Origin of the sequence: Mesorhizobium sp. Cs1299R1N3 (assembly GCF_037179625.1) — a bacterium.
Classification (GTDB): Bacteria; Pseudomonadota; Alphaproteobacteria; order Rhizobiales; family Rhizobiaceae; genus Mesorhizobium; species Mesorhizobium salmacidum.
Map to the genome: position 1 here is coordinate 55614 of NZ_JAPYKQ010000008.1, position 186143 is coordinate 241756.

At 63.5% G+C, this 186143-nt stretch carries 199 protein-coding genes and 4 pseudogenes (1 of these 203 only partly in view); 107 read left to right on the forward strand and 96 right to left on the reverse strand.

What is annotated here, in order from left to right; translation table 11 throughout:
- From O7B34_RS18405 to O7B34_RS18415, 3 genes are all read left to right on the forward strand, one after another.
- A protein-coding gene (locus O7B34_RS18405; protein ID WP_337147376.1) for an acyl-CoA synthetase crosses the window boundary here: on the forward strand, nucleotides 1-489 show its 3' end. 1170 nt of this gene lie to the left of the window's left edge; only the last 489 of its 1659 coding nucleotides appear in the window; its start codon lies off the left edge, out of view; its stop codon occupies nucleotides 487-489.
- 71 nt (nucleotides 490-560) lie between these two features.
- Complete coding sequence (locus tag O7B34_RS18410) at nucleotides 561-1190, forward strand: GntR family transcriptional regulator (RefSeq protein ID WP_337147377.1); 630 nt, start codon at nucleotides 561-563, stop codon at nucleotides 1188-1190.
- Nucleotides 1187-1636 (forward strand): OsmC family protein, encoded by a 450-nt coding sequence (locus tag O7B34_RS18415; RefSeq protein ID WP_337147379.1) that lies wholly within the window; start codon nucleotides 1187-1189, stop codon nucleotides 1634-1636. The genes O7B34_RS18410 and O7B34_RS18415 overlap by 4 nt, the downstream gene beginning before the upstream one ends.
- A 79-nt stretch (nucleotides 1637-1715) precedes the next feature.
- Here O7B34_RS18415 and O7B34_RS18420 read toward each other — a convergent pair.
- Nucleotides 1716-1850: pseudogene (locus O7B34_RS18420) on the reverse strand (IS5/IS1182 family transposase); the annotation flags it as partial.
- Nucleotides 1851-1924: 74 nt separating this feature from the next.
- Here O7B34_RS18420 and O7B34_RS18425 point away from each other — a divergent pair.
- The 6 genes from O7B34_RS18425 to O7B34_RS18450 all read left to right on the forward strand — a co-directional run bounded on the left by O7B34_RS18425 (nucleotide 1925) and on the right by O7B34_RS18450 (nucleotide 8381).
- Complete coding sequence (locus O7B34_RS18425) at nucleotides 1925-2716, forward strand: SDR family NAD(P)-dependent oxidoreductase (protein ID WP_337147380.1); 792 nt, start codon at nucleotides 1925-1927, stop codon at nucleotides 2714-2716.
- A gap of 359 nt (nucleotides 2717-3075) precedes the next feature.
- The gene (locus O7B34_RS18430) at nucleotides 3076-4242 is read left to right on the forward strand and encodes a sulfite oxidase (RefSeq protein ID WP_337140109.1); all 1167 of its coding nucleotides are present in this window, start codon (nucleotides 3076-3078) and stop codon (nucleotides 4240-4242) included.
- A 422-nt stretch (nucleotides 4243-4664) separates the two neighbouring features.
- Nucleotides 4665-5405 (forward strand): ATP-binding cassette domain-containing protein, encoded by a 741-nt coding sequence (locus O7B34_RS18435; RefSeq protein ID WP_337140217.1) that lies wholly within the window; start codon nucleotides 4665-4667, stop codon nucleotides 5403-5405.
- A 55-nt stretch (nucleotides 5406-5460) separates the two neighbouring features.
- A complete protein-coding gene (locus O7B34_RS18440; protein ID WP_337147381.1) occupies nucleotides 5461-6522 on the forward strand; it encodes an ABC transporter permease in 1062 nt (353 codons plus the stop codon).
- Between the two features lie 52 nt (nucleotides 6523-6574).
- Nucleotides 6575-7579, forward strand: coding sequence for a sugar-binding protein (locus tag O7B34_RS18445; protein ID WP_337147382.1), 1005 nt, complete (start codon nucleotides 6575-6577; stop codon nucleotides 7577-7579).
- A 52-nt stretch (nucleotides 7580-7631) separates the two neighbouring features.
- Nucleotides 7632-8381 carry a glucose 1-dehydrogenase gene (locus O7B34_RS18450; RefSeq protein WP_337147384.1) on the forward strand — a complete coding sequence of 250 codons (750 nt, stop codon included), beginning with the start codon at nucleotides 7632-7634 and terminating at the stop codon, nucleotides 8379-8381.
- 67 nt (nucleotides 8382-8448) lie between these two features.
- Here O7B34_RS18450 and O7B34_RS18455 read toward each other — a convergent pair.
- Nucleotides 8449-8692 (reverse strand): annotated as a pseudogene (locus tag O7B34_RS18455) (LysR family transcriptional regulator); the annotation flags it as partial.
- 118 nt (nucleotides 8693-8810) lie between these two features.
- Between O7B34_RS18455 and O7B34_RS18460 the strand changes: the two are divergent.
- The gene (locus O7B34_RS18460) at nucleotides 8811-9350 is read left to right on the forward strand and encodes a hypothetical protein (RefSeq protein WP_337147385.1); all 540 of its coding nucleotides are present in this window, start codon (nucleotides 8811-8813) and stop codon (nucleotides 9348-9350) included.
- 697 nt (nucleotides 9351-10047) lie between these two features.
- Here O7B34_RS18460 and O7B34_RS18465 read toward each other — a convergent pair.
- The gene (locus O7B34_RS18465; protein WP_337147386.1) at nucleotides 10048-10938 is read right to left on the reverse strand and encodes a LysR family transcriptional regulator; all 891 of its coding nucleotides are present in this window, start codon (nucleotides 10936-10938) and stop codon (nucleotides 10048-10050) included.
- A gap of 191 nt (nucleotides 10939-11129) precedes the next feature.
- Between O7B34_RS18465 and O7B34_RS18470 the strand changes: the two genes are divergently transcribed.
- Nucleotides 11130-12065, forward strand: a complete 936-nt coding sequence (locus tag O7B34_RS18470) for a DMT family transporter (protein ID WP_337147387.1) — start codon at nucleotides 11130-11132, stop codon at nucleotides 12063-12065.
- A 47-nt stretch (nucleotides 12066-12112) separates the two neighbouring features.
- On the forward strand, nucleotides 12113-12835 hold the full coding sequence (locus O7B34_RS18475; protein ID WP_337147388.1) for a haloacid dehalogenase type II: 723 nt from the start codon (nucleotides 12113-12115) through the stop codon (nucleotides 12833-12835).
- A gap of 54 nt (nucleotides 12836-12889) precedes the next feature.
- On the opposite strand, the gene O7B34_RS18480 is transcribed toward O7B34_RS18475, so the two are convergent.
- The gene (locus tag O7B34_RS18480) at nucleotides 12890-14899 is read right to left on the reverse strand and encodes an ABC transporter ATP-binding protein/permease (protein WP_337147585.1); all 2010 of its coding nucleotides are present in this window, start codon (nucleotides 14897-14899) and stop codon (nucleotides 12890-12892) included.
- Between the two features lie 174 nt (nucleotides 14900-15073).
- Here O7B34_RS18480 and O7B34_RS18485 point away from each other — a divergent pair, with 174 nt between their 5' ends.
- The 6 genes from O7B34_RS18485 to O7B34_RS18510 all read left to right on the forward strand — a co-directional run bounded on the left by O7B34_RS18485 (nucleotide 15074) and on the right by O7B34_RS18510 (nucleotide 22263).
- Nucleotides 15074-15958 carry a hypothetical protein gene (locus tag O7B34_RS18485; protein WP_337147389.1) on the forward strand — a complete coding sequence of 295 codons (885 nt, stop codon included), beginning with the start codon at nucleotides 15074-15076 and terminating at the stop codon, nucleotides 15956-15958.
- 168 nt (nucleotides 15959-16126) lie between these two features.
- Complete coding sequence (gene htpG / locus O7B34_RS18490; RefSeq protein ID WP_337147391.1) at nucleotides 16127-18019, forward strand: molecular chaperone HtpG; 1893 nt, start codon at nucleotides 16127-16129, stop codon at nucleotides 18017-18019.
- A 265-nt stretch (nucleotides 18020-18284) separates the two neighbouring features.
- Entirely contained in the window at nucleotides 18285-19121 is an 837-nt protein-coding gene (locus O7B34_RS18495) for an ABC transporter permease (RefSeq protein ID WP_337147392.1), read from the forward strand.
- Between the two features lie 13 nt (nucleotides 19122-19134).
- On the forward strand, nucleotides 19135-19977 hold the full coding sequence (locus O7B34_RS18500; protein WP_084636714.1) for an ABC transporter permease: 843 nt from the start codon (nucleotides 19135-19137) through the stop codon (nucleotides 19975-19977).
- A complete protein-coding gene (locus O7B34_RS18505) occupies nucleotides 19974-21116 on the forward strand; it encodes an ABC transporter substrate-binding protein (protein ID WP_337147394.1) in 1143 nt (380 codons plus the stop codon). The genes O7B34_RS18500 and O7B34_RS18505 overlap by 4 nt, the downstream gene beginning before the upstream one ends.
- Nucleotides 21109-22263, forward strand: a complete 1155-nt coding sequence (locus O7B34_RS18510; protein ID WP_337147395.1) for an ABC transporter ATP-binding protein — start codon at nucleotides 21109-21111, stop codon at nucleotides 22261-22263. The genes O7B34_RS18505 and O7B34_RS18510 overlap by 8 nt, the downstream gene beginning before the upstream one ends.
- A gap of 19 nt (nucleotides 22264-22282) precedes the next feature.
- Here the strand turns inward: O7B34_RS18510 and O7B34_RS18515 are convergent, their stop codons facing one another.
- Together O7B34_RS18515 and O7B34_RS18520 are read right to left on the reverse strand one after the other, a co-directional pair.
- The gene (locus tag O7B34_RS18515; RefSeq protein ID WP_337147396.1) at nucleotides 22283-23263 is read right to left on the reverse strand and encodes a GlxA family transcriptional regulator; all 981 of its coding nucleotides are present in this window, start codon (nucleotides 23261-23263) and stop codon (nucleotides 22283-22285) included.
- Nucleotides 23264-23416: 153 nt separating this feature from the next.
- Entirely contained in the window at nucleotides 23417-24061 is a 645-nt protein-coding gene (locus O7B34_RS18520) for a hypothetical protein (protein WP_337147397.1), read from the reverse strand.
- A 327-nt stretch (nucleotides 24062-24388) separates the two neighbouring features.
- Here O7B34_RS18520 and O7B34_RS18525 point away from each other — a divergent pair, with 327 nt between their 5' ends.
- Nucleotides 24389-24733, forward strand: a complete 345-nt coding sequence (locus tag O7B34_RS18525) for a hypothetical protein (protein WP_337147398.1) — start codon at nucleotides 24389-24391, stop codon at nucleotides 24731-24733.
- A gap of 2 nt (nucleotides 24734-24735) precedes the next feature.
- Here O7B34_RS18525 and plsY read toward each other — a convergent pair whose 3' ends face one another.
- Nucleotides 24736-25410: a glycerol-3-phosphate 1-O-acyltransferase PlsY gene (plsY, locus tag O7B34_RS18530; RefSeq protein ID WP_337147400.1), complete on the reverse strand. Its 675-nt coding sequence runs from the start codon at nucleotides 25408-25410 to the stop codon at nucleotides 24736-24738.
- 243 nt (nucleotides 25411-25653) lie between these two features.
- On the opposite strand from plsY, the gene O7B34_RS18535 reads away from it, so the two are divergent.
- Both O7B34_RS18535 and O7B34_RS18540 read left to right on the forward strand, forming a co-directional pair.
- Complete coding sequence (locus tag O7B34_RS18535; protein WP_337147401.1) at nucleotides 25654-27186, forward strand: FAD-dependent monooxygenase; 1533 nt, start codon at nucleotides 25654-25656, stop codon at nucleotides 27184-27186.
- Between the two features lie 113 nt (nucleotides 27187-27299).
- Nucleotides 27300-28010, forward strand: a complete 711-nt coding sequence (locus O7B34_RS18540; protein ID WP_337147402.1) for a hypothetical protein — start codon at nucleotides 27300-27302, stop codon at nucleotides 28008-28010.
- A 36-nt stretch (nucleotides 28011-28046) separates the two neighbouring features.
- Here the strand turns inward: O7B34_RS18540 and O7B34_RS18545 are convergent, their stop codons facing one another.
- Nucleotides 28047-28658: a TlpA family protein disulfide reductase gene (locus O7B34_RS18545; RefSeq protein ID WP_337147403.1), complete on the reverse strand. Its 612-nt coding sequence runs from the start codon at nucleotides 28656-28658 to the stop codon at nucleotides 28047-28049.
- Nucleotides 28659-28775: 117 nt separating this feature from the next.
- On the reverse strand, nucleotides 28776-29294 hold the full coding sequence (locus O7B34_RS18550) for an RNA polymerase sigma factor (protein ID WP_337147404.1): 519 nt from the start codon (nucleotides 29292-29294) through the stop codon (nucleotides 28776-28778).
- Nucleotides 29295-29934: 640 nt separating this feature from the next.
- Between O7B34_RS18550 and O7B34_RS18555 the strand changes: the two genes are divergently transcribed.
- Both O7B34_RS18555 and O7B34_RS18560 read left to right on the forward strand, forming a co-directional pair.
- The gene (locus tag O7B34_RS18555) at nucleotides 29935-30171 is read left to right on the forward strand and encodes a YgaP family membrane protein (protein WP_337147405.1); all 237 of its coding nucleotides are present in this window, start codon (nucleotides 29935-29937) and stop codon (nucleotides 30169-30171) included.
- 66 nt (nucleotides 30172-30237) lie between these two features.
- Nucleotides 30238-30489, forward strand: coding sequence for a hypothetical protein (locus O7B34_RS18560; protein ID WP_337147406.1), 252 nt, complete (start codon nucleotides 30238-30240; stop codon nucleotides 30487-30489).
- 149 nt (nucleotides 30490-30638) lie between these two features.
- Here O7B34_RS18560 and O7B34_RS18565 read toward each other — a convergent pair whose 3' ends face one another.
- Nucleotides 30639-31004: a hypothetical protein gene (locus tag O7B34_RS18565; protein WP_337147407.1), complete on the reverse strand. Its 366-nt coding sequence runs from the start codon at nucleotides 31002-31004 to the stop codon at nucleotides 30639-30641.
- A 225-nt stretch (nucleotides 31005-31229) separates the two neighbouring features.
- On the opposite strand from O7B34_RS18565, the gene O7B34_RS18570 reads away from it, so the two are divergent.
- Nucleotides 31230-31670: a hypothetical protein gene (locus tag O7B34_RS18570; RefSeq protein WP_027144247.1), complete on the forward strand. Its 441-nt coding sequence runs from the start codon at nucleotides 31230-31232 to the stop codon at nucleotides 31668-31670.
- 72 nt (nucleotides 31671-31742) lie between these two features.
- Nucleotides 31743-32180, forward strand: coding sequence for a nuclear transport factor 2 family protein (locus O7B34_RS18575; protein WP_337147408.1), 438 nt, complete (start codon nucleotides 31743-31745; stop codon nucleotides 32178-32180).
- Between the two features lie 32 nt (nucleotides 32181-32212).
- Here O7B34_RS18575 and O7B34_RS18580 read toward each other — a convergent pair whose 3' ends face one another.
- On the reverse strand, nucleotides 32213-33835 hold the full coding sequence (locus O7B34_RS18580; protein ID WP_337147409.1) for an ABC-F family ATP-binding cassette domain-containing protein: 1623 nt from the start codon (nucleotides 33833-33835) through the stop codon (nucleotides 32213-32215).
- A 272-nt stretch (nucleotides 33836-34107) separates the two neighbouring features.
- Between O7B34_RS18580 and O7B34_RS32190 the strand changes: the two genes are divergently transcribed.
- Together O7B34_RS32190 and O7B34_RS18590 are read left to right on the forward strand one after the other, a co-directional pair.
- The gene (locus O7B34_RS32190; RefSeq protein ID WP_442920975.1) at nucleotides 34108-34422 is read left to right on the forward strand and encodes an EthD family reductase; all 315 of its coding nucleotides are present in this window, start codon (nucleotides 34108-34110) and stop codon (nucleotides 34420-34422) included.
- A gap of 132 nt (nucleotides 34423-34554) precedes the next feature.
- A complete protein-coding gene (locus O7B34_RS18590) occupies nucleotides 34555-34866 on the forward strand; it encodes a hypothetical protein (protein WP_337140092.1) in 312 nt (103 codons plus the stop codon).
- A 94-nt stretch (nucleotides 34867-34960) separates the two neighbouring features.
- On the opposite strand, the gene O7B34_RS18595 is transcribed toward O7B34_RS18590, so the two are convergent.
- Complete coding sequence (locus tag O7B34_RS18595) at nucleotides 34961-36061, reverse strand: transporter substrate-binding domain-containing protein (RefSeq protein WP_337147587.1); 1101 nt, start codon at nucleotides 36059-36061, stop codon at nucleotides 34961-34963.
- A 244-nt stretch (nucleotides 36062-36305) separates the two neighbouring features.
- The gene (locus O7B34_RS18600; protein ID WP_337147411.1) at nucleotides 36306-36998 is read right to left on the reverse strand and encodes an SDR family NAD(P)-dependent oxidoreductase; all 693 of its coding nucleotides are present in this window, start codon (nucleotides 36996-36998) and stop codon (nucleotides 36306-36308) included.
- 171 nt (nucleotides 36999-37169) lie between these two features.
- Here O7B34_RS18600 and O7B34_RS18605 point away from each other — a divergent pair, with 171 nt between their 5' ends.
- A complete protein-coding gene (locus tag O7B34_RS18605) occupies nucleotides 37170-37799 on the forward strand; it encodes a glutathione S-transferase family protein (protein WP_337147413.1) in 630 nt (209 codons plus the stop codon).
- Between the two features lie 5 nt (nucleotides 37800-37804).
- Here O7B34_RS18605 and O7B34_RS18610 read toward each other — a convergent pair whose 3' ends face one another.
- Complete coding sequence (locus O7B34_RS18610; RefSeq protein ID WP_337147414.1) at nucleotides 37805-38404, reverse strand: YdeI/OmpD-associated family protein; 600 nt, start codon at nucleotides 38402-38404, stop codon at nucleotides 37805-37807.
- A 198-nt stretch (nucleotides 38405-38602) separates the two neighbouring features.
- On the opposite strand from O7B34_RS18610, the gene O7B34_RS18615 reads away from it, so the two are divergent.
- Nucleotides 38603-38947 carry a VOC family protein gene (locus tag O7B34_RS18615; RefSeq protein WP_337147415.1) on the forward strand — a complete coding sequence of 115 codons (345 nt, stop codon included), beginning with the start codon at nucleotides 38603-38605 and terminating at the stop codon, nucleotides 38945-38947.
- Nucleotides 38948-38974: 27 nt separating this feature from the next.
- Here the strand turns inward: O7B34_RS18615 and O7B34_RS18620 are convergent, their stop codons facing one another.
- Entirely contained in the window at nucleotides 38975-39448 is a 474-nt protein-coding gene (locus O7B34_RS18620; protein ID WP_337147416.1) for a cupin domain-containing protein, read from the reverse strand.
- Between the two features lie 65 nt (nucleotides 39449-39513).
- On the opposite strand from O7B34_RS18620, the gene O7B34_RS18625 reads away from it, so the two are divergent.
- Nucleotides 39514-39969 carry a MarR family winged helix-turn-helix transcriptional regulator gene (locus O7B34_RS18625; protein WP_337147417.1) on the forward strand — a complete coding sequence of 152 codons (456 nt, stop codon included), beginning with the start codon at nucleotides 39514-39516 and terminating at the stop codon, nucleotides 39967-39969.
- A gap of 128 nt (nucleotides 39970-40097) precedes the next feature.
- Entirely contained in the window at nucleotides 40098-40826 is a 729-nt protein-coding gene (locus O7B34_RS18630) for an SDR family oxidoreductase (RefSeq protein ID WP_337147418.1), read from the forward strand.
- Here the strand turns inward: O7B34_RS18630 and O7B34_RS18635 are convergent.
- Together O7B34_RS18635 and O7B34_RS18640 are read right to left on the reverse strand one after the other, a co-directional pair.
- Nucleotides 40823-41809: a LysR family transcriptional regulator gene (locus O7B34_RS18635; RefSeq protein ID WP_337147419.1), complete on the reverse strand. Its 987-nt coding sequence runs from the start codon at nucleotides 41807-41809 to the stop codon at nucleotides 40823-40825. The two genes, O7B34_RS18630 and O7B34_RS18635, sit on opposite strands and share 4 nt — an antisense overlap.
- A 22-nt stretch (nucleotides 41810-41831) precedes the next feature.
- On the reverse strand, nucleotides 41832-42737 hold the full coding sequence (locus O7B34_RS18640; protein ID WP_337140083.1) for a S1C family serine protease: 906 nt from the start codon (nucleotides 42735-42737) through the stop codon (nucleotides 41832-41834).
- A gap of 249 nt (nucleotides 42738-42986) precedes the next feature.
- On the opposite strand from O7B34_RS18640, the gene yghU reads away from it, so the two are divergent.
- Nucleotides 42987-43853, forward strand: a complete 867-nt coding sequence (gene yghU, locus O7B34_RS18645; protein ID WP_337147420.1) for a glutathione-dependent disulfide-bond oxidoreductase — start codon at nucleotides 42987-42989, stop codon at nucleotides 43851-43853.
- Nucleotides 43854-43939: 86 nt separating this feature from the next.
- Here the strand turns inward: yghU and O7B34_RS18650 are convergent, their stop codons facing one another.
- Together O7B34_RS18650 and O7B34_RS18655 are read right to left on the reverse strand one after the other, a co-directional pair.
- Nucleotides 43940-44239, reverse strand: a complete 300-nt coding sequence (locus O7B34_RS18650) for a DUF1236 domain-containing protein (protein ID WP_140508581.1) — start codon at nucleotides 44237-44239, stop codon at nucleotides 43940-43942.
- Between the two features lie 552 nt (nucleotides 44240-44791).
- Complete coding sequence (locus O7B34_RS18655; RefSeq protein ID WP_337147421.1) at nucleotides 44792-45037, reverse strand: exopolysaccharide production repressor protein; 246 nt, start codon at nucleotides 45035-45037, stop codon at nucleotides 44792-44794.
- A 215-nt stretch (nucleotides 45038-45252) separates the two neighbouring features.
- On the opposite strand from O7B34_RS18655, the gene O7B34_RS18660 reads away from it, so the two are divergent.
- Nucleotides 45253-45993, forward strand: coding sequence for a sulfotransferase family protein (locus O7B34_RS18660; RefSeq protein ID WP_337108224.1), 741 nt, complete (start codon nucleotides 45253-45255; stop codon nucleotides 45991-45993).
- 625 nt (nucleotides 45994-46618) lie between these two features.
- Here the strand turns inward: O7B34_RS18660 and O7B34_RS18665 are convergent.
- The 11 genes from O7B34_RS18665 to O7B34_RS18715 all read right to left on the reverse strand — a co-directional run bounded on the left by O7B34_RS18665 (nucleotide 46619) and on the right by O7B34_RS18715 (nucleotide 58681).
- Nucleotides 46619-47224 carry a mobile mystery protein B gene (locus O7B34_RS18665; RefSeq protein WP_337147422.1) on the reverse strand — a complete coding sequence of 202 codons (606 nt, stop codon included), beginning with the start codon at nucleotides 47222-47224 and terminating at the stop codon, nucleotides 46619-46621.
- The gene (locus tag O7B34_RS18670) at nucleotides 47221-47679 is read right to left on the reverse strand and encodes a mobile mystery protein A (protein WP_337147423.1); all 459 of its coding nucleotides are present in this window, start codon (nucleotides 47677-47679) and stop codon (nucleotides 47221-47223) included. The genes O7B34_RS18665 and O7B34_RS18670 overlap by 4 nt, the downstream gene beginning before the upstream one ends.
- 307 nt (nucleotides 47680-47986) lie before the next feature.
- Nucleotides 47987-48757, reverse strand: coding sequence for an exodeoxyribonuclease III (locus O7B34_RS18675; protein WP_337147424.1), 771 nt, complete (start codon nucleotides 48755-48757; stop codon nucleotides 47987-47989).
- 6 nt (nucleotides 48758-48763) lie between these two features.
- Nucleotides 48764-49408 (reverse strand): alpha/beta hydrolase family protein, encoded by a 645-nt coding sequence (locus O7B34_RS18680; protein WP_337147425.1) that lies wholly within the window; start codon nucleotides 49406-49408, stop codon nucleotides 48764-48766.
- Between the two features lie 189 nt (nucleotides 49409-49597).
- Complete coding sequence (locus O7B34_RS18685) at nucleotides 49598-50731, reverse strand: tetratricopeptide repeat protein (RefSeq protein WP_337147427.1); 1134 nt, start codon at nucleotides 50729-50731, stop codon at nucleotides 49598-49600.
- On the reverse strand, nucleotides 50728-51636 hold the full coding sequence (ku, locus tag O7B34_RS18690) for a non-homologous end joining protein Ku (RefSeq protein ID WP_337147428.1): 909 nt from the start codon (nucleotides 51634-51636) through the stop codon (nucleotides 50728-50730). The genes O7B34_RS18685 and ku overlap by 4 nt, the downstream gene beginning before the upstream one ends.
- 270 nt (nucleotides 51637-51906) lie before the next feature.
- Nucleotides 51907-54399, reverse strand: coding sequence for a DNA ligase D (gene ligD / locus O7B34_RS18695; protein WP_337147429.1), 2493 nt, complete (start codon nucleotides 54397-54399; stop codon nucleotides 51907-51909).
- A 250-nt stretch (nucleotides 54400-54649) separates the two neighbouring features.
- Entirely contained in the window at nucleotides 54650-54874 is a 225-nt protein-coding gene (locus O7B34_RS18700; protein ID WP_337140072.1) for a hypothetical protein, read from the reverse strand.
- 109 nt (nucleotides 54875-54983) lie between these two features.
- Nucleotides 54984-56204, reverse strand: a complete 1221-nt coding sequence (locus tag O7B34_RS18705) for a GNAT family N-acetyltransferase (RefSeq protein WP_337147431.1) — start codon at nucleotides 56202-56204, stop codon at nucleotides 54984-54986.
- A 9-nt stretch (nucleotides 56205-56213) separates the two neighbouring features.
- Nucleotides 56214-57515: a hypothetical protein gene (locus O7B34_RS18710; protein WP_337147433.1), complete on the reverse strand. Its 1302-nt coding sequence runs from the start codon at nucleotides 57513-57515 to the stop codon at nucleotides 56214-56216.
- Entirely contained in the window at nucleotides 57512-58681 is a 1170-nt protein-coding gene (locus O7B34_RS18715; RefSeq protein ID WP_337147434.1) for a glycosyltransferase family 4 protein, read from the reverse strand. The genes O7B34_RS18710 and O7B34_RS18715 overlap by 4 nt, the downstream gene beginning before the upstream one ends.
- Before the next feature lie 440 nt (nucleotides 58682-59121).
- Between O7B34_RS18715 and O7B34_RS18720 the strand changes: the two genes are divergently transcribed.
- A complete protein-coding gene (locus O7B34_RS18720) occupies nucleotides 59122-60291 on the forward strand; it encodes a glycosyltransferase (RefSeq protein WP_337147435.1) in 1170 nt (389 codons plus the stop codon).
- Complete coding sequence (locus tag O7B34_RS18725) at nucleotides 60288-61550, forward strand: glycoside hydrolase family 5 protein (RefSeq protein ID WP_337147436.1); 1263 nt, start codon at nucleotides 60288-60290, stop codon at nucleotides 61548-61550. The genes O7B34_RS18720 and O7B34_RS18725 overlap by 4 nt, the downstream gene beginning before the upstream one ends.
- A gap of 8 nt (nucleotides 61551-61558) precedes the next feature.
- On the opposite strand, the gene O7B34_RS18730 is transcribed toward O7B34_RS18725, so the two are convergent.
- Together O7B34_RS18730 and O7B34_RS18735 are read right to left on the reverse strand one after the other, a co-directional pair.
- Nucleotides 61559-62905, reverse strand: a complete 1347-nt coding sequence (locus O7B34_RS18730; RefSeq protein ID WP_337147438.1) for a VpsF family polysaccharide biosynthesis protein — start codon at nucleotides 62903-62905, stop codon at nucleotides 61559-61561.
- A 1-nt stretch (nucleotide 62906) separates the two neighbouring features.
- The gene (locus O7B34_RS18735; protein WP_337147439.1) at nucleotides 62907-65054 is read right to left on the reverse strand and encodes a GumC family protein; all 2148 of its coding nucleotides are present in this window, start codon (nucleotides 65052-65054) and stop codon (nucleotides 62907-62909) included.
- Between the two features lie 283 nt (nucleotides 65055-65337).
- On the opposite strand from O7B34_RS18735, the gene O7B34_RS18740 reads away from it, so the two are divergent.
- From O7B34_RS18740 to O7B34_RS18770, 7 genes are all read left to right on the forward strand, one after another.
- Nucleotides 65338-66861, forward strand: a complete 1524-nt coding sequence (locus tag O7B34_RS18740) for a glucosamine inositolphosphorylceramide transferase family protein (RefSeq protein WP_337147440.1) — start codon at nucleotides 65338-65340, stop codon at nucleotides 66859-66861.
- A 98-nt stretch (nucleotides 66862-66959) separates the two neighbouring features.
- Nucleotides 66960-68162, forward strand: coding sequence for an FAD-dependent oxidoreductase (locus tag O7B34_RS18745; RefSeq protein WP_337147442.1), 1203 nt, complete (start codon nucleotides 66960-66962; stop codon nucleotides 68160-68162).
- 208 nt (nucleotides 68163-68370) lie between these two features.
- Nucleotides 68371-68574 (forward strand): hypothetical protein, encoded by a 204-nt coding sequence (locus O7B34_RS18750; protein ID WP_140508552.1) that lies wholly within the window; start codon nucleotides 68371-68373, stop codon nucleotides 68572-68574.
- Nucleotides 68575-68640: 66 nt separating this feature from the next.
- Entirely contained in the window at nucleotides 68641-68835 is a 195-nt protein-coding gene (locus tag O7B34_RS18755; protein ID WP_027144213.1) for a hypothetical protein, read from the forward strand.
- A gap of 349 nt (nucleotides 68836-69184) precedes the next feature.
- Entirely contained in the window at nucleotides 69185-70216 is a 1032-nt protein-coding gene (locus O7B34_RS18760; protein ID WP_337147443.1) for a hydroxyacid dehydrogenase, read from the forward strand.
- 191 nt (nucleotides 70217-70407) lie between these two features.
- The gene (locus tag O7B34_RS18765; protein ID WP_337147444.1) at nucleotides 70408-70785 is read left to right on the forward strand and encodes a hypothetical protein; all 378 of its coding nucleotides are present in this window, start codon (nucleotides 70408-70410) and stop codon (nucleotides 70783-70785) included.
- A gap of 331 nt (nucleotides 70786-71116) precedes the next feature.
- Complete coding sequence (locus tag O7B34_RS18770) at nucleotides 71117-71782, forward strand: GntR family transcriptional regulator (protein ID WP_337147447.1); 666 nt, start codon at nucleotides 71117-71119, stop codon at nucleotides 71780-71782.
- A gap of 58 nt (nucleotides 71783-71840) precedes the next feature.
- Here the strand turns inward: O7B34_RS18770 and O7B34_RS18775 are convergent, their stop codons facing one another.
- Nucleotides 71841-72842 (reverse strand): NADP-dependent oxidoreductase, encoded by a 1002-nt coding sequence (locus O7B34_RS18775; protein WP_337147448.1) that lies wholly within the window; start codon nucleotides 72840-72842, stop codon nucleotides 71841-71843.
- 154 nt (nucleotides 72843-72996) lie between these two features.
- On the opposite strand from O7B34_RS18775, the gene O7B34_RS18780 reads away from it, so the two are divergent.
- The 3 genes from O7B34_RS18780 (at nucleotide 72997) to O7B34_RS18790 (ending at nucleotide 74567) form a co-directional block, all read left to right on the forward strand.
- On the forward strand, nucleotides 72997-73632 hold the full coding sequence (locus tag O7B34_RS18780) for a TetR/AcrR family transcriptional regulator (protein WP_337147449.1): 636 nt from the start codon (nucleotides 72997-72999) through the stop codon (nucleotides 73630-73632).
- Nucleotides 73633-73772: 140 nt separating this feature from the next.
- Entirely contained in the window at nucleotides 73773-74033 is a 261-nt protein-coding gene (locus O7B34_RS18785) for a hypothetical protein (protein ID WP_337147450.1), read from the forward strand.
- 198 nt (nucleotides 74034-74231) lie between these two features.
- Nucleotides 74232-74567: a hypothetical protein gene (locus O7B34_RS18790; protein WP_337147451.1), complete on the forward strand. Its 336-nt coding sequence runs from the start codon at nucleotides 74232-74234 to the stop codon at nucleotides 74565-74567.
- Between the two features lie 82 nt (nucleotides 74568-74649).
- Here O7B34_RS18790 and O7B34_RS18795 read toward each other — a convergent pair whose 3' ends face one another.
- The 3 genes from O7B34_RS18795 to O7B34_RS18805 form a co-directional block, all read right to left on the reverse strand.
- Nucleotides 74650-75243 (reverse strand): DUF6456 domain-containing protein, encoded by a 594-nt coding sequence (locus O7B34_RS18795; RefSeq protein WP_337147452.1) that lies wholly within the window; start codon nucleotides 75241-75243, stop codon nucleotides 74650-74652.
- A 163-nt stretch (nucleotides 75244-75406) separates the two neighbouring features.
- Nucleotides 75407-75778, reverse strand: coding sequence for a hypothetical protein (locus O7B34_RS18800; RefSeq protein ID WP_337147453.1), 372 nt, complete (start codon nucleotides 75776-75778; stop codon nucleotides 75407-75409).
- On the reverse strand, nucleotides 75699-76358 hold the full coding sequence (locus O7B34_RS18805; RefSeq protein WP_337147454.1) for a YdaU family protein: 660 nt from the start codon (nucleotides 76356-76358) through the stop codon (nucleotides 75699-75701). Before O7B34_RS18805 ends, O7B34_RS18800 begins: the two co-directional genes overlap by 80 nt.
- 86 nt (nucleotides 76359-76444) lie before the next feature.
- Between O7B34_RS18805 and O7B34_RS18810 the strand changes: the two genes are divergently transcribed.
- A complete protein-coding gene (locus tag O7B34_RS18810; RefSeq protein WP_140508531.1) occupies nucleotides 76445-76726 on the forward strand; it encodes a DUF982 domain-containing protein in 282 nt (93 codons plus the stop codon).
- 117 nt (nucleotides 76727-76843) lie between these two features.
- Entirely contained in the window at nucleotides 76844-77128 is a 285-nt protein-coding gene (locus O7B34_RS18815) for a DUF982 domain-containing protein (protein ID WP_337147455.1), read from the forward strand.
- A gap of 115 nt (nucleotides 77129-77243) precedes the next feature.
- Here O7B34_RS18815 and O7B34_RS18820 read toward each other — a convergent pair whose 3' ends face one another.
- The gene (locus O7B34_RS18820; protein WP_337147457.1) at nucleotides 77244-77879 is read right to left on the reverse strand and encodes a GcrA cell cycle regulator; all 636 of its coding nucleotides are present in this window, start codon (nucleotides 77877-77879) and stop codon (nucleotides 77244-77246) included.
- 583 nt (nucleotides 77880-78462) lie between these two features.
- On the opposite strand from O7B34_RS18820, the gene O7B34_RS18825 reads away from it, so the two are divergent.
- The 3 genes from O7B34_RS18825 (at nucleotide 78463) to O7B34_RS18835 (ending at nucleotide 79851) form a co-directional block, all read left to right on the forward strand.
- On the forward strand, nucleotides 78463-79158 hold the full coding sequence (locus O7B34_RS18825; RefSeq protein ID WP_027144203.1) for an XRE family transcriptional regulator: 696 nt from the start codon (nucleotides 78463-78465) through the stop codon (nucleotides 79156-79158).
- 94 nt (nucleotides 79159-79252) lie between these two features.
- Nucleotides 79253-79543, forward strand: a complete 291-nt coding sequence (locus O7B34_RS18830) for a ribbon-helix-helix domain-containing protein (RefSeq protein ID WP_337147459.1) — start codon at nucleotides 79253-79255, stop codon at nucleotides 79541-79543.
- On the forward strand, nucleotides 79540-79851 hold the full coding sequence (locus O7B34_RS18835; RefSeq protein ID WP_337147460.1) for a type II toxin-antitoxin system RelE/ParE family toxin: 312 nt from the start codon (nucleotides 79540-79542) through the stop codon (nucleotides 79849-79851). Before O7B34_RS18830 ends, O7B34_RS18835 begins: the two co-directional genes overlap by 4 nt.
- 22 nt (nucleotides 79852-79873) lie before the next feature.
- Here O7B34_RS18835 and O7B34_RS18840 read toward each other — a convergent pair whose 3' ends face one another.
- Nucleotides 79874-80176 (reverse strand): hypothetical protein, encoded by a 303-nt coding sequence (locus tag O7B34_RS18840; protein ID WP_027146301.1) that lies wholly within the window; start codon nucleotides 80174-80176, stop codon nucleotides 79874-79876.
- A gap of 234 nt (nucleotides 80177-80410) precedes the next feature.
- Between O7B34_RS18840 and O7B34_RS18845 the strand changes: the two genes are divergently transcribed.
- Complete coding sequence (locus tag O7B34_RS18845; RefSeq protein ID WP_337147462.1) at nucleotides 80411-80719, forward strand: hypothetical protein; 309 nt, start codon at nucleotides 80411-80413, stop codon at nucleotides 80717-80719.
- A gap of 265 nt (nucleotides 80720-80984) precedes the next feature.
- On the opposite strand, the gene O7B34_RS18850 is transcribed toward O7B34_RS18845, so the two are convergent.
- The 4 genes and pseudogenes from O7B34_RS18850 to O7B34_RS18860 form a co-directional block, all read right to left on the reverse strand.
- A complete protein-coding gene (locus O7B34_RS18850) occupies nucleotides 80985-82001 on the reverse strand; it encodes an ABC transporter permease (RefSeq protein ID WP_337147464.1) in 1017 nt (338 codons plus the stop codon).
- Nucleotides 81998-83086 (reverse strand): sugar ABC transporter ATP-binding protein, encoded by a 1089-nt coding sequence (locus O7B34_RS18855; RefSeq protein ID WP_442920976.1) that lies wholly within the window; start codon nucleotides 83084-83086, stop codon nucleotides 81998-82000. Before O7B34_RS18855 ends, O7B34_RS18850 begins: the two co-directional genes overlap by 4 nt.
- A pseudogene (locus tag O7B34_RS32195) lies at nucleotides 83081-83509 on the reverse strand (ATP-binding cassette domain-containing protein); the annotation flags it as partial. The gene O7B34_RS18855 and the pseudogene O7B34_RS32195, both read right to left, overlap by 6 nt.
- 320 nt (nucleotides 83510-83829) lie before the next feature.
- On the reverse strand, nucleotides 83830-84777 hold the full coding sequence (locus O7B34_RS18860; protein WP_027146297.1) for a substrate-binding domain-containing protein: 948 nt from the start codon (nucleotides 84775-84777) through the stop codon (nucleotides 83830-83832).
- Nucleotides 84778-85082: 305 nt separating this feature from the next.
- On the opposite strand from O7B34_RS18860, the gene O7B34_RS18865 reads away from it, so the two are divergent.
- Together O7B34_RS18865 and O7B34_RS18870 are read left to right on the forward strand one after the other, a co-directional pair.
- Nucleotides 85083-85484: a type II toxin-antitoxin system HicB family antitoxin gene (locus O7B34_RS18865; protein WP_337147469.1), complete on the forward strand. Its 402-nt coding sequence runs from the start codon at nucleotides 85083-85085 to the stop codon at nucleotides 85482-85484.
- A 282-nt stretch (nucleotides 85485-85766) separates the two neighbouring features.
- A complete protein-coding gene (locus tag O7B34_RS18870) occupies nucleotides 85767-86465 on the forward strand; it encodes a RibD family protein (protein WP_337147471.1) in 699 nt (232 codons plus the stop codon).
- Nucleotides 86466-86655: 190 nt separating this feature from the next.
- Here O7B34_RS18870 and O7B34_RS18875 read toward each other — a convergent pair whose 3' ends face one another.
- The gene (locus tag O7B34_RS18875) at nucleotides 86656-87540 is read right to left on the reverse strand and encodes an SDR family oxidoreductase (protein ID WP_337147473.1); all 885 of its coding nucleotides are present in this window, start codon (nucleotides 87538-87540) and stop codon (nucleotides 86656-86658) included.
- 78 nt (nucleotides 87541-87618) lie between these two features.
- Between O7B34_RS18875 and O7B34_RS18880 the strand changes: the two are divergent.
- Together O7B34_RS18880 and O7B34_RS18885 are read left to right on the forward strand one after the other, a co-directional pair.
- Nucleotides 87619-88477: pseudogene (locus tag O7B34_RS18880) on the forward strand (helix-turn-helix transcriptional regulator).
- A gap of 220 nt (nucleotides 88478-88697) precedes the next feature.
- Nucleotides 88698-89129 (forward strand): YybH family protein, encoded by a 432-nt coding sequence (locus O7B34_RS18885; RefSeq protein WP_337108259.1) that lies wholly within the window; start codon nucleotides 88698-88700, stop codon nucleotides 89127-89129.
- 377 nt (nucleotides 89130-89506) lie between these two features.
- Here the strand turns inward: O7B34_RS18885 and O7B34_RS18890 are convergent, their stop codons facing one another.
- Nucleotides 89507-89803 carry a DUF1236 domain-containing protein gene (locus tag O7B34_RS18890; protein WP_337147474.1) on the reverse strand — a complete coding sequence of 99 codons (297 nt, stop codon included), beginning with the start codon at nucleotides 89801-89803 and terminating at the stop codon, nucleotides 89507-89509.
- Nucleotides 89804-90709: 906 nt separating this feature from the next.
- Here O7B34_RS18890 and O7B34_RS18895 point away from each other — a divergent pair.
- Both O7B34_RS18895 and O7B34_RS18900 read left to right on the forward strand, forming a co-directional pair.
- Nucleotides 90710-90937, forward strand: coding sequence for a hypothetical protein (locus O7B34_RS18895; RefSeq protein ID WP_027146293.1), 228 nt, complete (start codon nucleotides 90710-90712; stop codon nucleotides 90935-90937).
- A 113-nt stretch (nucleotides 90938-91050) separates the two neighbouring features.
- On the forward strand, nucleotides 91051-91272 hold the full coding sequence (locus O7B34_RS18900) for a hypothetical protein (protein WP_337147475.1): 222 nt from the start codon (nucleotides 91051-91053) through the stop codon (nucleotides 91270-91272).
- Between the two features lie 101 nt (nucleotides 91273-91373).
- On the opposite strand, the gene O7B34_RS18905 is transcribed toward O7B34_RS18900, so the two are convergent.
- Entirely contained in the window at nucleotides 91374-93287 is a 1914-nt protein-coding gene (locus O7B34_RS18905) for a diguanylate cyclase (protein ID WP_337147476.1), read from the reverse strand.
- A gap of 123 nt (nucleotides 93288-93410) precedes the next feature.
- Nucleotides 93411-94316, reverse strand: coding sequence for a LysR family transcriptional regulator (locus O7B34_RS18910; RefSeq protein ID WP_337147477.1), 906 nt, complete (start codon nucleotides 94314-94316; stop codon nucleotides 93411-93413).
- Between the two features lie 93 nt (nucleotides 94317-94409).
- On the opposite strand from O7B34_RS18910, the gene O7B34_RS18915 reads away from it, so the two are divergent.
- From O7B34_RS18915 to O7B34_RS18955, 9 genes are all read left to right on the forward strand, one after another.
- A complete protein-coding gene (locus O7B34_RS18915) occupies nucleotides 94410-95291 on the forward strand; it encodes an aldo/keto reductase family oxidoreductase (RefSeq protein ID WP_337147478.1) in 882 nt (293 codons plus the stop codon).
- Nucleotides 95292-95423: 132 nt separating this feature from the next.
- Entirely contained in the window at nucleotides 95424-95759 is a 336-nt protein-coding gene (locus O7B34_RS18920; protein ID WP_337147480.1) for an ArsR/SmtB family transcription factor, read from the forward strand.
- Nucleotides 95760-95861: 102 nt separating this feature from the next.
- Nucleotides 95862-96257, forward strand: a complete 396-nt coding sequence (locus tag O7B34_RS18925; RefSeq protein ID WP_337147481.1) for an SRPBCC family protein — start codon at nucleotides 95862-95864, stop codon at nucleotides 96255-96257.
- Complete coding sequence (locus tag O7B34_RS18930; RefSeq protein ID WP_337147482.1) at nucleotides 96247-97065, forward strand: alpha/beta fold hydrolase; 819 nt, start codon at nucleotides 96247-96249, stop codon at nucleotides 97063-97065. Before O7B34_RS18925 ends, O7B34_RS18930 begins: the two co-directional genes overlap by 11 nt.
- 46 nt (nucleotides 97066-97111) lie before the next feature.
- Complete coding sequence (locus O7B34_RS18935) at nucleotides 97112-97477, forward strand: VOC family protein (protein ID WP_337147484.1); 366 nt, start codon at nucleotides 97112-97114, stop codon at nucleotides 97475-97477.
- Between the two features lie 121 nt (nucleotides 97478-97598).
- On the forward strand, nucleotides 97599-98375 hold the full coding sequence (locus tag O7B34_RS18940; RefSeq protein WP_337147485.1) for a pseudouridine synthase: 777 nt from the start codon (nucleotides 97599-97601) through the stop codon (nucleotides 98373-98375).
- A 147-nt stretch (nucleotides 98376-98522) separates the two neighbouring features.
- On the forward strand, nucleotides 98523-99269 hold the full coding sequence (locus tag O7B34_RS18945; RefSeq protein ID WP_337147486.1) for an SDR family oxidoreductase: 747 nt from the start codon (nucleotides 98523-98525) through the stop codon (nucleotides 99267-99269).
- A 40-nt stretch (nucleotides 99270-99309) separates the two neighbouring features.
- The gene (locus O7B34_RS18950; protein WP_337147487.1) at nucleotides 99310-100368 is read left to right on the forward strand and encodes an RNA polymerase subunit sigma-70; all 1059 of its coding nucleotides are present in this window, start codon (nucleotides 99310-99312) and stop codon (nucleotides 100366-100368) included.
- Nucleotides 100369-100444: 76 nt separating this feature from the next.
- Complete coding sequence (locus O7B34_RS18955) at nucleotides 100445-100846, forward strand: VOC family protein (RefSeq protein WP_337147488.1); 402 nt, start codon at nucleotides 100445-100447, stop codon at nucleotides 100844-100846.
- A gap of 233 nt (nucleotides 100847-101079) precedes the next feature.
- Here O7B34_RS18955 and O7B34_RS18960 read toward each other — a convergent pair whose 3' ends face one another.
- On the reverse strand, nucleotides 101080-101661 hold the full coding sequence (locus O7B34_RS18960) for a histidine phosphatase family protein (protein ID WP_337147489.1): 582 nt from the start codon (nucleotides 101659-101661) through the stop codon (nucleotides 101080-101082).
- A gap of 261 nt (nucleotides 101662-101922) precedes the next feature.
- On the opposite strand from O7B34_RS18960, the gene O7B34_RS18965 reads away from it, so the two are divergent.
- The gene (locus tag O7B34_RS18965; RefSeq protein WP_337147490.1) at nucleotides 101923-102372 is read left to right on the forward strand and encodes a universal stress protein; all 450 of its coding nucleotides are present in this window, start codon (nucleotides 101923-101925) and stop codon (nucleotides 102370-102372) included.
- Nucleotides 102373-102409: 37 nt separating this feature from the next.
- Here the strand turns inward: O7B34_RS18965 and O7B34_RS18970 are convergent, their stop codons facing one another.
- Nucleotides 102410-103309 carry an AraC family transcriptional regulator gene (locus O7B34_RS18970; protein WP_337147491.1) on the reverse strand — a complete coding sequence of 300 codons (900 nt, stop codon included), beginning with the start codon at nucleotides 103307-103309 and terminating at the stop codon, nucleotides 102410-102412.
- On the opposite strand from O7B34_RS18970, the gene O7B34_RS18975 reads away from it, so the two are divergent.
- Nucleotides 103308-103448 (forward strand): hypothetical protein, encoded by a 141-nt coding sequence (locus O7B34_RS18975; RefSeq protein ID WP_337147492.1) that lies wholly within the window; start codon nucleotides 103308-103310, stop codon nucleotides 103446-103448. The genes O7B34_RS18970 and O7B34_RS18975 overlap by 2 nt on opposite strands.
- Nucleotides 103449-103526: 78 nt before the next feature.
- A complete protein-coding gene (locus tag O7B34_RS18980; protein ID WP_337147494.1) occupies nucleotides 103527-104096 on the forward strand; it encodes a DUF308 domain-containing protein in 570 nt (189 codons plus the stop codon).
- Nucleotides 104097-104151: 55 nt separating this feature from the next.
- Here the strand turns inward: O7B34_RS18980 and O7B34_RS18985 are convergent, their stop codons facing one another.
- Both O7B34_RS18985 and O7B34_RS18990 read right to left on the reverse strand, forming a co-directional pair.
- Complete coding sequence (locus tag O7B34_RS18985; protein ID WP_337147496.1) at nucleotides 104152-104901, reverse strand: sulfite exporter TauE/SafE family protein; 750 nt, start codon at nucleotides 104899-104901, stop codon at nucleotides 104152-104154.
- A 27-nt stretch (nucleotides 104902-104928) separates the two neighbouring features.
- Nucleotides 104929-105132, reverse strand: a complete 204-nt coding sequence (locus O7B34_RS18990; protein ID WP_337147497.1) for a hypothetical protein — start codon at nucleotides 105130-105132, stop codon at nucleotides 104929-104931.
- 122 nt (nucleotides 105133-105254) lie between these two features.
- On the opposite strand from O7B34_RS18990, the gene O7B34_RS18995 reads away from it, so the two are divergent.
- A complete protein-coding gene (locus tag O7B34_RS18995) occupies nucleotides 105255-106127 on the forward strand; it encodes a LysR substrate-binding domain-containing protein (protein WP_337147498.1) in 873 nt (290 codons plus the stop codon).
- 103 nt (nucleotides 106128-106230) lie between these two features.
- Here O7B34_RS18995 and O7B34_RS19000 read toward each other — a convergent pair whose 3' ends face one another.
- From O7B34_RS19000 to O7B34_RS19025, 6 genes are all read right to left on the reverse strand, one after another.
- Nucleotides 106231-107715, reverse strand: coding sequence for a hypothetical protein (locus O7B34_RS19000; RefSeq protein ID WP_337147500.1), 1485 nt, complete (start codon nucleotides 107713-107715; stop codon nucleotides 106231-106233).
- Between the two features lie 275 nt (nucleotides 107716-107990).
- Nucleotides 107991-108689 carry an RES family NAD+ phosphorylase gene (locus O7B34_RS19005; RefSeq protein WP_337147501.1) on the reverse strand — a complete coding sequence of 233 codons (699 nt, stop codon included), beginning with the start codon at nucleotides 108687-108689 and terminating at the stop codon, nucleotides 107991-107993.
- Nucleotides 108683-109093 (reverse strand): MbcA/ParS/Xre antitoxin family protein, encoded by a 411-nt coding sequence (locus tag O7B34_RS19010; RefSeq protein ID WP_337147502.1) that lies wholly within the window; start codon nucleotides 109091-109093, stop codon nucleotides 108683-108685. The genes O7B34_RS19005 and O7B34_RS19010 overlap by 7 nt, the downstream gene beginning before the upstream one ends.
- Nucleotides 109094-109341: 248 nt before the next feature.
- Nucleotides 109342-110775, reverse strand: a complete 1434-nt coding sequence (locus tag O7B34_RS19015) for an aldehyde dehydrogenase family protein (protein ID WP_337147503.1) — start codon at nucleotides 110773-110775, stop codon at nucleotides 109342-109344.
- Nucleotides 110776-110940: 165 nt separating this feature from the next.
- Nucleotides 110941-111324 (reverse strand): ACT domain-containing protein, encoded by a 384-nt coding sequence (locus tag O7B34_RS19020; RefSeq protein WP_337147504.1) that lies wholly within the window; start codon nucleotides 111322-111324, stop codon nucleotides 110941-110943.
- Nucleotides 111325-111326: 2 nt separating this feature from the next.
- Complete coding sequence (locus O7B34_RS19025) at nucleotides 111327-111812, reverse strand: GNAT family N-acetyltransferase (protein ID WP_337147505.1); 486 nt, start codon at nucleotides 111810-111812, stop codon at nucleotides 111327-111329.
- A gap of 345 nt (nucleotides 111813-112157) precedes the next feature.
- On the opposite strand from O7B34_RS19025, the gene O7B34_RS19030 reads away from it, so the two are divergent.
- The 4 genes from O7B34_RS19030 (at nucleotide 112158) to O7B34_RS19045 (ending at nucleotide 114429) form a co-directional block, all read left to right on the forward strand.
- Complete coding sequence (locus O7B34_RS19030; protein WP_337147506.1) at nucleotides 112158-112535, forward strand: ester cyclase; 378 nt, start codon at nucleotides 112158-112160, stop codon at nucleotides 112533-112535.
- Nucleotides 112536-112656: 121 nt separating this feature from the next.
- Nucleotides 112657-112938 (forward strand): type II toxin-antitoxin system ParD family antitoxin, encoded by a 282-nt coding sequence (locus tag O7B34_RS19035; RefSeq protein WP_032936299.1) that lies wholly within the window; start codon nucleotides 112657-112659, stop codon nucleotides 112936-112938.
- Nucleotides 112935-113219 carry a type II toxin-antitoxin system RelE/ParE family toxin gene (locus tag O7B34_RS19040; protein ID WP_337147508.1) on the forward strand — a complete coding sequence of 95 codons (285 nt, stop codon included), beginning with the start codon at nucleotides 112935-112937 and terminating at the stop codon, nucleotides 113217-113219. Before O7B34_RS19035 ends, O7B34_RS19040 begins: the two co-directional genes overlap by 4 nt.
- A gap of 148 nt (nucleotides 113220-113367) precedes the next feature.
- Nucleotides 113368-114429 carry a YeiH family protein gene (locus tag O7B34_RS19045; protein ID WP_337147509.1) on the forward strand — a complete coding sequence of 354 codons (1062 nt, stop codon included), beginning with the start codon at nucleotides 113368-113370 and terminating at the stop codon, nucleotides 114427-114429.
- A 95-nt stretch (nucleotides 114430-114524) separates the two neighbouring features.
- On the opposite strand, the gene O7B34_RS19050 is transcribed toward O7B34_RS19045, so the two are convergent.
- From O7B34_RS19050 to O7B34_RS19070, 5 genes are all read right to left on the reverse strand, one after another.
- Nucleotides 114525-115022, reverse strand: coding sequence for a GAF domain-containing protein (locus O7B34_RS19050; protein ID WP_337147510.1), 498 nt, complete (start codon nucleotides 115020-115022; stop codon nucleotides 114525-114527).
- Between the two features lie 182 nt (nucleotides 115023-115204).
- Nucleotides 115205-115519, reverse strand: coding sequence for a GYD domain-containing protein (locus O7B34_RS19055; protein WP_337140005.1), 315 nt, complete (start codon nucleotides 115517-115519; stop codon nucleotides 115205-115207).
- Nucleotides 115520-115796: 277 nt separating this feature from the next.
- Nucleotides 115797-115955: a hypothetical protein gene (locus O7B34_RS19060; RefSeq protein ID WP_337140004.1), complete on the reverse strand. Its 159-nt coding sequence runs from the start codon at nucleotides 115953-115955 to the stop codon at nucleotides 115797-115799.
- Between the two features lie 124 nt (nucleotides 115956-116079).
- The gene (gene groL, locus O7B34_RS19065; protein WP_337147511.1) at nucleotides 116080-117696 is read right to left on the reverse strand and encodes a chaperonin GroEL; all 1617 of its coding nucleotides are present in this window, start codon (nucleotides 117694-117696) and stop codon (nucleotides 116080-116082) included.
- A gap of 59 nt (nucleotides 117697-117755) precedes the next feature.
- Nucleotides 117756-118070, reverse strand: a complete 315-nt coding sequence (locus O7B34_RS19070; protein WP_337147512.1) for a co-chaperone GroES — start codon at nucleotides 118068-118070, stop codon at nucleotides 117756-117758.
- 243 nt (nucleotides 118071-118313) lie between these two features.
- On the opposite strand from O7B34_RS19070, the gene O7B34_RS19075 reads away from it, so the two are divergent.
- Together O7B34_RS19075 and O7B34_RS19080 are read left to right on the forward strand one after the other, a co-directional pair.
- Nucleotides 118314-118568 (forward strand): hypothetical protein, encoded by a 255-nt coding sequence (locus O7B34_RS19075; protein ID WP_027146267.1) that lies wholly within the window; start codon nucleotides 118314-118316, stop codon nucleotides 118566-118568.
- On the forward strand, nucleotides 118565-118831 hold the full coding sequence (locus tag O7B34_RS19080; protein WP_140508469.1) for a DUF1488 domain-containing protein: 267 nt from the start codon (nucleotides 118565-118567) through the stop codon (nucleotides 118829-118831). The genes O7B34_RS19075 and O7B34_RS19080 overlap by 4 nt, the downstream gene beginning before the upstream one ends.
- On the opposite strand, the gene O7B34_RS19085 is transcribed toward O7B34_RS19080, so the two are convergent.
- The 3 genes from O7B34_RS19085 to O7B34_RS19095 all read right to left on the reverse strand — a co-directional run bounded on the left by O7B34_RS19085 (nucleotide 118832) and on the right by O7B34_RS19095 (nucleotide 119526).
- Nucleotides 118832-119050, reverse strand: coding sequence for a DUF6500 family protein (locus O7B34_RS19085; protein WP_337147513.1), 219 nt, complete (start codon nucleotides 119048-119050; stop codon nucleotides 118832-118834).
- 73 nt (nucleotides 119051-119123) lie between these two features.
- Nucleotides 119124-119315, reverse strand: coding sequence for a hypothetical protein (locus O7B34_RS19090; protein WP_027146264.1), 192 nt, complete (start codon nucleotides 119313-119315; stop codon nucleotides 119124-119126).
- Nucleotides 119316-119319: 4 nt separating this feature from the next.
- Nucleotides 119320-119526 (reverse strand): hypothetical protein, encoded by a 207-nt coding sequence (locus O7B34_RS19095; RefSeq protein ID WP_337147514.1) that lies wholly within the window; start codon nucleotides 119524-119526, stop codon nucleotides 119320-119322.
- A gap of 365 nt (nucleotides 119527-119891) precedes the next feature.
- Here O7B34_RS19095 and O7B34_RS19100 point away from each other — a divergent pair, with 365 nt between their 5' ends.
- The 5 genes from O7B34_RS19100 to O7B34_RS19120 all read left to right on the forward strand — a co-directional run bounded on the left by O7B34_RS19100 (nucleotide 119892) and on the right by O7B34_RS19120 (nucleotide 126421).
- On the forward strand, nucleotides 119892-120947 hold the full coding sequence (locus tag O7B34_RS19100; protein ID WP_337147516.1) for a LacI family DNA-binding transcriptional regulator: 1056 nt from the start codon (nucleotides 119892-119894) through the stop codon (nucleotides 120945-120947).
- A gap of 62 nt (nucleotides 120948-121009) precedes the next feature.
- Complete coding sequence (locus tag O7B34_RS19105; RefSeq protein ID WP_337147517.1) at nucleotides 121010-122257, forward strand: ABC transporter substrate-binding protein; 1248 nt, start codon at nucleotides 121010-121012, stop codon at nucleotides 122255-122257.
- Nucleotides 122258-122632: 375 nt separating this feature from the next.
- A complete protein-coding gene (locus O7B34_RS19110) occupies nucleotides 122633-123559 on the forward strand; it encodes a carbohydrate ABC transporter permease (RefSeq protein WP_027146461.1) in 927 nt (308 codons plus the stop codon).
- The gene (locus O7B34_RS19115; protein ID WP_337147518.1) at nucleotides 123559-124416 is read left to right on the forward strand and encodes a carbohydrate ABC transporter permease; all 858 of its coding nucleotides are present in this window, start codon (nucleotides 123559-123561) and stop codon (nucleotides 124414-124416) included. The genes O7B34_RS19110 and O7B34_RS19115 overlap by 1 nt, the downstream gene beginning before the upstream one ends.
- Nucleotides 124417-124438: 22 nt before the next feature.
- Entirely contained in the window at nucleotides 124439-126421 is a 1983-nt protein-coding gene (locus O7B34_RS19120) for a glycoside hydrolase family 127 protein (RefSeq protein ID WP_337147519.1), read from the forward strand.
- Between the two features lie 178 nt (nucleotides 126422-126599).
- Here O7B34_RS19120 and O7B34_RS19125 read toward each other — a convergent pair whose 3' ends face one another.
- The 7 genes from O7B34_RS19125 to O7B34_RS19155 all read right to left on the reverse strand — a co-directional run bounded on the left by O7B34_RS19125 (nucleotide 126600) and on the right by O7B34_RS19155 (nucleotide 130079).
- Nucleotides 126600-126998, reverse strand: a complete 399-nt coding sequence (locus O7B34_RS19125; RefSeq protein ID WP_337147520.1) for a DUF1801 domain-containing protein — start codon at nucleotides 126996-126998, stop codon at nucleotides 126600-126602.
- Between the two features lie 34 nt (nucleotides 126999-127032).
- Nucleotides 127033-127476 (reverse strand): DUF1801 domain-containing protein, encoded by a 444-nt coding sequence (locus O7B34_RS19130; protein WP_337147521.1) that lies wholly within the window; start codon nucleotides 127474-127476, stop codon nucleotides 127033-127035.
- A gap of 12 nt (nucleotides 127477-127488) precedes the next feature.
- Nucleotides 127489-127710, reverse strand: a complete 222-nt coding sequence (locus O7B34_RS19135; protein WP_337147523.1) for a hypothetical protein — start codon at nucleotides 127708-127710, stop codon at nucleotides 127489-127491.
- A 38-nt stretch (nucleotides 127711-127748) separates the two neighbouring features.
- The gene (locus O7B34_RS19140; protein ID WP_337147524.1) at nucleotides 127749-128141 is read right to left on the reverse strand and encodes a VOC family protein; all 393 of its coding nucleotides are present in this window, start codon (nucleotides 128139-128141) and stop codon (nucleotides 127749-127751) included.
- Nucleotides 128142-128219: 78 nt separating this feature from the next.
- Nucleotides 128220-128651: an SRPBCC family protein gene (locus tag O7B34_RS19145; protein ID WP_337147526.1), complete on the reverse strand. Its 432-nt coding sequence runs from the start codon at nucleotides 128649-128651 to the stop codon at nucleotides 128220-128222.
- Nucleotides 128648-128971: an ArsR/SmtB family transcription factor gene (locus O7B34_RS19150; protein ID WP_027146469.1), complete on the reverse strand. Its 324-nt coding sequence runs from the start codon at nucleotides 128969-128971 to the stop codon at nucleotides 128648-128650. The genes O7B34_RS19145 and O7B34_RS19150 overlap by 4 nt, the downstream gene beginning before the upstream one ends.
- A gap of 379 nt (nucleotides 128972-129350) precedes the next feature.
- On the reverse strand, nucleotides 129351-130079 hold the full coding sequence (locus tag O7B34_RS19155; RefSeq protein WP_337147527.1) for a gamma-glutamylcyclotransferase: 729 nt from the start codon (nucleotides 130077-130079) through the stop codon (nucleotides 129351-129353).
- Nucleotides 130080-130353: 274 nt separating this feature from the next.
- On the opposite strand from O7B34_RS19155, the gene O7B34_RS19160 reads away from it, so the two are divergent.
- Both O7B34_RS19160 and O7B34_RS19165 read left to right on the forward strand, forming a co-directional pair.
- A complete protein-coding gene (locus tag O7B34_RS19160; protein WP_337147528.1) occupies nucleotides 130354-131046 on the forward strand; it encodes a DUF2270 domain-containing protein in 693 nt (230 codons plus the stop codon).
- Nucleotides 131047-131266: 220 nt separating this feature from the next.
- On the forward strand, nucleotides 131267-133474 hold the full coding sequence (locus O7B34_RS19165) for a cation:proton antiporter domain-containing protein (protein WP_442920977.1): 2208 nt from the start codon (nucleotides 131267-131269) through the stop codon (nucleotides 133472-133474).
- Nucleotides 133475-133559: 85 nt separating this feature from the next.
- On the opposite strand, the gene O7B34_RS19170 is transcribed toward O7B34_RS19165, so the two are convergent.
- Complete coding sequence (locus O7B34_RS19170) at nucleotides 133560-133703, reverse strand: hypothetical protein (RefSeq protein WP_337147531.1); 144 nt, start codon at nucleotides 133701-133703, stop codon at nucleotides 133560-133562.
- A gap of 212 nt (nucleotides 133704-133915) precedes the next feature.
- Between O7B34_RS19170 and O7B34_RS19175 the strand changes: the two genes are divergently transcribed.
- The 5 genes from O7B34_RS19175 to O7B34_RS19195 all read left to right on the forward strand — a co-directional run bounded on the left by O7B34_RS19175 (nucleotide 133916) and on the right by O7B34_RS19195 (nucleotide 139643).
- On the forward strand, nucleotides 133916-134362 hold the full coding sequence (locus tag O7B34_RS19175) for a DOPA 4,5-dioxygenase family protein (RefSeq protein ID WP_337147533.1): 447 nt from the start codon (nucleotides 133916-133918) through the stop codon (nucleotides 134360-134362).
- Nucleotides 134363-134430: 68 nt separating this feature from the next.
- Nucleotides 134431-135384, forward strand: a complete 954-nt coding sequence (locus O7B34_RS19180) for an ornithine cyclodeaminase family protein (protein WP_337147534.1) — start codon at nucleotides 134431-134433, stop codon at nucleotides 135382-135384.
- Nucleotides 135385-135908: 524 nt separating this feature from the next.
- Nucleotides 135909-136394 (forward strand): Csu type fimbrial protein, encoded by a 486-nt coding sequence (locus O7B34_RS19185; RefSeq protein WP_442920974.1) that lies wholly within the window; start codon nucleotides 135909-135911, stop codon nucleotides 136392-136394.
- A 133-nt stretch (nucleotides 136395-136527) separates the two neighbouring features.
- Nucleotides 136528-137262, forward strand: coding sequence for a fimbrial biogenesis chaperone (locus O7B34_RS19190; RefSeq protein WP_337147537.1), 735 nt, complete (start codon nucleotides 136528-136530; stop codon nucleotides 137260-137262).
- Nucleotides 137259-139643 carry a fimbria/pilus outer membrane usher protein gene (locus tag O7B34_RS19195; protein ID WP_337147538.1) on the forward strand — a complete coding sequence of 795 codons (2385 nt, stop codon included), beginning with the start codon at nucleotides 137259-137261 and terminating at the stop codon, nucleotides 139641-139643. The genes O7B34_RS19190 and O7B34_RS19195 overlap by 4 nt, the downstream gene beginning before the upstream one ends.
- Before the next feature lie 9 nt (nucleotides 139644-139652).
- Here the strand turns inward: O7B34_RS19195 and O7B34_RS19200 are convergent, their stop codons facing one another.
- Nucleotides 139653-140684, reverse strand: a complete 1032-nt coding sequence (locus O7B34_RS19200; RefSeq protein ID WP_337147540.1) for a Csu type fimbrial protein — start codon at nucleotides 140682-140684, stop codon at nucleotides 139653-139655.
- 389 nt (nucleotides 140685-141073) lie between these two features.
- Here O7B34_RS19200 and O7B34_RS19205 point away from each other — a divergent pair, with 389 nt between their 5' ends.
- Nucleotides 141074-141571, forward strand: a complete 498-nt coding sequence (locus O7B34_RS19205; protein ID WP_337147541.1) for an acetylglutamate kinase — start codon at nucleotides 141074-141076, stop codon at nucleotides 141569-141571.
- A gap of 114 nt (nucleotides 141572-141685) precedes the next feature.
- Here O7B34_RS19205 and O7B34_RS19210 read toward each other — a convergent pair whose 3' ends face one another.
- Genes O7B34_RS19210 through O7B34_RS19225 form a run of 4 tightly spaced genes read right to left on the reverse strand, consistent with a single transcriptional unit; the run spans nucleotide 141686 to nucleotide 145560 of the window.
- Nucleotides 141686-141931, reverse strand: a complete 246-nt coding sequence (locus tag O7B34_RS19210; RefSeq protein WP_140509248.1) for a MoaD/ThiS family protein — start codon at nucleotides 141929-141931, stop codon at nucleotides 141686-141688.
- 17 nt (nucleotides 141932-141948) lie between these two features.
- Nucleotides 141949-144213: a xanthine dehydrogenase family protein molybdopterin-binding subunit gene (locus O7B34_RS19215; RefSeq protein WP_337147542.1), complete on the reverse strand. Its 2265-nt coding sequence runs from the start codon at nucleotides 144211-144213 to the stop codon at nucleotides 141949-141951.
- Between the two features lie 10 nt (nucleotides 144214-144223).
- Nucleotides 144224-144700, reverse strand: coding sequence for a (2Fe-2S)-binding protein (locus tag O7B34_RS19220; protein ID WP_337132657.1), 477 nt, complete (start codon nucleotides 144698-144700; stop codon nucleotides 144224-144226).
- Nucleotides 144700-145560, reverse strand: a complete 861-nt coding sequence (locus tag O7B34_RS19225; protein WP_337147543.1) for an FAD binding domain-containing protein — start codon at nucleotides 145558-145560, stop codon at nucleotides 144700-144702. The genes O7B34_RS19220 and O7B34_RS19225 overlap by 1 nt, the downstream gene beginning before the upstream one ends.
- A gap of 243 nt (nucleotides 145561-145803) precedes the next feature.
- Between O7B34_RS19225 and O7B34_RS19230 the strand changes: the two genes are divergently transcribed.
- On the forward strand, nucleotides 145804-146259 hold the full coding sequence (locus O7B34_RS19230; RefSeq protein ID WP_337147544.1) for a hypothetical protein: 456 nt from the start codon (nucleotides 145804-145806) through the stop codon (nucleotides 146257-146259).
- Nucleotides 146260-146360: 101 nt separating this feature from the next.
- The gene (locus tag O7B34_RS19235) at nucleotides 146361-147509 is read left to right on the forward strand and encodes an amidohydrolase (protein WP_337147545.1); all 1149 of its coding nucleotides are present in this window, start codon (nucleotides 146361-146363) and stop codon (nucleotides 147507-147509) included.
- Between the two features lie 2 nt (nucleotides 147510-147511).
- On the opposite strand, the gene pdxR is transcribed toward O7B34_RS19235, so the two are convergent.
- Nucleotides 147512-148939: a MocR-like pyridoxine biosynthesis transcription factor PdxR gene (pdxR, locus tag O7B34_RS19240; protein WP_442920978.1), complete on the reverse strand. Its 1428-nt coding sequence runs from the start codon at nucleotides 148937-148939 to the stop codon at nucleotides 147512-147514.
- An 89-nt stretch (nucleotides 148940-149028) separates the two neighbouring features.
- On the opposite strand from pdxR, the gene O7B34_RS19245 reads away from it, so the two are divergent.
- Nucleotides 149029-149652 carry an FMN-binding negative transcriptional regulator gene (locus O7B34_RS19245; RefSeq protein ID WP_337147547.1) on the forward strand — a complete coding sequence of 208 codons (624 nt, stop codon included), beginning with the start codon at nucleotides 149029-149031 and terminating at the stop codon, nucleotides 149650-149652.
- 77 nt (nucleotides 149653-149729) lie between these two features.
- Here the strand turns inward: O7B34_RS19245 and O7B34_RS19250 are convergent, their stop codons facing one another.
- Together O7B34_RS19250 and O7B34_RS19255 are read right to left on the reverse strand one after the other, a co-directional pair.
- On the reverse strand, nucleotides 149730-150656 hold the full coding sequence (locus O7B34_RS19250) for a sigma-70 family RNA polymerase sigma factor (RefSeq protein WP_337147548.1): 927 nt from the start codon (nucleotides 150654-150656) through the stop codon (nucleotides 149730-149732).
- Nucleotides 150653-151405 carry an SDR family NAD(P)-dependent oxidoreductase gene (locus O7B34_RS19255; protein ID WP_337147550.1) on the reverse strand — a complete coding sequence of 251 codons (753 nt, stop codon included), beginning with the start codon at nucleotides 151403-151405 and terminating at the stop codon, nucleotides 150653-150655. The genes O7B34_RS19250 and O7B34_RS19255 overlap by 4 nt, the downstream gene beginning before the upstream one ends.
- 147 nt (nucleotides 151406-151552) lie before the next feature.
- Between O7B34_RS19255 and O7B34_RS19260 the strand changes: the two genes are divergently transcribed.
- Together O7B34_RS19260 and O7B34_RS19265 are read left to right on the forward strand one after the other, a co-directional pair.
- Complete coding sequence (locus O7B34_RS19260) at nucleotides 151553-151813, forward strand: hypothetical protein (protein WP_337147551.1); 261 nt, start codon at nucleotides 151553-151555, stop codon at nucleotides 151811-151813.
- Between the two features lie 115 nt (nucleotides 151814-151928).
- On the forward strand, nucleotides 151929-152987 hold the full coding sequence (locus tag O7B34_RS19265) for an aminopeptidase (RefSeq protein WP_337147552.1): 1059 nt from the start codon (nucleotides 151929-151931) through the stop codon (nucleotides 152985-152987).
- Nucleotides 152988-153052: 65 nt separating this feature from the next.
- Here O7B34_RS19265 and O7B34_RS19270 read toward each other — a convergent pair whose 3' ends face one another.
- Nucleotides 153053-153559, reverse strand: a complete 507-nt coding sequence (locus O7B34_RS19270; RefSeq protein ID WP_337147554.1) for a GNAT family N-acetyltransferase — start codon at nucleotides 153557-153559, stop codon at nucleotides 153053-153055.
- 95 nt (nucleotides 153560-153654) lie between these two features.
- On the opposite strand from O7B34_RS19270, the gene O7B34_RS19275 reads away from it, so the two are divergent.
- Entirely contained in the window at nucleotides 153655-153783 is a 129-nt protein-coding gene (locus O7B34_RS19275) for a hypothetical protein (RefSeq protein ID WP_337139968.1), read from the forward strand.
- A 170-nt stretch (nucleotides 153784-153953) separates the two neighbouring features.
- Here O7B34_RS19275 and O7B34_RS19280 read toward each other — a convergent pair whose 3' ends face one another.
- A complete protein-coding gene (locus tag O7B34_RS19280) occupies nucleotides 153954-155198 on the reverse strand; it encodes a YcaO-like family protein (RefSeq protein ID WP_337147555.1) in 1245 nt (414 codons plus the stop codon).
- 132 nt (nucleotides 155199-155330) lie between these two features.
- On the opposite strand from O7B34_RS19280, the gene O7B34_RS19285 reads away from it, so the two are divergent.
- On the forward strand, nucleotides 155331-157082 hold the full coding sequence (locus O7B34_RS19285) for an adenylate/guanylate cyclase domain-containing protein (RefSeq protein WP_337147556.1): 1752 nt from the start codon (nucleotides 155331-155333) through the stop codon (nucleotides 157080-157082).
- A 405-nt stretch (nucleotides 157083-157487) separates the two neighbouring features.
- Here the strand turns inward: O7B34_RS19285 and O7B34_RS19290 are convergent, their stop codons facing one another.
- Entirely contained in the window at nucleotides 157488-158423 is a 936-nt protein-coding gene (locus O7B34_RS19290; protein ID WP_337139965.1) for a DUF1501 domain-containing protein, read from the reverse strand.
- Between the two features lie 158 nt (nucleotides 158424-158581).
- Nucleotides 158582-159847 (reverse strand): S8 family peptidase, encoded by a 1266-nt coding sequence (locus tag O7B34_RS19295; RefSeq protein WP_337139964.1) that lies wholly within the window; start codon nucleotides 159845-159847, stop codon nucleotides 158582-158584.
- 228 nt (nucleotides 159848-160075) lie between these two features.
- Here O7B34_RS19295 and O7B34_RS19300 point away from each other — a divergent pair, with 228 nt between their 5' ends.
- From O7B34_RS19300 to O7B34_RS19310, 3 genes are all read left to right on the forward strand, one after another.
- Nucleotides 160076-160660 (forward strand): hypothetical protein, encoded by a 585-nt coding sequence (locus O7B34_RS19300; protein ID WP_337139963.1) that lies wholly within the window; start codon nucleotides 160076-160078, stop codon nucleotides 160658-160660.
- Nucleotides 160661-160862: 202 nt separating this feature from the next.
- Complete coding sequence (locus O7B34_RS19305) at nucleotides 160863-161240, forward strand: hypothetical protein (RefSeq protein WP_337147557.1); 378 nt, start codon at nucleotides 160863-160865, stop codon at nucleotides 161238-161240.
- A gap of 508 nt (nucleotides 161241-161748) precedes the next feature.
- Entirely contained in the window at nucleotides 161749-162990 is a 1242-nt protein-coding gene (locus tag O7B34_RS19310) for an alpha-D-ribose 1-methylphosphonate 5-triphosphate diphosphatase (protein WP_337147558.1), read from the forward strand.
- Nucleotides 162991-163078: 88 nt separating this feature from the next.
- Here the strand turns inward: O7B34_RS19310 and O7B34_RS19315 are convergent, their stop codons facing one another.
- The gene (locus tag O7B34_RS19315; RefSeq protein WP_337147559.1) at nucleotides 163079-164782 is read right to left on the reverse strand and encodes a phospholipase D-like domain-containing protein; all 1704 of its coding nucleotides are present in this window, start codon (nucleotides 164780-164782) and stop codon (nucleotides 163079-163081) included.
- Between the two features lie 495 nt (nucleotides 164783-165277).
- On the opposite strand from O7B34_RS19315, the gene O7B34_RS19320 reads away from it, so the two are divergent.
- Nucleotides 165278-167284 carry a DNA/RNA non-specific endonuclease gene (locus O7B34_RS19320; RefSeq protein WP_337147560.1) on the forward strand — a complete coding sequence of 669 codons (2007 nt, stop codon included), beginning with the start codon at nucleotides 165278-165280 and terminating at the stop codon, nucleotides 167282-167284.
- 75 nt (nucleotides 167285-167359) lie between these two features.
- Here O7B34_RS19320 and O7B34_RS19325 read toward each other — a convergent pair whose 3' ends face one another.
- The 4 genes from O7B34_RS19325 to O7B34_RS19340 all read right to left on the reverse strand — a co-directional run bounded on the left by O7B34_RS19325 (nucleotide 167360) and on the right by O7B34_RS19340 (nucleotide 169379).
- Nucleotides 167360-167560 carry a hypothetical protein gene (locus O7B34_RS19325; protein ID WP_027145617.1) on the reverse strand — a complete coding sequence of 67 codons (201 nt, stop codon included), beginning with the start codon at nucleotides 167558-167560 and terminating at the stop codon, nucleotides 167360-167362.
- Nucleotides 167561-167639: 79 nt separating this feature from the next.
- On the reverse strand, nucleotides 167640-168002 hold the full coding sequence (locus O7B34_RS19330; RefSeq protein ID WP_337147561.1) for a hypothetical protein: 363 nt from the start codon (nucleotides 168000-168002) through the stop codon (nucleotides 167640-167642).
- Nucleotides 168003-168027: 25 nt separating this feature from the next.
- On the reverse strand, nucleotides 168028-168537 hold the full coding sequence (locus O7B34_RS19335) for a hypothetical protein (RefSeq protein WP_337147562.1): 510 nt from the start codon (nucleotides 168535-168537) through the stop codon (nucleotides 168028-168030).
- 11 nt (nucleotides 168538-168548) lie between these two features.
- A complete protein-coding gene (locus O7B34_RS19340; protein WP_337147563.1) occupies nucleotides 168549-169379 on the reverse strand; it encodes a class I SAM-dependent methyltransferase in 831 nt (276 codons plus the stop codon).
- Nucleotides 169380-169463: 84 nt separating this feature from the next.
- Here O7B34_RS19340 and O7B34_RS19345 point away from each other — a divergent pair, with 84 nt between their 5' ends.
- From O7B34_RS19345 to O7B34_RS19355, 3 genes are all read left to right on the forward strand, one after another.
- A complete protein-coding gene (locus O7B34_RS19345; protein WP_337147564.1) occupies nucleotides 169464-170390 on the forward strand; it encodes a LysR substrate-binding domain-containing protein in 927 nt (308 codons plus the stop codon).
- Nucleotides 170391-170495: 105 nt separating this feature from the next.
- Nucleotides 170496-172523: an amidase gene (locus O7B34_RS19350; RefSeq protein WP_337147566.1), complete on the forward strand. Its 2028-nt coding sequence runs from the start codon at nucleotides 170496-170498 to the stop codon at nucleotides 172521-172523.
- A gap of 52 nt (nucleotides 172524-172575) precedes the next feature.
- Nucleotides 172576-172995: a VOC family protein gene (locus tag O7B34_RS19355; RefSeq protein WP_337147568.1), complete on the forward strand. Its 420-nt coding sequence runs from the start codon at nucleotides 172576-172578 to the stop codon at nucleotides 172993-172995.
- Between the two features lies 1 nt (nucleotide 172996).
- Here the strand turns inward: O7B34_RS19355 and O7B34_RS19360 are convergent, their stop codons facing one another.
- Both O7B34_RS19360 and O7B34_RS19365 read right to left on the reverse strand, forming a co-directional pair.
- Nucleotides 172997-173644 (reverse strand): ThuA domain-containing protein, encoded by a 648-nt coding sequence (locus tag O7B34_RS19360; RefSeq protein ID WP_337147569.1) that lies wholly within the window; start codon nucleotides 173642-173644, stop codon nucleotides 172997-172999.
- A gap of 49 nt (nucleotides 173645-173693) precedes the next feature.
- Nucleotides 173694-174716: an LLM class flavin-dependent oxidoreductase gene (locus O7B34_RS19365; protein ID WP_337147571.1), complete on the reverse strand. Its 1023-nt coding sequence runs from the start codon at nucleotides 174714-174716 to the stop codon at nucleotides 173694-173696.
- A gap of 118 nt (nucleotides 174717-174834) precedes the next feature.
- Here O7B34_RS19365 and O7B34_RS19370 point away from each other — a divergent pair, with 118 nt between their 5' ends.
- Nucleotides 174835-175920 carry a CaiB/BaiF CoA transferase family protein gene (locus tag O7B34_RS19370; protein ID WP_337147573.1) on the forward strand — a complete coding sequence of 362 codons (1086 nt, stop codon included), beginning with the start codon at nucleotides 174835-174837 and terminating at the stop codon, nucleotides 175918-175920.
- 63 nt (nucleotides 175921-175983) lie between these two features.
- Nucleotides 175984-176505, forward strand: a complete 522-nt coding sequence (locus tag O7B34_RS19375) for a peptide deformylase (RefSeq protein ID WP_337147574.1) — start codon at nucleotides 175984-175986, stop codon at nucleotides 176503-176505.
- Between the two features lie 76 nt (nucleotides 176506-176581).
- Here the strand turns inward: O7B34_RS19375 and O7B34_RS19380 are convergent, their stop codons facing one another.
- Both O7B34_RS19380 and O7B34_RS19385 read right to left on the reverse strand, forming a co-directional pair.
- Nucleotides 176582-176857: a hypothetical protein gene (locus tag O7B34_RS19380; protein WP_140717463.1), complete on the reverse strand. Its 276-nt coding sequence runs from the start codon at nucleotides 176855-176857 to the stop codon at nucleotides 176582-176584.
- A 134-nt stretch (nucleotides 176858-176991) separates the two neighbouring features.
- Entirely contained in the window at nucleotides 176992-178488 is a 1497-nt protein-coding gene (locus tag O7B34_RS19385; protein WP_337147576.1) for an aldehyde dehydrogenase family protein, read from the reverse strand.
- A gap of 370 nt (nucleotides 178489-178858) precedes the next feature.
- Between O7B34_RS19385 and O7B34_RS19390 the strand changes: the two genes are divergently transcribed.
- Together O7B34_RS19390 and galE are read left to right on the forward strand one after the other, a co-directional pair.
- Nucleotides 178859-179833 carry a UDP-glucuronic acid decarboxylase family protein gene (locus tag O7B34_RS19390; RefSeq protein WP_337147577.1) on the forward strand — a complete coding sequence of 325 codons (975 nt, stop codon included), beginning with the start codon at nucleotides 178859-178861 and terminating at the stop codon, nucleotides 179831-179833.
- Complete coding sequence (gene galE / locus O7B34_RS19395; RefSeq protein WP_337147578.1) at nucleotides 179830-180801, forward strand: UDP-glucose 4-epimerase GalE; 972 nt, start codon at nucleotides 179830-179832, stop codon at nucleotides 180799-180801. Before O7B34_RS19390 ends, galE begins: the two co-directional genes overlap by 4 nt.
- Before the next feature lie 62 nt (nucleotides 180802-180863).
- On the opposite strand, the gene O7B34_RS19400 is transcribed toward galE, so the two are convergent.
- The 3 genes from O7B34_RS19400 to O7B34_RS19410 form a co-directional block, all read right to left on the reverse strand.
- The gene (locus O7B34_RS19400) at nucleotides 180864-182678 is read right to left on the reverse strand and encodes an ABC transporter ATP-binding protein (protein WP_337147579.1); all 1815 of its coding nucleotides are present in this window, start codon (nucleotides 182676-182678) and stop codon (nucleotides 180864-180866) included.
- Complete coding sequence (locus O7B34_RS19405; protein WP_337147580.1) at nucleotides 182675-183664, reverse strand: glycosyltransferase family 2 protein; 990 nt, start codon at nucleotides 183662-183664, stop codon at nucleotides 182675-182677. The genes O7B34_RS19400 and O7B34_RS19405 overlap by 4 nt, the downstream gene beginning before the upstream one ends.
- The coding region (locus tag O7B34_RS19410; protein ID WP_337147581.1) for an SAM-dependent methyltransferase at nucleotides 183661-186143 on the reverse strand (2483 nt) is incomplete at its 5' end. The genes O7B34_RS19405 and O7B34_RS19410, both read right to left, overlap by 4 nt.

Sequence of the window (186143 nt, forward strand, 5' to 3'; positions counted from 1 at the left end):
CAGCCCGGCATCCTTGCCGTCGACACCGCCAACTCGCCGCTGGGCTGGTTCGGCGGCTACCACCAGGCCGAAACCCCGGCCATTTCAGGCGGCTACTACCGCACCGGCGACACGGTCGAATACGAGCCGGACGGCTCGGTCTCCTTCATCGGCCGCGCCGACGACGTCATCACCTCGTCAGGCTACCGCATCGGCCCCTTCGACGTCGAAAGCGCGCTGATCGAACACCCCGCGGTCAACGAGGCCGCAGTGGTCGGCGTGCCCGACCCGCAACGCACCGAAATCGTCAAGGCCTTCGTCATCCTGGCGCCCGCCTACCAAGGCAGCCCGGAACTTGCCGAGGAACTGGCGCAACATGTCAGAAAACGCCTCTCGGCCCACGCCTATCCCCGCGAGATCGACTTCGTCGGGGAATTGCCGAAGACGCCGAGCGGCAAGATCCAGCGGTTTCTGCTGCGGAAGGCGGAGGTGGAGAAAAGGAAGGGGTGAAGGGGGCGCGACGACGCATTTGAAGCTGATTAGCGCTTGACCAACTCCGAGCTACCATACTATTTGGATCCATGGATCCAAAGTCTATTTTCAACGAGCTGCAAGACGAGATTGAGTCAGGTGAATTGGCACCAGGCTCGGTTCTCAAGCAGGAATCGATCGCCGAGCGTTTCGGGGTGAGCCGCCAGCCAGTCAGACAGGCCCTGGACCGCTTGCTCGGAAGTGGCCTGGTCGTGCGGCGACCCGATCGAAGCCTGGCGGTGGCGATCCTCTCAGAACGGGAGGCGACTGAACTTTGCGAACTTCGGGCCATTTTGGAGGTCGCTGCCTTGCAGCAGTCTGTGCCGGGACTTCAGCCTTTCGCCTTGCGTAAGGCTGAGAGGCTCAACGACGAGCTATTCGCGGAATACGATCCGTCGCGGATTCTGGAGCTCGACCAACAGTTTCACCTCGCCCTGTACAGCGGTTGCACGAATACTCGATTGCTTAAGACCGTCGGAGACCTTCGGCGAGAATCCCGGCGGTCAACCCTTCACCAAGAGCGTGGCGCCCAGGAGCGAATTGATTTCTTCGAGGAACACGCGGCGATCGTTGCCGCTTGTGCGAGGCTCGATTTCGACGCGGCTGCGCAGCATCTTCGCCGCCATTTAACCCGGACGACCGCAAGGCTTCTTTCCATTCCGACAAAGGATCAATCATGAAAATGACCGTCGAGGTGCACTGGGAGCGAGAAGGAGCAGTATTTACCGACAAGCGCTACAGCCGCGCACACGTTTGGCGCTTCGACGGAGGCCAAGTGGTCCCGGCCTCGGCTTCGCCGCATATCGTTCCGCTTCCTTATTCAGTGGAAGCCAACGTCGATCCGGAGGAGGCCTACATCGCGGCGATTTCCAGTTGCCATATGTTGACTTTTCTCTCGATCGCGGCGCCCCGGGGAATCGTCATCGAGAGCTATACCGACAAGGCGATCGGCGTGATGGAGAAGGTGGACGGACGATTGGTTGTCAGCCGCGTTGACCTCAATCCAACCATTGTCTACGCGGGGAAGAAGCCAACCGCCGCGACAGAATCGGAACTGCACCACTCGGCGCATGAACAGTGCTTCATTGCCAATTCCGTGAAGACGGAAATCCAGGTCGTCACTTGAGAGAGGCATTCGGCGGCATGGCGAAGGGCTCAAAAGCCACCAGGGCGTAGACTCATTGCCGCGTAACCAGATGCGGATTTGAGACGAGTTTGAGGGCGGCGAGATAGTTCTCGGCCAGCTTGTCGTAACGGGTGGCAATACGGCGGACCTGCTTGGCCTTATTGAAGAAGCGCTCGACGAGGTTGCGCGCCTTGTAGAGGAAGGGGCTGAAGCAGATCGGGTCCTTGCTGGACCGAAGAAGCGCAACGCGCAGCGGTCTCGTGCGGTATGTCTATCTGGAGGCATTTCATGAAACTCCATTTCGGCCTGACAGGCAGAAACTATCTCGTTACTGGCGCGAATTCGGGCATCGGCCGTGCGATTGCGATCGCACTCGCCGGGCAAGGTGCTAAGGTCGCCATCCACTATCTTCCTGCCTCTGCTGGGTTCTCCCGAGGGGCACATACCGTCCTTGGTGAGGATGCGGCCTCTGAGGTTGTGGAAACTATTCGTCAGCTCGGGGGTAAAGCCGTTACCGTTGCGGCCGATCTCTCCGTCGACAATGAGATCGCCGCGCTTGTATCCGAGGCTGAAGGTGCAATCGGCGCACTTGACGGGCTGGTAAATAACGCTGCTGTCTGTGAGCTGCCTGACAGTTTGATCGACGCGGATTTCGGGCGCTATCGTCGGCACTATGACGTCAATCTCGCCGCCCCCTCGATGCTTATGGCGGATTTCGCCCGTCGCATCATGTCCAGGCGGGGATCGGGAGGGCGCATTGTCAATATCAGCACCGACGCTGCCCGCGCCTTCCCTCACCAAGTCTTTTACGGAACCAGCAAGGCTGCTTTGGAGGCAATGACCAGAGCGGCGGCGATCGAACTGGGGCCATCCGGCATTGCCGTAAACGCAGTGGCTCCAGGCCCCGTTCAAACCGGCTACATCGATGATGCGCTGGAACAGCAAGTGCTGCCCTCCATCCCATTGCGTCGATTGGGTAAGCCAGACGACATAGCCGATGCGGTGATGTTTCTGCTGAGTGACGCATCGTCGTGGGTTACAGGACAAGTCATTCAGGTTGCCGGTGGCCACGCGCTTTGACGGGCACAATTATTCGACAGCTTTCGCGACGCGGCAAAGCAGTCGGTCCGCTTTCCACCCCATTTCGCCCCCGGACGGGAAGGCCGCAATCATCGTTTGTTAATTAGCGAATCCTTATGTTTGTCCTCGCCACGAGCGCACATAAGGCGTACGTTCGCGGATCGCTGGCTGGGACCTGATAGAGCCTGCGACTGAGAGCGGGAGAATCCGCCTAAGACACGGCGCGCTTCTAGCTCGCCACATTCCGAGCGCTCTCAAGATTGCCCGCCTCGGCCGGCCTCTCCCTTGTGCGATTCCGGCCGCTGTCACTTTTATGCCTGGAGGAGAAAACAGCTTTTCACACTGGAGGAGGAACCATCATGCATCATCTTGCACGCCGCGAATTCATCGTTCAAGGCAGCGCGGCCGTTGCCGCACTGGCGGTCTTCAATTCACAGTTTGCCCACGCCTTTCCAAGCCGGGCGGGTGAGACAGTGATCCCGTGGCTAGACCAGCCGCAGCCCAATCCCGTTCCCGCGGTCATCAAGAGCCAGCTTGTCTGGGAGGATATGGATTCCTGGGTGACACCCAATGACAAGTTCTTCAGCATCGCTCATTTTGATCGGCCAAGCATTGATGTGAATGCCTGGAAGCTGGAAATCGATGGGCTGGTGAAGAAGCCTCTGAGCCTGTCGCTCGCCGACCTCAAGGCGCGGCCGCGCCAAGAAGTGGCTTTCACGGTGGAATGTTCGGGCAATCATGGCTTTCCATTCTTTACCGGCGGCATTGGCAACGCCCGCTGGGCTGGCACGCCGCTCGCCGCCATACTTGAAGAGGCAGGGGTCAAGGAAAACGGCATCGAAGTTGTTTTCTGGGGCACTGATGTCGGTGACATCGCGCTCAAGGACAATAACCGCGACGTCAAGATGCACCAGAATTTCGCCCGCAGCATGTCGCTCGCCGATGCGACCAATCCCAACAACATCCTCTGCTACGAGATGAATGGGGCCGCCCTGCCGCAACCCAACGGTTCACCGGTACGGCTCATCGCTCCCGGATGGTATGGCATCGCCAACGTCAAGTGGCTCAAGCGCATTGAGATACGCAATACGCGCTTCATGAGTCAATTGATGGCACGAGACTACGTCACCATCCGCGAGGAAGAGCACCATGGCGAGACGGTGTGGGCCGAGACCTCGGTCGGCCGTGCATTGCTGAAGTCGGCGCCCGCCAGAGTGACGCGTAGCGATGCCGGATACCGGATCAGCGGTGCGGCCTGGGGCGCCCCGATAGCCAAGGTCGAAGTGAAGGTTGATGACGGCCCATGGATTGAAGCGACGATAGACCATGGTGAAGAAGCCGAATTCGCCTGGAAGGTGTGGTATCTCGACTGGAAAGACCCGGCAAAGGGCGAGCACTCGGTCACCTCGCGCGCCACTGATACGGCGGGACAAATCCAGCCTGCCATGGATGATCCATGGATTGCCAAAAAACACACATACTGGGAAAGCAACGGCCAGATCACGCGTCGGATCGGCATTGTTTGAGAAGGTCTACCAGTAGGCCGTACACCTCACGAGAGGATCGATTTGACCTCATGCCGAACATGGGGTCATTTCGTCACTGTCGAGCAAGCGTATCCGCGTGAGCGGGACGGCCTTCCGCTTAGAGGCCCAAAGCTGCACTTCGTGTAGCGGATAGGTGGGTCCGGTTTTGGCCGGAAGCTGGCGGCTTCCAGTGTCAGGTGTAAGTGAGCCGACATTCTGCTCGGAGCAAGCTTGTTGAGATCGCAATCCGAATAGCGGCATGGGCTGAAATCAATCCGCTAGGCCGAACCTCTCCCGCCGTCTCAGTTAAGGTGATCGCCGGAAATCCTGATCCAATAAATCATTGTGTTGAAAGCGTTTCGCTGATTAGCTGTCCTGCATATGGCCGGGACAATTGGCAATGTTGTCCGGAGAGGACCGCGATGCCGGTACTTGAGGTTCGCCACGTCTCCAAGAATTTTGGGGCCATCCAGGCCCTGACGGACGTTAGCTTCCAAGTGGAGCGAGGCGAAGTCGTGGGGCTGATGGGGGACAACGGTGCCGGCAAGTCGACAATAGTCAAAACGGTGGCCGGGAATTTCCCGCCGAACGACGGCGAAATTGTCGTGGACGGCGAGGTTTGTCACTTCCATAAACCCGTCCAAGCGCGGGCCAAAGGTATCGAAGTCGTCTATCAGGATCTTGCGCTCGCCGACAATTTGACGGCCGCGCAGAACGTCTTTCTTGGCCGCGAGATGAAGAAGGGCTTCTGGCCAATCAAGGTGCTCGATAAACAGGCGATGATCGAGCGTTCGGCATCGCTGTTCAAGGAACTGAAATCGGAAACCCGGCCGAGCGACCTCGTCAGGAAGATGTCGGGTGGGCAGCGTCAGGCGGTAGCCATCGCGCGGACCCGGCTTTCAAACGCCAAGCTGGTGCTGATGGACGAACCGACCGCCGCTATTTCGGTGCGTCAGGTGGCGGAAGTGCTTGAATTGATCCGACGCCTCAAAGCGCAAGGGGTTGGCGTCATGTTGATCAGCCATCGCATGCCTGACGTTTTCGCTGTCTCAGATCGCATCATTGTGCTCAGGCGGGGTTCGAAGGTTGCCGACAAGGATGCCGGCGAGACGTCACCGGAGGAAATCACTGGACTAATAACGGGGGCCATCCGTGGCGAATAGTGCTCGGGAGACAGTTAGTGTCAGGGAGTCCGCCCGGGAAACCAGCCGACCGGGCATGTCTGAGTTCGTCCCCACCAAGGAAAAGACCGCGCTCCAAAGTGTGATGTCAAGTCAGCCCTTCTGGGTGACGATCGCGCTCATTGCACTCGTCACCTGGATGACTGCCATGGAACCGAGCTTCGGGACTTCCGAAAACGCCGCCAACGTCACGCGCAACCTCGCACCTTTCGGCATCATGGCGCTCGGCATGACGGTGGTGATCATTACTGGTGGCATCGATCTGTCGGTCGGCTCGATCATGGGCCTTGTGGTCATTGTCGCCGGCCTGTTTCTGACCTGGCACTATCCCTGGTACGTGGCCTTCGCCATCGGCCTTTTCGCCGGTATGGCTTGCGGCGCGGTCAATGGTTTCTTCGTCGCTTATGTCGGAATGCCATCCTTCGTGGTCACCCTCGGCATGCTGTCCGCGGCGCGCTCGCTCGCGGTCGTATTCTCGGCCAACCAAATGCTCTACCAATTCGGGCCCGATGCTCCAATCGTGAAAGCGATCGGTCAGTGGAGATGGCCGCTGCATGGGCCCGAGCACTGGGCACCGCACTGGATACCAGAACTGTCATCGCAATTCTGGACCATGGTGGTTCTGGCCCTCATCGTCGGCTTCGTGTTCAATTTTACTGCCTGGGCCCGGCATCTCTTCGCCATCGGCGGCAATGAGGACGCGGCACGGCTCACCGGCGTTCCGGTCGACTGGATCAAATTCGAGGCCTACGTCTTCTCGGCTTTCACCGCCTCGCTCGCCTCTCTCCTGCTCCTCGGCTACAACGGCTCAGCCATCAACGCCATGGGCCAGGGGTACGAGTTGCGCGTGATCGCCGCGACGGTCATTGGCGGCGCCAGCCTCATGGGCGGCGCCGGCACGGCCTTCGGTGCGATCATCGGTTCAGCCTTCCTGGAGGTGATCAGGAACGCTCTGCTGATGGCCGGCATCGATTCAAATTGGCAGGGTGCCTTCGTCGGCGCCTTCATCGTTCTTGCGGTTCTCCTGGGCATGCAAACCGGCGGCAAATCCATTCTCGCCAAGTCGCTGGCCGTCTTGATGCCCAAGAAAAGCCGCTAGAAACCCGCCGGCGGGAGGCCTGCGGGACATTCAGCTAGGAGGAGAACGTGGCATGAAAAAACATCTGCTGACGGCGGCCGTGGCGCTTGGCGCAATGGTGCTCGCCGTTTCCGGCGCCCAGGCGAAATATACGTTCGCCCTGGTACCGAAGAACATGAACAATCCCTTTTTCGACCAGGCACGCGACGGCTGCAAGAAGGCCGAAGCTGAATCGAAGGGCGCCGTGGAGTGCATGTATATAGGCCCCGGCGAGCATGGCGGCGGCGACGAGCAGGTTCAGATCGTGCAGGATCTCGTAGCCAAGAAGGTGGACGGCATCGCCGTGTCGCCATCGAATGCCGCGGCGATGGCGGTTGCGCTGCAGGCCGCCAAGGAAGCCGGTATCCCGGTGCTCACCTGGGATTCCGACCTCCTGCCCGAGAACAAGGATCTTCGCGTCGCCTATATCGGCACCCACAATTATGAGATCGGTGTGAACCTTGCCAAGCTGGCCATGCAGGTCAAGCCCAAGGGGGGCACGATCTGCATCCAATCGGGCGGCGCGGCGGCGGCCAACCACAATGAACGCATGCAGGGCATTCGCGACACGCTTTCGGGCACCAAATCGGCCGCCTCGCCCGGGGACCGGCTAACCGGCCAGAACGGCTGGACCGAAATCGAAGGCTGTCCGCTCTATACCAACGATGATTTTCCTCTTTCGGTGCAGCAGTTTGAAGACATCATGGCGAAGAACCCGAATCTCGACGCGTTCATCCCAACCGGTGGCTTCCCGCAGTTCATCCCCGACGCCAACCGTGCTGCGGTCGCACCGTACAAGGACAAGATCGCCAAGAAGGAACTGGCGCTGGTCGTTGCCGATACCTTGCCCACGCAAATTGAACAAATGAAGGAAGGATACTCCCTCGGGCAGGTTGGCCAGCGCCCGTTCGAAATGGGCTACAAGACGATGATGGCACTGAAGGATATGAAGGACGGCAAGGCTCCGCCGGCTGACCCGACCTACACGGGCCTCGACGTTTGTACTCCACAGACAGCGGATACCTGCGTCGCCAAATAGTGCTTTGCCTAAGGGCGGGAGGAAACTCCCGCCCCTTGCTACAGGAACCTCTATGTCGCAATTGTTCTCGCTCAAGGGCCGTGTCGCATTGGTGACGGGCGCTTCGCGTGGCCTCGGCTTCGCCATGGCCAAGGCACTTGCCGAGAACGGCGCGACGGTGATCGTCAATGCCCGCGACATCCACGCCCTGTCAGCAGCGGCGGAGAGGATCGGTGCCGAAGCCCTGCCGTTCGATGTCACCGATGCGGCGATCTCGAAGGCATCGCTCGAAGGAATAGTCGAACGCCATGGCCGCCTGGATATTCTGATCAACAACGCTGGCATCCAGCATCGCAGGCCGTTGGTGGAATGGGAGGACGAGGATTTCGACAGGGTGATTGCCGTCAATCTTTCGTCCTGCTTTCGAATGATACGCGACGCCGTGCGCTTGATGCTGCCCAACAAGTTTGGGCGTATCATAAACACCGGATCGGTTGCGGGGATCCTTGGCCGTCCCACCATTCATGCCTATGTTGCCGCGAAGGCGGGCCTGCATGGATTGACACGCTCCACCGCAGCTGAGATGGGCCGTCACGGCATCACGATCAACGCGATCGCGCCCGGGTATTTCGCAACGGAACTCAACACCGCGCTAATGAACGACGAAGCCTTCACCAAATGGGTCGAAGCGCGGACCCCTGCAGGCCGCTGGGCCCGGGCTGAGGAGCTCGGTGGAGCCGCGGTGTTTCTCGCCTCAGATGCTGCCGCCTACGTCAATGGACATGTATTGGCCGTCGACGGCGGTCTATCGGTTTCGCTCTGAACCGCTAACTGCTTTCACCCGTCTGTCGGGGCGTGTGCCAGGGCGATAGAGATCGCCTGCCACCAAAAATTGCCGAAGCCCTCGAGCATTCGAACACGATCTCGAACACCGTTCCCTCATCCCTGGCCGAGATCGAGGCCCCAACGCCGATAGAAGCAGTTGTCGTCGAAGGACAGGAACGGGAACGGGTCCCCTTTCGCCAGGATCAGTTCGGGCGACTTCACCCAATGCAGGCTCTCGCGGAAGAGCAGGATGTCGGTGGGCCGGACCTCATGCTGGAACACCCGGATGATGGCCGCATCGAGCGCCCCCCAACAGGAAACTTCCGAGACCGCAGAGAGCGCGGCATCATCATGATTGCGATCGGAAGGAACAATGCGGAAAGGGCCTCGTTGGTGGGGTGGCACGTTTGCTTGCAGGTTGCTGCTGATGAAACTCGAGGACGAAGCCCGCCACAAATCCGAGGATGTGGACAATGCCGTCCTCACGGACGTCGTGCTTGCCTTGCAGCGGCGGGTCGAGGTGAACCACGACTTCGACATTCCCTATCTTGCCGGTTACAGCGAGGATGGGCGAACCGTCTATATCGACCGCCACTTACCGCGCACCATGACGTCGCAAGGCCGGGCCGTAAGGCTTGAGCCCTTTTTGGTCACCCACGAGGTGGTCGAGAAATCGCTCTTGGACAAATTGCGACTTCACTATCTGCATGCCCACCAAATAGCGCTGCGGACGGAGCGAGATGCCGTCCGCGCAGCCCGTGTTTCATGGCAGGCCTACCAGGCCCTGATGAAGAGCAGCGAGAAGCCCATCGACGAGGAGAAGGTGAAGGCCGTCCCTCACGACCTCGACCTGACACCCTATCGAGATTTGAAAGATTTTTCGGTGCTGGACCGGTTGGTCAAAGCGGCCCAGGGATCGAAAGACAGGGACAGATCGCAGCCGTCCGCGAAGAACCGCGCCAGATGATGAGCGGGTGAATGGGGAGGGCTTGGCCTCCTTCCCTGTCAACGCGACTGACAGGGTTCGTCGAGCTGACCAACGGCTCAACCGTAGCTACCGATAGTAGTGCCTGTGATGTCGTCTGTGGTGGTGATGCCGGTGCGGGTAATAGTACCGGTGATAATACCTGTGGTGGTATCGGAAGTACGGTCGATATGGCTGGTAATACGAGCCGTAGTATGGGCCGTAATACGGGTTGTAATAGGGCCGGTAAGGGAATGGCGGGCCTCCGAAACCACCAAAAAAACCACCGAACGGTGAGAACAGGAATTGCGCCTTGGTTGGTGAAGTCACAGCGGCTGTGGCAGCAAGCGCGAGCACAGATGCCAATATCAGCTTTCTCACGGTTACCTCCATTAGTTCGAGGTTAAATAACGCGAACGCCGGCTGACTCGTTCCTTGCGTTCCGCAACCCATCATCCCAGCTGTTGCGGTGTGAAATTCAAAAGGCCGCGCAGGAAGCGGGCTGTTGCGGATTGACTGAGGCGGCGCGGGCAAGGCGTTGAGGCGCCACGCTCCCGTTTCGCCGACAGCTCGGATCAGCGATTGACATCGCGCATGTCATGGATGCTGCGCAAAGCAGATGTCCAGCATCGATCGGCTCAAGGCGAGAAAAGCGAGACTTTCTTGCACTCCAGAACGCCCACGCCTCTCCGCCATCCCCTCACACCGCGATCTGCAGCGTCCCGTGGCGTCTCACCTCGGCCTCGATCTCCTTCACCAGCGTCTCTAGCGCGGGGTTGCGGGGGTTGCGGGCGCGGCGGATGACGTAGGCGAGGTCCGGAGGCTTGGGAAACTGCTTGTCGGCGATCTCCATGCCGGGCTGCAGGTGCCGTTGGCTGAGCAGCGCGACGCCGAGCCCGGAGGTCACGCCGGCGATGATGCCGGCCGCGCTCGAACATTCGAACACGATCTCGAACACCGTTCCCTCGTCCTGGCTGATATCGAGGCCCCAACGGCGATAGAAGCAGTTGTCGTCGAAGGACAGGAACGGGACCGGATCGCCTTTCGCCAGGATCAGCTCGGGCGACTTCACCCAATGCAGGCTCTCGCGGAAGAGCAGGATGTCGGTGGGCCGGACCTCGTGCTGGAACACCTGGATGATGGCCGCGTCGAGCGCCCCCTCGCCCAGCAGCTTCTGCAAGGCCAGGCTCATGCGCACTTGCGTGCGCACGCTCACCTCAGGGTAGAGCCGGCGAAACCGGCCAAGAATGCGCGACAGGTCCGTGCAGGTCGTATCCTCGGTCATCCCCAACGCGATCTTGCCTTGCAGCGTGCTTTTCGACAGGCTCAGGATCGCCTCGTCATGGATGCCCAGGATGCGCCTGGCATAGCCCAGCAGATCCTGCCCCGAACTGGTGAACATCGGCGCATTGGCCTTGCGGCTGAGGATTTCGCAGTCGAGGCTCGCTTCCAGCCGCCTGATCTTATGGCTGACGGCCGACTGCGACAGGCCCAGCACCTCGGCCGCGCGGGTGACGCCGCCATGTTTCTCGATCGCCACCATCGCCCGCAAGGCATCGACATCCAGGCGGCGGCTCATCACTCCAGCCATGACAATCCTCGTTTGAAACGAAAGCAGCGGCCCAAATCCTCGCGTAGAACCTGTTCGCAGGCAAATTGATATGCCAGATTTCGTGGCAATTTCATGAATGCATCGAAATTTGTCATGTGCAAACGCGTGCGTACCGCCATAAGTCCGCCCCGGCACCCATTCAACCCCGCACCCATTCAACGAATGACCGCATGACGCTCCCGAAACATCAGCCCCATCGCCTGGCCTGGCCGCTTATGGCGGCCGCGCTGGTCGTCAGCTGGAGTTCCGGCTTCGTCGGCATCCGCTACGCCAGCGAGAGCGCCGATGTCATGCTGGTCCTGTTCTGGCGGACCTTGATGTCGGGACTGATCCTTCTGCCCTTCGCGCTCATGGTCGGGCCGCGCATCGGCGCGCGCGCCCTGATGCGGCAGATGGCGTTCGGCGTGGCGATGATGTTCCTCTATCTCGGCGGCTTCGCGCTTGCCATCGGCCAGCGCGTACCGACCGGCCTGGTCGCGCTGATCTCCGACCTCGTCCCCCTCGCCATCGCGGCACTGTCGCAGCCCATCCTGGGCCACCGGCTGACATCGAGGCAATGGACCGGAACGGCTCTTGGAGTGCTCGGTGTGCTGATCGTCTCGCTCAACAGCCTCAGCCTCGGAACGGCGCCGGCCTGGGCATACATTGTGACCATCGCTTCCATGATGGTCTTCGCCTTGGCGACCGTGCTGCAGAAACGGATGGGGACGATCGACATGCCCATCCACCAGGGCCTGTGCATCCAATGCCTGACGGCGGCGATGCTTTTTGCCGCCTGCGCCGGCTGGAATGGCGGACTGATGCCGCCGCTCGATGGCCGGTTCGGGTTCGGCATCGCCTGGCTGGTGCTGTTTTCGACCTTCTTCTGCTACGGCGTCTACTATGTGAGCCTGCGCCTCCATAGCGCCGCGCAGGTCAGCAGCGTGATCTATCTCAGCCCGCCGGTGACGATGCTCTGGGCCTGGCTGCTCTTCGGCGAGCCGCTTTCGGCGGCGATGGTCCTCGGCCTTGCGGTGACGCTGTTCGGCGTCTGGCTGACGTCGCCGCGCGGCACGGTATCCAAGGGCGAGACAAGTCCAGGCCTGATCGGGCAACCGGCCGATTGATCGTGATCCCGCACCAAACCGACCATGGATCCAAAGGAGTGAACCCCATGAAGCTGACTGATTTCAAGGCGCTGACCTTCGACTGCTACGGCACCCTCATAGATTGGGAAACCGGCATGATCGAAGCCCTGAAGCCGCTGACCGGACGGGTTGGCCGCGGCCTCGGCCGCGACGAGATCCTGCAGGCGCACGCAAGGCATGAATCCAGCCAGCAGAACTGGACGCCGCAGAAACGCTACTGCGATCTTCTCGCTGTCGTCTACAAACGGCTCGCCGAGGAATGGGGCGTCGTGGTCACGGCGGAGGAATGCATCGCCTATGGCCAAAGCGTGAAGGACTGGCCGGCCTTTGCCGACACCGCCGCCGCCCTGCAATACCTCAAGAAGCACTACAGGCTGGTCATCCTCTCCAACGTCGACAATACGAGCTTCTCCTTCAGCAACAGGAAACTCGGCGTCGATTTCGATGCGGTATACACGGCGGAGGACATCGGCTCCTACAAGCCATCGTCCCGGAATTTCGACTATATGCTTGAAAAGCTTGCGACGCTCGGGATTGGCGACAAGGAGGTCCTGCACACGGCCGAAAGCCTGTTCCACGACCACACCGTCGCCAACCGGCTGGGCCTGGCATCGTGCTGGATTCACCGCCGGCACGCCGATCAGGGTTTTGGGGCCACGATGCATCCCGGCGACATGCCGAAGGTGGACTTCCGCTTCGACAGCTTGGCCGACCTCGCGAAGGCGCATAGGGAGGAATTGCGCGGCTGATGGCGGAGCCGCCGGGCATCCCGTGCGCTGAAATCAGAACTCGCCCGACGGCCATCAATTCTTTTTACGGGCGGCGCCGCGCTTTTCGGCCCGCCCACCGGAACCCCACAAGGCGCGGCCGAGCAAGCCCCTGCGCCTGCGCGGGACAAGATCGATATCGCTGACGAGCTTGGCGCCGCCCTTGCGCCGCTCGAGCGTGATCTTGCGGCTGTGGAACGCCTCCAGTTCGGCCCGATGCGCTACGCTCAAGATGGTCACATTGGGCAATTCCTGGATGATGGTCTCCATCATCCGGTCCTGGCTCTTCTCGTCGAGTGCCGCCGTTGCCTCATCCAGCACGATGATGTCGGGCGCGTGCAGGAGGAGCCGCGCGAAGGCCAGCCGCTGCTTCTCGCCGCCCGACAGGGTCTGGTCCCATGGCGCCTCTTCGTCGATCCGGTCGCCGAGATAAGCGAGCCCCACCTTGTCGAGGGCGGCCCTGATCTGTGGAACCGTCCAGTCGTCGGCGGCACCTGGATAGGCGGCCGCCCGGCGCAGCGTGCCCGAGGGAATGTAGGGACGCTGCGGCAGCATGAACAGGCGCTTGCCGGGGTGGAAATCGACGCTGCCGCCACCCCACGGCCACAGCCCAGCTATCGCCCGCACCAGCGTGCTCTTGCCCGTACCGGATTCACCGGCCACCAGCAGCCGCTCGCCCGGTTGGATCACGACCTCGGTTTCCTTGACCACGGCGGTGCCGTCATCGAGCGACACGGAGAGATCGTTGAGGCTGAGCATCGTATCGTCCTTGGTCTGGCCGCGAGTGATGCGCCCGAGCGCGTCGCTCTCTTCCGCGCGCTCGAGCCCGTCGAGCGACATCATCAGCGAGGCGATGCGCCGTGCCGAGGCGTTCCAGTCGGCGAGACGCGGGTAGTTGTCGACCAGCCATCCGAACGCGCCCTGGACGATGGCAAAGGCCGATGCCGCCTGCATGACCTGCCCGAGCGACATCGAGCCCTCGAGGAATTTTGGCGCGCACAAAAGCACCGGCACCACGGGCGCGAACAGGCTCGATCCCTGCGAGACCAGCGCCGTGCGCATGTGCTGGCCCGCAAGCATCGCCCACCGCTTCAGCACGCCGGCGAAGGTCCTGTCGATGCCGCTGCGTTCCTCCTGCTCGCCGCCGAGCAAGGCGATGCTCTCGCCGTTTTCGCGCACGCGCATCAGCGTGTAGCGAAATTCCGCTTCCGCCTGGTTCTTCTGCTCGGAGAGTTCGACGAAATGCCGGCCGATGACCACCATCGAGGTGGAAGTGATGGCCGCATAGATGACCGCGGTGACGACGAGGAAGCCTGGAATGGTGATGCTGGCCCCGCCGATCGGCAGCGTCAGCGCGCCGCCGATCGTCCACAGCACGACGATGAAGGTCGAGGCCGCCAGGAAGGCGTTGAGCACGCCGGAGACGAAATCGACGGGCGATTCGGTGGCGATCCGCAGATCGTCGGCGATGCGGGCCTCCGGGTTCTGGTGATCGCCGCTGACGAGATTGAGCTGGTAGTAGCGGCCATTGGTGAGCCAGCGGCCGATGACCGATGTGGTGAGCCAGGAGCGCCAGCGCCGCTGGATGGTCATGCGCAGATAAACCTGCGCGACGACGAGGCTGGCGCTTCCAAGCACCAGCGGCACGAACACGGCGCTCAGGAAGTAGACGGTCGGTGCATTGCGCTGTTCGATGGCGTCGAAGATCGAGCGGTTCCAGACATTGATCCCGTACTGGAAGCCGACATTGACGCAGATCATAATCAGGAGTCCGATCGTGAATGGCCAGGCGAGCTTGTCGCCGCGCCGGCTCCAATAACCGCGCGCGCTGATCCAGAAACGCTTCAGCAGATATTTCTTGCGCGCCTGCTCGGCCTGTTCGGGGCTCAGTTGCGGATCGGGTTCCCCCGCCGCTGGCGGCGGTGCGGCCTCGCCCACGACCTCGGAGGCGGCCTCGACATCGGGTGCCTTCTCCCGGCGGGGCTTCCTGGCACCGTTTGGCTTGGCGCCGCCGGCCGGCTTCGGTTTGGGTTTGATGTCTGCCACAACGGCCATAACGGCGTGGAAATCGGAAGGTTTCATTGCCCTTCTCCATATGACGGCCTCCCACTGTGCGAAGGCTGTCCTGGTGCCCAGATATCTGCAACGCCTCGGCAGGCCTCACCGCCGCACAATCGCCACCAAGCCACGCGAAGAGCTTGTAAAAACGGAGGTTCCACGATGCGTCTGGTCTGGACTTTGGTGTTTGCGCTGGCAGCCGGTGCGGCCTATGCCGCTTCGCCGGAGGACGACTACATCGCCGCGCGCGACAAGGCGATATCAGCCATCGCCGCGATGGAAAGCGCGAACGCTCCCGTCGAGACACTCGATGCTGCCAGTGAAAAGGCCCGCGCCGATCTCGAACAGCGCCTTTCGGCGCTTCTCGGACCTTTCACGGTCAAGGGTTTTCCGGCGGCCCGCATGATCAACATCGAAAGCCTCAGTTCCTCCGATGTCGGCTTTGGCATGCTGGACGGGCTGCGCCACGGCACCGAGGACGGCCCCAGCATCGTGGTATCGACGCGCGGGCTGGTCGAGCGCTGGCTCCAATCGCGCGCCGCCGAGACGGACGCCGATCTCAAACTGCCCACCAGCTTCGACGCGGCGCTGAAGCTCGATGCCTTCTACACCCAGGCCATCGGCAGCGACGCCGCTTTCACAGGCACGCTCGACTTCACTCTGAAGACGCCCGATGGCGCCGACATGGCGATTGCCCGCCTCGGCGGCTGGGCACAGGATGTCGGGCCGAACTACGACCAGGAGGTCGTCGTCACGCTCGTTAGGGGCAACAGCGTCATGATCGCCGAGGCGCCCGCGACGCCCCCCGTCCCGAAGATCGCGGCCTGCGACGCGGTCTGGACCGCCGCCGACGCCGCCGCGCAGAAACTGGTCAAGCAAGCCACCGGCGACGGCGACGACAATACATCCGATGCCGCCGACGCCGCCTGGGCAAAAGGCGACAGCGACTTCCGCGCCTGCATGGCCAAGAACCTGCCCGACAACCCCGTCTTCCCCGCACTGCTTGCCCAGGCGCAGACGCTTGCCGACCACATGGCGGGCAAGTAGGGCGCCGACGCCAATTCTTGCCCCCTTGCGGCCCCCGCACCCCATGACGATATTGTCGGCGCGCTGGCCTTGCTGAACGCGGTTGCCAGCACGGTTGAAAATGGTTGAAAGGAAGTCCTGAACGCGCCATGGCGCGGCGGGCGGATGAACAGCGTGGGAAACTCGGCAATGACGACAGACACAAAAACGACGGAAACCAAGGCATTCGAGGCGGATGTTTCGCGGCTGCTGCACATGATGGTGCACTCGGTCTATTCCGATAAGGACGTCTTCCTGCGTGAACTGATTTCCAACGCCGCCGACGCCTGCGAAAAGCTGCGCTTCGACGCCGTCAGCCATCCGGAGTTGCTGGCCGACGATCCGAAACCGCGCATCTCGATATCGGCCGACGCCGACAGCAAGCTGATCACCGTCGAGGACAACGGCATCGGCATGAGCCGCGACGACATGACGGAGGCGCTGGGCACGATTGCGCGCTCGGGCACGCGCGCCTTCATCGAGCGCGTCGGCGCCGGCAATGTCAGCGAAGACACGCAGCTCATCGGCCAGTTCGGCGTCGGCTTCTACTCCGCTTTCATGGTGGCGACCCGCGTCGACGTCATCAGCCGCCTGGCGGGGAGCAACGAGGCCTGGCGCTGGTCGTCCGACGGTAAGGGTTCCTACGAGATCGCGCCCGCCCCGCTCGAAGCGGCACCCAAGCGTGGCACCCGCGTCGTGCTGCATCTGATGGACGATGCCGTGTCCTACACCGGATCCTACCGGCTCGAGCAACTGGCCAAGTCGCAGTCGGGCCACGTGCCGGTGCCGATCACGCTCATCGAGAAACCCGACGCCGAGGCGCGCGACATTGCCGATGGCACGGCCCTTTGGGTCAGGCCGAAGAGCGAGATCAAGCCCGAGGAATACACCGATTTCTACCGTGGCCTCTCCGGCCAGTATGACGAGCCGGCCGCCACCATCCATTTCCGCGCCGAAGGCCGGCAGGAATACAGCGTACTGGCCTTCGTGCCCGGCTCGCGTCCCTTCGATCTCTTCGACCAGGACCGCAAGGGCCGCATGAAGCTCTATGTGCGCCGCGTCTTCATCACCGACGAGGCCGATTTGTTGCCGCGCTACCTGCGCTTCATGCGCGGGCTGGTCGATTCCGCCGACCTGCCGCTCAACGTCTCGCGCGAGATGATCCAGGAAAGCCCGCTGCTGGCAGCGATCCGCAAGGGCCTGACCAACCGCGTGCTCGGCGATCTCGCCAAGCTGGCGGAGAACGAGGCCGAGGCTTATGCCAAAATCTGGGAGAATTTCGGCGTCGTCCTCAAGGAAGGGCTCTACGAGGATCATGAGCGGCGCGAGCAGCTCTTGAAGCTTGCCCGCTTCCGTTCGACCACCTCTGGCGAAAATTGGCGCGGCCTTGCCGATTATGTCTCGGCGATGAAGGAAGGCCAGAAGGCGATTTTCTTCATGGCCGGCGACGACCGCGCGCGGCTCGAAGCCTCGCCGCAGCTCGAAGGTTTTAGGGCACGCGGCATCGAGGTGCTGCTGCTCACCGATCCGGTCGACAGTTTCTGGACGTCGATGGCGCCGGAGTTCGACGGTAAGCCGTTCGAGTCGGTGACGCAGGGCGGGGCGGAGCTTTCCGACATCTCCTTGCTCGATGATGCGAAGAAGCCGGACACGGCGGCTACGCCCGAGGTCGATGGCTTCCTCGCTTTCGTCAAGACCGCTCTCGGCGATGCCGTGTCGGATGTGAAGCCTTCCGACCGCCTGACCGAAAGCGCGGTCTGCCTGGTCGCGCCCGAACATGGTCCGGACCGGCAGTTCGAGCGGCTGCTCAACGCCGCCGGCCGCCTCGACAAGACGGCCAAACCGATCCTCGAAATCAACCCCCGGCACGAGCGCGTGCTGGCGCTCGCCGGCCTCGGCGACGACGAACAGGCCTTCAAGGACGATGCCGCCCACCTTCTCTACGACGAGGCGCGCGTGCTCGACGGCGACAAGCCGGCCGACGCCAGGGCATTCTCGGAGCGCCTTGCCCGGCTAATCGCGCGCGGCATCTCGAAGGGCTGAGGCGCGTCGGCCAGCCGTCCTCGAGGTGTTTGTCGATCGAGGTTGCAAGACGGGGTTGCACAGCGACCCCGTCTATCGACAAATTTCGACGTCTCTCGCAGCCGGCGAGGCGTTGAAGTCCACTGGCTCAATCGCCGACTGTAGACATCGCGCCTCCAATCACCCAATCTCGGCACCGGGAACAAAACAGCGCTTCAAAGAAAGCGCGGACGTCCGGGTGCTCATGAAACGACGATGGACATTGTATGATCCACGGCTGGCCTGGATGCTCGTCGCGCCAGTGCTCCTGCTGCTGATCTTCTTCCTGGTGCTGCCGATCGCTGTGATGGGCGCCTACACCTTCTTCACCTTCGTCACCGCCGGCGTGGAAACGAGCGCGCTGACCACCGCGAACTGGCATGAATTCCTCACCGACAGCTACTATCACGGCTTCCTTCTGAAGACGTTGAGGGTCGGGGCCATGACGGCGCTGCTCTGCGGCGTGCTCAGCTATTTTCCCGCCTATTTCATCTGGGCCACGACCTTCAAGCACAAATGGCTGCTGCTGCTTTTGCTGATCGTGCCGTTCTGGATCAGCTTCACCATCCGCACCTTCTCCTGGATCAACATCCTGGGCGAACAGGGCGTCATCAACGTCGCGCTGCTCAAAATGGGCATCATCAACGAGCCGTTGCCGATGCTCTATAACGAGGGCGCGGTCATCCTGGGCATGCTGCATTTTCTGCTGCCCTACATGATCCTCAACGTCTATGTCAGCCTGGAGAGCATTGATCGCACGTTGATTTCGGCGGCCCGCTCGATGGGCTGCACGAGCGCGCAGGCGTTCCGAGAGGTCACGCTGCCGCTGTCGCTGCCAGGCCTGGCGGCGGGCCTGCTGCTCTGCTTCGTGCTGGCCGCCGGCAGCTATGTGACGCCGCAGCTTCTCGGCTCGGGCCGTGACGCGCTGTTCGGCAACCTGATTTACGACACCATCATGGGCGAGCTGAACTGGCCGATGGGCGCCACGCTTTCGATCGTGCTGTTCGTCGTGCTCGGCTTCTTCGCCGCCGTCTACACGCGCTACATGGGCATGTCGCAGATCGTCAAAGGGCTTGGCGGATGACAGGGCTTGGCGGATGAGAGGAACACGGCGCAAGCAGGAAGGCAGATGGGCCTGGCGGCTGACCGGCTTCGTCACGGTCTGCGTCTACATCTTCATGTTCGCGCCGATCGTGGCGACGGTGATCCTGTCGTTCAACGCCTCGATGTTCGGCGGCTTTCCGATGACCGGCTTCAGCCTGCAATGGTACGGCAAGCTGATGGCCAACGAGGCGGTGCTGGCCGCCTTCCGCACGTCCTTGTGGATCGCATTGGTCACGGCGATCGTCACCACCGCCATCGGCGTCACCACGGCATTTGCCTTGGTGCGCTTCGATTTTCGCGGCAAGCAGGCGCTGAGCACGCTGGTGATCCTGCCGGCGCTGGTGCCCGAAACCATCCTCGGCGTCGGCCTGCTGGTGCTGATCAAGGCGGTCGACCAGCCGAGGACCATGCTTCTCCTGGTGCTCGGCCATATCCTGCTTGCCGTGCCCTATGTGGTGCTGATCGCCCAGGCGCGCATGATCGGCATCCGGCGCGTCTATGAGGAGGCGGCGCTGTCGCTTGGCGCCTCGCGCTTTTCGTCCTTCCGCGAGATCACGCTGCCGCTGCTCATTCCGGCCGTGGTGGGCGGCGCGCTGCTCGCCTTCACCATCTCGTTCGACAACACCTCGGCCAGCCTGTTCTGGCGGCCGGCCGGTGTCGAGACCATGCCCACCCAGATCCTTTCCATGCTCAAGATCTCGATCAGTCCGGAAATCAACGCACTTGGCACCGTGATGATCCTGGTGACCGTCGGCATCCCGCTGATCGGCGGCCTGATCCTGCAAAGCCTGACAAAACTGAGAAGACGTGGCGAACCAAAGGAGGAAACACAATGAAACTCACCACCACCAAGCGGCTGGAACGGCTGCACGACCGATATGCCAATGGCGACCTGAGCCGCCGCACCTTCCTGACACTGACCGCCGCCGCGGCGGCATCGGCGGGCCTTTCCATGCCGTGGATGGGCCGGGCGCTCGCCGCTGTCCAGGAGGTTCGCTTCGACGGCTGGGGCGGCACGGTGCAGGACGCGATCGACAAGTTCGCCTTCCAGCCCTACACGACCAAGACCAAGATCAAGGTGGTCCAGGGTACGTTCGGCGACGAGGACGAGATCATCACCAAGATCAAGACCGCCAAGCCCGGCGACTACCAGGTCATCCATTCCTCGGGCGTCAACTACTACATCAAATATGTGAACGCCGGCCTGACCTCGGAGATCAACGAGGCCAACATTCCCAACATGGCGAATGTGCTGCAGCCGATGATCGAGCCGTTCCGCAAGCTGACGCCAAAGCTTTCGGCCATACCCTACGATTACGGCACGACGGGTATCGCCTACAACACCAAGGTGATCTCGCCCGAGGAAGCCAAGGAAAAAGGCGCGGCCCTGCTTCTCGACAAGAAATATGCCGGCAAGGTCGGCGGCTATTCCGACATGACGACGCGCGTCTGGTACGCGGCGCTCGCCACCGGGCAGGATCCCAACAACCTTAAGGACATGGACGCCATCTGGGCCAAGGTCCGCGAGACGCGCGACCTCGCCAAGAAGTTCTGGAGCTCCGGCGCGGAGCTGATGGACCTGCTTTCCAAGGGCGAGATCGTGGTGACCGATGCGTGGTCGGGCCGCGTCGCCGCGCTGCAGGACCAGGGCCATCCGATCGGCTATCTCGATCCGGCCGGTTCCTATGCCTGGATGGAGGACATGCTGATCCTGAAGGGCTCGCCCATGGCCGAGTGCGAGGAGCTCATCAACTTCATGCTCGACCCGGCGACCTCGATCGCGGTGGCCGAGGGCCAGAGCTATCCGCCGTCGCTCGACCCGAACAAGGTCAAGCTGACCGAGAAGATCAAGAAGCTGCCGGCGTTCGACAAGACCGGCACGATGAAGTCGCTGACCTTCGCCGATCCGACCTACTGGGCGACCAACGAGGACGCCTGGACCAAGCAGTGGAACAGGATTTCCAAAGGTGCCTGAAAGCCACGGCACGACACTCCATCCCCGGCCTGTCCTGGCCGGGGCAGCCGGCGCGAGCGCGGCCGCCGAGGCGAACAGCCCGGCGGTCGAGTTCCGCGACATCGACATCGCCTACGGCAAGTTCGTGGCGGTGCGCGATTTCTCGCTCTCGATCCGCAAGGGCAGCTTCGTCACCTTGCTCGGCCCCTCGGGCTGCGGCAAGACCACGATCCTGCGCTCCATCGCCGGCCTGGTCGATATTTCGGGCGGCCAGATCATGATCGACGGGCGGCGGGTCGACGACGTCCCGATCTACAAGCGCAACATCGGCCTGGTCTTCCAGAGCTACGCGCTGTTCCCGCACAAGAACGTGTTCGACAACGTCGCCTTCGGCCTGAAATACCGCAACGTGCCGAAGCCAGAGATCGCCCGCAAGGTCGGCAAGGCGCTCGAAATGGTGCGGCTGCCCGGCAGCGAGAAGAAGCTGCCGTCGCAGCTGTCGGGCGGGCAGCAGCAGCGCATCGCACTTGCCCGCGCCATCGTCTTCGAGCCGCAGGTGCTGCTGCTGGACGAACCGCTATCGGCGCTGGACGCCAACATGCGCGAGGAGATGCGCGTCGAGATCAAGAAGATCCAGAAGGAAACCGGCATCACCGCCATCTTCGTCACGCACGACCAGGAAGAAGCGCTCTCCATGTCGGATCGCATCGTGGTGATGAACGCCGGCGCGGTTGAGCAAATCGGGACCCCGCTGGAGGTCTATGAGACGCCGGCCACGGCCTTCGTCGCCGACTTCCTCGGCAAGGCCAACATGCTTGCCGGGACCGTGAGCAGGTCCGGCCAAGCGGTGGTGCTTGCCACCGGCCAGACGATCAACGTGGCTTGTCCAAGGCGGCTTGGCGACGGCAGCAAGGTCACCGTCGTGGTGCGGCCGCAGAAATTTTCGGTCGGTGCTGGAACGAGCGTCAACCGGCTCACTGGCCGTGTCGTCTCGGCCTCGTATCTGGGCGGCAGCGCAATCTACGAGATCGACATCGGCGGCAAGACCAGCCTCCGCGCCAACGCGCCGATCAATGGCCGTGTCCTTCGCGAAGGCGAGACGGCCGACCTCGGATTCGATCCCGAGGGCTGCGTTCTGCTCGACGAGGACGGCCAGCGGATTTCATAGGCGCCGCGCATAGCGGACTTCATTGTATCGTCGCGTCTCCGGGCCTGCGGTTGGGATGCCTGAGATGGGTTGGCGTGATGCCGGTCCGCTGGCGGAACACGCGGCTGAAATGGCCGGCATTGGTGAAGCCGCACCGGTAGGCGATTTCGCCGACCTGCAGGTCGCTGCCTTCCAGCAGCGACTTCGCATGGTGCACTCGTAACGCGAGATATGCCGCCATCGGGCCGATGCCCAATTCCAACCCGAAGAGCCGTTCGAGCTGGCGCCGCGAGCAGTTCAGGCGGGTCGCGATCTCGGCGACCGACAGCGTCTCCTGGAGGTTGCTCTCCATCAACAGCAAAGCGCGCTTCACCGCCCGGCTCGACGCCGCCGGAAACAGGTCGCCGACGGGCTGCACATCCCTGCTGCTTCTGATCCGGTCCAGCACCAGGATCTTGGCGGCCTTTTCCGCCGCCTTCTGGCCGATGAACTGGGACACGAAGTGGCCGGCAAGATCGGCGGCACCCGTGCCGCCCGCGCATGTCGAGCGGCCACGGTCGACGGAAAACAGGCTGTCGGCATGGGCGTTGACCTCCGGGAACCGGCTTCGGAAATCCTTGATGTGGAACCAGCTGACGGCGGCGCTATAGCCATCGAGCAGGCCGTAGCGCGCCAGCACGAAGCTGCCCGTGCAGAGCGCCGTCAGCGGCACCCCCTTCCCTGCTGCCCGCAACAGGAACGCCTCCTTTTCGGAACTCAGGCTGCGGTTGGTATCGAGCAGGCCGCCGACCACGACGACATTGTCGAAATCCTCCGGATTGCCGATCCCCCCGGTCGGCAGCAGTTCGACGCCGCAACTTGCCCGGATCGGCAGACCGCGTTCGCCGACGATCTCCCAGTCGAACTCTATCCTGCGGCTGCGATCGCCCTCATCGCCCGCCAGCCGCAGCGTGTCGATGAACAGCGACAGCGGCGACAGCGTGAAGTCGCGCACCAGGAGAAACGCAAACCGCCTAGCCATTGTTGTTCGGAACCGCCTTGTCTCAAGCTTATTCAGCCAGCATAGTATGCTGGAACACCGGACGATGTGTTTGCCAAAAGCGGCACCGGACTTCTTGCTTGTCGACGGCGGCGCAGTTCAGGGCGCCTTCCCTCAACACATGCCATCACGGCTTTAAGGGCAATAGGATTGTCCTCCGGCTCGGACCACGTGCAGTTCCAACGGTCGATCAGGCGTCGATGGGACGACGAGAGGTTGGGTGAGCTTCTCGGAAATTTCAATTTCCCAATGATCCGAGCCGTCGTCGTAGACGAGCGTCCCGTGCGAAATCCGCAAAACAATATTCGAACCACGCTGGGGTTCATTGGACCACTTTTCCAGAGCCGCTATGCTGTCCGGCATGGCAAACCTTTGAAACAGCTGGATCTCGGGAATGAGACGCTTTGGACCCAGCGTTGCGGACCAAATTCTATAAGGGAGGTGAGTGACCGAAAAATCACTCTTGCTTTCCGGGTCGTTGATATCAGCCCTCACGCGCTGAAGTACGGCGATGCAGCTCCGAAGCATGCGACGGAAATTTGGTGGCCAAGGTGAGAACAGGAGATGGCCGGGCAGTTTGTAGCTCATATTGCCACTTTTTGTTCGCCTCCATGGCCAAGGGCACTCTTGGCCCGAGTCAGTCGATCGAACGAAAAGCACACCTTTGGTTTCACGGATTATCGGCCAGAAATTTCTTGCTGGCGAACGGCGGATTGCTTCGTGGAGCAGCGCAATGGTCTCCGCAACTGGAACAGCTTTAGCTAACTCATCGATGGTCATGGACACATTCTGTCTTTGTTGGCGTATGTATTCCTCCGCCAGAGGTCGATTTATACTCCTCAAATATTCACGATAAGCCCCCATATGATCGCCATACGGGTTATCTAAGCGCCTAATCACCGATCACCACCTACTCGCCAAAAGCGCGACCTATTTGGTCAATTTATCAGTTACTTCACGGCGAAGCCATGTGCTTGGCAGGTCAGTAGACATGACAGACCTTTGATGGCTTCTGGTTTACTGGAGGATCGAGATTGAGTCTCTCAGCGGTCGTGTACAAAGGCATGTTAGCTCTGGAACAAGAATTCCCCGGATATCGTTTGGAGCGTGAGCCGATATCGGGAGAATGCGAGGTCGTTTATCCCGACGGAGCGCGCGTCCCCTGGGGCCGTCAAAGCGTGTGAGCGACTCCTCGGCAACATCTCCCATATCGGCGCCCTTCGGGGCAGGATTGCTCGACATCTCGGCAAGGCCTCGGCTCTTGAGAGGCTTGTTCTCTATTCCGGCAGCCATGCCGGAGACGTAATCGAGGAAACGGGCTTCGGCGAGGTCGAGGAGGAACTGGGTCTCCTTGAAACCAGTCCCGACGAATATCTCGGGAGATTTGCCAGTGTGATGCGCGCAGTGATCGGCGCGGCGCGGCAGGAGCGCAACCCGATCGTGTTTGTGTAAGCCTAAACTTGCGGTTCCGCTTCCGATCCCGGGCTGACTTCCCCAAAGCGCGGCTCCGTCCCAGCCAGCAGCCGCCGGATATTGGCGCGATGGCGCGCGATCACGTAGAGCCCGCCGGCAAACACCAGCAGCCGATATGGCAACGGTTGCTGCATGCCGCAGACGAGGGCGATCGCGGTCAACGCCGCGAGCATCGAACTCAGGGAAACAATCCTGGAGATCACCAGCACAACGCAGAAAACCGCCGCCGCACCCAGACCGATCGGCCAAGACATCGCCAGGAGCACCCCGAGCCCGGTCGCCGCGGATTTGCCGCCGGTGAAATTCAACCAGATCGAGCGGCCATGCCCCAGCAGCACGGCAAGTCCGGCGAGGCAGACAGCCCAGGGCACAAAGCTCTGCGGCTCAAGCCCGGCCGGTGGCGTGAGGTATGGCAATGCACAGAGCCAGCGGATAAAGACGATCGCCGCCACGCCTTTCAGCACATCAACCAGCAGCACCGCTAGGGCAGGCCCTTTGCCAAGCGTCCGCAACACGTTGGTTGCGCCGGTCGATCTTGAGCCATGCTCCCGGATGTCGATGCCCTTGAGCAACTTTCCCGCCAGATAGCCCGTGGGAATGGAACCGACGAGATAGGCGATCGCCAGTCCAGCCACGTTCGCTATCCAGAAGATCATGGGTCCACCCTGTTGCCTATCAATGGCCACACCCTTATACAGCCCGCGTCGGAAAAGGCAGAGTTGGTTTGGTAAGCCCAACTCCTTTCGCCAGCGAATCGTTTCGCTGAGAAAGCTCTGGTCTTTGGCTTCGTGCACAGGATCCCCGCGACGAACATCGGACGCTGATCGCGTCCAATTGTTCGTCCGTGCGGTTCTCAACGCGAGGAACGCTCCGGTCGAACATCGACCAAGGAGCAGTTCATGCACAACCCCAATCCATATGATATCGTGATTGCTGGCGCCGGCCCTGTCGGCCTGTTTCTCGCCTGCGACCTGCGCCTCGCGGGTCTCGCCGTGCTGGTGCTGGAGCAGGCCGAGCATCCCGGCTCGCCGCTCAAGCGGCTGCCTTTCGGCATGCGCGGCCTTTCAGCGCCCACCATCGAAGCTTTTCACCGTCGTGGCCTGCTCGGCGACATCGCCGCGCCGCAACAGGCGGGTGGCGAAGTTGCGGCCGCGGCGCACTGGATGCAGCAGGCGCGCCGGCCGGGCGGCCACTTCGCCGGCATCCAGTTCTACCTCGACACCGTCGATACTTCAAAATGGCCGTATCGGCTGCCGGATGCGGCCGGCACCCACATCGTGTCCGATATGGAGGCGCTCGAAACCGTGCTGGCCGCGCGGGCAAGCGCGATGGGCGCCGAGATCAGGCGCGGCCTCGGCGTCGAGGGCTTCGACCAGTCGGATGAGGACGTGACCATCCGCGCCGGCGGCGAGCTTTTTCGCGCGCGCTGGCTCGTCGGTTGCGACGGCGGCCGCAGCACGGTTCGCAAGCTTGGCGGCTTCGAATTCGTGGGCACCGATCCCGAATTCACCGGCTATTCCGTCGAAGTCGAGCTGGCCGATCCCGACAAGCTCACCCCCAGCCGCCACTACACCGCGACGGGCATGTATACTTACGCGCGGCCGGGCACGATCGCGATGGTCGAATTCGACGGCGGCGCTTTCCACCGCACCCAGCCGGTCACGCCAGACCATGTGCAGGCGGTGTTGCGCCGCGTCTCCGACACCGACGTCACCCTGACGGCCCTCCGGCTTGCCACCACCTGGACGGACCGCGCCTACCAGGCGACGGCCTACCGCAAGGGCCGCGTTCTGCTCGCCGGCGACGCCGCGCACATCCATTCCCCCCTGGGCGGCCAGGGTCTGAATCTCGGGCTTGGCGACGCGATGAACCTCGGCTGGAAGCTTGCCGCGACCGTCCGTGGCGACGCGCCTGCCGGCCTGCTCGACAGCTATTTCGATGAGCGGCATCCCGTCGGCGCTGATGTGCTCGACTGGTCCCGCGCTCAGGTCGCACTGATGCGGCCGAGCCGCAGTTCGCGCGCGCTCGCAGCCATCATCCGCGATCTCATCGCCACGCGCGACGGCGCGACATATTTCGCCGAGCGCGTCTGGGGCGTTTGCCTGCGCTACCAACTCGGCGGCGCCCATCCGCTGGTCGGCCGCGGCGCGCCCGACTTCGAGCTGGCTGACGGAACGAGGCTCGGCGAACTGCTCAGGAACGGGCAAGGCCTGCTGCTGGACTTCGACGGCCGCGCCCCGCTTCAAGCGATTGCCAGCCGCTGGAGCGGGCGGATCACCTATGTCGCCGGCAACGCCAGGGAACGGTTGGGCCTGAGCGCCCTGCTCGTGCGCCCCGACGGCTTCGTCGCCTGGGCCACTGATGCTGATCCGGACCTTGAGGGAGTTGCCAAGGCCGCGTCGCGGTGGTTTGGCGAAGGGCCTCGCCGGTGAAATCGACTCTTCCGCCGGTTCCACATGCTAAAAGGAACTGTTGATCCTGATTTCGGTTGTCTGTCGTGCGAACGATCGTTCCACGGCAGGCACCTAATGAGCGAAAACGAGACATGAGCCCAGCGGACAAGCAGCGCGGCTCCATTCGGAAGATCCTGAGCGGCATCGCGGCGAAAATTGCCACCGCCCCTGATCGCACGGCCGAGCGAGGCACGGGCACCGCGTCAATGGTCGCCGAATGGCTGCTGCCGCCAGCGGCGACGCTTGGCTCCTCCTTGCGCCTGAAGGGGATCGAACGCGAAGTTCGAGCCCGCCTGCCATGGACGGTGCGGAAATTTGCCAAGGCCGAGACGGGCCGCGTCGTCTTGCGCATGGTGCGAACCGACGCGGATGCGTTCCGGGCCGCCTCGGCAACCATCTCCAGGACGCTGGAGGGAATCGAGGCACTGCCCGTGCTGCCGCGAGAGGCGGAGGACATCCTCACCATCTCCTCCCGAGAGCGGCACAAATGGCTCAGGGATGGTCGCCTGAAAAGCAACGGCACGCGTACCGTGAAGATGCGCGGGCGATCCAAGGCCGTGACCTTCCACGTCTTCGATCCACGCCACATCGAGGACATTCTTGACCGTGACCTGGCGACCGCCTGGCGGGAGGAGGATGCGCTGGAAGTGTCCGAGAACAGGCGGCGCGGGGCAGGCAAGGCCGCACTGACGCGAGCAGGCAAGCGGACGGGCAACGCCCGCAAGACCAGAAATGCGGGAAAGGACGATGCGCCAAAGCTCGAAGGTTGGGACACATTCGAGGCGGACGGATTGCTACGTTAGAGAAGAGTATTAGAGACGGCTCCGGTCATTCTGCCTTCAAGCCCGTGCGTAATAGGCGAGCAATTGTAGGCCCGCCTCCGACATCCAGTCAGAGGATCCTGGCATGAAGCCGGCGATCTTTCCGGACGATGTCACCAGATAGGTGATGGGCATATCGTAGAGCGTGAACGGTACATCCGGGCCATGTTCGGTGGTGTCGTGAGCGCTGTGCCCGAAGGGATCGCGATAAATCGCAAGATGGCGAACGCCGAGCGACATCAGGTAAGATGCCAGGTCGGCCTTACGATCTTTATCAACCGAAACCGCAACGACGTTCAGCCCCTTGCGGTTGGCTGCTTGCAATTGATCGAATCGCGGCAGGTCGCCTCGGCAGGCTTTGCACCAAGTTGCCCAAAACGTGACAAGCGTCACTTTGCCAGGAGATGGCGCCAAGTCGATCGGCCGATGGTCAATGCCCGAAAGCTGGATGACCGGCATCAACGCAGCTGGCTGGAACAGCTGGAATTGGTGACGTGCCGTTTCGAAAAGCGGAGGATTGTCGAATGTGCTACCGGCCGCCGCCTTGGCTGTTCCAAGAGCAGGCATCACGAGCCCTGTGGCGATGGACGCGGTGGCCCGCAGCAGGGAACGTCTTGAAAAATGCGGCATGCGAGAATCCTCTTCCTGGCTCGACCACTGCTGCCATAGAGCGTTTGCTGTCCATTGGTTGAGGAGGGGTTGTGCCCCAGGGATGGCAGACGATCGTGGTCGCCGAGCATCTTTTTTTCAGTCCGTCATATATTCCCGGAGCAGATGCCGGGCTCGATGCAGGCGGGCCTTTACGGCTTCCCGCGTCAGTTCGAGCGATGTCGCGATATCGTCGATGGTGAAATCCTCCATATCGCGCATGAGCACTATTGCGCGGTAGTGGACAGGCAGGGAGTGAATCGCATCGGCCAGATCCAGTCTGAGTTCAGCATTAGGCCGCGTCGAGAAGTCGAGCGTGTCCTGCATGTCCTCGATAGGTGCCGTCTCAACTTTACGCCTCGTGAGGCGAGCACATTCGCGGCGGACGATCTGAAAGAGCCATGACGCAAAAGCACCTGCGGCCCGTAGGCCGCCAATCCGGGTATTCAAGAGCCAAAGCGCTTCTTGAACGGCATCGTCGACGTCGGCGGCCCGGCATGATCTTTGGGCGTAACGACGAATATCGGGCTGACTGACGGTTAGCAGCGACAGGATAGCAGCCTGATCACCATCCTGTGCTGCTTCAATCAGATCGGCGGGGAATTGGCGTCGGACCACGGTTCTCCTCACGGGTGCGGCTTCGGCTCGCAGCCGACTGCGGCGGAGCCCGTACGAAACCGAGACGCTCGAATCGGGGCCGCAGCAAATATGTCGATGGCTATGGGAACATAGCTGAACGGACTGCTCGGCGAGCTAAAAGAGCCGTAGACAGGTTGGGCGAGTGCCCCTGCCAGGCGGACCTTCTGTTTCGGTCGATAAAGATTCTCGAGGTCGAACATGATCCGTCGCCTTGCTGTTGCCCCTGACACAGGTGAGCGTTCATAAGAGGGGCAAACCGCGTCGATCGGTTCGCCTGTTTGCAAATAAATCCGGGATCCCCGCGGCGTTGGCACTTGCTTCGCAGCGCTGGTCAACCTGGGCAGATATGAACCGACAGCTTCTCAGCGAACCGGTGATCGACAATTAGATTTGCCCGAACATGATCGTTGTCGATGTGGTGGTGTATCTCCTTCCGCCGACTTGCCCAAGCGCGCCCGAAGCCATCGATATGATGCCGACTGCAAATCGATCCGCCGTCTCGCGTTCGCGGGCTCGGTAATGTGATCGATAGTAGGATCGATGTTTTTTTCCGACCGCGAACCTTTTCCTCTCTTGCCGCCCTCTTGTCAGTCGTAGGCAACAGACTGGAGATGGACAAATGTTTTATAAGAAGAATTTGCCGCTGTGGGAGCGATTGGTTCGTCTGCTGGCGGCAGCCGTCATGGGATCATGCGCAGCGCACTTCTGGGGTACGCCAGTGGGATACACCTGGGCCGTCGGCGGCGTTGGTATGGCACTGACGTCCGTTTTTGGATTCTGCCCGATGTGTGCGATGGCCGGCCGCAGAATAGCCCTGCAGCAAAAGCGGCTGCGAAACGCTGAGAAGAAATCCTAGATTCCAGGCCCGGCTGAGCCGGGCCAACCCCTCATTTGCCGGCGCCTCTCATAGAAAGACAAGACCATGGTTTTTGGCAATCGCACCCTCATCGTTCATCTCGCAAAAGGCATTGGTGGATTCGGTGCTCTGGCCATCGCGCTGGAAACGATGAATTCGACGCTTCTCCCGTCCGCGGTGCTCTTGCCGCTTTCCCTCTACTTGCTGCGCGGGTGCCCGGTATGCTGGACAATTGGATTGTTTGAAACAGTCGCCACGGCCTTTTACCGGACGAACCGCGTGAAGATTCGGGACGTCACGTCGGGAGAGGCAGAATGACTACGTTTTAGCAAGACGCCGGTCATAACCGATGGCGATGCCACTGTATTCGACTCGACCGCGATCCTTCTTTATCTCGCGCAACAAACCAATTCGTTTCCGGCCAACAGCTCGGAGGCGGCGGTCGCCCCAAAGAAGGCCGTTCCCGGCTATGGATATTTCGCCGGGGTTGGACTGGCAGGGCTCATATCACCCTGCAATTCCTTCGGAAGGGGTAGGCTCGAACATTGCAGATGCACGTCGCGGGCGAGCAGCTTTCGTTGCTTCTGCTCGTGCTCCTTGGTCGCCGCTATGATCCCCAACCCGTAGGGGCCAAGTGCGACGAATTCCCAACCCGGGTGCTGTTTTTCGCGGACCGCGTAGTCCGAAGCCGCCGCCCGGGCTTGCTGGCATTGCGGCGTCGCCCATTTCTGGTCCTGCTGCGAAAGCGAGGCTCCATAGTCGACCGGAGACGTCGCGCATCCGGCCATTGTCGCGGCCAACGCGGACATTGCAAGCCCCGTCGCAATTCTCATCCCGAACCCCTTTGCCAGCCGCCGTGGAGAGTACACCGACGTCTCCATCCCACAAGAAGACCGCCGCGACCAGAGAGCCTGGCCTCTTTTCGTGGCGGCCTTCCCGCCGCCAGATTCAGACCGCCGCTTGGAACAAATGATGGGCGAGACTGTTCAGTTGTAAGTTGATGCGATGCCGACATTCTTGCCGGCGAGCAAGGCAGCCACCCTTCAGGAGCTCCCATCATGACTATTTCCTCCGGATTTCGTTCAATCGCCGTAGCCGCCATCGCCACGGTAGGCGTCAGCCTTGCCAGCGCCGCGCATGCCGACAGCGGCACGATCCGCTTCTCCGTCTACAAGGCGGCCTTCTTCGTCGGCGGCTCCGGTGGCGAGGGCACGCTGACCTTCCATGGCCGGAAATATCCGATCTCGATCGGCGGCGTCTCGGGCGGCCTCGCCTTCGGCGTCTCCAAGACGTATTTCCAGGGCACCGTGCGCCACATCAGGCGCGCCCGGGACGTGACTGGCGTATACGGCGCGGCCGGCGGCGGCGGCGCGCTCGGCAGAGGCGCACAGGTGATCGTGATGACCAACGACAAGGGCGCCCAGCTCCAACTCACGGGCAGACAGGTGGGCCTGCAAGTGAACGCCGATCTCAGCGGCATGAGCATCGCGCTGAGGTAGGCGCGTCACCCCTCGGAGCAGTTCCAGGAGAAGTGAAGCGGTTTCCCGTCCCGTTCAGGGGAGAGGAAGACGATGATCGCCAAGGCCGAGGTCGCGAAATTCTTCGAGGCCTATGCGGAATTCTACAATGACGCGCTCATGTCGGATGCCGGTTTGAAGGACGTCGCCGACATTTATTCGTCCGCTTTCATTTCAGTCACCCCTGGCGCGGTAATGGCCGGCGAAAACGGCAAGCAACTGATCGAAATCATGAAGAAGGGCTTCGAGGGCTACAGGGCAATGGGCGCCGGGAAGATGACGTGCAGGGACGTATCCGTGACGCCGATCGATCAGGACCACTGCGTGGCAAAGGTGCAATGGTCCGGGGAGTACCAGAACAAGAAGGCGGCGCTCATCACCATTGATTTCGAGGTCAGCTATCTCCTCGAGAGGCGTGACGGGAAGCTGAAGGTGTTCGGCTGGATCAGCGGGGACGAGCAGGCCGAATTCAGGAAACACGGCCTGCTTTAGATCCCACTCGGCGAATGGCGCCCCCTACCCGCTCAGCTCCGAAGGCCCGGCGCTTCCTGTCCGGTGCGCTCGACATATTCCGTATAGCCGCCGCCATAGGTGTGGATGCCTTCGGGCGTCAATTCGAGCACGCGGTTCGACAGCGCTGCCAGGAAATGCCGGTCGTGCGAGACGAACAGCATCGTGCCTTCATATTGCGACAGCGCCTCGATCAGCATCTGCTTGGTGGTGATGTCGAGGTGGTTGGTCGGCTCGTCCAGCACCAGCAGGTTGGGCGGATCGAACAGCATCAGCGCCATCACCAGCCGCGCCTTCTCGCCGCCCGACAGCACCCGGCATTTCTTCTCGATCTCGTCGCCGGAAAAGCCGAAGCAGCCGGCGAGCGCCCGAAGCGGCGCCTGGCCGGCCTGCGGGAAATTGTCTTCCAGCGTTTGGAACACGGTGCGTTCGCCCTCCAGGAGCTCCATGGCGTGCTGGGCGAAATAGCCCATTTTCACGCTCGGGCCCCGCGCCACCGTGCCTGTATCGGGATCGGAGGCGCCGGCCACCAGCTTCAACAGCGTCGACTTGCCGGCACCGTTGATGCCCATGATGCACCAGCGCTCGCGGCGGCGGACCTGGAAGTCGAGCCCTTCATAGATGGTGCGGCTGCCATAGGCCTTGTGCACGTTCTTCAAGGTGACGACGTCCTCGCCGCAGCGCGGCGCCGGCTGGAACTCGAAATTCACCACCTGGCGGCGCTTTGGCGGCTCGACGCGGTCGATCTTGTCGAGCTTCTTCACCCGGCTCTGCACCTGGGCTGCGTGCGAGGCGCGCGCCTTGAAACGCTCGATGAAGGCGATTTCCTTGGCCAGCATCGCCTGCTGGCGCTCGAACTGCGCCTGCTGCTGCTTGTCGGCGATCGCCCGCTGCTGCTGGTAGAATTCATAATTGCCGGAATAGGCGGTGAGCGATCCCGCATCGATCTCGACGATCTTGTTGACGATGCGGTTCATGAACTCGCGGTCGTGCGAGGTCATCAGCAGCGCACCGTCATAGCCCTTCAGGAACTGCTCAAGCCAGATCAGGCTTTCTAGGTCGAGATGGTTCGACGGTTCGTCGAGCAGCATGGCGTCGGGGCGCATCAGCAGGATGCGGGCCAGCGCCACGCGCATCTTCCAGCCGCCCGACAGCTTGCCGACATCGCCGTCCATCATCTCCTGCGAAAATCCGAGACCATCGAGGACCTCCCGCGCGCGTCCGTCCAGCGCATAGCCGTCAAGCTCCTCGAAGCGGTGCTGCGCCTCGCCATATTGTTCGATGATCTCGTCCATCCGGTCGGCCTGGTCGGGATCGGCCATGGCCGCCTCGAGTTCCGCCATCTCGGCCGCCACGTCGCTGACCGGTCCGGCGCCGTTCATCACTTCGGCCACCGCGCTGTGGCCCGCCATGTCGCCGACATCCTGGCTGAAATAGCCGATGGTGACGCCGCGATCGACCTGCACCTGGCCCTCATCGGGCTGCTCCTGGCCGGTGATCATGCGAAACAAAGTCGTCTTGCCGGCACCGTTGGGGCCGACGAGGCCGATCTTCTCGCCCTTCTGCAGGGAGGCCGACGCCTCGATGAAGACAAGCTGACGGCCGTTCTGCTTGCCGATGTTTTCAAGTCTGATCATGATGTTCCGAGGGGTATCGATGCGGAATTGGGATTTGCCCGCGCCCTTACGCGAATGACGGTGCCGGGGGAAGAGGCAGAAGCGCCGCAGTGCCCGCGGGAGCGCGAGGCGCCGATCTCCTCAAGTCGGGAAATCGGCTGTCGCATGGCCCCGCCCCCCGGCCCGCGCAGATAAAAATCGACCGGCAGTCGAAATCCGCCAATGTCGAACGACTTCGGTTTGGCGGCCTGCACGGCCCGACCATCGACATCAACAGGACAGGAATACGGGCAATGGCCAAGATGCTTGTGATCTACAAAACCCCGGCCGATCCGGCCGCGTTCGACCGGCACTATTTCGATGTTCATATACCGCTCGCCAAGAAGCTCCCCGGCCTGCGGCGCTACGATGTCAGCAGGCGGCCCATCGTCAAACTCTCGGCGGGCGACATGCCTTACCTTGTGGGGACATTGTATTTCGACAGCCTCGACGACATCCGCGCCGCGTTCGCCAGCGAAGTCGGCGTTGCCTGCGCCGCCGACCGGCGGATATTGGCCCCGGGCGACGACGATCTGACGATGCTGCTGTTCGACGCCGACGAAGTGTGAACCCGGCCTCCAGACACACTCCAGAAACAAGATTCAACATCCTGGAAAAACTGGCGAAAAGATCGTCTGCGATAACCATCCCCGTGGCAGCCGGGCAGCGGCCGCCAGACACGCCAAGGGATAGTGCCTGCAATGCAACGACGTTCGGCCGGATGGATGGGCGCCCTGACAGGCATTTCGCTCGCCATGCTTGCCGTCGTACAGTCGGGCGCGCAGGCGGCGGTCACCCGGACCGAATATTGCAGCCGGCTCGGCCTCCAACTCGACGCTGCCATCCAGGCCAAGGCCAAACCGGGTGCCAGTGCGAGACAGATCGCCGAGGTAACGGCACTGCAGGACAAGGCGAACCGGTTCTGTGCCGGGAGCAAGCAGGCGCAAGGCATCCGGACCTACGCCAACGCCCTGAAGCTCCTCGGGGTGACCCCGGTCGACCTCGATCAGTAACGACAGCCATCACCCGAAGAGCCGTCCTGAAAAAGGGCGGCTTTTTCTTGCGCGCAATGCCGCGAGCTGTCCGTCCCCGCTCTCATGCCGATGGCTATTTCTCGCCCAGATACTGGAAGACCGCCTGTTTCCACCAGTCGCTTTCCATGGTTTGCAGCAGGGCGACATCGAGCGGCTTGCGAAGCCTACTGCCGAGCGGCAGGGCGATGGCATATTGCTGCTGGTCGAAGATCGCGTCGAGGACCCGCAGGCTCGCGCCGTAGTTCTGTCCGACCAGCCAGCCAAGCAGCGGCTTGTCGTGGACCAGTGCATCGATCTTGCCGGCGCGCAGCGTGTCCAGGCCCTGCTGGACGGTGGCAAAGTCCTGATGGCGGATATGGGTGGAATCCAGGTAGGACGCGGTCGAGGAATTCTGCACGGCGCCGACCCGGACCGTGGCGAGGTCGCTTTCGCCCTGCACCATGCCTTCCATCTGCGTCACGGTCAGCACCGATGTGACGCCGGCGGTGAACACCGCGATGGCGATGATCGATCCCATCATCCACAGCGCGGCCAGCACACGTCCCGGCACGGTTCGCGGACCGAAATCGCCGGTGCTGGCCTGGGTCGCGGCAATCGTCGACCACCACATGCTGGAAAACAGGCCCTTGGCGACGCCGCCGCCGAAATCCTCATTGTGGCGGCGCTCGAACATCCAGATCAGGACGCCGACCACGACCGAGATGACGATCAGCGCCAGCACGGCCTGCAGGAAGCCGAACGAGGTCAGCGCGTGCAAAATCGGCCGCCATGACGGCTGGCTGTTGAGCGGTGTAGCGATGCCGAGCCCGGTGGTGAAAAAGGGCTGCGTGAAGTCGACGGCCTTTTCGCGGTCTGCCGTGACCGTGATCGCGGCCATCGCCACGTCGAATTTGCCGCTGACGACGCCGTCGATCTGGTCCTGCACGCCAGGCACTTCGACATAGTGGAAGCCAAGGTTGAGCCGCCCGGCCATCTTCTGCCAGAGGTCGATGCTCAATCCCGACCAGGTGCCGTCCTGCAGCTTGAAGGCGAAGGGCGGTGCGGCCTTTACCCCGACCGATATGTCCTTCGACGACACGTCCGACGGCAAAGGCAGCTCGGCAGACGTTTGTGTCTGGCCGACGGCGGCGCCAGCCCCGACGCACGCGGCGAGGGCAACGAGGATCAACGCCATCGTCCACGAAGCAATTCTTCTCAACGGCAACAACTCCCGGCGGCCGATTGCGCCGCGCGATCTGGTCGCGGGCTCGAAAAAATAGCCGCCATGCCGGCCTTCGTCCACCCGCCATGGAGAAGGTGATGCACGGATGTCCGGCGAGATTGATACGAAAACAACTGTTTGGCACAATTTCCCGAATCAGATGCCGAACGCTGCTATGCAATGCCGGGCGCCGCCCGAACCTGCCCGCGTCCCGCCGTCACCACGGCAGCCTCTTGCCATCGCGAAAAAAGCCGCCCGTCGGGCCGTCGTCCGGCAAGGTCGCGGCCCACACGATGCCCGCCGCCCCTTGCGCCACCGGGCGCCCGCCCGGCCCGCCCATGTCGGTGGCGACCCAGCCCGGGCAGATCGCGTTGACCAGCACGCCCGAGCCGCGCAGTTCGGCCGCCAGCACGCGGGTCAGTGCATTGAGAGTCGCCTTCGAGGTCGAATAGGCTGGCGCGCCCGCCCCCATCGAGGCCAGAGAACCGCCTTCGGAGGAGACGTTGACCAGCCTGCCATGGCCGCCCGCCCCGAGCAGCGGCGCGAAGGCGGCGGCCACCCGCCAGGCGCCGAAGACATTGGTCTCGAACGCCTCGATGATGACAGTCCAGTCGGGCCGCAAGGCGCGCGAGCCGGTGTCGTAGTGGATGGCGGCATTGTTGATCAGCACGTCGAGCCGGCCGAACCGGCGCTGCACGTCGTCGGCTGCGCTCGCCGCCGCGTCGGGCGCGGCGACATCGAGCGCAATGGCCTCGACATCGCCATCGAGCCCTTTCGCCGCCGCCTCGCCCTTGGCGAGATCGCGCACGCCGAGCAGAACGGTGAAGCCGAGCGCCGCGAGCTGCCGCCCGGTTTCAAGCCCGATGCCGCGATTTGCGCCGGTGACGAGGGCGACTTTGTGGGTGTTCATGGGAAGCCTCTTTGTCGGTCATCTCGGGGCAAAATGGCACGGGTGGACCTGTTTTATTAGAGGGAGGAGATAGCAGTCATCATGCGATGACGCGCATGAGTTGGTTGCGCGGGAATCGGGTGTCGGCGGGCGCGGCTATATGCGATCGTTCACCCATCAAGAGGACCGGTCATGCTCACGCTTCACGATTATCTGCCGTCGCAGAACGGCTGGAAGGTCCGGGTCGCGCTAGGGCTGCTCAAGATCCCTCACGTCACGCGCCTTGTCTCGATTTTCGAGGGCGAGAGCCATACCGATGCCTTCCTGGCGCTCAACCCGGCAGGCGCGGTCCCGGTCCTTCAACTCGAGGACGGCAGCGCCATCGCCGAATCCAATGCGATCCTCACCTACCTTGCCGAGGGCACGCCCCTGCTGCCGCCTGACCGCTATCGGCGAGCCAAGGTCATGCAATGGCTGTTCTTCGAACAGTACAACGTCGAGCCCGTCATCGGCTCGCTGCGTTTCTGGACCCTGACCGGACGGCTTGAGCGCAACCAGGCCATGGTTGCCGGCAAGCGCGAAGCCGGAGCCCGTACGCTCGCCGCCCTGAACCGCAGCCTTGGCGAGGCGCCGTTTCTCGCCGGCAGCGACCTCACCATCGCCGACATCGCCGTCTATGCCTACAGCCACCGCGCCGGGGATTGCGGCTTTTCGCTCGCGGACTATCCGGGGTTCGCAGCATGGACCAACCGCATACGCGATGCCATCGGACCCGGCTACCCCGTCCATCCCTACCGCATCGACCCGCATTCGGGCGCCTGAAGGGCCTACTTCTTCCCCTGTGGATGGATCGTCTCGCCGCGCTTCAGCATTGCGACGAAGGCTTCGATCTTCTTCTTGCGCCCGGCCTCGGTCTTCATGTTGTGGGTGCGGAAGGCGAGCGCGAAGCGGTTCTGCGCGCTGAGCTTTTTCAGCATCGCCTTCGCCGCCGGCTCGGCGTCGATCGCCGCCTGCAGATCATCGGGGATTTTCATCGCCTTGCCGCTGCCATAGGCGCGCGCCCAGCGCCCGTCGGCCTTGGCCGCCTCGACCTCTCTCAGCCCATGCCCGGTCATGCGGCCCTCCTCGACGAGGCGCGCCACATTGTCGACGTTGATCTTGCTCCAGATGCTTTTTTTGCCGCGCGGCGTGTAGCGCTGCAGGAAACTGTTCTCGTCCAGCCCCTTGCGCACGGCGTCGATCCAGCCGAAGCACAGCACGACATCGATGGCCTCCTTCGGCGTGATCGACTTCAGTCCCGACCCCACCTTATGCACCTTGATCCACACTTCGGTTTCCGTGGCGTGGTGTTCGCTGAGCCAGGCGTAAAAGCTCGCCGCGTCGGGAAATTCCCGCACCTTGTCGGGGTCGACCTTGACGGGGGCCATCAGTGCACCTGCCGGATCAGTGTCGTTGTCGCTGGCATCACTGTAATCTTGCCTCCGGCATCGTGCGATTCCCCGCATCATCATGGCATGTTCACTGCCAATTTTCGTCAGCAGTGGGGCACGCTGCCGCCAGGCAACGGAACACACCATCCATCGCCGCGTTCCGACAGGAGAGTGCAATCGCCATGGAGGATCGCGATGGCCGTGCAGACCGTTTTCGCCCATGTCAGTTGCTCCGACCTCGAGCCCAGCATCGACTGGTATGGAAAACTCTTCGGCAAGCCGCCGCTGCGCCGGCCGATGCCTGGCCTTGCCGAATGGCAGTTCACGGAAAGCGCCGAGGTGCAGCTCTTCGAGGACAAGGAAAAAGCCGGCACCTCGACGCTGACGCTCGGCGTGCTGCCCCTGGCGCCAGAACGGCAGAGACTGGTGGATGCGGGCCTCGAACCCGGCCCGATCGAGAAGGCCGACCGTTCCTGGATCATGCGCATGCGCGATCCCGATGGCAATCTGGTGGTGTTTGCGAGTGCGGAGCGGGAATAGAGTCGCCGCAGCCCCAGCGCTCGTGTTCTAGGCCGGTGTCGGTGCCGCCGGCGTCAGCCCGTGGCGACGCATGATCTCCATCATGCTGGCCTTGTCCGGCGGGCCACCGGCGGCGGCATGGAACATTGCGAAAATCTCGCGGAAATAGTCCGGACCGATCGCCGCCGGGGTCACGATACATAGTACCGTCGCGTCGTTGACGCCCTTGTTGTCGAACCGGTGGACGGCGCCGCGTGGAATGCATAGCGCCTCTCCCGCTCCGACATCGATCGCCTTGCCGTCCACGGTCCAGGTCAGCACCCCGTCAACGCCGTAGATCGTCTCTTCATAATGATCGTGGCTGTGCGCCGGCGCCAGCAGCCGCGATCCGCCAGCCACTTTCAACTCGAAGGCGGCGACGCTGCCGTTCGAACTGTCGCCCGTCACCAGGAAGCGAATCGATAGCATCTTGTCGCCGATGGTCTCTTCGGCTGGATTGACCTGAAGATTCATGGATGACATTGCGCAAACCCCTCCGGTAAATTACATTTACTAGCAATCAGTAAACTCAATTTACCGGATCGTCAATGGCCACGTCCACCGAAGTTCTGCAGACCAAAACCGAGGACCTTTTGATCGGCGCCTTGTTGCGCGTGCCGGCGCAGGCGATCCAGCGCCGGCTGATCAAGGAGCTCAACGACGCGGGTTTCGACGAATTGCGCCTGCCGCACATGGCCGTGCTGCAGTTTCCCGGCCCGGACGGGGCGCGGCCCGGCACGATCGCCGAGCGGGCCGGCATGAGCAAGCAAGCCATCAACCAGTTGCTCAGCAGTCTGGAAGGCTACGGCTATCTCGTCCGCTCCGACGGTGAAGGCAGCGCGCGCGTGGTGCGGTCCACCGAGCGCGGCCACGCCGCTTTCTGGAAAATGGTCGAAATATTGCGCGACATCGAGGAGGAGTGGCGCACCGAACTCGGACCGCAGCGCTTCGCCCAGTTAAAGGCGCTGTTGTTCGTCGTTTGGGATAGCCCGCTGGTACGCTGACGGGACGAGGCTCTATGGGCTGGCATAATCGGCCCTTCCGATGACACTATCGGTTTCTTCCGTTTTCGCTTTCCGCATCGAGCTGCCAATTCCCTGCCCTTGTCCAACCAAACGAAGGCAGAGCGGATATGAGCATTTCGAACCAAAAGATCCTGATCGTCGGCGGCGGATCCGGCATGGGCCTGGCGCTTGCCAGACGTTGCGTCGAGGCTGGCGCTGAAGTCATCGTCGCCGGGCGCGGCGAAGACAGGTTGCGGCAGGCCTGTGAGGCGCTGGGCAATCCCGCGGGCCTGGACGTGGCCGCTGTCGACATCACGCGGGAAGATCAGGTCGCGGCGTTGTTCGCCGGGACCGGCGGCCTCGACCATATCGTCAGCACAGCCGCCGACATCGAAGGCGCCTACCGGCTGCTGCCGGAGCTCGATCTCGCGGCGGCGCAACGCGTGGTCGACAGCAAGATCTTCGGGCCGCTGCTGCTGGCCAAGCACGGCGCGCCACGGCTGGCAGTGGCCGGCTCGATGACTTTCGTTTCCGGCATCGCCGCCTACCGGCCGGCCGCACGCGGTTCGGTCGTAGCCGCCGTCAATGCCGCGCTCGAAGGGATGGTGCGCGCGCTGGCGGTGGAACTCGCGCCGATCCGCGTCAACGCCGTCTCGCCCGGCTGGGTCGATACCGAGATTTGGGCGCAGGTGGCCGGCGACAGGAAAGCAGAGACACTTGCGGCGATGGCCGAGCGGCTGCCGGTCGGCAGGATCGGCCAGCCCGACGACATCGCCGACGCGATTTTCTTCCTCATGGGCAATGGTTTTACGACTGGCACGACGCTGCATGTCGAGGGCGGGCATCGCTTGGTCTAGCTGACGACGGCTTTCCCGGAATTGTTTGGAAACAAGGCCTTGGAGCGGTTCGCCGATTCAGATCCTGAGCCGATTCCGGAGTGCGGCGGCGCCAGTGTGTCGCGCGCGGCGGCAAGCAGGTGCCGGAGTGCCGGCGGCTGGACGCGCCGGCGCCGCCAGATCATCGTCAGCGGCGCCACTTGCGCTCGGCCAGGCCATGGCAGTTCGATCAGCTCACCACGCTGAAGCGCGTCGCTGACGGCCAGACGTGGAACGAGGCCCAGCCCCGCGCCGGCCGCGACCAGCCGGGCAATGGCGCCGATGCTGCCGACTTCGGCGGCAAGTTCCGACGCGCCGATGCCCGCCTCGGCGAAGGCGGTGTCGAACATGTGCCGGTAGATGCATCCAGGCTCCGTTGCCACGAAACGTTTTCCGGCAAGAGCTGCCAGATCGCACGGAACCAGGTTCTGCCCCGGCGCGGCGATCAGCACCAACGGCTCGGCCGCTATCGCATGCCTGGCGAAGCGTTGATCGACGCCGCCATTCGAGACATCGCGTCGATCGAAGCAGAAGGCGACATCGATGTCGCCGTCCTCCAGCTGGCGCAGCAGCGTGCCGCTGTCGGTCACCTTCATCCGGACGGCGATGTCGGGGTGGCTGGCCTGGAACCCCGGCAGCCAGGGCGCCAAGCGGGCCGAGGCGATCGTCTCCAGCGCACCGATGGTCAGCGCGCCGCTGGTCTGGCCAGACGCCGCCTGAACCGCGGCGCGCGCCTCGCCTTCGAGCCGCAGCAGCTCTTCGGCGATGGGCCTCAGCGCCAGCCCCGCCGGCGTCAGCTCCAGCCCTGATTTCGAGCGTGTGAACAAGGCAGCGCCCAACTCGGCCTCCAACGACTGGACCTGGTCGCTGACGCTCGACTGGGCGAGATGAACAATCTCGGCGGCGCGCGTGATGTTGCGGCTGCGCGCCACCGCGAGGAAGGTCTTGAGCAGTCTTGGATGCATGGGCTGGCCGAAAATGCCCGACCTACTGCAGCTGCGGCTTTTTCAGAAAACTGCCGCGGTCGGCGGACTTGACGCGCAACCAGGTCTCGCGGCCGTCGCGCACCACCCGCATCGGGATCTCGGCGCCGGCCGAGCCGCTTTCCCAAAGCTTGCGATAGAAATCGGCGAGCCCGTCGACCGCACCGTCGCGGACCTCGGAAATGACGTCGCCTTCGCGCAGGCCGGCCTTGGCCGCCGGGCCGCCCTCGGTCACGCTCATCACCACCACCTTGCCGTCGCTCTCGGCCGACAGCGCGCCGAGCCACGGGCGCGGCGGCTTGGCCACGTGGCCACGCGTCAGCAGGTCGTCGAGGATCGGCGGCAACAGGTCGATCGGCACCACCATGTTGATATCGGCAACCTCGCCGGCGCGGCTCATCTGCAAGCGCAGCGAACCGATCCCGAGCAGCGCGCCCTCGGCGTTGAACAATGGCGCGCCGCCCCAGGACGGATGCGCCGGCGCGATGAAGATCGCCTCGTCGAGCAGATACTCCCAATAGCCGGCGAATTCCTGCTTGGTGACGATCTTGGCCTCGACCGCCCGGCCGATGCCGTCGGCAAGCACCACCGCGTCGCCGATCCTGGCCTTGCCGGCATCGCCCAGCGCCACGGCCGGCAGGCCGGTCGGCGCCAGCGCCTGAACGAGGCCGAAGCCCGATTCCTGGTCGTAGGCGAGCGCGTGAGCGGGGATGACGCGGCCGTCATGCGAGGTCAGCCAGACCTCCTCCGCCTCTGTGATGAGATAGCCGATGGTCAGCACCAGCCCGTCATTGCGGATGACGACGCCGCTGCCTTCCCTGAGCGTGCCCAGTGCCCCGGCCGTGAAGGCATCCTCCGGAACGGTCGCCCGCACGGCAACGACGGAACGCGGATTGGGATTGATGGTCATGATTTTGTCCTGCGATGCGAATGCCTGGCGGCTTCTTCTATAGGTATGCCACGGGGGAGATGCTGCAAGGGGGTGAGAAACGGTGGCCATAGGGCAGGAAAAGCCAACTGCTTGGCTTTTCGAATTTCGAACGCCCGGCAGGCGATGCGTCGCGCCCCGCATTGACAATAGTTCAACACAAGTTGAACTTCCCTCTCCGCAGCCCTAGCTATGGGTGACCTGCCATCCTCCCACGATACGAGAGCCGACATGACCGAATATACCCCGCCGAAAGTATGGACCTGGAACAAGGGCAATGGTGGCGCCTTTGCCAGTATCAACCGGCCGATCGCCGGACCGACCCACGACAAGGAACTGCCGGTCGGCAAGCACCCGCTGCAGCTTTATTCGCTGGCGACGCCAAACGGCGTCAAGGTGACGGTGATGCTCGAAGAACTCCTGGCGCTTGGCCACGAGGGCGCCGAATACGATGCATGGCTGATCCGCATCAACGATGGCGACCAGTTTGGCAGCGGCTTTGTCGAGGTCAATCCCAATTCCAAGATCCCGGCGCTGATGGACCATAGCGGCAAGTCCCCGGTGCGCGTCTTCGAATCCGGCTCGATCCTGGTCTATCTCGCCGAGAAATTCGGCGAATTCCTGCCGGCCGAGCAGCCGGCGCGGGCGGAAGTGCTATCCTGGCTGTTCTGGCAGATGGGCTCGGCCCCCTATCTCGGCGGCGGCTTCGGCCATTTCTACGCCTATGCACCGGAAAAGTTCGAATATGCCATCGACCGCTTCTCGATGGAGGTGAAGCGCCAGATGGACGTTCTCGACCGCCGTCTGGCCGAAACGGAATATCTTGGCGGCAAGGATTACACCATCGCCGACATGGCGGTATGGCCCTGGTATGGCGGGCTGGCGCTCGGCCGGCAGTATAATGATTCCGCCACCTTCCTGTCGGTGCACGAGTATAAAAACGTGCAGCGCTGGGCGAAGGCGATCGACGAACGACCCGCGGTAAAGCGTGGCCGCATGGTCAACCGCGCCTTCGGCGAACCGGCCATGCAGCTGCACGAACGCCATGACGCCAGCGATTTCGACACCAGGACGCAGGACCGGCTCGCCGCCGAGTAGATTTGCGCACCTGGCCGGCGTCAAAACAAAAGCCCATCACCGGCGTTAAACCGGTGATGGGCTTTTTGCTTGATGCATGAGACGGATCAGTGAAGAACTTCCACGATCTGACGGGTGTCGGGATCCACCAGCACGGTCTGATCATTGATCACCGCGACGCGATACCTGACGTTGGGAACTTCACGCAGTTCGACCTTGTCCGGGACCGAGGAGCCGAGCTTGAGTTCGACGCCCAGAAGGTTCACCGACGCCAGCGGCTCCCTCTTGATATATTCGCGAACGACCGTCTCCTGTTCCGGCTGGACCACGATGGTGTCCGCCAGAGCCGCGCCGACGCCGCCCAGCAGGACGATCGCAGCCGCAGCACTCGTAAGATAATGTTTCATAACAACCTCCATGATTGGGCATTCGCTCCGCCTGAAGGGAAACTCTCACGCAAGTCGGAGGTTCCATATCTGCTTGTGAAATAAATGAGGCGCTTAACCAACAATATGCCACATTTCGATACAAATATAAGTGAAGATATCAACACTGGCATGCTTCGCAGATCTAACAAAACTTCTTCTGGATTGCGGGAAAATCAAGGCATATCGCCTTGCAAGGGCAAGAAATGGCGCCTCTTTCTAGGGCTATTCGCTCTGTACACCGCCTTGGCAACAGCTAACGTATAGCGAGGGGTGTCGTTCCCATGCTTTACCTCGCCTCCAAAAAAGGCCCGCCCCGCCGGGAGCAGGAGCGGACCTTCAACAGACCGGTGGAGGTGGCGCCTCACCGATCAAGGCAGGAAAACGCACCCACCGCGGCTTCGTTCCACCATGGCCGCCGCGATTTACAGGAAATGCGCCGCCAGCGAATTCTGCGCGATGCTGAATACGCTGGCCAGCAAGGCCCTGAGAGATCCTCCTGGGCGAAGGGATAGCGAGCCGCGGGTGGCGCCGTTAATGCCGGACGCCGTCCCGGTGTAACGGCGGCACCGGGTTGACTGCATCCTGGCCCATCGTGGTGTCTTGTGCGCGCCTGTGGATCAGCCCCAGGACGAGCACGAAGTAGCCGACCTGCAGGACGACCAGGACCACCACAGTCCAGGCAAGCGCCTCCCAGAAGGAACCGGTAGCAATATAGGTCCAGACCGCGACAAGGATCGTGGTCGCCGACATTCCGACGAGAAATGGCCCAAAATACATCGACCTTCATGATCGCCGAACCCGTCCCGGTCCGGGCGACTCCCTGCCCAAATCTCCGCATCCGCGCACAGGCTTTCATTATTTTAGCAACTACGCAAGTACGCGGTGTCCGGCTCGACATCCCCTTAGAAATTTGTTGCACAGTGGCGCTGGCAGGAGCAGTTTGATGCTCACGGACCGCGGTAATCGGAAAAGAAGTCCGGGGGGATTGGGGAATGACGCTCAAATTGATCGGGGCCGGTTTCGGCCGCACCGGCACATGGTCGACCTTTGCCGCGTTGAACAAGCTCGGCCTGCCCTGCTATCACATGCAGGAAGTGATCATGAACAAGGCCAACACAGGCCATCTCGATTTCTGGCGCAAGGTGGCCAACAGCCCGCCCGGTTCGCAGCAGGACTGGGGCAAGGTGTTCGCCAATTACACCGCCACGGTCGACAATCCAGGCTGCTGCGTGTGGCGCGAACTGATGGTGGCCTACCCCGATGCCAAGGTGCTGCTGACATTGCACCCACGCGGCGCCGAGGCGTGGTACGAAAGCACGATCGACACGATCTACTTCACCGAGAACCTGTGGCAGTTCAAGATCCTGGAATGGCTCACCCCGTTCGGCCGGAAGTTCGGCGACATGTCGCGCAAGCTCATCTGGGGCCGCACATTGGCCGGTGTCATGGGCGACCGGGATAGGGCGGTTGCCCGCTACAATGCCTATGTCGACGAAGTGAAGGCAGCCGTGCCGCCGGAAAAGCTGCTGGTGTTCAAGGTCAGTGAGGGCTGGGCCCCGCTCTGCCATTTTCTCGACGTGGCGCAGCCGAACGAACCCTTCCCCAACCTGAACGACCGCGAAACGATCAAGAAGATCATCCGCGACATCATCACGGGCTCCTACATCATGCTGGGACTGACGGTGGCTGCCATCGCGGCGGCCATCGCGGCATTGTGGTGGTGGCTGGGCTGACGGCAAGCCCAAGCGCGTCTGCCTGCGTGGAGCGGGCCGAGTTTTCCGCTTCCGAAACAGACGACCCGACTGCCAGCTTTCGGTCGGGCAGGCTGACCAGCAACTGCTCTCGCTGGAATTTTGCGCTTGCCTTCCCTGCCGGACGGGTCACCAGTTCATGGCCGTTCGACCAGGCTTTTGCCCTTTCTCAACCCCGCTGCAAGGCCGCATGATTATATCTCGATTGGATGAAATAGCGGAACATCCAATGGACATTGCCGGAACCGAACAGGGCCCCTCGGACTTTTGCGCGCACCACCCAAGACCTTGGTCCTACAAGGGAAACCGGATGGTTCGATCCGCGACGCGCAGGCAACGCGCGCCGGTCGGTGCAAAGGCGCCGGCCCTTTGCCATCGCGCGTCATCGCCATGCCCGCAATGCCGCCTGATGATTGGCCGATTGTGCCCGGCTAGAATGCAGGGCCTTGCAGCCCCTGCCTATTCCGCTTTCGCGGAAGTTTCGGACGTCCAGGCGATGTGCGATAAAGTTGTTGCGGCGGTACGAGCCGCCCTGGTTGGCGCGGGCGCCGAGCACACCCCAACAATGCGCCCCCCGTCCGCGTCGACCATGGCAAGCGCCTGGGTGTCACGGCTTTGTTGCCAGCCCGGCAAAAGCCAGCAATGGGCTGATGTTGTGTCGATCGGCTGCCTTCAACGCCGAGATATACGCCGCCCGTCTCTCGTTCATTTTCAACAGGTCAGCCCCATCCGCCCAATCGATCGGATCGACGCCGTACACCTTTTCGAGCATGGCGTCCGCCAGGATGCGGGCATGGCGGCCATTGCCGTTCGCGAACGGATGGATGAACACAATCCGGTGGTGAAGCCGCACGGCTGCCTCCACGGGCACATAGGTGCCACGATCCGCCCAGTACAGCGCGTCGTCCAGCGCCTCCCGCAACTGCACCCCGATTTGCACCGGGTCCACGCCGATGTTCTTGCCGGTCGTCCTGAAAGCGCCCGCCCAGTGCCACACCTCCCCGAACAGCCGCCGGTGAAGCTCGACCGCGAAACCGTGAGTGAGAATGTCCTTCCTTCGCGTCCGGGATAGCAACAGCAGGCCGGACGCGATGTTGGACTGTTCCAACTCGTCCAGTTCGGCCTGGGTCGTGATGTGCTTGTGCCTCAGTCCGCCAAGCTCGTTTGGATCAAGCGGCGTCGCGCCCACCGGATAGTCAGGCGTAACCGTCATTTGTCCTGCCAGAAGTCGGACGGCATTTCATGCATCAGACCGCTTGCCAGGCGGCTCACTTCGCGCTCCGTCCGGTTGCCAGATACCGCCTGGTTTTCAAGCGCCATATGTTTGCCGGCCGTGGCGACGATCGCCTGCGCCTTCTTGCGTGCCTGGGCGCCGATAATCGCCTCGATGCTGTCGGGTGGCACGAACGCGTAGACGAACCGGCATCCCATCGCCTCGGCCGTTGCCTGCATCGACTTCAAGGTGACGCCGCCCTGGAGTTCGGCTTGTTCGGCCTGGGCAATACGGGCGCGGGTAACGCCCATCCGCCCTGCGAGCTGGGCGCCGGACATGCCGAGCGCCTTTCGCACGGTGCGTATCCACCCTTCCGCGGGAAGCTGCAAATTGCCATCTTGGGCGAGATCCACCAAGGCCTGATACTGTTGGCGAACGGCCTGCTTCACGCTCATTGTAAACTCATATATTGACATTAAATTGAAATGTGTAGATATTTACCTATACAAAATAGCGCACAATGTCAACATTTACATTGACATGCCTGTCGAGGAACCGCAACATGATGCCCGGCGCAGGACGCGGCGGCGGATGCGCTTTGCGCAACAGCCGGATGACGACGACGGCAGCGCAATGATCGCGAGCGCCGCGACAAGGATTCCGATGAGGCCGAGGTCACTCATGGCGGAGGGGCCTCGATGATGGCCGCTCGCCGTTGTCATGGGGAGTAACGAAAAGGATGATCAGCGGCCGGAAAGCCCCTCACCCCAGTTCCACCCAGACCGGCGCATGGTCGCTGGCGCCGTCCTGCCCGCGCACGTCGCGGTCTATGCCCGCTCCCTTCAGCCGGCGCATGAGCGTCTTCGACAGCAGGATATGATCGAGCCGCAGGCCGGCGTCGCGCTGCCAGCGGTTCCGGCGGTAATCCCAGAAGGTGTAGAGCGTCTCCTTCGGATATTTCTTGCGCAACGCATCGGTCCAGCCTTGTTCCAGCAGCGCGGCGAATGCGGCGCGGCTTTGCGGCTGCACCAGCGCGTTGTCGTCATAGGAGCGGGTGGCGTAGATGTCGCGCGGCTCGGGCACGATGTTGTAGTCGCCGGCCAGCACGACAGGCAGTCCGGTGTCCAGCAGTTGTGCCGCATGCGCCTCCAGCCGCGCGTGCCAAGCGAGCTTGTAGGTGAATTTCGGCCCCGGCTGCGGATTGCCGTTCGGCGCATAGAGACAGGCGATAACGATGCCATTCACCGCCGCCTCGATATAGCGGCTCTGCCGGTCGGCATCATCGCCGGGCAAGGCATCGCGGGTCAGCACCGGCTCGGCACCGCGCGCGAGTATGGCGACGCCGTTCCAGGTCGGCTCGCCCTTCCACACAGCGCCGTAGCCGGCATCGGCAAGCGCGGTACGCGGAAACTGCGTGTCGCGCGCCTTCAATTCCTGCAGGCAGACGACATCGGGTCTTGCGGTGGCTAGCCACGCCAGCAGCTTGTCCAGCCGGCTGTTGATGTTGTTGATGTTGAAGGAGGCGATCTTCATCGGGGATCAGGGGGCGATCCTGCTCACCCACGCCTTCACCGTCTCCGCCAGCGTCGTCAGATGATCCGCCGTGGAGAAGCCCGAAATGCTCTTGCGCGGCTTGAGATCATGGTCGCCGTCCTCCAGCCAGGTCACTTCGATCGCATCGGAAAGGCCGTAGGTCGCGACCTCGTCCTTCGTGCCGAACTCGTCGCGCGTCCCTTGAAAAATCAGCGTCGGCGTCTTCAGCCCGGCGAGATGTTTTGTCCGCAATTGCTCGGGCTTGCCAGGCGGATGGAAGGGATAGCCCAGGCAGACCAGCCCCGATATCTCGCCCTTGGAAAACATCTCGTCGGCGACCATGGAAGCGACGCGCCCGCCCATCGACTTGCCGCCGATGATGAGCTTGCCCGTCACGCCCTTCGCCCTGAGGTCGGCGATCGCCTTGATGTATTCCGGGTTCACCGTATCGGCGCGCGGCGGCGGCTTGCGCTGGCCATAACGGCGGGCCGCCATGTAGTGGAATTCAAAGCGCGCGACCTGGAAGCCCACGGCGGCGAGTGCCTTGGCGGTGGCGGTCATCGAGGGCGAATCCATCGAGGCGCCGGCGCCATGCGCAAGCAGGATGGTGACGGGAGCGGTGTCGTGGCCGTCGAAGAGGAAGGTGGTCATGGATATAGAACTCCCGTGGCTCGGCCTTGGTGACTCCTTCTCCCCTTGTGGGAGAAGGTGGATCGGCGCGTAGCGCCGAGACGGTTGAGGGGTGTTCCAGCGAAGTGAGACGTTGGCGTTCCCTGGAACACCCCTCATCCGACCTCGCTTCGCGAGGTCACCTTCTCCCACAAGGGGAAGGAAAGACCATCACCCCGCCGACTTCGCCAGCTGCATATCCACGAACTGCACGCCCCTGGCCGCCACTCCAGCCCATTCCGATGCCGCGTCGAGCTCCAGATACCGCACCCACAACCGCCGCGCCTCAAGCAGATTGCCGGCATCGAATTCAAGCCGCGCAAGGTTGAAGACAGGATCGGCATAATTCCTGTCGAGCCCGATCGCCTTCTGCAAATGCCTTCGCGCCGAGGCGTCGCGGCCTTGCTCGCTCATCAGGCCGGCGAGGTTGAACCAGGCCTCGACGAAGGCCGGGTCGAGTTTGATCGCCCTGGCATAATCGTGCGCGGCTTCCGCCACGCGCCCGGACCCGCGCAAACAGTTGGCGCGGTTGAAGGCGGCGATGGCGTCGGTCGGATCGATGGCGAGGCAGCGCTGGTAGAGTGCGGCGGCACCGTCATGGTCGCCGACCTCCTCGGCGGCTTCCGCCTCGGCGAACAGATCTTCCAGCGTGTCGTCGCCTTGTGCCGCAGCACCCAGATCGAACAGCAATTGCCCGTCGAGTTCGCTCTGGCCGCCTTCGAGATAGATGGCGTCGGGACGGCCATGCTGCGAGCCGACATTGAGCGATTTGGCGGTGAGCGAAGCGACGGGGCCGGAGCGGTGGACCGAGCGCGCGATCGCGCCCCATGTGGCGCCGCCGGCGATCAGCCCGGCATATTTGCGTGCCAGGATCAGGTCGCGGAAGGAATAGGGCTCGCCACCATGCTCGAAGGCATCGAACAGGCTGAGCCGGTCGAGATCGGCGCCGGACAGCTTGGACTGGTCGATCAGCGATTGGCGCGACAGTGAGGGCGCCTCGGGCGCCTTCATCAGCCCGAGCAGCCGCAGGAAACCGTTCTCGCTCAAGAGAATGCGCCCGGCCGCGCGCTCGGCGCCGAGGCGGCGTTCGATCTCGCCGTCGCTATTTTTGGTCAGTCCGGCCTTCGTCAGCCCGGCCTTGGCCAGCAAGGTCCGTCCGAACACGACATGCGTGGTACGCCTGGTGACGCCGCGCCTGAGCTGGCCGTGCTGGCGCTCCACCTCGCGCGCGGCGAGCCTGAGCGGAAACGCCGCCAGCGCGCCGATCGTACCAAAGATCGCACCGGGAACGGCCGGTGCCGTCATTTCTTGCTCTTGCCGACCGCCTTGAGCAGGTTGGCCTTGAGCGGATTTTCAGGCGCACCACCCGCTGCCGCCTTCTTGGCGGCGGGCTTGGCGGCCTCGTCGTCGGCCTTGCTCTTCGACTTGGCCGGCGGCTTCGACTGCGACAGGCTGGCCTTCAGCGCATCCATCAGGTTGATGACATTGCCACGTTCCGGCGCCGCCGCGATGATCGGCTTGTGGCCCTTCAGCTTCTCGCGGATCATCGACATCAATGCGACTTCGTAGCGGTCCTCGTAATTCTTCGGATCGAAGGTGGTTTCCTTCTGCTTGATCAACGCTTCGGCAAGCTGCAGCATTTCAGGGTCAGGTTTGCCGGCCGGAATGTTGCCGAAATATTCAGCCGTGCCACGCACTTCGTTCGGGTTCCTCAACGTGCACACGAACATGCCGTTCTCGCGCGCGCCGATCGTCACCACGCGCTCGCGGCTGGACAACACCAGCCGGGCGATGGCGAGCTTGCCGGATTTGCGCATCGCCTCGCGCAGCACGGCGAAGGTCTCTTCCGCCATCGCCCCGTCCGGCGCCATGTAATAGGGCGCGTCCTGGTAGATGACGTCGACCTCGTCCTCGTCGACGAAGGCCTCGATGTTCATCGTGTGATTGGATTCGATGCGCACCGCGTCAAGGTCGGCATCGTCGATGATGATGTACTGCTTGTCCTCGTACTCATAGCCCTTGACCAGATCCGCGCGTTCGACGAGCCCCAGTTCAGGGTCGACCGGCTTCATGTTGATGCGGTTATGGGTCTTCTTGTGCAGCTGGTTGAACGAGATGCGTTCGCTGGCGCTGGTGGCGGGGTATAGACGCACCGGACAGCTGACCAGACTGAGTTTGAGGTAACCTTTCCAACTTGCCCTGGGCGCCATGATGAACTCCTACGCGGCCACGCGCTGACAGTTACTTCGCAGCGCTTCGTCCGAAGGACGAACAAGGCTGCGCAAATCCTACACCGACCCGGCACAATAGCGGCAAATCCCTGACGAAATCTTCCCGCCGGTTTTCGAGGGTCAACGGGCGGAGAATAATTCAAATTGTCGGAAGCGTCGATGGAATTGGTGTCGCGCTGGCCGTTAGCCGCGGCAGCCATGCCTTCGTTCCTACGGCGAAGCAAGGAGCGAAGCGACACGGCGAGGATCCTAGGAAAGGGAGGCGGGCAAATCCCGCGCGAACTCGTCAATCTCCGCCCACGGATCGCCCGATGTCTCCAGCAACCCCGGCAGCGACGCGTAATTCAAATCCTGCGGCGCATCGATCGCCTCCAGATCGCTCCAGCTCACCGGTGTCGAGGCTGGCAGGTTGGTGCGGGCGCGCAGCGAATAGGGGGCGGCGGAGGTGTGGCCGCGCGCGTTGCGGTGATAGTCGATGAAGATGCGCCGCTTGCGGTTTTCCTTGCCCATGGTGGTGGTGAAGGTGTCTGGCGCGGTGGCCGTAAGATGCGTTGATATCGCGCTGGTCGCCTGGTGCAGCTTCTTCCAGTTCTGCTTGCCGGTCACCGGAACCGTGATGTGGATGCCGCTGCCGCCGGAAGTCTTTGCGAACGGCACCAGCCCCAGCCGCTCCAGCTCGCCCTTGATGTGGACTGCGGCCTCCACCACCTCGCGCCAGGAAATCCCCTCGCCCGGGTCGAGATCGAAGACGATCTGATCGGGCTTGTCGAGGCTGGTGCGATGGGTGCCCCAGGTGTGGAACTCGACGACGCCGAACTGCGCCAGCGCCAGATAGCCCTTGGCGCCCTCGACCGAGAGATAGGACTTGGTCTCGCCCTCGGAATTGGTCGCCTGGAACGTCACCACCGAAGGCGGCATGCCGGTGAAGGCATGGCGCTGGAAGAAGCAGTCCTTGGGCAGGCCGGTCGGGCAGCGCACCAGCGACACCGGGCGGCCAAGGATGTGCGGCAGCATGAAGTCGCCGACCAGCGCGTAATAGACGGCGATGTCGAGCTTGGTCGGGCCGTTCTTGCCGAACAGCCGCCGCGTCGGGTTTGTCACCCAGATGGTGGCAAGGTCGGCTTCAGCGATCAGCCGCTTGCGTTTTGCCGACACCGGCGTCGACAGGCCGACGTCACGCAGACCGCGAAACACACCATGGCGCAGCGCATTGTCCGCGGTTCGGTTGGCAAAATGGATGCGCGCCGAAAACAGCGGCTTGACCCAGTGCATCTCGCGCATGATTTCGCGCGGCACGCCTTCCGGCGGCGTCGCGCCTGACGTGAGCGGCTCCAGCCGGGCCAGCAGGTCGGCCGCGGTCCCGGCATCGAAGCCGGTGCCAACCTTGCCGCGATAGTGCAGTTCGCCGTCCACCCACTCGGCCATGCCGAGCGCGGCCAGCCCCTCGGCCGCGTCCGAAGTGGTGTAGCCGGCGATGACGAAATCGTCCTTTTCGAGCGCCTTGGTCTTGGTCCAGCTCTTGGTGCGGCCGCTCTGATAGATCGCGGTGGCGCGCTTGGAGACCACGCCCTCCAGGCCGAGTTCCGTCACCTGGTCGTAGAGCCCCTGCCCCGAACCTTCGACATGGTCGGAGAACTGGATGGCGGAGTTGGCGCCAAGTCCGCCAAGCAGTTCGGCCAGCAGCGCCTTGCGCCGGATGAGCGGCACCTTCATCAGGTCCCAGCCGTCGAGTTGCAGGAGATCGAAGGCGTAGAAATGCAGCTTGCTGCCGGCGCCCCCCGCCAGCGCGTCCTGCAGCAGCGCAAAGCGGGAAATGCCCTTGGCGTCGAGCACGACGATCTCGCCGTCGATGATCGCCTCGCGGCATGGCAGCTTGGCGAACGCATGGGGAAGGTCGCCATAGCGCTTCGTCCAGTCGATGCCGCCACGGGTGATCAGCCGCACCTCCCCGTTGGAGACATGCGCCATGGTGCGGTAGCCGTCGAACTTGATCTCATGCAGCCAGAGCTCGTTGGTATTGTCGGCAAGGCTTTCGCCACCCGGCGGCTTCGGCACCTGCGTGGCCAGTTGCGGCTCGATACGGCTCAGTGCCGGCGCCTTGGCCGCGCCGGGCAGGTCGCCCGGCTTCAACGACCCAGGCTTTGGCGCGGACTTCGCGGCCGGCTTCGGCGGCGCCACCAGCTCCTCGATGCGCAGGCCGGATTTCACGCTTTCCGGTCGCGCTTCGAGGATGTTCAGCGCCGTGTCGGCGGCGAGGTCACGCTCCTTGAACAGCAGCCAGTTCTTCTTGTTCTCGTCTTCGCCGGGCTTGGGCTTCAGGCGCGTCAGCATCCAGCCGCCATGGAGCTTTTCGCCGGCCAGCCGGAACTTGAAGGCGCCGGTGCGCAGGCTTTTGTCGACGTCGTCCATCGGCGCCCAGATGCCGGTGTCCCAGACGATCATCGGCCCGCCGCCATATTCGCCCTCGGGGATGACGCCCTCGAAATCGATGTATTCGAGCGGGTGGTCCTCGGTCTCGACGGCCAGCCTTTTGTCGGCGGGGTTGAGCGAGGGTCCGCGCGGCACCGCCCAGCTTTTCAAGACATCGCCGACCTGCAGGCGCAGATCGTAGTGGTCCGCCGTCGCATGGTGCTTATGGATGACGAAGCGGTTGCCGTCTCCGGCCATCGACCCGCCCGCCGGCTCCGGCGTCTTCGAGAATTCGCGCTTGGCGCGATAGGTCTGGAGCTTGGCGGGCGGCATGTCAAAAGCCGAGCCTGGCGGAAATCAACAACCGCCTCGTTCCTTCGCGCCCCCCTCTGCCCTGCCGGGCATCTCCCCCTCTAGGGGGGAGATCGAACTTCACGGCGGCCTTCGCGAATATCGGACGTTGAAAGAATAGCACGGCAGGCGAAATTGCCGATCTCCCCACTAGAGGGGGAGATGTCCGGCAGGACAGAGGGGGGCGCCGTAGGGCGCTACGTTTGCACCATTCGCGATTTTTCACTTGGTCTCAATCGTCAATCGCCGGCGTCAGCTCCAGCTCGGCCGGCGACAGCCCCTGCTGCAACTGGCTCAGGCGGAATTCGTCGACCCAGTAGGCCTCGCCGTCGACCAGCACGCGCGCACTGTAGGCGCCATCGGAGAAACGCTGCGCGGTGATGTAGACCTTGTGGCGGTCGAGCGCCTTGCGCACAGCGGCGCGCTTGGAGTTCTGGCTGTTCACGGCAGTGGACATGCGCTTCGCCCTCGGTCGCCCGACACGGAACTCGGCCGCTCCTGGCGGCCCGGCGACTGCCCCCAAGGATGGCGGAGACGCGCGGCCCTGTCAATTTCGCGGGCGTCCTTCAGTTCTTCAACCGCCGCAAACGGCGCATCACGCCCTGCACGGCCTTGTAAAGCCCCGGCTTGGTGCGCACGAAAGCCTCGGCCCGCCTGCGGAACTCGATGACGGCATCGGCCACACTGCCCCGCATCGTGAACCCGTGGCAGAGTTCGGCCAATACCGAACCCTTTGCGCCCATATGTTCCTTGTAGCCCTGGTTTCCGACGGACAGGTCGAAGTACCCAAAGCCCTGTTCGCGCCCCCAGCCGATCAACCTGCCCATGATTGCAAGCCCTGGTGAGACATTGGGCGCGACGCTCTGGTCCATCGCTATCAGGAGAGCGTGAACGGTCCCTTGATGAACCAGCAGATATTGAACCGCGATCAGGGCCTCGCCGACGCGCAGCCCGAAAAGCCGCACCGAACCATCCGACAGGCCCTGAATAGCCGCGCTCCGGTAGAAATCGACGATCTTCTCCTGCGTCAGCAAGTCGAAGCGACCAAGCTCGCGAAAGCGATCGAGCCGCATCCGCACCAGTTCACCGAAGATGCGCTCAACCTCGGCCGGCGCGTCGGCCTCGACCAGTTCCACGCTGCCAAGCCGTTCGAGGCGACGCCAGTCCTTGCCGAATTCCTTGACGAAGGATGGCCTGCAATGACGCTTGAGGACTGTTTCCGGGTCGCCGTCGATGGCGAGGCCGAAGGCGGTCTGGATGGAATCGCGCGTGGTCGGGAGCAAGGCCAGCGGATTGACGACGCCGTGGATCTGTCGCGGAATTCCCACGATGTGGACGCGGTCCGACGGCGGCAGCGCCGAGCGCACCGCCGTCCACGCAGCCTGCGCGGATTGCCTGGTCCACGGGGTGGCATCGGCCAGCAGCGGCGCCGCGTAGTCGCAGACGCCACCGCTCAACCATTCGACCACCCAATGGTGGAACGCCCTACGCCGCATCAGCGGCACCAGCATTCTGGTTTCGCCGGTCGCGGCGTCGCCCACCTCGACGATGAGGAGTTCCGCGCTTTCCGGCAACAGCCGCGCCACGATCCCTTCCGCCCAGGCGAAATTCTGGTGGCCGGTGCACACGCCACCCGCCTGGAGGCGCAGCCAGAGCGGCCTGACCGCCTCCAGGCTGGTGTGCAGTTTCGCCGTATAGGCGACGTTCGCCGCGATCGCGGCGGGATGCCGAACCTGCCCGCCGGGCAAGTCCGTCACCGCAGCAATTTGCACTGCCTGGCCTGACACATCTCTCTCCTATCGTCTTGCCGCGGCGAACGAAACCGCCCGCCGCCACGAGCCCAGCCGGCTGTCGTGCTGCTGGTCCGGGTGTTCGATGTTCCACATGCGGTGATGCACGAAGTACCATGATGCCACGAGCACGAAGATCTCGGAGACCGCGGAACCCGCCAGCGACCAGGGCGGAGACGCGACCGCCAGCAGGATCGCGATCAACGCCAGTCCGACAATGGCGCCGCCCAAGGTGATGAACGCGACGATGCGGAAGTCACCCATTATCTCGAGCACGACGCGGGGCATGATGTAGAGCATGATCGGGACGAAATTCGCGATCACGAAAAGCCCGATGAACCCGACCGAAGCATCCTGGAGAGCCTGGGACTTTATCATCGGCAAGACGAACATGATGGCGCATCCATAGGCCACCGCGCCGAACCCCATGACGACAGCCCACAGCTTTGCCTGCGCCCAGACACGGCGCGTTTCGTTGCTGCGCATCAGCTTGGCCAGTTCCGGCTGCGTCATGTTCACGAAGGCGAGGCTGATGATGCGCAGCGGCGCGAACAGCACGAGCACCGCCGCCAGCGGCGCATAGGCGGCCGGCCCGGCAATGCCCGCGACCAGCAGCGCCAGGCATTGGCCCTGGATGTTGGTGGTGGTGGCGCTGAAAGCCGACCAGCAGAGCTGCGACCAGAGCCTTGCATAGCGCCGCCGCGTCGGCATACGGAAGCTGATGCGCATCGTGCGGCGCGCCAGCCGGACAAGGACGAAGATGCCAAACAGGTTGGCCGCCGCAAGTGCATAGAACACGCTCTGCAGCGCATCCCTGGCCAGCCAGGTCGCAAGGCCGGCCATGATGGTGCCGGCGATCGTGAAAGCGGCATCGCTGATGGAGACGATCACCTGCTGGCGGCGTGCGAAGAAGGCCGTGCGCATGTGGCTGCGCAGCGACCATGCGCCGACGAAACAGCCGGCGGCAATTCCGCTGGGATCGCCCAAAAGACGCATCACGATCGCCGTGCCGATGGCCATCAGCAACGCAACGACCAGCGCCGCCGTCCCGAAGGCCACGTCATAGGCATTGACGCCGGCGCTGTTGGTGCTCTTGCTCATCCATATCGAGGCGGGAACGGCGGTGAGCGACCTGATGTAGGACAGGCCGACGCCGCCCATCACCATGCCGATGGCGAAGAGGCCGTAGCCTTGCGCCGACAGCATGTGCAGCAGCGCGATGTTGAGGGCAAAGTGGAAGCCGCTCTGCATCGCCTCGCCGCCGATCATCAGCACGAGGCGCCGCACCAGATGGCCAGGCAGTTTCACGGCCGTGTCTCCGCCTGCTGGGCGGTTGCCGTCCGGCCCGGCTTGGCGATGGCCGCCTTCAGCTTGTCCGCGGCTATTGCCGCGATCGCCGCCGCCGCGACCGGCTCGCTGAAGACCGCCTCGTAGCGCGCGCGCCCCGCGGCGACAAAGGAGCGCCATGCCCCCGGCCGCAGGATGATTTCCTCGAGTTTGCCGGCAAGGGCGGCGGCATCGCCGGGCGGAACATGCCAGCCGGTTTCGCCGTCGGCGACCACCTCGACCAGCCCGCCGATCGCCGACACCAGCGGCGGCCGGCCATAGGCCATCGCCTCGATGGCGACACGGCCTAGCGATTCAGGACGCCGCGACGGCACGGTGACGATATCGGCCCAGTGATAGTGCTCGGACGGGTCGGAAATGAACGGCAGCACGCTGACGCGTCCGGCGAGCCCCATGCTCCCGACCAGTTCGGCGAGCGCGCGTTCGCGTTCGACGCTTTCGAAGGCCCCGCCGACCAGCCGCACCTCGATCCTCGACTTGAGTTCCGCCGGCAGCGAGGCGATCGCCTCCAAAAGCACTTCCTGGCCCTTGATCCTGTTGATGCGGCCAAGCAGCAGCACCTTGAGCGGGCGCTTGCCGTCATAGGTCGTCGCTTCGGCCGCGGCCGGGCCGGCGACGCCGTTATAGACCACATGGGAGCGCGCGGATCTGGGCTCGTCGAACGCGGCGCGGGTGGCGCGCGAGTTGAAGATGAGATCGGCATGGCTCCAGTGCACCAGGCCGACAAGGATCCTGCGCATGGCGCCTTCGGGAATTTCGTGGATGTGCAGCACGGCCTTGTGCGGCAGAAGGCGCGCGGCCAGCGCGTAGTCGGCCACGATCGAGGTGTTGACATAGGTGAGATCGCAATCCCTGAGCCGCCGCCAGGCCCTCAGAACCGCGACCGGCAGCCGCGCCATCTCGATCGTGGCAAGGCGCGCAATGGCCTGGCGCCTCAGCACCCAGAGCGGCTCGAAGACGATCCGGGTCGCATGCGGTTCGAGAATCCGTACGATCGGTCCGGCGCGCGGCAGGACCACTTCGATGTCGGCTGACGGAAACGCGGCGCGCAGCGCGGCCACGCTCTCCGCGAAGCTGCGGTCGGAACCATAGAGTTCATAGCCCTGATGGACGCATGCAATCCGCATATTCCCATGCATCTTTCTGCCAGGGGTAGTTTGATGATCCCGCCACCTGACGGATCAGGCGACTGGAAATTTCAAGCCCAACACCCCTTTGGACTTCACTTATAGCCGGCATGGTGACGAGCGGATGTGGAACCCGGATCACCATGCCAATGCCGCACGTCCTCCGCCGATGTGGCGCACAGAAGCCCATGAGCAAGGATCATGCCGGCCCTGGCTTGACCGCCTGCTGGTCGCCAGGTCGCGGCATTGCCTTGTTTCGATACACATACGCCGGGATAGTTGACCGATAGTGAAACAACCCCGGCCACTGGAAGAAATATTTTACACCCCGGTGCGATGATGGTCGGAACTGAGTCTGGCATGGAAATCGCTGGACTGTGGTTTCCAGACGAGACGGCCCGCGCATTGCGGAGCGAGCGGATTTGAAAGCGCCACCAGCCATGAAACCGGAAACGCCCACCATCCTGATCCTCGGGACGCGCGGCATTCCCGCTGCCCATGGCGGCTTTGAAACCTTCGCCGAGAAGGTGGCGCTGTTTCTTGCCGGGCGCGGCTGGAAGGTCGGCGTCTACTGCCAGGATGAAGTCGAGCGGGTCGACCGGAGGGTGCGCGTCGACACCTGGAAAGGCATCGAGCTCATCCATGTCCAGGTCGCCTCGAAGGGCCCGCGCGCGACGCTGGAATTCGACTGGCAATGCGTGCTCGACGCTGCCCGTCGGCCGGGTGTCTGCCTGGTACTCGGCTATAATGGCGCGGTTTTCCTGACCTGGCTGAGGCTGATGCGGCGCAAGATCATCACCAATATGGACGGCATCGAGTGGCGCCGGCCCAAATGGGGTGTCGCGGCGCGCACATGGTTCTGGCTCAACGAGTGGATCGGCGCCTGGGCCTCGCACCGTCTGGTCGCCGACCATCCCGTGATCGCGGAACACCTGGCGACGCGCCGGCCGCGCAGCGCCATAGCCACCATCACCTATGGCGCCGACCCCGTGACATCGGCACCGGAGGCGCCGGTGCGCGCGCTCGGCCTCGAGCCCGGCAAATATCTGATCTCGATCGCGCGCATCGAGCCCGACAACAACATCCTGCCCATCGTCGAGGCCTTCTGCAGCCAGCAGCGCGACATGAAGCTGGTGGTCCTGGGCACGCTTTCCGACCAGATCCCTTATCATGTCGCCGTTCGCAAGGCGGCGAACGCCTCGGTGGTGTTGCCCGGCGCCATTTACGATCAGGCGGCGGTGAAGGCGTTGCGTTTTCACGCGCGCGCCTATCTGCATGGCCACACCGTCGGCGGCACCAACCCGTCGCTGGTCGAGGCGCTGGCCGCCGGCAACATGGTGATCGCCCACGACAACCCCTACAACCGATGGACCGCGGGTGCGGCCGCAATCTATTTCACCGATGCGCGGAGCTGCGCTGAGCGGATGCGGCAGGCGATGGAGGATGACGCCCTGGTCAGGACCTGTGGCGAGGCCGCGAGGGCCCGCGCCAACGAAGCCTTTCGCTGGGACGACGTCCTGCTTGCCTATGAAAGCGAAGCCTATCGGCTTCTGGGCGTGCCCGCCGCTGCGGCCATGCCGGTCGATCGCCCCTCGCCCGGCGCCGTATGACAGGTTGGTCGCGACGGCGGCTGCTGAGGACCGCGCTGTCGACGGCGCTGGTGCCCGCCACGGCGGCGCTTTCGACCGCATCGCCCGCGCTGGCCGCCACTGGCGAATGGCGCTTTCGCCGCGGCGTCAATGCCTGGCCCTGGTTCGCGCTGACACGCGAATTTCCGGCGCCGCGCACCGATTATGACTGGCCGCCCTTCCAGTCGCGGCGGCCGGTGCCGACACCGGACGACCTTCGCCGGCTGCGCCAGGCCGGGCTCGATTTCATCCGCCTGCCCGTCGATCCCGGCCCGTTCCTGGCCGCCGACGCCGCCACGAAATTGCTGACGATGCTGGACGATGCCGTGGCGGCCGCCATCGATGCCGGTCTGGGCATCATCGTCAACGTGCAGGCCAATGGCGCCACCCATTACTGGACTCCCGACCGTATGGTCTCCAGCACCGCCGCGCCGGAATTCGAAGCCTATCGCGCGCTGGTCGGCACGCTTGCCGGCAGGCTGCAGCGGTTCGCACAGGGCATGGTGGCGCTGGAACCCGTCAACGAACCGCCGCAATCCTGCTCCTCCAATGTCTGGTCGGATGTCCAGGCGGCCCTTTTGACGGCGGCCAGGGCGTCATCCCCGACCTTGCCGCTTGTCGTCACCGGCGGCTGCGGCTCGATGGTGAGCGGGCTCGCCGCGCTCGATCCGGAACCGCTGGCGGCCTTCGAGCCGATCCTCTTCACCTTCCATTTCTACGAACCCTATCTGTTCAGCCATCAGGGCGCGCCCTGGATGCGCGAGCCCGTCTACCGCGCGCTCAACAACGTGCCATGGCCGGCCTCCGCCGGTTCGTTCGAACGGACGCTGGCTTCGGTCAGGGCGCGCATGGCTCAGGACACCAAGACCTCCGAAGCGGACAAGCAAGCCGCCTATGCCGAGACCGAACGCGTGCTGAAGGTCTATTTCGACGCCAGGCCCGACCGCTGGTTCATCGACAAATATGTGAGCCAGGCGCGCGATTGGGCCGACAGCCACGGCATCGCGCCGCAACGCATCATCATGGGCGAATTCGGCGCGCTGCGCACCGACGCCCGCTACGTCGCCGCCCCCAACCCCGACCGCGCCCGCTACATATCAGATGTCAGGCAGAGCGCCGAGGCATCAGGCTTTCCCTGGGCCTTCTGGGACCTCTTCGACGGCATGGGCATGATGGACGACACGACGCGGGCGCTCGACCCTGCGATGGTGGATGCGCTGGGGCTGAGGATGCCGGAGTAGAGAGAGCGCTACGCTCGCGGCACTTGCGCCGGGCGTTGTACCCCCACTCTCACCGGCCGGTACAGCGCCAGCGCGATCACCACGAACTTGGTCATCAGCGTCGTCTTGGAAGCCAGGCTTTCGGAGGTGTTGAGCAGGATCAGCCAGCCCAGCATCGTCAACCAGATGCCGGGATGGCAGCGGCGCGCCACTTCGTGCATGAACAGTGCGAAGCCCAGAAACAACAATAGGGTGAAGAAGGCGCCCTGATAGAGGAGCAGGCGGATGATCGGGTTCTCGATGCCCTGTTCGAGGCCGCTGATGCGGCGCAGGCTTTCGATGAGATCGATATCGGGCCCGACGATCAGGTCGCGCAGTTCGAAATGCTTGAAGAGCTCGAACATTTCGACGCGGGCATTGGCGCTGCCGCTGTCCGACACGAAGCGTTCCAGCAGCGCGTCGAAGAAGCCGTAGGAGAACAGCATGGCGATAACGACTGGCAGCAGCGAGGCGAGCATGACCGCAAGGGCCGCACCCGGCAGGCTGATACGTCCTCGCCGCAGATAAGCGACGCCGCTGAAAAGCAGATAGATGCCGCCGAGCGCGATCGTCGTCACCATGGCCGAGCGCCCGCCGAACACGACCAGCGCCGCGCATTGCAGGCCGATCAGCCCGAGCCGCAGCGGCATGGACAGCGATCGCGAACCCGAAAGCAGCGCCAGCACGTATATCGCGGTGATCGTGGCGTTGGACAGCGGATGCCCCTGAAGCGCCGTCGAGCGCAGGTCGTTCATGAACACCACGCCGTCGAGCCGGTAGGGAAAGACCAGCGTCTTGGTGGCGAACTCGAACAGCGCCAGCAGCGCGTTCACCGTCATCACCGCGTGCACCACCGTTTGCATGCGGGCGAATATCTTTTCATCGGCCTCGGCCAGCATCATCACCAGCAGCGCCGGCGCCACGAACGTGTCGATCATGCCGGCCATGCCGGGGCGCTGCCTGATGATGACGATGACCAGCAGCATGATCGACATGACGGCCAGCAGCGCGCTCGCCGGCCGCCTGTCGGCGATGGCCAGCGTGTAGCCGACCGGGTTGCCGAACGTGCAGGCGCGCCAGGCAAACATCAGCACGAGCAGATAGGTGGAGGGATGGATCTTGGTCGCCGGATTGCCGGTCAGCCCGTCGTAATTGTAGCCCACCAGCCACAGCATGCCGCCCGAGATGCTGAACAGCAACGCCACCACCGCAACCAGGCCATAGCCGGTCACCCAGTCGAGTGAATTGCCGGTGCGGCGCGAAGCCGCTGCTTGATCCTGGCCGGCCCAGCCGGCTGCCGGGGTGGCGGACCGGGCGGCACCCCGGATGGCAGACATGTCAGGCCGCCTCGTCGACCAGCAAGGCGCCGGTCGGCAACCGCCCCATGACGGAAATGGCTTGCGAGGCCGCCGTGACATCGCGCATCGGCGTCGCGTTCAGCGTGGCGACAAGCACGATCTCGTCGACCATGGCGACCAGAGGCGAGGCGTTGAGATTGTCGGCCAGCGCGCCGCCGTCGACGATGACGAGTTCGAAATTGCGGCTCGCCTGGGCCAGCATGTGCTGCGTGTAATAGACGCCCTGCGCCTCGGAGAAGGCAGCCTTTGGCCGACCCTTGCCGAGAACCGCGACGTTGCTGCCGGGCACGTATTGGCTCAGCGCCTCGAAGGCATATTCGCCGCGCAGCACGTCGAGCAGGCCGGGCTGCGGTTCCTTGTGGCCCTTGCCGGCATTGGTGTCGATGAACAGGACACGGCTGCCCCTGGCAGCCGCGGCGTTGGCCAGCAGGCGCGCCACCCGGCCCCGTTGCGCGGCATCTTCCGGTGCCGACGTCAGCAGGATGGACGGCACCAGCGGCCAGTCCGGCGGACGCCGGCTGGAGGAGAACAGGCGCCTCAACGCCAGGCCGGCGACGGCGTCCATCTTTTGTCCGGCCTGGGCGGCGGCGCCGCCGAAAGGCCACCAGCGGCGGCGCGCTGATTTTGCCGGCAGCACGCCCACCACGGGCGCGTCGATCGCCGATTGCATCTGCGCGCTGGACAGCACCGTCGGCGATGAATATTCCGCGATCAGCGCCATGCCGGTGCCGAGCCCCAGCCCGCCGAAGAACGCGCCGAATACCAGCAGCAACAGCGGCGGCCAGCTCTTCTTCAGGGCCGGCATGGCGTCGGAGATGATGCGCGCATTGGTGCTGTCGACATTGACCTGCTCGCGCGTTTCCTGCGCCCGCTGCAGGTAGGTGGCGTACACGGAGCGCACCGCCTCGAGATCGCGCTGCAGTTCGCGCAGCTTGACCGAAGCCTGGTCGGTGTCGAGCGACTTGCTCTTCATGCCCGCGACCTTGGCCTCCAGCGCCTGCTGGTTGGCCAGTGCCCGCTCATAGTCGGTTTCGGCGGCGGCGCCGATGCGGCCGAGTTCGCGCGCGATGAGCGCGCGCGTGTCGCGCAGTTGCTGCTGGGCCGCCATCATCGAGGGATGGCGCGGCCCGAGTTCCGTGCCGAGCTGCGAGACCTGGTCGACAAGCGTCGCCTCCTGTGCCCGCAGGCTCGAAATCACCGCCGAGCGCATCGCTTCCGAGGTCGCGTCCGGTGCGCCGCCGGACCGGCGCAACTGGTCGACCTGCGCCTTCAGCGTCGCGGTGCGGCTTTGCGCGGCCGCCAGCTGCGTGTTGATTTCGGTCAGTTCCTGGTCGCTGACCAGATTGCCCGCGGCCATCACCATGTTGTTGGCGGACTTGTAGGCCTCGACCGCATTCTCGGCCCGCTGGACGCGCTTGCGCTGCTCTTCCAGCCGCGCGGTGATGGAGTCGGAAGCGTCCGTGGCCATCTTCGCGCGCGCCGCGGCCTGGTCGGCCAGGTAGGCCTGCGCGATGGCATTGGCGAGCTTCGCCGCCTTGTCGGCGCTCTTGGCGGTGACGATCACGTCGAGGACCAGCACCTTGTCGGCCCGCTTGACCGCCAGCCGCCGGCGCAGTGCATCGAGCGTCGTCCCCGTCTTGTCGGTTTCGCCTGTCTTGTCGGTCTCGGTCGACCCCGAGCCTGGCACGCCGCCGAGCAAACGGCTCAACAGCCCATCTTGCCCGTTGAATTCCGGATCCTCGGTCAGGTTGGTCGCCGCGATAGCCCTGAGCAGCACGCCGCTCGACTGGACGACGGCAACCTGGCTTTCCACCATGGTGATGCCGCCATCGGGCGGAACCCGGCTCGGATTGACGTCGTTGGTGACCACCTGCAGGTCTTGCGGATCGACGATGATCTCCGCCACCGAGCTGTAGAGCGCCGGCGTGAACAGTCCATAGAGCAGCGCTGCAAGGGTCAGCAGTGCGGCTGTGGCGAGGATCAGGAAACGGCGGCGCACCAATATACGCTTCAGGTCACCCAGCTCGACGGACGAGGATGGATACGACGCGCCCGGAGGTGGCTCCGGCGCATATTGCATCACCTGCGGAGCGTGTTGTTGCGGCAACGAGAGCAGGGATGATTGCAAAGGTCGCTCCGACAACACTCCATATGCCTCAAAAGACTAAATTGCGGCTTCAGCCTAGCTATTACTCCAACTGTTAAAACACTATTAATTATGTTGGGAGCTCTTCTGATTTTTGGCACGGAGTTTGCGTAGCAAAGGCACGGGCCGTGTTGACAGGGCGCAAGCGAGCGGGAAACGAATGGAAATGGAGCAACATCTCCCTCCAGTCCGACCGTCGCCCGCCCATCGTGCCCAAAAATCGAACACCGGCCGTTGCCGAACATCAGAATTCTAGGGGTGCGACATGCAGGTCAGCCTGCGCCTGGACAGCGACTGCCTCCGTGCTTTTCACCTGCTGCTGCTGCAGCGCCTGGCGGCGCTCGCCGATGTCGAGGTCAGCGTCGACGCACGCCCGGCCGGGAGCGGCATTCCAGGCAGCGTAGCCGCGCTGTTCCAACTTGAAACGGTCATCCACGGCTTGCCCGCGGATGGGTTGGCCAAGCGCCTGCCGCTGTCGGCGCTGGCACCCTTCCAAACGCGGACGCCCGTCTCGCCGGACCTCGTGCTCGACCTCTGCGGCGACGTGCAAGTGGAGGGAACACGCGTCTGGCGTGTGACCTATGACGGCGCCGGCGGCGAAGCCGCCCTGCTGGCGTCGATCCTCGATGGCCGGACCCCGCTGGCCCGCGTCGAGGAGAATGGTGCCGTCGTCGCTGAAGGACGCCTGGGCACCGAATATGGCGGCATCGCGCTTGCCGCCTTCCAGGACATGCTGGCGCGCACGGCAAGCCTGATCCTGGCGGCGGTGACGGGCGCCGCACGCGGCGCCCTGCCCGTCCTGCCCGAGCCGGTGGACGGTAGGGCTGCGCCGTCGCTGCCCTCGGCCGGCAAGCTCGGCGTCAGGGCGGGCAAGGCGCTGGCGCGGCGCATCGTCCAGAAGATCTACCATCTCTGCTACAATGCCCCGCACTGGAAGGTCGGCTGGCGCGAGACCGGAGGGCGGGATCTGTTCGACCTGCGCGCGCATCCGGCATCGGGTTGGCAAGAGCTGCCCGACGACGGCAGCCGCTTCTACGCCGACCCGTTCCCGATCCTTTACCAGGGACAGGTAACCCTGTTCGTCGAGGACTATATCCACCGTCTGGGCCGAGCCATCATCTCCGCCGTGCCGTTCGGCCCGTCGGGGCCGATCGGCCGCCCGGAGCCGGTGCTCGACTTGCCCTACCACCTGTCCTACCCCTTCGTCTTCGAGCGTGACGGCGAGGTCTGGATGGTGCCGGAAAGCTGCGCCAACCGCACGGTGGATCTCTACCGCGCCACCGCCTTCCCCGGCGGATGGGTCAAGGAAGCGACGCTGCTGTCCGATATCGTCGCCAGCGACGCCACCTTGGTCGAGCATGGTGGCTCGTGGTGGATGTTTGCCACCGTCCGAGACGGTGAAGGCACCGCCCGGGACGGAGGCGGCGCTTTCTCCGACGCGCTGCATCTGTGGTCGGCGCCGGACTTTCGCGGCCCCTGGACGCCGCATCCCAAGAATCCGGTGCTGATCGATATCGCCTCGGCGCGGCCGGCCGGACGCATGGTGGAGCGCGGCGGCCAGTTGCTGCGCCCGGTGCAGGACTGCCGCAGGAGCTACGGCGGCGCCCTTGGCATCGCACGCGTCACTCACCTTAATTTGAACGGCATGGACCAGCGTGTCGAGACGATCTTAACCCCCGGCGCGCTATGGAGCGGGCGTAAGCTGCACACGCTCAACGAGGCGGGCGGCCTGGAGTTCATCGATGGCTCGGCGATCGCGCCGCGCTGGAAACAGAAGATCCGACCGTAGTTAACCTAAACATTTGTTACTACCAGCCACCCGCGCTGGTTGCTTGAGGTTGATACGGCCCGGAAGATATTTTCCACCACACTTTGTGGAGACAGAAGATGACGAGCATGAAGGGCAGCGAGATGACCACCATCGAGGCTGTCCCGGCCGAAGTCGACGTGGCGATCGTTGGCGCCGGAATGGCCGGTACCACGCTGGCCACCGCCTTGGGAAAAGCCGGCCGCAAGGTGGCGCTGATCGATCCGCACCGGATCCATCACGACGAGTTCCGGGCGGAGAAAATCGGTACCGACCAGATACGGCTGTTCGAGAAGCTCGGCCTCGACGAAACGATCAAGCGTCTCGTCACACCGTTTGACGACATTCACGTCTTCCGCCTCGGCCAGCTGTTCGCGCGTGAGCGCAGGCCGGAATACGCATTTTCCTATGGCGCGCTGATCAACGGGCTGCGCGATGCCCTTCCCCCGCAAGTGCCGCTTACTGTCGGCAAGGTCGTCGAGGTCTCGACCGGACCGGACCGGCAGCGCCTGGTGCTGAGCGACGGCAGCGTCATCATTGCCCGCCTGCTGGTGGTCGCCACCGGCTACGGCGAAGCGGTGCGGCGCGCCATCGGCGTCGAACGCGTCGAGCAATCGAAAGCCCATTCGCTGTCGATGGGTTTCGACCTCGCTGTCTCACAGCGCGACTGCGGCTTTCGGGCCGTCACCTGCTACGGCAGGCGGGCGAGCGACCGCGTAGCCTACATCAGCATCTTCCCTCTCGGCGACAAGATGCGGGCCAACATGTTCGTCTATCGCACCGTGGCCGATCAATGGACGAGGGATTTCCGGGCGGATCCGCAAAAGATGCTTTGCGAGTTGATGCCCGAAATATCGGCGCAATGCGGCAACTTCGCTGTCGCAAGTCCCGTCGAGGTCCGGCAGGTCAATCTGACCACGACGCAAGGCCACCGCCGCGACGGGGTCGTCTTGATTGGCGATGCGTTCTGTACGACATGCCCAACGCCAGGCGTTGGCATAGGGCGGGTCATGATCGACGTCGATCAGCTCCATTCCGTCCACATTCCACGCTGGCTGGAAACACCAGGCATGGCGGCTGACAAGATCGGCACCTTCTATGACGATCCGGTCAAGGTAGCTTCCGATAAGGCAGGCATGCGTGTGAGCGTATATGCCAAGCGGATCACCACCGAAACCGGACTGGAATGGCGCGCGCGGCGCCTGCGCAACAACACGGCACGCCGGCTGGTGATCATAGGCCGCAAGATGCGCCATTTGCGGCGGGAGCCGGGCATGGCGTGAGGGGCCTCCCGCCCTCTATCGTCAGAAGGCGCTTCCCTGGTGCTATCCCAAGAACAGCACCTCTACCCTTCTCCCTCCCCTGCGGCGGAAGGAGAGCGCCGGAGCGCTTCCCCAGGACAATGACGTAGCGCTGAAAAATGGCAAATCCAGTGCCTTTCAGCCGGAACCAGCGGCGCGCAGGCAGGTTATGCCCGCAGGAGATCCTGTCATGGTCAAGAACATCGACCGCGCGTTGCAGGATGCCATTCTGGCGATGCGCATTCTTCGCAAATCCATCATTGATCATGGGCATATGGAAGCCATGGCCGAATTTGATGGCTTGATGAGCGTGACCATATCCGAGGCCGAGCGCCAACTCACCAGCTGGCAGACCGGTCATCGCGCCGAGCGGTCAGGCCAGGCAAAATCCTGACGCGATCGCTCGCAGCCGGCATCCGGCGGAACCTTGCCGCACACGATTGGTTTTATGGAATGCGACATGCCGCCCGAGAACGAAGTGGCTCGATTGGTCGACAAGAAAAAGCTTGAGAGAGCGGATCGCGAGTCGCGGATCATCCTCGACGCCGAACGAAAGGCCCGCGACGCAAAGACCGCCCGCCTTCGCAAGCAGCGGCTGTCCGCCGAGCCAAGCGGCGAGGAACAGAAGCCCGCACCGCCAAAGCCGCGGGGGTGAGGCGTGCTTTTCCCAAAGCAAACGGCGCGACCGGTCGCGCCTTTGTCACGGCAAGCGAATGCCGTCAGGTCAGCGTTACCGAAAATACAACGGCGGCAGTGACGGCCGAAAGCCGTTCGCGCTTCTGCCAGCTTGGTTTCTCGTATTTCTTCATCAGCTATTCCCCCTTTGTTGGATACTGCAGAGAAGACCGGCCTTGCGCCAATGTCAATCGTGCCGGGACGGCTCTCTGATTTGAGCGAAACGCTCCTGCGCCGAGTAAATCGGTCTACCGTGCTTTTAAATCCGCTAGTCCGGGATAGATTTAGGACCGAGAAAGCGCCACAAGCCGTTTCGGGAGGAGCTTGCCATGTCAGATACCGCCTTGCCGCTGGTCATCAGCGCGCCCGAGCCGCGCACGCTCGAGCTGATCTTCACGCCGCCGCAGCTGGCGCGGCTCAAGGCGCGTTACCGCATCGTCGAGACGACGCCGGACGGCGTGGCGCGACTGCCGGCCGAGGTGCTGGCCGAGGCCCGCTACATCGTCGGCCAACCGCCGATCTCGCCGGAGACGCTTGACGCGATGAAGGCGCTGCGCTGCGTCTTCAATGTCGAGAGCAATCTCCTCGACAACATGCCCTATGAAACGCTGTTCTCGCGCGGCATCCATGTCGTCACGACGGGCCTGGTCTTCGCCGAGCCGGTGGCCGAACTCGGCCTGGCCATGGCGCTCAACCTTGCCCGCGGCATCGTCGATGCCGACCTCGCTTTCCGCCAAGGGAAGGAACTATGGGGCGGCGACGGCAACCAGACGGCGCGGCTGCTTTCGGGCGCCAATGTCGGCATCATCGGCTTCGGCGACCTCGGCCGCGCGCTCAACCGCCTGCTGTCGGGCTTCCGCACCCGCACGAAGGTGTTCGACCCCTGGCTGCCGCCGTCGATACTGAGGGAAAATGGCGTCGAGCCGGCCTCGCTGGACGAGGTGCTGTCGCAAAGCGACTTCGTTTTCGTCGTCGCCTCGGTGACCTCGGAGAACCAGGGTTTTCTGGGCGCCGATGCTTTCGCCAGCATGCGCAAGGGCGCTGCCTTCATCCTGCTCAGCCGTGCCGGCGTGGTCGACTTCCCCGCCTTGATGGCAGCGGTGAAGAGTGGCCATATTCTCGCCGCCAGCGACGTCTTCCCCGAAGAGCCGCTGGCAGGCGACCATCCCGTGCGCACGCTGCCCGGCTTCCTGCGCTCGGCCCACCGCGCCGGCGCCCTCGACATCGCCTTCAAGCGCATGGGCGACATGGTGCTGGAAGACATGGACCTGGTCGATCGCGGCCTGCCGCCGCTGCGCTCCAAACGCGCCGAGCGCGAGACAGTGTCGAGGATGCGCTCGAAGCCGTCGGACAGGAACTGATGCATGTCGCCCAGGGGCTGACATGGTCGTCATTACACCCGACCAAAGCCGCGTCGCCGTTGCGCACGCCTGCGCTGTTCGGGCCGGTCCGTTCAATACCCCGCCAAGCTTCCCCCTCGTACCAAATCGTACGTTGAATCCCCTTTGAGATACCCCTTCGGAGGAGTAAATTAGTCCTGAGGGAGGTAGCGATGGTTGAAAGCCATATAGACATGGCGCAGGCAGCTATCGAAGCCAGCTTCCTGTTACGGCATCGTTCCATTGCTGGAAACGCAGCCTTTCGCCGCGATTTGGACCATTCCCGGCGTGTGATCGCGCAATCACGCGAGCTTCTGGAACGGCTTCGCCGACGCCATCGCGATGACACCGCCCAAGCCTGGGAAGACGCGGCTCCCGTTGCCGTCTCCGCGTTCGATGCCGACATTCTCCGCGCTGTATTTCGAGATTTGGTCAGGGAAGCGAACCTGCCCGAGTGTCAATGGCGCGATCTGGCCAAAAACCTGGTGTCCGAGTTTACCGGCTGCGAGCGGGTCGAGACCGGCTTGATAGAATGGCTCATTCACAAATAGGCCGACGTTTTCGAAGCGTGAGAGACGTCGGCGGTTACCGCGGATAGCTGCACCTCCGCAAGGCCCGTTCCCCCGAGGTAAGCTTCCTGTTGTGATGGAACGATCGCGCCGCCGGCAGGTTTTGCAAATGGCCGGGCGGTCGGAAGCCCGGCGTACTCCAGAAGGCCCGTCACGAGTCGCGTCGGTGGCGGGCCTTTCCCTGTCGGCCCGCAAGCAGCGAACAAACGGATGGAGCATCCTGTTTTCGCCGGAAATGCTCTAGAGTGGCTTGCGGCCAATGAGAAATTGGCCGGGGTCAATCCTCATTGGCCGGACCAACAAGAGGGTCGCGATGCTCAACACGGTCGACTATGGCGGCAAGGAAGCCGATATCGTCCACGCGCTGGAGGAAGACATCATCTTCGGCCGGCTGGCGCCCGGCACGCGCCTGGTCGAGGACGTGCTTCTGGCCCGTTTCCCGGTCTCGCGCCACACCATCCGCCAGGCCCTCTACCAGTTGGAAAGGCTCGGCGTCGCCACGCGCGAGCGCAACAAGGGCGCCATGGTGCGCCGGCTCGCGCCCGAGGAGGTCCGCCAGATCTACGAGGTGCGGGAGATGTTGCAGCGGCAGGCCGCGCTGATGATCCGCCTGCCGGCGAGCGACGCGCTGATCGGCGAATTGACCGAGATCCACCACGTTTACAGCGCCCATGTCGACGCCGGCTATCTCAGAGGCATTCACGAGGCCAATGACCGTTTCCACCTCACCATGTTCTCGGCCTGCGGCAATGCCTATCTGGTGTCCTCGATCGAGCACTATATGCGCCTCAGCCTGCCGGTGCGGGCCAATTCGCTGGCCGACCGGGACAAGCTCGACATCTCGCGCCAGCACCACCTGATGATGATCGAGGCGCTGAAACGCAGCGACAATTGGGTGCTGGCGCAGCTCTGCGTCGACCATCTGCAGCCGAGCAAGGTTTTTTATCTCCAGGAGGTCGAGACAGGACCGGCGGGCTAGCGCCGGCTAGCGAACCGGGCGTCGCCGCGACATTGGGTGCTGCGGCTCCCGGCCGTCTCTATCTGACCTTCACGACCACCTTGCCCTTGGCACGCCCCGTTTCGACATAGGCCAAGGCTTCGTTGGTCTGTTCGAACGGAAAAGTCCGGTCCATGACGGGACGTATGACGCCGGTTTCGATGAGCGACGTGATCCGGCTCAGCTGGTCGCCCTGCGCCCACATGAACAGGAAGGAATAGTCCACACCGGCGCGTTTGGCCCTGCGGCGTATGCCAAGACTAAGCAGCCGCAGCACCAGCTTCAGCACGACGTTGAGGCCTTGCTTCCTGGCGAACCCGGGATCCGGCGGACCGGAAATGGATATCAGCTTGCCGCCCGGCTTCAGCACCCGCAGCGATTTTTCGAGCGTCTTGGCATCCTGGCTGTTCACGACGACGTCATAGCCTTGCAGGACCTTCTCGAAATCGTCCTTACGATAATCGACGACGACATCGGCGCCGAGACTTTTCACCAGGTCCATGCTCGCCGCGCTCGCCGTTGTCGCAACCGTCGCGCCGAGATGCTTCGCCAGTTGGATGGCAAACGTGCCCACCCCGCCGGAGCCGGCCTGGATAAAGACCTTCTGGCCTTTCCTCAGCCCTGCCCTTTCGACCAGCTCCTGCCAGGCGGTCAGACCAACCAGGGGAATGGAAGCCGCCTCCTCCATGCTGAGGTTTTTTGGCTTCAGGGCCACGTCCGCCTCATCCATGGCGATGAATTCGGCGAATGTCCCAATCCGGCCGTCGCGCGGCCGTGCATAGACTTCGTCGCCGGCTTTGAACTTGCGGACCTTCGATCCGGCCCGCACGACAATGCCGGCCACGTCGTGGCCAAGGACGAAGGGCGGTCGATAAGGCACAATGAGTTTGAACTCCCCGTCCCGCAGCTTGGAATCCAGAAGGTTCACGCCGGCGGCGTGGACCTCGACCAGGACATCATTGTCTTGCAATTCCGGCTTCGGCATATCGGCGAGCCGCAGCGCGCCTTTCTTCTCATATTTGTCGGCGACAAAGGCTTTCATCGTACTCGCTCTTTCACGATCGCGGTCTTTCCGGAATGCGCTTTCATTTTGATGCTCCGGAGCCCGTCAGGGCTAGCTTTCTTCCATGCGTTGAATTATGTTCGTAATATCAGATTATGATCATAATGCAATAGAGGTTTGGGAAGGACAGGACATGCGTTACGAAAAGGGCCGGAAGGACGCATCGCGCAGCCGGATCATGGAGGTCGCCACACAGCGGTTCCGGGACGACGGCATCGCCGCCTCGGGACTGGCAAGCATCATGAGCGACGCCGGGCTGACCAACGGCGCCTTCTATCCGCACTTTCCCTCCAAGGCGGCACTTGTCCGGGAATGCGTGGCGGGGGCGCTGGAGGGTCAGTCGGGTCAGATCGCGCAGGCGCTGGCCTCCGGCGGCCTGGCAACGGCCATAGACGCCTATCTGTCGGCGCAGCACCGCGACAATCCGGGCACGGGCTGCGCTTCCGCCGCCCTGTTGCCGGAAATCGCGCGGGAGCAGCCGGAAACGCGACAACTCTACACCGAACGCTTGATGACCTTGGTGCGCCAGGTGTCGGCCGCTCTCCCGCCGCATACAAGCGATCCGGAGGCGGTGGCATTCGGTATCTTCGCGACGCTCATCGGCGCGCTTCAACTGGCCCGCGCGGTGGAGGGTGGGGACCTGTCGGATCGCATCCTGGCGGCCGGAGCGGATGCGGCACGGTCGATGGCGCAGCCGCGCGGCGCCGCCGGGCAGGAGCCGGCAGAGACCGGCGTAACCATGGCCGCGAAAACAGAGAGGGAGCGCTGAAACTTTCCGCGAGCCGCCCTCGTTGCTGCGTGATCGCCTTCCGGGCGATGACAAGACCCTCCAATCAATGCCTCGCTGGCTCTCCGGCGGGACTTTTTTTGCCGAGCCGAGACCGCCTCCTTGGCGCGATGGCGCTTTCAATGGTCGCCGGTTCGGCTCTCGCGGGATCCAGCAAGGGAACGTCCGCTCTCGATGATCCTGCCAAGATGAAGCCGTTCTACACGGACTCCGGCATGAAGACGATGGTCAGCAACGACGCCTTCGCGAGAGCCTGGAAGGCGCTGACGCCCGAAGACCAGACGGCGATGAGAACCGCCTGCGCTGACGAGGTCAAGAACGCCAACCCCACCAACACGCATCCGGAATTCTGCAGCAGCGTGAAATTGATTGGCGGCAGCTGACAACGCGGCGCGGCCATGGAGACAGCCCCGCTCGCGGGGTTGTCTTTTTTGTGACTGCTGACAGGTGCGGCCAGACACCGCCCGGCAGGTGCTTTCCGCCGCCACGGCCCACAAGTCGAACCCATCGATTCACCGATTTATGGGAACAGGGCTGCGACCTCAGCGTTTATTAGACACACCTTGAAAGAGGAGGTTGTCATGAAAAAACTCTTGCTCGCTTCCGTGATCGCGGTTGCTTCGGCGGTGGCGGTGATGGCCCCCGCGAATGCCGCCAGCATCACGCTCGGCATCGGGAACGGCTATGATGACGATTATTACGTTCCCAGACATCGCGACTACTATGGGGACTATTACCGCGACTACTCCGACTATGGCCCCTATTACGGCCGTCACCACTACCGTTACAGCATGTACGATGACGGCTATCGGCCGCGCTATTACGGCATGCACAGTCGTCGCTGCCACACCGAGGTGGTGAAGCACTGGCGTCATCACCACCGGATTATCGAAAGAGTGCGTGTCTGCCGCTATTGACCGTTCAAATTGATCTGGCCGGCATGCCGTCGGCCGGATCAATCATAGCCGTTGCAGAAGCATTCGGCGGTGTGGGACCACCTCACCGCCCCATCATCATCCCATAATGCACGGCCAGCAGGTCGAGCCCCACCTTCAGCAGCTTTGTCACCACGTCGCGTCCTTCGCCATCCTGCTCGGCCACGGTCTTCACCGGCTGTTCCAGGCACACGACTTTCCGCACGATCGCCGCCACGTCCCAATGCCCGAGCGCCCGTGTCGCGGCGGCATGCGCGCGGCCGGCGTTGAGCACGCTGTCGGCGACGCCGCCGCCGATGCGACCGCCGTCGACGCGCTCCGTCCAGCGCATCGGCTTGATATCAGCCCGCTGGCTGGACTGGAAATGCGCGCGGTAGCGCAGGCCGGCCTCGCGCTGCTGGCGCGACAGCGAGGTGATGCCCAGGAGCGGATCGACATTGCGCACCCGTACGATGCCGCCGGTGGAAGTGTGGCCGTCATTCGACACCTCGTAGACGCGCCGCGCCTCGGCCGTGCCCGATGTCAACCGCTTGCGGCCGAAGGCATCATCCTTCAGCGCGAAATCATGGCCGACCTCGCGGCGGATGCGCACCTGCTCGGCCTCGCCCTTCGGCAGTTTCGGCGCCTGTGGCCTGGCGGCTTTGGTTTTCTTGGGCATGGATGTGGCTCCTGTTGATTGGGTGTTCGAGTGATGGCCTTGCAGAACTGGGTTTCCTCGCCCCCACAAAGTGGGGGAGAGGTGGCCCGAAGCGGACGGAGCGGGGGCAGCGCCGACAGTCGAATGTTTGCTTCTAAACGGCTGCGCATTGCGGTGCCCATTCTCAACCGGCTTTGACTTCACGGATGGCGTCCCCCTCTCCGTCCCGGCTTCGCCGGGCCACCTCTCCCCCGCTTTGCGGGGGCGAGGAACCCAAGCCGACGCCGCGCCGCGCCAGCAGCTCCCGCATCACCCGCCGCTCGCGCACTTCGATGCAGAGCTGCGCGCTCGAAGGGCAGAACTGCGCGTTGCCGCTCTTCACCTCGCCGAGCACGAAGCGCTGGGTGGCGTCCTTGAGGTCGGCCAGCTCGGCATCGCTGACGGCCCCGAGATAGCCGCGCAGCTGCATCTCGACATCAGTCAGGGTGGATTGCGGGAAGCAGGAGAACATTGCCGCCAGCGCCTTCGTCGCCTGCTGCAGTTCGGCCGTGGTCATATCCTCGGATCTCCTCGATGATGGCGTTGGCGGCATCGCTGTGGGTTTTCGGCCTGATCCAGCCCGGCGGTTTCTTGGGCCGGCCCGGGCCGCGCGATCCCGACGTCGCCTCACCCCCAATCGAAGTCCCCGGTCTTTCGCGCGCCTCGCGCGCTGAAAAAGCGGGAGCTTTTTCCATCTGGTTTCTGGAATCTGGAGAATGCCGCATCAAAACATCGGCATTTGCCCCGGCATGCGCCTTTGTTTTCAAGGCGGTGGCGGCTCCGCCGCGCGCGCCGGCGGCCGCCCTCGCCTCGCTCTTGAGCCGCGCCTTGCGCAGCTCCTTCGTCAGCCTTTTGTGGCCGATCTCGCCGCTCTCGCGCTCGAAGAAGGCCAGCAGCTCGGCGCTGATCGCCCGCCATCGTTTCAACGGCAGCCGCGCCACGCGCGCCAGCCTGGCGTCATCGTCGGGCAAGCCGCCGCCGGCATTCCACATTGCCATCAGCAGCAGCATGTAGGCGCCGATCTGCTCGGTGGAGAGCTGCAGCGTGTCGCCGACGAAATCAGAGACGTAGAGTTGCATGAAGGGCCGTTCGCTCATGCCGCGCTCCACGCCGCGCTCCACCCCGTGGAACCAGCCGCCGGTCCGGACGTTATGACGCGTCCCTGCGAACGGGAGGATCGCCCATGACGGCTTTCATGCCGGTGACCCTGCGTTTTTGCGACAACAAGACCATGCTGGTCGGCTCGGTGGCCGATGCGGCAACGGCGCTTCGTCACCAATGGCCCGACAAGACCGCGCCGGCCTATCTCGAGGCAGCACGGCTCATCCGGCTCGCGGTCGAGGGTACTTGCTGCCCGCGCCCCGCCTTCGAGGCCTTTCGAGAGGCGGCAAGGCAACAAGGCATATTGGTAGCCAAGCCAAGAAGCCGCGCGCATGAGTGGCTCGACGCCGCGGCGAGCCCCTGAGAGGGCTGCGATGCAACCGCTTGCCGGCCTTGTGCGTTTATGAGCGTCGGCTTGAATGCCGCGCCTGGACCGAAGGTGAACGCCGTGGGCACAATGAAAACCGGAGTACCGCTCAAAGTGTCCCTGGACGGACATGTCGAGGAGATCGAAAACGTCAGCGATGCCGCCGATTTCCTGCAGCGCTGGCCGATCGAGCGGCGGGGCCACGTCTATCGCAGCGCGCTCAACGCCTGCAGCGCGGCCATCGCGGCGCAGATCTCGCAGTCCGATGCGATAAAAGTGTTCACCGGCTTTGCCCGCGTTGCCGGCATCCTGGTTGCCGGCGGTGGCCCGGCGACGATGCTGGAGCAACGAACGGTGCAGAGCCGCCTGCCCAAACAGGGCCGCCAGATACCGAAATAGCGGTGCGGCGCAATAGCTGTTCAAAGCAATTCTCCCAATATTTCGCGGCGATCGGGACTGGCGACGGCACGCAGGAGCGACTTTTTCCCCGTAAACTGGAAGAAGGGACCAAGCTTCACCCGGCTTCGCAAACACGGCGCTGGAAGCGCGCCTGATGATAGGTGCAGTAGCTTTTCATCGCCCTGGTGCGCATGCCGCAGCACAGCATGTCCTGGCCCGGCCGCCCGCCGGGCGCACCATTTTGAGGGTCTTCCTCCAGCGCCAGGTCGAGCGGCGCTCGGCAGCGGCTGAACAGGCAGTCGATGAAGCGCATGGCCACGCCATGCGGCTGTCGGCCGATGGGACCACGTGGCGGTGCGGGTACCTTGAAACGGTAGGTTTCCCCATCGGCGATCAGCACGCCCGCCTCGCGCTGGAAAAGCCGTGGCCGGACGGGCGAAGGAGCCCGCTTCGGCCGCATGGCAGATTTGGCCGGCTGCAGCGCGGCGCCGGCACGTTCGATTATGGTTTCCGGCTTGGCGGCGCGGCGCGCTGCCTTGGCCGTCGCCGTACGGGCCGCCGGCAGGCCCTTGCCATTGGCAAAGCCGATCGCGCCCAGCATGCCGTTGCGGTGGACGATGCCGATAATGGCGTTGCGCGATATGCGCGCGCCACGCTGTGCGCTGAACGCCGCCGCGATCCTCGATGCCGAAAGCCCGTCCTTCAGCCAGGCGGCAATCGCCTGCAATTCGCTGTCGCTGTAGCCTGCCATGTCCGTCTCCATTGCGCGGCCAGCGGCCGCCGCGCACGGCACCGTCAGGCAAGCGTCGGGTTCGCCCGCGGACGCCATGGGCGCTGCCGGGCTTGGTCCGGCCTGTCGGCCGCTGGGATTGCCGTGGAAGGGCTGCTGTCAGCCCCGCCGGTCGGCCGGCGCGGCGAGGTGCGCAAACCGCGCCGTCGCCATGTCCCCGTCAGGGGCTGAGACCGCCCTGCCCGTCGTCGCCTCGTCAGGGATGACGGTGCCGTCCCGCGTGCGGATCAGGGAACAACCCGCGGCCGGGTCGAATGGGGGGCCGGAGCCGCGGGGAGCGGCGGCTCCGGCCGTTCCGGCCGCCAGTGACGGGCGGACCGGACGCGCGGCCGATGCACCAAGGCAATCGGCTTCGCGCTTCGCCTCGGCCGGGGAGGAGGCGGCCGGGGCGGAAGGGAAAGGGCAGCCCGGCAAGGCCGGGCTGGAGGCGCTGTCGACTCTGAGGGGGTTGAGCTTTTGCATGAGGTGATATAAGCATAACTCAAAAATTGATGCAAGCCATTCTTTCATGGACGAAAGCAGGACTTGTTGCTCACATGAGGCCATGGTGAAAACGCAACTGTCGATCAGGGTCGGGGCCGCGATCCGCCAGGCACGCAAGCAGCGCGGCCTGGTCATGCGCCACATCGCCGAGCATAACGACACCGATGTCGCAGCCGTCGGCAACTGGGAAACCGGGCGTAACCTGCCCAAGACCGAGAACCTGTTGAAGACCGCCGCCTTCCTGCGTGTCGACCCCGTGGCGCTCGGCAAGGGCGAGGTCGTCTTCCTCGACGATGCCGGCCCGGTGGCGGACGCCGAGATCGTCACCGATGCCGGCCCCCTGCCGGCCGGAGCCATGGATATTCCGGTGCTCGGCGCCGCCGTTGGCGGCGATGACGGCGACTTCACCTTCAACGGCGAGCCTGCGGGATACGTCCAGCGTCCGCCAGGGGTCCGCAACCTGCCGAAAGTGTTCGCGCTGCATGTGCTCTCGGATTCCATGGTGCCGCGCTATGAGCCCGGCGACATGATCTATTGCGGCGGCCGCGACGCGGTGCCGGGCGACCATGTGGTGATCGAGACCTTTCCGGAAGAGAACGAGAAGAACGGCAAGGCCTTCATCAAGAAACTGGTCCGGCGCACGGCGGGCGAGCTGGTGGTCGAACAATACAATCCGCCCAAGACGCTGACCTTCAACCGCTACGCCATCAAGCAAGTCTGGCGCGTCATCCCGCTGAAGGAACTGCTGGGGTATTGAGGCTCGCCATGTGCCAAGCCGCCAGCCCACTAGCGGCAGTTCGCGAAAAAGCGTATGATTAAGTCACACGCCAAAATTCGCTTCAGGAAACAACATGCGCAGTACCCAGCCCCTGACTATCACCTTGCCGCTCGAGATGGCGCGGATGGTGAAGGACAAGGTTTCATCAGGAGAATACGCAACCGAAAGCGAAGTTATTCGCGATGGCCTGAGAACTCTCGCCGCGCGCGACGCTGCGGTCGATCGCTGGTTGCGTGAAGAGGTTGCACCGACGATGGACGCACTCCAGAAGGATCCTTCACTCGTTGCGCCTCTCGAGGAAGTGCGCGCGCGACTGCACGGCCGCATTGACGAGCTAGTGGGCAAACCCTCCCGCAAAACATGACGTACAGGGTTGTCTTCAGCAAGGCCGCGGAGAACGATCTGGCGGATTTGCTGTCCTATCTGGTGCCCCAGGCAGGCGAGCGGATTGCGCGAATCTATGTCGATCGCCTGATCGACTATTGTGCGGAATTTGACATTTTTCCTGAGCGCGGCACACGCCACGATGACATTAGACCGGGCCTGCGGACCGTGGGCTATCGCCGGCGGGCCACGATAGCATTCAGCGTCAAGGACAAGACCGTGACGATCTTGCGAGTCTTTCATGGCGGGCGAGACGTTGTCCTCATCGACGAAGACGACGTTTCCTGACGACTCTGCCAGCCAGCGCCTCTCAAGCCCGCCTCGAGCCTGCCAGCGGCGCTTCGCGATCGCTCAGCATCCGCGCTTCCGAGCGCACGCGCTGGCGCTCGTCGATGAACGCGGCCTGGATCGAGATCGCGGTGCCCGGCAGCCCGTCGGCACGGCAGGCCGAGCAGACGATGCGACCCGACAGCGCGGCCAGCGGCGTGTTCCCGTTCACCCCGAAGCGCTTCAACTGGTCGGGTCGCCACCACCTGTTGCGGCCGCAATCGGCGCACTCGACCGACAGCGAGGCGACCTGCGCGATCACTGCTTCCCTGCCCGGCAACGCCATCGTTCCTCCGTCCGTCTGTTCGTGATTTGTTCACATATTCCCGTGTTTTGAAGCAGGAGTCGAGTCGCACTTTCCAAACTCCTCCAAAAGTCTCTCTTCTATGTTAGTTTGAGTTATGCTTATATGCAACTTGCAAATGTGAGTCGGCGCGGAATTGGGCGCGCCAGATCCGGGAGCAAGAATGGATGCCGCCGATTTCGCCCGCGCCTGCGGTTACACCGGCGCAGTCCCGCTTTGCTCGAAGCCTTCGAGGCGATCCGCCGCAACGGCATCGCGCAGGCCCGCCTGGATCATTTCAGGCGCAAGGCCGTCATCGACGAATTGAGACCGTCGGAACTTCTGTTCCTGGCCGCGATCGGCCCGGCGCTATCGGCGCACGAAGCCGTCGAGGATGCGATCCGGTTCATCGCCGGCTGGCGAAACATGCCGCGATGGCGCCAGGAGCGGCGCCTGCCCGATCTCGCCAGGGCAAGGCAGCAGCTTCTCATAGCCCGTTTTTTCCGCCGCTACGGCCATGGTTTGTGGGCAAGCCAGGCGGCTTGAGGCTCGACAGCGCCGTTTGCGGGTTTCAGGCGAGGACGTTTTGCAAGCAACGCGGCAGCCGGTGATCCCTTCTCCCCTTGTGGGGCCCGAAGGGCGGGCGAGGCCCATGACTCGCCCAGGGCGGTGGATCGGCGCGTCAGCGCCGAGACGGATGAGGGGTGTTCCAGCGGAGTGAGACGTTGGCGTTCCCTGGAACACCCCTCATCCGACCTCGCTTCGCGAGGCCGCCTTCTCCCACAACAAGGGGAGAAGGAAAAAACTCCCCTCACCGCCTCACCCGCGACTTCAGCCACCGGTCGAACGCCACCGCCAGGATCAGGATGAGCCCGATGACGATGCTTTGCGTGTAGGAAGAGACGTTGTTGAACTGCAGCCCGTTCTGCAGCACGCCGATCAGCGCCGCACCCACCACCGTGCCGCCGACCGAGCCGATGCCGCCGAACAGCGAGGTGCCGCCTATGACGACGGCGGAGATCACCGTCAGCTCATAGCCGATACCGGCCACCGCTTCGGAAGAATTCAGCCTCGCCGACAGCACGAAGGCGGCGAGCCCGGCGAAGAAGCCGACGATGACATAGACGGAGACCAGGATGCGGTCGACGCGCAGGCCCGACAGTCGTGCCGCTTCGGCATTGCCGCCGACGGCATAGACGGCACGGCCGTAGCGGGTGTAGCGCAGCACGATGTGGCACAGGATGGCGGCGACGGCGAAAATCAGCGCCGGCACCGGCACCGGGCCGATCAGGCCGGTGCCGAACCAGCGCATCGAGGCGTCGAAGCCGGAGATCGGACCGCCATTGGAGATGGTCAGCGTCAGCCCGCGGAACACCGTCAGCCCGCCCAGTGTGACGACGAAGGGCGGCACTTTCAGCCTTGTGATCGCGAACCCCTGCACGCCGCCGGCGAGCGCACCGACCACGACGGCGGCCAGCAGCGCCGTGAACCAGCCATAGCCCTGCGTGCCTGACGTCGACAGCGACAGCGTGTTGGCGGTGCCGCCCTTGGCCACCACGGCCGCCACCATGCCGCAGAAGGCCAGCAGCGAGCCGACCGACAGATCGATGCCGGCGGTGAGGATGACGAAGGTCATGCCGAGCGCGATCAGCCCGGTGATCGAGATCTGCCTGGTGATGTTGAACAGGTTGATCGGGTCCATGAAGCTCGGCTTCAGCACGGTGAAGACGACGACCAGCGCCGCCAGGAACAGCAGCGGCCCGAAGCTCATCAAAAGCCGGGCGATCGTCACGCCGCCACGCTGGTTCTGTTCCTCGGCGATGCTCATCCTGCCTGCCCTTCCGTATCCTGTGCCGGCGCGTCTTGTCCCGGCGTATCCTGCCTGTCGAGCGCCATCAATTCCATCAGCTTTTCCTCGTTTGCCTCTACGCCCGGCATCTGCCCGGTGATGCGCCCCTTGCGCATGGTGACGATGCGGTCCGACACCGCCAGCACCTCGGGCAGTTCGGACGAGATCATCATCACCGCGATGCCGCGCGCCGCCAGTTGCACCAGGATCTGGTGCACTTCCGCCTTGGCGCCGACATCGACGCCGCGCGTCGGCTCGTCGACGATCAGCACTTTTGGATCGCGCGCCAGCCAGCGCGCCAGGATCACCTTCTGCTGGTTGCCGCCCGACAGGCCCTCGATCGCCTGCTCGGCCGACGCCATGCGGATCGACAGCATCTTCCTGAACCCCGACAGCGCGTCGCGCTCGCGCCGCTCGGCCATGAAGCCGAAGCCGTTGCTGAAACGCCCGAGCGAGGCGACCGAGAAATTCGGCAGGATACCAAGCGCGGCAAAGATCGCCTGGTGCTTGCGGTCCTCCGGCACCAGGCCGATGCCGAGCGCGATGGCGTCGGCCGGCGAAGCAGGCGCGATTTCCCTGCCGTCGAGCGTGATCGTTCCCGCGGCGATCCGGTCGGCGCCGAAAATGGCGCGCGCCAGCTCGGTGCGGCCGGAGCCGACGAGGCCGGCGACGCCGAGGATCTCGCCGGCCTTGAGGTCCATGTCGACGCCGTCGAGCACGATGGCATGCGGCGCCTCGGGGTCACGCACGGTGCGCAAGCCGCGCACGGAAAGCACGACATCGCCAGCCACCGCGCGTTGCGCCGGCCGCGCGTAAAGCTCGGAGGCGGCGCGCCCGACCATCTTCTCGATGATGGCGGGCAGCTTGATCGGCCCGCCCTGACGGTCGAGATGCCCCGCCAGCCTGCCGTCGCGCAGCACGGTCATGCGGTCGCAGATGGCGGATGCCTCTTCCAGCCGGTGGGTGACGAACATGATCGCGACATGGTCCTTGCGCAGCCGGTCCATGATCGACAGCAGGCGTTGCACCTCTGTCTCGGTCAGCGCCGAAGTCGGCTCGTCCATGATGATCAGCCGGCTTTTCAAAGACAATGCACGGGCGATCTCGACGAGCTGCTGCTCGGCCACCGACAGCGCCGACACCGGCGTCATCGGGTCGATGGAGAGACCGACGCGGGCAATGATGGCGCGGGAATCCTGCTCCATCTTGCGCCAGCTCACCAGCCCGAGCCGGCCGATCGGCGCACGGCCGATGAAAATATTCTCCGCCACCGTCAGCGTCGGAATCAGGCTGAGCTCCTGGTAGATGGTGACGATGCCGAGCCGCTTGGCATCCTGCGGGCTCGCCGGCTGGTAGTCGGCGCCGTCGAAGGTGATGCGGCCGCCGGAAGGCGGCATGACACCGGACAGGATTTTCAAGAGCGTGGATTTGCCGGCGCCGTTTTCGCCAAGCAGGCCGAGGATTTCGCCGGGGCGGACATCGAGCGAGACATCGCTCAGCGCGGTGACGCCGGCGAAATGCTTGGTGACGCCCTCGACGGCAAGCAGGACGGGGGATGCGGCTTCAACTAAAGGCAAAGACTTCTCCTTGTTGCCATCCCTATATTGGCCAGGTTGCGCTTGAACGCCCCCCTCTGTCCTGCCGGACATCTCCCCCTCAAGGGGGGAGATTGGCTGTTGCCCTGCTTTCGCCAATCACCAACATTGCAGGAGGAGCGCCGACGTCGGGACATCCGATCTCCCCCCTTGAGGGGGAGATGTCCGGCAGGACAGAGGGGGGCGCTGTCCCGCCGGCCTTTCAAGTCGGCCTACTTCGTCTCGTTCAGCCTTTCCGCCTTGTCGAGATTGTCCTTGCCGATGACGATGGGGGTCAGCAGCACCAGCTTCTCCTTCGGCTCGGTCTTGTCCTTGGCGAAGGCGACCGCGATCTGTACGGCGGTGCGCGACTGCTTGCCGGGGAACTGTTCGACCGTGCCGGCGAGCTTGCCGTCGCGCACGGCGACCAGCGCTTCCGGCAGAGCATCGAAGCCGTAGATCTTGACGTCGCTGAAGTTGCGCGCGGCACACGCTTCGAGCGCGCCCAGAGCCATATCGTCATTGGCGCAGATGATGGCGTCCGGCTTGCCGTTGGCGGCAAGGCCGGCTTCCGTCACCGTCAGCGCCTCGGCGCGGGCGAAGTTGGCGGTTTGCTCATAGATGATCTGGTACTTGTCCTTCAGCGGATCGAGCACATTGTGCACGCCCTTGTTGCGGTCGATCGCGGGACCCGCGCCCGGCTGGCCCTGCAGGTGGAACAGCTTGGCGCCATTGGGGAATGCCGCAACCACGGCCTGGGCTTCCGCCTCGCCGCCCTTGACGTTGTCGGCGCCGACATGGGCAAGGATGCCCTGGACACCGTCGACGCGGCGGTCGATCGTCACCACGGGAACGCCAGCCTTGACCGCTTCCTCGATGGCTGGCGCCAGCGCGTTGACGTCGAGCGGCGAGATGACGATCGCGTTGACCTTCTGCACCAGGGCCGCCTCGATGTCGGCGGTCTGCTTGGTGGCCGAGTTCTGGCCGTCGCTCTCGGTCAGGTTGACGCCCTGCGCCTGCGCTTCGGCCTTGATCTCGTTCAGCATGTGCACGAAGAACGGAAAGCCGAGACTGGGCACCGAGCCGAGAATGGTGAGTTTATCCGCGGCGAAAGCCGAGCGTGCGGCCAGCATCATGGCGCCCGCGGCCACGGACGTCATCAGGAATTCGCGTCTGTTCATGGGTTCCTCCTCCACAGAAGCGCACGTCCCTAAAAACCGGGACCGGTTTCAGGAAGGATCACGCGCCGGTTAAAGTGTTGGAGCATCCTCCTTGCGCCAAGAACGCATGCCGCTCCAGCTGACCGCCTGAATTCCTCCGATCGGCGTCAACAAGAGGATGCTAACCCAGGGTCAACCGTTTGTGCAACATCGATATAACAGGGCCGGACAGCGACTTGTCGGAATTGTCGGAATTTAGGATTATAGCCGGGCCGCTCCTTCGGGGGCATCGAAAAGCAATCTGGACTGAAACTGAGGTGACGGACATGAAGCAGTACATCGGACTGATCCACAAGGATGCCGACAGCGACTTCGGCGTGTCTTTTCCCGATTTCCCAGGCGTGATTACCGCCGGCAAGGATATGGATGACGCCCGGTCCATGGCTGAAGAGGCCCTTGCCCTCCATATCGAAGGTTTGGTCGAGGATGGCGATGCCATTCCGGAGCCTTCCAGTCTGGAGGCCGTAATGACAGACGCCGACAATCGCGACGGCGTCGCAATCCTGGTCGCGGCAAGGACCGGAGCCAGGAAGGCGGTGCGTATCAACGTGACGCTGCCGGACGACGTTCTCCAGCGGATCGATGCCTTCGCCGAAGCCCATGGCTATACGCGATCCGGGTTTCTGGCGAAGGCAGCGGAGAAGGTGATGGCGCTTGAAGCGGCCTAGCCCGGTCACGCCCCAAACATTGCAATTGACATAGCCGGCGTTACTTGACGGTCTGCGAGGGTTCGCTCCTCCTTCGGCCCAGCCGTCCCGTCTCGTGCGGGCGCCTAGTGCATGTCGCCCGGAAGTGTCCTCGGTTCCGGGATAACGACATGCATAAGATCAGAAGCTTACAGCAGGTCGAGCGAATCCTATTCGCCCCGACGCTGTAAAAGTGGTGCGGTTTGGGAGGGCACGCACGACGACAGGGCCTGAATTTTGCAATCCCATCCCCGGAGAAATCGCATGAAGCCGCACATCATCTGCCATATGCTTGCCTCGCTCGACGGCAGCCTTCATCCGAGCCGCTATACCGCCAGCCCCGATGGCAGCCGGGCCGAGTGGTCGGGCCTCTATGAGCAGATCCACAGCGATCTCGAAGGCGACGCCTGGATCGTCGGCCGCGTCACCATGGCCGAGATGAGCAAGGCCGGCGCGCACCCGCCGGCGCATGCTGAGAAGGTCGAGCGGCCGCATCATTTCGCGCGGCGCGACGCGGACAGCTATGCCGTGGCGCTCGATGCCTCCGGCAAGCTCCACTTTGCCAAACCCGACATCGGCGGCGACCATGTCGTGGTGCTGCTTGGGCGTGATGTCGAGGACAGCCATCTGGCCGAGCTTGCCGCCGACGGCGTGTCCTATATCGTGTCGCAAACAGCCGGCATCGATCTCGCCACGATGCTCGACGTGCTCGGGCGCGAACTCGGCATCCGCAGGCTGCTGCTCGAAGGCGGCGCCGGCATCAACGGCTCCTTCTTCGCGAGGGGGCTTGTCGACGAACTCAGCCTTCTCGTTGCACCCGCGCTCGATGCGCGGGCGGCAAACCAGGGGTTTGTCGAGTTCGGCGAGGCCGGCCTTGCAAACAAGGTGCGGCTATCGCTCAAAAGCTGCGAAACTCTGGCACATGGCCTTGTCCATCTGCGCTACGCCGTCAGCCCAGGTTGACGGCTAACCATCATGCCAGGCTGACGGCGTAGCGTCATGCCAGGCTGACGACTAACCGTCATGCCAGGCTGACGACTAACCGTCATGCCAGGCTGACGACTAACCGTCATGCCAGGCTGACGACTAACCGTCAGCCCAGGCTGACGGCTAACCGTCATGCCCTCGCTGAAGCCGCCGCCTCTTACGCGGATCAGTATTGCATGGCGTCGAGATCGGCGATCAGCGTCGGTCCGGTCGGATGCCAGCCAAGCCGCGCCTGGGTCAGCGTGCTGGAGGCCGGCAGGTCCATGGGGGCGAACATCGCCATCCAGCCGAAATGCTCCGCCGCCTTTTCCGGCGCGATCGAAACGGCCGGCAGGTTCAGGCCCCGGCCAAGCGCCTCGGCGATCGCGCGCACCTCGACGCCTTCCTCGCCGACGGCGTGATAGCGGGCGCCGGGCTGCCGCTTTTCCACGGCAAGGCGGTAGAGGCGCGCCGCGTCGAGGAGATGGCCCGCCGCAAAGCGATTGCGGCCTTCACCGACATAGGCCGAGACGCCTTTCTGGCGCGCGATTTCGATGAGCGGCGAGATCAGCCCCTGCTTGACCGTGTTATGGACCTGCGGCAGCCGCATCACCGACACGTTGATGCCCGCCTCCAGCAGGGCATTCCCGGCGAGTTCGGAGGCGACGCGCGGATTGGGATGGCCGGGGTTGAAGACGTCCTCGACCGCCAACTGGCCATGGCCGGGGGCGCCCATGCCGGTGCCCGACGTGATCACCAGCGGCCGGTCGGAGCCGGCGAGCGCCTGGCCGAGTGCCGCGATGACGCGCCTGTCCTTTTCGCAATTCTCGGCGAACCTCGAAAAGTCATGGTCGAAGGCCGTGTGGATCACCGCTTCCGCCTTCGCCGCACCGTCGCGCAGGCCCTCGGGATCCTCGAGGGTTCCGCGATACACCTCCACGCCCGCGGCGGCCAACGCCTCGGCGCCGGCGTCGGAGCGGGTGACGCCGATTACATGATGGCCCGCCTCGATGAGTTCGGGGACAATCGCCGAACCGATAAAGCCGGTGGCGCCGGTAAGAAAGATACGCATGCAAAATCTCCTGCACAGTTGCCCGCGCAGTATCGCTGCTCTATTATTCCATTAAAGTAGTGATCTTATCATGGTATAATGGCTAACAGGATGCCCAACAATTCCGCCGGTTCGCTCGCAGCCTTCCTGAAGGACAGGCGCACTCGGCTCGACCCCTCGTCGTTCGGCTTCTCGGGCCGCAGGCGCACGCCGGGACTGCGCCGCGAAGAGGTCGCCCAGCGCGCCAACATCAGCCCGACCTGGTACACATGGCTTGAACAGGGCCGGGGCGGCGCGCCTTCGGCCGACGTGCTGAACCGGATCGCCAAGGGACTGCTGCTGACCGAGGCCGAGCGCGAACATCTTTTCATGCTGGGGCTGGGGCGTCCGCCCGAGGTCCGCTACATCGGCGCCGACGGCGTCAGCCCCAGGCTGCAGCGCCTTATCGACACGCTCGAGGCAAGCCCGGCCTTGATCAAGACGGCGACCTGGGATGTCGTCGCCTGGAACCGCGCCGCGCAAATCGTGATGACCGACTACAGCACCCTGCCCCCGGGTCAGCGCAACATCCTGCGTTTCATGTTCCTGAGCCCCACTATCCGCGCCAAGCAGCACGATTGGGAGAACCTCGCCCGCTTCGTGGTCGGCGCGTTCCGGGCCGACGCGGCACGCCGGCGCGGTGTCCGAGGTCGCCCAGCTCGTGGACGAGCTTTGCAGCGCCAGTCCCGAGTTTGCCGCCCTGTGGCGGGAAAACGACGTGCTCAGCCATGGCGACGGGACAAAGCGCCTGAAGCATCCCGAACTCGGCGACATCGAACTCGAATATTCGGCCTTCGCGGTCGACGGCCGGCCGGATTTGAGCCTGACCGTCTACAACCCCGTGGACGGCAAGGTCGCCGACCGAATTCGCGCGCTGGCCCGGCGCCGCCAGGAGCAAGAGGCGGACCCGTCGCGGTGACACCTACCCCGCTCAGAGCCGTTCGCATACCGCCTTCAGGATCTGCAAGGTCGACCCCTATTGGGCGGATTGACAGACCTTCGCGCGGCCGGCTCGCTTCCGGTATGCTTGGAACCACGCTTGGGGTCTGGCGTCATGTCTCGTGAGACAGATCGAGGGTATTCGATAGCAGAGGATTTTGGTGTAGAGTTCTCTGTTCAGATCAGACGAGGACGGTAAGATGTTAGCTTCCGACCTGACGAAATTTATCGAGCAAGATCATTTGGCTTTGGGTGCTTTCGTGAAGGGCGACCCTGAGCCTCTGAAAAACCTCTACTCGCGACGGGATGACGTGATCATCGCCAATCCGTTCGGTCCACCGGCCAGGGGTTGGATAAAAGCTGCTGAGACCATGGATCGGGCTGCCACCAACTACCGAGACGGCCAGGTCGTCGGCTTTGAGCGAATCGCCGAGTACGCGACGGCGGACCTGGGCTACATCATCGAAATCGAGCGGCTTCAATCCAAGGTCGGCGGCGCCGACAAACTGGTGCCGATTTCTCTTCGGGCCACCACCATCTTCCGGCAGGAGGATGGCGCGTGGAGGATCGTCCTTCGTCACGCCGATCCGATAACCTCAGCGCGGCCGGCGGCGTCCATAGTTGGGCAGTAGAAGGTTTGCTGGCTAGTTGCTAATGCCCACCGGACCTAAAGGCTCCGCGAAGCCAAAGTGACGATCGGGCGGCTTGACGAAGCGGATATCCAGCAGATGCGAGAACGCCTCATTCGGCGGGGGTGTTCAACGACTAAATTTCAAACTGAGACACTACCCACAGGAGGGTGCCACGCGCGGAGTGGCGGCAGGTGAGCAGCGATGATCCCGAGGTCAAGATCGACGCTCGATGGCGAGATCGAGCTGATGACCATTGGCGAAGCCGCAGCCCTTGCGGGCCGGTCACAAAGAGCATCGACCCGCGCAAATTATGATTGCTCGGGCAACGCACTTTGCGCAATTGGCCCGCCACCAGCCTGGCGGCGGGCCAGGCGCGGCTACTCGATGATCTTGATGATCTTGTGGGTGCCTGGGTCCACGATCACCGTCCGGTTGTCGATCACGGTGTAGCGATATTTGACGTTGGGAACTTCGTGGAGTTCAACGGTATCTGGCAAGGCCGTGCCGATATTGAGTTCCACGCCGGGAACCTTGACCGAAGCCAGCGGCTGCTTCTTCACATATTCCTTGATCACTGTTTCCTGCTCGGGCTGGATGACGACGTCCTCGGCGGCGGCCGCGCCGACGCCTGCGAGCAACAGAACCGCGGCTAGGGCGGCAAGATTCTTTTTCATGAATTCCTCCATCTGAAACCTGCACAGCTACAACATTGTCACCGCGCTGCCGATCGAACTTCAGGCGGGATTGAATGTTCCAGGATCGGGCTTCGGTCCGGCCTGCCCCAGACTTAGGTCCCATCTTAAAACGCAATGGTCCTGCCGGAGCCGCCGCCGGGAACGGCCGTCTTTCACGCTCGTTGTTCGCTGCAAGGTCACCGGCAGGTAGCCGGCGAAAGTCGGACTGCGACCGCGCGTGTTTTTTCGAATTGGCGCAGCTACGTCCCTTCCTGCGCCAATAGGGTTCGGCCACTGCTTCCATGCGGTGGGCGAACCCTGAATTCCCTGGTTTCGGGCCGAGATGTGAGGAGATTCTGATGTTCAGCGACAAGGAAAGCCGACTTATGGAGGCGGCGCTGTTGATGGCGGTCCCGTTATCGGCCTTGATCGCCGTCCTGCTCGTCAGCTTTACCTCAAGCTGGTAGCAGCCCTCGTAGCAGCCCTTGTCGTTTTTCACCGGCAATCATGGCGCCGAGTTGAGGCGATGGGACAGCGGATGCGTCCATACAATCCCTGTCTAACGGATCTCGGCGTGCTTTCCGTCACCCCGCGGATCGGGCTAACCGTTGCCGGGGAATCAACGCTCGCCGCTGCCCGCGGAAATCGCGGTCCGTTCATGACGCTTCAGGAGACGCAGCCCGGCCTGCCTTGGCGGAGGGCTCGGTACGTTGCGAGCAGGCCGGGCCATGCTCCGGCTACCACCATTGGCGGAGGCTCGGCCGGTGCGCAGGCAGGTTGTGCCTTTATCGTTCGACCCGCAACTCGGACTGAAGTCCGAAGTATCAGGCGCATTGGTCCCACACGTTGAACATAGTCCGCTGGTGCTCGTTGCCCATTGCAGGTGCGTGATTTGGAGGAGAGATAATGCAGCTTGGTGAGATCATCGCCAATACCTTGGCCGTCCTCTTGCTGGTCTGTTTTCTCGCCAGCACGTTCTTCCTTTTCGGAAAGCCGTTGTGGCCGGAGCAGCATGCCCGCATGGTCATCATCCCGGCGGTTGACAGGATGACGACAGCCTCGACTGCTCCCAATGGCACACCTGTCCTGCCGGACACTTTCGACACCAGCCTTGCCCATCCAAGGCCGTCCTAACGGCCATCCTGGGCGCGCGCGGCAGCGAATGCGGCTGCGCGCGAACAGCCGGAACCAAAACGACCGGCAACGGTTTCCCACCTGAAGGGACCGTAACCACGGAAACAGCAGTAATGGAACTTCTGACCTTGGAACTGGCCAGGGCGAGGCAGCGACTTAACCGAGCGGAACTCGCCCTCGAACGTGCAAACGCGATGCTGGACGAGGACTGTGGCGTTGGTATCAATCTGAGGCTTTGTGACAGGATACGATCCGCGCAACAACGCGTCGGCGAGGCGAAGGCTCGTCTTGTGAAGCTCGATCCCGCCAGCGCGGATACAGTTCACACCGGTTGAAGCTTACACGCCCCTGAGAGAGGTGCCCGCCCGGATCCTCGTTCAGGCAATCCCCAGCTCAGCCTCGATCCAATGGCAGTCCGCCCTGGAACTGGCAGGACTCATGTCTTGCGCCGCGAGCCGGTCGAGCGTTGGCCGCTGAGGTGCGGACGCCAGCCATGCACCCGGTCCCGCCCCGCGGCCTTGGCGCCGTAGAGCGCCTCGTCGGCGCGGCTCAGAAGATCGGCGATCTCGATGGCGGCGGCGGCCTCGAGGGTGCTGACTCCGATGCTGACGGTGACGATGCCTTTTTCGCTGCCGGCATGCCCAAGAGCGAGGTCGCGCACCTTGCTCCTGAGGTTTTCGGCGATGACGAAGGCCCCTCGCGCGTCGGTCTCGGGCAGGATGAGCGCGAACTCCTCGCCGCCATAGCGGGCGGCGGCGTCCGCCGGCCGGCGGGCTGCCGCCCCGATGCAGCGGCTGATGACGCGCAGGCACTCATCGCCCGCCGGATGGCCGTAATGGTCGTTGAACCGCTTGAACCAGTCGACGTCGATGATGAGCAGGCTGAGCGGCATTGCGTTGCGACTGGCGCGGGCGAATTCGTGCGCCAGCGCTTCGTCGAAGGCGCGCCGCGTCAACAGTTCGGTCAGGCCGTCGCGGTGCGCCAGGAGGTTCAGCTTCTCATTGGCGGCCATCAGTTCGGCCTCGACCTGCTTGGCCTCGGTGATGTCGGAAAACATGCTGAGGCTTCCGCCATCGCCGGTCGGCCGGGTGCGCACATCGAGCCAGCGCCCGTCGGCAAGCCGGACCTGACGGTGACTGATAAGCTTCTGCGAGGCCATGATGCCGGCGATCCAGTCCTCGACAGCGTCCGGCGGCGTGATGCCTTCGCCGCGCGCCGCCGAAGCGCGCAGGATGTCGCGGTAGTCGGCACCCGGCACTCTTATGTCGGCCGTCTTCGGAAACATGGCGCGGTACCGGGCGTTGCACAGCACCATCTTGCCGTCCAGGTCGAACATCACCAGGCCGTCGGCCATGTGCGTCAAGGCGTCTCCGAGCCTTGCCTGGCTTTCCGCCAGCTCGGTCTCGAGCTGCTTGCGCGCTGTGATGTCGCGATTGTGCGTGATCAGGCCGACGACCGCCCCGGTCCTGTCGCGGAACGGAGCTTTCAAGGTCGCCAGCCAGCCGTCGGTGCCGTCCTCGCGGTGAAGGCGCTGTTCGATGGTGGACGAGGCGCCCGACGCCAGCACGACAAGCTCGTCCTCGCGGAAGCCTTTGGCCGTCTCATGCGGAAAGAAGTCGAAGTCCGTCTTGCCGATCAGTGCCTTGGCGTCGGGCGCATGCAGCAATTCGGCCGTTGCCGGGTTGGCCGCGATGAACCGCCCGTCGAGATCCTTGACATTGAGGCAATCGGGCAGCGTCTCCACCACGGCCTTGTAGATGCGCCGGGACTGCAGCGCTTCGAGGCGACGCCGCTCCTGGTAGAACGTCAGCCCCGACAGCACCACCGAGACAAAGATGAGCAGGGAGGAAGGCAGCGCCACATCAGGCAGAACCACTTGCAGGACATCCCGCGGCAGGACGCTGAGGCCAAGCAGTGACGCCGCCGCCGCGGCCGCGCCAAGGATCATGATGTCGAGTATGGTGGCGTGGCGGCCCTTCAGGGCAAGGTTTCCGGCGACACCGACCAGCATGGCGGCCGCGATCCCCACCGCGCCGGCGAAGGCGCCGATGCCGCCCTCGAACGTCCGGAAGGCACCGGCCATGACCCCGGCGACGATGCCGGCGACAGGACCGCCGAAGAAGCCGGCAACGGCAATCATCGTCGCCCTGAGATCGGCGAGCACGCCCGGCTGCAACTGCATGGGCGTCAGCATCAGGACGATGGCGCCGGCGCCCATCAGCACGCCGAAGGTCGCTGCCTTCGCGGCGGCCGGCCAGCGATCCAGCCACACATGCGTGTGGATCCAGACCGAAACGAACATCGCCACGACCGCGAGATTGGCCAGCAATTCGGACCAGGGCGAACCCATTGCGCGCCTTTCCCTTATCGGGCTTTCGCCGTACCGCCTCCCTGATAGGCCCTCAATGACAACAAAGTGTTACATCGGGGGATTTGGCCTTGGCGCAACTCGCGGCACGATGTCGGTCCGGGATCACCCCCAGCGCATCCCACCGACAAAATCGATGAACGCGCGCAGCGGCGCTGGCGTCAGGCGGCGGCCGGGATAGTAGAGGAACGGGCCTGAAAATTCCTGCCACCAGGGCTCCAGCACCGGCTCCAGCCGGCCGTCGTCGAAATAGGGGCGCAGCCAGTCCTCGAACAGCGAGACGATGCCGCCGCCGGCGACCGCCACCTCGAGCGCAAGCGCCATTGCCGTACCGGTGCTGACCAGCAGCGGGCCGGTTGGGTCGACGCTCACCACCTCACCGTCGCGTTCGAACTCCCAGGGCGGCGTGAAGCCGCTGGCGAAGCGACCGCGCAGGCAGGCATGATCGAGCAGGTCGCGTGGATGGCCGGGCCGGCCGTGCCGGTCGAGATAGGCCGTAGCGGCGGCGGTGGCGAAGCGCTGCCGGCGCGGGCCGATCGGCACGGCGATCATGTCCTGCTCCAGCCGCTCGCCATAGCGGATGCCGGCGTCGCAACCGCTCGCCAGTATGTCGACGAAACTGTCCTCGGCGGTCACTTCCAGCCGGATGTCGGGATAGGCGGCGAGGAAGGGCGGCAAAAGGCGCGGCAGCACCAGTTTCGCCGCGACGACCGGCACGTTGAGCCGCAGCGTGCCGGCCGGGCGGCCGCGAAAGCCGTTGACCACGTCGAGGGCAGCATCGACTTCGCCGAGCGCGGGGCCGAGCCGCTCGAGCAGGCGCGCGCCGGCTTCGGTCGGCGCGACGCTGCGGGTGGTGCGGTTGAGGAGCCGCACGCCGAGCCCGCTCTCCAGCCGCCGCACCGTCTCGCTGAGGCTGGAGGCACTGACGCCACCCACCCGGGCTGCCTCGCGGAAGCCGCCGGCGCGCGCCACCGCCATGAACGCCTGGAGGTCGCCCAGATCCGCTGCCATTGTTCGCCTTTCCGCACGGGTCGTGCCGATTGCACCACATTATCGTTCAGGTGCGCGTTGTCTATATCTGGCTGACCCAAAGGAGATGACACCATGACCGACATCAGCAAGGCCGGAACTTTCAAACTCGGCGACCGCACCGTGAAGCGCCTCGGCTACGGCGCCATGCAACTGGCCGGACCGGGCGTCTTCGGCCCGCCAAAGGACCGCGACGCCGCACTCGCCGTGCTGCGCGAGGCCGTTGCCAGCGGCGTCGACCATATCGACACCAGCGATTTCTACGGCCCCCACGTCACCAACCAGATCATCCGCGAGGCGCTGCACCCCTACCCCACCAACCTCACCATCGTCACCAAGATCAGTGCGCGGCGCGGCGCGGATGCATCGTGGATCCCCGCAATGTCACCGCAGGAGCTGACGCAGGCCGTGCACGACAATCTGCGCAATCTCGGGCTGGATGTGATCGAGGTCGTCAACCTGCGCTCCATGCATGGGATACACGGACCCGCCGAAGGCTCGCTCGAGCCGCAGCTCGACACGCTCGCCGAACTGCAGCGCCAGGGCCTGGTGCGCCATATCGGCCTGAGCAATGTCACCCGCAAACAGATCGCGCAGGGGCGCGGCATGGTCGACATCGTCTGCGTGCAGAACCAATACAACATCGCGCATCGCCAGGATGACGCGCTGATCGACGAGCTTGCCGCCGACGGCATCGCCTATGTGCCGTTCTTCCCGCTCGGCGGTTTCACGCCGCTGCAGTCGAGCACGCTTGCCAATGTCGCGCAAAAACTTGGCGCGACACCCATGCAGGTGGCGCTCGCCTGGCTGTTGCAGCGCTCCCCCAATATCCTGCTCATCCCCGGCACCTCGTCGGTCGGGCATCTCAGGGAGAACCTGGCGGCAGCCGAGCTGAGGCTGCCGGCAGATGTGATCCAGGTCTTGAACGGCATCGCGGCGGAGAAGGCAGCCGCCTGAGACTTCCAGAGGCTGCCGGGCGGAACCGTCCTCCCGGCAGGCGCTTCCACCTCGCGGGCTTCCCAAGCTTGTTGACGCGTCAGTTCAAATCATTTATAGAACCATTTAGTTCTAGAACTAAATGGTTCCGTAATGACCGTTGAATTCTCTCTTGACCATACATTCGCCGCGCTCGCCGATCCCACGCGGCGCGCCATCCTTGCCCGGCTGCTCGATGGGGAAGCCTCGGTCGCGGAACTGGCGCAACCCTTCGCGCTAACCGTGCGCGCCGTGTCCAAGCATATCGGCGTGCTTGAGCAGGCCGGCCTCGTTACCCGCAGCCGTGCGGCGCAGAAACATCTGAGCCGCATCGAGCTGAAGCCGCTGCGCGACGTCGACCGCTGGCTCGACGATTACCGAAAACTCTGGGAGGGCCGCTTCGACCGCATGGAGGACCTGCTGCGGCGCGATGCGGAAAAGACGCCATGAGCGATCGGGTGCGAGATACCGTCGATCGCAGCTTCGCCATCGAACGGGTGTTCGAGGCTCCGGTGGCACGCGTCTTTCGGCTAATGGACCGATCCCAGGCTGGTGGCGCAGTGGTGGGGCGTCAAGGGCTGCACCATTCCCCATTGCGTGCTCGACGTGCGCGTCGGCGGCCGTTGGCGCGTCGACATGCTGACCGCCAGCGGCGCGCTCTACCGCAACCAGGGCAGCTATCTCGAAGTCGTCGAGAACGTCAGGCTGAGCTACCGCGACGAACCGGATCCGGAAATCCGCGAATGGGCCGGCAATCCGCCGGGCCAGAGCCGCCATACCGTGACCTTTACGCCCGATGGCACGCGAACCCATGTCCATTTCGAGGTGACGCTGGCGAGTGCCGCCGACCGCGAGCGCCTGCTGGCGCTGGGCATGCGCGGCGGCTGGATGCAGAGCTTCGACCGCCTGGAGCACCTGATCGATCGAGATGCCAACCATGCAAGGTGAGAACGCGAAACCTTCCACGCAAACCGTGCTGTCGCGGGATGGAACGCCAATCGCCTGCGAGCGCCGGGGCCACGGCCACCCGCTCATCCTGGTCGACGGCGCACTGTGCTCGCGCACGATGGGACCGAGCAGTCCGCTGGCCAAGGCGCTCGCGGACAACTTCACCGTGTTCCGCTATGACCGGCGCGGCCGTGGCGACAGCGGTGACACCGCGCCCTACGTGGTCGAGCGCGAGGTCGACGACATCGGGGCGGTGCTGCGGGCCGCCGGCGGGGAGGCCTATATCTGGGGCATGTCGTCGGGCGCCATGCTGGCGCTCATGGCGGCAACCCGCCTGCCCGGCATCAGCAAGCTCGCGCTCTACGAGGCGCCACTCATCGTCGACGACAGCCGCGAGACAACGCAGGCCGACTGGGCAGCCATCAGGGATGCCGTCGCGCAAGGCCGGCGCGGCGACGCCATAGCCGTCTTCCTCAAATCGGTGGGCATGCCCCGCCTGCTCATTGTTCTCATGAAGCTCACGCCGATCTGGCGACGGCTCAAGGCCGTCGCGCACACCCTGCCGCATGACGGCGCCATCGTCGCCGACGACCAGCTTGGCAAGCCGCTCGGCGCCGACCGCTGGGCATCGCTGCGCGTGCCGGTGCTGGTGACGGATGGCGGCAAAAGCCCGCCATGGATGCGGCACGGCAACAGGGCGCTGGCCGAAGCACTGCCCAATGCAAGCTACCGGATGCTGCCCGGCCAAAACCACATGCTGAAACCCGCCGCCCACGTGCCGGTTCTGACGGCGTTCTTCAACAGTTAGGATTTGGCACGGACGCCAACACCGGGCGAATGAAAGGAGAACAACCATGCTGCTTCGCCATATCCTCATCAAGGTTGACGACCAGGACAAGGCGCTGGCCTTCTACACCTCGGTCATGGGTTTTGTGAAAAGGCATGATGACGACAGCGGTCCGATCCGCTGGTTGACGGTCGTGGCGCCCGACGATGCCGGCACGGAACTTGTGCTCGAACCCAACAGCGCCCCGCCGGCACGTGCCGCGCAGCGAGCGCTTTACGACGCCCGTTTCCCGGCGGCGCTCATCACTGTCAGCGACATCCACGCAGAGTTCGACCGGCTCACCGGGCGCAGCGTGAAATTTCTCAGGCCTCCGGAACGCACGGGCCCGGTGACATCAGCCTTCTTTGACGCACCTGCGGCAATTTCATCGTGATGGCCGAGCCATCCGCCTGAAGCGCTTATTCCTGCGCTAGGAATAGACCGGCCGCGCGCAGCTTGCGAGGCGCGTGCCACCCGTGGCATCTGTCCGATGAAACGGACCGATGCGAAACAGCATGGCAGCAAGACCAACACGGCCCGCCGGCAGGCCATCCACCAGCAAGGCGTTCTTCGCCAAGTCCCCGGGCGTCAGCCTGGTCAGGGCGCTGTCAAAACTCGGCCTGTGTTCGCGCGCGCAGGCGCAGGTGCTGATCGCGGCGGGCCGCGTGCGCGTCGGCGGCAAGGTGGTGCGCGATGCGGCGTTGCGCGTCGACATGAACCGCGACCGCATCGTTGTCGATGGCGAAGCGGTCGTTGCCGAGCGCAAGGTCTATGTCATGCTCAACAAGCCGCGCGGGTTCGTCACCACCCGCGATGATCCGCTCGAGCGCGACACCGTCTATGCCTGTCTCGAAGGGCTCGATCTGCCTTATGTCTCGCCGGTCGGCCGCCTCGACAAGGCGAGCGAAGGCCTGCTGCTGATGACCAACGACACACGCTTCGCCAACCGGCTGATGGATCCGGTCTCGCATCTGCCCAAGACCTATCACGTGCAGGTCGCCACGGTGCCGGATGAAACGACGCTGGACAGGTTGCGCACTGGCGTCACCGTCGACGGCGAGACCCTGACCGCCAACGCGATCGAGCTTTTGCGCAGCGGCGGCCGAACCGCCTGGCTGGAGATCGTGCTCGACGAAGGCAAGAACCGTCACATCCGCCGCCTGCTTGCCGCCCACGGCATCGAGGTCAAGCGCCTCATCCGCATCGCCATCGGCAGCCTGCCGCTCGGCGACCTCGCCAAGGGCACGGCGCGGCATTTGACGGCGGAGGAGCTGGCATTGCTGGCGGAGTGAGCGTTCCTTCGCGTTGCTGGCTTTTTCGACGAGTGACGACCGGACGATGCCTTAAAAAATTCTCGTCACCACCGATGATTTCCACCCGCCTCCGCTGTCCTGATCATTAGGCGCCGGAATCCTCCGGGCCGGAAGGCGAGGTGATCCATGGGATCGTTGCAAGGTCAAAATGTCGTCGTCGTCGGAGGCAGCCGGGGCGTCGGCCGCTCCATCGTGGAAGCCGCGCTGAGCGAGGGAGCAACCGTGCTCGCCGTCGCCCGGGGCGCGGACGCTTTGAAGGAACTTTCCTGGGAGGCGTCGGGCGTAAGGACGCTGGCGGCGGATGCCACGCGGGAGGCCGCGCCAGAGGCAGTGTTCGCGGCGCTCGAACCGGACGTGCTGGTGATCTGCGCCGGTGCCTTCGCCCCGTCGGCACTGATTCAGGACCAGAGCTGGGACGAGTTCTCGACCAATTGGGAAATGGACGTCAAGGCGTCTTTCCTATTCTGCCGGGCGGCGCTGCGCGGCCGGCTGAAGCCCGGCAGCCGCGTGGTGCTGATCTCCAGCGGCGCTGCATTCAGCGGCGGCCCGCCGAACTCCGGCGGCTATTCCGGCGCCAAGCGCATGCAGATGTTCCTTGCCGCCCATAGCCAGAAGGAAGCCGACCGGCTTGGCCTTGGCCTGCGTTTCATGGCGCTGGCGCCGATGCGCATCATGGCCGGCACCGGCGTCGGCCAGCGCGGCATATCGGGCGTTTCGGCCTATCTCGGCATCAGCCCGGCGGATTTCCTGGCCAGCATGACCGATGTGCAGACGCCCGCCGATGTCGCCAGCGCCGTGGTCGCGCTCGCTGCCGGCAAGATGCAGGGCACCGCCTTCACGGTGAGCGGCAGCGGCCTTGCGGCGGCGGCGTGAGGCGCGCAGGATGGCCCGAAATCATCATGGCGAGCTCGAAATGACAGACGCTCCTGCCGGGCCATCGGGCCGGCCGGTCCTCGACCGGCCCGCCTTCGAGCGTCTGACCATCACCCACCGCCGCGAACTCAAGCTGCACTGCTACCGCATGATGGGCTCGCTCCACGAGGCCGACGACCTCGTCCAGGACACTTTCCTGAAAGCATGGCGCGGCCGCGCGCAATTCGACGGCCACGGCTCGCCGCGTGGCTGGCTCTACGCCATTGCCACCAACAGCTGCCTCAACGCGATCAAGGCAAGGTCGTCGACGCGCCGCATTCTCGAAGAGCCGGCACGGCCGCCGACCGAAGGCCGCGCCGCTGCTGGCCCAGCCGCCGAACTGACCTGGCTGGAGCCCTACCCCGACGCCGAGCTGCCGGATCTCGCCGACGGCGAACCCGGCCCCGAAGCGCGTTACGAAACCCGCGAGGCCGTCCGACTTGCCTTCGTCGCGGCGATCCAGCTTCTGCCGCCCAGGCAGCGCGCCGCGCTCCTCCTTTGCGACGTGCTCGGCTGGTCGGCGCTGGAAACGGCGCAATTGCTGGGCGGCTCTACGGCGTCCATCAACAGCGCACTGCAGCGGGCGCGCGCCACACTCGGCGAACGCTTTCCCAAGGGGCGGCCACTGCAGCGCGCGCGGCCGAGCGCCGACGAGGACCTGCTGCTCGAACGCTATATCAGGACCTGGGATGCCGCCAATCTCGACGGTTTCGTCGAACTCCTGCGCGAGGATGCCACCTACCACATGCCGCCCTGGCACGACTGGTACCAGGGCCGCCAGGCGATCCACGGTTTCTTCGACACCGTGTGGAACAATTTCGCCGGCTACCGCGCGGTGGCGACAAGGGCCAATGGCCAGCCCGCCGTGGCGATCTATGCGCGGCGGCTTCACGAACCGGAATGGCGCGCGCAATCGCTGCACGTCATCGAGCCGGCCGACGGCCAGATCACCGCGCTGACGGTCTATGTCGGCCCGCTCGGGCCCGATTTGTTCGCAGCCTTCGGCCTGCCGCCGGTCTGGTCCGAACCGCAAGCGCGGCCATCGCAACCCATCTCCTGACAGAAAGCTGGCAGGAGACCTGGTCTATGGATCGGTCGGGAGCCGGTCGCGGCTTCGAGATCAAGGAGCCAATGCGATGAATTTCGTCTCTGTCCGCATCATCACATCAGATGTCCAGCGCCTCGTGCGCTTCTACGGTGAGATCACCGGCATGCCGGTTACGGTGTACACGGAAGACTTCGCCGAACTGGCGACGCCGGCCTGCACGCTGGCGATCGGCAGCACGCGCACCTTGATGCTGTTCGGCGGCGACATCGCCCGTCCCGCCGACAACCACACGGCCATCCTCGAATTCCGCGTCGGCGACGTCGATGCCGAATTCGCCCGGCTGTCGGACTTCATCAAGAACACGACCGTGCAGCAGCCCACCACCATGCCCTGGGGCAACCGCTCGCTGCTGTTCCGCGACCCCGACGGCAATCTGGTGAATTTCTTCCAGCCCGTCACCGCCGAGGCAATCAGGAAGTTCGAGAGGTAGGTTCCCCAACTTCGTCATACCAGTGCGAAGCAGCCGCGAAGCGGCGTGGCGGAGACCCTGGTATCCATGCCGTGACAGCAATCGAGGAATGCAGCTGAGCAGGATAGGCACCGTGGCGACACCTTGAGGTCGCGGCATGCATCCTCGGGTCTGCGCCGCGTCGCTACGCTCCTTGCTCCGCCCGTGGATGACGAAGTGAAAGGCTTCCGCGCTGTGCGGGCGCCGTTGCTCTCCTATCTCAGGTTCCACTTGCGCACGACCGGCTCTCCGAGGTCATGCTCGTAGCCGAGCACGCTGATGCTGGCCGTGTCGAGCACGAACAGCGCGCCGCCTTCCGGCGGCAGGCCGAGCCAGCGGGCGGCAAGCACGCGCAGGAAATGCGCGCTGGAAAAGATCAGTATGTCGGCGTTGGCCCTGCGCAGGCGCTCGATGATCCTGTCGGCACGGGCACCGACATCGGCCGCCATCTCGCCTTGCGGGCAGCCATCGCGAAACACGTTCCAGCCCGGCCGCTCGGCCAGGATCTCTTTCGTGGTGCGCCCTTCATAGGCACCGTAATCCCACTCCTGCAGGTCGTCCGCCTTGACGCTTGTCGCGCCAAAGCCGGCAAGCGCGCTGGTGTTGTAGGCGCGCTGCGAAGGGCTCGACCACACCTGGGAAAACGACAGGCCTTTGAGCCGCTCCGCGACGCCGCGCGCGGCCGCCTCGCCGGCCGGCGTCAGCGGCGTGTCGGTGCGCCCGGTATGCTGCCCCGAAAGGCTCCATGCCGTCTCGCCATGCCGGACCAGATGGATCTGCGGAAACGCGTTGCTCATGGGATGCCCTTCGATGTCGGCGGCACCTTAGAGGACGATGTGGCAAAGGGGAATCCGGCCGGCGAAATTGTGCCATGCCTCTTCTCGATAGATTGGCGCTGAGGGGCGGCGCCGAGGCCAACGGTCGGCCGCTCCCGACAACAAGCACCGATATTGGGCCACATCTCTGGCCCTGATCCCCGCCGCATTGGCTCAATGAATGAGCGCGGGGGCATAACTATCTCTGTTGGATAGTCATCAGGCATCACAGGTCGGATCATCATGTACAAACATCTGCTCATCGCCACCGACGGCTCGGAACTGGCCGACAAGGGCGTTGCCCATGGCCTCACGCTGGCCAAGGGCATCGGCGCCGCCGTCACCTTCATCACCGTCTCGGAACAATTCCCGATCTTCGCCTGGGGCGGCTCCATGGCCGGCTACGTCGCCGGCGATGAGCTGGCCGTCTACCAGGAAGAAGCGCGCCGCTACGGCAAGGAAGTGCTCGACAGGTGCAAGACATCGGCCGACGCCGCCGGCGTGTCCGCCAAGCTGGTCCATGTCGAGGACAACCGACCCGCCGAAGCGATCCTGGACCTGTCCAAGGCGCAAGGTTGCGACCTGATCGTCATGGCCTCGCATGGCCGCCGCGGGCTGGGCAGGCTGCTTCTGGGCAGCCAGACGGCGGAGGTGCTGTCCTACACCGAGATCCCGGTGCTCGTGGTGCGGTAGCGGCCGCAACTCGATATCTTCAAAATGGCGCCGTCGGTCAGGACTGCTTCGCGGGTTCATTCGCCAGGGCATATTCAACCCGTGGCGGATGCCCGAAAAGCTGTTTGTAGGCGCGGCTGAAGGCGGCCTCGGACTCGTAGCCGATGCGCAAGCCGATCTCGCCCACGCGCGCGTCTCGCCTGGCCAGCAGGTCCCGGGCCAGGCCCAGGCGCCATTCATTCTGGTAGCGCAGCGGCGAGCGCCCGACGAGAGCCGCGAAGCGCTCGCAGAAGCTGGAACGGGACATGCCGGCCTTGTCGGCCAGTTCATTGATGCTCCACCGCTGCAGCGGCCTTTCGTGGATGGCTTTCAGGGAACGGGCGATGCGGGTATCCGAAAGCCCGCCGAGCCAGCCCGTGGCGTGTCCTTCATGGACCCAACTGCGCAAGGTGCGGATGACCATGAGATCGATGATGCGGGAAATCATCAAGGCCGCGCCGGGCTGGGCGTCGCTGGTTTCGATCATCAGGAAGGGCAGCATTCCGTCGATCCACCCTGCCCCCTGGGCACGCCCGATATGGATGTATCGCGGCAAGGCAAAGATCATCCCCCGAAGACTGTCCGGATCGAACCAGAAGCGGCAGGCGACGATCGCCACGTGCGGATGCGACGCCACCAGCCGCAACCCACCGGGACCGCGAGGCAGGAGCACGAGGTCGCCGGCGTCGATAACGACAGGGGCCTGATCCTCGCTCTCCATGCGCAGCGCGCCGGCTGTCACCACGACGATATGGGCTTGCCCTTCGTCGAGATCGAATTGTTCCGCCTTTGCCAGCGTGCGCGAGAAAACCTGGTCCCCGGTAAGCCTGATCTGCGCCAGTACGTGCGACAGGAGATCGCCGGTAACGTGGGATGCTCCATCCGGAAGAATGGTCAAATTTTCAGGCGATTCCATCATGGATGCGGTCAGCCGGTTCCCCTACATTCCTTACGATCATAGCGCATTTCGTGCTGATTATGCGCTGTTTTTGCCCTGGATTAAAGCCATTCCCGCAAGCAAAGCCGCGAGCATGAGCTGTTCCAATCATCCAACCTGAGGACATGATCCCCAGTCGATCAAGCGGGTCGACTCGCCGCCCTCGGGCCATTCCAACCAACAAGACAGGAACGTTCCAATGAGCACTCAAACCCTCCAGGCGCCCGACGCCGCATCGCAATGGCTGAAGTCATATTATTTCCTGCGGGCCGGCTTTTCGGTCGCCTGGGTAGCGGCCGCCTTTACCCTTGGCAAAGGCGCGCCGCCGGTCGCGGCGCTGCTTCTGGTCGCCTACCCCGCCTGGGACGCGATCGCCAATAGTCTGGATGCGCGGCGCAGCGGCGGCCTGAAGGCCAATCCCAGCCAGGCGCTCAACGCGGCGGTCAGCACGATCACGGCCATCGCGGTCCTAATCGCCCTTGGACAGGGCCCGCACGCGGTCCTGGCGGTGTTCGGGGCGTGGGCCATTCTCTCCGGCCTGTTCCAGCTTGCGACCGGCGTGCGCCGTTGGCGGGCAGGCGCCCAATGGGCGATGGTGCTGAGCGGTGCGCAGTCAGCGCTTGCCGGCGGCTTCTTCATCAAACAGGCAATCGGCGCCGCAACACCCGGCATAACCGACATCGCCCCCTATGCCGCGTTCGGCGCCTTCTATTTTCTCGTCTCGGCGGTATGGCTGATCGTCATGCAGGCACGCAAGCCCACGGCCTGATCCTGGCGCGTGCTGGGGCCTGGTCGAAACATTCGGTTCCACGGCCCGGCCCTTTTTAGCCCCGCGGCACCTCCAGCGCGAGATAAATTCCGAGCGCCAGCAAGCCGGCGAAGAACACCGTGCGAAAAGTCTCGACGCTCATTCGCTGCCGCAGCGCCTGGCCGATGAACATGCCGGCCAGCGCCGGCGCCAATGCCAGGACCGACCCCACCAGTTGCGCCGACGGCGATACCAGCGCGCCGGTCGTGAATAGTCCGAGGCCAAGGGCCACGGTCGATACGGTGAAGGACAGGCCGAGCGCCTGGATGAGGTCCTCTTTCTCCAGCCGCAGCGATTGCAGGTAAGGCACCGCCGGAATGACGAAGACGCCGGTGGCACCGGTGACCAATCCGGTCGCCACACCGACCAGCGGCGATATCCAGGCTTCGTGGCGCGCCGGCGTGGTGAAGCCGGCCTTGGCCAGACCGGCAAGCGCATAGAGCACCAGCGCGGCGCCAAGCCCGGCCGAGGCCATCATCGTGTGCGCGCCGGTCAGCAGGCCGGCGCCGGTCACGGTTCCAATGACGACGCCGGCCATCATCGTCCACAGGCGTTTGCACAAGCCGCCGAAGGACGGACCGGTGAACAACTGCCAGAGATTGGTGACCAGCGACGGAATCAACAGCAGGGCGGCGGCCTGCGCCGGCGGCATGATCACCGCCAGCAGGCCCATCGCCACGGTCGGCAACCCCATGCCGACGACGCCCTTGACGAGGCCGGCAGCGAGGAAAACGGCGCCGATGAAGGCTATGGCCCCGCTCAGCATGGATGGACTTTGGGCACGCCGGTTCCTTCAGTCATGCAACAGCATGTCCCTCGCCTCGGCTTCCGGCTTTGCCGGCACGGCATCGCGGCTGACGGAAGCCGTCGTCACCGCGCATCCCCGCGCGCCAGGCTGCGCTTGCGCCACGGCAAGCGAGGCCACCGCGAGCGCCAGCACGATCGCCGCGCTTTCAAGAATCCCGAGCCCTTGCCGGCCTGATGTTTTTTCACGCATCACCCATCTCCATCGCAAATGATTTGACTGACATGCAGGCCGCCCACAATGTGGAAGTTGCGCTGCCAGCCTTCGGCCTGAACGAAGGCTGATCCGGCACGATACGATTGCGGGAGCGAAAAATGCGCTTCGACCTCACCGATCTCCGGCTGTTCCTGCTGGTGGCCGAACGCGGCAGCATCACGCATGGCGCCGAACTCGCCGGCCTCGCCCTCGCCTCGGCCAGCGCGCGCATCAAGGGCATGGAGGAAAGCCTGGGCGCGCCGCTTCTGGAGCGGCGGCGGCGCGGCGTGGTACCGACGGCGGCCGGACAGGCGCTGCTCCACCATGCGCGCGCGGTGCAGAACCAGATCGAGGCCATGGCCGGCGACCTCGGCGCCTATGCCACCGGCCTGCGCGCCCGCGTGCGGCTGATGGCCAATACGGCGGCGACCAGTGAGCTGCTGCGCGACACACTGCCGGCCTTCCTTGCCGCGCATCCCGGGATCGACGTCGACCTCGACGAACGCCCCAGCCATGAGATCGCCGAGGCGGTGGCGAACGGTGCGGCCGATCTCGGCATCGCCGCCAGCTGGGCCGGCCTTTCTCATCTCGAGCAGAAGCCGTTCTTGATCGACCGGCTCGTGGTCATCATCGCGCGGACCCAGCCCGGCATAGAAGGCCATCATGCCGCCCTTGCCGACATTCTCGGCGAGCCCTTCGTCGGCTTGAGCGCCGGCCATCCCTTGCAGGAGCACATAGCCCGCCAGGCCGCCCGGCTCGGCGGCCATCTCCATTTTCGCATCCGCGTGCCAGGCCTCGACGATGTCTGCCGGCTGGTCTCCCAAGGCGCCGGCATCGCCATCGTGCCCGAAAGTGCCGCGCGCCGCTCCGCCCGCACGCTGCGCAGCCTGCGGCTCACCGACGACTGGGCCACGCGCCAGCTCAATCTCTGCGCCCGCAGCTTCGAAGCGCTGACGCCGCAGGCGAAACTGCTGGCGGCGGCGCTGGTGTGAACCGTTTTTACGGCGCCTCGCCCATGGCGAGCATGGGCAGCGAGCGCCCGCAGCGTATTCGGTGAGATCGCGGGGGGCAGTCGCGCATCGCGAGCCGCTACGGCTAGTGAAATTCCATCAGGGGGAGGCTTATGTCACTGCATAGATTGCTGCAGAAAGCTTGAATTGTATCGCGGTCTATGCCGATTCCGCGAGCACGCGCAAACGCCTCTTTGGCCTCTCCGGGCCTATTGGCCTTAAGATAGTCGGAGGACCTGGCCAACCACGCGATCGTCAACAACGAACGGTTCCAGGAGGATGGCGAAAGCGAATAGGCTTTCTCCCCATATTTGATCGCGCCGTCGATGTCGCGGAACCTAAAAAGTCTCAGCCGTGCATATGTGGCGTTCCTGGGCCCGGAGGTCGCATCGCTCTCCAACTCGCGAAGGTAAATTCGATCGGCCACAGTACGGTCGCCTGCCAGCTCATAGGTTTGCCCAAGTATATAGTCGTCAACAAATTTGCGCTCCCGGTATAGGTTCATTACGTCGGCGTACCGGCCTTGTGCATACATCATTTCAGCCTCGCGATGGCCGATCCGATTGGCGTCATAGCCTTTAAGACCGGCCTCATCCAGAAGCTGCGACATGGCCTCGATGTTACCGAGACTAAGGGCTAGATCAAATCGAAGCTCCCAGACCGGAACGGCCTGTTGCGGGTCATCCCTGATCTTATCGAGGAGCACGATCGCGGCCGCGGCATAGTCCGGCCGGTACCGGGGCATGATGCCTTCGCTGTATAAATAGCCGAGTGCCAGATTGAGGCGCGCGGCCTGGTACAAAAGCGCGTTTGAAGGAGGTTGCTTGGCTTCAGCGCGCTGAATGACCTGACTCAATGCATCCAGCAGACCCGGTTGATAGGAATAGCCGCTCACGCCTCCATCGATGACCTTGGCGAGCTTGTCCATATCCGGTTCGAGTGCGTATACCTGATCGGCCAGGGCGACCGCCGCATCGTGGTCGGGGATCCCCTGCAGGTCCGCCACCGCCACAATGGCTGCAGCCATCGCCTTGGCATTTCCGGCTGTCTTGGGCAGCGCCGTCCTTGCCCATGTCAGCGCCTCCTTGCGGTGGCCCAATTTTTCGAACATCTGTGACCAGGTGATGTCGACCCAGGGGTTCGCGGCGTCCAAGGCCTGCGCTTTCTCGAGTTGCTTGCGCGCTCCGGCCGGATAGCCCGAATAAATGTATGTTAGAGCCCCATAGACGTAGGCCGGAGGATAGGAGGGATCGAGGCCCTCCAGTGCCTCGAACATGACGAAGAAGGACTTGCTGGAGTGGGCCATTCCCATCCTGGCGCCAACGCTCAGCCAAAGGGCGCGGGTCGCCTCGACCCGCGCAGGGACGAAATCTGGATGTGCATCGACGAAGGCCCGAGCTTCAGCTCTGATCTTCTCGTCGGTGTCAGCTGTCCAGCCATCGACCGCGCTAATCAGCTCCGTGAACTTTTGCCGATCCGCCTCGTTGAGCTTTTCCAGCCATGGCTGCCCTGCCGATGCGACGCTCGATTGAGCCGCCAGTACTAGCCAGGATATGGCAAAAGTCGCCATCCTCGCCCTGCTTTTCAGAGATGTCATATTGCTCTCGCTCCCTTTTACAAGAACTATCATGCAACAGGGTGAGTTAACGTCACAGCAATCCAATTGTTCGAAGTTTACAGGGTCAGCAACGACCGCTTTTTGCGGTAACCGCACGACTGATCTAAGCCAAGAATTCCTTGCAAATTAGGAATTGCTTAAATTCGAGTCACAGCTGGCAGTCAAAACAAGGCCAGCACATCGGCGACAGCCTGCGCGTTGGTCCTCTTGCAAAATGCAACCCGCATTTACACCACCTCCAGCACCTTGCCCGTGTCGTGCTGGCGCACGAAGTCGACGCGGGCGCCGTCCCAGTGATAACTGTAGTGGCGGCCCTGGACCGGGACATCGATGATGTCGGGCCAGAAGATGCCGATGCACTCTCCTTCCGCCATGCGCACGCTGTTCCACACCAGCCCGTCGCTGCCGGCGGCCCGCAGCGCCCGCCCTTCCGCCTGCGACGCGGCGTAGTCGTCCGGGTCGAGCACGCCGGGCACGGCGTTGACGTCGTCGAGGTCGCGGTCGACGCTGCCGATCAGCACGCGGAAATCGGCCGTCCAGCCGGGCGCCTCATTGGTGGCGCGCATGAATTTCTGGTGATGGTGGATGGTTTCGGCCAGCGCCACGTCCTCGCTGTCGCCGGCATAATAGATACCGTAGCTGCCATCCGAGAAGCGGCCGGGCCGTAAGGTCGAGCAATGCACGAAAGGCGCCATGACGAAACTGGCGCCGGGGCCCGAAACACGCCTTGCGGCCGGCACCTTGCCGAGATCGCCGAGCTCGAGCCGGATGCGCGGATTGGTCTTCTCCTCGACGGCGGCCAGCGCCTCCCAGTCGGGCGGGTCCGCGATGTCCTCGAACAGGTCGATCGGCGGATGGATGGAGCGGATGATGCGATAGGTCTGGGGCCAGTGGATGCGGCGCCGGACCGCAAGTCCACTCACCATGCACCACGCTCCGCGTCGAGCCATTCACGCATTGCCGCGAGATCGGAAATGTCGCCGCGCAGCATCAGGTCGAGCGCGGATTGCCCGCCGAAAGTGGTATTGGGCTTGCGGATCCAGGCATAGCCGCGCGCCGGCTCGGTGAAGAGATAGCGCAGCCCCTTGTGGATGCCCATCAGATGGGCCATGCGGGTGCGCAGGTCGCGGTCGATCCGGCCGATGCCGCCCTCCTTCCACCGCGCCCAGGTGCGCGCCGAGATGCCGCCAAGCAGCACGCAGGCCTCGAAGTCGCTGAGATTCCAGGCCTTGAACAGATTGACCGTGGTCCGCGCCAAGGCGCCCGCCTCCTCATCCGAAATGGCGCTGCCGACCGTGGCCGGTGTAGTGACGATGGACTGAAGCTGCATGTCTGGACCTCGCTAATGGCAGATATATAGCATGTATCTGCCAATTGGCAAGGATAAGCCCACCAGAACTTGGGTTCCTCCCCCCATGGAATGGGGGAGAGGTGGCTCGGCGAAGCCGAGACGGAGCGGGGGCAGCGCCGGCCTCGAAAGAATTCAGCGCGAGCCCGCCAACGCCGCAGCCCCCTCCGACCGCTTCGCGGCCACCTCTCCCCAGCTTTGCGGGGGCGAGGAAAATCTGGCGCGGAGCCTTACTCCGCCGCCTCATACCCCGCGATGCCCTTGATCTCTAGGAAATCCTCGAGCCCGTATTCGGCGTACTCGCGGCCGTTACCGGACTGCTTGTAGCCGCCGAAGGGCAGGCCGGCGTCCCATTGGGGATAGTTGATGTAGACATTGCCCGAGCGCATGCGCGCGGCCACGTCACGCGCCTTCTGCAGGTCCTTGGCCTGGATGTAGGAGGCAAGGCCATAGACGGTGTCGTTGGCCTGTTCGACTGCCTGTTCGACCGTGTCGTAGGGCAGGATCGCCAGCACCGGCCCAAAAACCTCTTCGCGCGCGATGCGCATGTCGTGGGTGACGTCGGCGAAAACGGTCGGCCTGACATAGTAGCCGCGGTTGAGTTCGGCAGGGCGGCCGGGGCCGCCCGCGACCAGCGTCGCACCCTCGTCGATGCCGCTCTGGATCAGGTCCTGGATCTTGTCGAACTGGACCTGGCTGACGACGGGCCCGAGCTTGGTGTTGGCGCCATCGGCCGGGCCGACGGTGAACTTTTCAGCCGCGATCTTAGCGTATCCTGCGGCCTCGTCGTGGCGGTCGCGCGGCACGAACATGCGCGTCGGCGCGTTGCAGGACTGGCCGCTGTTGCTGAAACAGCCGGCGACGCCCTTGCTGACGGCGGTGGCGAGATCGACATCCGGGAACAGGATGTTGGCCGACTTGCCGCCAAGCTCCTGATGCACGCGCTTGACCGTGTCGGCCGCTGCCTTGGCCACCAATATGCCAGCCCGCGTCGAACCGGTGAACGACATCATGTCGATATCGGGGTGGCTGGACAGCGCCTGGCCGACGCCAGGGCCATCGCCGTTGACGAGGTTGAACACGCCCTGCGGCACGCCGGCCTCGTCGATGATCTCGGCGAAGATGATGGCATCGAGCGGCGCGATTTCAGACGGCTTCAGCACCATGGTGCAGCCTGCTGCAAGCGCCGGACCCACCTTGCAGGTGATCTGGTTCAGCGGCCAGTTCCACGGCGTGATCAGGCCGACGACGCCGATCGGCTCCTTGACCACGAGGTGGTTGCCCTTGACGTGGCGGAACTGGAAGCTCTTCAGTGTCTCGGCCATCTTGGTCAGATGCGCCAGGCCAATGCCGACCTGGCTGTCGAGCGCCATCTGGCGCGGCGCGCCCATCTCGCGCGACACGGCCAGCGCCAGGTCCGTGCTGCGCTTCTTGTAAACCTCGATGACGCGGTTGAGGACGTCGAGGCGCTCCTCGACCGAGGTGAAGCCATAAGTATCGAAGGCACGCTTGGCAGCGGCCACCGCCTTGTCGACATCGGCCTTGGAGCCGAGCGATATCTGCGCGAAGACATCCTCATTCGACGGATCGACGACGTCGAGCGTGTTGGGCACGACAGGATCGACCCATGCGCCATCGATATAGAACTGCAGATTGTGTGACATGGGTTTCTCCTGGGGTGTGCCGCATGGCCGGTCAGGCCGTCATATCGGGCGCGAAATAACGAAGCGCGAACGGCGTTGTCAAACGCAACCCCCGAAGCGGTTGAGCCAGCGCGCCAGTGGTTGAGCCAGTGCGCCAATCGTTGATCAACGCCGACGATGAGCGGACTATAGCAGCGTATGCCCGGCTTCGCGCAGAAAGCCTCTCGCCGCGGGCTCGTCCGCCGCTTTCACCAGCAGGTGGTCGCCATCGAAGGTCGATACCAGGAAGATGCCCAGACCGTTTTCCGACAGCGGCTTTATGACCGACAGCACAATGCCGGTTTCGTCGAACGCAAAGGGCCCCTGCAATTTGAAGGCGACCCAGTCGCGATCATGCTTGACGGCATCCGGCACGCGATCCTGGAGGCAGGTAATCGAGAGTTCGTCATCGGTTCTGGTGATGCTGACGAAGCCCGGTCCGTCCGCCCAGGCAGGAATGCCGTCATCGGTTTGAAGCCGCGAGATCGCATAAAGGCCAGTGAGTTGCTTAAGCTTGATCCTGGCAGTCATCCTCACGCTCCGATTGGCGGGCATCCAACTGGCCGCTTGCTCATATAGACCGTCGTTCCGTTCATGAACGGCTCCTCCCGATCGATCGTATAGCCAAACTTGCGATAGAGCGACACATTGGCTTCGAAGGCGCCGTTGGTCAACAAGCGGAGCTCCGGGCGTCCTGCCTCGCGCGCCTTGGTTTCCGCACGCTCCAGCAGCAGCCGGCCGATGCCCCTGCCCTGCGCCTCCGGCGCGACGCAGACATTCTCGATCCACAGGTGATCGTCGGCCAGCATGGTCTCGATCATGCCGACGATGCGGTCCTCCGCGACGGCGAGATCGAACGAATGCTCGGCGACGGCCCTGTCGTAATCGGCACGCATCGGCAGCGGCTCGCGGCCGATCACCGGCACCCATCTGGCATAGGCGGCGCGCACGATGTCGCGGATAGCGGCGGCGTCGGCAGGCTCGGCCGGGCGAAACCGGATGGAAGAATTGACAATCATCACAAGGCTCCAGGCATGAAAAAGCCCGCCGGCGTTTTTCGCGGGCGGGCTGTGGGAAAGGAAGCGGATCTATAAAGCCGGTCTTCCTCGTCGCGCAATCAGCGTGCCCTTCCGCACGGTGCGGGGGCGGCGTCGCTTGGTGTCGGCGGGCGCGAGAACGAACATGGCGGCAAGCTGGAGCAGCAACCGTGATGCGTCAAGGCACCGTCTGGCCCGGTCGTTGGGCCAGCCGCCGCCAGGCGTCGCCGGCCTTCCCGGGTCGATGCCTTCGCGGGTAAAGCGCTGGATTGTATCCGTGGCCGTTCTATCTTCCCGATCGGGCGTTCTAGCAATGGAGCCATCGCCGTGAGCGAAACCGATCTCTATCGAGGCTATCTCGACTGTCTCAACAACCAGGATTGGCAAAGGCTGCATCGCTTCGTTCATGACGAGGTGCATTACAATGGCGACCGGGTTGGACTGTCAGGCTACCGCGACATGCTGGAGCGGGATTTTCGCGAAATCCCGGACCTCTATTTCGACGTCCAGCTGTTGATCTCCGACCCGCCTTTCATAGCCAGCCGCCTCCAGTTCAACTGCACGCCCAAGGGAACTTTCCTCGGCCTGCCCATCAACGGCAGGAAAGTCTCCTTCAGCGAGAACGTCTTCTATGAATTCCTGAACGACAGGATCAGGAACGTCTGGTCGGTGATCGACAAGGCGGCGATCGAAGCGCAGCTCTGACGCAGTCGCCGCTGCGCGAATGAAATCCGCGAAGGCCTTGAGCGGGGCGTCCAAGGCGGGCTATCGCCCTTGCGTCAGGTAGTAAACTTGCCTACTTTGCGTACGTAAGGAGAACATGCGGATGGCCAATGTCGAGAAAGTGAGCGTTGCCCTAACGCCTGAAATGGCAACCATGATGCGCGAGGTCGTCGCGGCGGGCGAATACGCGTCGGCGAGCGAAGTTATGCGCGAGGCCTTGCGCGAGTGGAAGTTTCGTCGGACGCAACGCGACCATGCCATCGATGAGTTGGGCCGGCTTTGGGACGAAGGCATGGCAAGCGGGAACGCCGTAGACGGACGGGATGCCTTCGCCCGCATCAAAAGCAAGCTCGAGGCGAGGATCGCCGAGCGCACGTCACGATGACGCTGCGCCTACGGCCGGAGGCCGAAGCGGATATCGAAGCCATCGCACTTTATATAGCCGAGGACAGTCCCTCGGCGGCGTTGCATTGGTATGATGAAATCCACGCCCATTGCCAACGCATCGCCGACATGCCGGGCATGGGCGTTGCCCGACCGGAAGTGCGAGCAGGCTTGCGCACGTTCCCGGCCGGAAATTACTTGATCCTCTATCGCCAGACAGACGACGGGGCGGAGATCGTGCGTGTTGTCCATGGGGCACGGCGGTGGCAGGAGTTGTTGTAGCCCGACGTATTGCACCCTCTCAGTTCGGTGCCCGACTTTCCCAGACTGGCAATCGTTCGGAAAACCCGATCATTCTAACGAAAATAATTCGTTGGAATGATTGATCCTGAAATGGCATTTCTCCGCTGCACTCGCCTGGAGAATTGCATTGCCTTTCCTGACCCGCGTCGCGAACGATATTCCGAAAAGCACGATTTCCGAGGATCTGGCGCAGGGCCGCAAGCGCCTCGATTCCCTTTGGAACGGCATCATCCCCGGCATCGTGCTGGTGGCGATGATCACCGCCGTCGCCTTCTCGGCCCGCAATGTCTCCGGCTTCGCCCTGTTCAGCCCGATGATCCTGGCCGTCGTCGCCGGCATGATCTATTCCAACGTGCTCGGCACACCGGTGCACGCCAAGGCCGGCATTGCCTTCTCGCAAAAGCGCCTTTTGCGCTTCGCCATCGTGCTGCTCGGTTTCCAGCTGACGCTCGGCCAGGTCGTCTCGATCGGCGCCGGCGGCGTCGGCATCGTGGCGCTGACCCTTGGCGCCACCTTCCTCTTCACCATCACGCTCGGCCGGCTGATCGGCGTCGACGCCAGGCTGGCGCAGCTGATCGCCGCCGGCACCTCGATCTGCGGCGCCTCGGCGATTGTCGCCACCAACATCGTCACCGACGCGCGCGACGAGGACGTCACCTACGCGGTCGCCTCGATTACCTTGTTCGGCACCGTCGCCATGCTCGGCTTCCCGCTGCTGGCGCCGCTGCTCGGCCTCGACCAGCACGCTTTCGGCCTGTGGGCGGGCGCCTCGATCCATGAGGTGGCCCAAGTCATCGGCGCCGGCTTCCAGAACGGCACCCAGTCCGGCGAGATTGCCACCGTGGCCAAGCTCACCCGCGTCGCCATGCTGGCGCCGATGGTCGTCGCGCTCGGCCTGATGGCGCGCCGCGGGAGCAGCGACCAGTCGGCGGCTCGACCGCCCATGCCATGGTTCGTCGCGGCCTTTGTCGCCGTCGTGGCGCTGAACAGCCTTGTCGCGATACCGGCCGAAGTGAAGCAGGCGATGGCGCTCGCCACCACCATCATGCTGACCATGGGGCTCGCCGCCATGGGCCTGCAGGCCGACATTTCGCAGCTGCGCTCGCGCGGCCTGCGCCCGCTGGCGCTCGCCTTCTGCGCCTTCCTGTTCATCGGCTGCTTCAGCCTGATGCTGGTGAAATTGGTCTGAGACTCCCGTCCCTACGCGTGAGGGCACACGGGCACAAGGCATCTGTCAAAACAAGGGCTTAGTGGGCCTTAGCTGCCTCTGTTTGTGAGCCGGATTCAATCCACAAACGAACTCGCCGCGACATAGATCGCCGCCAGCGCCTCGATGCCGGCCTGGTCGGCACTGTCGAAACGGCCGGGCGTCGGGCTGTCGAGGTCGAGCACGCCGAAGACGCCCTCGTCGTCTTCCAGGAGCACCACCATCTCGGAGCGCGAGGCGGCGTCGCAGGCGATGTGGCCGGGGAAATCATGCACGTCCTTGATCAGCATCGAGGTGCCGAGTTCGACCGCCGTTCCGCATACGCCCTTGCCCACCGCGATGCGCACGCAGGCCGGCTTGCCCTGGAAGGGGCCCAGCACCATTTCCACGTCCGATGCCAGGAAGTAGAAGCCGGCCCAGTTGAGGTCGGGCACCATCTGGAAGATCAGCGCCGAGGTGTTGGCGGCGTTGGCGATCGAGTCGTGCTCCCCCTCGAGCAGCGCCTTCAATTGCTTGGCGAGGTCACGATAGAAAGCGACCTTGTCTGAGGTATCGATGGCCTGGGCCGCAAACATGACTTGTCTCCGAACTGAGAAGCGCGGTTCCGTTTCCGCAAGCTCTCTGCACCAAACGACCACCCGACGATACTAGCTTGAATTCCAGTCGCCGCGAAAGTCGGAAGAAGATGCCCTGTCGGACACTCGGCAGCACGGCACGTCCATCGAACCGTGCTGCCTTGATCCAGGAGGCAAGTTCGTCAGCCGGCGGGTTTGTACGCGTCCGCAGCCTTTTTGGCGGCCGCGAGCACTGCCTTCATATCGAGTTCTTCCAGTACAACCATCTCGGTCAGCGAGCCGCTCGCTCGCACCGCAAGGGACATGCCAATCCCCGCTGACTGGTCCGGCACCTCGCCATTGACAACGACGTCATAGATGCCGCGCGTGAACATCACGCTGCTCACCTTGCCGCCAACGCTTTCAAAAAGCGCCTTGACCGCAGCCTGCCTGTCCGAGCCTTGCATCAATCCTTTGGCGGCATGAGGCGCATAGTTTGCCAAGATAATCACTTTCATGGGTATTTCCTCCAAATGTCATTGTCTCGTGCTGCTCCATAATTCGAGCGGCACGGAGTGATTTATTTTTCGGAACAATCGCAGGCGCCCCCGGGACGCGTTGGCGGCCAAGGGCTCGCTGCCGGACAAATATGCGCTTAAGCTAATATAATGACAATACCGGACACTCCGATACTGCCGACGGGAAGTTGTCTGGCTGGACCATGCTCGGCCAACGGCATCAAGCTCGCGCCGTTGACATGTGGTCTGAGGTTGAACGGCCAGTAGCGGCGCGGCCTTACATCGGGCGTTTGGGTTCGGCCTTTGGTGGCGCCGCCGTATCCGGATCGGACTTCTTGTGCTTGTCGGCGGCAATCCTGCGGATGCGGTCGAAACGGCTTTCCTCGGTCGTTTCGGTCGTGACGGCCGTCTCTGGCTTCTGCGTGAACACGATCATGGATCGATCTCCTGGCTAGAGGCCCGTGCGCCGGGAGAAAATCCCCGGCGGTGATATCGAATTTCACAGGTCAGGCCTGAAAAGGTGGCCTCCATGAACCACCTTTCGCAGTCCGGGCTGGATCTTAGTAGCCGCCGCCGCCCGCCGGTGCCGCATCCTTCGGCGGGACGTCGGTGATCATAGCTTCGGCGGTGATCAGCAAGGCCGCGATCGAGCCGGCGTCCTGCAATGCCGTGCGCACCACCTTCGCCGGGTCGACGATCCCGGCCTTGATCATGTCGACATAGACCTCTTTCTGGGCGTCGAAGCCCTGATCGTGGTCCTTGCTGTCGGCGAGCTTGCCGACAACGATCGAGCCCTCGACGCCGGAATTCTCGGCGATCTGGCGAATCGGCGCCTCAAGCGCGCGAAGCACGATGGAGATGCCGGCGGTGACATCGGCGTTGGCGCCGTTCAGGCCCGATAGCGCCGAACGGGCACGAAGCAGGGCTACGCCGCCGCCTGGAACGATGCCTTCTTCCACGGCTGCGCGCGTGGCGTTCAGCGCGTCGTCGATACGGTCTTTCTTTTCCTTCACTTCCGATTCGGTGGCGCCGCCGACGCGGATGACGGCAACACCGCCTGACAGCTTTGCCAGCCGCTCCTGCAGCTTTTCCTTGTCGTAGTCCGAGGTCGTCTCCTCGATCTGGCCCTTGATCTGGGCGACTCGCGCCTGGATGGTCGCCTTGGTGCCGGCGCCGTCGATGATCGTGGTGGTGTCCTTCTCGACCAGCACGCGCTTGGCGCGGCCGAGCATCTCGATGGTGACGTTTTCAAGCTTGATGCCGAGATCCTCGGAAATCATCTGGCCCGATGTGAGCACCGCGATGTCTTCCAGCATCGCCTTGCGACGGTCGCCGAACCCCGGCGCCTTGACGGCCACGACCTTGAGGCCGCCGCGCAGCTTGTTCACGACCAGGGTGGCGAGGGCCTCGCCTTCGACGTCCTCGGAAATGATCAGCAGCGGCCTGCCGCCCTGCACCACCGCTTCGAGGATGGGCAGCATCGCCTGCAGATTGCCGAGTTTTTTCTCGTGAATGAGGATGTAGGGGTCCTCAAGCTCGGCGCGCATCTTGTCGGCATTGGTGACGAAGTAGGGGCTGAGATAGCCGCGGTCGAATTGCATGCCTTCCACGACGTCGAGTTCGGTTTCGGCGGTCTTGGCTTCCTCGACGGTGATGACGCCGTCATTGCCGACCTTGTTCATCGCCTTGGCGATCATTTCGCCGACGCTGACGTCGCCATTGGCGGCAATGGTGCCGACCTGCGCGATCTCGGCCGACGACTTGACCTTCTTGGCCTTCGCCTTGATTTCCCCGACGACGGCGGCGACGGCCTGGTCGATGCCGCGTTTCAAATCCATCGGGTTCATGCCGGCGGCGACCAGCTTGGCGCCTTCGCGCAGGATCGAAGCGGCCAGCAGCGTGGCTGTCGTGGTGCCGTCACCGGCGAGGTCGTTGGTCTTCGAGGCCACTTCGCGCACCATCTGCGCGCCCATGTTCTCGAACTTGTCGGCAAGCTCGATTTCCTTGGCGACGGTGACGCCATCCTTGGTTATGCGCGGGGCGCCATAAGCCTTGTCGATGATGACGTTGCGGCCCTTGGGGCCCAGCGTCACCTTCACCGCATCGGTGAGGATTTCGACGCCGCGCAGCATGCGGTCACGCGCATCGGTGGAGAATTTGATTTCCTTGGCAGGCATGATTTTTCCGTTCGAGTTTGAGGGGGGCCAGTCGCCGCGCCGAACGCGCGGCGCTCCAGTCAGGCGGCCTTCTTGGCTTCGACAGCCTTTTCGATGACGCCCATAATGTCGGCTTCCTTCATGATCAGCAGGTCTTCGCCGTCGATCTTGACCTCGGTCCCCGACCATTTGCCGAACAGGATCAAGTCGCCGGCCTTGACGTCGAGCGGAACGAGCGCGCCCTTTTCGTCGCGGGCCCCCGGACCGACGGCAATGACTTCGCCTTCCTGCGGCTTTTCCTTGGCATTGTCGGGAATGATGATGCCGCCCTTGGATTTGGTATCGCCTTCGGCGCGCCGGATGGCGACGCGGTCGTGGAGTGGACGGAACTTCATGAGGACTTCTTTCTGGGGCCGGCATAGGCGGCCGCGCCCCCTTTATAGGCGGTTTGGCACTCGATAGATAGGAGTGCCAAAATTTATCGTGGGACGGAATTAGATATTGGAAGTATTATTTTCGCACCCGGTTTCCTGATATCCGAAATCAGCCAAATATTTCAAAAAGTTGAATTTTGCCGGTCGAGCGCCTATTTATCTGACAAGTTCGTTTTCACGATTTCATGCGCAAAGGAGACTTCGATGGCCGACGGCAATCAGACGATCATGGAAAAAGCTGAAGCCCGCTTTGTCGACAAGCAGAAGAAGAACGCGGAGCGCAACAAGGCAACCGCCGAATACATGTCCGAGGCGAAAGCCAGGGAGATCAAGACGGCAAGGCTGAGGGAGTTGCGGCTGGCCAAGGAAGAGGCCGACCGCGTGGCGGAAGCGCTGAATCCGACGCCTAAGACGAAACGGGTGGCCAAGAAGGCTGCCACAACGGGGGTCAAGACATGAGCCTGACCTTTCCCAATCGCAGCCGCAGCTATGATGTGGCCGGCCAACGCATTCGTTTCGTCGGCCATGACGGCATGCTCCAGATTTCCTTCTCCGTGGCCGCCGACGCCATGACCAGGATACAGCCGGACACCGCCGCCGACGAGGCCGGCTATCTTGCCGCCTTCGACAGGTCGAGTTCCACTATCCACGATGTCGCCGCCAAGGCCTACGGCCGCACCCACAAGAGCCTGTATGCGCTGACGGCCGCCGATTTCAGCTGATCAGCCGAGGTCCGCGACCATCGTGCGTATCTTCGCAGCCTTTTCAAAATGGTCGAGGCGGTGGGTTCTGATCCACCATTCGGCGACTTCCATCAGCAACTCGGGGTCGTCGTTCCTGTTGGCGAAGAACGCATAGAACGACACGCCGACGCTGGGCCCTTTCTCGGAAATCCTGCGGTCACAGACCTCCAGTATCTTCTGCTTCAGGCTGGCTCTCACGGGAATCCTCTGATTTGCGGTGCGGCGGGATCTTGTCCGCGCCAAGTGCCGCCCTCGGCAAACGTTGGACAGATCAGGACTTACGTTCGGCCCTCTCCCGGCGCTTGACGTCGCGGATATTCATCTGATCGACCAGCGCGTTGGCATCCTGCGGGCTCATGCCGACCATCACCCTTTGCCTGACCACCGCGGGCTGGCCGGTAAAGACATCGATGATGGCCCAGCTTTGGGGCAAGTCCATGCGCAGTGTATAACGGTCGGCCATGCGGCTAGCCTCGCGCGAAGAGAAATGCGGCGCCGAGGATAGCGACCGTCCAGACGACGACCGACAATTGCAACGCCGTGGCGCCATGCGAGGCCAGGGTCTGCCGCAATCGCGCCGCAAGACCTGCCGGCCGGACCGGCACAGGAATGACGGCAACCGGTGCCTTGGCGCCAAGTTTTCCAAAGACGGGCAAGAGCGACGGTTTACGCACGAAACTGACCTCGAATGTCGCGAGATGGGTTCCCCGGCAAAGGGATGCCCGGCCCCTCCATAGCACCCTTTCGCGAACTCCTTGCATACCAAATCGGCGCCACCTGCCGATCGGTCCGGGAGATGTCGGATCCTTTCAGCTGGCGCACGCGGCCAACAGTGGTCCCCGCTTCGATTGACGGCACCCGTCGCGAAATCCGATCTCGCGAGCGACTGCAACTTTTCCCCTTGATCAGTCCTTCGATCTGGCCTAGCCTTGAATTGAGAAAAGGTTTTTCCAGATATTCTGATCGGGCTCGGCCATTGGCCGGGCCTTATTCCGGCCGGTAAGGGAAAACCTTTTCCCAACTAAGGATTCTTGCCGCGATGGCATCGGACGCCCCGCCAGTTCCGGTCTTTCCCAAGCCCGTCACCTTGCGTGACGTGGCCGCGCAGGCCGGCGTCAGCGTCGCCACCGCCTCCAAGGCGCTCAATGACCAGGGGCGCATGACGGCCGAGACCCGCGAGCGCATCCGTGAGACGGCGCGCAGCCTGGGTTTTCGTCCCAACAGCCTGGCGCAGAGCCTGCTCAGACGCCGCTCCTTCACCGTCGGCCTGCTCACCAACGATACCTATGGCCGTTTCTCGCTGCCGCTGATGTCGGGCATATCGGACGCGCTGGTCGATGCCGGCGTTTCGGTGTTCCTGTGCAATGTCGAGGAGGATCCGCGCCTCGGCCAGATCCATGTCGAGGCCATGCTCGACAAGCGCGTCGACGGCATCATCGCCACCGGCAAACGCATCGACCGCCATTTGCCGGTCGATCTCGCCAATCTGCGCGTCCCGGTGATCTACGCCTTCACCCAGCCCGATCCCGACGCCGTCGCCTTCGTCTCCGACGATGGCGACGGGGCGCGGCTGGCGATCGAGCATTTCTGCCGGCTTGGCCGCAAGCGCATCGCCCATGTCAGCGGACCGGCGAGCTTTGCCGTGGTGCACGAACGGGCGCAGGCTTACCGCGCCGTGCTGACGGAAAACGGCCTCCCGGTGATCGAGCCGCTGCTCGGCTCCTGGTCGGAAGCCTGGGGGCATGAGGCGGTGGCGCGGCTCTTCGACGGCGGAGGAAAAAAGCCGGACGCCGTCTTCTGTGGCAACGATCAGATCGCGCGCGGCGTCATCGATGCTCTGCGCGAACGAGGCCTCGGCGTGCCTAATGATGTCGGCGTCATCGGCTTCGACAACTGGGAGATCGTGGCCGAGGCGACCCGCCCGCCGCTGACCTCGGTCGACATGAACCTGGCAGCACTGGGCCGCGAGGCCGGGCTGACCCTGCTTTCCCTGGTCGGCGGCAAACCCGCCACGCCGGGCATTCGAAAACTGCCGTGCCGGCTGGTGGTGCGGCAGTCCTGCGGCCGCCTGCCGGATGGTGAGAAAGACGGCTGAAGAACGAAGCGCCGCAATCGGCGGCAAGCCGCGCATCGCGGCCAAATGTGGAGGAGGAGAACATGAGGACTTTGATTGCCAAACTGGGCCTGACGGCCGCCGTTCTGGGCTGCGGCCTGCAATTTGCCGCCGCCGAGACCGCCAACATCTGGGTACGCGCCGACGGCTCGAATTTCATGCCGAAGATCGTCGACGCCTTCAACAAGGCGAACAAGGACCAGGTCAAGCTCGACATCATCCCCAATGCCGAGATCATCCCGAAATATGGCGCGGCCGCCGCCGGTGGCACGGCGCCCGACGCGCTGTCGCTCGACCTGATCTACACGCCCTCCTTCGCCGCCGCCGGCCAGCTGGAGGACATCACCGACTGGGCGAAGTCCCTGCCCTATTTCGCCAGCCTGTCGCCGGCGCATGTGAAGACCGGCACTTACAAGGACCATATTTACGGCTTGCCCTTCTCGGCCGACGCCTCGGTGCTGATCTGGAACAAGAAGCTGTTCAAGCAGGCAGGCCTCGACCCCGAGAAAGGTCCCGCCAACTGGGCCGAGATCGAAGCCGACGCCGAGAAGGTCAATGCGCTTGGCGGCAACATCAAGGGCTTCTATTTCTCCGGCAATTGCGGCGGCTGCAACATCTTCACCTTCACGCCGCTGATCTGGGCCTCGGGCGGCGACATCCTGTCGGAGGACGGCTCGAAGGCGACGCTGGACAGCCCGCAGCTGCGTGGCGCCATCGATCTCTACCGCTCCATGGTCAAGAAGGACCTGGTGCCGGCGGGCGCGCAGACCGACACCGGCGCCAATTTCTTTGCCGCCTTCGCCGCCGGCAATATCGGCATCTCGCCGTCCGGCGCCTTCGCCATCGGCGCGCTCAACACGCAGTATCCCAATGTCGACTACGGCGTCACCTTCCTGCCGGGCAAGGATGGCAACTGGTCGTCCTTTGCCGGCGGCGACAATTTCGTCGTCACCAAGGGCACCAAGAAACTCGCCGTGGTGAAAGAGTTCCTGGACTTCGCCTATTCGCTCGAAGGCCAGACGATCCTCGCCAAATACGGCAGCCTGCCAGTGCGCGGCGACATCGCCAAGGACGCGCTCAAGGATCTCGATCCGCGCTACCAGATCGCCGCCGAGGCGATGGCCAAGGGCAAGACGCCCTATTCGGTGGTGTTCAACGACCTGATCAACTCCGCCAACGGCCCGTGGACGCAGATGATCAACGAGGTCTTCTTCGGTGACGACGTCGACGGCGCGATCGCCAACGCCCAGGAGACCATGCAGTCGATCATCGACCAGGCGCCGCAGAAGTAAGCGGACGCCTGCCGGCCGCCCGCCTGTCTCCCTGGGCGGGCGGCCGGAAATTGTTCCATTCAAATAGCAGGCTATCGCGTTGAGAAACCTCACTTTTATCACGAATTCGGTGCGTGGCAAGGCTCGCTCCCCCTTCTCCCCTTGTGGGGTGAGAAGCGGTCCGCGCAGCGGACGAAAAGCCAACTGCTTGGCTTTTCGAGCTTCGAACGCCCTGAGCCTGCGAAGGGCCGGGGGGTGGCCGATCCACCCTGCCGGGTCCCCGCTGCTTCGCAGCGTCCCGGCGTTCGCTGGCCTTTCATCGTGCCACCGGCACGATGAATTCGCCTTCGGCGAACCGGCCGCTCACCCCACAGGGGGAGAAGGGGGAGCTCCGCCATGACCGCCATCACCACAACCACCGCCCCGCCCCGCGTCCGAAAACTCGTTGGTGCCGGGCGCCGGCAATGGATCGGCCTGCTCTATGTCGCGCCGGCGGTGGCGCTGGTCATGCTGTTCTTCGTCATCCCGCTTGGCATGACGGCCTGGATGTCGCTGCACAACTGGCCGCTGATGGGCGAGCACTCCTTCATCGGCCTCGGCAATTACTGGGCGATCCTGCGCGACACGAGGTTCTGGAACGCGCTGAGATTCACCGGCTACTACACGCTGGTCGTCACCATCGCGATCTTCGCCGTCGCCTTTCCGCTGGCGATCTTCATCGAGCGGCCGCGCCCGTTCACCAACCTCTATCGCACCATGTTCTTCATGCCGGCGGTGGTCGGCTTTGCCTCGGCGAGCCTGCTCTGGTCATGGCTCCTCAACGTCGATTCCGGCCTGTTCAGCCCCGCCGCCTACGACCTCGGCTTGATCGACAGAAAATTCAACCTGCTCGCCACCTTCCAACCGGCCTTCTGGTCGATCATCGCCATGGTGGTGTGGAAGGTCGCCGGCTTCACCATGATCATCCTGATGACCGGCCTGCAATCGATCCCGCAGGACCTGCAGGAGGCAGCCGTTATCGACGGCGCCGGACCGTTTGCGCGGTTCCGGGCGATAACCCTGCCGCTGATGCGCCGCACGCTGGCGCTGGCGCTCATCCTGTCGGTGGCCGGCTCGATCCTTGCCTTCGACCAGTTCTACATCATCCTGCGCGGCGGCCCGCGCAACCAGACGCTGACGGCGGTCTACTGGATCTTCAACCAGTCCTTCGTCTCGTTCAAGCTCGGCTATGGCGCCGCACTTTCCATGGTGCTGCTGGTCATCCTGGTGGCGCTCAGCCTCGTCCAGCTCTGGTTGCTGCGCAAGCCCGAGGGGCTCGACTGATGGCGCAGGCGATGTCAGGCAGAGGCAAGCTCGCCGCGCACTTGGCCAGGCACTCCACCGGCATCGTCGCCTCGGTGCTGTTCGTGGCGCCGATCGTGTGGACGGTGCTGTCGGCCTTCAAGCCGGCGCAGGAGGCCCGCCTGCCGCCGCTGCCGCCCTGGCCGACGTCCGGCTTCTCGCTGGAAAACTACGCCACGTTGAACAGCTTCGGCGACGGGCTGTGGGCCTCGGCGCAGAACAGCATCTATGTCTCGGTGATGACCGTCATATTGTCGGTCATCGTCAGCGTGCTCGCCGGCTACGGTTTTTCGCGGTTTCGGTTTCCCCTGAAGGATCTGTTCTTCGTCCTCATCCTGTCGACGATCATGATCCCGTTCCAGTCGATCCTGACGCCGATCTTCCTGGTGCTGACCAAGCTTGGCCTGCACAACACGCTGACCGGGCTGGTCGGCGTCTATGTGACGCTGCAGCTGCCGTTCTCGATCTTCATGATGCGCAACGCCTTCGACGCGGTGCCGCGCGAGATCGAGGAGGCCGCGCGCATGGACGGCGCCGGCAACGCCACCATGCTCATAAAGGTGATGCTGCCGCTGGTCTGGCCGGGCGTCGTCACCATCGCGCTGTTCGCCTTCCTCGGCGCCTGGAACGAATTCCTCGCCGCCCTGGTGCTGATGACCGACCAGTCCAAATTCACGCTGCCGGTGATGATGACCGCGCTTCAATCGGGCCGCTTTGGCGCCATCGACTGGGGCGCCGTGCAGGCGGGCGTCACCGTGATGATGGTGCCGTGCCTGATCCTGTTCCTCGCTTTGCAGCGCTTCTACATCCGCGGCCTGATGGCCGGGGCCGTCAAATAACAGACCGAATTGGAGTGAGTTCATGACCGGATCGCAAACCGCAAGAACGGCTAGAACGGGCAAGCCGAAGCTCGCCTTCCGACCGCTTCCGGTGCCGCAGGTGGACGTGCGCGGCTTCTGGGGCGACCGCGCCGAGGCGGTCGCCACGCGCACAGCCGACATCCTCTACGACCGCTGCGTGGAGGCGCGCATGCTGGAGCAGATCGACCCCGACCGCCCCTCGCCCGGAATTGTCATCCCCTTCCACTCGCCGTCTCCCGACGAGGCGGCCTCCCCCGGCTTCACCGGTTCGACGGTGACCACGCAGATGTTCTGGGATTCCGATCTCGGCAAGACGATCGAGACCGCGGCCTATTGCCTCTACCGGCGCAAGAACCCCGAACTGGAGAACAAGATCGACGCCGTCATCGACATGTACGGCAGGCTGCAGCAGGAGGACGGCTATCTCTCCAGCTGGTATCAGCGCATCCAGCCCGGCAAGCGCTGGACCAATCTGCGCGATTGCCACGAGCTGTATTGTGCCGGCCACCTGATCGAGGGTGCGGTCGCCTACTACCAGGCGACGGGCAAGCGAAAGCTGCTCGACATCATGTGCCGCTACGCCGACCACATCGCCTCGGTGCTCGGCCCCGAGCCCGGCAAGAAAAAGGGCTATTGCGGCCATGAGGAGATCGAGCTGGCGCTGGTCAAGCTGGCGCGGGTCACGGGCGAACAACAGTACATGGAGCTGGCCAAGTACTTCATCGACCAGCGTGGGCAGCAGCCGCATTATTTCGACGAGGAGGCGCGCGCCCGCGGCACCGACCCGAAGGCCTATCATTTCAAGACCTACGAATACAGCCAGTCGCACATTCCGGTGCGCGAGCAGGACAAGGTCGTCGGCCATGCGGTGCGGGCCATGTATCTCTATTCGGGCATGGCTGATATCGCCACCGAATATGGCGACGACACGCTGCGGGTGGCGCTCGACCGGCTGTGGGACGACCTCACCACCAAGAACCTCTACATCACCGGCGGGCTCGGTCCGTCGGCGCACAATGAGGGTTTCACCAGCGACTACGACCTGCCCAACGAAACCGCCTATGCCGAGACCTGCGCCTCGGTCGGGCTGGTGTTCTGGGCGAGCCGCATGCTCGGCATGGGGCCGAACGCCCGCTACGCCGACATGATGGAGCGCGCGCTCTACAATGGTTCCATCTCGGGCTTGTCGCTCGACGGCTCGCTGTTCTTCTACGAGAACCCGCTGGAAAGCCGGGGCAAGCACAACAGATGGAAATGGCACCGCTGCCCCTGCTGCCCGCCCAATGTCGGGCGCATGGTCGCCTCCATCGGCAGCTATTTCTACAGCCTGGCGGACGACGCCCTTGCCGTGCACCTCTACGGCGACTCCGCCGCCCGCTTCGACATATCGGGCGTGCCGGTCACGCTGGCGCAAGCGAGCCGCTATCCCTGGGACGGCGCGGTCGAGATCACGGTCGAGCCGCAGGCGCCGGTGGCGTTCACGCTGCATTTGCGAGTGCCGGGCTGGAGTTCCGGTGCCAGGCTCGAGATCAACGGCGAGGCGGTCGACCTCGAGGAACTGACCAGCGACGGCTACGCCGCGATCCGGAGGCTCTGGGCAAAGGGCGACCGTGTCCGGCTCGATCTCGAAATGCCGATCGAGCGGCTCTACGCCAATCCCGAGGTGCGGCAGGATGCCGGCCGCGTCGCGCTGTCGCGCGGGCCGCTGATCTACTGCGTCGAGGCGACCGACAATGACACCAGCCTGCATCGCCTGACCCTGCCGCGCACGGCTGGCATCGAGGCGCATGACGAGCCGGACCTGCTCGGCGGCGTGGTGACGCTTTCAGCCACGGCGCAAGCCGATGCCGGCGACGGCTGGCGGGACGGGCTCTATCGTTCCGAACCGCCGGCCAAGGTCGAGACGCGGCTGACCGCCATCCCCTATTTCGCCTGGGACAACCGCGAGCCCGGCGAGATGCTGGTCTGGCTGCGGGACGGCTGACCGCGGACGCCTTGGCCGCTCGAACAGGAACATGCCGAAGCCGATGCGCTGGACGACGACGTAGAGGATCACCGCGCGCCAGCGTTGCGGCCAGCCCCTCTCGCCCCGTTTACGGGGAGAGAGGTCCGGCAGGACAGTGAGGGGCAGCGCCGACGGCGGCCTTTGTCGACAGACGCGGTTACCTTCGCGCCTTCGACTTATTCAACGCCACGGCGGCGCGCACCAGCGCCTTGAAGGCCTCCTCGTCGATCTCTTCGCCCTTCTGGAAATCGATGGCGCGGCGCGTATTGCCTTCGAGGCTGGAGTTGAACAGGCGTGCGGGATCGGGCAGCGCGGCCCCTTTGGCGAAGGTCAGCTTGACGACGGCCTTGTAGGTCTCGCCCGTGCAGATCATGCCGGCATCCTCCCACACCGGCACGCCGCGCCATTTCCACGTCTCGACCACGTCGGGATCGGCTTGATGGATCAGCGCGCGCAGCCGCCCCAGCATCTCGCCGCGCCAGTCGCCGAGTTCCTTGATCCTGCCGTCGATCAGCTCGGAGGGAGATTTGCTGTCCTGCAGTCCGGTGGTCGTCATGCCGTTTCTCCTTCAAACGCTGGAAATAGCGCGCTCACATGCGCTCGCCAGGCAATTGGCTGGCCTGCTTCACCCAGGCGCTGAACTGCGCCTCGTCGAAGGCCTCGTCCTCGTGGATGTGGAAATAGCGCGTATCCCTGCTCTTGGACGCGACCGGCGGCACCGGGTCCAGCGACTGGCCGCGAAAGAAAGCCACCTTGATGTATTTGGCGAAGCAATGGATGTTGAGGAACCAGCCCTCGCCTTCGACGCCGTAGAAGGGCGAGTTCCATTTGACCGCCTTGTGGACACCGGGCAAGGCGCGCTCGATGAGCGCGTCGAGGCGTTGGCCGACCTCGCGCTTCCAGCCCGGCATGGCCGCGATATAGGCCTGCACCGGGGCATCGCCATAGCCTTTGGCGATCTGCGGGTTGCCGCCGGAAAGCAGCTTCGGCTCAGCCTTGGCGGGCCTGGTCGATTTCTGCTCGATCTTGGCCATGCCGCTCCCTTCCTATCCGTTGGCCCGCTGCACGCTGCGTCCCCTGGAAACATAGGGCAGCACGAACATATAGAGGCCGCTGAACAGCAAAAGAAAGAGCGGCAGGAGTGGCGAATAAACCACCCAGGCGGGCGGCTGCCCGAACGCCATGGTGATAAAGTTCGCGGCGACGGTTGCCGTAAAGATGATCGACAGCCAGCGATGCGTCTGCCTGATCCATTTGCTCCAGTCCAATGCTACCTCCTCTTGCATGCGTTGAAAACCGGCGCCCCTCACCAGCGCGCCAGCTCCGTGATCTGGACGAGATTGCCGCAGCCATCATTCACCTGCGCGATGGTCGAGCCGGTCACTGCGATCGGCGCCATGGCGAAGGCACCGCCATTCGCCTTGATGCGCTCGTGGTCGGCCTTGATGTCGTCGGTGAACAGCATCAGCGCCGGCTGGCCCTGCTTGAAGATCGCCTGCTGGTAGGCCTTGGCTGCCGGATTGTCGTTCAGCGCCAGCTGCAATTCGGTCCCGTCGGGCTCTTCGGCCGAGACGACCGTCAGCCAGCGGAACGGCCCGTTGCTGAAATCGGCTTTCTTGGTGAAGCCCAGCACATCGGTATAGAAGGCAAGCGCCTTTTCCTGATCGTCGACATAGATGCTGGTCAGTTTGAGTTTCATCGCTTTTTCTCCATGGGTTTTGCTGGCGGAGAACCGCCCTTTAATAGTGCTGTGTGGCTTTCGGCCTGGCCGGAGACTTCAGTCCGTCCGCGCCAGAAGCTCTTCCAGCTTCTCCAGGAATTGCGGCCACCCCACCTTGGCGCCGCCATAGGCCCGCCTCTGGTCGGGCCGGAAACCGGCCTGCTCCATGCGCAGATGGGTTCCCGTCGGCGTCGGGGTGAGCGTGAAAGTCACCACGCTCCTGAGATCGAAGGCCGGATCCTGGTGCGCCAGGTTCCAGGTGTAGGACAGCGTCTTGTGCGGCTCGACGGCAAGCACCTCGCAGTCCAGCACGCCGCCCCAGTCGGCGCTGATGTTGAAGCGATGGCCCACGACCGGATTGAAATCGTTCTTCATCAGCCACTCCTCGATCAGATGCGGTTGCGTCAGCGCGCGCCAGAGTTTTTCGGGTGGATGGGAGATTTCCCGCTCGACGACGACAGTGCGGGTCTCCTGGGCACTATCGTTCACTGGTCCATCCTCTTGAGCAAATCCTCGAGGTCGTCGAACCGGCTTTCCCAGAACCCCGCCATATGGCGTGTCCAGTCCATCAGCGGCGCCAGCGCGGCAAGCTGCGCGCTGTAATGCGTCTGACGGCCCTCATGCCTGTCGCGCACCAGCCCGGCCTGCTTCAGCAAGCCGAGATGCTTCGACACCGCCGGCTGCGAGACGCCGGACTGGATTGTCAGAGCGCCCACGGTCTGCTCTCCCTGGCGGCATAATCGTTCGAAGATGGCGCGCCGCGTCGGGTCGGCGAGCGTCCTGAAGAGCGCATCGTGAGCATCGGTCATGTGCAATCAATAACCCGTTGGCTATTGGTTTACGTATAACCGCCGGGATATGTATGTCAAGCCGGAACATGGAGCGACAGGAATATCGGTGAGATGGACGGCAAAGCCAACATAGTCCTTCGGCGCTGGACGCGATCGCCTTCACCCCTGGACGCGATCGCCTTCACCCGTTGACAGCGGCTTCGTCCCAACCGGACGAACAGACTGTTCATCTTGGCCAAATCAGCTATTATAGGTAAGGGCCTGCCGCAACGTAGTTTGCTCAATCCATGGCCCCTTCCGCTCAGGCGACCGTCGATACCCCGCCCCCCCGCCCTTCGGCGGTCGTCAGCCATTTCCTGTTCACGCAGGCGCATTCGCGCGGCGCCGGCTCGGTTTTTCAGCGGGTATGGCTCCGCCCGATCTCCTGCGCCACCAGTTCCTGCAACTGCCACAGATTGCGGTCACGGATGCCGCAGGCGTCGAGGTGGCGGATCGTCTCGAACAGATATTGCGCGCCCGAGCCCCAGTGGCCGACGGCTCTGGCCAGCGTCGCCGCGACCGCGGGCTTGTCGAGCTTGCCGGCGTAGCGCGGATTGGCGGGATCGACGACGAAGCCGAGCGCCTGGCCCGTCCCGCCTTCGGTGCTGACCCGCAGCCAGCGCGGCACGTTGACGGCGGGCAGGATGGTCATTTCGCGGCGCAGCAGCGCTTCCAGATTTTCGGCCACCGGTTCGGCGATCTCGAATACCATGCCCTGGCACTGGCCGCCACGGTCGAGCGCCATCATCAGGCCGGGCCGATCGAGCGTGCCGCGAAAGCGCTGCACGGTGAAGCAGAACGACCGGTGCCACCCCCGAGCCACCGCCCGTTCGCCACCCCGCACCTCCCCCGCCGGCTTCCACAATAGCGAGCCATAGGCGAACAGCTTCAGCGGCCCGGCCGGCGCCGAGGCCAGAATCTCGTCGCGAAACCGCGCATAATCCAGGTCAGTCATATAGACCATGCCTGGCGTCGGCCCGGCATCCTCGACCGCGCGCAAGGTGCGCGCCACCAGCGCCTCGGTCAGCGCCATCGGCGGTTTGCGGAGCGCGGGTTTGCGCGGTGCGGCGGAAATCGGCTTGTTCATTTTCGTGCCTCGGCCATGGCCGCTATGTTGCCCAGCGGAGGCAGATACTCAAGAGGCTGCCGACGCTGCCAATCTCCCCCCAAGCGGGGGAGATGTCCGGCAGGACAGAGGGGCCCGCCGGCGCCTGAATGAGTTCCGCCCCGCCGCGACGTCCGAAGGTGACATACGCGCGGGAAACACAGGGAGAACGCGACCACCCGTCCCATTTGTCGCCGGCGGGGTCGCAATGGAACGACATCGCTCCCGGAACGTTGCATCAGGTTGGGAGGAAGTCATGAACGATGCGCCGGCAACGCCCGTCGGCAGGACGCTTTTGCCAAGCGAACTGGTCACCGTGATGTCCCATTTCCATCGCGCCGAGATCGCCCGCATGGCCGGCTGGCGCGACCGCCTGGACCGCACCAGCAACTGGGCGATCACCGTTGTCGCGGCGATGCTGTCGGTGTCGCTGTCGACGGCCAGCGCCCATCACGGCGTGCTGCTGTTCGCCATGCTGCTGGTGCTGCTCTTGTTGTGGATCGAGGCGCGCCGCTACCGCTTCTTCGATGTCTACCGCGCCCGCGTACGCCAGTTCGAGCGCCATTATTTCGCGCAGATCTTCTCGCCGCAGCCGGACTTCGCCTCCGACTGGCTGCTGATCCTCGGCGAGAGCCTGCGCACGCCGAAATTCCTGGTCTCGCAGCGCGTGGCGCTGGCACGCCGTTTGCGCCGCAACTACCTGCACATGATGCTGATCCTACTGCTCGCCTGGATCCTCAAACTGTCGACCCCGAGCCTGATCAACCAGGGCGCGCCGGTCGGCTTTGCCGGCACATTGCGCGAGGCCGTCGGCGCGGCGGCGCTCGGTCCCGTTCCAGGCGCGGCCATCGTCGCCGTGGTTGCCTTCCTCTATGCCGGCCTGGTGGCCGCCGCCTTCCTGACGCCGGGCGATGACGGCGAGCTCTCCTTCGGCGATGTCCACGTCTGAGCCCGATATCTGACGCCCGATTTCTGCGACGGATGGCTGCAACGCAAAGGTCAGCCGCGCGTTGTTATGGTCAGTCCGCGGCGGCGTCTTGAAGGGACCCATGATCCACCCAACGGCAACGAGGTCGCACGGCGCCGCGGTCGCCTTTTCGCTGGCCATTCTCCTTCTGGCACCGGCAAGCCACGCGCTGGCTGCGCAGCCGGCCGGTCACGCCTCTGGCATGGGCGGTTCGGCCGAAGGGCTGTTCGTCGCCGAGATCGTGCTCCTGCTTCTGGTCGGCCGTGGGCTGGGCGAAGTCTTCCAGCGCTATCGCCAGCCGGCGATCATGGGCCAGCTGATCGGCGGCATCCTGCTTGGGCCGTCGCTGTTCGGCTGGCTCTGGCCCGACGCGCAGCACCTGGTCTTTTCCACCGATCCCGCGCAGAAAAGCATGATCGATGCCGTCTCGCAGCTCGGCATTCTGCTCCTCCTCCTGCTGACCGGCATGGAGACGGATCTGCGCCTCGTACGGCGGGTGGGCGCGGCCTGTTTTTCGATCTCGATCACCGGCGTCGTCGTGCCCTTTGCCTGCGGCTTCGCGCTGGCGCAGGTGCTGCCGGGCTCGCTGTTGCCCGAGCCGACTGAGCGCGTCGTCGCCGGGCTGTTCCTCGGCACCGCGCTGTCGATCTCCTCGGTCAAGATCGTCGCCATGGTGGTGCGCGAGATGAACTTCATGCGCCGCAACCTCGGCCAGATCATCATCTCCTCGGCGATCATCGAGGACACGATCGGCTGGCTGATCATCGCCGTCACCTTCGGCATCGCCACCAATGGCAGCCTGCAAGTGGTGCCGCTCATCACCACGGTGGCCGAAGTGGCGCTGTTCATGGTGTTTTCCTTCACCATCGGCCGCCGCGCGGTGTTCGCGCTGATCCGCTGGAGCAATGACTCGTTCCGCAGCGAATACGCCGTCATATCGGTCATCCTCATCATCATGGGCGTGATGGCGCTGATCACCAACCTGATCGGCGTCCACACCGTGCTCGGCGCCTTCGTCGCCGGCATATTGGTGGGGGAATCGCCGATCCTGTCCAACCACATCGAGGGCCAGTTGCGCGGCGTCATCACGGCGCTGTTCATGCCGGTGTTCTTCGGCATGGCCGGCCTGTCCGCCGACCTCACCGTGCTTGCCGACCCGACGCTGGCGCTGCTGACGCTGGCGCTGGTGCTGATCGCCAGCATCGGCAAATTCTCGGGCGCCTTCCTCGGCGGCCGGCTGTCCGGCATGTCGCTGAAGGAGGCCACCGCCATCGGCAGCGCCATGAACGCGCGCGGCTCGACCGAGGTCATCGTCGCCTCGATCGGCCTGTCGATGAACATCCTCTCCCACAATCTGTTCACGATGATCGTCACCATGGCCGTCATCACCACGCTGGCCATGCCGCCAATGCTGCGCTGGGCGCTCGGCCGGTTGCCGGTCGGCGATGCGGAAAAGCAGCGCGTCGACCGCGAACTGCTCGACGAGCGCGGCTTCGTCTCCAAGCTGGAGCGGTTGCTGCTGCTCGTCGACGACAGCCCGGTCGGCAAGTTCACCGCCTATCTCGCCGGCCTCGTCGGCGGCGGTAGCGGCATGCCGACCACGCTGCTCCACCTGGAGGGCGGGGAACTGCCCGGCCCTGCCCGCGACAAAGGCCCCGAGCGGGCCTCGCAGCAGGTCAAGAAAGGGGCGGCCAGAAGCGCCAGGGCTGTCCGCAAGGCCGAGGATACGCCGGTCGACAAGGTCCACCTCACGGCCCGCACCGAGCTTGAGGCCACCACCGAAACGATCGCCGCCGAAGCGCGCAAGGGCTACGGCCTTCTGCTGGTCGGGCTGGACAACGCGATGACCGACAAGGGCACCTTCAGCGGTACCCTGAAGGATATCACCAGCGGCTTCGACCGCCCGCTCTGCCTGGTGCTGAATGGCGCCAAATCCAGCGGCAAGATGCCGTTGCTGCGCGCCGGCGCGACCATTCTGGTTCCCGTCAACGGCACCGAAGTCGCGCGCCGCGCGGCCGATTTCGCGCTCGCCTTGGCCCGGCCGCACCGGGCCCGCGTGAAAGCCCTCTATGTCTCGCAGGCCCGCAAGGGCAGCCCGCCAAGCTCGGTTTCGCACCGCCGCGAGGAGGCCGTGCTCAAGGATGTCGCCGATCTCGCCGACCGCTATGGCGTCGCCGTCGAGACCGCGATCCGGACGCGTGCCACGCCCGACAGGGCGATCGCCAGGGAGGCGGGCAAGGGCGCCGCCATGGTGGTGATGGGCGTCACGCAGCGGCCAGGCGAAGAGCTGTTCTTCGGCGACACGGCGACCGCCGTGCTGGCCGCCGTCGCCTGCCCGGTCGTGCTTCTGGCCAGCGACCGCGTCAGGCGGGCCGAGGCCGAGGAGGCGGCAACCGAGACCGGCGCTTGATGCGCTTTCGAATACGCAATTCCCTAGGGAAAGCGCTATGCGCTTTTCCCGGGGAAAACCGCTACGCACTTTTCCTGGAATTGCTCTACAGGCCGAAGAACTGCCGCCCGATCGCATAGCCCAGCGCCGCCACGACGAGCGGGAACAGCGCCGGCGCGATCTTGCCGAGGAAGGAGACGCTTGTGTCCCTGGGCGGCACATAGCGTCCATTGCCAAGATTCTTGGTCATTGCGTACCCCACGCCATCGGATAATTAGCAGATGCTTATTGACGCATGGCCGAATTAACGGCTTGCAAAGAAATTCGTTCGAATAGCCGACCATTGCGCGGCGCCCACAGCCTGTTTGTCGCTGATCTCGGCGCACGCCGCCCCGGCTACAGACAAGATACCCGCGCTTCGGCTAAAGTTCCGCCGGACGCGACGCCAGGGGAAGAACCGAGATGAGCAAAGCCAGTTCAACGCCGGCCGGGCAGCCGAGGCCCCCCAATCCAAGACAACTGGCCGAGATCGCCAGCTACCACGCCCATATCTACTATGACGGGCAGGCCGAGCGGCAGCATGCCGAATGGCTGCGCCAGCGCATCGGAGAACGTTTCCGCGTGCGCCTGGGCAATTGGCACGACGGACCGGTCGGCCCGCACGGGCAGGCCATGTACCAGGTCTCCTTCGCACCCGAAATTTTCGCGACGCTGGTGCCCTGGCTGATGCTGAACCACCGGGGCCTCAGCATCCTCATCCACCCCAACACCACCAACCCCAAGCGCGACCACCTGGTCGACCCGATCTGGATCGGCCGCCCGCTGGAGGTGCATGGCGAGGTGCTGGGCGAGGAGCATGAGGCGGAAGAGGCGCTGGAGGTGAATACGGAGCCGACGCTGGGGGCGTGAGGGGCCCGCGATGAGGGGGCCGCTGGCCCTCTCGCGGGGTTTGATGATCCCTTTGGGGGAATGACAGGATGAAACCCTTGGCCGCCGAAACCTTGCCCTATCTGTCATCGGCGCTGCTCGACCGCCTGTCGATTTCCACGGCCGACATGGTCGACGAGATCGAACGCCAGATCGTCGGCCAGAGGCGCGGCGAGGTCTGGTGCGCGCCGAAGGCGGTCGTGCTGCCGGGCGACGACCGCTACATCATGGCGACGCTGGGCGTTGCGTCCACGCCGCCGGTGCTGGCCACGAAATCGCTGGTCGTCAATCCGCGCAACGCCGGGCGCGGCATGCCCACGCTGAATTCGCTGATCACGCTGCTCGACGCCGAAACAGGCCTGCCGCTTGCCCTGGTCGACGGCAATTGGGTGACGGAGAAACGCACGGCCGCCTTGAGCGCCGTCGCCGCCAGGCGCATGGCCAGCGGCGACGCGTCGTCCCTCGCCTTCATCGGCTGCGGCGTGCAGGCGCGCGGCCACCTCGAAGCGTTCGCCGACCTCTTCCCCTTGCGCGAAATCCGCGCCTTCGGTCGCGGCGCGGCCAATCGCGACGCGCTTTGCCAGATAGCCCGCTCGCGAGGCCTGCAAGCAATCCCATGCGACACGGCAAGGGCCGCGATCGAAGGCGCCGACATGGTGGTGACGACGGTGACCCTGGTGCCCAGGCCCGCGCCCTTCCTCGACGCGAACTGGCTGAAGCCGGGAAGCTTCACCGTGATGACCGACCAGGCCCTGCCCTGGCTGCCCGGCACGATGCGCCGCTTCGACCGCATCATCGTCGATGACCTGGAGCAGGAAGCGAAAATGCCCAACCCCATGATCGACCCCACGATGGTCGCCGGCGACCTGACAGGCCTGGTCTGCGGCGATTTTGCGGGACGGGAGGGGCCGGGCGAAACGACGGCGTTTGTTTTTCGAGGGCTGGCGGTGGGGGATCTGGCGGTGGCGGCGCTGGTGTATGAGCGGGCAAAGGTGGGAGCGTAGGAGCGCGAAATGGTTTTCGGTTCGGCGTCGGGGCAAACCGAGCGCCGAATGGCTGCGCTCGGGGAACGTTCAGCGCACGCTTGGGCAAATTGGCACGATAGACCAGCCGCACGGGCAAGCCAGGTACCGGTCTCCTTGGCCTCCGCCACGCTGGTCCCCGGCTGATGCTGAACCATCGGGGGCATCCTCATCCACCCCGCCAACCCCGAGCGCGACCATCTGGTCGATCCGATCTGGATCGTCCGAAAGCTGGGGGCGCATGGGGAAGTGCTGGGCGAGCACGATGATGCGGAGGAAAACCGTTGATCTCCCAGGCAATCGACGTGCTGAACCTCCCATGCTTTGCGTGAAATATACGGGGGTCAGAAAGCATAGGCCGAACGCCAGGCCGAAGTGCAATTTCGAACTGAGATACCACCACCAAAGGGAATATTAGTAATCCATAATTAACCATGTGCGGGCATATATGTGCCGAACAACCGCCCTGCCGCATCAATCCCCCCAATCTTCAAGGAGCCTCACCTGTGTGGAGGATAGTATCAGCGTGCCTGGTCTTGCCAGCGCTTTTCAGCAGCGAAGCGCGCGCGACTACCACGACGAGTTCGATGTCCGTCCAAATGACCATTACGGCATCCTGCACGATCAACAGCGCGGCGACGCTAAACTTCGGATCGTCGGGTGTCATTGCGGCCAATGTCGACCAAGCATCGACGCTGCAGGTCCAGTGTACCAACACGACTCCTTACAATATCGGGCTGAATGCAGGCACCGGCACCGGAGCGACCGTCGCCACCCGCAAGATGACCAACGGCGGCTCGACGATCAACTATTCGCTCTACAGCGACAGCGGCCGGACCACAGTATGGGGCAACACTGTTGGCACAGATTCAGTGTCGGCGACCGGCAATGGCGCCGCGCAGAGCTTTACCGTCTATGGACGGGTGCCGTCGCAGTCGACACCAGCTCCGGCGGTCTATACCGACACGGTGACAGTGACGGTTACCTACTAGTCGCAATCGTAGCCCTGCAACAGAACCCTGCGTCGGGGTATCGCGTGTAAATGGGCGTTTTTGAGCAGATCGGCAATCCGATCGGCTGCTGCGTCGCCAGCAGAGGCCGCTCGAAGCCTGAGGAGAAATTGAGATGGTGGTGAAGTCGAGTTCGGCGTTGGCGTTGGCGGCGGCTTTGCTTTTAGGCTCTTGGCCGGCGCGCGCGGATGCGCTTCAGGTGCAACCTGCTCTGGTCGACGTCGTCGCACCCCAAGCCGCATCGACGATCACGCTGCACAATGCGGGATCAACCCCCAGCACGATCCAGATACGCGTCTTCCGCTGGTCGCAGTCGAACGGCGACGAATCCCTCACTCCCACCGAGGATGTCGTTGCGTCGCCGCCCGCGATCACGCTGGCGCCGGGCGTCGACTATGTCGTGCGAATCGTGCGCGTAACGAAACAGCCCGTGGTCGCTGAAGAGGCCTACCGGCTGCTCGTCGACGAGTTGCCGGACGCAGGCCCCGCGCGAAGTGGCACGGTGAAGCTGCTGGTGCGCCACTCCATACCCGTCTTCTTCGGTTCACCGCAAAGAGGGCAGCCGGCCGTGGATTGGACGGTATCGAAGCAAAACGGGCGAGTGCTCGTTTCCGCCCATAATCTTGGCAAAAAGCGTCTGCGCATCTCCGCTCTCTCGTTGCGCGATGCTGGTGGACACAAGATTTCCTTCGGCAATGGCTTAGTCGGATATGCTCTCGGTCAGTCCACCATGCAGTGGACGGCGCCGGTCAAGGGGCGAAAATTCGCTACTAATGGGTCGGTGTCGGTTTCCGCGGAAGGCAACGATGGCGCAATCAACGCGGTTGCCGCGGTTGATAGCGGGCAGTGAAAGGAGCGAGCCTCCTGAGATTTTCGATACTGCTTTGCACGCTGACAGAGTTCGATGCTGCGGCGGCGGAAATCCGGCATTTCCAGCTCGAAGTCTTCGTCAACGGCGCCTCTACCAACCAGATCGCGGCGTTCACATCCCCCGACGGAAGGCGTTTTGAAACAAGCCAGAACGAACTGCGCGCCCTGGGATTGGCTGTCGGCCAAGACAAACCGGACGATGCCACCGTCATGCTCGACACCGTTCAGGGCCTGACCTATCGCTACGACGAACGCGAGCAACGCATCTACCTTAGCATCAATGATAGCCTGCGCGGAACGATCAGCTACGACGCGAGGCCCGATGGCGAAGCCCCGCCTCGCATAGACACGGGCACTGGCGGCGTTCTCGACTACAATCTCTTCGCCGCGTCGCGACAGGATGTCGACAAGAAAAATTTCACTTTCAGCGGCGTGTCCGCGACCCTGGACGCGCGAGCCTTCTCACCAATCGGCACGCTCGGTCAGTCGGCGATCCTTCGGCTGGACCAAGAGGGCCACGCCGATGCGCTGAGACTCGACACCACTTTCAGCTATTCGGACCCGGCAAGACTGGTCACATACCGGGCAGGCGACGCGATCTCCGGCGGGTTCGCATGGACGAGGCCGATCCGCATCGGCGGACTTCAGTTGCGTCGCAATTTCGGGCTCCGCACAGATCTGATTACCCAGCCACTTGCCTCCGTCGGCGGCAGCGCGGCGGTTCCATCCACGGTGGACGTCTACGTCAACGATGCGAAAGCCTATTCTCACGACATAGGCGCCGGCCCATATCAGATCACCGACATTCCGGTCACGACCGGCGGCGGGGAAGCGCGTGTCGTGCTACGCGATGCGGCGGGTCACGAAACGCGCACGACCGTGCCGTTCTATACGTCTCCCAACCTGCTGCGACCGGGACTATCGGATTTTTCGCTGGAAGCTGGCCTCCCGCGCTTCGGCTATGGAACGACTTCGGACGCCTATGCGCTCAATCAACCAGTCGTGTCGGCAAGCCTGCGAAAGGGTATCTCGGACTGGTTGACGCTGGAAGGCCACGCGGAGGCCTCAAGCCAAGTGGTGAATGGCGGCGCTGGGGTGGTAACGCGCACCGGCTCGCTTGGCGTCGTCTCGTTCGCCCTTTCCGGCAGCCATGGCGACACCGGCAACGGCGCGCAGGCCTATGCTTCCTATGAAATGAGGCTCGGCCGTGTCAGCATCAATGCAAGCACCCAGATGACGTTTGGGCACTATGACGATCTCGCGTCGGCGACTGGCCGATTTCGGGAACAGGCGGGGGTCGATCACGAATTCTTCAGCCTTCTAGATTTCGATCCCGAGGTGACCGATGGATCCGCTCGAGTTGACCGACCACATGAGATGGTCAACAGCATTTCGTTCGGCGTACCTCTATCCGGCACCAGCAGCATCGGCGGAAGCTATATCGACCTCACATCAGCGACCGGCGACAGCTCGAGAATCATCACCGCCTCCTATTCGCGGACGCTGCCCTTCGGCTACTTCAACGCCACCGCCTTTGCGGAGCTTTGCGGGCACCGGCATGTCGGCCTGTTCGGAGCATTGTCCGTCCCGATCGGCGTCGACGTGATAGCATCATCGGCAGTCTCCGCGGGTCAGGACGGCGTCGAGGCGTTCGCCGAATTGAGCAAGCCGCTCGGCGAGGAACCCGGCAGCATCGGGTGGCGGGCAAGCTTCAGCCAGAAATCCTCCGAAGGCGCGGCGGCGGCGTCTTACCGCTCGTCTTACGGGCAGGCGGATGCCACCGTCATTCATTCCAGCTCCGGCAGCACGGCGACTGCGCAGGTCGACGGCGCGATCGCGACAATGGGCTCTGGGGTGTTCCTGACGGATCGGATCGACGACAGCTTCGCTGTCGTCGAGACAGGTGTGCCCAATGTCGGCGTCATCTATGAAAATCGCCCTGTCGGCGTGACGGACGCGCATGGCCGGTTGCTGCTGTCGGGCCTGCGTTCCTATCAAAGGAACAAGATCGCCATAGGCACCACCGATCTGCCTGTCGACGCCGAGGTCGCCACCACGCAGGCCGTCGTGTCCCCGGCCGACCGCTCGGGCGTCCGGGTGGATTTCCGTGTTCGCACGAACGTCAATGCCGCGGTGCTGGTCGTGTCGAAACCGAACGGACAGCCGTTGGCGGTGGGATCGCAGATCAAGGTCAACGGGAATCTGGATGCCCTCGTCGGCTACGACGGACGCGCCTATGTCACAGGGCTGACAAGCAGAAATACCCTCACGGCGGCGACCGCTCAAGGCTCGTGCCAGGCGTCTTTCCCTTACCGATCCAGAGCCAACAAGCAGGTGATCATTCCTGTTGTCTGCCGATAAACTATGCCCTCAGTAGGTGACCGTCACGACGATCGTGTCGCTGTAGGTGCCTGGCGCGGGCGTCGTCTGCGCGGGGGCGCGTGCGTAGACGCTGTATATCTGGTCCAGCCCCGTACCCGTACCGGCACTGGAGTCGGTCCCAATCGTATTGCCCCAAATGGCGGTTCGGGCGCTATCGCTGTAGAGCGAATACATCACAGTCTTGACGCCGCTCGTCATCTTCCGGTTGGCCACGGTGGCCCCCGAACCTGTGCCGGCGCTTAAACCGATGGTATACGGCGTCGTGTTTGTACAGCGCACGGTGACCGAACCTGTCGCGTCAGTGTTCGAGGCCAGAACGCCGACCGAGCCGAAGTTGACACTGGAGGCCGAGACGGCGCAGTTGGGGTTGATCGTCGCGGTCCAGGACGAGCCGCTAGAAGTGGTCTGGCGCGTGCCGGTCGGGCAGGTCGCAGCGGTCTTATAGTCATATTCGGTGGCCGGAGCGGTGCTCATGGTCCAGGCAAACGATCCAGGGCCTGTCGTGGTCTGGTTGGAGAGCACCCTGCCATAGGCGGTGAGGGTGGCGCTGGCGCTTCCGCTTGATCCCAATCCAAGGTCGAAAGTTGTGCCGGCAGGATAGAGACCATAGGACGTGGTGGCCAGACCCCAAGACCCCCAAATGGTCGTTCGGGAGGGATCGCTGTAGAGCTCGTGAACAAGTCGCTCCGAACCCGCCGCTAGCCGGCGATTGCCGGCTGCGTTCGTCTGACCGGGCGAGAGCTCAACGCAAAGGCGCACTGTCTGATTGGCTGTCCCGGTGCAGTTGATCGAGAAGGTTGACGTCGCATCGATCGTGCCACCGTTCAGGATATCTATCGTTCCGTACGACCCGATGGAGTTTGAAATTGAACAACTCTGGGACCGGGCGTCCTGCATGCCCACGGCAAGCAGCAGCGCGAGCATGACCGCCCGCATGACCCCACGCGCAAGCGAAATCGTGCAATCAAGGAGGCCGATTGCCGACCTGTGCTTATCGAATGCTGGCTCGTCCCCGTCCATCGCACTTGCCTATCACAGCATCCTGCTGAGCAGAAAGGCTATCTCGAAATTGAAAGCCTTGGACGAACTCGAGCCCAGCTGCTTGGGACTGGATCACTTGTCCTGACCGACTGCAGGAGGCGTCGAAAAGCGCAATCCACGATACTAACCACCAGGCAGGCAAGGGCAGACGAGCGCCGCTTTTTCGTTTCGAGCCGGAACTTTTAGCTATCGCTAATGTTAATCTGAATCGGTGTAGCCGCCCCGTGTCGGTGGGAGGTGGTCATGAACAGGCGCCTCGTACTCTTCTCCGCAGCCACAGCCTTGTTGGTCGGGCCATTAGCCTTCACCTCGGCTCGCGCTGACGAACCGCAATCGGCGGCAAACGTTCAATCAGCAATGCGGAAGCTGTGGGAAGATCACATCACTTACACGCGCAATTACATTATCAGCGCACTCGCCGGCCGGATACAGATGACATTGCCAAGCGCCTTCTGCAGAACCAGGATGACATAGGGGACGCGGTAAAACCTTACTACGGCGATGCGGCAGGTCAAAAGCTGGCGACGCTGTTGAAGGACCACATCAAGATTGCAACGGAGGTGGTCAAAGCGGCCAAATCAGGCAGCAAGGACAAACTTGCGGCCGCTCAGAAGAAATGGACAGACAATGCTGACGACATCGCCATGTTTCTCTGCAAGGCCAATCCGAACTGGTCCGAACAAGACATGAAAGAAATGCTGCACAAGCATCTGGAACTGACAACCAGCGAGGTCGTTGGCCGGTTGAAGAAGGATTGGGCGGCGGACATCAAGTCCTACGACGAAGGCCACGTTCACATGTTGAAGTTCGCTGACATGCTGACGGCAGGCATCGCCAAACAATTTCCCGACAAATTCAAAGCCTGACCGGCCGGGCGACAAGATCAGGTTTGAGCGCGAGCCCGTTAATGGGATCTTAGACCGCATCGCGGTGCCGGGTGCCTGGACGAAATCACGGTCGACACGGTCGAGATCGTGAAGTCACCCCCCAGCCAGCCGCGGCAGCAGAAAAATCTCCGCCCCCGGCGGCAGCTCCTTACTCCACGTGTCCCGGTAAATCGTCCCGTCGATCGCCACGGCGATCCCGCGGTCGATCCAGGGCTCCAGGCCGGGATACTGTTCAGCCAGTTTCCTGAACAGCTCCCTTATGTCCTTGGCCTCGACCTCGACCTTGCTCTTGCCTCCGGCGGTCGTGGCCAGCGCGCCCCAGAGCGTGACTTCGACCATTGCGCCGGAGCCCCTTTCTAGCCTTCCCGTTCCGCCTCGATCGCCGCCAGGATGCGGGGCGGCGACATCGGGATGTGGGTCATGCGCACGCCCGCCGCGTTCGAGACCGCGTTGGCGATCGCCGCCAGCGGCGGCACGATCGAGGTTTCGCCGACACCGCGCACGCCATAGGGGTGGTTGGGGTTGGGGATTTCCAGGATCTGCGTGTCGATCATCGGCAGGTCGGAGCAGACCGGGATGCGGTAGTCGAGGAAGCCGGCGTTCTGCAGCCGGCCGTCCTTGCCGTAGATGTACTCCTCGTTGAGCGCCCAGCCGATGCCTTGCGCTGCGCCGCCCTGGTACTGGCCCTCGACATAGGTCGGGTGCACCGCCTTGCCGGCATCCTGCACCACCGTGTAGCGGATCACCCTGGTCGAACCCGTCTCGGGGTCGACCTCGACGTCGCATATATGGGTGGCGAAGGAGACGCCGGCGCCGTCGGCGACGAGCTCGCTATGGCCGGCGATCGGTCCGCCGGTCTTGCCGGACTGCGCCGCGATCTCCTTCAGCGACAGCTTGCCGAGATTGCCGTGCTTCTCGCCCTTGGCGACCGCGTGGCCCTGTTCCCAGACCACGTCGTCGACGGAGATATCCCACATCTGCGCGGCGCGCTCGCGCAGGATTTTGATCGCGTTGCGGGCGGCCGAGATCGTCGCCATCGAGGATGAGAAGGTGCCCCGGCTGCCGTCGGTCATGTCGTTGTAGCCGAGGCTCGACGTGTCGGCGACGATGGCCTTGACCTGTTCATAGGCGATGCCGAGCTCCTCCGCCGCCACCAGCGACAGCGAGGCGCGGGAGCCGCCGACATCGACGGTGCCGACGGCAAGCGAAACCGAGCCGTCCATGCCGATGTTCAGGTCGGTGCAGGTCTGGCCGCCGAAATTGAACCAGAAGCCGCAGGCCATGCCGCGCCCCTGGTTCTCCTTGAGCGGCGCCTTCATGTGCGCATGGTTCTTCACCGCCTCCAGCGTCGGGCCGATGCCGATCGGGCCGTAGACCGGGCCGTAGGACGAGCGCGTGCCTTCCTGGGCGGCATTCTTGATGCGGAACTCGACCGGATCCATGCCGAGCTCCTTGGCGAGCTCGTCGACGGTGCTTTCCACCGCGAAGGCCGCCATCGGCGCCGACGGCGCGCGATAGGCGGCGGTCTTCGGCCGGTTGACCAGCACTTCGAAGCCCACCGTCTTGACGTTATCGAGCCTGTAGCAGGCGAACGCCGTCATGGCGCCGATCTCGGCCCAGGTGCCGGCATAAGGGCCGCTTGTGTAGCGCAGCGTCGCTTCGGCCGCCGTGATGGTGCCGTCCTTGCGGGCGCCGATCTTGACGTCGATCGAGGTGGCGCTGGTCGGCCCCGAGGCGCGGAACACCTCGTCGCGGGTCATCACCAGCTTCACCGGGCGTCCGGCCTTGCGCGACAGAGCAAGCGCCACCGGCTCGGCCCAGACATGGGTCTTGCCGCCGAAACCGCCACCGATCTCCGAGGAGGTGACGCGCAGCTTCGAGGCTTCCATGCCGAGCAGCTGCGCGCAGTGCTGGCGATAGACGAAATGGCCTTGCGTGCAGACCCACAGGTCCGCGGTGCCGTCGGAGCTGACATTGGCCACGCAGGCATGCGGCTCGATATAGCCCTGGTGCGTCTGCTCGGTCTTGAAAGAGCGCTCGACGATGAAATCGGCGTGGCCGAAACCCTGATGGACGTCGCCATGGCCGAACTGCGAGCGCTTGGTGACGTTGGACGCCTTGATTGGCTTTTCCTCCAGCCCCTCGGTGAAGATCGTGTCGTTGATCAGCGGCGCGTGGTGCTGCATCGCCTCGTCGACGTCGGTGACATGCGGCAGCACCTCGTAGTCGACCTCGATCAGCTTCAGCGCTTGCCTGGCCGTGTGGGCATCGATCGCCGCCACGGCGGCCACCGCATGGCCGTCATAGAGCGCCTTGGTGCGCGCCATGCAATTGTCGAGGATGTCGTACATGGCGGCATCGCCATCGGTGAGATCGGGCAGGTCGGCGGCGGTGATCACCGCCTTCACGCCGGCAAGCGCTTCCGCCTTCGAAGTGTCGATCTTCCTGATCTTGGCATGCGCGTGCGGGCTGCGCAGCACGCGGCCGACCAGCTGGCCGGCCATGTTGAAGTCGGCGCCGTAGCGGGCGCGGCCGGTCACCTTGTCGACGCCGTCGGGACGGATCGGGCGGGTGCCGACGGAAGCGAAATTGCGGTTGGAGTACCGTGGATCGAAATTCATGGTCACGCTCCTACGCTTGTTTCATGACGATTGCCGCGTCCTGGACGGCGCGCACGATCTTGTCATAGCCGGTGCAGCGGCAGAGATTGCCGGCCAGCCCGAAGCGGATTTCCTCCTCGGTCGGGTCGGGGTTTTTCGCGAGCAGGTCCTTGGCCGCGATCAGGAAGCCGGGCGTGCAGATGCCGCATTGCAGGGCCGCGTGTTCCAGGAACTTCTGCTGCAGCGGGTGCAGCGTGTCGCCATGCGCCATGCCCTCGACGGTCTCGATGCGGCGGCCTTCCGCTTCCGCGCCGAGCACCAGGCACGAACACACCAGCCGGTCGTCGACGATGACGCTGCAGGCGCCGCAGTCGCCGGTGCCGCAGCCTTCCTTGGCGCCGGTCAGCCCGAGCCGGTCGCGCAGCACGTCGAGCAGCGTCTCGTCGGGCTGGCAGAGATATTCGACGCTGTCGCCGTTGATTGTGGTTGAAACAGCTACACCAGCCATCATTTGCCTCCTGCGCGTGCATAGGCGGTCTGTGCGGCTCGCCTCGCCAGCACGCCCGCAACCTTGCGTCTGAATTCGATTGTGCCTCGCTTGTCGTCGATGGGGCGGCAGGCCCCGGCGCAGACCTTGGCCAGCCGCTCCAGCGCCGCTTCGTCGAGCTTGCGGCCGATCAGGGCCTCGGCCCCTTCTTCCACCAGCAACACGGTCGGCGCGGCGGCGCCGATCGCCACGCGGGCCGCCGTCACGACGCCGGCTGCGTCCAGCGTCAGGTTCACACCGGCGCTGACCACGGCGATGTCCATCTCGGTGCGCGGAATGAACCTGAGATACGCATCGGCCGAGCGCGGCGCGCGCTTGTCGAGCAGGATCGCCTCGATGATCTCGCCCTTGGCGAGCGAGGTCCGGCCCGGCGCGGTCGGCACGGTCTCGACGGCAATGGTGCGCTTGCCCGACGGGCCGACGACCACCGCCCTGGCGCCAGCCGCCACCAGCGCCGGCACGCTGTCGGCCGCCGGCGAGGCGTTGCACAGATTGCCAACAATGGTGCAGCGTCCCTGCACCTGCTTGGAGCCGATCAGCTTCGCCGCCTCGACGACGCCTGGCCAGGCCTTCTTGAGCGCGGCGTTCTCGCCCAGCACGGCGCACGGCACGGCGGCGCCGATGCTGAAGCCGTCGGCGGTTTCGCTGATGTCGCGCAAGCCGGCGATCGACTTGATGTCTATGATCAGTTCGGGTTCGACAAAGCCGCCCTTCATCCTCACCAGCAGGTCACTGCCCCCGGCAAGGATGGCGGCGGGGCCGGCCGATCCGGCCAGTTGGCCCACGGCGTCTTCGATTGAAAGCGGACGTATGTAGCGCATCGTCTCCCCTTGGTATCGCGATTTCAGCGACCGTTATAAACAATCGTCTCATAATGACCATCCGTTTCCCGGGCCGAGGCGATTGGGCCAGGTGCGGCAAAATGCGGTCCACCTGACCTGAAGCTCGCCCAGGGAAGCGTAAGTGCAGGGCCACATTAAGGCTTGACCGGAGGATGCCGCGCGTCAATCCTCTGTCCCAGGGGCCTCTGTCCCAGGGGCCTCTGTCCCAGGGGAAGAGTTTCCATGCGACGTCTCTTGGCTGTGCCTTGCGCCATGCTGCTGGCCGCGCCGGCTGGCGCCGCGACGCTCGACTACGGCTCACGGGTCGGAATGGAGCTTACCATCGTCAAAAAGTCGGGCATCGGCTCCACGCATGCCAGCATCCTGGCCAGACACGACAGGCGGAACGCCCGCGTCTACTGCCGCGAATATGGCCACGATTTCACCGAGGAGTGCATCGACGCGGAAATGAAGGCGCCGCTGCACTTCGAAATCACCGCCAACTGCAAGGCCGGCGAGTTCACCACCTTCTATGGCGCCAAGATGCTGTTCCAGGGCCGCAACAAGGGCACCGATGTGCCAACCGATTACCGGATCACCGCCGTCGACGAGAACATGGTGCTCGATGGCTCGGGCGCTTCGGGCTACGACTATACGCTCGAGCAGTTCAAGGCGCTCTGCCCCAACCGCGTAAAATAGACCGCGCGCGAACGTTTCTGGCCCGCCAAAGCCCGGAACTTGGACCGTGGCCGGCACGGCCGTTTATCGCTAGCACAGGACCGCAGTGGAGGCGAAAAAACATGACCCTGACCAATCGCGACATTGTCGAACTGACCGAGTGGCGGCGCAAGCTGCACCGGCAGCCTGAAGTCTCGAACGAGGAGGAGAAGACGGCGAAAGAGGTCGTCGCCTTCCTCGCCGACACCGGGCCGGACAAGGTGCTGACCGGTCTCGGCGGACACGGCGTCGCGGCCGTCTACGACAGCGGCAAAAACGGACCAACCGTCCTGTTTCGGTCCGAGCTCGATGCGCTGCCGATCGAGGAACTGTCCGGCGTGCCGCATGCATCGCAAGTGCCGGGCAAGTCGCATATGTGCGGCCATGACGGACACACCGCGATCCTGGCCTCGCTTGGCCGCCAGTTCGGGCGCGAACGGCCCGCCAGCGGCCGCGTCGTGCTGATGTTCCAGCCGGCGGAGGAAACCGGCAATGGCGCGGCCGGCGTCGTCGCCGATCCGCGCTTCGGCGAGATCGCGCCCGATTTCGCCTTCTCGCTGCACAATCTGCCCGGCGTGCCGTTCGGCGAGGTCAGGCTCAAGCCCGGCGTGGTCAACTGCGCCTCGCGCGGCATGCGCATCGTGCTGGAGGGCAAGACCGCGCATTCCTCCATGCCCGAGACCGGAACCTCGCCCATGCCGGCGATCTCGGAGCTGATGCCGGCTCTGCCCGCGCTCGGCCGCGCCACCTTCGCCGATGATGATTTTTCCATGGTCACCGTCACCCACGCGCGAATGGGCGAAGCCGTGTTTGGCATTGCGCCGGCCCATGCCGAGGTCTGGGCGACGCTGCGCACCCGCCGCGACGAGCGCATGGCCGACCTCTGCGCCGCCGCCGAGGCGCTGGTCAAGGAGATCGCCGGCCGGCACGGCCTCTCCGCCAGCTCAGACTACCACGAGATCTTCGTCGCCAGCGTCAACGCGCCGGACGCGGTCGAGCATCTGCGGCGCGCCCTCGACGAAGAGAGCGTCGCGCATGGCGAGGAAGCCCTGCCGATGCGCGCCTCGGAGGATTTCGGCCTGTTCGGCCACAGCGCCTCGTCGGCGATGTTCTTCCTCGGTGCCGGCGAACGCCACCCGGCGCTGCACAATCCCGATTATGACTTTCCCGACGACCTGATCCCGATCGGCTCGAGGATCTTCATGCGCGCGGCGCGCAACCTTCTCGGCTGATTTCAGCGCAACCCGGCCAGCACCGTCGCCAGCACCGCCACGCCCTGCCGCAAGGCCTCGGCGTGGAGCCCCGCATAGCCGAGGATGAACCCCGCCAGGGCCGGTTGCGGTCCGGCCGGATCGTAGAGCGGCGACACCGGATGGAGGCCGATCCCGGCAGCCCGCGCGGCCGTGACGATCGCCGCAACGCGCCCGGCGCCGACGCCGTTTACCCAGATGACTAGATGCAGCCCGGTATCGGCGCCCTCGATGGTGACCGACGGGCCGAGATTGTCCGCAAGCGCCTTCAGCAGCAGCGCCCTTCGTTCGGCGTTCTTCCTGCGAATGGCGCGCACGTGGCGCTCATAGGCGCCGCTGGCCAGCATGTCGGCCAGCGCGTCCTGCTCCAGCAGCGGAGAGTGCCGGTCCGTCAACCGCTTGGCGGCGCTGAAAGCCTGGCGCAGGCCGGCGGGCACGACGAGATAACCGAGCCGCAGCGTCGGCGACAGCGTCTTGGACAGCGTGCCGGCATAGATGACCATGTCCGCGTCCAGCGTCTGCAGCGGCGGAATAGGTGCGATGTCGTAGCGGTATTCGCCGTCGTAGTCGTCTTCGATGATGTAGGCGCCTTCCCGCGCGGCCCAGGCCAGAAGCGCGCGCCGGCGCGTCGCCGACAGGATGCCGCCGAGCGGAAACTGGTGCGAGGGCGTCACATAGGCGAGCCGCGCCGGCGGCAGCGCGTCCGTCCTCAGCCCGTCGCCGTCGACGGCGATGGGCGCGGCGACACCGCCCGCCGCCGCGAAGGCCTGACGGGCAAGCAGGTAGCCGGGGTTTTCGATGACGAAGCGGTCGCCGGCGTCGAGCAGCAGCCGGGCGCAGAGGTCGAGGCCCTGCTGCGAGCCGTTCACGATCACGATCCGGTCCGGCGTGCAGCTGATGCCGCGCGCCCGCCAGAGATAGCCTTGCAGCGCGGCGCGCAGATCGGCCGACCCCTGGGGATCGCCATAGGCCAGCCGCGCGCCGCGTCGCAGGCTGGCCCTGTTCATCGCGCGCCGCCAGGCCAGCACCGGAAAGTCGGCGCCCGACAGGTCGCCATAGCGGAAGTCCGCGACCCGCGCCGGTTGCGCGAGATTTGGCGCCGGCAGCGCAAGCAGGCGTTGCGCGAAGGCCGAGAGGTGCCGGGGCGCGGCCGCCACGGCGGGCTTCGGCGCAGCCACGACCCCCAACCCCTGCGCCACTTCGGCACGCGCCCCGACCCGCGAGGTCAGGTAACCCTCGGCGATGAGCTGGCTGTAGGCCGCCGTCACGGTCGTACGCGACGCCCCCCATTCGGCGGCGAAGACCCGGGTCGACGGCAGACGGTCGCCGGGCTGATAGGCGCCGCTGTGGATCTGTTCCTTGATCGCCGCGATGATGCGGCGCGCGGCTCCGTCCCCACTCAACTGGACCACCTCAACTGGACCATCTAAACTCTTCAAAACTGGCTATTCCGACAGGCCAGATTGTCTGCCATCTGTCCCTGCAACGCAAGGAGTTCAAAATGTACACCCCGCCCGCCTTCCGCGACGACGACAAGGACAGCCTCATGGCGACAATCCGCGCCGCGCGGTTGGCCAACCTCGTCACCGCCACGGCGGACGGGCCGCTCGCCACCCCCCTGCCCCTTTTTCTCGACGAGACCGAGGGCGAGCATGGCGTCATCCATGGCCATCTGGCGAGGGCCAACCCCCAGTGGCGTGTTCCTGCGATTGGCGACGGACTTGCCATCTTCATGGGGCCGGACGCCTATGTGACGCCGGCCTGGTACGCGACCAAGCAGGAAACCGGCAAGGTCGTGCCGACCTGGAACTACGCCGCGGTCCACGCCTACGGGCCGGTCGAGTTCTTCGACGACGCGGACAGGCTGCTGGAGGTCGTCACCCGGCTGACGAACCTGCATGAAGGCGCGCGCGCCGCGCCATGGGCAGTGTCGGACGCGCCGCCCGACTTCATTCAGTCGCAGCTTCGCGGAATTGTCGGCCTGCGCATGCCGGTGGTGAGGCTCGAAGGCAAGCGCAAGATGAGCCAGAACCGCAACGCCGCCGACCGCGCCGGCGTGGCCACCGGGCTGGCGACGAGCGAGCGGCCGTCCGACCGCGAGGTCTCGTCCTTGATCCCGTCGTAAAGCATGACGCCTCGCCTTGATGCGGCGGCCCGCGCCCGCCCGGTCAGGAGTCGATCCGGCCCGCGACCTGCTGTCGCCTATCGACGTCCATTGCCACCAGAGCCGGCTTCCCTCGCCAGCACCAAGTCCGCGTCATCGAGTACGTAGCGGACATAACGGTAGTCGCGAATGAAGCTGATCCGGCCTTCGCGCCATTCCAGCCACATGAAATGATGCGGCTTCGGGGCGGCCCGGCCTTCGAACACCGCGATCACCTCGCGGCCCTCGACCCATGCCGGCCTGAGCCACAAGCCGTCGCTCTTGGCGTAGATCGTGAAGAACATGCCGACGTCGGCGGCGCCCGCGCGCGGCGGGTGCATGGATTGATGGAGCCGCACATCGTCGGCCAGCAGCGCGCGCAAGCCGTCCCAGTCGCGTCGGTTGAACAGAGTGACGTAGCGCACGGTTGCCGCGGATGCGATGCGCGCATCGGGGAGCGGATTGGCCTCGGCGTTGATCCGCCGAAGCCGGGCGCGGCCGCGCGCCAGATGCGCCTTCACCGCATCGACCGTGATACCAAGCAAAGCGGCGATGTCGGCCAGCGGCTCGTCGAGCACATCCCTCAGGATAATCACGCTGCGTTGCGGCACCGGAAGCTCCGCGAAGCGCGACACGGCGGTTTGCACGGCTTGCCTGCGCATCAGCATCTCCACCGGGTCGGCCTCGTCGGCAATCTCCAGCGCCGCCTCGATGGGCTCGGCGGCGCGGATCGCGCGGCTGCGCAAAAGGTCCAGCGCTCGGTTGTGGGCGATCCGGAACAGCCAGGGCCTGAGCTGCGGCACCTCGCGCAACTCGTCAAGGGCAATGAAGGCGCGCGCGAACGTATCCTGCACCACATCCTCGCCGTCGATGACCGATCCCATCAGCCGCGAACAATAGCGGTGCAACTCCGGCCGCAAGGCGGCGGCAAGGGCAAGCAGCCCCTCCTGCCGGTCGCGCTCCACGGCTGGCTTTCCCTCGCTCAAGGGCCCTCCATGATCGTCACGCCCGCGTCGCCGCTGAGGCCGAAGACGACGCCCTCGGCATATTGCGGGTCTTCCAGCACGGAAACCACCCTGTCGCCGAAAGCCCGGGGCGGCATCGGCGCGCCGAAGCGGGTGACGAATTGTTCCGGCGTGATGCCCATCGAGCCGGCATAGGCGCCGGCGCCCGCATCGCCGATCCCGGTGCCGAGGATCATCTGCCGCGGCAGGATCGCCTGGAAGCGTATGCCGAGGCCCTTCTCCTGCGCCACGCCATTGGCGTATTTGGCCATGAACCACAGCATCCGCTTGGAGCCGCCATAGCCGCCCGACATCTGCGATCCGGTGACGGCGGCACCGCTCGACCCCACCAGCACCCGGCTGCCCGGCTTGAGCGGCAGGTTCAGCGCCGCCTGCAGCCAGTAGAGCCCGGCCTTGACGTCGGTTTCCCAGGCAACTGAGAAATCCTCCCATTTCAACTGATCCAGCCGCCCCATCCGGGGCGTTGCACCGGCGTTCAGCACCACTATGTCTGGGCGGACCTCGCCAAGAATGCGATAGGCCGCGTCCTCGTCCGTGACATCGGCGGCAATGGTGGCGACCCCAAGCCGTGCACCGACCGCATCCAGCGCCTCGGCGCCCCGCGCGACCACGGTCACCTCAGCGCCCTGCTCTACCAGCGCTTCAACCAAGCCGAGGCCAAGCCCACGGCTGCCGCCGGTGACCACGATCTTCTTATCCCTGAGGCTCATTGACCCTGCTCCAGTGTTTCACTGTAGCTAAGACGTCTGAGGATCGGGAAAAGAGTCAGGGGGTGGGCAAACTTGGTGATGGCGCCTAGACACGCCGCCAGGCTGCGGGTCAGATTTGTGGACCCTGTGATAGCCTGGAGACCCCCTATGATTTCTGCGGGCACCCTAGTGATCGTCGAGAGTGTTCCCGATGATCTTCGGGACGACGACGAGATGCGAACCAAAGAGCTCTTCCTTGGATGTGTCGGGCGAAAGTTTGAGGTTATCAGCACCACAATTGTTTCAGGGGAGCAACTTCTTGAATTAGAAGTCGGCGAGGTTTTTGGAGAACCTGCCTTCATGCACTCTATCTGGATCGAGGAACGGCATGTCACTGTTATCGATCCGCCAGAGCAAATTTCAAACTGACCCACTACCCGCCGCCAATATGGAGCCGGCAGCAGACCCGCAGCTTCAAGCATGCCCAGTGGACGGTCCGCCGGACATGTGCTCCATGGGCAGGTGACGAAGCGGTGGGGAAGAAGTGAAGCGCGCTTTTCGATTGTTTGCAGCGGCGATCGTGGCGTCCGCCATGAGCGGTTGCACCAGCATTTCCTACTACGCGCAATCGCTGGAGGGTCATGTCCGGATCATGGCCGCGCGCGAAGACGTCGGAAAACTGATCAAGGCCCCTTCGACCCCTGAGGCATTGCGAACCAAATTGACGTCGGCGAGCGCCATAAGGCGGTTCGCGACAGACGAGTTGGCGCTGCCCGAAAACAGCAGCTACCACAGCTATGTCGACATCCACCGGGATGCCGTGACCTGGGCTGTTTTTGCCGCCCCGCAATTCTCGCTCACGCCAAAAACATGGTGCTTTCCGGTTTTCGGCTGCGTTCCGTACCGGGGTTACTTCGATCGCAAATCCGCGACCGAAAGCGCCGTCGCACTTCATGGACAGGGGCTGGACGTCTATGTCACCGGCATCACCGCGTATTCCACGCTGGGCTGGTCCAGCGACCCGCTGCTCAGCACCATGCTGCGTCAGGACGACACCTATCTCGCGAGCCTCATCTTTCATGAACTGGCGCATCAGCGCCTCTATGTGAACGGCGATTCCGCATTCAATGAGGCTTTCGCGGTTGCCGTCGAGACCACCGGCACAAGAAAATGGCTCCGCACGGCCGGCGATCGCGCCGGATTGCGCCGCTACGAAGCCGATCGCAAGCGCAGCGCCGATTTTCTCGGACTGGTGTCGAAAACGCGCGACGAGTTGCGGCGGGTCTATGAAAGCTCCCGCACCCCGGATGAGATGGCGGCGGCCAAGGCAACCACGCTCGACAGGTTGCGGACGCGCTACCGGCAAATGCGCGACAGAAGCTGGGCCGGATACCGGGGATACGACGCCTGGTTCAACGCCCCGATCAACAACGCAAAGCTCGCCGCGACTTCTGTCTACGGCGAACAGGTCCCGGCGTTTCTTCGCTTGTTCGACCTGTGCTCCGGCGATTATCCGAGGTTCTATGCTTCCGTTCGACGGATCGCGGATTTGCCCGAACCGGCCCGTGCCGAAGCGCTCAAGGCTGCGACTACCTGTGATTGACTTGAACAAGCATGGGCTGCTCTTTGGAGTGCTCCGATGTCAGCCCGGGCCGCGAGCGGATGGCTCTAAGCCTGGCTCGCCAAGAGTGACGATCCGATGTCTGCGTCGAGCGCAAAACGCTCGCAGTGCTCGCCGTCGGACTCGTCGATGAAGCTTTCGACATGTTTGAAGCCGAGCTTCGCCAAGATCCGCAGCGACGCGAAATTGTGCGTCACCGCCTCGGCCGTCAGCTGGTCAAGCGCCAGGGTCTCAAAAGCATAGCGAACGACTTCGCGCGCGGCCTCGCTGCCCAGTCCCTGTCCCCAATGCGCACGCGCCAGCACAAATCCCAATGCGGCTGCCTTGGCGTCGGTTGCGAAGGACAGGGTTATCGTCCCGATCGCGTCCGATGCCCGGTCTATGGACCACTGGATCGCCTTGCCGTCGGCGAAGCGCTGACGCGAACGGGCCAACCATCGCTCGCCCGCGCTTACGTCCTCGGGAACGGGATCGCCGGCAAGCGAGGCGGATTCGACATCGCTCGCGCGCGCGAACCATGCCGGGAGATCCCGCTCGCTCGGCGCCCGCAGCACGAGCCTTGGTGTGGTGAGCCTGGGAACTGCTTTCATCGGAGGCATTTTCGACCCGAGGCGGCGCCAATGCAACGGCGCTGAAAGGCGCGCCGCTAATGGCCAGGACGGCCTTCGGCTCCAAGATACGCCCGACCGCCTTCAGCGCCGCGCATTACATCCAGCGCTTCAATCGGTCCGGGGCCACCCGGCTGCCGTCGGTCAGCGAGTGGCATAAGATTTCGTGATGGTGCCAGCCCACCATAGGGCGGGACAATGGTAACGCGTTTGGAGATTCGCGATGAACGGGCGTTATGGGGCCGACACCGGAATGGCAGCTTTAAGGGAGCGGAAGCGGTAGAGCTTGCCCCCCGGTGTTGGTCCCAAATTGGACTTTGCAGCAGCTTTGGGTTCGGCGCTAAAATGGGAAAGAGTCTCGGCATATGGGAGTTGAGCCCGCAGGCATGAGGTCAAGAGCGCCTGGAACAGAATAGAGCCTGCCCGGACCAAACCTTGGTTTGGTCGAGCGTAAGCCCGGAGCGAAAATGCGGACAAGGGACCGCTGCTCATCCTGCATCAGGATGACGGCGAATATCTCCAGGTTTCGTTCGTGGCAGAGTTTGACGCATGAGGCGTAGTCAAGTGTCGATTCATCGGTGCAAGCAGGCCCGCTATTCCCGCCCTGCAGATATGGACACAGCCCAAGATCCGTCTCTTGATGCCAGCGATAAAGCTGCCGCGCCCCGGGCGTAAACCGGGTCGTGCCCTGATGCTGCGCCTGTTGGGAGAGCAGAGCAAGGTTCGCTTCGCATTGAGCAAGCTCGCCGACCGCCCTTGTGGCAGCCGCTGACCACGATGCGCCTGCCGCAAACCCCATCGCCGGACACCGGCCGGAACTGTCGCTGGAGATTGCCGCAACGACTGGCACCGCCAAATCCAACGTAAGTCGCAGAAGCCGCAATTCGCGACCTTGGTGCCGAAGCCAATCCTCGTAAGACGATACGGTGTCGCTTGCCCTCGACTTCGGATCGATTCGAGGCAGAACAAGTCGATTGTACCACCAGATAGAGGTCGCATCTCGCTCTATCAGCTCGAGAAGGGCGCTCATCGCAGCGTCCTCAGGGTTGATGCCCAGCGCAAGTCCGTTCGAGTCGGCAGCCGGCAAAGATGATTCCTCGCCACCGGGATCATATCCGAGGAAACACAGGCCCGCGGGCACCCAGGCTTGCTCCGTACCGAGCTTGTCGTCACTCAGGATCCAGTCTTCAGGCGCGGATCTGTCCCAGCGGGCCGGTACCATGTTGCGGGACTGTCGGTTCCCGGCCTCTCGCCGGTCATATTGCTCTTCGCTGAAAAGAAGGACGTCGGGCGGCTCGACGACCCGCCCCTCGATCGCATTGGCATACGACCGGAGAATTCGCGCCTCGGGAATGATCTGGGCGAAGTAGGTCTCGTCCGCCTCATAAAGGCAGCCTTGCAGCGCCTGCTCGGCTGTCCTGCCACAACCAGACACGAAGTAAGTGCTCTCATCGCCATCCCTGGCGGCGCGAACGCGGCCGGCCGCCACAGTGAGAGGACAGCCGAGCAATGGGTCCGAGATCACAACCGGGCCATAAAGAAGACTTGAGCCCACGCAGACCTCGAATGTGCGGATCTTTCGCATTGCGAGCGCTTCAGAACGGATTTCGCTCTGTCGTACGTCGGAAGCTCTCGTGTAGCAGTTTACACGCTGCCATGCGCGATAGCATCATGCAAATGTGCTAAAGTACGTTCGGACGTCCGACCCGAGGTATGGATGACCCCAAAGCATGGATTGACCGCAAACAACGGCACCCTGAAGCGACGCCTGGCTGCGATCGTGGTCGCCGATGTGGTCGGCTATTCGCAACAAATGGCGGAAGACGAGGAAGGCACGTTCACCCGCGTCCGGGCGCTGATGCGCGACGAGGTCCCAGGCTACGTTCATCGGCATGACGGCCGCGTTGTAAAGAACACCGGCGACGGCGTCGTAGCGGAGTTCCTCAGCGCGGTCGAAGCGGTCCGGTGTGGCGTGGCTATTCAGGCCTATCTCGCAAGCCCTGAGCGATCGTCGCCCGGTCTGTTGCTTCGAATGGGCATAAATTTCGGCGATATTATCGTCGACGGGGACGGAGACGTGTTCGGCGACGGTGTAAACGTGGCTGCGCGCCTTGAACAGATCGCCGCCCCCGGAGGCATTTGCCTTTCGGCAAAAGTGCATGAGGAGGTCCGCGCAGGGTTGCAATTGCCGTTCGAATATTGCGGCGAGTTTCAGCTCAAGAACATTCCCCGACCCGTAGCGGTCTACTCGCTTATTCACAGACCCGACGGCCCCGCTCTGCGGAACGGCGCCGAGACTTCGGGCTCGAACACGCCATCGATCCTGGTCCGCCCATTTGTCAGCACCGGCGGCGTGGAACCCTATTTCAGCGAAGGGTTCACAGAAGACGTCATCACCGAGCTGACGCGGTTCACGCAGCTCTCCGTCGCGTCATATCATACCTCGTTGCGGCTCAAGGATGTGGAACTGCCGAAGCTGGTCTCGGATATCGGGCTCGATTTCGAGCTTGCGGGTCGAATCCGGAGGATGGGGAGGCGTATCCGCCTTTCGTGCGAACTAGTGGACGCCACGTCCGGCGGTGACGTCTGGGCCGAGCATTATGACAGCGACGATCAGGACATATTCGATGTGCAGGATGAACTGGTCCGCAAGATCGTGGGCACAGTTATCGGGCGCCTCAAGGCAGCGGGTGCTGAGAAGGCGCGGCGCAAGCCGCCGGCCAACCTGGCGGCCTATGAGTGCGTGCTGCGCGGCAACGCCCTGCCGCTGGGCGACCTCGCGTCCGAAGCGGAAGCCAGGCAATGGTATCAGCGCGCCATCGACCTCGATCCGACCTATGGGCGCGCCTATGCCAAGCTGGCTCACTACAAGCAGCTGGAATGGTTTCGCGACATGGGATCTTCCGATGCCCTGCTCGAAGAGGCGCATACAATTGCCAAGAAGGCGGTTGCGTTGTCCGCCAACGATCCGGTTTGCCTCAACATTCTCGGCTGGGTGCTACTTCACTTGCGAGACTTCGACGTCGCTGCGCAACTCTACGCACGGGCCCTCTACCTCAATCCGAACGATCCCGAGCAAGTCTCTTATCTCGGCACCCTCTACACATTTGGCGGCGAGCCGGATCGCGCCATGCAATGGTTCGAGCGGGCGCAGGTGCTCGATCCACTCTACGAACCATCCTGGTATTGGCCGTTTCGCGGCATCGTCCACTTTATTGCGGGCCGGCCCGAGTTGGCACTGGTCGCTTTGAGCCGTTCATCGACAATGCCGGCATGGGTTACCGCCTACATGGCCGCTTCGAGCTCGGCGCTTGGCCGGGACAGCGACGCAAAGTTGTATGCGGCTCGCGTGGTGGCGGGTACGCCCAGCTTTTCTTGCAGTCGATTCGTGGCCAAGGAGCCCTATCGCCTGGAGGAGGATCGGGCCACGCTGCTTAAAGGGCTGCTCGCCGCAGGGCTGCCGAACTGAAATTGAAGTTTGCTATCGGCAGCCGAAAAGGACCGCGGACGCAAGCTCTTCATGATAGTGCCGACCCTGCGCGTTTTTGTGGTACGCCCCCAGGTAATCCAGCAGGTCCTCTCGCGCACCACCTACCCTGTGGACAGAGCCATAATGTCACCAAGCCCAAAATTTGGGTCACATGATGGAGCGGTTCGGATAATCGCCGGGCTCACCGAAACCGCAATAGGATCAGCAACTTGGGTCCGCTCGGTGCATAGTAGATGTAGCGGAACGATGTCCCAAGGTCCTGCAATTTGTGCAGAGCATAGCTACTCGCCGCAAGACGGCCGCAACGATCCCTCAATCGCAGGATATCCGGCGAGATCTGCCGATCATGGAAGGAATAGTTCAAACGTGCCCGATTAACGGCAATCAACCTGCATCCCGAAACAAACCAATTGACGCTGGCAGTTCAGCAGCGCTCGGAAATACCTTAGCAACAGCCCGGTCGGGAAGGCGAAGATGCTCAATTAATACGGCCTTGATTATTGCTCGCAGATCGGTCGTAGCGGCAAGATCGGTTCCGCCGCGAAGTTGGCTGGGTGCCAGCCCAGGCCACTGATTGCCGACTCGGCCGCCGGCAACGGCACCGCCCATCAGGAACGTGACGCTGGCCGTCCCGTGATCGGTTCCGCCGTCTGCGTTGAATGGCACTGCTCGGCCGAACTCAGTCACGACCAAGACAACTGTTCTGTTCCAGGCCGTTCCAGACGCTTCGGCGAACGAAACGAGCCCGTCTGCCAGGGCCTTCAATGCTCGCGCCAGACGCACGCCCTGGCTGATGTGCGTATCGAACCCAGGCAATTCGAGCGTTGCGATCCGAGGACCGCCCTCCGTTGCCAGCGCCTGTGCCGCACGGGTCGCCGCGCAAGTGAACCTGGCCGCTTGGCATAAGCTTCGCTGCGCGAGCGGATCTTCCACACATTTCGATCCGCCCACCTGTGCTTGCTCAGGGGAAAGCAGGGCCAAGTCCAGCAGCGGATTGCCCCACGCCAAATCCGATATGAGATCGATGGATCGGTCGGCCGGACCGATCCGCCATGGTTCAGTCCCTAAGGCGAGCGAGGCCAGTCTGGGCCAGCCCGTGAGGCCGTCAAAGTCGCTCCCGAACAAAGCAAATTCCGAGGCTGCATGAGATCTTTCCACTCCCGCAATGGCCGTCCCTGGGACGATCAGCAACTCCCCGGCATTAAAGTAGGACAGAAGCGGCGCCAGTGCTGGATGAAGCGCAAAAAATCCGTCCAGCTTGAGTGTTTCGGTCGCCCCCTCCTCATTCACAAGCGCCTGAGCTTCGCGCAGGGTTAGCAATTCAGGATCCCCAAACGGAGGGATCGTCGCAACGCAATCGAGTCCACCCCGGAGAAATACCAACAGGAGTTTCGGCTCGCATGCCGCCGGTCTAGCCCTTGCCGCGATTGGACGAAGCATGGAGGATAGTAGAATCCCTTGCAGGGCTGCCCTTCGGGTCAGTTGCATTTTGGGTGCTTTGGTGTGGTAGCGTCCGACTTGCCCGCAGTCACGTACGCAACTGTGTCCGCGTCAGGATAGGTACTATCCGTAAAGTCGCCTGGCGACACTGACCCGCGAACCAGCAAACCAGCCAGAATTGGTGCAGCGAATGAAGTTCCCCAACACACATTCTGTTGCGGATTATTTGAATCATCCGACAGCCACAAGGACCGCGCCTCGACGCCAGGTTCTGCAAACGAAGCGCCGAATGCACTGCCTTGCCACAGCTTGTCGGACCACTTCATAGTCATTGAATCATATTTACTGTCAGCCGCAGAAACACTATATATCGCCCCAGGACTGACCGGCGAAGTATACGGCGCAGAATTTGCCGGCGTGAACCCTTCGGCCCACGACCATCCGCCATTGCCATTTGCTCGCTCCGCATTTCCTGCCGCCACAACAATTTGTAGTTTCCGATCCGCCATCAAATGAAATAGCATATCTAACAAAGTTATATCATTGCTGTATCCGCCAGCCCTTGCACTCTCAAGAGAGTTAGCTCCCCAGCTTATGTTTACAACGTCACCAGCTTTGGCGTGATCCAAGACGTATCTTATTGCTTTAACAGGTTGGTCCCAGACGCTTACAGTTACATCATCACCAAATATTTTAATGATATTCAGAGATACCTTAGGGCTAACCCCTGCCAGTCCCGTGTAGTGCGACGATCCATCTTTAAAAGTCCTTCCTCCAATGATACCTGCGACCATGGTTCCGTGTCCCAGCTCATCATCCACGGCCCCCATCACGCAACTGCCTTGCGTACAGTCGACCTTTGTCGCCACATTCAGAAGATTTGAACTGACCGCAACCGGGTCAACTCCGCTGTCTAGCACCCACACCTCGGGGCCGTATGTGCTTTCCACCGGTGACCCGACCACACGGCAGACGTTTGCGGGAACGTCCTGGATAGTGGTGGTGGTATCCTTTTTGATTATCCTCGGATTATTTTTGCATCTAGCTGCGTCAAAGAGGGTAACAGAAAATGGATCGGCAAGTTCAAACCCTTGAGATTCAAGCTCTTTAACTCTTGTTTCCGTAATTTTTAACGTTAAAAAGCTTTTACCTATTTCGGGAAAATCTACCGAAATCACTTCCTTTTTGTCAGTTTTCTGGATTTCTGCTTTAAAATCCGCCGAGTTGTTCGAGTTCGTAGGCATGTCGCCGTAAGGCGCAACAAATGTCGCGGCGATCTCATTTGCAGGCATCTCGTCTGCCAATGACGGTCTCTGAGTGGCAGCCAATGACAAGACGCTCACGATAAGAACAGCGCGGAACTGTAGAACGACCACAGCAAGCCTCCTACGTCTACGGAAACAGCATGCCCCCAAAGGCAGTGCGCTGTCTATAAGAACATGAATTGGGCGTCGTTCCACATCGAGAGCTATCTTGCGGTAGCTGCGAAACGCGCATACGCTCACAGATGGTCCTGTGTCGAGAAGCATGCGATGCCCAGAGCGAATCTCAGGAAGGGTCGACAAGCGCGGGAAATCGGCGCGGCCATTGTCGAGACGTGGCTCAAACTCCTGCCTACGCCGGCCACCATCTTGTCGGTCGATAGTACGGTTGGAAACCCTCTGAAGATTACAATAAATCGCCAAATATTCACAGCTGCCGGCCAAAGTATCAACCTTCGCGACAGCGGTGGTAGTACTAAGACTAACCTCAGGGTCGGAACCCCAAGCGCGGTGGCGGACTATAAGCAGCAACTGCCGATATTCCTTGCCGACGGAGCCACTCCTTTTCCAACGGCGGGCGATTTCACGAACGGGTTGGCCTTTTCTAATGTCGGCAGCCCCAGTTCTCATTTGAAAGCCGAACTTACGGCCGTTTTGAACCAAATCGTCGATGGGGTGACGGTGGAACCTGAATTCGACGAGGCGGGAAAAATCTACGTCGTGGTACCGCAGATACCGGAAGACATCCTTATCAGGGCCGACCTGCTCGACTACTTGGAAAAATACCATAGATTTGGACAGGGGCGGCATTATCATGACGAGCTTGGCGCGGCGGTGCTGTTTGGCTGCAGGTAGCCGGACTTAGCCCGGCAAGGCGCATCCCTTGGAGCACCTTATTGCGGTCCCGCTCCAGCTGGTAGGGCTCCTTGGTCGCGAAGCGTAGTACAGAAAATCTAGGGGCGCTTTGCAACGTGTTGAGGGGCTGCGCCATCCTAGCCGCGGGTGGTAGCGCTTTTTGGCTTGGCCATCGGAATTCGAACAATTATGCACTGCCCGTATGCTTCGCCATCTCAGAAGAATTTATCGCCGCTTCATCAACAGCCCCTGGGCTGTTGGCTCTGCAAAGTTCATGGTGCTGATGATCTGCTTGCTTCCATTTCGCGGGGAAACAACCTGCAGCGACGGCGCGCATTCCAGCTCAATCGGCAGGCGCGGTGCTTGCTCGCACCACGGCGGCGTCGGCATGCGCGGCGGAACAATACCGCTTGTGCTTAGCTTGGCCGGCGGACTGTTCGTCGGCATCCGGCGGGCCGCCCGGCGCCATGAAAGAACTTTTGAGGCGCTCGACAACTTGGACCAAGTTATCGACGCAGTCGACAATGCCTTGAAACATGGCTTCTCCCAGCAATCGGCCAACGGGGTCTTTGGCCAATGACAAGATCACGACCGCCAACAGTCGCCGATCGGCCGAGTATGTCCGCGATCAGTTGAAGCGGGCAGACAAGCGGCGCCGAGAACAACAGCGGTCGTAGCTTGGCACCGGACGGTAGGCGCATTGGCAGACATTGTTGACATTTTCGGTCTTCCGCTTCCGGCCAACATCAAGATTTACCATAGCCTTGGTGCTCAGCGTCGGCTCATGGCGCAACCACGACCTCCAGCGCGGTCACCGCAATGTCTGCTTCCTGGCCGAGATAAAGTTCGCCTCAATGGCCGACATGAGGCGCATTCCTGACGGAGGCAACCAACGTGCGTCTCGTATCTTCACATCTTGCGGCTCCATCCACGGCGCAGCATGACGTGCCGACCTGCCTGTCCTACACAACGCTGTCACGAAGCCAGCCTATCCGATCATCGGAACTGAAACATCCGCATGATACGCCTTGAAACCGCCTGGCCGGAGGGCGATCAGGAAATGTGGAATGCTGTTTTCGGAGACGACCATGCTTGAACGGACAGACAGGGCCGCGACCCACCGGGATCAGTCGAAGAACCAGATGTGGCTGAGTGAATTCGAGATTGTCCTGCGCGACCGTGTCATTGCCAACGGCGCTGTCAGGATCGAGGACGGCCGGATCGCCGAAATCCGCGACCAACCTGTCGAGAATGCCGACCTCATCGGCGGCGGTCGTCTGCTGCTGCCTGGCTTCATCGATATGCATGGCGACATGGTGGAGCGGGAAGTGGAGCCGCGCAGCGGTGTCCACGTGCCGATGGCAATCGGCATCGCCGAACTCGACAAGCGGCTGGCCTCCTGCGGCGTGACCACCGCCTATGCCGCGCTCTCCTTCATCGGCAACAGCGCCACCGCGGCCTTGCTGCGCTCGGAAGAACACACATCTTCCATCATCGAGACCATCACCGGGCTGAAAGACGACCTTCTGGTCGATCACCGCATCCATGCCCGTTTCGAGGTGACGTTCACCGCGGCTGTCGGCGTGCTGAAAAGGCTGATGGATGCCGGCAAGCTGCACCTGGTTTCGCTGATGGATCATACGCCCGGCCAGGGACAGTACCGCGACGTCGAATTGTATATCGCCCGCCTGGCCAAGGAGCGCGGCATGTCGATAGCCGATGTGTCCGAGGTCGTCGGCAAGCGCATGGCCGATCGAAACGGGCATGGCGGTGTGCTCGGCACGCTGCAGAGCCTGTCGGCCTTTGCCCGCGCCCGCGGCATCGTGCTCGCCTCGCACGATGACGACACTCTGGAAAAGGTGGAATTTGTCCACGGCCTGGGAACCGTGCTCAGCGAATTTCCGGTGACGTTGGAGGCGGCGCGGGAAGCCCGCCGGCTGGGCATGTATACGGCCATGGGCGCGCCCAACGCGCTGCGTGGAGAATCCTATTCGGGCAATCTTTCCGCCCGCCAGGCCTATGAGGCCGGGCTGCTCGACATGCTGGCCAGCGACTATCATCCGGCCTCGATCCTGCCGGCCGTGCTCGGCCTGGCGGAACTGCGCGACAGTGGCCTGGCGAAGGCCGCGGCGCTGACAAGCGCCAATCCGGCCGCGGCGCTCGGGCTCACCGATCGAGGCGCCATCGAAGCCGGGCTTCTGGCCGATCTCGTCGTCGCCGACCGCCAGCCGGTGCCACGTGTGCGCGCAACCTTCCGCGCCGGCCGCATGATCTACGGCGACGGCACGCTGAGCCGTTCGCCGTCTCCCGGGAACGGCAAACGGCTCTAACGCTTTGTCTTGACGCAATCCCCTCGGGGAAAGCGCCGCGCGCTTTTCCCGGGAAACCATTTCACGGTTTTCCCGGAATTGCTCTAGACTAGGTGCCTGCCATCCAGAACGCCAGCATGCGCTTGGTCTCGCCGGAGGTCCGGCGCTTTTGCCAGTCCGGGTCACGCGACAGATATTGGAAGGGATCCTTCTTCTCCCTGGCCGCCTCCGCGAGATAGGCACGCCAGCGATAGTGGCTGTAGGTCTGCATGGCGTTGATGGCGTAATGCATGGCGATCTTCTTGTGGCCTCGAATGACGATGAAGTTCTCGTCGTTGGCGGCACTCGCCGAGTGCGAAAAATTATGTGAGCCCGTGACGACGATGGGATCGTCGCTGAATGGATCGATCACCAGCACTTTTGAATGCGTGATGGCGTGACCTATGGCCGATTGGAAGTCGGCAGCCGTACCTTCCACGGCCCATTGCCCAACCGATTTCTCAACCCCGGTGTCCTGCGCCGCATCGAGGAAAAAATCCTCGGGCTTCGCCTTCAGCAGCTTGAACTCCTCGAGACCCTTGCCGGTGAATCGGGTCGCGACGCCGCGCACGTAGAGCTTCTTTTCCTTCTGAAGCCTGAGCAATGTTCGCACCGGCTCGTTGCCCGGCTGAAACATCACGAAGAAGACCCCATGCTGCGCCCCTTCCACCAGTTTGACGAGTTCCTTGATGTCGATTTCATCGCTCAGGCTCGAGAACCAGCTGTCGATGGTGCCGCCACCGAACGCGATGCCTTGCTCGGGCGAATTGTTGGATCGCAGCAGGTCGCCGGAAACCGCATTCTTTGCGTCGACCAGCAGGTTGAACTGCGCTTCATACCGCTTTGCCAGCACCGGATGCTCGAGCATGATGCCATTGTTGAGCTGCGTGCAGAGACCGGTCGGTGTCCAGTTCGTGCTCCCGGTCCACATCTTGGCCGGCTCGAACTTGCCGTCCGCGGCGCGCCCAATGACCACGAACTTGTTGTGGGCCAGTGCTTTCGGCGCGAGGAAGCGGTCGTGCACGACAACATCCGCGTCGCGCAGACGCGCCCGCGCATCCGCGTTTTCGTCCTCGCCCTCGGCATCGACGCTTCCATTCGCCAGGACGATCTTCGCCCGTTTGCCGATCGCGCTGAGCCCGTCGATCAGCTCCTCGTCGCTGAGCTCATAGAGCGCGGCATGCAGCTCCAGCTCCTCATCGGCCGCGACCTCGGCCATCATCTTCAGCATCGTTTCGCGCAATGTGCCGCCCAGAAAGGCCCTCGCCTCACGGTCGACATTCTTGCTGACGATGACGGCGGTTTCCTTCAACTCCTTGAGCGTGATCCCCTTGCGCTTCATGTAACGCGCCATGAACTGCGACAGCACATAACCCCGGTTGAAGTGGACACTCGCACCGTCGCCGCAATCGGCGGAAAGTGTCAGCATTTCGGACCATTCGCTCGCCGGCCCGTCTTCCAGCGCGCCGGCGGCACCCTTGACCCTCGCGACGATACGATAGGCAATGACGTCGCCAAGGTCGGCGGCGTGGTCTGTCCAGTCATAGCGTTGGAATGGCCAGATCCGCGAGGAACGCGAGGCGATCCGGTTGCCGTCCTTGTCGACCTCCGTATCGTCTTCGAACCCGACGCGGTTCGACAGGTAGTTGGGGGCGGAGGCGCCGCGGCGGCACTGGATGGCAAATCCCAGACATCCCTCAATGTCCTCCTGATGCGACCAGACGAGATGCACATCGTCGGCATTTGCAAACACTTTCAAGATGATATCGGCCACGTAAGCCTCCCTCTCCGTTGTCAGGACTTCTTATCCCTCTAACAGTATCAGCACTGGATCATTCAGTATAGAAAAGCTTTTATCCGGGAATCGCGCAAACGAAAGAAGGGCGAAAGATGTCTATACATTGCCGTCTTTTCGATGAAATTGGCAACATTCCTCGCCACATAATTTCGCCGGCTTATTAGAACGCAAAACTCAATCTTTGCCTCTTCCGAACTCGAAGCTTGTGCCAAGCGTATTGCAGAGATAGGTTATTGCCTGGACTGCTGGCGCCGGCGTTTCTGGCAAGAAGAGTCCAAATATTGGGCGGATTTATTTCCTATGGTAACATGGACGCGCCGGTCGTTTCCTGCCGCGCCCAGGAATATGACGTTCAGCGGAATACTGCGACGCGGAAATCTCGTTGGCCGCCCGGCAAGGGAGTGGAACCGAACGGCTTGACCGGCAAATCCGCCAGCGGGATTGCGGGGAGCCACACCAGAGGGGGCATGCATGGTGCGGATTGACGATGCGGAGCGGGCGCAAAGACTTGAGCAGGAGAAAAGCCTGGCGGCGAAAGAGGCCATGGAGCGCCAGAAGTCCGTCGATCAGAAAAGGAAAAGCGCTTCGTTCGATGCCGGACCATCGAAAGTACTTGGCACCGACAAGCCGGAGCGCATCGCGGTAAGGCTCGACCTGATCAACCGCAACGATCCGAACGCATTCGAGCGGCTCATCGGCAAGCGCGATATCGTCAGCGTCAATTTCTTTGAGCGGGGCCTGCAAACGGCGAAATCCGTCTGCCGCGTCAAAACCCTCGGCATGGCAAGCGGACCGCCAGACTATGCCACCGGCTTTCTTGCCACGGCGGCGCTTTTGGTGACGAACAACCATGTTCTTCCCGATGGGGAAACCGCAAGCCGCAGCCTCGCCGAATTCGGCTACGAACTCGACGCGAATTTCGTCGAGCGACGCGGGCGCATCTTTCCCTTCGCCCCGATGGAAGCGTTCTATACGAGTGTCGACCTCGACTTCACCATCGTCGCCATTTCACCGATGGGCCATGATGGAACGCCGATAACGGATTTCGGCGTGCTGCCGCTGATCCCGATGAGTGGCAAGGGCATCACGGGCGAGCATGTCTCGATCATTCAGCATCCTGGCGGCGGCACCAAGCAGGTGGTGGTGCGTGAAAATCGGATCATCGCGCTCGATGAGAAAAAGTTTCCGCGGATCAACCCTGCCTTCATCCATTACACGGCCGATACCGAACCGGGCTCATCGGGAGCACCGGTCTTCAATGACCAGTGGGATTTGGTGGCAATTCACCATCAGGCGATCGTCGATCGGAACCAGAAGGGCGAGCCGCTGAACAAGAACGGCAAGGTCTGGACCGAGGCCGATGGCGAGAGTGCCAAGAACTGGATCGCCAATGAAGGTATCCGCATCAGCGCCATATGGGCGCATCTCCAGGCTGCCGCGCCGTTCAGCGCCGACGCCGCCAAGATCATGGCGATGCTTTCCTACGAGCCTCATGCGGCCTACCGGCCGCGCCCAGCCCAGGCAACCACCACACCCCGCAAGTGGGAGACGATCCCGAATGCGCCTGAAGCCACGGCTTTTGAGACAACCCGCTTCACCGACCCGGCCTTCGCGGATTCGCTTGGCTACGATCCCAAGTTCCTTGGCCCGGACCTCATTGTCCCGCTGCCGAAAACGGGCAGCGGTTTCAAGGGGACGTTGGCGAAAAACAACACCAACGACAAGACAGTCTTCGATTACACGCATTTCAGCCTGGCCATGAATGTGGAACGCAGGCTTGCGATCTGGACGGCTGTCAACATCGACGGCAACACCCTCAAATCGACGAAATCACCGAGCTGGCGCCGGGACGAACGGCTTCCGGCCAATCAGCAGACATTGGCGGAGGTTTACGGCTCGGTCCCGGGAAAAGGCATTCAGATCGATCGCGGACACCTTGTGCGTCGTCTGGATCCGGTCTGGGGACCGCAGGCTGTCGCGGACCGGGCCGGTGACGACACGTTCCACTATACGAACGCGGCTCCCCAGGAACATGTCTACAACTCCGAAACCTGGGGCAATCTGGAGGATTTCGTACTCGCCCGCGCGGACAAGAACGCACAGAAAGCAAGCGTGATGACGGGCCCGATCCTGCGGCCGGACGATAATTTCTATGGGGAAGGCTTGAAAGGCGGACCGTGGCAAATCCCTTGGTCGTTCTGGAAAATCTGCATTTTCAAACGGCCGGATGGCACAGTGTCGGTGACCGGTTTTGTCGTTGAGCAATCGTCGACCATTTCGCCAATCTTCGAGGCGACCCGATACAATCCCTACAGTGTGGACGAGGCGCGCGTATTCCAGCGTCCGATCAAGCTTATCGAGGAATTGACCAACCTTGATTTCGGCGCGCTGCGCAAGATGGATCGCATGGGAAGCGTCGAGACGACCGCGATTGAATCCTCCCGCCCGATCCGAAGCGCGGACGACATTGCGTTTTGAAGGAATCCCTTCGGCCGCACGAAACGGCACGCACACCGGGCCCGAACCCGATCAGAATGTCGATTGGGTTCGGAGCTAAAGATCGAGCTCCACCATCATTCCACGCTCCTCTGCCATTTCCAGCAGCAGATCCTGCAGGGTTTCAATGGTCTGCGCCTTGCGGGCTGTCGCCGGCAGTTCCTCGATACTCTCCTTCATCGAAATCACGGCGACCCCGGTTTTCTCCGAGAGCAGCCGTGCGATAGCTGCGCGGATAAGCGCATTCTGATCGGGCATGATTCCCCCTTCATGCTATGATAACGGCACCATTTTCTGTCATGCTGTATGCCTTGTCGCAACTTATGCGAGCATTCATTCACGCTTGCAAGTCGTCTCGTTGATATTCGTATGATCGACAGCCGCTCAACAGCGAGAGCGACGGCACCCCGCTGTCGTCGGGTTCCATGACGGCGAGCAGGGCGAGCGGCACTTCGTGCCGACAGAGCCCGATCAAAGCCCTGCCTTCCACCGCAACCGGCAATTCGGTGTATCTGTCGAAAATGGAAAACGTGCCTGTCGGCTCGTACAGGATCTCGAAACGCTCCAAATCGCAAACCTCACTTCCCCCGGAAGCCGTGTAACGCACGCGCCCATCAGAGGTTGCATAAAGAATCGATTTTTCCCGAGGGCCGCCGCTGATGGCCGAAATCATCGAGAAGATGAAGGAGGCAGGCGGCAACCGAGGCCGGTGCCGTCCCTCCTCATCAGGGGTGGGAGCCCTGAACCGCCTCAGGCCGGCGACGCATCAGCAGATAGAAGGCGGCGATGTGCGTGATCATCAGAAGCGGCACATAGAGGATCGGGATCGCGTAGGCGGCCCCCAGTTCCCCTGCCAGATCGGGAAGGCCGAGTTGGACCCCGTGATAATAGTCGACGACGATGTCGACGGTTCCCACGAGATTGAAGGCGACGACGAGCGGCCAGAATAGCTGATGTCTGCGTGCCGTCAGAAGCGCCAGCATGGCCAGCAGGCCGGTGGCGAAGTCACCATAGGCCGCAAGGATGGCGAAACCAGCCGGCAGATTGGGCGCGACGACACCTGGAAGCATGAAGACAAGCCCGAAGAAGCGGAAGCTGTGCAGCGTGGCGATGGCACGTTGCGCCTCAAGGCGGTCCATCGACTTGAGCCTGGGCCAGGCATAGGCGCCGAAGCACAGCAACCATGGCACGTAGCCCAGAGCGAGATGGATGTCGAAGATCATGGCCGGTGACATTCCTGCCTCCTTCAAGCCTTGCCCGGAATGGCTTCGAAGACGGCGGTCAGGATGCCCAGCCGGCCTTCCCCCAGATTGCGTCCGAGGTTGGCGGCAACTCCCGCGAAGTCCGGCCCCATGACGAGGCCGAGATTGAGCAAAGGGGGCGGTCCGGACGCCCGCAATTGCGAAAACCACGCCTTGGCTGCCTCGGTGTCGTCTTGCCATACCAGCGTTTCAAAGCCTGCCTGCTCGATCCGCGCTAGCGTTTCAGCCGCCGTGAGCAAGAAACTCTCCGCCGGACTTCGTGCCCAGGGAACGGGATAATGCGGATCGCCGCCGTTCAACACGACGTCGTAGGTGGCAAACCTGCCGCCCGGCTTAAGCACCCGCCTGATCTCGTCATAGAGCCGTCCGCGCTCGGTGATGTTCATCGCCACGTGCTGCAGCAACACGACATCGAAATGGCTGTCGTCGAAGGGAAGCGCCAGTGCGCTGGCGCCCTCGAACGTCACCTGTTCGCCCAGCCCCATTCGTTCGGTCAGATAGTGCGCGGCCTCGACGAAAGGCTCGCTGAGGTCTACGCCCGTCACCCGGCAGCCATGGGTCGCCGCCAGGAAGCGGGCCGGCCCACCGAGCCCCGATCCGACATCGAGGACGATCGTTTCCGGGCCAATTCCGGCCAACCCGGCAAGCTCGGCGGTCGCCGCGAGCCCACGGGTGTGGAACTGGTCGAGCCCCGCCAGCTGCTCCGGCATGAGCCGTTGGTCCTCTGGTCCCAAAGCGGCCAGCGCCGTCTTGAGACGCTCGGTCAGGCCGCTGGCGCGGTAGTGAGCGCGCACTACGTCGAGATTATCCGTCATTGCGGTTTCCTCTGGATTTCCGTCGTTACCGCAGAGATAGAGGCGCTTTCGAACCGCGACTATCCGCGATAATGTCGATGCGCCATGAAGCAGAACTTCACAGTCAGGCAGGGAGCGCTCGACGGCGTCGAGGCCTTCCTGAGCGTCGCCCGGCATCGTAATTTCCGCAAGGCGGCGGCCGAGCTCAAGGTAACGCCGTCGGCGATGAGCCAGGCGATCCGCACGCTCGAGGCGCGCATCGGCGCCGCGCTCTTCACCCGCACGACGCGCAGCGTCGGCCTGACCGAAGCCGGGGAGCGCTTTCTGTCACGTGCCGGACCTGCATTCGAGGAACTGGTCGCCGCGAGCGAGGTGGCGCGCGACCTCGGCCAGCGGCCGACCGGACTGCTGCGCCTCTCGGTACCGCCGTCGGTGGTGCCGATCCTGCTGGAGCCGCTCATCGCATCCTTCTGCCAGGCCTATCCGGAAATCGAGCTGGAGATCGTCGCCAGTGGAGAACTCGTCGATCTTGCCGCCGAGGGCTTCGACGCCGGCATCCGGCCCGGCGAATTTGTCGCCGCCGACATGATCGCGGTGCGCTTGACGCCGCCGCTGCCATTCGTGGTCGTCGGCAGCCCTGATTATCTGCGCCAGCGGAACGTGCCGCAACGCATCGAGGATCTGCGCAGCCATGCCTGCCTGCGCATGCGCCGGTCAAACGGATCGATCGCGCCCTGGCCCTTTGTCGACGGCAACAAGTCGGTCGAGGCCATCGTCTCCGGGCCGCTGATCGCGCATGATTATCCGACGCTTCTGGGCGCGGCGATGCAAGGGGCCGGCCTTGCCCAGGTGCCCCAGCCGCTCGCCAGCCTGCCGGTCGCCGACGGCCGGTTGCAGGAGGTGCTGAGGTCCTTTGCCGTGATCTTGCCTGGGCTTTTCCTGTACTACCCGGGGAAGCGCCAGGTCTTGCCCAAGCTGCGCGCGTTCATCGACCATGTCAGGCGCCGAAGCGATGCCGAGGCACGCGCCTGAGCCCTGGCCCGCAACGAATTGCGATTGGCGCTTGCCGAAGCCGGCGGCCTCGCTCATCCATGGCGTACAGACACATGGCGAACAAACAACAGCCTGGGAACAATGATGACCGACGCCAGCCTTCACCTCGTCGAAGCAACGATCGACCAGCTGCGGCGCGCGCTCGATGACGGCCTCGTCACCAGCGTTGAACTGGTCGCGGCCTATCTCAGGCGCATCGCGCATTTCGACCGGCACGGCATCGCGCTGAACGCCGTGCCGGTGCTCAACCCAACCATGTTCGAGGATGCCGCCGCTTCCGACCAGCGGCGGCACGCCGGCGCCCTGCTCGGCCCGCTCGACGGCATCCCCTACACCGCCAAGGACAGCTACAAGGTCAAGGGCCTGACGGTCGCCGCCGGCTCGCCGGCCTTCGAGCATCTCGTCGCCAACGAGGACGCCTTCACCATCGCCCGGCTGCGTGCCGGCGGCGCGGTGCTGATCGGCCTCACCAACATGCCGCCCATGGCCAATGGCGGCATGCAGCGCGGCGTCTATGGCCGCGCCGAAAGCCCGTACAATGCCGATTATCTGACCGCCGCCTTCGCGTCGGGCTCCTCCAATGGCTCGGGCACGGCAACGGCGGCCAGCTTCTGCGCCTTCGGGCTCGGCGAGGAAACCTGGTCGTCCGGCCGCGCTCCCGCCACCAACAATGCGCTCGTCGCCTACACGCCCTCGCGTGGCGTGATCTCGGTGCGCGGCAACTGGCCCTTGGTGCCGACCATGGACGTGGTGGTGCCGCACACGCGCAGCGTACCCGACATGCTGGAATTGCTCGACGTCATCGTCGCCGACGATACGGAAACGCGAGGCGATTTCTGGCGCGCGCAGCCCTGGGTCGCGCTGCCCAGGATTTCCGAGACGCGCCCGCCCCGCTATGCGGATCTGGCGCTGGAAGGGTCACTCAAGGGCAAGCGGCTCGGCGTGCCCAGGATGTATATCGGCCGCGACAGCGAGGCCGACCGGCCGATCGAAACCCGCGCCTCGGTGCTCGCCCTATGGGAACAGGCGGCTTCGGATCTGCGGCGGCTCGGCGCCGAGGTGGTCGAGGTCGATTTTCCCGTCGTCTCCAACTACGAGCGCGACCGCCCCGGCGCGCGAACCATGGTCGAGCGCGGACTGGTGCCGCGGGATTTCGCCGAGCGCGAACTCTGGGACCTCAGCATCTGGGGCTGGGACGATTTCCTGCGCGCCAATGCCGACCCCGCTTTACCCGATCTCGCCGCGGTCGACGGCCCCAGGATTTTCCCGCAGCCGCCCGGCACGCTGCCAGACCGTTATGACGGCGGCTTCGACTTGGCGCGGTATGTCGAGCGCGCGAAATCGGGCGTCACGCCGTTGGCCGACATTCCCACGCTGGAGGACGGCATCAAGGGGCTGGAGACGACAAGGCGCATCGATTTCGAGGACTGGCTCGACGCCAACCGCCTCGACGCCGTGGTGCTGCCGGCCGCCGCCGATGTCGGACCGGCGGACGCCGACGTCAACGAGGCGTCCGCCGATCTTGCCTGGCGCAACGGCACCTGGGTCGCCAACGGCAATCTGGTCTGGCGCCATTTCGGCATTCCGACCGTCACCGTGCCGATGGGCACCATGGCCGACATCGGCATGCCGGTCGGCCTGACCTTCGCCGGCAAGGCCTATGACGATGAAAGACTGCTGCGCATGGCCGGCGATTTCGAACGCACCACGCAGCGCCGCACCCGCCCGCCGCGCACGCCCGAGCTGGCTGACGATGTGTTTTCGCATCGTCCCGCCCAAACCGGCGTTGGCAATGCGCCTGCGCTCATCATCAAGCTTGCGGCCGAGACGATCCATTCGGTCGATCAGGATGAGATCACCGTCACGATTGACCTGCCTGTCGATGAACTCCAAACCGGGGACGCCGGCATCAACGTCCATGTCAACGGAGAGCCCGTCGCGATGCAACGCAGCGGTGCAGGCTTCACCGGGCATACGCTCGTCCCGACCCCCGAGCACCAGCGGTTCCACAGCGTCTGGCGCGGCTCCTACGGCTCAATCGTGACGGCTGTCGTCCGGTTGCAGGATGGGCGCACCGCCGGCGCGTATGCGGTTACCGGCGGAATCGAGTGATGATGCGCTGTACGGGCCGCCTGCGCAACCGGCCAGACCACGGGACCCAGCCATGATCAAAGTCAAGCAACTCGCCCATGTCTGCATCTTCGCCGATGACCTCGAAGAGACGCGGCGCTTCTATCGCGATGTCCTGGGCATGAAAATCCAGTTCAACTTCCTGCGCGACGGAGCGGTTTTCGGGTTCTACCTCAATTGTGGCGGCCGCAGCCATGTCGAGGTTTTCCAGAAGGATGGGGCGCGTTTCAGCGAGACGGACCAGATCAACCATTTCTGCCTGGAGGTCGAGAACATCGATGCCGCGATCACGCACATCGCGTCCATGGGCGTCGACGTCACCGCCAGGAAACTCGCCTGCGACGACACCTACCAGGCCTGGCTGCGCGACCCCAACGGCGTGAAGATCGAACTGTTCGAATACACCGGCAAAAGCGCGCAGTTCACCGGCGGCGATCGGGTTGCCGACTGGTAGGCTAGTCGCGCGCGGCCCACAGCAAACCGCGCTCGGCAATCAGCGCCATTTCCGGCACCGCGAACTCGTCCGCCGTGTGGCCAAGCGAACTGTAAAAGACCTTGCCGGCGCCATAGCGGCGCTTCCAGACGACCGGCATGACGACACCGCCAATCCCGGGGAAATGCGCATCGGTGAAGGTGGTCGTCGCCAGCACCTCGTTGCCCGGGTCGACATGCATGTAATATTGCTCCGACCGGTAGGCGAAACCGCTGACGCCGCTGGTGATCGGGTCGTCCGGCCGGGCGATGACGACACGATAGTCGATGATGTCGCCGGGATGCGCGACCCATTGGCCGCCGGTCATGAACTGGTAGTCCGGCTCATTGCGAAAACTGTCGCCCATCGTGCCGTGAAAACCGCCGAGCCCGCTCCCTTGGCGAACAGCCTGCGTCAGGTTCTTCAGTTCGGCCTTTTCAATCGTCGACATGGTGATGACAGGCACAATGAGATCGAACGAAGCAAGGTCCGGATCGGCGAACATCGCCGTGCCGTGGCCGAGCGTGACCGCGAACCCGTTACGCTCGAGCATGTCGCGCACGACGTTGGCGCTGCGCTCCGGTGTGTGGCCTTCCCAGCCGCCCCAGGCAATCAGGGCTTTCTTCGACATGCGGCAACCTCCCTCGATCCATTAGACCGGCGACCGCTCGCCGCATGGGTCAGCGCCAGCCGAGCGCCGGCGCGACATGGGTGAGGATCGCCTCGATGACATGGGCGTTGTAGTCGACGCCGAGCTGGTTGGGAACCGTGAGCAGCAGCGTATCGGCCTCGGCGATCGCCTCGTCCTGCGCCAGCTCGTTGATCAGCACGTCCGGCTCGGCGGCGTAGCTGCGGCCGAAGATCGCCCGCGTATTTTCCTCGATGAAGCCGATCTGGTCGCGGCTCTCATTGCCGCGGCCGAAATAGGCGCGGTCGCGATCGTCGACCAGCGCGAAGATGCTGCGGCTCACCGAAACGCGCGGTTCGCGTTCATGCCCGGCCGCCTTCCAGGCCTCGCGATAAATGCGGATCTGCTCGGCCTGCTGGACATGGAACGGCTTGCCGCTCTCGTCGAATTTCAACGTCGAGCTCTGCAAATTCATGCCGAGCTTCGCCGCCCATTCCGAGGTTGCGTTGGTGGCAGCGCCCCACCAGATGCGCTCGCGCAAGCCCTCCGAATGCGGCTCGAGCCTGAGCAGGCCGGGCGGATTGGGAAACATCGGCCTTGGATTGGGCTGGGCGAAGCCTTCGCCACGCAGCGTGTCGAGAAAAACCTCGGCGTGATGGCGCGCCATGTCGGCGTCGCTTTTGCCTTCCTGCGGCACGTAGCCGAAGTAACGCCAGCCATCGATGACCTGCTCGGGCGAGCCGCGGCTGATGCCGAGCTGCAGGCGTCCGCCGGCGATGATGTCGGCCGCACCGGCATCCTCGGCCATGTAGAGCGGATTTTCGTAGCGCATATCGATGACCGCCGTACCGATCTCGATGCGGCTGGTCCTGGCGCCGACGGCCGCCAGCAGCGGGAATGGCGAGGCGAGCTGGCGGGCGAAGTGATGCACGCGGAAATAGGCGCCGTCCGCGCCGAGCTGCTCGGCCGCGACCGCGAGATCGATGGATTGCAACAGCGCGTCCGAAGCCGAACGCACCTGCGATTGCGACGAGGGCGTCCAGTGCCCGAATGACAGGAAACCGATTTTCTTCATCGCCGTGAAGTATATGCGAGCGGCACGTGCTTCAATGGCAAAAGAGCGGGGTTACACACCGTCGCCCTCTCGGTGCCAAAAGTTCGCAATACAAAGCACCAACGCCGTGGAGGATGGGATGCTCAGGGGAATCCGCATCGTCGAGATCGAGGCGCTGGGGCCGGCGCCCTTCGCCGGCATGTTGCTCGCCGATCATGGCGCCGATGTCATCGTCGTCCACCGCAAGCACCCAGCTGTACCTGGTCAGCCTGAGCACTCGCTGCTCGATCGCGGCAAGCGCTCCATCGCGCTCGACCTGAAGAATGATGACGACGTCGCCGTGCTGATGCGCCTCATCGCCACCGCCGACGGGCTGATCGAGGGGTTCCGGCCCGGCGTGATGGAAAGTCTCGGTCTCGGCCCGGAGGCCTGCTTCGCCGTCAACCCGCGCCTGGTCTACGGCCGCATGACCGGCTGGGGCCAGGACGGACCGTTGGCCTCCACCGCAGGGCATGACATGAACTATATCGGCCTGTCGGGCGCGCTCTGGTACGCCTCCTTGCCGGGAGAACCGCCCATGGCGCCGCCGACGCTGGTCGGCGACATAGGCGGCGGCGCGCTCTATCTGGTGATCGGCATGCTGGCCGGCATCATGAATGTCCGCGCCGGCGGCAAAGGCACCATCGTCGATGCCGCGATCGTCGACGGCTCGGCCCACATGATGAACCTGCTGATGTCGCTCGGCCAGTCCGGCGCGCTCGCAGCCGAGCGCGGTCAAAGCCTGCTCGACGGACCGCATTGGTGCCGCGTCTACCGGACATCGGATAACGGCTTCATCAGCGTCCAGTGCATCGAGCCGAAATTCTACGCGCTCTTCCTCGACAGGCTTGGCCTCACCGCCGATCCGCAATTCGCAAACCAGTTCGATCGCGATCTGTGGCCGGCGCTCGGCGACCGGCTTGCAGCGATCTTTGCCACGAAACCCCGCGACGAATGGGTCAAACTGTTCGAAGGGTCCGACGCCTGCGTCGGACCGGTGCTTGGCCCCCATGAAGCCGCCCGGCATCCGCACATGGCCGCGCGTGGCACGTGGCAGACGGTGGACGGCGCGCTTCAGGCGGCTGCCGCGCCGCGCTTTTCCGGACGGGAACAAAAGACATCGGCCAAGAGCCCGGCGCGCGGCGAGCACGATGCTGAAATCCGTGCCGGCCTGGCGGAACCGTGATGGCGCCGTGCCAGGCTATGCCTGTGTTCGCCGGTCGCCTACGGTCTCACCGCGCGAAGATAAATGGCAGATAGGACGAGGTCCGTGGCGGTTCGACCGATCATAAAGTTCCCCAATCCCCTCCTCCGTGCCGTCGCGGAGCCTGTAGAGCTGTTCGACAGGGACCTGCACGGTTTGGCCGGCGACCTCATCGACACCATGCATGCGGCACCCGGGATCGGCATCACCGGCCCGCATATCGGCATCTTGAAACGCCTGGTCGTGATCCAGCTTCCTTCCGCCGCAGAGCCGGGAGTCTATGTAAATCCATCTGTCATCCAGGCCTCCACCGAGATGATCCGTCACGCGGAAGGCAGCGTTTCGATGCCCGGCGTCACCGAGGACATCGAGCGGCACGCCCGCATACGTGTCCGCTATCAGGATCTGGATGGCAATGAGCGGTTCGAGGATGCCGAGGGCCTGCTGGCGGTTTGCCACCAGCATGAGATCGATCAGCTCGACGGGCTCTTCTGGACGCACAGGCTGACGCGCCTCAAGCGCGACCGGCTGATCAAGCGCTACGGCAAGCTGATGCGAGCCTCCTAGGCGCTGTACCCGCAAGAGAAGCGGCGCCGGCACCGTGTCACCTTCGCAACGTGCTGGCCTGATGGCCGGCAGCCGATTATTTCCCGCAGTGGTGATCGTTGATCTTGTTTATCGCAAACCCGTCCGGACCCGTCCGGTGGTAGGAGCAGGCCCCCGCGGCCGTCGTGAACAACTGCTGGTCATAATAGCGCGGGCCGCCGAACAGGAAATCGATGAGATCGTCGTCGGCCGGAACATAGCGTTCCTGTTCGCCTTGTTGGTAGTGACGGTGCTTGGCCCCCGCGAATGCCGAGGACATGCCGAAGCCCATTGCGACGGCAAGAACGCAGATCGCTAACCGTTTGGTCGTCATCGCAAACACCCTTCTGCTTGAATTCCATCTTATATTCAAATCCTCAGATGACGAGAAGTTCCTGGACCAGGGCGTTGCCAGCCGATTTGCGGCCGGACGCAATGCGGCCCGGCCTCACCTGAATGTCGGGACACCTAGTCGGTCTGGATCCAGACCGACTTCGTCTCCAGATATTCATGCAGGTGCTCGATGCCGCCTTCGCGGCCATGGCCGGACATCTTCATGCCACCGAACGGCACGGCCGGGTCGATGGCATGGTACATGTTGACCCAGACCGAGCCGGCCTTGATGCGGCGCGCCAGCTTGTGCGCGGTGCCGAGATGGCTGGTGAAGATGCCGGCGGCCAGACCGTAGGGCGTTGCGTTGGCGCGGGTGACGGCCTCGTCGAGCGTATCGAACGGCATCGCCGAAATGACCGGCCCAAAAATCTCTTCGCGCGCGATGGTCATGGTGTCCGACACCGCGCCGAACACGGTCGGCGCGATGAAGTTGCCGCCATCGTAGAGTTCGCCTGTCAGCCGCGAGCCGCCGGCGACCAGTTCGGCGCCTTCGTCGCTGCCGGCCTTGATGTAGCCTTCCACCTTGCCGGCTTGCCTGGCATTGATGAGAGGTCCGATTTCGGTTTCCGCCTCGATGCCGTGGCCGACGCGCAGCCTGCCGGCGAACTCGGCCAGCCGGCGCACGAATTCGTCATGGATTTCGCGCGCCACGAACAGGCGCGAGCCGGCAATGCAGATCTGGCCCGAATGCACGAACACCGCCATCGCCGCGATCGGAACCGCCTTGTCGATATCGGCGTCGCGGCAGACGATGATCGGTGACTTGCCGCCCAACTCCAGCGAAACGCGCTTGAGATTGGTCACCCCCGCCCGTGCGATCGCTTGGCCTGTCAGCGTCGAGCCGGTGAAGACGATCTTGTTGACGTCGGGGTGTTCGGCGAGCCGCGCACCCGCTTCGGCGCCGGTTCCGGTGACGATGTTGACGACGCCGTCGGGTACGCCCGCTTCCTGCATCAGCCGGGCGATCAGCAGCGGCGTCAGCGATGCATCCTCCGAAGGCTTCAGCACGACAGTGCAGCCCGTGGCGAGCGCCGGCGCGATCTTCCAGATCGAGGCGGCGGTCGGCGCATTCCAGGGAATGATCGCGCCGACGACGCCGACCGGCTCGCGCCTTGTGAAGGTGACGATCTCGCCGGGAATGGAATTGTCGATCGCCTCGCCATGCAGCGCGGTCGCCATGCCGCCATAGAAGCGCAGCATGCCGATGACGCGGCGCCGGTTGGCCAGCGTGCGCGTGATCGGCAGCCCCATGTCGAGCGTGTCGGAGACGCTGAGCTCCTCCCAATGTATCTCGAACAGGTCGGCGATCCTGAGCAGCACGCATTGCCGCTCGTAGGGCGAGAACTTGGACCAGGGACCTTCGAACGCCGCGCGCGCCGCCGCCACCGCCGCGTCGACATCGGCAGCTCCGCCACGCGGCACCGTCGCCAGCACTTCGCCGGTCGCCGGGTTCAGCGCCTGCATCTCCTCGCCGGACTGCGCCGCGACCCACATGCCGCCGATGAACATCGGCCGGAATTCGCCATGATAGAGCGTCGTGGCCTTCGCCTTCGGGTCGAAATTCGGCGTCATCTCTTCCTCCTCACGAATTCCGTGGCGACTAATACTCCCGGCGCGGGCGACCTCAAACAAGGAAAGCTGAAAAGGCGTTTTGGCGGCCACGACCGGGGGCACCCAGCGCATCCGCATCGGCCCGCGCGGGCGTCTTAAGTCAAGGCTGATGGTGGACCCGCAGGGCGGGAAGCCGTCGGAAAATCAACTGGTTAGCAGGCGGCTGGCCAACCCATACGCTTCGCGTGGTCCGAGCAACGCCGAGACACCGCTGGGCGCGCACTTAGGAACATGTCTTGTCGGTAATGTAAATTGAAAGCGGTAGGCTGGAAAGTCGCCCAACTGTCAGGCTAGTTCCTGAATTATCCTAAATCGGCCTGGAGATCCCAAAATGCAGGTGGCAAAACGAATCCTGGTCACTGGAGGCGCGGGTTTCCTGGGATCGTTCTTGTGCGAGCGACTGCTTGGCGAAGGTCACGAGGTTATATGTGTCGACAATTTCTTCACCGGAAGCCGAAGAAACGTCTCGCATTTGCTCGACAACAGGTCCTTCGAGATCATCCGCCACGATGTCACGTTTCCACTCTACGTAGAAGTTGATGAGATATACAATCTCGCCTGCCCTGCGAGCCCGGTTCACTACCAGTTCGATCCGGTCCAGACGACCAAGACCAGCGTCCACGGGGCAATCAACATGCTGGGCCTGGCCAAGCGCGTTCGCGCAAAAATTCTTCAGGCGTCCACGTCGGAAGTCTACGGCGACCCCGAAATTCACCCGCAGACCGAGGACTATTGGGGCCGGGTAAACCCGATAGGACCCCGTTCCTGCTACGACGAAGGCAAAAGATGTGCCGAAACTCTGTTTTTCGACTATTGGCGACAGCATAGGCTGCGGATCAAAGTCGCGCGCATCTTCAACACATACGGCCCTAGGATGCGTCCGGACGACGGCCGCGTCATTTCCAACTTCATCGTGCAAGCACTGCAGAACGAGCCGATAACAGTGTACGGCACGGGCCAGCAGACACGTTCATTTTGTTATGTCGACGATCTCATCGTAGGTCTGGTTCGCATGATGCAGACGGCTGACGATGTTACCGGTCCGATCAACCTTGGCAATCCGGTCGAATTTACGATGCTCGAACTCGCCAATCTTGTGATCGAGCTCACTGGAAGCCGGTCGACTATCGAATTTATGCCGCTGCCGATCGACGATCCAAAACAGCGACAACCCGATATCGGGACAGCCTTGCACGAGTTGAACTGGAGGCCGAAAACCGCATTGCGCGATGGTCTTGCCGAGACCATCGCCTATTTCGAAGGCTTGGCTTCGTCTGGGCATTTGCGGCCCGCGGCCGCCGAATGAAGACAGTCCTGGTCACCGGCGGGGCCGGCTATATCGGATCACATTGTTGCAAGGCTTTCGCCGAAGCCGGTTGGTCCGTCATTGCATATGACAATCTCTCGCGCGGCTGGCGCGACGCGGTCAAATGGGGGCCGCTCGTCGAGGGCGATATTTGCGACGCCGCGGCCGTGTCGGCGGCGCTGCGACAATACAAGCCCGATGTGGTGGCGCATTTCGCCGCCTACGCCTATGTGGGCGAGTCTGTCGAGCGCCCGGAACTCTATTACCGAAACAACAGTTTCGGCTCGCTGGTTCTGTTCGAGGAAATGCTGAAGGCCGGCGTCGACAAGCTGATCTTTTCCAGCACTTGCGCGTCTTATGGCGTACCGGTTCGCTCGCCGATCGACGAAATGCATCCGCAGTCGCCCATCAATCCCTATGGATGGTCGAAATTCATCATAGAACGGATGGTGGACAGTCTGTCGTCCGCCCATGGTCTGAACGCGGTCGTGCTCCGGTATTTCAACGCGGCCGGATGCGATCCCGACGGCGAGATCGGTGAACGGCATGAACCGGAAACACACGTCATACCGCTCGCTATCGAGGCGGCGGTCAGGCCGGGCCGGATCTTTACCGTCAACGGCACCGACTTCGACACCCGCGATGGAACCGCGGTGCGGGACTATGTCCATGTCACCGATCTCGCGCGTGCCCACGTCCTGGCAGGGGAGAAGCTTCTCCGCGACAAGGGTGTCGACGTCTACAATCTCGGAACCGGAACCGGAACGACGGTGAAGGAATTGGTCGATGCGGTGAACCGGGCTTCGGGATCGCGTGTTCCGGTGGTCTACGGTCCGCGCAGGGCTGGTGACCCGCCAGCGCTCGTGGCCGCGGCCGGCAAGGCGCACCGGGAACTCGGCTGGGTGCCCAAACAATCTGGAATCGACAGGATCGTCGAGACGGCATTGGCTTGGTATCGCAGCCGATAGCTACGCCAGACGGCCGGCTGGCCCTACGCCACCATCTAAAAAGCGGCGTCCTCAAGTAGGGATCACTTACCCTCGGCCTCGGAGGCACATACGATTTCGTGCTGGCGACGTTGATATTGAGGAACGACGAGAGAAGCGGGCCCTTGGCTGTTCACTCTGCCGTCCTCTATCCAAATGACGTTTGCGGCGTCACGCGCCGTTTCGATGCGGTGCGTGATCAGCAAAATGGTCCTGTTGCCAAGCTTTCTATCAATCGCACGCCGCACCTGGTCCTCGAGCGCGGTATCGAGTGCGTTCATCGCCTCATCCAGCATCAGGAAGTCCGGATCGCGCAATACAGCTCGCGCGAGGCCGATGCGCTGCCGCTGGCCACCGGAAAATCGCAGTCCTTCCTGTCCGATCCAGGTGTCGTAACCGTCGGGAAGGTCCTCGACGAATGCCGCGACACCCGCACTGCCGGCGGCGGCAAGAATCTCTTCTTCGGTCGCATCGGCTTTGGCCATTCGAATGTTCTCCGTCACCGTGCCCTCGACCAGGTCGACGTCCTGCCCGGTCACCGCGATCTTGGAAAGCCAATCGTCCCGCCTGATATCCTGGAGCCGGGTACCGTCGATCTTGATCTCTCCGGAGGTCGGTTCGTACAGCCGCAGGAGGAGATTGACGATCGTGGTCTTGCCGGCGCCGCTTGCGCCGATCAGTGCCGTGGTTACTCCGGCTGGAATCTCGAGCGACAGGTCCGTGAGCACCGGCGCGTTTGGATCATATCCAAAGGTTACGCGCTCGAAGACGATACTCGCGTCCAAATTCCTGAGCGCGATTGTTCCCTGCGATGGATATTCCTTGTCTTCGGACTGGATCATCTCCAGCACAGAGCGCAGTTGCGGCTGCATCTGCGCCAGAAACAGCAGGTTGCTTTCAAACTCCTGGGTATGCGGTTGCAATCGATACAGGAGCGCGACCGCGGCCAGCGTCACCTCGAAGCTGATGTGCCACCACCCTGAGATCAGAACGATGGAGCCCAACATTCCGAGGTAGCCGATCTCGGTGGTTGGCCCGATCCATGACGACAGGCGGATCATGGACAACGAAGCGTTGCGCGCGGCCGCCGACGATTGCACGAAGCGGCGCTGATGAAGCTCCTCCTGTCCGTAGGCGCGGATGGTGCGCAATGCCTGGAGCGTCATGAGCATGTGTTCGCCGAGCAATTGGTGGATCTTCTTCACCTGATGGCCCAGGTCACGCGCGGGCCGCGAAAAGATGCGCAGGATCGCGGAGATCGCGATTGAGCCGAGGGCTGCGATCAGCAGGATCTTCCAGGAGATCGTGAGCAGGAAGACAGCGAACACGACGATCGAGCAGCTATTTATGATGAGCCGGGTGACCGCGCCATAAGCCTGCGCGACCAACCACGATTCCGTCCCGAGCACCTCCATGAGTTGCGATTGCTCGTGCTGCTGGATGGTTCCGAAAGCGACCCTGAGATATTGTTGGTGGACGAGATTTCGCGACCGTTCGCTGATCCGTTCGCCAATGCTCGAGCTGATCAACGAATATACCAGCGCCAGCGCCCCACGCGCGAGGATGAGCAGCAGGATCGCGAACGCCAGCCGGGTAGGACTACCGAACCAGGCGACTGCCAGGCCCAGTGCTCGACCTTGAAGGCCACCTCCTGCCTCCGTGATCCGGTTGGACACCAGATAGAGGAACAGCAGGATCAGGGTGATACCGAGCGTCTCGGCCAAGGACGACAGAAAACCAAGCGCCAGCAGCACGGGGGTCGCCCAGCGCGGCTTTCCAACGATGCGAAGCAGGTGTGAAAGATCGCGTAACGAAGCACGGACCGCACCGCGGCGTATGGCGTCCTTGGCGTCGCTCATTTCAGGTCCCCGATCGGGAAGCGTGTGGTCACCTGCGGGCGGATCGGCCCCCGACCGCGCGCCAGCCGCGTCGCGGCACGCTTGGCCAGATGCGTACCGATCCACGGCAAATCGAAGGCGATTATCCGCATGGCGATCACCGGATGGTGGCGCAGCAACAGTGACAGGATCGGGAGCACATAGCGCGGTTGCCTCTGGCGCAACGTTCGCTCCAGGAGCCAGGCCGAATAGAAATGCAGGCCCTCACGCAGCGTCGGTGCCGCATCCGGGTGGCGGCCGAGCATCTCGTCCACCACGAGCATCCAGGATCGCAGCATGCGAGTCATGTCGCTCGACATATTTCCCGGCAAATAGCGATACCCGACCAGCGGCTCTTCGACGACTTCGAACTGGTACCCTTCGGCGACGCGACAATAGAAGAGGATATCTTCACAACCCTGCGCATCCGCCTCGCGCAGCCCGCTCTCGAAACCGCCGGCGTCTATCAGTGCCTGTCGGCGTACCAAGGCGGCGCTGCCGTTACCAACGAAATTGCCGTGGAAGAGGCGTTCAAGCACATCGCCCCGCCAGTTAGGCCTATGCCGGTCATCGGTTACCGCACCCTGGGCATCGACCACCAGATACCAGCAGTAGACGAGCCCTACTTTCTCGTCCGTCCGATCGAACACAGCCATCTGCCGCTCGATCTTGGTCGGCGCCCAGAGATCGTCGGCATCGACAAATGCGATCATATCAGATCGCGCCGCTTGCCATCCCCTGTTGCGGGCAGCGGCTACCCCGGCGTTTGCCTGCTCGATCAGCCGCACGCGCGGGTCGATCTCCATGTGACGCCGGGCGATGGCAACAGTCTGGTCGCGCGAGCCATCGTCGACGACAATAATCTCAAGCGCCTTGTAGGACTGCGAGCGAACGCTGCGGAGCGTCTCGTCGATCGTATCTTGCGCGTTGTACGCGGGGATGATGACGCTGACCGGTTCGCCGTTCATTCAAGGACGGCCTCTATAATGGCAACAAAGTCGTCGAGCGAACGATCGCCGCGAATCTCGATGCGGGGAAGGTCGATCGGATCGCAATCGAGGTCCGCCGGCCCATGTCCGCCGCCAAAGCCGATCCGATAGCCGCACTCCTTGGCCAGGCGGCCAAGCCGTCGGTCGGTGACCGAGAAAGGTGCCGCGAACGCCATCGTGGGCCGGCCGGTCCACCGTTCGATGAACATCCGAGAGCGCAACAGCTCACCGGCCAGGTCGGAGCTCGAAAGACCATCGATCGCGCGATGCGTCGCCAGATGGCTTCCGAAGAATACACCTTCGGTGGCGAGGCGACGCACCGTCCCGGCGTCCATGAGCGGCGCCGGTGGACCAAAGTCGGCATCCCACTGCGCGCTTTCCCCCACCAGGTCCGTCACCAGGAACACCTCCGCGGTCAAGTCGTTGGCTCGCAAGATCGGCCAGGTTTGGTCGGCAAAGTTCTGAAAACCATCATCGAAGGTGATGAGCACCGGGCGGCCAACGAAAGGATGACGGTTGGCGACGAACCATTCCAGCTGATCGGAAATGATCGTGTGAAAGCCATTTGCGCGCAGCCATGCCATCTGTTCGGCGAACGCGGCGGACGTCAACCGATAACGGGCGAGCGCGGCCGGACCGTCATCGCAGATGCTGTGATACATGAGAACAGGGATGCGTTGCCGCCGCTCGCTGCGCGCGACCTCGCGGCGCAGCGCCCGCGCCCCGCCCCAGACGATATTTCGCGCGACCTCCATTTCGATCGGCGCGCGGATTGGGACATGGTCGATCGTCGGTTCCGTTGCCACATCCTCAGGTGACACGCGGCGGAAGCGGTCGATGCGGTAGAGATCGGTCTGGATCGATCGCTCGAGGACGAGGCCTTCCGTCGCTGCCAGCGTCCGCGAGATCACCTGCGCGCCGAATTTGTTATCCCAATCGAAGCCCGTCCGTTCCAAATTGTCCCGAAGCACGAATGCGTGTGCGCTGACAAGACTGCCGCCAGGCGCCAACGCCGCGACGAGTTTTGAGGCGAGTTGCCGCAATTCGGCGGGATCGTCCAGGAAATAAAGCACCTCCGAGCAAATGATCAGGTCCATTCCACCCGGCAGGATATCCGCGGCGAAATCCAGCACGGCGAACTCGACATTCAGTTGATCCGAGCAGCGCGCGCGCGCGCGTTCGACGGCTACGGCGGAAATGTCGGTTGCGGTCAAATGACCCACCAGCGGCGCCAGTTGCCGCGTGAAATGGCCTTCCGCGCAGGCCAGTTCGAGCGCCCGTCCTATGGGACCGGCCGGCAGAATTTCGAGCTGCCGCTCGTATTTTTCCTGCTCATAGGCCGAACCGTAGTTCCAGGGATCCTCAGTCGCGAAATGACGATCCCAGAACGACGCGCGATCATTGTCGGGTCCAACCTCGGCCCGGACACGGCGCGGCGGCGCAAGAGGTTCTATCACCTCGGCACTCGAACGCACCAGCCCTTCGGCTTCCGCTGCCAACCGCGCCAGTCTGTCGTAGTGGCTGCCCGGATCAGACCGGCGTCCCGCCGCCGACAGCAATGCCTCTGCTGCAAACTTATCCTGCTTGTCGGCTCCAGCGTTCTGTCGCTGATCCGGTGCAGGCGATCGGCCCGCCAGCCGCGCGGCGCCCTTCCAGAGGCGAAACGCGATGCGCTGGTAGCCCGACAGGCCGCGTATGACCTCCTGAGGAGTCACGAAATCCAGAATCAGTTCGATCCAATGACGCCTCGTCACTCTCCCGAGCGCACCGAACTGCACCAGAGCCGCGATCTTGCCGTCGATCATCAGGTAGGCGTAGATTTGATCGATCCCTTCCGGCAACTCGGTCGAGGTCGGATTTCGAGCATCGACGCGAATGCCGAGCGTTAGCGCCAGCGGGCGCGGCGCGGCAAGATCGTCGAAGTCGAGAAGCATTTGCTCAAGATGATATTGTACGCGGCGACCCGCCACGGAATCGCCCCAGACTTGGCCGAGGTCGATGATCAGCCCGCTCAAGGGGCCGCCGAACCTCTCCCACCTGGAAGCCAATTGCTCCGGCACCGATAGGCTTCCCACCATCAGGCCGTCGAAAATCACCTTGGCGATCTCACGCGCCCATTCATATCTGGCCGGGAGCGCAAGCAGGATCTGCCGGTCGATCGAGCCGCCGCCGCGGCCGCAATCAGCTGCCGCGATCCACAGCGCGAACCACGCCAATGCTTGGGAAGCGGTGCGGCCGTCCGCCGAGGTCGCCCCATTGGCATGCGCCGACGCTGGATGCTTGACCCTGGGGTCGGCGGAAAAGCCGCGGGCGATAACGATTTCCGCGTCCGCCAGCATCTGCCTCGAATTGCGGGTGAGCGAGTTGGGGCTTGCCCGATAAAAAGCGAGCGGCTCGTCGACCATCACCCAAGGTTTGCCTTGACGTGCGACGCGCTGCCACAAATCCCAGTCCTCGC

What these genes read in the sequence shown, in the direction of transcription:
- O7B34_RS18410 (WP_337147377.1), top strand. Translation starts at nt 561, where the DNA reads ATGGATCCAAAGTCTATTTTCAACGAGCTGCAAGACGAGATTGAGTCA.
- O7B34_RS18415 (WP_337147379.1), top strand. Translation starts at nt 1,187, where the DNA reads ATGAAAATGACCGTCGAGGTGCACTGGGAGCGAGAAGGAGCAGTATTT.
- O7B34_RS18425 (WP_337147380.1), top strand. Translation starts at nt 1,925, where the DNA reads ATGAAACTCCATTTCGGCCTGACAGGCAGAAACTATCTCGTTACTGGC.
- O7B34_RS18430 (WP_337140109.1), top strand. Translation starts at nt 3,076, where the DNA reads ATGCATCATCTTGCACGCCGCGAATTCATCGTTCAAGGCAGCGCGGCC.
- O7B34_RS18435 (WP_337140217.1), top strand. Translation starts at nt 4,665, where the DNA reads ATGCCGGTACTTGAGGTTCGCCACGTCTCCAAGAATTTTGGGGCCATC.
- O7B34_RS18440 (WP_337147381.1), top strand. Translation starts at nt 5,461, where the DNA reads ATGTCTGAGTTCGTCCCCACCAAGGAAAAGACCGCGCTCCAAAGTGTG.
- O7B34_RS18445 (WP_337147382.1), top strand. Translation starts at nt 6,575, where the DNA reads ATGAAAAAACATCTGCTGACGGCGGCCGTGGCGCTTGGCGCAATGGTG.
- O7B34_RS18450 (WP_337147384.1), top strand. Translation starts at nt 7,632, where the DNA reads ATGTCGCAATTGTTCTCGCTCAAGGGCCGTGTCGCATTGGTGACGGGC.
- O7B34_RS18460 (WP_337147385.1), top strand. Translation starts at nt 8,811, where the DNA reads ATGAAACTCGAGGACGAAGCCCGCCACAAATCCGAGGATGTGGACAAT.
- O7B34_RS18465 (WP_337147386.1), bottom strand. Translation starts at nt 10,938, where the DNA reads ATGGCTGGAGTGATGAGCCGCCGCCTGGATGTCGATGCCTTGCGGGCG.
- O7B34_RS18470 (WP_337147387.1), top strand. Translation starts at nt 11,130, where the DNA reads ATGACGCTCCCGAAACATCAGCCCCATCGCCTGGCCTGGCCGCTTATG.
- O7B34_RS18475 (WP_337147388.1), top strand. Translation starts at nt 12,113, where the DNA reads ATGAAGCTGACTGATTTCAAGGCGCTGACCTTCGACTGCTACGGCACC.
- O7B34_RS18485 (WP_337147389.1), top strand. Translation starts at nt 15,074, where the DNA reads ATGCGTCTGGTCTGGACTTTGGTGTTTGCGCTGGCAGCCGGTGCGGCC.
- htpG (WP_337147391.1), top strand. Translation starts at nt 16,127, where the DNA reads ATGACGACAGACACAAAAACGACGGAAACCAAGGCATTCGAGGCGGAT.
- O7B34_RS18495 (WP_337147392.1), top strand. Translation starts at nt 18,285, where the DNA reads ATGCTCGTCGCGCCAGTGCTCCTGCTGCTGATCTTCTTCCTGGTGCTG.
- O7B34_RS18500 (WP_084636714.1), top strand. Translation starts at nt 19,135, where the DNA reads ATGAGAGGAACACGGCGCAAGCAGGAAGGCAGATGGGCCTGGCGGCTG.
- O7B34_RS18505 (WP_337147394.1), top strand. Translation starts at nt 19,974, where the DNA reads ATGAAACTCACCACCACCAAGCGGCTGGAACGGCTGCACGACCGATAT.
- O7B34_RS18515 (WP_337147396.1), bottom strand. Translation starts at nt 23,263, where the DNA reads ATGGCTAGGCGGTTTGCGTTTCTCCTGGTGCGCGACTTCACGCTGTCG.
- O7B34_RS18520 (WP_337147397.1), bottom strand. Translation starts at nt 24,061, where the DNA reads ATGACCATCGATGAGTTAGCTAAAGCTGTTCCAGTTGCGGAGACCATT.
- plsY (WP_337147400.1), bottom strand. Translation starts at nt 25,410, where the DNA reads ATGATCTTCTGGATAGCGAACGTGGCTGGACTGGCGATCGCCTATCTC.
- O7B34_RS18535 (WP_337147401.1), top strand. Translation starts at nt 25,654, where the DNA reads ATGCACAACCCCAATCCATATGATATCGTGATTGCTGGCGCCGGCCCT.
- O7B34_RS18540 (WP_337147402.1), top strand. Translation starts at nt 27,300, where the DNA reads ATGAGCCCAGCGGACAAGCAGCGCGGCTCCATTCGGAAGATCCTGAGC.
- O7B34_RS18545 (WP_337147403.1), bottom strand. Translation starts at nt 28,658, where the DNA reads ATGCCGCATTTTTCAAGACGTTCCCTGCTGCGGGCCACCGCGTCCATC.
- O7B34_RS18555 (WP_337147405.1), top strand. Translation starts at nt 29,935, where the DNA reads ATGTTTTATAAGAAGAATTTGCCGCTGTGGGAGCGATTGGTTCGTCTG.
- O7B34_RS18560 (WP_337147406.1), top strand. Translation starts at nt 30,238, where the DNA reads ATGGTTTTTGGCAATCGCACCCTCATCGTTCATCTCGCAAAAGGCATT.
- O7B34_RS18565 (WP_337147407.1), bottom strand. Translation starts at nt 31,004, where the DNA reads ATGAGAATTGCGACGGGGCTTGCAATGTCCGCGTTGGCCGCGACAATG.
- O7B34_RS18570 (WP_027144247.1), top strand. Translation starts at nt 31,230, where the DNA reads ATGACTATTTCCTCCGGATTTCGTTCAATCGCCGTAGCCGCCATCGCC.
- O7B34_RS18575 (WP_337147408.1), top strand. Translation starts at nt 31,743, where the DNA reads ATGATCGCCAAGGCCGAGGTCGCGAAATTCTTCGAGGCCTATGCGGAA.
- O7B34_RS18580 (WP_337147409.1), bottom strand. Translation starts at nt 33,835, where the DNA reads ATGATCAGACTTGAAAACATCGGCAAGCAGAACGGCCGTCAGCTTGTC.
- O7B34_RS32190 (WP_442920975.1), top strand. Translation starts at nt 34,108, where the DNA reads ATGGCCAAGATGCTTGTGATCTACAAAACCCCGGCCGATCCGGCCGCG.
- O7B34_RS18590 (WP_337140092.1), top strand. Translation starts at nt 34,555, where the DNA reads ATGCAACGACGTTCGGCCGGATGGATGGGCGCCCTGACAGGCATTTCG.
- O7B34_RS18595 (WP_337147587.1), bottom strand. Translation starts at nt 36,061, where the DNA reads ATGGCGTTGATCCTCGTTGCCCTCGCCGCGTGCGTCGGGGCTGGCGCC.
- O7B34_RS18600 (WP_337147411.1), bottom strand. Translation starts at nt 36,998, where the DNA reads ATGAACACCCACAAAGTCGCCCTCGTCACCGGCGCAAATCGCGGCATC.
- O7B34_RS18605 (WP_337147413.1), top strand. Translation starts at nt 37,170, where the DNA reads ATGCTCACGCTTCACGATTATCTGCCGTCGCAGAACGGCTGGAAGGTC.
- O7B34_RS18610 (WP_337147414.1), bottom strand. Translation starts at nt 38,404, where the DNA reads ATGGCCCCCGTCAAGGTCGACCCCGACAAGGTGCGGGAATTTCCCGAC.
- O7B34_RS18615 (WP_337147415.1), top strand. Translation starts at nt 38,603, where the DNA reads ATGGCCGTGCAGACCGTTTTCGCCCATGTCAGTTGCTCCGACCTCGAG.
- O7B34_RS18620 (WP_337147416.1), bottom strand. Translation starts at nt 39,448, where the DNA reads ATGTCATCCATGAATCTTCAGGTCAATCCAGCCGAAGAGACCATCGGC.
- O7B34_RS18625 (WP_337147417.1), top strand. Translation starts at nt 39,514, where the DNA reads ATGGCCACGTCCACCGAAGTTCTGCAGACCAAAACCGAGGACCTTTTG.
- O7B34_RS18630 (WP_337147418.1), top strand. Translation starts at nt 40,098, where the DNA reads ATGAGCATTTCGAACCAAAAGATCCTGATCGTCGGCGGCGGATCCGGC.
- O7B34_RS18635 (WP_337147419.1), bottom strand. Translation starts at nt 41,809, where the DNA reads ATGCATCCAAGACTGCTCAAGACCTTCCTCGCGGTGGCGCGCAGCCGC.
- O7B34_RS18640 (WP_337140083.1), bottom strand. Translation starts at nt 42,737, where the DNA reads ATGACCATCAATCCCAATCCGCGTTCCGTCGTTGCCGTGCGGGCGACC.
- yghU (WP_337147420.1), top strand. Translation starts at nt 42,987, where the DNA reads ATGACCGAATATACCCCGCCGAAAGTATGGACCTGGAACAAGGGCAAT.
- O7B34_RS18650 (WP_140508581.1), bottom strand. Translation starts at nt 44,239, where the DNA reads ATGAAACATTATCTTACGAGTGCTGCGGCTGCGATCGTCCTGCTGGGC.
- O7B34_RS18655 (WP_337147421.1), bottom strand. Translation starts at nt 45,037, where the DNA reads ATGTATTTTGGGCCATTTCTCGTCGGAATGTCGGCGACCACGATCCTT.
- O7B34_RS18660 (WP_337108224.1), top strand. Translation starts at nt 45,253, where the DNA reads ATGACGCTCAAATTGATCGGGGCCGGTTTCGGCCGCACCGGCACATGG.
- O7B34_RS18665 (WP_337147422.1), bottom strand. Translation starts at nt 47,224, where the DNA reads ATGACGGTTACGCCTGACTATCCGGTGGGCGCGACGCCGCTTGATCCA.
- O7B34_RS18670 (WP_337147423.1), bottom strand. Translation starts at nt 47,679, where the DNA reads ATGAGCGTGAAGCAGGCCGTTCGCCAACAGTATCAGGCCTTGGTGGAT.
- O7B34_RS18675 (WP_337147424.1), bottom strand. Translation starts at nt 48,757, where the DNA reads ATGAAGATCGCCTCCTTCAACATCAACAACATCAACAGCCGGCTGGAC.
- O7B34_RS18680 (WP_337147425.1), bottom strand. Translation starts at nt 49,408, where the DNA reads ATGACCACCTTCCTCTTCGACGGCCACGACACCGCTCCCGTCACCATC.
- O7B34_RS18685 (WP_337147427.1), bottom strand. Translation starts at nt 50,731, where the DNA reads ATGACGGCACCGGCCGTTCCCGGTGCGATCTTTGGTACGATCGGCGCG.
- ku (WP_337147428.1), bottom strand. Translation starts at nt 51,636, where the DNA reads ATGGCGCCCAGGGCAAGTTGGAAAGGTTACCTCAAACTCAGTCTGGTC.
- ligD (WP_337147429.1), bottom strand. Translation starts at nt 54,399, where the DNA reads ATGCCGCCCGCCAAGCTCCAGACCTATCGCGCCAAGCGCGAATTCTCG.
- O7B34_RS18700 (WP_337140072.1), bottom strand. Translation starts at nt 54,874, where the DNA reads ATGTCCACTGCCGTGAACAGCCAGAACTCCAAGCGCGCCGCTGTGCGC.
- O7B34_RS18715 (WP_337147434.1), bottom strand. Translation starts at nt 58,681, where the DNA reads ATGCGGATTGCATGCGTCCATCAGGGCTATGAACTCTATGGTTCCGAC.
- O7B34_RS18720 (WP_337147435.1), top strand. Translation starts at nt 59,122, where the DNA reads ATGAAACCGGAAACGCCCACCATCCTGATCCTCGGGACGCGCGGCATT.
- O7B34_RS18725 (WP_337147436.1), top strand. Translation starts at nt 60,288, where the DNA reads ATGACAGGTTGGTCGCGACGGCGGCTGCTGAGGACCGCGCTGTCGACG.
- O7B34_RS18730 (WP_337147438.1), bottom strand. Translation starts at nt 62,905, where the DNA reads ATGTCTGCCATCCGGGGTGCCGCCCGGTCCGCCACCCCGGCAGCCGGC.
- O7B34_RS18740 (WP_337147440.1), top strand. Translation starts at nt 65,338, where the DNA reads ATGCAGGTCAGCCTGCGCCTGGACAGCGACTGCCTCCGTGCTTTTCAC.
- O7B34_RS18745 (WP_337147442.1), top strand. Translation starts at nt 66,960, where the DNA reads ATGACGAGCATGAAGGGCAGCGAGATGACCACCATCGAGGCTGTCCCG.
- O7B34_RS18750 (WP_140508552.1), top strand. Translation starts at nt 68,371, where the DNA reads ATGGTCAAGAACATCGACCGCGCGTTGCAGGATGCCATTCTGGCGATG.
- O7B34_RS18755 (WP_027144213.1), top strand. Translation starts at nt 68,641, where the DNA reads ATGCCGCCCGAGAACGAAGTGGCTCGATTGGTCGACAAGAAAAAGCTT.
- O7B34_RS18760 (WP_337147443.1), top strand. Translation starts at nt 69,185, where the DNA reads ATGTCAGATACCGCCTTGCCGCTGGTCATCAGCGCGCCCGAGCCGCGC.
- O7B34_RS18765 (WP_337147444.1), top strand. Translation starts at nt 70,408, where the DNA reads ATGGTTGAAAGCCATATAGACATGGCGCAGGCAGCTATCGAAGCCAGC.
- O7B34_RS18770 (WP_337147447.1), top strand. Translation starts at nt 71,117, where the DNA reads ATGCTCAACACGGTCGACTATGGCGGCAAGGAAGCCGATATCGTCCAC.
- O7B34_RS18775 (WP_337147448.1), bottom strand. Translation starts at nt 72,842, where the DNA reads ATGAAAGCCTTTGTCGCCGACAAATATGAGAAGAAAGGCGCGCTGCGG.
- O7B34_RS18780 (WP_337147449.1), top strand. Translation starts at nt 72,997, where the DNA reads ATGCGTTACGAAAAGGGCCGGAAGGACGCATCGCGCAGCCGGATCATG.
- O7B34_RS18785 (WP_337147450.1), top strand. Translation starts at nt 73,773, where the DNA reads ATGGTCGCCGGTTCGGCTCTCGCGGGATCCAGCAAGGGAACGTCCGCT.
- O7B34_RS18790 (WP_337147451.1), top strand. Translation starts at nt 74,232, where the DNA reads ATGAAAAAACTCTTGCTCGCTTCCGTGATCGCGGTTGCTTCGGCGGTG.
- O7B34_RS18795 (WP_337147452.1), bottom strand. Translation starts at nt 75,243, where the DNA reads ATGCCCAAGAAAACCAAAGCCGCCAGGCCACAGGCGCCGAAACTGCCG.
- O7B34_RS18800 (WP_337147453.1), bottom strand. Translation starts at nt 75,778, where the DNA reads ATGACCACGGCCGAACTGCAGCAGGCGACGAAGGCGCTGGCGGCAATG.
- O7B34_RS18805 (WP_337147454.1), bottom strand. Translation starts at nt 76,358, where the DNA reads ATGAGCGAACGGCCCTTCATGCAACTCTACGTCTCTGATTTCGTCGGC.
- O7B34_RS18810 (WP_140508531.1), top strand. Translation starts at nt 76,445, where the DNA reads ATGACGGCTTTCATGCCGGTGACCCTGCGTTTTTGCGACAACAAGACC.
- O7B34_RS18820 (WP_337147457.1), bottom strand. Translation starts at nt 77,879, where the DNA reads ATGGCAGGCTACAGCGACAGCGAATTGCAGGCGATTGCCGCCTGGCTG.
- O7B34_RS18825 (WP_027144203.1), top strand. Translation starts at nt 78,463, where the DNA reads ATGGTGAAAACGCAACTGTCGATCAGGGTCGGGGCCGCGATCCGCCAG.
- O7B34_RS18830 (WP_337147459.1), top strand. Translation starts at nt 79,253, where the DNA reads ATGCGCAGTACCCAGCCCCTGACTATCACCTTGCCGCTCGAGATGGCG.
- O7B34_RS18835 (WP_337147460.1), top strand. Translation starts at nt 79,540, where the DNA reads ATGACGTACAGGGTTGTCTTCAGCAAGGCCGCGGAGAACGATCTGGCG.
- O7B34_RS18840 (WP_027146301.1), bottom strand. Translation starts at nt 80,176, where the DNA reads ATGGCGTTGCCGGGCAGGGAAGCAGTGATCGCGCAGGTCGCCTCGCTG.
- O7B34_RS18850 (WP_337147464.1), bottom strand. Translation starts at nt 82,001, where the DNA reads ATGAGCATCGCCGAGGAACAGAACCAGCGTGGCGGCGTGACGATCGCC.
- O7B34_RS18855 (WP_442920976.1), bottom strand. Translation starts at nt 83,086, where the DNA reads ATGGACGAGCCGACTTCGGCGCTGACCGAGACAGAGGTGCAACGCCTG.
- O7B34_RS18860 (WP_027146297.1), bottom strand. Translation starts at nt 84,777, where the DNA reads ATGAACAGACGCGAATTCCTGATGACGTCCGTGGCCGCGGGCGCCATG.
- O7B34_RS18865 (WP_337147469.1), top strand. Translation starts at nt 85,083, where the DNA reads ATGAAGCAGTACATCGGACTGATCCACAAGGATGCCGACAGCGACTTC.
- O7B34_RS18870 (WP_337147471.1), top strand. Translation starts at nt 85,767, where the DNA reads ATGAAGCCGCACATCATCTGCCATATGCTTGCCTCGCTCGACGGCAGC.
- O7B34_RS18875 (WP_337147473.1), bottom strand. Translation starts at nt 87,540, where the DNA reads ATGCGTATCTTTCTTACCGGCGCCACCGGCTTTATCGGTTCGGCGATT.
- O7B34_RS18885 (WP_337108259.1), top strand. Translation starts at nt 88,698, where the DNA reads ATGTTAGCTTCCGACCTGACGAAATTTATCGAGCAAGATCATTTGGCT.
- O7B34_RS18890 (WP_337147474.1), bottom strand. Translation starts at nt 89,803, where the DNA reads ATGAAAAAGAATCTTGCCGCCCTAGCCGCGGTTCTGTTGCTCGCAGGC.
- O7B34_RS18895 (WP_027146293.1), top strand. Translation starts at nt 90,710, where the DNA reads ATGCAGCTTGGTGAGATCATCGCCAATACCTTGGCCGTCCTCTTGCTG.
- O7B34_RS18900 (WP_337147475.1), top strand. Translation starts at nt 91,051, where the DNA reads ATGGAACTTCTGACCTTGGAACTGGCCAGGGCGAGGCAGCGACTTAAC.
- O7B34_RS18905 (WP_337147476.1), bottom strand. Translation starts at nt 93,287, where the DNA reads ATGGGTTCGCCCTGGTCCGAATTGCTGGCCAATCTCGCGGTCGTGGCG.
- O7B34_RS18910 (WP_337147477.1), bottom strand. Translation starts at nt 94,316, where the DNA reads ATGGCAGCGGATCTGGGCGACCTCCAGGCGTTCATGGCGGTGGCGCGC.
- O7B34_RS18915 (WP_337147478.1), top strand. Translation starts at nt 94,410, where the DNA reads ATGACCGACATCAGCAAGGCCGGAACTTTCAAACTCGGCGACCGCACC.
- O7B34_RS18920 (WP_337147480.1), top strand. Translation starts at nt 95,424, where the DNA reads ATGACCGTTGAATTCTCTCTTGACCATACATTCGCCGCGCTCGCCGAT.
- O7B34_RS18930 (WP_337147482.1), top strand. Translation starts at nt 96,247, where the DNA reads ATGCAAGGTGAGAACGCGAAACCTTCCACGCAAACCGTGCTGTCGCGG.
- O7B34_RS18935 (WP_337147484.1), top strand. Translation starts at nt 97,112, where the DNA reads ATGCTGCTTCGCCATATCCTCATCAAGGTTGACGACCAGGACAAGGCG.
- O7B34_RS18940 (WP_337147485.1), top strand. Translation starts at nt 97,599, where the DNA reads ATGGCAGCAAGACCAACACGGCCCGCCGGCAGGCCATCCACCAGCAAG.
- O7B34_RS18945 (WP_337147486.1), top strand. Translation starts at nt 98,523, where the DNA reads ATGGGATCGTTGCAAGGTCAAAATGTCGTCGTCGTCGGAGGCAGCCGG.
- O7B34_RS18950 (WP_337147487.1), top strand. Translation starts at nt 99,310, where the DNA reads ATGACAGACGCTCCTGCCGGGCCATCGGGCCGGCCGGTCCTCGACCGG.
- O7B34_RS18955 (WP_337147488.1), top strand. Translation starts at nt 100,445, where the DNA reads ATGAATTTCGTCTCTGTCCGCATCATCACATCAGATGTCCAGCGCCTC.
- O7B34_RS18960 (WP_337147489.1), bottom strand. Translation starts at nt 101,661, where the DNA reads ATGAGCAACGCGTTTCCGCAGATCCATCTGGTCCGGCATGGCGAGACG.
- O7B34_RS18965 (WP_337147490.1), top strand. Translation starts at nt 101,923, where the DNA reads ATGTACAAACATCTGCTCATCGCCACCGACGGCTCGGAACTGGCCGAC.
- O7B34_RS18975 (WP_337147492.1), top strand. Translation starts at nt 103,308, where the DNA reads ATGGATGCGGTCAGCCGGTTCCCCTACATTCCTTACGATCATAGCGCA.
- O7B34_RS18970 (WP_337147491.1), bottom strand. Translation starts at nt 103,309, where the DNA reads ATGATGGAATCGCCTGAAAATTTGACCATTCTTCCGGATGGAGCATCC.
- O7B34_RS18980 (WP_337147494.1), top strand. Translation starts at nt 103,527, where the DNA reads ATGAGCACTCAAACCCTCCAGGCGCCCGACGCCGCATCGCAATGGCTG.
- O7B34_RS18985 (WP_337147496.1), bottom strand. Translation starts at nt 104,901, where the DNA reads ATGCTGAGCGGGGCCATAGCCTTCATCGGCGCCGTTTTCCTCGCTGCC.
- O7B34_RS18990 (WP_337147497.1), bottom strand. Translation starts at nt 105,132, where the DNA reads ATGCGTGAAAAAACATCAGGCCGGCAAGGGCTCGGGATTCTTGAAAGC.
- O7B34_RS18995 (WP_337147498.1), top strand. Translation starts at nt 105,255, where the DNA reads ATGCGCTTCGACCTCACCGATCTCCGGCTGTTCCTGCTGGTGGCCGAA.
- O7B34_RS19000 (WP_337147500.1), bottom strand. Translation starts at nt 107,715, where the DNA reads ATGGCGACTTTTGCCATATCCTGGCTAGTACTGGCGGCTCAATCGAGC.
- O7B34_RS19005 (WP_337147501.1), bottom strand. Translation starts at nt 108,689, where the DNA reads ATGGTGAGTGGACTTGCGGTCCGGCGCCGCATCCACTGGCCCCAGACC.
- O7B34_RS19010 (WP_337147502.1), bottom strand. Translation starts at nt 109,093, where the DNA reads ATGCAGCTTCAGTCCATCGTCACTACACCGGCCACGGTCGGCAGCGCC.
- O7B34_RS19015 (WP_337147503.1), bottom strand. Translation starts at nt 110,775, where the DNA reads ATGTCACACAATCTGCAGTTCTATATCGATGGCGCATGGGTCGATCCT.
- O7B34_RS19020 (WP_337147504.1), bottom strand. Translation starts at nt 111,324, where the DNA reads ATGACTGCCAGGATCAAGCTTAAGCAACTCACTGGCCTTTATGCGATC.
- O7B34_RS19025 (WP_337147505.1), bottom strand. Translation starts at nt 111,812, where the DNA reads ATGATTGTCAATTCTTCCATCCGGTTTCGCCCGGCCGAGCCTGCCGAC.
- O7B34_RS19035 (WP_032936299.1), top strand. Translation starts at nt 112,657, where the DNA reads ATGGCCAATGTCGAGAAAGTGAGCGTTGCCCTAACGCCTGAAATGGCA.
- O7B34_RS19040 (WP_337147508.1), top strand. Translation starts at nt 112,935, where the DNA reads ATGACGCTGCGCCTACGGCCGGAGGCCGAAGCGGATATCGAAGCCATC.
- O7B34_RS19050 (WP_337147510.1), bottom strand. Translation starts at nt 115,022, where the DNA reads ATGTTTGCGGCCCAGGCCATCGATACCTCAGACAAGGTCGCTTTCTAT.
- O7B34_RS19055 (WP_337140005.1), bottom strand. Translation starts at nt 115,519, where the DNA reads ATGAAAGTGATTATCTTGGCAAACTATGCGCCTCATGCCGCCAAAGGA.
- O7B34_RS19060 (WP_337140004.1), bottom strand. Translation starts at nt 115,955, where the DNA reads ATGATCGTGTTCACGCAGAAGCCAGAGACGGCCGTCACGACCGAAACG.
- groL (WP_337147511.1), bottom strand. Translation starts at nt 117,696, where the DNA reads ATGCCTGCCAAGGAAATCAAATTCTCCACCGATGCGCGTGACCGCATG.
- O7B34_RS19070 (WP_337147512.1), bottom strand. Translation starts at nt 118,070, where the DNA reads ATGAAGTTCCGTCCACTCCACGACCGCGTCGCCATCCGGCGCGCCGAA.
- O7B34_RS19075 (WP_027146267.1), top strand. Translation starts at nt 118,314, where the DNA reads ATGGCCGACGGCAATCAGACGATCATGGAAAAAGCTGAAGCCCGCTTT.
- O7B34_RS19080 (WP_140508469.1), top strand. Translation starts at nt 118,565, where the DNA reads ATGAGCCTGACCTTTCCCAATCGCAGCCGCAGCTATGATGTGGCCGGC.
- O7B34_RS19090 (WP_027146264.1), bottom strand. Translation starts at nt 119,315, where the DNA reads ATGGCCGACCGTTATACACTGCGCATGGACTTGCCCCAAAGCTGGGCC.
- O7B34_RS19100 (WP_337147516.1), top strand. Translation starts at nt 119,892, where the DNA reads ATGGCATCGGACGCCCCGCCAGTTCCGGTCTTTCCCAAGCCCGTCACC.
- O7B34_RS19105 (WP_337147517.1), top strand. Translation starts at nt 121,010, where the DNA reads ATGAGGACTTTGATTGCCAAACTGGGCCTGACGGCCGCCGTTCTGGGC.
- O7B34_RS19110 (WP_027146461.1), top strand. Translation starts at nt 122,633, where the DNA reads ATGACCGCCATCACCACAACCACCGCCCCGCCCCGCGTCCGAAAACTC.
- O7B34_RS19115 (WP_337147518.1), top strand. Translation starts at nt 123,559, where the DNA reads ATGGCGCAGGCGATGTCAGGCAGAGGCAAGCTCGCCGCGCACTTGGCC.
- O7B34_RS19120 (WP_337147519.1), top strand. Translation starts at nt 124,439, where the DNA reads ATGACCGGATCGCAAACCGCAAGAACGGCTAGAACGGGCAAGCCGAAG.
- O7B34_RS19125 (WP_337147520.1), bottom strand. Translation starts at nt 126,998, where the DNA reads ATGACGACCACCGGACTGCAGGACAGCAAATCTCCCTCCGAGCTGATC.
- O7B34_RS19130 (WP_337147521.1), bottom strand. Translation starts at nt 127,476, where the DNA reads ATGGCCAAGATCGAGCAGAAATCGACCAGGCCCGCCAAGGCTGAGCCG.
- O7B34_RS19140 (WP_337147524.1), bottom strand. Translation starts at nt 128,141, where the DNA reads ATGAAACTCAAACTGACCAGCATCTATGTCGACGATCAGGAAAAGGCG.
- O7B34_RS19150 (WP_027146469.1), bottom strand. Translation starts at nt 128,971, where the DNA reads ATGACCGATGCTCACGATGCGCTCTTCAGGACGCTCGCCGACCCGACG.
- O7B34_RS19155 (WP_337147527.1), bottom strand. Translation starts at nt 130,079, where the DNA reads ATGAACAAGCCGATTTCCGCCGCACCGCGCAAACCCGCGCTCCGCAAA.
- O7B34_RS19160 (WP_337147528.1), top strand. Translation starts at nt 130,354, where the DNA reads ATGAACGATGCGCCGGCAACGCCCGTCGGCAGGACGCTTTTGCCAAGC.
- O7B34_RS19165 (WP_442920977.1), top strand. Translation starts at nt 131,267, where the DNA reads ATGGGCGGTTCGGCCGAAGGGCTGTTCGTCGCCGAGATCGTGCTCCTG.
- O7B34_RS19170 (WP_337147531.1), bottom strand. Translation starts at nt 133,703, where the DNA reads ATGACCAAGAATCTTGGCAATGGACGCTATGTGCCGCCCAGGGACACA.
- O7B34_RS19175 (WP_337147533.1), top strand. Translation starts at nt 133,916, where the DNA reads ATGAGCAAAGCCAGTTCAACGCCGGCCGGGCAGCCGAGGCCCCCCAAT.
- O7B34_RS19180 (WP_337147534.1), top strand. Translation starts at nt 134,431, where the DNA reads ATGAAACCCTTGGCCGCCGAAACCTTGCCCTATCTGTCATCGGCGCTG.
- O7B34_RS19190 (WP_337147537.1), top strand. Translation starts at nt 136,528, where the DNA reads ATGGTGGTGAAGTCGAGTTCGGCGTTGGCGTTGGCGGCGGCTTTGCTT.
- O7B34_RS19200 (WP_337147540.1), bottom strand. Translation starts at nt 140,684, where the DNA reads ATGGACGGGGACGAGCCAGCATTCGATAAGCACAGGTCGGCAATCGGC.
- O7B34_RS19210 (WP_140509248.1), bottom strand. Translation starts at nt 141,931, where the DNA reads ATGGTCGAAGTCACGCTCTGGGGCGCGCTGGCCACGACCGCCGGAGGC.
- O7B34_RS19215 (WP_337147542.1), bottom strand. Translation starts at nt 144,213, where the DNA reads ATGAATTTCGATCCACGGTACTCCAACCGCAATTTCGCTTCCGTCGGC.
- O7B34_RS19220 (WP_337132657.1), bottom strand. Translation starts at nt 144,700, where the DNA reads ATGGCTGGTGTAGCTGTTTCAACCACAATCAACGGCGACAGCGTCGAA.
- O7B34_RS19225 (WP_337147543.1), bottom strand. Translation starts at nt 145,560, where the DNA reads ATGCGCTACATACGTCCGCTTTCAATCGAAGACGCCGTGGGCCAACTG.
- O7B34_RS19230 (WP_337147544.1), top strand. Translation starts at nt 145,804, where the DNA reads ATGCGACGTCTCTTGGCTGTGCCTTGCGCCATGCTGCTGGCCGCGCCG.
- O7B34_RS19235 (WP_337147545.1), top strand. Translation starts at nt 146,361, where the DNA reads ATGACCCTGACCAATCGCGACATTGTCGAACTGACCGAGTGGCGGCGC.
- O7B34_RS19245 (WP_337147547.1), top strand. Translation starts at nt 149,029, where the DNA reads ATGTACACCCCGCCCGCCTTCCGCGACGACGACAAGGACAGCCTCATG.
- O7B34_RS19255 (WP_337147550.1), bottom strand. Translation starts at nt 151,405, where the DNA reads ATGAGCCTCAGGGATAAGAAGATCGTGGTCACCGGCGGCAGCCGTGGG.
- O7B34_RS19260 (WP_337147551.1), top strand. Translation starts at nt 151,553, where the DNA reads ATGATTTCTGCGGGCACCCTAGTGATCGTCGAGAGTGTTCCCGATGAT.
- O7B34_RS19275 (WP_337139968.1), top strand. Translation starts at nt 153,655, where the DNA reads ATGGCCAGGACGGCCTTCGGCTCCAAGATACGCCCGACCGCCTTCAGC.
- O7B34_RS19280 (WP_337147555.1), bottom strand. Translation starts at nt 155,198, where the DNA reads ATGCGAAAGATCCGCACATTCGAGGTCTGCGTGGGCTCAAGTCTTCTT.
- O7B34_RS19285 (WP_337147556.1), top strand. Translation starts at nt 155,331, where the DNA reads ATGACCCCAAAGCATGGATTGACCGCAAACAACGGCACCCTGAAGCGA.
- O7B34_RS19300 (WP_337139963.1), top strand. Translation starts at nt 160,076, where the DNA reads ATGCCCAGAGCGAATCTCAGGAAGGGTCGACAAGCGCGGGAAATCGGC.
- O7B34_RS19305 (WP_337147557.1), top strand. Translation starts at nt 160,863, where the DNA reads ATGCTTCGCCATCTCAGAAGAATTTATCGCCGCTTCATCAACAGCCCC.
- O7B34_RS19310 (WP_337147558.1), top strand. Translation starts at nt 161,749, where the DNA reads ATGCTTGAACGGACAGACAGGGCCGCGACCCACCGGGATCAGTCGAAG.
- O7B34_RS19320 (WP_337147560.1), top strand. Translation starts at nt 165,278, where the DNA reads ATGGTGCGGATTGACGATGCGGAGCGGGCGCAAAGACTTGAGCAGGAG.
- O7B34_RS19325 (WP_027145617.1), bottom strand. Translation starts at nt 167,560, where the DNA reads ATGCCCGATCAGAATGCGCTTATCCGCGCAGCTATCGCACGGCTGCTC.
- O7B34_RS19335 (WP_337147562.1), bottom strand. Translation starts at nt 168,537, where the DNA reads ATGTCACCGGCCATGATCTTCGACATCCATCTCGCTCTGGGCTACGTG.
- O7B34_RS19340 (WP_337147563.1), bottom strand. Translation starts at nt 169,379, where the DNA reads ATGACGGATAATCTCGACGTAGTGCGCGCTCACTACCGCGCCAGCGGC.
- O7B34_RS19345 (WP_337147564.1), top strand. Translation starts at nt 169,464, where the DNA reads ATGAAGCAGAACTTCACAGTCAGGCAGGGAGCGCTCGACGGCGTCGAG.
- O7B34_RS19350 (WP_337147566.1), top strand. Translation starts at nt 170,496, where the DNA reads ATGACCGACGCCAGCCTTCACCTCGTCGAAGCAACGATCGACCAGCTG.
- O7B34_RS19355 (WP_337147568.1), top strand. Translation starts at nt 172,576, where the DNA reads ATGATCAAAGTCAAGCAACTCGCCCATGTCTGCATCTTCGCCGATGAC.
- O7B34_RS19360 (WP_337147569.1), bottom strand. Translation starts at nt 173,644, where the DNA reads ATGTCGAAGAAAGCCCTGATTGCCTGGGGCGGCTGGGAAGGCCACACA.
- O7B34_RS19365 (WP_337147571.1), bottom strand. Translation starts at nt 174,716, where the DNA reads ATGAAGAAAATCGGTTTCCTGTCATTCGGGCACTGGACGCCCTCGTCG.
- O7B34_RS19370 (WP_337147573.1), top strand. Translation starts at nt 174,835, where the DNA reads ATGCTCAGGGGAATCCGCATCGTCGAGATCGAGGCGCTGGGGCCGGCG.
- O7B34_RS19375 (WP_337147574.1), top strand. Translation starts at nt 175,984, where the DNA reads ATGGCAGATAGGACGAGGTCCGTGGCGGTTCGACCGATCATAAAGTTC.
- O7B34_RS19380 (WP_140717463.1), bottom strand. Translation starts at nt 176,857, where the DNA reads ATGACGACCAAACGGTTAGCGATCTGCGTTCTTGCCGTCGCAATGGGC.
- O7B34_RS19385 (WP_337147576.1), bottom strand. Translation starts at nt 178,488, where the DNA reads ATGACGCCGAATTTCGACCCGAAGGCGAAGGCCACGACGCTCTATCAT.
- O7B34_RS19390 (WP_337147577.1), top strand. Translation starts at nt 178,859, where the DNA reads ATGCAGGTGGCAAAACGAATCCTGGTCACTGGAGGCGCGGGTTTCCTG.
- galE (WP_337147578.1), top strand. Translation starts at nt 179,830, where the DNA reads ATGAAGACAGTCCTGGTCACCGGCGGGGCCGGCTATATCGGATCACAT.
- O7B34_RS19400 (WP_337147579.1), bottom strand. Translation starts at nt 182,678, where the DNA reads ATGAGCGACGCCAAGGACGCCATACGCCGCGGTGCGGTCCGTGCTTCG.
- O7B34_RS19405 (WP_337147580.1), bottom strand. Translation starts at nt 183,664, where the DNA reads ATGAACGGCGAACCGGTCAGCGTCATCATCCCCGCGTACAACGCGCAA.